General features: G+C 37.6%; 173 protein-coding genes, 1 tRNA gene and 1 other RNA gene (2 of these 175 cut by a window edge). 78 read left to right on the forward strand and 97 right to left on the reverse strand.

The window, feature by feature from the left end; translation table 11 throughout:
* On the forward strand, positions 1–217 hold the 3' portion of the coding sequence (locus CRO15_RS10595) for a cysteine desulfurase family protein (protein ID WP_097045808.1). Its footprint begins 932 nt before the window's first position; 217 of the gene's 1,149 nt are visible here — the last part of the coding sequence; the start codon falls outside the window, past its left edge; the stop codon is at positions 215–217.
* On the opposite strand, the gene CRO15_RS10600 is transcribed toward CRO15_RS10595, so the two are convergent.
* The 3 genes from CRO15_RS10600 to CRO15_RS10610 are packed head-to-tail and all read right to left on the reverse strand — an operon-like array spanning position 214 to position 5,039.
* Positions 214–870, reverse strand: a complete 657-nt coding sequence (locus tag CRO15_RS10600; protein ID WP_097046188.1) for a hypothetical protein — start codon at positions 868–870, stop codon at positions 214–216. The two genes, CRO15_RS10595 and CRO15_RS10600, sit on opposite strands and share 4 nt — an antisense overlap.
* A gap of 9 nt (positions 871–879) precedes the next feature.
* The gene (locus CRO15_RS10605) at positions 880–3,348 is read right to left on the reverse strand and encodes a TonB-dependent receptor (RefSeq protein WP_243396949.1); all 2,469 of its coding nucleotides are present in this window, start codon (positions 3,346–3,348) and stop codon (positions 880–882) included.
* On the reverse strand, positions 3,348–5,039 hold the full coding sequence (locus tag CRO15_RS10610; protein ID WP_097045809.1) for a M23 family metallopeptidase: 1,692 nt from the start codon (positions 5,037–5,039) through the stop codon (positions 3,348–3,350). Before CRO15_RS10610 ends, CRO15_RS10605 begins: the two co-directional genes overlap by 1 nt.
* 164 nt (positions 5,040–5,203) lie before the next feature.
* On the opposite strand from CRO15_RS10610, the gene CRO15_RS10615 reads away from it, so the two are divergent.
* The 5 genes from CRO15_RS10615 (at position 5,204) to CRO15_RS10635 (ending at position 8,081) form a co-directional block, all read left to right on the forward strand.
* Positions 5,204–5,494 carry a hypothetical protein gene (locus CRO15_RS10615; protein ID WP_097045810.1) on the forward strand — a complete coding sequence of 97 codons (291 nt, stop codon included), beginning with the start codon at positions 5,204–5,206 and terminating at the stop codon, positions 5,492–5,494.
* Positions 5,495–5,509: 15 nt separating this feature from the next.
* Positions 5,510–5,803, forward strand: a complete 294-nt coding sequence (locus tag CRO15_RS10620) for a cell division protein ZapA (protein ID WP_097045811.1) — start codon at positions 5,510–5,512, stop codon at positions 5,801–5,803.
* A gap of 54 nt (positions 5,804–5,857) precedes the next feature.
* A non-coding RNA gene (gene ssrS / locus CRO15_RS10625) (6S RNA) lies at positions 5,858–5,967 on the forward strand.
* A 51-nt stretch (positions 5,968–6,018) separates the two neighbouring features.
* Positions 6,019–7,590 carry a ribonuclease Y gene (rny, locus tag CRO15_RS10630; protein WP_097045812.1) on the forward strand — a complete coding sequence of 524 codons (1,572 nt, stop codon included), beginning with the start codon at positions 6,019–6,021 and terminating at the stop codon, positions 7,588–7,590.
* A 71-nt stretch (positions 7,591–7,661) separates the two neighbouring features.
* Positions 7,662–8,081 (forward strand): CBS domain-containing protein, encoded by a 420-nt coding sequence (locus CRO15_RS10635; protein WP_097045813.1) that lies wholly within the window; start codon positions 7,662–7,664, stop codon positions 8,079–8,081.
* Positions 8,082–8,213: 132 nt separating this feature from the next.
* Here the strand turns inward: CRO15_RS10635 and CRO15_RS10640 are convergent, their stop codons facing one another.
* From CRO15_RS10640 to CRO15_RS10685, 10 genes are all read right to left on the reverse strand, one after another.
* Positions 8,214–8,711 (reverse strand): DinB family protein, encoded by a 498-nt coding sequence (locus tag CRO15_RS10640; protein ID WP_097045814.1) that lies wholly within the window; start codon positions 8,709–8,711, stop codon positions 8,214–8,216.
* Positions 8,712–8,795: 84 nt separating this feature from the next.
* Positions 8,796–9,425, reverse strand: a complete 630-nt coding sequence (locus CRO15_RS10645; RefSeq protein WP_165769944.1) for a Crp/Fnr family transcriptional regulator — start codon at positions 9,423–9,425, stop codon at positions 8,796–8,798.
* A gap of 140 nt (positions 9,426–9,565) precedes the next feature.
* Positions 9,566–11,608 carry a DUF349 domain-containing protein gene (locus CRO15_RS10650; RefSeq protein WP_097045816.1) on the reverse strand — a complete coding sequence of 681 codons (2,043 nt, stop codon included), beginning with the start codon at positions 11,606–11,608 and terminating at the stop codon, positions 9,566–9,568.
* A gap of 142 nt (positions 11,609–11,750) precedes the next feature.
* The gene (locus CRO15_RS10655) at positions 11,751–12,503 is read right to left on the reverse strand and encodes a shikimate dehydrogenase family protein (RefSeq protein WP_097045817.1); all 753 of its coding nucleotides are present in this window, start codon (positions 12,501–12,503) and stop codon (positions 11,751–11,753) included.
* Complete coding sequence (locus CRO15_RS10660) at positions 12,457–13,494, reverse strand: DUF368 domain-containing protein (RefSeq protein ID WP_097045818.1); 1,038 nt, start codon at positions 13,492–13,494, stop codon at positions 12,457–12,459. The genes CRO15_RS10655 and CRO15_RS10660 overlap by 47 nt, the downstream gene beginning before the upstream one ends.
* Positions 13,495–13,508: 14 nt before the next feature.
* Positions 13,509–14,426 carry a DUF368 domain-containing protein gene (locus CRO15_RS10665; RefSeq protein ID WP_097045819.1) on the reverse strand — a complete coding sequence of 306 codons (918 nt, stop codon included), beginning with the start codon at positions 14,424–14,426 and terminating at the stop codon, positions 13,509–13,511.
* Positions 14,427–14,456: 30 nt separating this feature from the next.
* Positions 14,457–15,857 (reverse strand): tetratricopeptide repeat protein, encoded by a 1,401-nt coding sequence (locus CRO15_RS10670; protein ID WP_097045820.1) that lies wholly within the window; start codon positions 15,855–15,857, stop codon positions 14,457–14,459.
* 86 nt (positions 15,858–15,943) lie between these two features.
* Positions 15,944–17,140, reverse strand: coding sequence for an aspartate aminotransferase family protein (locus CRO15_RS10675; protein ID WP_097045821.1), 1,197 nt, complete (start codon positions 17,138–17,140; stop codon positions 15,944–15,946).
* Positions 17,140–18,846 (reverse strand): OstA-like protein, encoded by a 1,707-nt coding sequence (locus CRO15_RS10680; protein ID WP_097045822.1) that lies wholly within the window; start codon positions 18,844–18,846, stop codon positions 17,140–17,142. Before CRO15_RS10680 ends, CRO15_RS10675 begins: the two co-directional genes overlap by 1 nt.
* Positions 18,847–19,025: 179 nt before the next feature.
* Positions 19,026–19,658, reverse strand: coding sequence for a TetR/AcrR family transcriptional regulator (locus CRO15_RS10685; protein ID WP_097045823.1), 633 nt, complete (start codon positions 19,656–19,658; stop codon positions 19,026–19,028).
* 132 nt (positions 19,659–19,790) lie between these two features.
* Between CRO15_RS10685 and CRO15_RS10690 the strand changes: the two genes are divergently transcribed.
* On the forward strand, positions 19,791–20,666 hold the full coding sequence (locus CRO15_RS10690) for an alpha/beta fold hydrolase (RefSeq protein WP_133067244.1): 876 nt from the start codon (positions 19,791–19,793) through the stop codon (positions 20,664–20,666).
* Positions 20,667–20,682: 16 nt separating this feature from the next.
* On the opposite strand, the gene CRO15_RS10695 is transcribed toward CRO15_RS10690, so the two are convergent.
* From CRO15_RS10695 to CRO15_RS10745, 11 genes are all read right to left on the reverse strand, one after another.
* Entirely contained in the window at positions 20,683–21,156 is a 474-nt protein-coding gene (locus tag CRO15_RS10695) for a GNAT family N-acetyltransferase (protein WP_243396950.1), read from the reverse strand.
* Between the two features lie 82 nt (positions 21,157–21,238).
* Positions 21,239–21,652, reverse strand: a complete 414-nt coding sequence (locus CRO15_RS10700) for a hypothetical protein (protein ID WP_097045825.1) — start codon at positions 21,650–21,652, stop codon at positions 21,239–21,241.
* A 179-nt stretch (positions 21,653–21,831) separates the two neighbouring features.
* Positions 21,832–22,329 carry a DinB family protein gene (locus CRO15_RS10705; protein ID WP_097045826.1) on the reverse strand — a complete coding sequence of 166 codons (498 nt, stop codon included), beginning with the start codon at positions 22,327–22,329 and terminating at the stop codon, positions 21,832–21,834.
* 35 nt (positions 22,330–22,364) lie between these two features.
* Positions 22,365–22,988: a class I SAM-dependent methyltransferase gene (locus CRO15_RS10710; protein WP_097045827.1), complete on the reverse strand. Its 624-nt coding sequence runs from the start codon at positions 22,986–22,988 to the stop codon at positions 22,365–22,367.
* Between the two features lie 161 nt (positions 22,989–23,149).
* Positions 23,150–24,619, reverse strand: a complete 1,470-nt coding sequence (locus CRO15_RS10715; protein ID WP_097045828.1) for a serine hydrolase — start codon at positions 24,617–24,619, stop codon at positions 23,150–23,152.
* Positions 24,620–24,707: 88 nt separating this feature from the next.
* Entirely contained in the window at positions 24,708–25,223 is a 516-nt protein-coding gene (locus CRO15_RS19765; RefSeq protein WP_165769945.1) for a helix-turn-helix domain-containing protein, read from the reverse strand.
* A gap of 820 nt (positions 25,224–26,043) precedes the next feature.
* Positions 26,044–26,625, reverse strand: a complete 582-nt coding sequence (locus tag CRO15_RS10725; protein ID WP_097045830.1) for a GrpB family protein — start codon at positions 26,623–26,625, stop codon at positions 26,044–26,046.
* 91 nt (positions 26,626–26,716) lie between these two features.
* Positions 26,717–27,151 carry a hypothetical protein gene (locus tag CRO15_RS10730; protein ID WP_097045831.1) on the reverse strand — a complete coding sequence of 145 codons (435 nt, stop codon included), beginning with the start codon at positions 27,149–27,151 and terminating at the stop codon, positions 26,717–26,719.
* A 93-nt stretch (positions 27,152–27,244) separates the two neighbouring features.
* The gene (locus CRO15_RS10735; protein ID WP_097045832.1) at positions 27,245–27,529 is read right to left on the reverse strand and encodes a hypothetical protein; all 285 of its coding nucleotides are present in this window, start codon (positions 27,527–27,529) and stop codon (positions 27,245–27,247) included.
* Positions 27,530–27,589: 60 nt separating this feature from the next.
* Positions 27,590–28,309, reverse strand: a complete 720-nt coding sequence (locus tag CRO15_RS19930; protein ID WP_243396951.1) for a hypothetical protein — start codon at positions 28,307–28,309, stop codon at positions 27,590–27,592.
* A gap of 92 nt (positions 28,310–28,401) precedes the next feature.
* The gene (locus tag CRO15_RS10745; protein ID WP_097045833.1) at positions 28,402–28,722 is read right to left on the reverse strand and encodes a hypothetical protein; all 321 of its coding nucleotides are present in this window, start codon (positions 28,720–28,722) and stop codon (positions 28,402–28,404) included.
* Between the two features lie 266 nt (positions 28,723–28,988).
* Here CRO15_RS10745 and CRO15_RS10750 point away from each other — a divergent pair, with 266 nt between their 5' ends.
* Entirely contained in the window at positions 28,989–29,273 is a 285-nt protein-coding gene (locus CRO15_RS10750; RefSeq protein ID WP_097045834.1) for a hypothetical protein, read from the forward strand.
* A 225-nt stretch (positions 29,274–29,498) separates the two neighbouring features.
* On the opposite strand, the gene CRO15_RS10755 is transcribed toward CRO15_RS10750, so the two are convergent.
* The 6 genes from CRO15_RS10755 to CRO15_RS10780 are packed head-to-tail and all read right to left on the reverse strand — an operon-like array spanning position 29,499 to position 36,335.
* On the reverse strand, positions 29,499–30,197 hold the full coding sequence (locus CRO15_RS10755) for a DUF4386 domain-containing protein (RefSeq protein WP_097045835.1): 699 nt from the start codon (positions 30,195–30,197) through the stop codon (positions 29,499–29,501).
* Between the two features lie 52 nt (positions 30,198–30,249).
* The gene (locus tag CRO15_RS10760) at positions 30,250–31,518 is read right to left on the reverse strand and encodes an adenylosuccinate synthase (protein ID WP_097045836.1); all 1,269 of its coding nucleotides are present in this window, start codon (positions 31,516–31,518) and stop codon (positions 30,250–30,252) included.
* 12 nt (positions 31,519–31,530) lie between these two features.
* A complete protein-coding gene (locus CRO15_RS10765) occupies positions 31,531–31,989 on the reverse strand; it encodes a Fur family transcriptional regulator (protein ID WP_097045837.1) in 459 nt (152 codons plus the stop codon).
* A gap of 42 nt (positions 31,990–32,031) precedes the next feature.
* Positions 32,032–34,236 (reverse strand): RelA/SpoT family protein, encoded by a 2,205-nt coding sequence (locus CRO15_RS10770; RefSeq protein WP_097045838.1) that lies wholly within the window; start codon positions 34,234–34,236, stop codon positions 32,032–32,034.
* A 44-nt stretch (positions 34,237–34,280) separates the two neighbouring features.
* Positions 34,281–35,513: a M48 family metallopeptidase gene (locus tag CRO15_RS10775; protein ID WP_097045839.1), complete on the reverse strand. Its 1,233-nt coding sequence runs from the start codon at positions 35,511–35,513 to the stop codon at positions 34,281–34,283.
* 3 nt (positions 35,514–35,516) lie between these two features.
* Positions 35,517–36,335, reverse strand: coding sequence for a TrmH family RNA methyltransferase (locus CRO15_RS10780; protein WP_097045840.1), 819 nt, complete (start codon positions 36,333–36,335; stop codon positions 35,517–35,519).
* A 51-nt stretch (positions 36,336–36,386) separates the two neighbouring features.
* Between CRO15_RS10780 and CRO15_RS10785 the strand changes: the two genes are divergently transcribed.
* Entirely contained in the window at positions 36,387–37,190 is an 804-nt protein-coding gene (locus tag CRO15_RS10785) for a DUF6503 family protein (RefSeq protein WP_097045841.1), read from the forward strand.
* 14 nt (positions 37,191–37,204) lie between these two features.
* On the opposite strand, the gene CRO15_RS10790 is transcribed toward CRO15_RS10785, so the two are convergent.
* The 4 genes from CRO15_RS10790 to CRO15_RS10805 form a co-directional block, all read right to left on the reverse strand.
* Positions 37,205–38,272 carry a DUF3810 domain-containing protein gene (locus CRO15_RS10790; protein WP_097045842.1) on the reverse strand — a complete coding sequence of 356 codons (1,068 nt, stop codon included), beginning with the start codon at positions 38,270–38,272 and terminating at the stop codon, positions 37,205–37,207.
* Positions 38,273–38,419: 147 nt separating this feature from the next.
* Positions 38,420–39,529: a peptidylprolyl isomerase gene (locus CRO15_RS10795; protein WP_097045843.1), complete on the reverse strand. Its 1,110-nt coding sequence runs from the start codon at positions 39,527–39,529 to the stop codon at positions 38,420–38,422.
* Positions 39,526–40,092: a gliding motility-associated peptidyl-prolyl isomerase GldI gene (gldI, locus tag CRO15_RS10800; protein WP_097045844.1), complete on the reverse strand. Its 567-nt coding sequence runs from the start codon at positions 40,090–40,092 to the stop codon at positions 39,526–39,528. Before gldI ends, CRO15_RS10795 begins: the two co-directional genes overlap by 4 nt.
* Positions 40,089–41,105 (reverse strand): DHH family phosphoesterase, encoded by a 1,017-nt coding sequence (locus CRO15_RS10805; protein WP_097045845.1) that lies wholly within the window; start codon positions 41,103–41,105, stop codon positions 40,089–40,091. The genes gldI and CRO15_RS10805 overlap by 4 nt, the downstream gene beginning before the upstream one ends.
* 76 nt (positions 41,106–41,181) lie before the next feature.
* On the opposite strand from CRO15_RS10805, the gene CRO15_RS10810 reads away from it, so the two are divergent.
* Positions 41,182–42,225, forward strand: coding sequence for an alkaline phosphatase D family protein (locus tag CRO15_RS10810; protein ID WP_097045846.1), 1,044 nt, complete (start codon positions 41,182–41,184; stop codon positions 42,223–42,225).
* A 49-nt stretch (positions 42,226–42,274) separates the two neighbouring features.
* Positions 42,275–42,694 carry a nucleoside-diphosphate kinase gene (locus CRO15_RS10815; protein WP_097045847.1) on the forward strand — a complete coding sequence of 140 codons (420 nt, stop codon included), beginning with the start codon at positions 42,275–42,277 and terminating at the stop codon, positions 42,692–42,694.
* Positions 42,695–42,744: 50 nt separating this feature from the next.
* Here the strand turns inward: CRO15_RS10815 and CRO15_RS10820 are convergent, their stop codons facing one another.
* Genes CRO15_RS10820 through recF form a run of 4 tightly spaced genes read right to left on the reverse strand, consistent with a single transcriptional unit; the run spans position 42,745 to position 45,077 of the window.
* Positions 42,745–43,251 (reverse strand): GNAT family N-acetyltransferase, encoded by a 507-nt coding sequence (locus CRO15_RS10820; protein ID WP_097045848.1) that lies wholly within the window; start codon positions 43,249–43,251, stop codon positions 42,745–42,747.
* 26 nt (positions 43,252–43,277) lie between these two features.
* A complete protein-coding gene (locus tag CRO15_RS10825) occupies positions 43,278–43,574 on the reverse strand; it encodes a DciA family protein (RefSeq protein WP_097045849.1) in 297 nt (98 codons plus the stop codon).
* Positions 43,574–43,996, reverse strand: coding sequence for a hypothetical protein (locus CRO15_RS10830; RefSeq protein WP_097045850.1), 423 nt, complete (start codon positions 43,994–43,996; stop codon positions 43,574–43,576). The genes CRO15_RS10825 and CRO15_RS10830 overlap by 1 nt, the downstream gene beginning before the upstream one ends.
* A 1-nt stretch (position 43,997) precedes the next feature.
* Positions 43,998–45,077, reverse strand: coding sequence for a DNA replication/repair protein RecF (gene recF / locus CRO15_RS10835; protein WP_097045851.1), 1,080 nt, complete (start codon positions 45,075–45,077; stop codon positions 43,998–44,000).
* A gap of 126 nt (positions 45,078–45,203) precedes the next feature.
* Here recF and CRO15_RS10840 point away from each other — a divergent pair, with 126 nt between their 5' ends.
* The 7 genes from CRO15_RS10840 (at position 45,204) to CRO15_RS10870 (ending at position 51,407) form a co-directional block, all read left to right on the forward strand.
* On the forward strand, positions 45,204–45,965 hold the full coding sequence (locus CRO15_RS10840; protein ID WP_097045852.1) for a tetratricopeptide repeat protein: 762 nt from the start codon (positions 45,204–45,206) through the stop codon (positions 45,963–45,965).
* Between the two features lie 4 nt (positions 45,966–45,969).
* On the forward strand, positions 45,970–46,452 hold the full coding sequence (ribH, locus tag CRO15_RS10845; RefSeq protein ID WP_097045853.1) for a 6,7-dimethyl-8-ribityllumazine synthase: 483 nt from the start codon (positions 45,970–45,972) through the stop codon (positions 46,450–46,452).
* 159 nt (positions 46,453–46,611) lie between these two features.
* The gene (locus CRO15_RS10850; RefSeq protein WP_097045854.1) at positions 46,612–46,896 is read left to right on the forward strand and encodes a riboflavin synthase subunit beta; all 285 of its coding nucleotides are present in this window, start codon (positions 46,612–46,614) and stop codon (positions 46,894–46,896) included.
* Complete coding sequence (mutL, locus tag CRO15_RS10855; protein ID WP_097045855.1) at positions 46,896–48,743, forward strand: DNA mismatch repair endonuclease MutL; 1,848 nt, start codon at positions 46,896–46,898, stop codon at positions 48,741–48,743. The genes CRO15_RS10850 and mutL overlap by 1 nt, the downstream gene beginning before the upstream one ends.
* Complete coding sequence (locus CRO15_RS10860; protein ID WP_097045856.1) at positions 48,744–49,478, forward strand: rhomboid family intramembrane serine protease; 735 nt, start codon at positions 48,744–48,746, stop codon at positions 49,476–49,478.
* Positions 49,479–49,481: 3 nt separating this feature from the next.
* On the forward strand, positions 49,482–50,348 hold the full coding sequence (locus tag CRO15_RS10865; RefSeq protein WP_097045857.1) for a rhomboid family intramembrane serine protease: 867 nt from the start codon (positions 49,482–49,484) through the stop codon (positions 50,346–50,348).
* A 3-nt stretch (positions 50,349–50,351) separates the two neighbouring features.
* A complete protein-coding gene (locus CRO15_RS10870) occupies positions 50,352–51,407 on the forward strand; it encodes an endonuclease/exonuclease/phosphatase family protein (RefSeq protein WP_097045858.1) in 1,056 nt (351 codons plus the stop codon).
* On the opposite strand, the gene CRO15_RS19935 is transcribed toward CRO15_RS10870, so the two are convergent.
* From CRO15_RS19935 to udk, 11 genes are all read right to left on the reverse strand, one after another.
* A complete protein-coding gene (locus tag CRO15_RS19935) occupies positions 51,396–51,704 on the reverse strand; it encodes a DUF6122 family protein (RefSeq protein WP_097045859.1) in 309 nt (102 codons plus the stop codon). The genes CRO15_RS10870 and CRO15_RS19935 overlap by 12 nt on opposite strands.
* Positions 51,697–52,329, reverse strand: a complete 633-nt coding sequence (locus CRO15_RS10880; RefSeq protein WP_097045860.1) for a WbqC family protein — start codon at positions 52,327–52,329, stop codon at positions 51,697–51,699. The genes CRO15_RS19935 and CRO15_RS10880 overlap by 8 nt, the downstream gene beginning before the upstream one ends.
* 15 nt (positions 52,330–52,344) lie before the next feature.
* Positions 52,345–54,084 carry a signal peptidase I gene (gene lepB, locus CRO15_RS10885; protein ID WP_097045861.1) on the reverse strand — a complete coding sequence of 580 codons (1,740 nt, stop codon included), beginning with the start codon at positions 54,082–54,084 and terminating at the stop codon, positions 52,345–52,347.
* 46 nt (positions 54,085–54,130) lie between these two features.
* Positions 54,131–54,832, reverse strand: a complete 702-nt coding sequence (gene dapB, locus CRO15_RS10890) for a 4-hydroxy-tetrahydrodipicolinate reductase (protein ID WP_097045862.1) — start codon at positions 54,830–54,832, stop codon at positions 54,131–54,133.
* A 3-nt stretch (positions 54,833–54,835) separates the two neighbouring features.
* Entirely contained in the window at positions 54,836–55,480 is a 645-nt protein-coding gene (locus CRO15_RS10895; RefSeq protein WP_097045863.1) for a DUF5683 domain-containing protein, read from the reverse strand.
* Positions 55,473–56,375, reverse strand: coding sequence for a ParB/RepB/Spo0J family partition protein (locus CRO15_RS10900; RefSeq protein ID WP_097045864.1), 903 nt, complete (start codon positions 56,373–56,375; stop codon positions 55,473–55,475). Before CRO15_RS10900 ends, CRO15_RS10895 begins: the two co-directional genes overlap by 8 nt.
* Complete coding sequence (locus CRO15_RS10905) at positions 56,376–57,149, reverse strand: ParA family protein (protein WP_097045865.1); 774 nt, start codon at positions 57,147–57,149, stop codon at positions 56,376–56,378.
* A 135-nt stretch (positions 57,150–57,284) separates the two neighbouring features.
* Positions 57,285–59,360: a methylmalonyl-CoA mutase gene (gene scpA / locus CRO15_RS10910; RefSeq protein ID WP_097045866.1), complete on the reverse strand. Its 2,076-nt coding sequence runs from the start codon at positions 59,358–59,360 to the stop codon at positions 57,285–57,287.
* Positions 59,353–60,771 carry a methylmalonyl-CoA mutase subunit beta gene (locus CRO15_RS10915; protein WP_097045867.1) on the reverse strand — a complete coding sequence of 473 codons (1,419 nt, stop codon included), beginning with the start codon at positions 60,769–60,771 and terminating at the stop codon, positions 59,353–59,355. The genes scpA and CRO15_RS10915 overlap by 8 nt, the downstream gene beginning before the upstream one ends.
* Entirely contained in the window at positions 60,764–61,096 is a 333-nt protein-coding gene (locus CRO15_RS10920; protein WP_097045868.1) for an FtsB family cell division protein, read from the reverse strand. Before CRO15_RS10920 ends, CRO15_RS10915 begins: the two co-directional genes overlap by 8 nt.
* A gap of 3 nt (positions 61,097–61,099) precedes the next feature.
* The gene (gene udk / locus CRO15_RS10925; protein WP_097046191.1) at positions 61,100–61,708 is read right to left on the reverse strand and encodes a uridine kinase; all 609 of its coding nucleotides are present in this window, start codon (positions 61,706–61,708) and stop codon (positions 61,100–61,102) included.
* Positions 61,709–61,900: 192 nt separating this feature from the next.
* Here udk and CRO15_RS10930 point away from each other — a divergent pair, with 192 nt between their 5' ends.
* Genes CRO15_RS10930 through CRO15_RS10940 form a run of 3 tightly spaced genes read left to right on the forward strand, consistent with a single transcriptional unit; the run spans position 61,901 to position 65,383 of the window.
* Entirely contained in the window at positions 61,901–62,386 is a 486-nt protein-coding gene (locus CRO15_RS10930; protein ID WP_097045869.1) for a biotin/lipoyl-containing protein, read from the forward strand.
* Positions 62,387–62,393: 7 nt separating this feature from the next.
* On the forward strand, positions 62,394–63,836 hold the full coding sequence (gene accC / locus CRO15_RS10935) for an acetyl-CoA carboxylase biotin carboxylase subunit (protein WP_097046192.1): 1,443 nt from the start codon (positions 62,394–62,396) through the stop codon (positions 63,834–63,836).
* A gap of 5 nt (positions 63,837–63,841) precedes the next feature.
* Positions 63,842–65,383, forward strand: coding sequence for an acyl-CoA carboxylase subunit beta (locus CRO15_RS10940; protein WP_097045870.1), 1,542 nt, complete (start codon positions 63,842–63,844; stop codon positions 65,381–65,383).
* 62 nt (positions 65,384–65,445) lie between these two features.
* Here CRO15_RS10940 and CRO15_RS10945 read toward each other — a convergent pair whose 3' ends face one another.
* Positions 65,446–65,766, reverse strand: coding sequence for a GIY-YIG nuclease family protein (locus CRO15_RS10945; protein WP_097045871.1), 321 nt, complete (start codon positions 65,764–65,766; stop codon positions 65,446–65,448).
* 338 nt (positions 65,767–66,104) lie between these two features.
* Between CRO15_RS10945 and CRO15_RS10950 the strand changes: the two genes are divergently transcribed.
* Positions 66,105–67,313 carry a multidrug effflux MFS transporter gene (locus tag CRO15_RS10950; RefSeq protein ID WP_097045872.1) on the forward strand — a complete coding sequence of 403 codons (1,209 nt, stop codon included), beginning with the start codon at positions 66,105–66,107 and terminating at the stop codon, positions 67,311–67,313.
* Here CRO15_RS10950 and CRO15_RS10955 read toward each other — a convergent pair.
* From CRO15_RS10955 to CRO15_RS10970, 4 genes are read right to left on the reverse strand one after another with little or no spacing between them, the layout of a single operon-like run.
* On the reverse strand, positions 67,310–68,389 hold the full coding sequence (locus CRO15_RS10955) for an anhydro-N-acetylmuramic acid kinase (protein WP_097045873.1): 1,080 nt from the start codon (positions 68,387–68,389) through the stop codon (positions 67,310–67,312). The two genes, CRO15_RS10950 and CRO15_RS10955, sit on opposite strands and share 4 nt — an antisense overlap.
* Positions 68,376–69,983, reverse strand: a complete 1,608-nt coding sequence (locus tag CRO15_RS10960; protein ID WP_097046193.1) for a glycoside hydrolase family 3 protein — start codon at positions 69,981–69,983, stop codon at positions 68,376–68,378. The genes CRO15_RS10955 and CRO15_RS10960 overlap by 14 nt, the downstream gene beginning before the upstream one ends.
* Complete coding sequence (locus CRO15_RS10965) at positions 69,976–71,259, reverse strand: MFS transporter (protein WP_097045874.1); 1,284 nt, start codon at positions 71,257–71,259, stop codon at positions 69,976–69,978. The genes CRO15_RS10960 and CRO15_RS10965 overlap by 8 nt, the downstream gene beginning before the upstream one ends.
* The gene (locus tag CRO15_RS10970) at positions 71,256–72,704 is read right to left on the reverse strand and encodes a glycoside hydrolase family 10-like protein (RefSeq protein WP_243396952.1); all 1,449 of its coding nucleotides are present in this window, start codon (positions 72,702–72,704) and stop codon (positions 71,256–71,258) included. The genes CRO15_RS10965 and CRO15_RS10970 overlap by 4 nt, the downstream gene beginning before the upstream one ends.
* A gap of 14 nt (positions 72,705–72,718) precedes the next feature.
* Here CRO15_RS10970 and CRO15_RS20015 point away from each other — a divergent pair, with 14 nt between their 5' ends.
* Positions 72,719–72,844 (forward strand): hypothetical protein, encoded by a 126-nt coding sequence (locus CRO15_RS20015; RefSeq protein ID WP_280950967.1) that lies wholly within the window; start codon positions 72,719–72,721, stop codon positions 72,842–72,844.
* 18 nt (positions 72,845–72,862) lie between these two features.
* On the opposite strand, the gene nagB is transcribed toward CRO15_RS20015, so the two are convergent.
* Complete coding sequence (nagB, locus tag CRO15_RS10975) at positions 72,863–74,794, reverse strand: glucosamine-6-phosphate deaminase (RefSeq protein WP_097046194.1); 1,932 nt, start codon at positions 74,792–74,794, stop codon at positions 72,863–72,865.
* 215 nt (positions 74,795–75,009) lie between these two features.
* On the opposite strand from nagB, the gene CRO15_RS10980 reads away from it, so the two are divergent.
* Entirely contained in the window at positions 75,010–75,759 is a 750-nt protein-coding gene (locus tag CRO15_RS10980; RefSeq protein WP_097045876.1) for a DeoR/GlpR family DNA-binding transcription regulator, read from the forward strand.
* 5 nt (positions 75,760–75,764) lie between these two features.
* Positions 75,765–76,574 (forward strand): N-acetylmuramic acid 6-phosphate etherase, encoded by an 810-nt coding sequence (locus CRO15_RS10985; protein ID WP_097046195.1) that lies wholly within the window; start codon positions 75,765–75,767, stop codon positions 76,572–76,574.
* 3 nt (positions 76,575–76,577) lie between these two features.
* Here the strand turns inward: CRO15_RS10985 and CRO15_RS10990 are convergent, their stop codons facing one another.
* The gene (locus CRO15_RS10990; RefSeq protein WP_097045877.1) at positions 76,578–77,702 is read right to left on the reverse strand and encodes a PQQ-dependent sugar dehydrogenase; all 1,125 of its coding nucleotides are present in this window, start codon (positions 77,700–77,702) and stop codon (positions 76,578–76,580) included.
* A 146-nt stretch (positions 77,703–77,848) separates the two neighbouring features.
* Between CRO15_RS10990 and CRO15_RS10995 the strand changes: the two genes are divergently transcribed.
* The 4 genes from CRO15_RS10995 (at position 77,849) to CRO15_RS11010 (ending at position 87,256) form a co-directional block, all read left to right on the forward strand.
* Complete coding sequence (locus CRO15_RS10995) at positions 77,849–86,167, forward strand: T9SS type B sorting domain-containing protein (RefSeq protein WP_097045878.1); 8,319 nt, start codon at positions 77,849–77,851, stop codon at positions 86,165–86,167.
* A gap of 216 nt (positions 86,168–86,383) precedes the next feature.
* The gene (locus tag CRO15_RS11000; protein ID WP_097045879.1) at positions 86,384–86,680 is read left to right on the forward strand and encodes a hypothetical protein; all 297 of its coding nucleotides are present in this window, start codon (positions 86,384–86,386) and stop codon (positions 86,678–86,680) included.
* A gap of 67 nt (positions 86,681–86,747) precedes the next feature.
* A tRNA-Pro gene (locus CRO15_RS11005) sits at positions 86,748–86,821 on the forward strand.
* 144 nt (positions 86,822–86,965) lie between these two features.
* Positions 86,966–87,256: a divalent metal cation transporter gene (locus CRO15_RS11010; protein ID WP_097045880.1), complete on the forward strand. Its 291-nt coding sequence runs from the start codon at positions 86,966–86,968 to the stop codon at positions 87,254–87,256.
* Positions 87,257–87,300: 44 nt separating this feature from the next.
* On the opposite strand, the gene CRO15_RS11015 is transcribed toward CRO15_RS11010, so the two are convergent.
* A complete protein-coding gene (locus CRO15_RS11015; RefSeq protein ID WP_313788566.1) occupies positions 87,301–87,699 on the reverse strand; it encodes a Fur family transcriptional regulator in 399 nt (132 codons plus the stop codon).
* 186 nt (positions 87,700–87,885) lie between these two features.
* Between CRO15_RS11015 and CRO15_RS11020 the strand changes: the two genes are divergently transcribed.
* A complete protein-coding gene (locus CRO15_RS11020) occupies positions 87,886–88,800 on the forward strand; it encodes an NAD(P)/FAD-dependent oxidoreductase (protein WP_097045882.1) in 915 nt (304 codons plus the stop codon).
* A 311-nt stretch (positions 88,801–89,111) separates the two neighbouring features.
* Here CRO15_RS11020 and CRO15_RS11030 read toward each other — a convergent pair whose 3' ends face one another.
* From CRO15_RS11030 to CRO15_RS11045, 4 genes are all read right to left on the reverse strand, one after another.
* Positions 89,112–90,215 (reverse strand): alpha/beta hydrolase, encoded by a 1,104-nt coding sequence (locus CRO15_RS11030; protein ID WP_097045884.1) that lies wholly within the window; start codon positions 90,213–90,215, stop codon positions 89,112–89,114.
* Between the two features lie 37 nt (positions 90,216–90,252).
* Positions 90,253–91,458 carry a hypothetical protein gene (locus tag CRO15_RS11035; RefSeq protein WP_133067245.1) on the reverse strand — a complete coding sequence of 402 codons (1,206 nt, stop codon included), beginning with the start codon at positions 91,456–91,458 and terminating at the stop codon, positions 90,253–90,255.
* A 261-nt stretch (positions 91,459–91,719) separates the two neighbouring features.
* On the reverse strand, positions 91,720–92,778 hold the full coding sequence (locus CRO15_RS11040) for a helix-turn-helix domain-containing protein (RefSeq protein ID WP_097045886.1): 1,059 nt from the start codon (positions 92,776–92,778) through the stop codon (positions 91,720–91,722).
* A 333-nt stretch (positions 92,779–93,111) separates the two neighbouring features.
* Positions 93,112–93,537, reverse strand: a complete 426-nt coding sequence (locus CRO15_RS11045) for a hypothetical protein (RefSeq protein WP_097045887.1) — start codon at positions 93,535–93,537, stop codon at positions 93,112–93,114.
* A gap of 294 nt (positions 93,538–93,831) precedes the next feature.
* Here CRO15_RS11045 and CRO15_RS11050 point away from each other — a divergent pair, with 294 nt between their 5' ends.
* The 5 genes from CRO15_RS11050 (at position 93,832) to CRO15_RS19770 (ending at position 99,222) form a co-directional block, all read left to right on the forward strand.
* Positions 93,832–94,338 (forward strand): RNA polymerase sigma factor, encoded by a 507-nt coding sequence (locus tag CRO15_RS11050; RefSeq protein ID WP_097045888.1) that lies wholly within the window; start codon positions 93,832–93,834, stop codon positions 94,336–94,338.
* Between the two features lie 52 nt (positions 94,339–94,390).
* Positions 94,391–95,362 (forward strand): FecR family protein, encoded by a 972-nt coding sequence (locus CRO15_RS11055; RefSeq protein WP_097045889.1) that lies wholly within the window; start codon positions 94,391–94,393, stop codon positions 95,360–95,362.
* A gap of 154 nt (positions 95,363–95,516) precedes the next feature.
* Complete coding sequence (locus tag CRO15_RS11060; RefSeq protein WP_165769946.1) at positions 95,517–98,168, forward strand: TonB-dependent receptor; 2,652 nt, start codon at positions 95,517–95,519, stop codon at positions 98,166–98,168.
* Between the two features lie 5 nt (positions 98,169–98,173).
* Positions 98,174–99,016 (forward strand): DUF4249 family protein, encoded by an 843-nt coding sequence (locus CRO15_RS11065; RefSeq protein WP_097045891.1) that lies wholly within the window; start codon positions 98,174–98,176, stop codon positions 99,014–99,016.
* 32 nt (positions 99,017–99,048) lie between these two features.
* A complete protein-coding gene (locus tag CRO15_RS19770) occupies positions 99,049–99,222 on the forward strand; it encodes a hypothetical protein (protein WP_165769947.1) in 174 nt (57 codons plus the stop codon).
* Between the two features lie 212 nt (positions 99,223–99,434).
* Here CRO15_RS19770 and CRO15_RS11070 read toward each other — a convergent pair whose 3' ends face one another.
* Positions 99,435–103,514 carry a hybrid sensor histidine kinase/response regulator transcription factor gene (locus CRO15_RS11070; RefSeq protein ID WP_097045892.1) on the reverse strand — a complete coding sequence of 1,360 codons (4,080 nt, stop codon included), beginning with the start codon at positions 103,512–103,514 and terminating at the stop codon, positions 99,435–99,437.
* A gap of 374 nt (positions 103,515–103,888) precedes the next feature.
* Between CRO15_RS11070 and CRO15_RS11075 the strand changes: the two genes are divergently transcribed.
* The 10 genes from CRO15_RS11075 (at position 103,889) to CRO15_RS11120 (ending at position 124,228) form a co-directional block, all read left to right on the forward strand.
* Complete coding sequence (locus tag CRO15_RS11075; RefSeq protein ID WP_097046196.1) at positions 103,889–105,253, forward strand: Gfo/Idh/MocA family protein; 1,365 nt, start codon at positions 103,889–103,891, stop codon at positions 105,251–105,253.
* A gap of 21 nt (positions 105,254–105,274) precedes the next feature.
* The gene (locus tag CRO15_RS11080; protein WP_097045893.1) at positions 105,275–108,250 is read left to right on the forward strand and encodes a SusC/RagA family TonB-linked outer membrane protein; all 2,976 of its coding nucleotides are present in this window, start codon (positions 105,275–105,277) and stop codon (positions 108,248–108,250) included.
* A gap of 19 nt (positions 108,251–108,269) precedes the next feature.
* Positions 108,270–109,928, forward strand: coding sequence for a RagB/SusD family nutrient uptake outer membrane protein (locus CRO15_RS11085; RefSeq protein WP_097045894.1), 1,659 nt, complete (start codon positions 108,270–108,272; stop codon positions 109,926–109,928).
* Positions 109,929–109,995: 67 nt separating this feature from the next.
* Positions 109,996–113,316, forward strand: a complete 3,321-nt coding sequence (locus CRO15_RS11090) for a VCBS repeat-containing protein (protein WP_097045895.1) — start codon at positions 109,996–109,998, stop codon at positions 113,314–113,316.
* 4 nt (positions 113,317–113,320) lie between these two features.
* Positions 113,321–114,652, forward strand: a complete 1,332-nt coding sequence (locus tag CRO15_RS11095; RefSeq protein ID WP_243396953.1) for a DUF3472 domain-containing protein — start codon at positions 113,321–113,323, stop codon at positions 114,650–114,652.
* A 326-nt stretch (positions 114,653–114,978) separates the two neighbouring features.
* Positions 114,979–118,146, forward strand: a complete 3,168-nt coding sequence (locus CRO15_RS11100) for a WD40/YVTN/BNR-like repeat-containing protein (RefSeq protein WP_097045897.1) — start codon at positions 114,979–114,981, stop codon at positions 118,144–118,146.
* A 328-nt stretch (positions 118,147–118,474) separates the two neighbouring features.
* Positions 118,475–119,311, forward strand: coding sequence for a fumarylacetoacetate hydrolase family protein (locus tag CRO15_RS11105; protein ID WP_097045898.1), 837 nt, complete (start codon positions 118,475–118,477; stop codon positions 119,309–119,311).
* A gap of 26 nt (positions 119,312–119,337) precedes the next feature.
* On the forward strand, positions 119,338–121,635 hold the full coding sequence (locus CRO15_RS11110) for a beta-N-acetylhexosaminidase (protein ID WP_097045899.1): 2,298 nt from the start codon (positions 119,338–119,340) through the stop codon (positions 121,633–121,635).
* Between the two features lie 14 nt (positions 121,636–121,649).
* Positions 121,650–122,717 (forward strand): alpha-L-fucosidase, encoded by a 1,068-nt coding sequence (locus CRO15_RS11115; RefSeq protein WP_097045900.1) that lies wholly within the window; start codon positions 121,650–121,652, stop codon positions 122,715–122,717.
* A gap of 14 nt (positions 122,718–122,731) precedes the next feature.
* The gene (locus tag CRO15_RS11120) at positions 122,732–124,228 is read left to right on the forward strand and encodes an alpha-L-fucosidase (RefSeq protein WP_243396954.1); all 1,497 of its coding nucleotides are present in this window, start codon (positions 122,732–122,734) and stop codon (positions 124,226–124,228) included.
* A 66-nt stretch (positions 124,229–124,294) separates the two neighbouring features.
* Here CRO15_RS11120 and CRO15_RS11125 read toward each other — a convergent pair whose 3' ends face one another.
* From CRO15_RS11125 to galK, 3 genes are read right to left on the reverse strand one after another with little or no spacing between them, the layout of a single operon-like run.
* The gene (locus CRO15_RS11125; RefSeq protein ID WP_097045902.1) at positions 124,295–125,305 is read right to left on the reverse strand and encodes a LacI family DNA-binding transcriptional regulator; all 1,011 of its coding nucleotides are present in this window, start codon (positions 125,303–125,305) and stop codon (positions 124,295–124,297) included.
* Entirely contained in the window at positions 125,302–126,357 is a 1,056-nt protein-coding gene (locus tag CRO15_RS11130) for a UDP-glucose--hexose-1-phosphate uridylyltransferase (protein WP_097046197.1), read from the reverse strand. Before CRO15_RS11130 ends, CRO15_RS11125 begins: the two co-directional genes overlap by 4 nt.
* Entirely contained in the window at positions 126,350–127,492 is a 1,143-nt protein-coding gene (gene galK / locus CRO15_RS11135) for a galactokinase (protein WP_097045903.1), read from the reverse strand. The genes CRO15_RS11130 and galK overlap by 8 nt, the downstream gene beginning before the upstream one ends.
* 270 nt (positions 127,493–127,762) lie before the next feature.
* Here galK and CRO15_RS11140 point away from each other — a divergent pair, with 270 nt between their 5' ends.
* A complete protein-coding gene (locus tag CRO15_RS11140; RefSeq protein WP_097045904.1) occupies positions 127,763–128,476 on the forward strand; it encodes an NUDIX hydrolase in 714 nt (237 codons plus the stop codon).
* 45 nt (positions 128,477–128,521) lie between these two features.
* Here the strand turns inward: CRO15_RS11140 and CRO15_RS11145 are convergent, their stop codons facing one another.
* From CRO15_RS11145 to CRO15_RS11160, 4 genes are all read right to left on the reverse strand, one after another.
* A complete protein-coding gene (locus CRO15_RS11145) occupies positions 128,522–129,529 on the reverse strand; it encodes a metallophosphoesterase family protein (protein ID WP_097046198.1) in 1,008 nt (335 codons plus the stop codon).
* Between the two features lie 115 nt (positions 129,530–129,644).
* Complete coding sequence (lacZ, locus tag CRO15_RS11150; protein WP_097045905.1) at positions 129,645–132,785, reverse strand: beta-galactosidase, LacZ type; 3,141 nt, start codon at positions 132,783–132,785, stop codon at positions 129,645–129,647.
* 23 nt (positions 132,786–132,808) lie between these two features.
* Positions 132,809–135,838 carry an aminotransferase class III-fold pyridoxal phosphate-dependent enzyme gene (locus tag CRO15_RS11155; RefSeq protein WP_097045906.1) on the reverse strand — a complete coding sequence of 1,010 codons (3,030 nt, stop codon included), beginning with the start codon at positions 135,836–135,838 and terminating at the stop codon, positions 132,809–132,811.
* A 2-nt stretch (positions 135,839–135,840) separates the two neighbouring features.
* The gene (locus CRO15_RS11160; RefSeq protein WP_097046199.1) at positions 135,841–137,868 is read right to left on the reverse strand and encodes an MGH1-like glycoside hydrolase domain-containing protein; all 2,028 of its coding nucleotides are present in this window, start codon (positions 137,866–137,868) and stop codon (positions 135,841–135,843) included.
* A gap of 266 nt (positions 137,869–138,134) precedes the next feature.
* Here CRO15_RS11160 and CRO15_RS11165 point away from each other — a divergent pair, with 266 nt between their 5' ends.
* The 7 genes from CRO15_RS11165 to CRO15_RS11195 all read left to right on the forward strand — a co-directional run bounded on the left by CRO15_RS11165 (position 138,135) and on the right by CRO15_RS11195 (position 152,625).
* Complete coding sequence (locus tag CRO15_RS11165) at positions 138,135–138,713, forward strand: RNA polymerase sigma-70 factor (RefSeq protein WP_097045907.1); 579 nt, start codon at positions 138,135–138,137, stop codon at positions 138,711–138,713.
* Positions 138,714–138,949: 236 nt separating this feature from the next.
* Positions 138,950–140,086, forward strand: coding sequence for a FecR family protein (locus tag CRO15_RS11170; protein WP_097045908.1), 1,137 nt, complete (start codon positions 138,950–138,952; stop codon positions 140,084–140,086).
* A 106-nt stretch (positions 140,087–140,192) separates the two neighbouring features.
* Positions 140,193–143,549: a SusC/RagA family TonB-linked outer membrane protein gene (locus CRO15_RS11175; protein WP_097045909.1), complete on the forward strand. Its 3,357-nt coding sequence runs from the start codon at positions 140,193–140,195 to the stop codon at positions 143,547–143,549.
* 30 nt (positions 143,550–143,579) lie between these two features.
* Complete coding sequence (locus CRO15_RS11180) at positions 143,580–145,100, forward strand: RagB/SusD family nutrient uptake outer membrane protein (protein ID WP_097045910.1); 1,521 nt, start codon at positions 143,580–143,582, stop codon at positions 145,098–145,100.
* A 149-nt stretch (positions 145,101–145,249) separates the two neighbouring features.
* Complete coding sequence (locus CRO15_RS11185) at positions 145,250–146,932, forward strand: M14 family metallopeptidase (RefSeq protein ID WP_165769948.1); 1,683 nt, start codon at positions 145,250–145,252, stop codon at positions 146,930–146,932.
* Between the two features lie 111 nt (positions 146,933–147,043).
* Entirely contained in the window at positions 147,044–149,290 is a 2,247-nt protein-coding gene (locus CRO15_RS11190) for a TIM-barrel domain-containing protein (RefSeq protein WP_165769949.1), read from the forward strand.
* A gap of 11 nt (positions 149,291–149,301) precedes the next feature.
* On the forward strand, positions 149,302–152,625 hold the full coding sequence (locus tag CRO15_RS11195) for a VCBS repeat-containing protein (RefSeq protein WP_207763866.1): 3,324 nt from the start codon (positions 149,302–149,304) through the stop codon (positions 152,623–152,625).
* Positions 152,626–152,669: 44 nt separating this feature from the next.
* On the opposite strand, the gene CRO15_RS11200 is transcribed toward CRO15_RS11195, so the two are convergent.
* The 9 genes from CRO15_RS11200 to CRO15_RS11240 form a co-directional block, all read right to left on the reverse strand.
* Positions 152,670–154,133 carry a sulfatase gene (locus CRO15_RS11200; protein WP_207763867.1) on the reverse strand — a complete coding sequence of 488 codons (1,464 nt, stop codon included), beginning with the start codon at positions 154,131–154,133 and terminating at the stop codon, positions 152,670–152,672.
* A 56-nt stretch (positions 154,134–154,189) separates the two neighbouring features.
* The gene (locus CRO15_RS11205) at positions 154,190–155,776 is read right to left on the reverse strand and encodes an arylsulfatase (protein ID WP_097046202.1); all 1,587 of its coding nucleotides are present in this window, start codon (positions 155,774–155,776) and stop codon (positions 154,190–154,192) included.
* Positions 155,777–155,808: 32 nt separating this feature from the next.
* Entirely contained in the window at positions 155,809–157,527 is a 1,719-nt protein-coding gene (locus CRO15_RS11210; protein WP_097045913.1) for a DUF3472 domain-containing protein, read from the reverse strand.
* Between the two features lie 15 nt (positions 157,528–157,542).
* Complete coding sequence (locus tag CRO15_RS11215) at positions 157,543–159,210, reverse strand: discoidin domain-containing protein (protein WP_097045914.1); 1,668 nt, start codon at positions 159,208–159,210, stop codon at positions 157,543–157,545.
* 5 nt (positions 159,211–159,215) lie between these two features.
* Positions 159,216–160,628, reverse strand: coding sequence for a sulfatase (locus CRO15_RS11220; RefSeq protein WP_207763869.1), 1,413 nt, complete (start codon positions 160,626–160,628; stop codon positions 159,216–159,218).
* A gap of 139 nt (positions 160,629–160,767) precedes the next feature.
* Complete coding sequence (locus CRO15_RS11225) at positions 160,768–162,345, reverse strand: LamG-like jellyroll fold domain-containing protein (protein WP_097045915.1); 1,578 nt, start codon at positions 162,343–162,345, stop codon at positions 160,768–160,770.
* Between the two features lie 21 nt (positions 162,346–162,366).
* Positions 162,367–164,151, reverse strand: coding sequence for a RagB/SusD family nutrient uptake outer membrane protein (locus CRO15_RS11230; RefSeq protein WP_097045916.1), 1,785 nt, complete (start codon positions 164,149–164,151; stop codon positions 162,367–162,369).
* A gap of 11 nt (positions 164,152–164,162) precedes the next feature.
* A complete protein-coding gene (locus tag CRO15_RS11235; RefSeq protein ID WP_097045917.1) occupies positions 164,163–167,468 on the reverse strand; it encodes a SusC/RagA family TonB-linked outer membrane protein in 3,306 nt (1,101 codons plus the stop codon).
* 61 nt (positions 167,469–167,529) lie between these two features.
* Positions 167,530–168,888: a Gfo/Idh/MocA family protein gene (locus tag CRO15_RS11240; protein WP_097045918.1), complete on the reverse strand. Its 1,359-nt coding sequence runs from the start codon at positions 168,886–168,888 to the stop codon at positions 167,530–167,532.
* 316 nt (positions 168,889–169,204) lie between these two features.
* On the opposite strand from CRO15_RS11240, the gene CRO15_RS11245 reads away from it, so the two are divergent.
* Complete coding sequence (locus CRO15_RS11245; protein ID WP_097045919.1) at positions 169,205–173,401, forward strand: ATP-binding protein; 4,197 nt, start codon at positions 169,205–169,207, stop codon at positions 173,399–173,401.
* A 32-nt stretch (positions 173,402–173,433) separates the two neighbouring features.
* Here CRO15_RS11245 and CRO15_RS11250 read toward each other — a convergent pair whose 3' ends face one another.
* Positions 173,434–176,052, reverse strand: a complete 2,619-nt coding sequence (locus CRO15_RS11250; RefSeq protein ID WP_097045920.1) for a metallophosphoesterase family protein — start codon at positions 176,050–176,052, stop codon at positions 173,434–173,436.
* A 10-nt stretch (positions 176,053–176,062) separates the two neighbouring features.
* Complete coding sequence (locus CRO15_RS11255; RefSeq protein WP_133067246.1) at positions 176,063–177,100, reverse strand: LacI family DNA-binding transcriptional regulator; 1,038 nt, start codon at positions 177,098–177,100, stop codon at positions 176,063–176,065.
* 152 nt (positions 177,101–177,252) lie between these two features.
* Between CRO15_RS11255 and CRO15_RS11260 the strand changes: the two genes are divergently transcribed.
* From CRO15_RS11260 to trxB, 8 genes are all read left to right on the forward strand, one after another.
* Positions 177,253–178,353, forward strand: a complete 1,101-nt coding sequence (locus tag CRO15_RS11260) for a mevalonate kinase family protein (RefSeq protein WP_097045922.1) — start codon at positions 177,253–177,255, stop codon at positions 178,351–178,353.
* Between the two features lie 7 nt (positions 178,354–178,360).
* Positions 178,361–179,239, forward strand: a complete 879-nt coding sequence (locus CRO15_RS11265) for a sugar phosphate nucleotidyltransferase (RefSeq protein ID WP_097045923.1) — start codon at positions 178,361–178,363, stop codon at positions 179,237–179,239.
* A gap of 293 nt (positions 179,240–179,532) precedes the next feature.
* Positions 179,533–180,126, forward strand: coding sequence for an RNA polymerase sigma factor (locus CRO15_RS11270; protein ID WP_097045924.1), 594 nt, complete (start codon positions 179,533–179,535; stop codon positions 180,124–180,126).
* A gap of 215 nt (positions 180,127–180,341) precedes the next feature.
* Complete coding sequence (locus CRO15_RS11275) at positions 180,342–181,565, forward strand: FecR family protein (RefSeq protein WP_097045925.1); 1,224 nt, start codon at positions 180,342–180,344, stop codon at positions 181,563–181,565.
* Positions 181,566–181,709: 144 nt separating this feature from the next.
* Positions 181,710–185,360: a SusC/RagA family TonB-linked outer membrane protein gene (locus CRO15_RS11280; protein ID WP_207763870.1), complete on the forward strand. Its 3,651-nt coding sequence runs from the start codon at positions 181,710–181,712 to the stop codon at positions 185,358–185,360.
* 35 nt (positions 185,361–185,395) lie between these two features.
* Positions 185,396–186,982 (forward strand): SusD/RagB family nutrient-binding outer membrane lipoprotein, encoded by a 1,587-nt coding sequence (locus CRO15_RS11285; RefSeq protein ID WP_097045927.1) that lies wholly within the window; start codon positions 185,396–185,398, stop codon positions 186,980–186,982.
* A 92-nt stretch (positions 186,983–187,074) separates the two neighbouring features.
* Entirely contained in the window at positions 187,075–188,079 is a 1,005-nt protein-coding gene (locus tag CRO15_RS11290; RefSeq protein ID WP_243396955.1) for a metallophosphoesterase family protein, read from the forward strand.
* Between the two features lie 580 nt (positions 188,080–188,659).
* Complete coding sequence (gene trxB, locus CRO15_RS11295; RefSeq protein WP_097045928.1) at positions 188,660–189,628, forward strand: thioredoxin-disulfide reductase; 969 nt, start codon at positions 188,660–188,662, stop codon at positions 189,626–189,628.
* 72 nt (positions 189,629–189,700) lie between these two features.
* Here trxB and CRO15_RS11300 read toward each other — a convergent pair whose 3' ends face one another.
* The 7 genes from CRO15_RS11300 to CRO15_RS11330 form a co-directional block, all read right to left on the reverse strand.
* On the reverse strand, positions 189,701–190,150 hold the full coding sequence (locus tag CRO15_RS11300) for a hypothetical protein (protein ID WP_097045929.1): 450 nt from the start codon (positions 190,148–190,150) through the stop codon (positions 189,701–189,703).
* Between the two features lie 394 nt (positions 190,151–190,544).
* A complete protein-coding gene (locus CRO15_RS11305; RefSeq protein WP_097045930.1) occupies positions 190,545–191,591 on the reverse strand; it encodes an aminotransferase class I/II-fold pyridoxal phosphate-dependent enzyme in 1,047 nt (348 codons plus the stop codon).
* On the reverse strand, positions 191,591–192,601 hold the full coding sequence (locus CRO15_RS11310) for a dipeptide epimerase (RefSeq protein ID WP_097046205.1): 1,011 nt from the start codon (positions 192,599–192,601) through the stop codon (positions 191,591–191,593). The genes CRO15_RS11305 and CRO15_RS11310 overlap by 1 nt, the downstream gene beginning before the upstream one ends.
* A 135-nt stretch (positions 192,602–192,736) precedes the next feature.
* Positions 192,737–193,459, reverse strand: a complete 723-nt coding sequence (locus CRO15_RS11315; protein ID WP_097045931.1) for a head GIN domain-containing protein — start codon at positions 193,457–193,459, stop codon at positions 192,737–192,739.
* An 86-nt stretch (positions 193,460–193,545) separates the two neighbouring features.
* A complete protein-coding gene (locus CRO15_RS11320) occupies positions 193,546–195,279 on the reverse strand; it encodes a PspC domain-containing protein (RefSeq protein WP_097045932.1) in 1,734 nt (577 codons plus the stop codon).
* Between the two features lie 9 nt (positions 195,280–195,288).
* A complete protein-coding gene (locus CRO15_RS11325; RefSeq protein ID WP_097045933.1) occupies positions 195,289–195,618 on the reverse strand; it encodes a PadR family transcriptional regulator in 330 nt (109 codons plus the stop codon).
* A 109-nt stretch (positions 195,619–195,727) separates the two neighbouring features.
* On the reverse strand, positions 195,728–196,210 hold the full coding sequence (locus tag CRO15_RS11330; protein ID WP_097045934.1) for a DUF4870 domain-containing protein: 483 nt from the start codon (positions 196,208–196,210) through the stop codon (positions 195,728–195,730).
* A 169-nt stretch (positions 196,211–196,379) separates the two neighbouring features.
* Between CRO15_RS11330 and CRO15_RS11335 the strand changes: the two genes are divergently transcribed.
* From CRO15_RS11335 to CRO15_RS11375, 9 genes are all read left to right on the forward strand, one after another.
* Positions 196,380–196,835 carry a DUF4442 domain-containing protein gene (locus CRO15_RS11335; RefSeq protein WP_097045935.1) on the forward strand — a complete coding sequence of 152 codons (456 nt, stop codon included), beginning with the start codon at positions 196,380–196,382 and terminating at the stop codon, positions 196,833–196,835.
* Positions 196,836–196,909: 74 nt separating this feature from the next.
* The gene (locus CRO15_RS11340; protein ID WP_097045936.1) at positions 196,910–197,239 is read left to right on the forward strand and encodes a YegP family protein; all 330 of its coding nucleotides are present in this window, start codon (positions 196,910–196,912) and stop codon (positions 197,237–197,239) included.
* A gap of 273 nt (positions 197,240–197,512) precedes the next feature.
* Positions 197,513–198,280 carry a hypothetical protein gene (locus CRO15_RS11345; protein ID WP_133067247.1) on the forward strand — a complete coding sequence of 256 codons (768 nt, stop codon included), beginning with the start codon at positions 197,513–197,515 and terminating at the stop codon, positions 198,278–198,280.
* 4 nt (positions 198,281–198,284) lie between these two features.
* Positions 198,285–201,062 carry a TonB-dependent receptor gene (locus CRO15_RS11350; RefSeq protein WP_097046206.1) on the forward strand — a complete coding sequence of 926 codons (2,778 nt, stop codon included), beginning with the start codon at positions 198,285–198,287 and terminating at the stop codon, positions 201,060–201,062.
* Between the two features lie 11 nt (positions 201,063–201,073).
* The gene (locus CRO15_RS11355; RefSeq protein ID WP_097045938.1) at positions 201,074–202,252 is read left to right on the forward strand and encodes a DUF4249 domain-containing protein; all 1,179 of its coding nucleotides are present in this window, start codon (positions 201,074–201,076) and stop codon (positions 202,250–202,252) included.
* Positions 202,249–204,030, forward strand: coding sequence for a hypothetical protein (locus tag CRO15_RS11360; protein WP_097045939.1), 1,782 nt, complete (start codon positions 202,249–202,251; stop codon positions 204,028–204,030). Before CRO15_RS11355 ends, CRO15_RS11360 begins: the two co-directional genes overlap by 4 nt.
* 96 nt (positions 204,031–204,126) lie before the next feature.
* Positions 204,127–204,924 carry a TIGR00266 family protein gene (locus CRO15_RS11365; RefSeq protein WP_097045940.1) on the forward strand — a complete coding sequence of 266 codons (798 nt, stop codon included), beginning with the start codon at positions 204,127–204,129 and terminating at the stop codon, positions 204,922–204,924.
* Positions 204,925–205,044: 120 nt separating this feature from the next.
* On the forward strand, positions 205,045–205,698 hold the full coding sequence (locus CRO15_RS11370) for a DUF2461 domain-containing protein (protein ID WP_097045941.1): 654 nt from the start codon (positions 205,045–205,047) through the stop codon (positions 205,696–205,698).
* A 27-nt stretch (positions 205,699–205,725) separates the two neighbouring features.
* Positions 205,726–206,313, forward strand: a complete 588-nt coding sequence (locus tag CRO15_RS11375; protein WP_097045942.1) for an NUDIX domain-containing protein — start codon at positions 205,726–205,728, stop codon at positions 206,311–206,313.
* Here the strand turns inward: CRO15_RS11375 and CRO15_RS11380 are convergent.
* Positions 206,307–207,593, reverse strand: a complete 1,287-nt coding sequence (locus tag CRO15_RS11380; RefSeq protein WP_097045943.1) for a D-alanyl-D-alanine carboxypeptidase — start codon at positions 207,591–207,593, stop codon at positions 206,307–206,309. The genes CRO15_RS11375 and CRO15_RS11380 overlap by 7 nt on opposite strands.
* 119 nt (positions 207,594–207,712) lie before the next feature.
* Here CRO15_RS11380 and CRO15_RS11385 point away from each other — a divergent pair, with 119 nt between their 5' ends.
* Entirely contained in the window at positions 207,713–207,910 is a 198-nt protein-coding gene (locus tag CRO15_RS11385; protein WP_097045944.1) for a hypothetical protein, read from the forward strand.
* 66 nt (positions 207,911–207,976) lie between these two features.
* Here the strand turns inward: CRO15_RS11385 and CRO15_RS11390 are convergent, their stop codons facing one another.
* On the reverse strand, positions 207,977–208,921 hold the full coding sequence (locus CRO15_RS11390; RefSeq protein ID WP_097045945.1) for a LysR substrate-binding domain-containing protein: 945 nt from the start codon (positions 208,919–208,921) through the stop codon (positions 207,977–207,979).
* A gap of 175 nt (positions 208,922–209,096) precedes the next feature.
* On the opposite strand from CRO15_RS11390, the gene CRO15_RS11395 reads away from it, so the two are divergent.
* The 4 genes from CRO15_RS11395 (at position 209,097) to CRO15_RS11410 (ending at position 216,733) form a co-directional block, all read left to right on the forward strand.
* Positions 209,097–210,947, forward strand: a complete 1,851-nt coding sequence (locus CRO15_RS11395) for a sigma 54-interacting transcriptional regulator (RefSeq protein WP_097045946.1) — start codon at positions 209,097–209,099, stop codon at positions 210,945–210,947.
* 173 nt (positions 210,948–211,120) lie between these two features.
* A complete protein-coding gene (locus tag CRO15_RS11400) occupies positions 211,121–211,675 on the forward strand; it encodes an OsmC family protein (protein WP_097045947.1) in 555 nt (184 codons plus the stop codon).
* A 72-nt stretch (positions 211,676–211,747) separates the two neighbouring features.
* Positions 211,748–215,215, forward strand: a complete 3,468-nt coding sequence (locus tag CRO15_RS11405) for a 4Fe-4S binding protein (protein WP_097045948.1) — start codon at positions 211,748–211,750, stop codon at positions 215,213–215,215.
* 18 nt (positions 215,216–215,233) lie between these two features.
* The gene (locus CRO15_RS11410; RefSeq protein ID WP_097045949.1) at positions 215,234–216,733 is read left to right on the forward strand and encodes an adenylate/guanylate cyclase domain-containing protein; all 1,500 of its coding nucleotides are present in this window, start codon (positions 215,234–215,236) and stop codon (positions 216,731–216,733) included.
* A gap of 5 nt (positions 216,734–216,738) precedes the next feature.
* Here the strand turns inward: CRO15_RS11410 and CRO15_RS11415 are convergent, their stop codons facing one another.
* Positions 216,739–220,134 (reverse strand): tetratricopeptide repeat protein, encoded by a 3,396-nt coding sequence (locus CRO15_RS11415; RefSeq protein WP_097045950.1) that lies wholly within the window; start codon positions 220,132–220,134, stop codon positions 216,739–216,741.
* A gap of 211 nt (positions 220,135–220,345) precedes the next feature.
* On the opposite strand from CRO15_RS11415, the gene CRO15_RS11420 reads away from it, so the two are divergent.
* Positions 220,346–222,508, forward strand: a complete 2,163-nt coding sequence (locus tag CRO15_RS11420) for a TonB-dependent receptor (RefSeq protein WP_097045951.1) — start codon at positions 220,346–220,348, stop codon at positions 222,506–222,508.
* 11 nt (positions 222,509–222,519) lie between these two features.
* On the opposite strand, the gene CRO15_RS11425 is transcribed toward CRO15_RS11420, so the two are convergent.
* The 3 genes from CRO15_RS11425 to CRO15_RS11435 all read right to left on the reverse strand — a co-directional run bounded on the left by CRO15_RS11425 (position 222,520) and on the right by CRO15_RS11435 (position 225,551).
* The gene (locus CRO15_RS11425) at positions 222,520–222,942 is read right to left on the reverse strand and encodes a DoxX family protein (protein ID WP_097045952.1); all 423 of its coding nucleotides are present in this window, start codon (positions 222,940–222,942) and stop codon (positions 222,520–222,522) included.
* A 156-nt stretch (positions 222,943–223,098) separates the two neighbouring features.
* Positions 223,099–224,958, reverse strand: coding sequence for an Ig-like domain-containing protein (locus CRO15_RS11430; RefSeq protein ID WP_097045953.1), 1,860 nt, complete (start codon positions 224,956–224,958; stop codon positions 223,099–223,101).
* Between the two features lie 101 nt (positions 224,959–225,059).
* Entirely contained in the window at positions 225,060–225,551 is a 492-nt protein-coding gene (locus CRO15_RS11435) for a GNAT family N-acetyltransferase (protein WP_097045954.1), read from the reverse strand.
* 306 nt (positions 225,552–225,857) lie between these two features.
* Between CRO15_RS11435 and CRO15_RS11440 the strand changes: the two genes are divergently transcribed.
* Entirely contained in the window at positions 225,858–227,630 is a 1,773-nt protein-coding gene (locus CRO15_RS11440) for a PorP/SprF family type IX secretion system membrane protein (protein WP_097045955.1), read from the forward strand.
* On the opposite strand, the gene CRO15_RS11445 is transcribed toward CRO15_RS11440, so the two are convergent.
* The 4 genes from CRO15_RS11445 to CRO15_RS11460 form a co-directional block, all read right to left on the reverse strand.
* Positions 227,631–228,248 carry an FMN-binding negative transcriptional regulator gene (locus tag CRO15_RS11445; protein ID WP_097045956.1) on the reverse strand — a complete coding sequence of 206 codons (618 nt, stop codon included), beginning with the start codon at positions 228,246–228,248 and terminating at the stop codon, positions 227,631–227,633.
* 2 nt (positions 228,249–228,250) lie between these two features.
* Positions 228,251–229,012: a DUF3179 domain-containing (seleno)protein gene (locus CRO15_RS11450; protein ID WP_165769950.1), complete on the reverse strand. Its 762-nt coding sequence runs from the start codon at positions 229,010–229,012 to the stop codon at positions 228,251–228,253.
* 125 nt (positions 229,013–229,137) lie between these two features.
* On the reverse strand, positions 229,138–230,043 hold the full coding sequence (locus tag CRO15_RS11455) for a DUF4382 domain-containing protein (protein WP_097045958.1): 906 nt from the start codon (positions 230,041–230,043) through the stop codon (positions 229,138–229,140).
* A 147-nt stretch (positions 230,044–230,190) separates the two neighbouring features.
* Positions 230,191–230,686 carry the end of a DUF3500 domain-containing protein gene (locus CRO15_RS11460; RefSeq protein WP_097045959.1) on the reverse strand. It continues 503 nt past the right edge of the window, so only the last 496 of its 999 coding nucleotides appear in the window; its start codon lies beyond the right edge, outside the window; its stop codon occupies positions 230,191–230,193.

Raw genomic sequence — 230,686 nt, forward strand, 5'->3', positions numbered from 1 at the left:
TCTTATGTTACTTTTTCATTTGGATTTAAAAGGAATTGCATGTTCCAAAGGAAGTGCATGTCAATCGGGTAGTAATATGGGGTCACATGTGCTTACCCAGATATTGACCGCAGAAGAATTGGAGAAACCATCATTACGGTTTTCTTTTTCCTTTTATAATACCAAAGAGGAGTTGGATTACACCATTGGTGTGCTAAAAGAATTTGCAGAGAGTTAATTATTCCTATTTTTTCGCTGTCTTTTTTCCTTGTCGTAAGGAAATTTACGTGCTGCAAGTTTCATCATTTTATCGATGAGCTCAGTAGTATTTTTCCCAGTTTTTTTGGTAATTGCCTTTTCATATTTCCAGAGGAGTTTTCCTGAATCCCCATCACTTACCTTTACGCCGATTCTTCCATAATTGGCATCCCCGCTAAAATAATCTAGAAGACTAAAATCCGTTGGTACACCTTTAGAGAGTAGAATATTTAGGCTCAGGTTGCCACTGATTATTCCATCAACATTTAGTATTTTGGAAAGTTCCTTAATGGTATAAATGTCCAAATTTTCATATGTAATGTCATTCTGGTTTAAAATAGCATTGGTGTCCTCAATATTCTGAAATTCAACATTGAACTTCTTCCGTTTTTTTCGTTTTGAAAAATAAGTTTCCAGGGCATTTTGAACAGCGTATCCCTCTTTTTTGGCAAGATTCTTCAGCTCGTTCTGATTAACATTTCTCTTAAGGTCCAGGTTGGCAATAAATGGAATTATAGCCAATATCTTGTGATCTTTGCTAAGGTCGTCAAATCGCCTGTTTTCATAAATATTTTTCTGGGCCGTTCCTAAGACAACGGTAAGAAAGGCAATTATGGATAGTGTCTTTTTCATCAACATATTTTAAAATCGCATTCCAATTTTAACATTAAGGACACGACTGGTCAAAAAATTGGGTACGGCAAACTGTCTTTGTGTATCAACATCCCTTACCCAGGTATTTGTGATGGAATTTTGGTTGTTGAACATATTAAAAATTTCAAAACCAAAACTAAGTTCCTTGAACTTATGAAGCCAATGCCCTTTTGGGTATTGATTTTTCTCGTCCGCAAAAATATATGAAATTCCTATATCCGCCCTTCTATAATCTCTTAATCTATTCTGAAACTGGTAAGAATCTGCATTATTTGGAGAACCACCAGGAACACCTGTGTTGTAGACCAAATTTAGGTGAAGTTTTAAGTTTGGAATTGTGGGAACATAATCTTGTAACAAAACTGCAAATTTTATACGTTGATCGGTGGGCCTGGAGATAAAACCTCGATTATCAATGTTTTCTTTAGTTTGAAGATACCCTAAACTCACCCAGGATTCTGCCCCTGGAACAAAGGTTCCAGTAAGTCTAAAATCCATTCCGTACACATATGCAGATGCATTGTTTTGTGCGGCATATCGTACCCGAACATCTTCTATAGTAAATGGATTTACATTGCTCAAATCTTTATAATACACCTCACTTATAAAAGTGAAAGGTCGCTCCCAAAGGTTAAAGCTGTATTCACCCCCCAATACATAGTGGACAGATTTTTGTGCTTCTACCATAGGGTTTATTGTTCCCGTAATATCTCTTAGCTCTCTATAAAATGGAGGTTGTTGGTAACTTCCTATGGCAAATCGGAACAACAGATCTTTTTTCCAATCTGGTTTTATGGAAAATTGACCTCTTGGACTTAACAAGGTCTGTGAGTTGGAATCAATACCATCACCATTTAATATCCAATGTTGGCCCCTTATGCCCAAGTTGTAATAAATGTCATGTTTGCCCCATTTGGTTTGTCTGCTATATTGCACAAACCCCGAAAACCTATTCGCATTTACAAAATTGGTAGCCTGAACATTTTCAAAAGCAATAAGATCTCCTGTAAAAGGTTCTTCAGGTTGATTATTTATGACAGGTGGCTCCGAAGGTCGAATAAAAAAACCTGCTGAGTCAATGAATTCTGATTCCCTTAATTGATCTCTAATATCCTCATGCGTGAACTTCAAGCCCCATTCCAAAGATTTACCTTCTTTGGTGAACTTGCCATTGTGCGAAAGATTAAAAATCAAAGCATCAAGTTGATTTCTTGCTCTGTTGAATTGAGAACCAACCCCTCTTGATGCAGTTACTTCTCCTAAATTATCACCCCCTAAATTATTATCTATTTCCGCTAATTCATAAGAAGCAATAATATCCGAGAATTCCTCTTCTTGTGTATGGTAGACGGAAGCCGTAACTCCTATTTTGGTATGGTCGGTTACGACATGGTCTAGTTTGACCGCTCCTAGGGTATTATTGTAAGTATTGTTTTCTTTTCCTTGATAAAAAACAAGTAGGGCACGCGGATTGTTTATGGTGCCAAAATTGGTTTGTCGGTTCAGCGGTTCATTGTCGTAATCATTTACAGAAAGGGTGCCTAAAAAACTTAAATGGAACTTCTTGGAAAATCGGTAAGTAAGATAGGTCTGTGCATCTACAAATTTTGGGTTGAGATTTGTCAATGTTTGCTTGCTGTTCACCAAAAGGCTATTGTTTCGATAGCGAACACCTGTAATATTGCTAAATTTTTTGTTTTTGGAAATGGTTTCCAAAGTGGTACTTGCGCCAAGAAGACTTCCGTTAATACGTAACGAAAAAGCTACAGGGGTTTTATAGGTAATGTCCAAAACCGAGGACAATTTGTCACCATACTTAGCTTGAAAACCTCCCGGGGAGAATTCAAGTCCAGTAATCATATCACTGTTCACAAAACTCAATCCCTCTTGTTGGGCAGAGCGAATCAAAAACGGACGATAGACCTCAATTCCGTTAACGTAAACCAAATTCTCATCAAAATTTCCACCTCGGACATTGTACTGTGTGCTCAACTCATTATTGAAAGAAACTCCAGGTAATAATTTTAGAATGTTTTCTACTCCGGCATTGGCACCAGGTATCTTTCGCACAACTTCTGGGGGAACCGTTGTAATACCCTCAATGTTTTTTTTTCCTGTTGGGGAAACATGCACACCAGCAACTTGAACAATATCGATTTTCATTACCGGATTGAATTCGAATGTTTCGTTTGTGGTCAACATTAAATTCTCTAAAACCACATTTTTATGCCCTAAATGGGAAAAAGTAATGGTGTTTTTCGTGTCGGCAATAAGTTGAAGCAGATAATATCCGTCAATGTCAGTTGTGGTGCCTGTATTTTGTGTAACAATATTAACATTGGAGATGGGAAGATTGTTTTCATCCAAAACTCGTCCGGTAATTGTAGCAGTTTGGGAGTGGATTGTGGACACCCATAAAACAATCAGTATTGCCAGTAAGGATTTTAGATAATCCACTATTTTCTAAAAAAGGTACTTTCAAAGGTACTGGAATTACCAACATTATCTGTAACCACCACTTTAAGATTGCATTGGGTCTTGTCCAGAATCTTATCATCGAAATTATAGGTGATGGTTCTGGTTTTTGGTTCATATTCCATTAAGATCCAATCTCCATTTATAGTTGCGGAGTAAGAATTTATGCCACTGAGGTCATCACTGATTTCCAAACTCAGATAACTGTAGTTGCTCAACCATTGTTTTTCCTTAAAATTTCTGGATTTTATGGTAGGGGCAACAGTGTCCTTTGCTAATGTGTAGGTTCCCAGTGTTCTGGTACGTGTAGTGAAAGAGCCATCCCGTTTATAGGTCTTGGCATGCCTTGGTTGCATTCGTTCATCAAGACGGGCAATAAATAACTGCTTCTTTTCTGCTGATGAATATTTGGTAGCATCAAAACTGATAGTGAAATTTCGATGCGCAGCAACACTATTATCATGAATTTTTATAGTATCGGTTCCTTTCTGTAAATCGATATAAAAATCTTTATAGAATGTATTTGCAGGAAAATATACTTTAGCAGCTCCTAAGTCAAAGTTGTTTGGTTTGTCCGCAAGAATAAAATCATCGGTAATCTTGTTATTCTTTTTGATTTTTGTGGACAGCTTTTTTCCTTCAACCGGAATCACGATTTTAATGTCATTTCCTTTAATGTCCGAAACTACTAGTTCAACATTATAGGATAAACCACCCTTAACCTCTATTTTTCCATTATTGTGCAATGTCTTATAGATGTTCAATCGATTATAGGGCTCTTTAAAACATTTTTGGATACGTTGTCTGAATTTTCCAAAATGGGCATAGTCAATTAATGTATTAATGTATCTGGTTTCCGTAAAGGAAAAAGTTTCAAAATCGTAAGCAGAGTATACTTTTCCGTTTACGGTTTGTGTCACGGAGTAAACCCCATTCTTGTTGGCGGCCATATCCTGTCGGTCAAAACCATTAAAGCCAAATCCAATAGTACCAATGGCGGTGACCTTGTCAGCCAAAAAGGTGCCATCCGTCTGTTTGGTGAAATTGAGCTGTATTTTTTTACCACTTTGATTCACGAACGCGTCATCAGATAATGGATACCCGAAAAGTCCCAACAATGTTGGGTTTGTGGCATCCCTAATATCATATCCATATAATAATGGATTGGTGGGCTTTTCGGTAACACTGCTCCGAATTTCAAAATGGAGATGGGGCCCAGAAGACCCTCCAGTATTCCCTGAGTAAGCTATGGTATTTCCTTTCAATACTTTTAACTCGCCATAATCGGGAAACACCTCTACTTCATATGATTGCTTTTTGTACTGTATTTTTTTGATGTATGCCTCAATCTCGGGACTGAATTTTTGAAGGTGTGCATACACTGAAGTATAGCCATTGGGATGTGCTACGTACATAGCTTTACCGTATCCCCAATGTGAGATTTTAATCCGTGTGACCGTTCCATCCGCTATGGCAAGTATAGGTAACCCCTGTCTTCTTTGGGTCTTTATATCAATTCCAGAATGAAAATGGTTGGAACGCAACTCTCCAAAAGTTCCTGCAAGCACCAAAGGAATTTCCAATGGGGACTGAAAGACATCTTGTGGGTATTTTTCTTGTGAAGTAAGCACTAGGGAAAATAAAAAAAAGGCTCCAAAAAGATAAAGGCGCATACGGTGATTTATATTTACTTACGAAAGTAACCAATGTTTAGATTTAACAAAAGGCTTTTGGAAAGCTTAAAAGACGAAAAAACAATACGTGAAGATAAATCTTAAAAGTATTGCGAGGTTAGGCTAGGTTGGTTAACTTTGTGTGTATACATTGATGTTTGCATATGGGCGAACTGGTAGAGATTGTTGATTCTTTGGAGAATAAGGTGAGCAAGCTGTTGCACAAGTTAGAATTGTTGCATCAGACAAATACCAAGTTAAAAGAAGAATTGAATCTTGCAAAAGAGGAAAATCAACTTAAACAGAACGCCGTTTTGGAATGGGAAGAAAAATACAATTCCTTAAAAATGGCAAACACAATGTTGGGTAGTAATACTAGTAAAACAGAAGCTAAGCTCAAGATAAATACATTGATTCGCGAACTTGATGTTTGCATTGCAAAGCTTGCAGATTAGTTTGTAACCAATAATATGGAGGAAAAGCTCAAAATAAAGCTTTCCATTGCTGATAGGGTGTATCCGTTAACTATAGACCCTAAACAAGAGGAAGGATTACGGAAGGCCGCCAAGAACATTGAAAATTTGGCCAAGAAATTTGAGCAAAACTATGCTGTACGTGATAAACAAGATGTGCTGGCCATGTGTGCCCTGCAATTTGCATCTAAAATTGAGCAAGGCGGAATAGACCGTTCGGAAAATACCAAAGCTGCATTTGAACGCCTAAGGGCCTTAAATGATTTGGTACATTCCAAATTGGGAGAATAAGTTCTTTTAAATAAAATATTGTTACTGCCCACATTGGTAATTATTTTTTGACAAACTCAACATTATTAAATTTAAAAAGGGTGAGTTTAAGTTGTAAAAGCAGGCCCTACCTGTATAGGGATCCTTGATCAGCTTGTTAGCCCTAAACCTGTAATTAGGAGTTTGTACAAAACTTCAGCTAATGTGGGCTTTTTTTATAACCAAACATAAACAAAATGGATAACACTATAATACTAATAGTAGCTGCGGTTATTGGCTTGGCAATAGGATTTGTAATTGCCAAGATGATGGAAAAGGGAAAGGCTACAAAAACCATATCCAATGCAAAAAGGGAAGCTTCGGATATTATAAAGGAAGCGAAGAAGGAAGGGGAAAGCATTAAAAAAGATAAAATATTTCAGGCCAAGGAAAAGTTTTTAGAGTTAAAGGCAGAACACGAAAAGGTCATAATCAATAAGGATAAAAAGATTGGTGAGGCAGAGAAACGCACTCGAGATAAAGAATCTCAGATTAGTAATGAACTTGCCAAGAACAAAAAACTGAACGAGCAACTTCAAACACAAATCAAAGAAGTAAGCTACAAAAGCGAAATCTTTGATAAAAAGCAATCTGAAGTTGAAAAGCTGCACAAAAGCCAAGTGCAACAGTTGGAGGTTATTTCTGGACTTTCAGCTGAAGATGCCAAAAGCCAATTACTGGAATCCTTAAAAGAGACAGCAAAAACCGATGCCATGGCCTATCTGCAAAGTACCTTGGAAGAGGCTAAGCTAACGGCGCAACAGGAGGCCAGAAAAATTGTGGTCAATACCATTCAACGTATTGGTACGGAGGAAGCAGTAGAAAACTGTGTGTCTGTTTTTAACTTGGAATCTGATGATGTAAAAGGACGTATTATTGGACGTGAAGGCCGTAATATTCGTGCCTTGGAAGCTGCAACAGGCGTTGAGATTATTGTGGATGATACTCCTGAGGCTATTATTCTTTCTTGTTTTGATTCGGTTAGAAGGGAAGTTGCCAGGCTTTCACTGCACCGTTTGGTGACGGATGGCAGAATTCATCCAGCACGTATTGAAGAAATTGTAAAAAAGACGGAAAAGCAGATCAACGAAGAAATTGCTGAAATTGGTAAGAGAACAGTTATCGACCTTGGAATTCATGGATTGCACCCTGAGTTGATTAAAGCAGTTGGTCGAATGAAGTATCGCTCCTCTTACGGTCAAAATTTATTACAACACTCTAGGGAAGTTGCCAAGCTATGTGGTGTAATGGCGGCGGAATTGGGTCTTAATCCCAAAATTGCAAAACGAGCTGGATTGTTGCATGATATTGGAAAAGTTCCCAATACCGAAGTTGAGGTAGAAACACCACATGCCATATTGGGTATGCAATGGGCTCAGAAGTATGGTGAAAAGAAGGAAGTGTGCAACGCTATTGGTGCTCACCATGACGAAATTGAAATGAATACGCTGATTTCACCTATAGTGCAAGTTTGCGATGCCATCAGTGGAGCTCGCCCAGGAGCCAGAAGACAGGTGTTAGACTCTTATATCCAAAGACTAAAAGATTTGGAGGATATTGCTTTTGGATTTAATGGAGTTCAGAAAGCATACGCTATTCAAGCGGGTAGGGAGCTGCGTGTAATTGTTGAAAGTGAGAAGGTGACCGATGATAAAGCAGCTGAGCTCTCTTTTGAAATTTCGCAAAAAATACAAACTGATATGACTTATCCCGGACAAGTAAAGGTCACGGTGATCAGGGAAACACGATCGGTAAATGTAGCTAAATAGGATACTGACAATTATCATACTTTTCTTTTACGGTACAAGCTAACTTCATGGTAGATTAAAACCTGTCAAAGATGAAGAAGAGAGTACCTATTTCAGAGATAATGACCAGTGAGTTAGTCACCTTGACCACCACAGATGATTTGGTGACTGCCGAAGAACTTTTCAAGAAGCATAATATTAGACACATTCCCGTTGTAACAGGAGAATCTGTAATTGGCATGCTGAGTTATACCGATTTGCTGAGAATCAGCTTTGCAGATGCTGTTGATGAAACCGAGGAAAGTGTGGATACCATGGTCTACAATATGTTCACCATATCGCAAGTAATGGCAAGAGATGTCATTAGTGTTTCATCCGATACAACTATAAAAGAAGTAGCCCACTTCTTGTCAAAAAAGGAGTTCCATGCTTTGCCTGTTGTGGATGATGGAAAACTGGTGGGTATTGTTACCACTACTGATTTGATTAATTACCTATTGGATTTATATTGATTGAATCAAATTAGCTGGAGGAATCTGTTTTTGCAAAGATGAATACGATAAAATATACGAGCTAACCCTTAGTATTGGGAAAATTTGGGTAGGGGAGTCATACGACTCCCCTATATTGTTTGATAGAATTTGCTAAACAAAAGGATTTTCATCTGCTGAAGGACCGTAAATTGATGGTATTAGAATTCCCAGGGTTCTTAAATAAGTAACCAATTCACCTCTATGGTGATACCAATGATTTAACATTAGAAAGCGAAGCAAAATTGGTCTTGGCCAGTTTATGATTTCCTTGTCATCAAGAAAGCAATTCCAGCTTTCTGAATCCCATTTTTCATCAGCATTACTCAATATTTCAATGGCAGTTTTGAAACTTTCGCCAAAACTATGTACAATTTTTATTTTGTCTTCGCATAAAGGATGTTCTACCAAGACTTCTGCCGTGGTTGTTCCCAGGTTGGCAAAAGTGGCTATGCGCCCAGGAATAGTTGCTACGTGGAGCGCCAATTGGCCTAATGTAAATGCCTTTGGATGTGGTTTCCAGGTTAGTTTATCTTCAGGAAGTCTTTCCAAGAGTTTTTGAGTAGAAGTTCTTTCGAACTCTAATTCCGAAATAAGGTTTTTTGAACTCATTTGTATACTTTTTTTAGATTATAGTACAAACTAAGTTCAGATGATGGCCTCAAAACGGTATCAAAAGATACCGAAGTGGATATTCTATATAATCTCTATCATTTTTCTATGCAGGATGACCTTTCCTTCAAGTTCAAATTGCTTTAAAATTCTGGAAATTACTACCCGTGTAGTTCCAAGTTCATTGGCAAGTTGTTGGTGGGAGATTTCAATTCTGTTTATTGCTTCAATAGATGCTCTGTCCTGAAGATATTCCAACACTCTTTTATCAACATGGTCAAATGCAACGCTTTCAAAAGTGTGCAACAATTCGTCATATCTGTTTCTGAATGTCTTGATTACAAAATTGTTCCAAGAAGCATATTCCTTTTGCCATTGAGCTATAAATCGAGTAGGAACGACCAAAACCTGCGTTTTTTCCATTGCAATTGCCTGGGAAGGGCTTTCATTGTTATAGAAGCATGCAGAAAGTGACATCATACAGGTTTGGTTTGGTTGGACGTAGTAAAGCAAAATTTCCCTATCTTCCTTGGTTTGGAATACTCGTATTGTTCCAGAGATTACGATGGGAACAACCTTTATATATTGCCCTTGCCTAACAATTACGTCGTCTTTTTCAAAGCTTTTAAGTAGACAATGTTCCAGAAGTTTTTGCCGAAGTTCAGGCTCAGAAAATAGATTGAGTTGTTTAAGTATATCCTTTGTCAATGTCATTTTTCGGATATTGTCAGCTCCCATTGAACCCCACTGTTCAATACATAAAAATAGTTAGGGTTTAAGTTTAGAGAGAATTGGAACAGGTTCTGACTATTTCTTTTTGCATATTGTGATGACCAATTGATTGATTGAAGATTCTATTCCTCTTCATCATTGCCTTCGACCTCTTTATCACGATTATGTTGCATAATGTTAAGCTTCTTGAGCTTGGCTTTCCAAGTATCCAGAGCCTCTCGGTGCTTTTCTATGTTTTTCACCACATCTTGCACCAAAGGATTATCTTCTGAGGCATTGGAGAAAAATTGGAGGTTATTTTCCAGTTGTCTTATTTCTCCCTTGCTCTCATCAATTTTCCTTCGGATAAAGGTACGTTCATTACCTATGGCTCTGTCATCATTCGTTTTGGCCAGTTGCTGCATTTTATCACCATATCGTAGCAATTCAGATTCCTGACGACTTACCCCTAACTTTTTGAAGAGCACATCTACAATTCTATTGAATTTTCCGTTAATGTGTTTTTTATTGTAGGGAATTCGACCGTACTGCTTCCATTCGGCTATAAACTTTTTAAGCTCTGCAAGGTCCTTTTCGGTATCTCCGCTTAACTGAAAAGCCTTAAGACGATCTAAACAAGCACTTTTCTTTTCATAGTTTTCAAATTCCTCCTTGTGGGCCTCATTCTTTTCGGCATGCAAGCGATTAAAATAATGGTTGCAGGCATTTTTGAATTCATTCCAGATTTTATCGGAGTATTTTCTGGGTACATGACCAATTCGTTTCCATTCACTTTGAATACGTTTCATTTCGGGAGTGGCCATTTCCCAATCATCACTATCTTTAAGTGCCAGGGCCAACCCTAAAAGAGCTCTCTTCTTTTCAAGGTTGTCATGTTGTTCCTTTTTCTGATTCTTGTAAAAGGCATTTTTATTGCGGTTAAATAGGCGTACAGCTTCCTTAAATGCACTCCAGGTCTGTTCATTTACCTTTTGAGGAACCTTTCCGGCTTTAAAGAAAGCTTCACGAAATGCCTCTATTTCTTTAATTTGAGCTTGAAGGGCTTTATGGTTGCTACTTACATTTTCTGCTACTTGGGTAATGGAAGCAATAATTTCTTGTTTCTTTCCCAAGTTCTTTTCGTAGACCTTCTCCATCTCTTGATAGTGATCTTGTCTACGTTGATGCATAACTTTAGTGGCTGCGCTAAAACGCTCCCAAATTTCCTCCCTTTGCTCTTTAGCTACAGGACCAATGTCCTCTTTCCAAATTTTATGAAGTGTTTGCAACTCCCGGAAAGCTTTACCTAAATCTGGTTCATTGGCTAGCGCTTCCGCTTTCTCTGCGAGTTTTTGTTTTTCCTCCAGATTATGCTTGAAATCAAGATCACGCAATTCACGATTCAGATGCAGGAAATCATAAAAAATTTCCATATGATGGTGATAGGTGCGCCAAACATCATTGTAATTATTTCTGGGAATAGGTCCGGCATTTCTCCAATTTTCCTGAAGCTCCTTAAAGTTTTTGTATGTGGTATTAATATCCTCTTCCACGTTCACGAGCCCTTTGAGCTGCTCAATAATCTCCAAACGTTTTTTTAGGTTGTCCTTTAAGTTCAGTTCAAGATTTTTGTAGTACTGGTCCCGTTTTTCCCGAAACTCTGAATATACCTCATTAAACTGCCTTTTTGTGACCGAGTTATACCTGAAATCTATTTCATTGCCTCCATTGGCAATAAACTCTTCCTTTTTATGCTCTAAAAACTCCTGAAACTTTTGGTCAAATTCATATTTAATGGAGCTTACGTGTTTGCTTATAGCCTGTATTTTTTCATTCTTGACCAATCGTTGCAACTCCCCAACCAAGTTTTCAATAGACATGGAATGATAGTCCAACATAGGAATATGATGCCGTTTCTCATTGTGCTCATCTTCTGCATCTTCAGCATTTGATTCCTCAATTTCCTCAATGGCTTCGTCTGCTTCATCAGATTTTGCGGACTCTTCTTTTGAAACGGTTTCAGGGGACTCGATACTTGAGTCTGAAGCCTCTGTACTTTCCTTTACTGAATCATCGGATGTTTTTGGTTCAGAAATGGGGCTTTCTTCTTCCGTTTTTTTTATAGCATCCGGATTATGTTCAGTACCACCTTCAGTTTCCTGAAGTTTTTGCTCATTTTCCTGCATCAGTAGTTCTTTTTCCTTTTTGGATTGATGATAATTATAGCCAAGTTAACAACTAAATTACCCAATAACAAAAGTAGTGATTCTTCTTTTGTTCAGGTTTTGCCTTATGTGACGCAACAAAATGGAGTATTGTTGACTAGTTTTATGGAGTGTTCCAGATTTCCCAAGCCTTTTCTGCTTGCAACTGTAACATTTCCAAACCATTTTTGATTTGAGCTCCTTTCGCTTCTCCTTCCGTCAGAAAAGTAGTTTTTTCTGGGTTGTAGATAAGGTCAAACAAAAGATGTTGCTCTGTAAGGTATTGATAGGGCAGTGTAGGTTTTTCTTGAATATTGGGGTGGGTTCCCAAAGGTGTACAGTTAACAATTACGGTATGGGTTTTAATAATTTCTTTGTTTAATTCGCTGTAGGCATACTGATTCTCCTTTTTGGTCCTTGAAACATATGAATTTTCAATGCCCAATTGCTTGAATACAAACCGAACCGCTTTTGATGCTCCACCTGTACCTAAGATAAGTGCCTTGGTATGATGTTGCTTCAAAAAAGGTTCCAAGGATTTTTGAAACCCATAAGCATCCGTATTGTATCCCTTCAGGCCCTCTTCAGTAAACTTTATGGTATTTACGGCGCCAATCTCCTTAGCTTTTACATCCAAATATGTCAAGTAGGTGAGTACTTCCTCTTTGTAGGGGATGGTTACATTTAGGCCTTTTAAGTTATTTTGAGAAAGTAAGCTCCCAAATTCTGAAATGGACGCAATATCAAAATTCTCATAGCTATGGTCTTTTAATTCTAAATCTTCAAACTTTTTTGAAAAATAACTCTGTGAAAACGAATAGGAGATGTTTCTACCGAGTAGGCCGAACCTGTTTTCTTTCTTTTCTGTTTTTTCCATACCAATCTAAAACCAATAATACCAAAATTCCGAGAACTACAAAAAATAATGCCCACCACGTTTCTGGATTTCCCAAATCAGGAAAATAACGTTCATAGTTGAGTACAATCTTATCCCCATTGGAATCCAATAATACATTTCCAGTGACATCCATTTTATACATAGTTCGTTTCCAGGGCCATACAACGCCCAAAGAACCAGTTATAAATCCTAGAATGACCGCGGTGGATGTTGCTTTGTAGTGTTTGAGAACAAAACTCAATAAATGCGAAAAAGTAACCAAGCCTGTGGCGGAGCCTAAAGTGAAGACTCCCAGTATTTTAAGGGTTTCCATTCGATTGGGGTTTTTGACAAAACTAAAATCCCCAGAGAAAACCTCTGAAAAAGTATCATAAAGGGCATTTACGGAGTCAACCAGTAACAAGACATAATTTCCCAGAAGAATCAAGATAAACGACCCTGAAAGACCTGGTAACGTCATTCCGGAAACACTAATGATTCCGCAGAAAAAAATAAAGAAAAGATTGTCATTTTCAGTAGCGGGACTTAGAAAGCTAATGGAAATCCCAATTAGAAGACCAATAATTCCTGCTGGAACCGTTCTTTTGTTCCAATGGTGAAAATCTTTGAAAATATAATAGATGGAACCTAAAATCATTCCAAAAAATGATGCCCAAACAAAAAGTTCTCTTTGTTCCAAAAAGTAATCCAAAACCCTTGATACACTAAAATAGCTTACCAGCATTCCAAAGATGAGCAATAACAAAAACCGTCCGTTGGTGTATTGATAAAAACTTCTAAAACGCCCGTTAATAAGTAGTTTAAAAGCCTTAGAGTTTACTTTTTGGAGGGAATAGATGAATTCTTCATAAAAACCTCCAACAAAGGCCACTATACCACCTGAAACACCTGGGACTTTGTTTGCAGCTCCCATGCAAAGGCCCTTTATCACCAAAAAGAAGTTGTCCAGAAATGTTCTAGGTTGATGCATATGTGATGTTTCCCTTATTTTTTGGAAGCTACTCTTTCCAAGATAAAAATAAGTGAAAAACCTATTGCGGCTAAGAAAATGGCAAGTATTAATTGATTGTCACCCTCAAATGCGGTAGGCCAAACGTTCATATCGTCAATTACAATAGTTTTGTCGCCAAAAGTTTTGGTCTGCAACACTTTTTTCCAGGGCCAAACTTGATTGATGGAGCCAATTATAAGCCCAGTTAGAACTGCGAAGGTCTGGACATGGTATTTGTGCAGCAACCATTTAAGGATTTTGGAAAAGCTTAGAAGGCCCACTATGGCTCCTGAAACAAATACAATTAGTTTTTTAACGTCAAATTCTGCAACAGCCGTGCTCAAAGTACTATAACCTCCCAACAAAATCAGAATAAAAGTACCGGAAATACCTGGAAGGATCATTGCACATATGGCAATGGCGGCACAGAAAAAAAAGTATACCAATTGATCGTTTGCTTCTGCGGTGGGAAGGGTAGTTAAAAAATAACCAATAGCAACACCCAAAAGTAGAAACAGTATGGTACTTAAATTCCACTTTGGAATCTGTTTTCCCATATACCATATGCTTGCTATGATCAATCCTAAGAAAAAGGACCAAATTAAAACCGGATGATATTCTAGAAGATATTTGGCCAACTTCATAAATGAAACATAACTGACCAAAACCCCTGCACCTAGAGCAAGGATGAAATTCCCGTTGACACTTGTCCAGAAAGTTTTCAGTTTTCCTTTCAGAATCAATTTGAACAATCCAATATTGACACTACTTATGGTTTCGACCAGTTCTTCATAAATACCAGAAACAAGTGCAATAGTGCCTCCAGAAACCCCTGGAACAGCATCGGCCGCACCCATGGCAAGTCCTTTTAATGAGATAAATAGGTAATCACGTAACGAACGCCTTTTCATAAATTTTACAAGGGATAAATAATAGGTAAATTAAGTGGATGTTTTTTTGATTTCAGAAACCAAAGTTTGCAGCCATTTTATTTTATTGAGCTCTGGGAATTCCTCTTCAAACAATTGGAATTTTTCAATATCCATTTGCATTGCTTGAGCCAATTTTTCCTTAGCTTTTATAATTTCATTGTTCTTTAAATAGATTCCAGCCAACTTGTAGGTTAGTTCGGCACTCTCTGGATAAAATTCCAATCCTTGTACTAAAACTTGAATGGATGATCCAAAATCTCCAATCTTTTTAAGTACATCTGCCCAATTTTTCCAGGTGCCCAACTCATAGTTTCCTAAATCTACGGTTTGCTTATAGGCAAAATCTGCTTCATCAAAATTGTTAAGCGCCAAATAGATTTTTGCGCACTTTTTCCAATATAATGGGTTTTCACCATCAATGTTGATGGCCTTATTGATATAGTACAACGCTTTTTCGTAATTCTCCAGTTTATAATGAAAATCAGTTATAGCTAACCAGCCTTTGTCCAATAAAGGATCTTCATGAACAGTGTTGTAATAATAATACTTGGCTAAATCATTATTTCCCAGTTTTTCGTGACATCTACCAATACGGAGATAGGCATGAGAGGTTGGGTCTTCTATGGATATGGTGGTTTCGTAATTCTCTATAGCTTCATTGTATTTGCCTAGTTTTTCAAGCACTTTCCCTTTCTCAAAGTAAGCACCAATGAAAGAATCATCGGAGATAATGGCAAAATCAAATGCAGCAAGGGCTTCCGTATACATATTTTTAGTGCAATACATTTTACCCAATTGATGCCAAGCCACTTCACAATAGGGATTGCGTTCCAAATATTCATTCAAATAGTGAATGGCCCCATCAAAATCTTCCAAGAACTCAAAGCAGTAGACCACATTGTAGAGCGATGAATAATCTTTGTCATCAAACTCCAAACATTTAATGAAACTACGTTTTGCCTGCTCAAAATCATCCATAAACAGATATTCCATTCCTAAAAGTGAATGGATGTCAAAACTATCTTCTGTGATTTGCAATGCTTCCAAAAGCAGGTTTACCGCTTCTTGGTGATTGTCTTGTTTTGATTGAATATTGGCTCGTTGTATGTAGATTTCTTCATTGCGGGAATCAATATCTTGAAGCTGGTCCAGCAATCGCCCGGCTTCTTCATATTTATCCTCAAAAACCAAAACCTCAACGTGCAGCAATTTAAGTTCTAATGCATTGGGATGTTGTTCCAAACCTATTTGAATGGCTTTTTTGCCCAAACTGATTTTTCCATTATTGAGATAATGGTGAATAATTTCTTCAAAGTCCTCTGCATCAAAAAAATAGATGTCATCTGTCTTGAGCATGGACTCAAACTTGCTGATGGATTTGTCAGGAAATTCGTTAGATTCTAACGCCATAGGGACTTGTTTGGTTTGACTATGGACTTAAAATTAGCCCTTTGAGGGGCTCTTTAAGCCTTTGTTTAGGGTATGTTATCAACAAATTAGTTAACAGCAACGGATTTGTAATCGTTTAAAATACTGATGATTTGATGGCATCCTTCCGTGATTTCTTCTTCTGAAATGGTCAATGGAGGTGAAATTCTCACCGCTTTTTGTTCAAAGAGCAACCAGAAAAGAATAAGCCCTTCTTTAGATGCTGTAAGCACTAAATGGTTGGCGATTTCTTCATTTTTCAACAGTAGAGCGAGCATTAAACCCTTACCTCGTATTTCTGTAATCAAAGGATGTACCAAAAGCTTCCGAATCAGCTTTTCTTTCCGAAGTGTTTGCGAAATGAGTTGTTTTTCAGTGATTTCTTTTAGGGTTGCTAAGCTGGCGGCCGCAACTACCGGATTTCCGCCAAATGTGGTAATATGACCTAATTTTGGACCAGTTTGTAAGGTGTCCATCATTTCTTTTGAAGCTACAAATGCACCTACAGGCAATCCGGATGCCATACCTTTACCGACGACCAGAATGTCTGGAACACAATTGTAGTGTTGAAAAGCGAAGAGTTTTCCTGTTCGTCCAAATCCGGGTTGTATCTCGTCCAAAACCAAAAGTGCGCCAACTTTATTGCAACGTTTTCTTACCTGTTCCAAATAATTATCTGAAGGAAGAATAAATCCAGCTCCACCTTGAATGGTCTCTAGAATAACAGCAGCTGTTTTTTGAGTGATTTTATTTAAATCCTCTTTGTTGTTGAATTGGATGAAAGATACATCGGGAACCAACGGTCTGAATGCACTTTTGCGTTCTTCATAACCCATAATACTTAGGCTGCCCATAGTATTGCCATGATAGGCGTTTTGTGCAGCGATCAGTTGGGAGCGACCGGTATATCTTCTGGCCAATTTAATGGCACCTTCTATGGCCTCTGTACCTGAATTGACCAAATAGGTGGTTTCTAAATTTTTGGGTAAGAAGGAGGCCAATAGTTTGGCGTATTCCACAGCAGGTTGTTGTACATACTCGCCATACACCATTACATGCATGTATTTTTCTACCTGTTCTTTTACGGCTGCCACTACGCCAGGGTGACAATGGCCTAGGCTACATGCCGATACTCCAGCAACAAAGTCAAGATGTTTATTTCCGTTTATGTCATAGATATAACTGCCCTGGGCGTACGAAACTTCCAAGCCCAAAGGATGTGGTGTAGTTTGGGTCTGATATTTAAAAAAGTCGTCCTTGAACATTAGGGTTTTTGTACTTTCTTGACAGCTGTTTCTTTGGGTTTTGTTGCCTTGCTGTTGGGTATATTATTGACAGGGTCATTTTCATTTTTTTGACGCTCTTTCTCTTCCGCATCAATATCAATGGGATTATCAATCCCTCTAATTTTTACCAGTTCTATAGTATTGTCATCTTCATCAAAAATGTCATCCTTTGTTAGGATACGCTCATCTCCACGCCATATAAAACCTTTTAATTTTCTACTTTCTACTGGTAGTTCTTTATCTGGAAAAATATCTCCATCTGGATTGACAAAAAAGGTAATATCCTCAATATCACTATTGGCCATGAGCAGCCTAATTTTACTGCAAATGGTTTTGTCAATTCCAATTAACTCTTGGTCATCATTGTACATGTAGTAGATAACCTCGGTGTTTTTGACAAGATCTATGATTTTGAGCTCATTTTCAATGAATTTCCCAAACAAATCCTTGCCTTTTGCTTGATTGTAACCTGTTTTACTAATAGTATCCAACGAAATGATAAAAGCATTCTCCAATACTTTGAGGGAGTCCAACTTGTCAGTTTCCAAATCAGAGATCAAGTGAATGCTGTCACCCGTAATTTGATTATCAACATTCCAAAGAATAGGATTGGTAATTAACTTTGTAATACCTGTTTTTTCTGCGGAATGAATGGAATCACATTTGCCACTCAAATCAGTTTTGTAAAACTTTGCATTTCTGAAAGCTCTTACTATTCTGGATTCAGGTTTACCCGTTACCATAAGAGTATCTCCATGAATGTAAAGGGAGTCTTGTTGGACTAAATTGATGGCAACGGCTCTTTTAGTGGCAAAGACCGAATCTTTTTCTTTAAAAACCTCTGCATAATGTGCTCTGATCACACTATTGTTTACAGTATCAGTAACTTTTATATTGTTTGTTGCCGACGCAAATGAAGTGGCTTTGTCAAAATAAACACTGTCTCCTTCAATAATCCTGTTGCTGTAATCTATCCTTGTGTTCTTAACGCCATAGCCCCGTTCTACCTTAGTGTCGTAATAACCTCGTTCACAATAAATCTTATATTCTTCTCCCGTTATGGTAGATGGGCCATACATGTAAGCATTTTTGGAAATCCTATAGTAATCCAACTGTTCAGAATCAATGATGTATTCAGGATTGTCAATATGCACTTTGTTTCTGAATTGCACTTTCTTCAACTCCGTAAAATACGTGCCTATTTTACTGGTTAGAACGTTCACGGAATCTACCACCTTGCCATTGGATCTGTAGAAGGAAATTTGCTTTTCACGATCAAAATAAAGGGTGTCTGTGGTCAAGGTCATTTTTCCATCTGATAGATCCACATTTTCCATGGCCTTGGCAAGTTTGGTATTACCATCGTAGTCTAGCTTTACACTGTTCATTTCTATGGAATCTCCCTGCTGCAATCTAACGTTGCCAATAGCTTTTAAACGGTTCTCCTGGGAGTAATAAATAGCAATGTCGCACCAGAGGTCAGCTCCCTGATGTTCAAATTGCACTTGGCGTTCATCATCTTTGCTAAAAATGGAAGCACCGGGAAATTGCTCTTCATCTTTAGTGAAGTTGGCTCCATAAACAATGTTTATTTGTCTGCCTTCAGGCTCTTGTCCTTTTTCTTGAGCTACCGCTATAAAAAAGGAGAACATAAAAATGAAAATCGAAATACGCTTCAAATCCATGGAATTTTGCCCAAAAGTAGGATTTTTAGAGTAAGCAGGGAAAGGATTTAGAAAGGTTTGGGAATTGGATCTCGTTACAGTAACTATGATTGATTTTTAACAGTTTAAAAAGAAGGTGGATTTTTTATTGACAAAACACTATGTCTATATTTCTTTCAGCACTTTGGATCATAGGGAGGTCATGTTTTATTAGGTTTGTCTGTGTGTGGTGTTATGGGCATTTTTGAGTCAAATACATTTTTGCCAAGTTGGCCTAAATATGGGTAAAGGAGTTTATTTACCTTCACTGTAAAAGCATCTTTATTGAATTTTTCCAATTTATTGTTCTGAAAATAAAACATTCTAATACTGATGCTCAATTCCATGATGTACTCCAAATCTTCAATTGAAAGGTTGGAAAGTAAGTATTCTTGCTTTTGTAATTCAGTTAATAGTTTTAACCAATTTGACTTTCTTTTACTGTTTAAATTATCAACCTCTTCAATAAAAACCGGATAATTTCTCTTTAGTTCTACGTAATCTTTATACAAGAACAAGTACTTGAGGGTAATATCAAAACTATATTCAGGAGCCTTAAGGAAAAAACTTAACAGACAGTTTGCGGGATGATGCAGTCTGGTTATTTGGGAAAGCTCGCTGTTCATGTCCTTAAACAAATCTGTAATCAATAACTCTTTTGATGAAAAGTGATAGGTAATGTTTCCATAGCTTTTCCCCAACAGTTTTGCTATATCGCGAAGTGTAACGTTTTGAACACCAAACTCATTGAATAAAAGCCTTCCTTGTTGCTTTATGATGTCTTTTGTTTTCATCGATTTCCTAAAAAGGTAAACTCAACTATACCAACATGTTTTAGAATGTATTTTGTACTTGGGAGCCAATCTTTTGCAAAATTAGACCAATTGGCCTAATTTTGCAAAAGATTATCGTATTCAAAGATGGGAATGGCTACAATTTATAAGAGCGCTAAAGCAAAAAAAGAAGTATTGGGACTTTATGATAAAAAGCTGGAGAGTCTAAATATACCTCATGAGAACATTGATATAAATACTACCTATGGAAATACAAGAGTAATAAAAACCGGTAATGAAAATGGGCAAAAAGTGGTTTTGTTCCATGGTATAAACGCTGGAGCTCCTTTAACACTGGAGTCCGTAAAAAAACTAAGGGACGACTATTTACTTTTTGCCATAGACACCATAGGGCAGGCTACCAAAAGTGATGAAACGGTTTTAGATATAAAAGACAGTTCATATGCTATTTGGGCGGAGGAAGTTTTAAGAGGTTTGAATATTGAACAAGCCAATTTTATTGGCATATCTTATGGCTCCTTTATTTTACAAAAGCTAATAACCTATAAACCGGAAACTGTTTCCAAATGCATTTTTGTTGTGCCAAGCGGTTTGGTCAATGGTGCTTTTCTACCTTCTTTTACCAAACTCACCATTCCACTTGTTAGATTTTTTATCACCAAAAAGGACAAGCACCTAAGATCATTTATCAAGCCTTTTGTTCCTTTAGATGATACATTTATGTTTAAACTGCAAAAAGCGCTTTTATTGGGGGTCAAAATTGATTTTAGACGCCCTACGCTTCTTAAGAAGGAAGCAGTGAGCCATTATAAGAATCCTGTATATATGATTGTTGCCGATGATGATATTTTCTTTCCAGCCAACAAAGCTGTAAAAAGGGCTGAGCATATTTTTAGCAACCTTAAGGAAGTACATTATGTCAAAAATTGCAAGCACATGCCTCGTAAAAAAGATTTGCCGGAAATTCAGCAAGCTATTAAAAAATGGATTTCAGATACCAATTGTTAAGTTTAGTATAGCATTTTTATGTATTCAAATCCTTTTCTAAAATTATCTTATGCTTACACTGAATGCCATTTTCAAAAATGGGATCTGCATAGTTTTTTAGAAAAAAATCTCTTTCAACTTCTTTTATTTCAAAACCTGCTTTTTGATAGAGAAGGAGTTGTGAAATGCTTGAATTACCTGTGCCAATAAGTATGTTTTTATAGCCTTTTTGCCTGCTAAGCTTATCTGCAAATGCTAGTAGTTTTTTTCCAACCCCCTTCCTTTGCAAAGATTCTTTTACAGCTATGTTTTTTATCTCATTCGTAGTTGAATCTGATTCACTCAATACTATGGTCCCAATTATTTCGGCACCTAAAAGAGCAACATAGCAGCTCCCAGATTTTAAATAACCATTAATTAGGGTTACAGACGGATCTGCCAATTTGAGCAACTCAATGGGAGCTTCTTCGGGGTTGTTGAGCAGTTCAATAATTGGAGTTACTTCCTTCAAGCCAATTCTATATTTTGATGAGTTTTAAATATTGTATACAATTGCTCGTTGTGTTTGGCATCTATTGTTTATTCATTTAAAGCTAATCGAAAGGTAATAAGTCTGGTTCCAAAAATTCTGTTTTGGCTTTATCCGAATTATAAATATCAAATCCATAATGACAATCCATTAACCGCTTAAAGTTATTTTTTAGTTGGGGAAATTCGTTCATGAAATCTTTGAAATTGTTAGAGTTTGATTTGAGCATAAAATGATAAACTGCTTTTATTGCCGCTAAGGTTAAAGTCGTATTGTATTTGTCTTTGGCACCAACAGATTCCACATATTTTTGCAACTGATTTTGGATGTTTTTTTCTGCCTTTGCTATTCCATATTTGTTAATGTTGATCCAAGCCAGTCTCAAATGTGCTTCATGGGAAAAATTAGATGGGCTTAGTTTACAATCTATAAATTGCTTTTCAAATTCAAAATCGGACAGTTCAAAATGTTTTTCCATATTACCTGTTGCGTTTTATTTTCTCTTCGTATTCTACTATTTTTGAATCAAGACGTTTGTTCAAAAAAGCATTCTTGTTTTTAACCAGCAAACTTCATTGCTTTTTGATATAACTATTGAGCCATTTTTTGTTTGTACGAATTATTGGCGCTAAGTGGACCTTTTTTGGTATTGTATTCCTAACTTTTGTTTCTTTCCTGTAAAAATTTTATGACTAACCCTAGTTGTCCTAAATGATAAATATCGTGATGGAGCATTCCATTAACAACAAAACTATATTTATAATTGGCCTTAAAATCGGTGTCGTAATATAGTTCATTCAAAAAACTGTCCTCTTTCAATTTCAATAGGTCAATCAATTCGGTCAAAGTCTTGTCATATTCGGATTTGATGCAATGCCATCCCAATAACTTGAGTTTGTCATTGGTCAGCCAGTTTTCTTCACAATCATCAGTTTTACTTCCCTTTCCCGTCCGGATTTTCAGGATTGCTTCTTTTCTCCACAAGGTTAAATGCGAAATTATTTCTGCTATACTGTGCAAGTTTTCAATTGGTCTGGTGAACACCAATTTTTCATTCACCTGATTCAATTTGCTATCAAAAGAACTGCCAATCCATAGTTTTCCTTTTTGGACATCCTCCAGCTGTTGAATAACATTATCGATAAGATATTTCATTCCAATAGATACTAATGAGCGTGTAGACTCAGTTGCTAATTCTTAATTCCGACAAACCTTGTTACTGAGCCCTTTCCATTATGGTACAGCCCCTCATTCAATTGTACTTCTTTTTCTGCCAATTCCAGAATCTTATAATTTTCAAAATCCGACTTTAACTCGTCAACGGAAAACAATGAATCTAAATCTCCCGGCCCACCAATTTTTGGGTTCATGTTCCGATATTCAAGATGGTTTTTTCCAAAGGCCTCGAATATCAAGACTCCACCTTTCTTTAATTTCCTATTGAGCAATTTATGGTATTCTGATTTGATGTTTGCCGGAAAGTGTGCATATATCAACGCTATGGCATCAAACTGCTGGTCCTTGTAGTCCAAATCCGGTAACATTCCCACTTCATATTCAATAGAGACATTATTGTCATTTGCAAGTGCTAATGCTTTATTTTTTCCTTCAAGACTAATGTCAAATGCACACACATCCCAACCAATGCTGGCAGCATAAACAGCATTTCTACCTTCGCCTTCTGCCCCAAAAAGAATCTTTCCAGTTTCCAGTTTTTGGATTTGTTCTTTTAGAAATTCATTTGGTTTGATCCCATAAGCAAATTCCTTTTCTTGATATCTGTCATTCCACCTTTTTGTCCAAGCGTCTGTCATTTTTTGTTCTATTTGTTTTATTGCCGTAAGGATTTAAGTTGTGCGATAATTGCATTGCAAACATCTACTATAACAAATATAACCGAATAGAAAACCCGTAAAGGTTTTCTATTGGAAGGATTACATTAACAATTTGGCTTATATGGTATTGATGATAGTTTTTACTCTCGGTTAAATTCAATGGGTTCTTTTTGAGAGTATAATTTTAATTGTGAGATAACTCCCTTGTGGTTGTTTGTAAACTCAATGGTGAACTCAGGATTAAAATCTCCGGTAAATTCTTCTGTTCCTTTTAAATAAAAACGATTATAATTGAGGTGTGCCAATTGAAATTTAAAGGTTGGCAATACAGCAAATAAAGTCTTGTTCTCTTTTATAATTTTGATTGTTCCAAACCCATTTGCTTGATATGTTCCCACAAACTCTTCAATGGAATGAGAAGGCATTTTTTCTTTGTTCAGCGTTTCAGCTTTTGTTTTAGCTTTATACATATCATGAACCACTACAGGGAATTCAAAGTCTGGAAGTTCCATCAATTTTCTGGAGATATAATCTGAAATGGCATACGGTAGAAGAGAGCTTTTTTGATTGGTCAATACAACAATCCCGATATTTTCAAACGGGTACAAATCCATTAAAGTGGAAAATCCGTTTGTGTTACCGCCATGACGAACCCGATAGTGTCCATGCCAAGCCCTTAAACGCCAGCCATATCCTTCCCCCCATAAAAAGGCATCTTTTTCGTAGATATCATTTTTCATGTTTTTAAGAGTTGTGGCTTCTCTAACGTATTTTTTTGGAATGACTTGGTTTTTGTTGAAAACACCATTGTTCAGCCAGGCGAGCATCCAATTTGATAAGTCTTTCACCGAACTCTTTAAAGCTCCGGCTGGGGTATAAGAGTAATAGTCTTCAAAGGGGACATTTTCTATTTTTCCGTTGTGCATGGCATAGCCTTTGGAAAAGTTGTTGGTTTTTTCCATTTCTTCAGTTGTGGTGTATGAAGAATTCATGTGCAAGGGGTTTAATATCCTTTCTTTTATATTTATGTCCCAACTCTTATTGGTGATTTGTTCTGCAATCGTTCCTGCCAATGTATAGCCCAGATTGCTATAGATCCAACTATCTTTTATTTCTCCCTCTGGCTTAAGATACCTTAAACGTTGCACGGTTTTTAACTTGTCTTTTTCTGGAAACATAACAATTGAAGAACCTTGATTGCCAATTCCACTTCTATGGCTCAATAAATCTCCAATGGTTATAAGATTATCCATTTTCTCATTGTAAAATTGAAAATTAGGAACATGTAGAGCTGGTTTGTCATGAAGGGATAGTTGACCTTCTGATTCCAAAACTCCCAGCAGTGTTCCGGTAAAAGCTTTTGTCATGGATGCTATATGAAAGACCGTACTATCGTTGGCTGGCAATTTATCTTCCAGATCTCTATAGCCAAACCCTTTTGAATAGATTACTTTGTTGTCCTTTACCACTGCTACGGATAGACCAGCTGCTCTATATTTTTTTATTAGGTTGGATATTACGGCATCGGTTTTTTTTAACTCTTTAGGTATTTGCTGACCCAAGCATAGTTGTGCAGATAATAGTAATGTGAGTGCGGAGATAACCTTCATTTTCGTTTTTATTAGTTTTTAACAAAAATGAAGGTTTGTATACAGTTAAAAGTCCGAGTAAAGAAAGTCGGACTAATTTGTTTGCAACTTAGTTGGACAGATGTTGTTTTCTATATTGGACTGGGGTTTGATTTGTGATTTTTTTGAACGCAGTGTAAAAAGAAGATTTAGAGTTGAAGCCTACTTGATATAAAATTTCCAAAATTGTCACATCTTTTTCATTTGGGTTTTTTAAAACCTCTTTGGCCTCATTTATTCTATACTCATTAACAAAATCAAAAAAATGTTTGCCCAATTGATGGTTGATCAATATGGATAGGTCCTTTTCTGGGATGTCCGTTTGAAAAGCTAATTTCTGCAATGTCAATTCACAATCTAAATAGGGCTTTCTCTCCTCCATAAAGGAAGTCAGTTTCTTTAGATACTTATTTTCTAATTCGTTTTTTTTATGAAAATACCCTTTGTTTTTCTCTTCAACTCCTACTGCTATAGGCTTAAGGTTGATGTTGATGCCGGTAAAAAGTTTTGGTTGATACAAGGCTTTTAAGACAAAAAAAACAGTTATCAACAATACGGAAATGCTGATCAGTATATTAACGTTCAAAATGTAATGTTGCAGTGCGGAATTGGATAACCCCCACCTTATAAGGACAAATGAATGGGCAATACAAGAAAACACCGAAATTTGAAATAGCCATTTATATATTGCGTAATTGGCATTTGTGTAGTTTTCTAGGTATACGGTTTTGTATTTTTTTAAAATAATGAATATGATGATGATGTAAACTATAAATTGTAGTTCCGCAGTTATTTTGAAAAGCAATAAACTTTCGCTAGAGAACCCAGTTGTCTTAAAAACAAAAAGAAATAGGAAAAAGGGGAATGCATGTACAATATGTTTTTTTGTTATTTTAAAGTTGATGTAACAGGCAGACAGTACATACAAATAGAAGAGGGGTAATTGCAACAAACTTGAAGAGACTTTTAAATTTTGGATATTGGGGTATTCTAGTGTCTTGTTCGTGAAAAGACCAATTAAGTCAAACGCAATGACCAAAAGATATATACCAAATAACCTATTTGATAATTTGTTTTTTGTTTTGACCGTAAAAAGAAAGACGGAAAGCAGCAGCATAATAAAGACAACAATCTTCCCTATGCTTTCAATTAATTCTATTTTATTCTCCAATAATTCCTTACTAGTTTTTAAATCACCGCCAACGCTTTATGCGTAGCTATTGTATTGTGGGCTAAAAGTTATTAAATTATGATTGAACATCTTTGGTGAAGTGTGTTTTTTCCAATAGGTAAATTCAGTTCAGTTAATATTTCGTTTAAACTCAACAATGAAGTTTTGTCAATTAATTCTGTATTGATTTTCAGTTCGTTTTTTTCTGTCTTCAATATGTAATCTCCCGCAATTTTTATGTATTAGTGTTACTGATTATATCCAACGTTTCATTTACAAAATCGGTTTTCCCAAGTACGTAGGAGCCTCGGTCATTTTTAAATTTAGAAGCTAGTTCCAGTTTTAGATTTTCGTATTCCTGTGCTCTTTTACTATTTGCATTTAGATAATCCCTGAAATCAATTTGTTTCCACATCACATTATCTTTTGGGCACATATGAATATGGAAAATCTGTTCTTTTTTTCCATCTACATTGTAACCTTTTCCAAATGTGGAGTATTCCGCTATATTTTCTCTTGCCGGAACTTTAAAATGGGAATATCCCAATGCTGTGAATTCCTCAATCAGTTTTTCGTTGAACAATAGCTCTTCGGGAATCTCAATCATTAAATCAATGTAGGGTTTAGATTTTATCGAAGCTATTGATGAACTGCCAAAATGCTCAATGCGCAGTATTTTTTCTTTCCCAACTTTAGCTATTATTCTATTTTTTTCATTCTCATAGATATTTTTCCATTCAGGGTCATGGTCAACCAATTCAATAGGAAAAAGTGTGTTCCAATCCTCTTTGGTTAAATCATACAAAGTCCTTTTCATTAAATATGTAGTTTTTTTGGTTAGGTAGAATGGTTTGGATTATGATTCTTCCAAAATTACAATGAATTATTACTATTATGGAGAACTGGACCTATTGTTTGTAAAGCTCTGGTGTAACGGAAATCTCTATGGAGAGCTCTCCATTTTTGTCATAATATTTGTAGTCCAGGGTTATCTCATTGTCACGAAATATTTTTAGATCAGGGTTATTTTTAACGTTATCAACAATGTCTGATTTTATATACTTGTTTACTGTGTCAAGGTTAACTTCAGATTTTTCAATCTTTACAAGGGTATAATGATAGATAAAATTCGTTTTTCCTTTTGTTGAAGCACTATCCAATCTAGTAAATTGGTCAATTTGCATTGGGGTTTGTTTGTTCAATTCCAAAGCTGTTTTCTCCAGTTCGGAGGCAAAATCCGTTTTAAAAAGTTGCTGAACTCCGTAATAAGCCAATACAAAAGATATTATCCCGGCTATTATTCCAATTATAGTTCCTTTTTTTGATTTTCCTTCTTTGGTCATTTTGATATGAGTTGTTTTTTGGCTAGTGTAAAAGGTTCCAGCTATAATTCCACCAAAATCATAATTAATTGTGGCCGCTGTTATAAACTAACTCTAATTCATTAATACTATAAAAGCGATTGCAGCCACAACCGCAAAAGCAACTAAAAGAAAATAGAGGATTTTCGTTCTCCTATTTTCAATTTTGGCTTTTTCACGGATTGAATTCTTTATGCTTTCCAGTTCTTGCTCGTTTGCGGTTTTGAAACTTGTTTGGGTTTTTTTACCATCAGCTTTGGTATGGATTGCTTCTCTGTTTTCTTTAAATTTTACTCGGTTAGAAGGCCGTTGCTCGCGATTTTGCCTTATCCGATTGTTCATGTCCTGAATATGGGTCATCTAAATAAGCTTATGTTTTTGTTTTGGTGTAGCACAAAACCACAATGAATTTAGCCATTGTTACCCAACGCTTTTTATTATTTTCTCTATTTCTAAATCAGTCTTAATCTCTTTTCCAATTTCGGTGAATTCAAACAATAGCGGTTCTTCGGATGTGATTTTTATATAGTTATTGTCCATCAAAAGATTTAAATGCTTTCTCACTTCTTTTCGGCTAACTCCATTAGATTTTGCTGTTTCTTGAATAGAATACCACATATTTTCAATTGGTTCTTTACACTCACTCGAATGAAGCCATAATTCCTTAAAAAGTCTTTTTAATATTTTAAACTGAAATGTTGTTTGTATTCCTCTTTTTATTTTTTCAGTCCAATTTTCATCACTTGGTTCAATAATTATAGCTTTAAAATTATGTCGTTCAGATTCGATTCCAACACCTTTTGAGTCATCAATATGAATGTCAAACCCAAAAGCAGGTGGGAATTTTGACGAGTTTATATTTCGAGCTTTTAATTCACGCTGATTTTCGGTTTGATTAACTATTCGGTCAACTTTGATTCCGTAATATTTTAATGTCCGTCTTATTTTACTTTTTGTTCGAAATGACGTTGTGTAAATATGAATTCTGTTTCCTTGATTTTGTAATTCTGATATTAACTCACACGTTCCTTTTCGCATTTCTTCAATTCCGAGCAGTTTAGCAACTCCGTGCCTTTTTTCGGTTTCAAATTCTTTTCCATTAGGAATTAAGGTGCTGTCAAGGTCAAAACTGATGTTCATTTCAAATGTTGGCTAACGGTTTGTCTCTGCTATGACTTTTGGTGTGGTACAAAACTAAAATGAATTATTGCCATTGTCAGCAACTGTTTTTGTTATCTTTTGGATGTGCTAAAACCAACAATACCCCATAAAATAACTAGTCCCAACAAACCTATTTTAACGTAACCCAAAAGGACGCTAATTAAGAGTATAAAACTAAATGCTAGAGCTATCGTTTTAATGATATTTTTGCTTTTTCCTTTAGGCTTCAGCCCCTTGTAGTGTATGGACTGATTTAGAAAAATCTCATCTGATTTTTTTAAATAGTACTGAATTTCAGAATCCTCAAATCCTTTCTCTTCCATTTTCTTTTTTATATCCTCCGAGCCAAGGCCTTTTGCCCGTAGCGATACACTATAATCCAATTTATTCATTTAATCCAAATTGTGACTAACTCGTTTATAAACACAATTTACCCTTTTTACACGATTAACCTTTGGTTACCTAAAGATAAATCCCACTATTTTGTTTTAAGCCGTATCTTTGAGGCGCGAAACGTATTATTGTAGATGCCTACAACCATGGTCGAACTAGATATAGGATAGGCAAATGGGTACAAACCCCTAGAATATTCAAGGCAATGCCTTTATACATTCTACAACACCCTTTTCCTTTTGTTTAACTTTTTAATCACCTTGTTATGAGAAATGGTGAAGATGGTCAGCGGTGTCCCAAATGTAATTCGCCCATGGCTACGGATGATACACGGCACGTATCAAAAATTTCCCAGCTGCTCACTCCGGCACAAGTAAAATTGTTGGAATATGTGGATGCCCTGGATGGCCCTGATCGGGTAAAAGCCCTAAAATGGGTGCATGATGTGGCCATCTACAACTCCCAAGAAACCTTGTATGAAGAAGAAAAAGACGCCCTGTACCAAGTAAAGGTGCTTTGGCAGCTTATTGAGGGTATTTTGGAAGTGTAATGTTGCAGAACTGTCATCCTGAGCTTGTGGAAGGATGGTTTCTAACGTATCGAAACGCACTTTGACAGGCTCAGTGTGACATGGCTTAGGATGACAGGGAAGGTGGCTTGATGCCAACATCAAGACGGAAGGGATGCAATGTACCCCTCCGTCCACTTTTGGTAGACACCTCCCCCTAAATATGGGGATGAATCCTATATATTGAACATTAGTTCCAAATTGCTGTTATTCGGGAACGGCTAGCTGTAACTTTCGGCCCTTTACCAGCAACCATACCATAAATACCAGTTCTCCAAAGAAGGTAAAGAACAAAAAGCTTAAATCAGTAGTTGGGCTAAAAAAGGCGCCCAAGGTGTGAATCACGTAGCCCAATCCCGCAATCAATAACAGGATTCCAAAGATTTTGGGAACATACTGCGCTTTTAACACCAAATAGCCCAATAAAACCAGATATATCCCAAAAATAATCAGTCCAAAAGACCATTCCAACCGAAAGGAATCTATGTGCAATTGTACGGATTCTGCCCATTGTATGTTTGTGGAGTCACCTGAGGTTTGCACTAGGGCAAGTATCTTCATCAAATTGGCCAGTGCTACTAGGTACATGGCGGTATAGATCAACCGAAACCATGCTACAAGCAACGAAAAGTACCGCATTACGGGTTTTAGAAAAAGGTATAGTGCCCAGGCCACCACAATATCGCAGAGCAAAGTAAAGAGATGTAGAAAAATACCTGTGGAGAACAACAGTTTTTCATTGCTGATGTTTTCTGCTGTGGCAGCAGCATCATCGCCAATAAGTTTTGGAAAAATATAAAATTCGGCAAAAGGTACGGTAAGTGTCATGAGCAATAAGCCCAACCCGGCAATCAGTGCCGCTTTACCTATGGTAAATGTTTGGTTGGTTGTTGTTGGTGCATCCATTATGATCAGTTTTTTATTAAGACTAATCACCAAGGATTTTGTTACTACAACCTTATCTATTTATGGTCTGTACCCTATCCGGCCCTACAGAAACTATTTTGATGGGCACATTCAATTGCTCCTCCAAAAATGCAATATAGTCGTTAAGCGCTGGTGGCAGCTCTTCGGCCTTGGTCATTTTGGTCAAGTCTTTGGCCCAACCTTTCAGTTCTGTATAAACAGGGGTGATATTTTCACTTTCTATATTATAGGGTAGGTGTTGTATTTCCTCTCCTTTGTATTTGTATGCGGTACAAACCTTTATGGTTTTGAACCCACTCAATACATCCGCCTTCATCATCATTAGTTCGGTAACACCATTGATCTGCACGGCATATTTAAGAGCTACGAGATCTAGCCATCCGCAACGTCTGGCTCGTCCGGTAGTGGCGCCAAACTCATTCCCCACGCGGCCCATGGTCTCACCGTCTTCATCAAAAAGTTCGGTAGGGAAGGGGCCACTGCCCACTCTAGTGGTGTAGGCCTTAAAAATTCCCAATACCCTTCCAATTTTGTTAGGTGCTACGCCCAAGCCTGTACAAGCCCCGGCTGCAGTGGTGTTGGAAGAGGTCACAAAAGGATAAGTTCCAAAATCAATGTCTAACAACGAACCTTGAGCACCCTCTGCCAATATTTTTTTGCCCTCGGCCTGAGCCTTGAACATATATTCTTCACTATCAATAAAAGTGAGTTTTTTCAGTTTTTCAACGGCTTCAAAAAACTCGGTCTCCAACTCGGCCAAATCATATTGGATATCTACATTATAGAACCCGATCATGGCTTCATGTTTATCGGCCAATGTGCGGTACTTTGTTTTCCAATTGTCAAACTCCAAATCCCCAACACGCATTCCGTTTCTGCCTGTTTTGTCCATATAAGTTGGGCCAATACCCTTTAGGGTAGATCCAATCTTGGCTTTTCCCTTGGCTGTTTCAGAAGCGGCATCCAACAAACGGTGTGTTGGCAAAATAAGATGGGCCTTTCTTGAGATCAATAACTTGGAAACAATATCTATGTTGAACTTATCAAGGTTGTCCAGTTCCTTTTTAAAGATTACCGGATCAATAACCACACCGTTACCCACAATGTTCATGGCATTTTTATGAAAAATTCCCGAAGGTATGGTATGCAGAACATGCTTTATGCCGTCAAACTCCAAAGTGTGCCCTGCGTTGGGGCCTCCTTGAAAGCGGGCTATTATATCATAATCTTTGGTAAGTACATCAACAATTTTTCCTTTTCCCTCGTCTCCCCATTGGAGTCCAAGCAATAAATCTACCATGAAGTATATTGGTTATTCAGTTAGGTTTTCTTCTTCTTTGTTTCGTGTTCCGTAGAAATAGAGTGAGTGGTTATTGATTTTTATGTCAAAAACCTCTTCAATTGTTTTTTTGATGGATTGGATACGGGGGTCGCAAAACTCTACCACCTCTCCAGTGTCCGTTAGGATAACATGATCGTGTTGCCGGTCAAAATAGGATTTTTCATATTGCGCCTGATTTTTCCCGAACTGATGCTTGCGTACGAGTTTACAGTCCAATAAAAGTTCAATGGTGTTATACAAAGTGGCACGACTGACCCTATAATTTTTGGTCTTCATTTTAATATAGAGCGATTCTACATCAAAATGATCATCACTATCATAAATTTCCTGTAAAATGGCGTAGCGTTCAGGTGTTTTTCTATGCCCCTTTTCCTCTAGGAAGGAAGTGAACACATTTTTTACAATTTCCTGATTTTTATTGTTCCCCATAGCTTTCTCACCTATGCTAAATGACAAAGGTACAGCTAAAAATTAAATTCTGGTCACTTTGTCTATCCCTTCAACCTGCTTTAAATTATTGATCAGTTTTTTAAGGATATTGTTGTTTTTCACAACAAGGGTTATTTTTCCTTTAAAAGTACCACCATCTGCACTAAAATTAAGGTTACGCATGTTCACGTGCATATTGTCAGATATGATATTGGTAATATCATTGACCAATCCTAAATTGTCTATTCCAGTAATTTGAACATCAGCGGTAAATTCCTCTTGGCTGGAATCTATCCATTTGGCAGACATGATCCTGTATGCATAATGGGATTGTAGTGAAATGGCATTGGGGCAGTTCTTTTTGTGTACCTTAATACCATCGTTTACGCTTACAAAACCAAAAACATCATCCCCGGGAATTGGATTGCAGCACTGGGAAAGTTTATAGGTCAATTTTTCCTCTTCCTTTCCAAATACGAGCATGTCATATTTAGTGGTAATTTCTTCTTTGTCTACATCCTTGAGCTTAGGATTTCTTCTTATTTTACTTTTAAAGAAATTAAGAAAGGCATTGTGATAGGAGGAGGCAAAATCTTTTATCCGTTCGTTGTCAATAACCCCTATTCCCACGCGATAAAAAAGGTCCAAACTAGTTTTTAGCTTGAAAAAGGTAACCAGTTTATTTACGGTATCCTCGTTCAACGTAATTTTTTGCGACTTTAATTTTCTACGCAAAACTTCTTTCCCATCGGAAGCAATACTCTTTTTTTCCTCACTTAATGAGGATTTGATTTTTGACCGAGCTCTTGCGGTCTGGGCATAATCCAACCAACTTTGGTTGGGTTTGGCACTTTCTGAAGTAATAATCTCAACCTGATCGCCACTATGCAATTCCGATCCTAGCGGGACCAATTTTCCATTGACCCGCGCTCCCCGGGTTTTCATGCCTACTTCGGTATGGATATGAAAGGCAAAATCCAAAGGAGTGGCACCCTTAGGCATTGATTTTAGATCTCCTTTGGGGGTAAACACAAATATTTCCTTGGAGTAGAGGTTCAGTTTAAATTCTTCTACAAAGTCAACTGCATTGCTGTTGGAAGTTTCCAAAGCTTCTTGTAATCTATTCAACCAACCTTCTATACCTTGTTCTTTTTGTTCACCATGCTTGTATTTAAAATGGGCGGCATAGCCTTTTTCAGCAATTTCATGCATTCGATCACTTCGTATCTGTACCTCTACCCATTTTCCCTTGGGACCCATTACGGTAATATGCAAGGCTTCATATCCTGTGGATTTTGGAGAAGTAATCCAATCCCTAAGTCGAATGGGATTAGGAGTGAAATGATCCGTTACAATGGAGTATATTTTCCAGGCAAGGAACTTTTCATTCTTTCTATCTGATTTATAGGTGATCCTAATGGCAAATTTGTCATATACTTCATCAAAAGAAACATTTTGGGCCTTCATTTTTCTTCGAATAGAAAAAATGGATTTCATCCGCCCTTTTATATCATAATTAAGACCTTCCTTGTCCAGTGAGGTTCTAATCACATCGGCAAAATCCTCAATATAGGCCAATTGATCTTCCTCGGTATCCTCAATTTTTGCTTGTATATCATTATAGACCTCTGGCTCGGTATATTTTAGGCTTAAATCCTCAAGATGCGTTTTAATATTGTAGAGCCCAATACGATGGGCCAATGGAGCATAAATATAGAGCGTTTCCGATGCTATTTTTACCTGCTTGTGCTCTGGCATGGAATCCATAGTGAGCATGTTGTGGTAGCGATCGGCAATTTTTATGATGATAACCCTGACATCGTCATGCAAAGTCAATAGCATTTTTCTGAAATTCTCAGCTTGCTGACTGATGTCCTTATCCTTTTTAAGGTGGGAAATCTTGGTAAGTCCATCCACAATTCGTGCAACAGTATCACCAAACATACGCTCAATGTCAGCAAGCGTGTATGGTGTATCCTCAACAACATCATGGAGGAGGGCAGAGGCAATGGAAACGGCATCCAGCCCTATTTTTGAAGCAACGATCTTGGCAACGGCAATGGGATGGAAGATATAGGCTTCACCAGATTTTCTGCGTTGGTCTTTGTGGGCATCTACGGCAACATCAAACGCAGAGCGTATCAACTTCTTGTCCTCTTTGGTCAAGGTTTGATAACTTATACGAAGCAATTCTTTGTATTGCTTAGCTATCTCTTTGTTTTCTTTTTCAATCGCAGCCTCCGTCATAGTATATTAAAGTTAGCATAATCTTTAAAGCTAACCAACAAAAATTATGCCTTTAAGTTTCTAATTCGCTCTACAAGAGGTGGGTGTGAATAATGCACAAAAACATAGACAGGATGTGGGGTAAGATTGCTCAAACTGTTTTTGGACAGTTTTTTTAATGAGGTTACCAAGGGCATGGCGGCAAACGTGTTTTTTGCATAATCATCGGCTTGGAACTCAAATTTTCTGGACATATAGTTCATGGCCAATCCTGTAATCTCTGAAATGGGGCTGTAGAGTAGCGCAAAACCGACCAACCCAGCATGAAAACTTGGTGTGGAGACCCCAATGGCCAATGATACTTCTGGAATATTGATGAAAAGTGAAAGAATATATAAGGTAAAACCCATCAATCCCAAAGAGGCCACTAAGTTGAAAATGATATGTCTTCGTTTATAATGCCCTACTTCATGTGCTAGAACGGCCACGATTTCCTCCTCATTAAGATCGTTGATCAAGGTATCGAACAAGGTGACTCTTTTTTCCTTTCCAAATCCTGAAAAATAGGCATTCGCTTTAGTGGACCGTTTGGACCCATCAATCACAAAAATATTTTTGAGGTCGAAACCAACTTTTTTAGCGTAACCCTCAATGGCACTTTTTAAACTTCCTTCTTGCAAAGGCGTCTGTTTGTTGAAAAGCGGTACAATCAATCTACTGTAGAATAAATTCATAAATAGGATAACTGATCCAATCAAAATCCAGGTGTATATCCAGAAATTGGGACCTGTCCATTCGTAAAAGAGTATAAAAAGTGCTAATATCCCCCCACCAAAAACCGTGGTAAGAATGGCACCTTTTATTTTATCCAAAACGAACAGCTTTTTGGTCGTTTTGTTAAATCCGTAGCGTTCTTCAATCACAAAAGTTTGATAATACGAAAAGGGCAACCCAAGAATACTGCTTCCCAATAATATGATTCCGAAGAAAATCAAAGCCATGGGGATGGTTTCCACTGAAAATGAACGGGTGAAGCTATCTATCCACTCAAATCCACCAAACAATAAAAAACAAAGTGTCAAAATCAATGAAAAACCATCTGAAAACAATCCAAATTGATAATTGGTCTTTTTGTAGTGTTGTGATTTTTGATATTCATCATCATTGAACACATCACTTAATTCGCCCGGAACATTAGATTTAAATCTTTTCGCGTTAAGGTATTCCAATATTTGGTGAACCAAATATTGTACTATCAAAATGCTGATGATGATGTAGAAGAGAGTAGTTTTTTCCATAGGCTAGAATCCGCGTTGCCGCTTCGCTTCAAATATAAGTATTGCAGCCGATACAGAAACGTTCATGGAATCGATTTCCCCTTGCATGGGTATAATCACATTTTGATTGGCGTTTTGTAACCATGTTTGGGTCAAGCCGGTTGCTTCTGTGCCAACAACAATGGCAGTGGCTTCTCCAAAATTGCAATCCACATAATTTTTGGATGCGGTTAGTGCGGCACAATAGATATTGATTCCTTCTGTTTTCAAAAACTGTATGATTTCTTCGGTTGTACCGATACCAATTTGATTGGTGAACACACAGCCCACACTGGAACGGATAATATTGGGGTTGTATATATCGGATTTAGGGTTTGCGATAAGTACGGCATCCACAGCTGCTGCATCAGCAGTACGTAACAATGCACCAATATTGCCCGGTTTTTCTGGAGCTTCTGCCACAAGAATTAACGGGTTTTGATTTTTGAACTGGATTTTTTGTAAGGAATGGTCCTTGGATTTTACAATGGCCAGTATACCTTCTGTCGTTTCTCTGTACGCTATTTTCTCATACACTGATTTTGCCAGTTGAATGAATTGGATATTTGGATTTTCTGAAATGGAATTTTTAGAAAAATCAATAAGGATTTCAGGACAGAAAAAAATGGTCTCTATAATATATTCTCCTTTTTCGACGAGTTCAATCTCCCGTTTTCCTTCTACAATAAAAAGCCCGGTTTTCCTTCGTTCTCTAGACTTTTCCTTAAGCAGTACTACTTTCTTTATTAAAGGGTTTTGCGCACTGCTGATGAGTTTGGTTTCCTTCACGACCCAAAAATACATATTCTTGTAATCTTAGAAGATCAATTCCGACAAAGGCGCAAACTAGAAACAATGAAAAAAGCAATCATCCTTTTTTTTGCACTTGCCATTGGAGCATGTAAGCAAGGTTCAAAAAAAGAGGAAATCAAGGAGAATACCCAAGTAATGAAAGTGGAGTCAGCTCCAATGTTCACAGAAGCGTTGGCAAAGGTTTTTGATACTCATGGTGGATTAAATATGTGGAGGGCCCAACGTACTCTAACATACGAAATGCCCAAAACGGATTTTACCGAGACCCATACCATAGATTTATGGAGTAGAAGGGATAGGGTGGACACGCCGCAATTTTCCATGGGATTTGATGGTAACCAAGTGTGGTTGCTGGATACTGATAAAGAGTATAAGGGAGACGCAGGGTTTTACCATAATCTGATGTTCTATTTTTACGCTATGCCTTTTGTTTTGGCAGATGATGGTATAAATTATAGCAAAACAGAAGCATTGGAGTATGAAGGAAAAAGTTACCCAGGAGTAAGTATTTCATATAATTCTGGAATTGGAACCTCTCCCAAGGATGAATATTTTATTCATTTTGACCCTGAAACCAACAAAATGTCTTGGTTAGGGTATACCGTAACCTATAGGACGGGAGAAGTCTCAGATAATGTAAAATGGATTCGATATAATGATTGGCAAGAAATTGATGGTCTTACCCTTCCAAAATCGATTACATGGTACAATTATGAAGGAACAAAGATTTTAGATGCCAGAAATACAGTGCAGTTTGAGAACATTTCACTAAGTAAAATGGGCATGCCTGAGAGCTTTTATGCAAAACCGGAATCGGCCATTTGGATAGAATCAAAAAAGAATTAATACGGGAGGCTAACTCAAAACCCGTTTCGGTCGTGGTAGCTTATCAATAGCCCCACGACCGAATTATAGCTTTTAATACCCTCTTCTTGGTTGTTTGCTTTTAAAAAAGTGTTGAAAATTGATTTAAAAACTGGTTCCAACGGGTTTTCATATTGCTGCCAAAACTCGGATACTTCTTTGAAGTTTTTTTTGACTCCCGGATTGAGTTTAGGTAATACTTCATGAAGCTTTGTCTCGTCTTTTCTTGATAAATCAGATAAGCAATAAGCAAGAGCATTGGAATATGCAGCGTATTTAAAATAAGGGTCGCTATGTTTGGCGGTGACCAAAAAACCAATAAAATTGGTTGCATCTTCAGCCGAGTACCCTAACTGATGTCCAATTTCGTGTCCGCTTACAGTTGGTAACCTGAACATGGGGGTTTTGCCATTTACCTGTGCCTCATTTGAAAAAGGGTTCAAGTACCCACCATAACCCATATAAGTAAGTGGTAAACTATAGATGGAAGCTTTAATACTGGGTTTTTTGTATTCAAAACTGGCATAAGTGTTCTTGAGATTGATGTAACCTTCTTCGGTTTTTTGGAATATTTCCCTTTGGGAATAAGGAATTTTTACAGCTTCAATAGTATCCCCGGTGATTTCGGTTTGATATTGATTCGATTTTTCTATAAGATATTCAGTAAAGGATGTCAATTGTTCCTTTGTATATTCTTTTTCAATGTTCAATTTCCAAGTAATGGGTTGCCGGTAATAGTTCATTCCCCAAAGCAGATGAAATGCAAAATAGACAATGGACAGCACCACAATAATATTCTTTAGGAAGAGCAATGGGCTTCTTTTTATGGATTTCCAATTGCGGTACACATATCTGGCTGCCAAAACAAAAAGTACGGTATACAAAAGATCCCCTACGGAAAAGGGAATCCACCCAAAAAGCATTCTTAAAAATTGTGAGATACTCGGATATATTCCATTACTGTAATAATCCTCAACAAAATCTGGATAGCTTCCAATCCACTTCACCAGAATAATTTGCACTGGAAGTGCTATGGCAATAATTGTCTTGGTCTTTTGTTCCATTAAATGGTGCGAAGATGTATTTGGAACTTCTAATCTAATCCTTAATTCTTAGATTCCCAATAAGGTTGGCCATCTTAACAAACCTTTGTGTAAAAATAAAAAAGCGGCACATTTGTGCCGCTTTTTTATTTTTGAATCCATTTTATTTTATTCTTGGATACCGGTAATCTCCAAATCAAAGATTAAATCGGAATTTGGAGGTATTGGACCACCACCTTGTGGGCCTAAGCCTAAATGCGAAGGTAAAAAAGCCCGAATTTTATCACCGACCTTCATGGTAAGGAGAGCTTCTCTAAATCCTGGGAACAACCTCGCTTCCGGGCTATAATCCATAGGTACTGACATGTAACCTCCACCTTGCTTTCTTCTGGAGTCGAACTTATTGAACTTTGTGGCTACTTCTTCAAGGTTACTGTCAAACAATGTTCCATTGGGTAACCAACCTGCATAGTTGACCAAAACTTTTTGACCAACTTTGGGTTGCTCACCTTCTCCTTTGACCAAAGTGTAAATCTTAAGTCCAGAAGGAGTTTCTTCAGCTTCCTCTTTTTGTTTGGCTAATTCAGCAACAAAATCTTCCATCATTTTTTTATTTGCTGCTTCGGCAGCTTCTTCCTGTGCAAAGTAGTCGGTCATAATTTGAACGGCGTCAAACTTCTTGGCTTCCTTACCATTTCTTACAATCTCAACTTTGTTCATGATTACATTAACTTTTGGTTTGTTAGCTGGTGTAAGAACTTCAACATTTGCTATAGTGTCAACAACATCCATTCCGCTTACCACTTCACCAAAAACTGTATGTTTTCCATCTAGCCAAGGGGTTTCCTTGTGAGTGATGAAAAATTGACTTCCGTTGGTCTTTGGTCCTGAATTGGCCATGGACAGAATTCCCTTTTTGGTATGCGCTAGAGAATCATGGAATTCATCTTTGAACTTGTATCCGGGATTTCCCCTTCCAGTACCGGAGGGGTCACCTCCTTGAATCATGAAATCTTTAATGATTCTATGAAATATAATGCCATCGTAATACTTTTTCCCTTTAAGGCTATCACTAACAAATGGGCTGCTTCCTTCGGCAAGTGCCACAAAATTGGCAACGGTCACTGGAGTTTTTTCATGCTCCAGTTTAACAATAATATCCCCTCTGCTGGTTTGTATATCGGCGAAGATTCCATCTCCTAAATCTGCATATTTGCTGGACTTACATCCAAGGAGTATGATTGAAAATAGAGTGATTAAAACAAGTGACTGTTTCATTGATTTTCTGTTTTTAAGTTTAAACTATCTTGATTTATAATGATTGTATGTAATTCTATTGTAGATTTTAAAGGTGTTTTGGGACCAATGGCGCTTCCGTCACCATGATATCCATAAGCTTGCAAAGATGGGAATAAAAATGTGGCCCGTTCATTAATTTTAAGCAGTTTGACTGCGTTTTGCAAACCAGGAAACAATTGTTCTTTATCTACTACATAGGAGGTCGGACCCATATCTTTCATGGTGTATAGGGTGTCATTGCCAAAAGTGACCAAGTTGTAGGAAAAAAGTATTTGATCATTGGTCTTTGGAGTATAAATCGAATTTTGATTCTTGGTATCAAAATAATACCAAAACCCGCTTGGGCTGGCTATGTAGTTGTGAACAGTGTCTTTGGCTATAATACTTTGTATTATTTTTTCTTCCGCTTGCAGCAGCTGCTTATTTCTTTCAACTGATTCTTTAAAAAAGCTGCCAGATTTGACCTTTACAGGTTTTCTTGGTTCGGGGCCGCCACAATTTACCAATAGGAATGCCATAAAAAGAAAGAATATTGTTCTCATGGATTTAATTGGCTTTTGTATGTTTTTAGAATTTTATTAAGCTTTTCAATGGTTTCTTTCATGCTCAGTTCGCTTCTTCCTCCCGCAGCATTATCGTGACCTCCACCATTAAAGTGTTTTCTCGCAAATTCATTTACAGAAAAATCACCAATAGAACGGAATGAAATTTTGATAATGCCCTCTTCACGGTTTTCAATGAAAATCATGGCAAAAATAATCCCTTCCAAAGTCAATCCATAATTCACGAAACCTTCAGTGTCACCTTTTTTAAAATCATTTTCGTCCAATTCTTGCTGTGTCAAAGTAATATAAGCGGTACGGTATTCTGGCAAAATGACCATATTGCTTAGTGCCACTCCCAATAAATGGAGTCGTGAGGGTGAGTTGGTATCGAAAACTTGTTGATGGATTTTCATGTTATCTGCTCCCCGATCAATTAAATCAGCGACAACTCTGTGTGTTCTGCTAGAGGTTGACCTATATTTGAATGAACCTGTGTCAGTCATAATCCCTGTATATAAATTGGTAGCGATATCCTTTGTGATGGTATCCAATGCTCCCAAAAATTCCATGAAATTATAAACCATCTCACAGGTGGAACTCATGCTGACATCGGAATAAGTGACTGTAGCATAATCGCTTGGCTGTTGATGGTGGTCAATCATTATAAAATCTGCACTTTTCTCCTGTAGCACCTTATCCAACTGCCCGGTTCTGGATAAATCATTGAAGTCAAGAGTAAATACAACCGTTGCCTCTTCCAATGATCTTTTGGCTTCGGTATTTTCTCTTTCATAGTTAAGGATAGAGCCACTGCTTGGCATCCATTTTAGAAATTTTGGATAATCATTGGGGGTTATGACCGTAGCTTCATGACCTTTTTCCAATAGGAAACTTTGCAACCCCAAACATGAACCAATGGCGTCGCCATCCGGGTTTTTATGAGGTATGATTACGATTTTTTGGGGTTTGGAAAGAATAGACCGTACTGTCTGTATATCCTCTAAATTCATGCGGTCAAAGATACAATAATATAATAATGGGGTAACTTATGAAAATCTATTTTTGTGGATATGGTAATTTGAAGCTATGCGATATATTTTTCTTTCATTGAGTTTTTTTGTTTTCTTATTTGGTTGTAGATCTAAGGAAAAAGAACCTCTTTCCTCTCAAGTAGGCAGCGAGGGTTTGGACTCTATTTTTGTGATTGCCTTTGGTTCCTGTAATAAACAGAATATTCCAAATCCATTTTGGGATGATATTTTGGACCAACATCCTGATGTATGGATATGGGGTGGAGATAACATTTATGCTGATACGGACAATATGAATGAGCTACAATCCATGTACGGGTCGCAAAACAATAATGAAGGATATAGGCTTTTAAAATCAAAAGTTCCAGTTATAGGTACCTGGGATGACCATGATTATGGAGTGAATGATGGAGGGGAGGAATTTTTGATGAAAAAAGAAAGCCAACAATTGTTTTTGGATTTTATGGGGATTCCAAAAGATGACAAAAGAAGGGAGCAAGAGGGGGTCTATGCATCGCATACGTTCAGCCTACCTAAAGGTAAGGTCAAAATTATGGTGTTGGATACAAGGTATTTTAGAAGTCAACTTGAAAAAGATGAAAATCCAAATAGGAGATACAAACCAAATAATTCAGATGATGCGACCATTTTAGGTATGTCCCAGTGGAGATGGTTGAAAAGGGAACTGGAAACTTCAGAAGCGGATTTCAACCTTATAGTTACCAGTATTCAGTTTTTGTCCAGAGAGCATGGTTTTGAAGCTTGGGGTAATTTTCCAAAGGAAATAGAAAAACTGGAAGAACTTATAACAACATCAAAAGCTAAAGGTGTAATGATTTTATCTGGTGACCGTCATATTTCTGAATTCTCGGCCAGTACCTTGGATGGGATGTCATATCCCCTTATCGATTTTACAAGTAGTGGACTTACTCATTCATATTCCAGTTTTCATGGGGAACCTAATCAATTTAGAATTGGGGAGGTGGTATCTGTACCAAGTTATGGACTCATTGAGCTTAATTTGAAAAAGAGGGAGGCCTATTTTAAAATAATGGGAGAAAATGATAAGGTTTTTCAAGAATTAAAACAGGCCTACTAATGCTTGTTCGTTGATTGAAAAACCGTAAGTTTGCGCAAAATTTTAAAAAATGACTGGAAATAGAACATTCACCATGATTAAGCCAGATGCCGTAGAAAATGGTCATATTGGTGCAATTCTGGAAAAAATAACTGCTGCAGGATTCAAAATTGTAGCAATGAAATATACGCAGTTGAGCAAAAGAGATGCTGAGGAGTTTTATGCTGTTCACAAGGAGCGACCTTTCTTTGGGGAATTGGTTCAATTTATGACCAGAGGTCCTATCGTATCTGCTATTTTGGAAAAAGACAATGCTGTGGATGATTTTAGAGCATTGATTGGAGCTACAAATCCAGATGAGGCGGCTGAAGGAACTATTCGCAAATTATTTGCCACCAGTATTGGAGAAAATGCTGTTCATGGTTCTGATAGTGATGAGAATGCAGCAATTGAAGGTGCTTTTCATTTTTCTGGAAGAGAAGTGTTCTAAGTAATCGATATATAGATTTAATTGTAAAAGCCACTCATACGAGTGGCTTTTTATGTTGAAAAAAGTAGATACTCTTCTTTGTCCGTTTTTGGTTTTATAGTACCATTCTCCAAAAGTCCAATTTTGCGGATTAACTTTTGGGAACCAATGTTCTCATCTGTTGTGATGGCCAAAATGCGGGGTAATTTCAGTTTTTCCTTTCCATATGCCAAAATAGACAAACTGGCTTCATGGGTATAACCTTTTCCCTCCTGTTCGGGTAAAATGGCGAATCCTATATCGGGATCATCTAGGTAGTCACGTTTTACCAAACCACAGATGCCAATGGGCTCCAATGAACTTTTCAAACACATTTTATACAGACCATAGCCGTTGTTCTTGTAGGAAGCTATCAAGTTGGATTTTATGTAATCTTTGGCTTGTTGATTGGTTTTTACCCCTCTGTCTCCAATAAACTGTATCCAGTTTGGGCTGTTTAAGAGTTTTCTAAAAAATGGATAATCTTTTACTTCTGCCTCTGCCAGAACTAACCTTTCTGTCTCAACAATTTTTTTCACTGATTCTTTGATAACAGGTTAATATACTAGCGTAGCACTATTTTTTTCACCAAATCTTTTCCTAATTCCTCATTCAATAAGGTGATGATTTTGGTTTTTCCCAAACTGAGTTCTTCTCGTAAAACGGAAGACGAGAGTGATACAAACAAAGTTTCGTTTCTCAACTCTACACCTGTGGTATAATTGTTTACCCCATTCCCCATCAATTTTACCCAAGCGTTTTTAACATCAACCTTATCCATGCCTTTTTGGAGCTTATTCTCTTTGATAAACTCATTCAAAGCATCACTCATTGGAATATGTGAATTGTTTCTTTTTGCCATTATTTAGGTATTACAATGGGTTGAAAGCGTGAATAGGAATATAAAACTCCTTCCTCATTGAGGACAGAAAAGGAAGTAGGATCTAAATGGGTCAATTTTTCTTCCCGCTCAATTAAATTGTTCTTATATATTAAAATATATGAATCATTTATGGATTGAATTTTAAAGGCTTCTACATCTTGAGATATATTGTATGTACCATTAAACTTGGGCTGGACTTTCTTTCGAAATCCTTCCATGTTTTCCAAGTGAATAAAATCAATGGTAGGATTCACCGAATAATTCTTCTTAGCACCATCCGAAAATTCCACTTCGGAAATTTCCCAATATCCATTTAAATAAGTTAAATCTTCCTTGGAAATAGTCGTTTCATGACAACCTATCAACAAAAAAAAAGAATATAGAATCAATATCTTCTTCATGCTACAAGGTAAAGATTTTATAGCTCTGACGAATGTTTTTAACTACATTTTCGGTACGCTCTGCATGGGTGTCGCTAATGAATATTTGACCAAAATTGTCGTTGTCCACCAAACCAACTATTTGGGATACCCTATTTTCATCCAATTTGTCAAAAATATCATCCAACAATAAGATTGGCGTAGTTTTGGCCTGCTCTTTTATAAAATGGAACTGTGCCAATTTTAAAGCGATCAAAAAAGATTTTTGTTGACCTTGACTTCCAAATTTTTTGATGGGATGTCCCGCAATGGTAAAATTAAGGTCATCTTTATGGACTCCAACGCTTGTGTATTGGATAATCCTGTCCTTGTCTATGACTGTTTCTAAAAGCTCTAATAACCCCTTTTCTGAAAGTTGACTTTCATAAGACAGCATTATTTGTTCTTCCTTGTCAGTGATATGGGCATATTGCTCCTTGAATATGGGAAGGAAAGATGAAATAAAGGCAACCCTTTTTTTATGAATTTCTGTACCCAAGGTGTGCAATTGCTCGTTATAGATACTCAGCGTATTTTTGTCAAAGGTGTTATTGGCAACGAAATATTTCAGCAAAGAATTACGCTGAACCAAGACTTTGTTGTATTTGATTAAGGTTTTTAGATATCCCTTATCCGACTGGGAAATTACCCCGTCCATAAACTTTCTTCGTGTATCACTTCCTTCAATGATCAAATCACGATCAGATGGAGAAATGATTACCAAAGGCAAAAAACCAATATGCTCTGAAAACTTCTCGTAAGCCTTGCCATTTCGTTTAATGACTTTTTTCATTCCTTTTTTAAAGCTGCAGATAATTTTTTCTGTTCTTTCTTTTTTTTCAAATTCCCCTTCAACCACAAAAAAATCCGTCCCATGCTTAATATTTTGTGTAGATACCGGATTAAAGTAACTTTTTCCAAAAGACAGGTGGTAAATGGCATCCAAAATGTTGGTCTTTCCCACGCCATTGTCCCCAACCAAACAGTTGATAACGGGGTCGAATTCCAATTTTTTGGAAGAGAAATTTTTGTAATTAATTAAAGATAAATGCTTTAAAAACATAAAAGGCTAGAGCTTTATGGCATTTTTGATCACGTGGCGACCAATTAAAGATTCCAAAAATAACGAATAAATTACCTTTTGGTTTTGGATAAAAACTTTATTTTTGCGCGATTAATTAAATCAAGGATGGCAACATACAAGAAGCGAGGCTTTAAGCCAAAAAATAAGGTTGAAGAAGCACAATTGGACGAACAGAATAGTACAACTGCTGAGGTTTTTAGTACTTTGGATGAGAGTGCTTCCAAAACTGAGGCTTGGGTTCAGGCCAACCAAAATTATATTTTGGGAGCAATTGCGGTCATCGCCGTTGGAGTTCTTGGATATTTGGGATACAACGAATTTATTCAAAAACCAAAAGAGGCTTCTGCAGCCAATGAGTTGTTCTACCCACAACAATATTTTGACCAAGCACTGACCAATGAAACTGCAAAGGATTCGTTGTTCACATTAGCTTTGAATGGTGCAGAAGGCAAATATGGTTTCTTGGATATTATGGAAGAGTATAAAGGGACCAAAGCAGCAAATCTGGCTAAATATTCAGCTGGAATGACTTATTTGAATCTTCAGCAATATGATCAGGCAATTTCCCATTTGGAAAACTTCTCATCAGATGATGCTGTGTTGGGAGCCATGGCCAAAGGAGGTATTGGAGATGCATTTTCACAATTGAATCAACAAGAAGATGCTTTGGATTACTACGAAAAAGCTATTGCCCACAGTAGCAATGAATATACTACACCAAGATTTTTATATAAGGCCGGTGTAATTGCCATGGATTTGGGTCAGAAGGAAAAAGCCTTGGGCTACTTTGAACAAATCAAGAATGATTTTTCTGCTTCTCAAGAAGCCAATGGCGTAGATGTGCTTATAGGGTTGGCTAAAAACTAAGCCGATGGCAACGGAAAATAAAAACTTATCAGCATACGATAAGACAACAATCCCAAACGCGAAGGATCTTCGGTTTGGGATTGTTGTTTCTGAATGGAACGAAGCCATTACTGAAGGACTCTACAAAGGTGCACATGAGGCTTTGTTGGATTGTGGAGCTTTGGAGGAAAATATTCTTCGCTGGAACGTTCCGGGCAGTTATGAGCTTACTTTTGGATGCAAAAAAATGCTATCCTCTCAAAATGTGGATGCTGTAATAGCCATAGGAAGTGTAATCAGGGGAGAGACCAGTCATTTTGATTATGTGTGTTCCGCTACTGCACAGGGGATCAAAGACCTTAATGTGCTCCATGACACTCCTGTTATTTTTTGTGTGTTGACCGATGATACCTTACAGCAATCCATAGACCGTAGTGGAGGCAAGCATGGCAACAAAGGGACCGAAGCGGCTATTGCGGCCATTAAAATGGCAGCTTTAGGAAGGTAATCCTTTAAAATCCCTATTTCAAACCCTAATTCTTGGGTTGTCCAAAATCTAAAAATCCAACCATCTAACCATCCGATAAGCTGTTAACATTTTTTGGCAGTACGGGGTATTCCTGTTTTTCGATTTTGAGTACCTTTGAGGTTAGACGAAAAGGATGCAATGCGAAATTTTCTAAAGCTTAGAAAAAATAGGACTTATAATTACTCACCAAGGTATTACAAGGGAGAGGGCAATCCTTATAAAATAGAACACAAACTAGATAAATTCCGAACTACTGCGCATACACAAAGAGGTATAAAAAATAAGATTTCCTCGGCAGTGGATGATCTAAAGAATGAAGGGGACAAGAACATAAAACTTCGCTTTCTTGTAATTGTAGCAGTTTTGATACTACTGTTTCTCTTTATCATCGACTTTGATTTATCGATATTCCTGAATCCATAATGGCGGATATCATTAAACTTTTGCCAGACCATGTGGCCAATCAAATTGCCGCAGGGGAAGTGGTTCAGCGGCCAGCTTCGGTAGTAAAGGAGCTATTGGAAAATTCCATAGATGCGAATGCAACCTTGATAAAATTGATTGTTAAGGATGGCGGTAAAGCCTTGATTCAAGTAGTTGATAATGGCCTTGGCATGAGTGAGACAGATGCCCGACTCTCTTTTGAACGGCATGCAACCTCCAAAATATCCAGTGCACAGGATTTGTTCAATCTTGAGACCAAAGGATTCAGGGGTGAAGCATTGGCATCCATAGCTGCAATTGCCCATGTGGACATGCAGACCAAAACTGAGAATGCAGAAATTGGAGTGCATTTAAAGATTGAGGGCAGTAAAGTAAAATGCCAGGAAGTAGTGGCTGCTCCAAAGGGAACATCCATTTCAGTAAAAAATCTGTTTTTTAATATTCCGGCGAGACGTAATTTCTTAAAATCGAACCAAGTAGAATTACGACATATTACCGATGAATTTCATCGGGTTGCATTGGTGCATCCCAATATCGAATTTCATTTTTACAACAATGGGTCCGAAACATTTAATTTGCCAAAAGCAAACCACAGACAACGGATAAGCCATATTTTCGGAAGTAAGATGACGAATCGTCTGGTTCCTGTGAGCGAAGAGACCGAAGTGGTCAAGGTCACCGGGTTTGTCTGTAAGCCAGAATTTGCCAAAAAGAGTAGGGGAGAACAGTTTTTCTTTGCCAACAATAGGTTTATCAAAAGTCCATATTTGCACCATGCCGTGGTTGCGGCATTTGAGGGTTTAATAAAATCGGACCTATATCCAGGTTACTTTTTGTATTTGGATGTTGACCCATCATCCATCGATATTAATATTCACCCCACAAAAACAGAGGTGAAGTTTGACGATGAGAACACCATTTATGCCATTTTGCGTTCAACCATAAAGCATAGTTTGGGACAGTTTAACGTTGCCCCTGTTTTGGATTTTGAGCACGACCCTAATCTGGATACACCATATGCCTATAAAGAAAAAGGAGCTGTGATTCCTAAGGTTACAGTGGATGCTGCTTTTAACCCCTTTCAGGAAGTTGCTAAAAGTCCATCTGGTAAATCTTCATATCAGAAGGTTAGTTCTAAAGGCTGGGAAAATCTGTATGATGGTCTTGACAAAAACATAGATACGGATAATTTCAGCAGTTTGGAAATTGAATCCGATACAGCGGTTCAAGGAACCATCTATTCAGATTCGGAAGAAGAAACACAAACGGGGATTACTTTTCAGCTTAGACGAAAATACATTGTGAGTACCATTAAATCGGGAATGCTGGTCATTCATCAGAACAGGGCGCATGAGCGTATACTTTTTGAAAAGTTTTTGGGGGAGATTACGGTAAAAGAAGGGATTAGTCAACAACTTTTGTTTCCTTTGGAACTATCATTCAACAAACAGGAACGGGCCATTTTAAAAGAGATCCAAGAAAGTCTTATAAATGTTGGTTTTGCATTTGAAAGTTTGGAGAAAGAGACTGTTAAAGTGACAGGTGTGCCTTTGCTTCTTTCCGAAAGTGGAATTGGCACGGTATTGGATCGGATGATTGCTGATTATAAGGAAGGATTTGAAGGAAGATCAATTTCCCAAGCAGAATTGTTGGCCAAAGGATTGGCCCGGAATTTAGCCGTGAAATCAGGTGAGGTTTTGGACCAAGAATCGCAATTGGCCCTGGTCAACGATCTATTTGGTTGTAAGGAACCTAGCCTAAGTCCGTTCCAAAAAATGACATACACTACAATCTCCGAAGGAGATATTGAAAAAAAGTTTAATTAGATGGGTAGATTGACCGAGGCAGTAAAACATTTATTGATTGTTAATGTAATCTTGTTTTTTGCTACACAATTGTATGGAGATCAGATGTACCAATGGTTGTCATTGTGGTTTCCAGAAAATGAAAACTTTCAATGGTGGCAGGTAGTTACCCATATGTTTATGCATGGAGGCCTTATGCATATTGTCTTCAATATGTATGCACTTTGGGCTTTTGGAACCCCATTGGAACGTGTTTGGGGTAGAAATAAATTCTTGTTCTTCTATTTTTCTGCAGGGCTTGGTTCTGCTTTACTTCATTCAGGTGTTAACTTTTATCTTTTTAATGAGGGTATGGAAGCATTGGTAAATGCAGGAATGACCAAGGGGCAAGTTCTGGAGATTGTTTCTAAAGGACAGTACAGTCCGGATTGGTATAATATAGCTTCTAAGAGTACAATTGATAATTTCTTAAGTGCTTATAATACACCTGCAGTTGGTGCATCAGGCGCAATTTATGGTGTTTTGGTGGCTTTTGCTTTTATGTATTCCGAAGCCAAGTTGATGTTGATATTTTTACCAGTTCCAATTAAGGCAAAGTATTTTGTACCAGCGTTACTGGCAATCGATTTATTCTTTGGAATTGGAAATGTAAATACCGGAGTTGCACATTTTGCGCATATAGGAGGGGCTCTGATTGGTTTTATTATGATGTGGTATTGGAAAAAGAATGAATTTAACCAAAACCGATGGAATTAGGGTATGGCAAACGGGGGACTACAATATAATTTTGCTCGACTCAGTATTGCAGAAAAACTGATTGCACTGAATGTATTGGTGTTTATCTTGGATGGCCTGTCAAAGGCATTGCTGGGGAATTCTGCAGCTAACTGGTTTGAATTGCCTAAAGATCTCACGGAGTTTTTTGGTCAGCCTTGGTCTTTGGTTACCTATTCCTTTTTTCATGCAGGTATAGGTCATATTTTCTGGAATATGATTATGCTTTATTTCTCGGGCAGGATTTTCCTGAACCTTTTTGATAACCACAGATTTATAAACGTATACTTTTTAGGTGTAATTTTTGGAGGAATTCTCTTTTTGCTTAGTTACAATATATTTCCAACCCTTTTGGAGGCAAATACAGTATTAATAGGAGCATCAGCAGGGGTAACTGCCGTGTTGATTTTTATATGTGCATATATACCAAACCAAGAGGTGCGGATTATCTTTTTTAATGTTAAGTTATGGCATGTAGGAGCATTTTTTGTTCTGGTGGATCTTATCCAGATTCCCTATGGCGGAAATGTTGGCGGTAGATTAGCTCATTTAGGAGGTGCGTTGTTAGGATATGTATACGCACGTCAGATGTTGAAAGGTAATGATATTGGATTGGGCTTTACCAAGTTGAGGGAAGCAATTGCTCAGCTTTTTAAGCCAAGAGAAAAAAAGGCACCTATGAAAACGGTGTATAAAAAGAAGACTGCTAAAAACAAAAATGCTGCCGATTATGATAAGGAAGCCCGTCAACGTAAAATAGATGGTATCTTGGATAAAATAAGCAAATCTGGTTACGAAAGCTTATCCAAAGCAGAAAAAGATTTTTTGTTTAACGCGGGTAAAGAGGAATAAGATTTGAAGAAACACTCTCGTATTTTTGATAAGGTCATTTATTTCCTAAACATACTTTTGGCTTTTGTATTAGGAATAGCACTTGTAGTGCCGTATGTTCCCGTAACTTTAATGTCTGCATTGTCAACAATTAGTTTGTTGGTTCCAATTTTGGTATGTATTCATGTTTTATTTGTGTTTTTTTGGTTTTTGAGAAAAAGAAAAAGAAAATCGCTTTTGTCTGTATTGATTTTGATTGCATGGTATGTAGTTTTGGGCTCGTTTTATCGGTTTCCCAGCTCAACAGAAATTGAAAACACAGATACATTTTCCATAATGTCTTTCAATTCTAGGAGATTTAATGAGCATAGGCAGCTAGATATTGAAAACGTGGATAGTCTTATATTGAATTTTATTGATCAAAAAAAGCCAGATATTCTTTGTTTTCAAGAATGTTACTATGAGTTAAAGCGAGATGATAATACTGCGCTTGATCAATATCCCCATAAATATATTGACTATGTTTACGGAAAACCGGCCAAACGCGTAATTCAGGCTATCTATTCAAAGTATCCTATTTTGAATAAGGACTCTATTTTGTTTCCTGCTAGCTCAAATAGCGCAGTATATGCAGATATTTTATACAAAAGAGATACAGTTAGAGTGTACAATGTACATCTTCAGTCTTTTAGCATAATCCCTGAAATTAATGCCATAAAAAAACAAAAATCTTCAAAATTACTTGGGAGGTTGAGAAAGGTAATGCTTAAACAACATGAACAGGCTAATTTGATTGAGGAAAGTATGACTGGGATGGATTATAAAACGATAGTTGTTGGTGATTTCAACAATACGCAATATTCCAATATTTACAGAACAATAAAAGGAGATTTACAAGATACTTTTTTAGAAAGAGGAAAGGGATTTGGTAGGTCTTATAATTTATTGGGGTTTCCAATACGAATAGACTATATACTGACTGACCCAACTTTTGAAGTGATTTCGCATCAGAATTTTGATGAAAAACTGTCGGATCATTACCCAATTATGGCCACGTTACGACTTAAATCAGATGAGTAAACAATCGGATAGGTCGGCTATAATGTGAATAATTAAAGCCAGACCTATAATTCTGGTTTTTTTAAAGAAGGGTAGAGTGCAATACAAAAGAATAGCCCAATAACTGTGCAAAGGATGAAAATTAATACTACAGCGATTTGGGTCAAATATGGGCTCAGCAAGAAGGTGGTCAATATCAATTAACATTCCTGCCAGAAGCACCAGCGTAACTTTGATTCGATTGTCCTTGAAAAATATAAACCCAATTAAAATGGGTACAAGAAAGTGAATTCCGTAGTGAATTATAAACCTAAGCATTTAAAAAATCGAGAGGTTGATTCTTTAGATAATCGAGTGCATTTGTTCCTTCATTGAACAACAAATCTAGAATACTGAGATTGGGTACAAAACCATGGCGTTCTTCAAAAACTTGAGAATATGGAGTTGTTGTAATATCCAAAGGTTTTTTGGCTTCAACCAAAAACCTTGCATCATAAGTATTTGAGGTGGTTTTTTCGAAGGTATTTGTAAACATTGAAGGAGATTGCACACCCAGACACTCGCACAAGACGTTAATGGTCTCAAGGTTAAAATTATAAAGAGATTGCACGGGTTCTTTGAATAATGATCTCAAATCATCTTCGTAGAATTCAAAAAATGGTGAAGTTCTGTATGCCGTTTCCAGTGTACGCCAATGTTGTTTTTGCCAATTGGAAGAATTGTCAATTTCAACACCGCGATACTTCTGACGGCCATCTTTACCGCCAACATGGGTTATGGGAATATTTAGCATGTGCTTTCCCCGATCCGTACAGATATAACAACGATTTCGGTAAGTCTGCTTTTGAAAATTGTCGTGTGCCTCCCAGACCACATCTTTTTGAACAATGACGGCGAAGGTAGTAATACTTGGAAAGTACGAAGGGTGTAGCGTTGTTTTCAACAGAGAGTAACTTATCTATGCTTTCTTCTTTTTTCGTTTTCTAATAAAATCAAAGATTACCCAACCCGCAATCACCATTAAAAAGTATTTAAAATAGGAGATTGGCTCACCACTTCCCCCTACTGTAGTAAAGATACGGTCCCAACGAGGACGCCAATTAGCCAAACCTTCCTTAAAATTGTCAAAACTCATCCAAAGAAATACGGGTTTTCCAACAATATGATTAGCAGGTACATAGCCCCAAGTTCTACTATCTTCAGAATGATCCCGATTATCTCCCATCATCCAATAATAATCTTGTTTAAAAGTATAGGAAGTTGCTTCTTCACCGTTAATGTAAACTTTTTGGCCGGTTACCTTTACGTCATTGTATTCGTAATCCCTAATAATTTTCTTGTATAAGGGTATCGTTCTATAATTGATTTCTACGGTGGCTCCTTGCTTGGGGAGATATATAGGGCCAAAATTGTCGTTGTTCCAAGGATATAGGTTAGGTTTTTGAGGGAAAGCACCCCGATAAACTCCTTTTCCTTCATTTGTCCTTACAACGGAGTCTATACTTTGGTTCTCTTTGAGCTTGGCGACCATTTCATCCGTTAAGTTGGCAATTCTTTCCCTTGGTTTTTCCTCGGTCAAGGAAAGGCGTAATTGTCTTATGACTTCTGTTGGTATACCTTTTTGTTCAGTGATAAGCTCAATCTTTCCGTCTGGAGTCCTGTTTGCACCTAAAACAAATGGAGATAGTGCGTTGTATTGGTCCTGACTCAGGTTTCCAGTGAAATATTTTCTTAAATAGTCAGAAGCATCAACTTCCGTTAATAATCTACTGGACACTCCCTTTTGGGCATAGATGGTGTAGTTGTACATCACTTTTGCCCTATCCGAAAGTTGTAGTTTTTTGCCATTGATATGTACAAAGCCATCAATCACAGCAAGTGAATCGCCAGGAGTTCCCACACACCTTTTTACATAATTGGACTTTTTGTCTATAGGCTTTTTAACCGCTCTTTCGGCCTTAAAGAATTGATACAAAGTATCTGAAGGCAAACTAAAAACCACAATGTCATTCTTTTTAACTTCTTGAAAACCAGGCAGCCTTAAATAGGGTAGTTGCAGTTTGTTTTTCCATGAAGTTTTATAGGTTGCCGGGTCAACATCAGCTATATAGGACCTTTTTTTCAAGCCAGGAAGTGTATCATGAACCATGGGTGCCGCCAAAGTTGTCATGGGAACCCTTGCGCCATAATGAAACTTACTTACAAAAAGAAAGTCGCCAACTCTTAATGTGCGCTCCAAAGAACCTGTGGGAATAACGTAGGGTTGTATGAAATAAGTATGAACAAAGGTTGCGGCCACTATGGCGAAAACAATGGAGCTAACCCATTCACCCAGACCTGTTCTTGGTTTTAAATCACGATCTTCTATATACTTAACATCTTCGGCGTAATTGATATAATAAATGTAAAAACCAAGAGTTAGAATGACCGCCCACGTATCCGTAAGTTTATTTTTACCAAAGCTTCTGATGGTTTCTACCCATACTACAGGGAACATCAATAAATTAATGATAGGGATAAACAATAACAATACCCACCACCAAGGTCTGTTGATTATTTTCATTAAAACAATTCCATTGTAGATTGGAATTGCAGCTTCCCAAGCTTTTCTACCAGCTTTTACATATAGTTTCCAAGTTCCTAAAAAATGGATTACTTGTATGATTAGGATAAAAATGATCCACTGTGTGCCGTCCATATAGAAGTTTATTTTTTAGACTAAAAGTCCTAAATGTTGTTACGTTTTATTTTAGATTTAACACATTTTTCATAGAAAAAATACCAGTTTTTCCTTGAATCCACTCTGCGGCAATAACAGCACCCAAAGCAAAACCTTCCCGATTGTTTGCTGTATGCTTAATTTCAACGTCATCCACCTCACTTTTGTAAGTGATGGTATGGGTGCCAGGGACTGTGCCTTCTCGCTTGGATGTAATAGGAATGATTTTATCATCACCTTCCTCCAATTTCCAATCCAAATAGTTCGTGTTTTCGATAATTCCGTCTGCTAAGGTAATCGCTGTACCACTTGGTGCATCCAATTTTTGCGTATGGTGAATCTCTTCCATGGAGACCTTGTACTGGTTCAAGGTAGACATCATTTTGGCTAAATAAGAATTCAACTCAAAAAAAACATTTACCCCTAGACTAAAATTTGAAGCATAGATAAATGCTCCTTTTTTTGCTTGGCAAATATCAACAGCCTTATCGTAATCGGACAACCATCCTGTAGTGCCTGAAATCACGGGAACTTCATTTTCAAAACAAGTAGTTATATTATTGAAAGCAGCATCTGGAGTACTAAAATCAATAGCGACATCCATATTTTTATAATCTACCTCTGTGGTGTTGATATCTACTTTGGCAACTATGGTATGTCTCCTTTGTTGAGCTATTTGCTCAATCATTTTACCCATTTTACCATAGCCAAACAAGCCAATCTTCATAAGCTAAAATTTAACGACCAAGGCCATCCCGTAATTTGGATTGTTGGTCAGCGGGTTAAGATCTATATATGGTTGAAAATCAATAGAAAGATCTTCATCCACATTATATTGTTTAAGATGCGAGTCTACATTAGCATCAATAATATTTAGTGCATACAGGGCAATGGTAATCAACAATGATAAATCTCTGTCTCGTTGAGTGCTCTCCTGCGCATCTTGCAAGGCTTCCAATGAAATATCGGGTCCACTTCCATCACCATTGAGATCATAGAATTCATCATCGGTAAATCCGGCACGTCTTCTTTTAAATGCATCCCTTGCCTTACTATATTGAGTATTGTTATAGGAATAGACATAGATACCCGTACCGATAGCTCCCCAAACAATTGGAGCTTTCCAATAACGTTTGTTATAGATTTGACCCAGCCCCGGCAGAATTGCCGAATAAAATGCAGCTTTGCTGGGAGCAAGTGGGTTTATTTTTTTCTTTTCGTAGGTAACCTCTTCTATGGTGATGCCCTGCCCTTCCAAATCCTGTGCCAGTGAATCAATCTCTTGTGGGTGAGGACGATTTTCCTCTTCTTCTTGGGAGAAAGTAAAATGGAAGGAGAATAGTAAAATACTTGAAAAAAGGAGGCTTTTAATCACCTGTCAATAATTTTTTTAAACGCTGAAATTCTTCTTTGGAATGAAAAGGAATCACTATTTTACCTTTACCATTTGGTGAGGTGGAAATATCCACCTTTGTAGAAAGGTGGCCTTTTAAAGCATCTATTCCTTTGGAGATATAGTTAGGAACTTCTTTGGTGACTGTTCCTTTTTTTTCTGAGGTCTTTCCTTCTTTGTATGCTTTTACCAATTGCTCCGTTTCCCTTACGGAAAGACCATCTGACACTATCTTTTCATAAATGTTGATTTGATCTTTCCTCTTTTCAATGTTGATTAGGGCACGGCCATGACCCATACTTACAAAACCATCCCTCATTCCGGTTTGTATAATTGGATGTAATTTGAGAAGACGTAAGTAATTGGTTATGGTAGAACGTTTTTTACCCACACGATCGCTCAATTTTTCTTGGGTAACCTGAATCTCATCAATAAGTCGCTGGTAGGATAACGCAATTTCTATTGGATCCAAATCTTGGCGTTGAATATTCTCTACCAAGGCCATTTCCAGTGATTCCTGATCATTGGCGATCCTAATATATGCGGGAATGGTCTTCAGCCCTACTAACTTGGAGGCCCTGAACCTTCTTTCACCAGATACAAGTTGAAATTTGTTGAAATCGAGTTTTCTTACCGTAATAGGCTGAATAATTCCAAGTTCCTTAATGGAACTGGCCAATTCTTTAAGCGCCTCATCATTAAAATTAGATCGAGGTTGAAACGGATTTACCTCTATGGAATCTACATCTAATTCAACTACATTCCCAATGACCTGGTCCGCATTTTTATCAGAAACCGACTGAATGTCATTTTCTGGATCTTTTAGTAGAGCGGACAGACCTCTTCCCAAAGCCTGTTTTTTGGTTGCTTTCGCCATTTAAACTTTTTCCTTGTTTTTCTTCAATATTTCATTGGCCAAGTTTAGGTAATTGGTGGCACCCTTGCTACTTGCATCATATTTAATGATACTTTCCCCATAACTTGGTGCTTCACTAAGCCTAACGTTTCTTTGGATAATAGTATCAAAGACCATATCCGAAAAGTGTTTTTTAACTTCTTCTACCACTTGGTTGGAAAGTCGCAATCTTGAATCGTACATGGTCAGTAGCATGCCTTCAATATCCAAATCATTATTGTGGATTTTCTGCACACTCTTAACCGTATTCAATAATTTGCCCAAACCTTCCAGAGCAAAGTATTCGCATTGAATAGGAATCATTACTGAATCTGCTGCCGTAAGTGCATTTAAGGTTAATAACCCCAAAGAAGGAGCACAGTCAATCAATATGAAATCATAACGATTACCCAAATCCTTAAGTGCTTCTTTCAACATATATTCCCTATTATCCTTGTCCACCAATTCTATTTCAATGGCTACAAGATCAATATGTGCAGGAATAAGATCTACGTTAGGGGAATCTGTTTGTATGATTACTTCATCAACGGTTTTGGTATGTTCTAATAGCTGATAGGTACCTTGTTCTACACTATCAACATCAATGCCCAAACCGGAGGTTGCATTGGCCTGGGGGTCGGCATCAATCAACAACACCTTTTTTTCCAGTACACCAAGTGAGGCAGCTAGGTTCACCGTTGTTGTTGTCTTACCTACGCCACCCTTCTGATTTGCAATAGCAATTATCTTGCCCATTTCATAGTAAGTTAGGTGCTAAAAATACAATTATTTAAGACGTTAAAAAATGTATTTTGTTAACAGTGGGTGAATAACCTTAATAAAGGGCGTTAAAGAAAGTTAAAGTTATAGTTATAAGAGATTTAAGTTGGGTTAGTCCATTAAAATCTTTAAGATTTCTATAGCTGCATCACTTATTTTTGTGCCTGGCCCGAACACGGCAACCGCACCATTGTCCAACAAATGTTTGTAATCTTGTTTTGGAATCACGCCACCAACAATGACCAGGATATCTTCCCTGCCATAATTTTTGAGTTCTTTTACAACTTCTGGGACCAATGTTTTGTGCCCACCCGCCAAGGATGAGATTCCCAGAACGTGAACATCATTTTCCACAGCTTGTTTGGCTACTTCCGCTGGAGTTTGGAACAATGGCCCAATATCTACGTCAAAGCCTAGATCTGCATAGCCGGTAGCAACCACTTTTGCCCCTCTGTCATGGCCATCCTGTCCCATTTTGGCCACCATAATTCGAGGTCTTCTACCTTCTTCCAAGGCAAAATCATCGGCCATTTTTCTAGCCTTTTCAAAGCTTTCGTCGTTTTTGATCTCTTTTGAATACACCCCAGTAAATGATCGGATTTTTGCTTGATACCGTCCAAATGCACTTTCCATGGCATCGCTTATTTCACCCAAAGTAGCTCGTAATTTGGCTGCGGTAACAGCTAAAGCTAACAAATTTTCTCGTTCAGAGTTATTTTGCATTGCTTTTTTGGATGCTTCGGAAATTTTCTTCAATACGTTTTGAACCGCATCTTCATCCCTATTGGATTTGAGTTGTTTGAGCTGCGTAACCTGTTGTTTGCGTACCTTGTCGTTGTCCACTTCCAAAATTTGAAGCTCATCCTCATTTTCAAGACTATATTTGTTTACACCTAGAATAGTGTCTTGACCACTATCAATGCGGGCTTGTTTTTTGGCAGCCGCCTCTTCAATTCGCATTTTTGGAATACCAGCCTCAATGGCTTTGGTCATTCCACCTAATTTTTCCACTTCCTGAATTAGTTTCCAAGCTTCATTGGAAATCTCCTGGGTAAGTTTTTCTACTATATGGCTTCCCGCCCAGGGATCCACGGTTTTGGTGATATGGGTTTCTTGTTGTAGGTAAATCTGGGTATTCCTCGCAATTCGGGCAGAGAAATCGGTAGGAAGGGCAATGGCTTCATCCAATGCATTGGTATGCAAGCTTTGGGTGCCCCCAAAAGCTGCCGCCATGGCCTCAATAGTGGTTCTGGCCACATTGTTGAAAGGATCTTGCTCTGTTAAACTCCAGCCACTAGTTTGACTGTGTGTGCGAAGCATCAAGGATTTTTCATTATTTGGGTTGAATTCCTTGACCAATTTAGCCCAGAGCATTCGGCCGGCACGCATTTTGGCAATTTCCGTGAAATGATTCATCCCAATTCCCCAGAAAAAGGATAGGCGAGGAGCGAAATCATCAATTTTCAGGCCTGCTTTTATTCCCGTTCTGATGTATTCAATGCCATCGGACAGCGTATATGCCAATTCAATAGCTGCCGGAGCCCCAGCTTCGTGCATATGATATCCCGAAATACTGATGCTATTAAATTTAGGCATATGTTGGCTTGCAAACTCAAAAATATCGGCAACTATTTGCATGGATGGTGCAGGCGGATAGATATAGGTGTTCCGAACCATGAATTCTTTAAGAATGTCATTTTGAATGGTTCCCGATAGCTTTTCCATGGAAACTCCTTGCTCTTTAGCTGCAACAATATAAAAAGCCATAATGGGGAGTACCGCTCCGTTCATGGTCATGGAAACGGACATTTTATCCAATGGAATACCATCGAAAAGGACTTTCATGTCCTCTACAGAATCTATGGCAACACCTGCCTTGCCAACATCCCCAACCACACGGTCATTATCGCTATCATACCCTCGATGGGTAGGAAGGTCAAAAGCTACGGAAAGTCCTTTTTGACCTGCTTCCAAATTTCTTCTATAAAACGCGTTACTTTCCTCTGCTGTTGAAAACCCGGCATATTGGCGAATGGTCCAAGGTCTACGGACATACATAGTTGAATAAGGGCCTCGCAAAAAAGGAGGGATGCCAGCGGCAAAGTTGGAGGGGGTCTCGACTACTCCTTCGACAGGCTCAGGATGACAGCTCGACAATTCTATACTTTGAAGGTCTTTTCTACTCATCATCCATTCTTTTTTGTTCTAATTCCTCTGCTAAACGCCTTTCTATAATGGGCTCGATAATCGTCTTTCGTGGGTTGGTTTTTACAAAAGGATAAAGCTCAATGTCATCTTTCATCCTATCTTGAGCATTTTGGTATTTGTTGGTACCCACAGAAGCAATTATACCTGAATCAAAAAGTTGTCGCTCTTTTGCCTCACTTTCCTTTATTTTTCGTTGGATATTTCCATTTTTCAATTCTGATAAAAAACCTCCTGAATTTTCAATCTGTTTGAAAAGATCCAATGCTTTTTGTGCCAATTGCTGGGTCAATGATTCAATATAATATGAACCTTCGGCAACATTGGAAGCTTGATCAAAATAGCTTTCCTCTTTGAGCAATAACAACTGATTTCTAGCAATTCGGTCGGCAAACTCATTATCTTTATGGTAGATGGTATCGTATGGTAGATTACTTAATGTATCTGCACCTCCCAATATGGCCGACATACATTCTGACGTTGTCCGGAGTAGGTTGACATTGTAATCATATAAGGTTTTGTTTCGTTTGGATGGTACAGCTAGAATATGACAATCATAATTTAAGTCATATGCAGGAGCAATGCTTTTCCATAACCAACGCAATGCCCTAAGTTTGGCTATTTCAAAGAAATAGTTGCTACCTACCGATACTTTGAATGCAATTGGGAGAGACCCCTCGGCACTTCGACTTCGCTCAGTGTCCGCTGCCTCCGAACTTCCATGAAAATGATTAAGATATTCGTTGGCATGGGCAAGACCATAAGCCAATTGCTGTACCATGTTGGCCCCAGCATTTTGATAAAGAGATAGATCAACACTTATTGTTGAAGTGCTATTTTGATTTTTGACCAACCTATAAATTTCTTCTAAAATGGAATTGTCTTTTTCCATTTTGTGAAACCAGTTCCCAGTTCTTGCCAAGTTTCCAATAAGATCAATATTGAGATGGGCACTAGTACTCTTTCCTTCTAAAAAAGTAAGTAACTTTTTAATGGGTTCCAGCGCTAAAAATTCAAAATTGAAATGTAGCGGTGTTTTATTTAAATCGATATTGGCAAGCAGAACCTCCACGTCAAAATCTTCCTGGGGAATGGTGAAAATTAAGCTCTCTGCACCTCGGTTTAGAGCGTCCAGTGCTTTTGTGTTGGCTATTTTTGCATCTCCTGCATAAATGGATTGTGCTATTTTCCAGTTGTGCCCTTCAGGAAGGGCAAAGTTTTTCACTCCGTCCAAATCCTCCGAATGGTAGAACGGTTTTACCGCAATCCCTTCCAAGGATTCCCAAATCAATGTATCATTGTAATCCGCTCCCTTTAGATCAAATTGAATTTTTTGTTTCCACTGTTTTGCAGAAACTTCGGGAAATTCGTCAAACAAACCTGATTTACTCATTTTTTTTAGTTTTTAGGCTGTCTTCATATTCGATCAAGAATATTTCTTCGTTCTTCTTTTTCATGTAGAATTTTTCTCGGGCAAACTTTTCCAGTTCTTTTTTATCGGATAGTTTTTCCAGAACTTCTTTGTCCTTATCGATTTCGCCCTGCAGAAATTCTTTTTGTTTTTCTAGTTTCTTGACCTCGTTTCGTAATTCTAAATGAATCAACAAGGAGTTGGTGTCAAAAAAAGTCATCCAGATTAAAAAGACAGTAAGTACAAGAACATAAATGTTCTTCATGAACTTAAACCATTTTTTATTGTTTAAATCGTGGATAATCATTTACTAACCTAGTTTTTGGTTGATTATAGTCCGCACCATATCCACTGCAACCGTATTGTAGTGGTTGTTGGGGATAATGATATCTGCAAATTCTTTAGATGGCTCTATAAACTGCTGGTGCATTGGCTTTACAGCTGTTTGGTACCTGGTCAGTACTTTTTCAAGGTCATGACCCCTTTCGCGGATATCCCTTTGTAATCTTCGTATCAAACGTTCATCAGAATCGGCATGGACATATATTTTGATATCGAACATATCCCGTAGCTTGGGATTGCTGAGCACTAGAATACCTTCTACGATCATTACCTTTCTGGGTTCGGTTGTAATGGTGTCCTCTAGACGGTTTTCCTCTACAAAAGAATAGATGGGTTTATCAATGGATTGCCCCTGTCTTAATGCTTCAAGATGTGAAATTAACAAATCAAAATCTATGGAATTTGGATGGTCAAAATTGATTTTTGCCCGTTCTTCCTTAGTTAAGTGGGAAAGGTCATTGTAATAGGAATCCTGGGATATGACACCAACCTCATTTTCTGGAAGCTCTTCTACGATTTGATTGACCACTGTGGTTTTTCCGCAGCCCGTACCGCCAGCAATTCCTAAAATCAGCATAATGATAATTTTAACCCCAAAAGTAAGCATTTGATAAGATTTTCAACCTGTCCAATTGCAGTTGCATAGTTACTTTACAATTGTATGTAAATGAATGACCATTGTCATAATTCTTAAAAGTTTATGGATATAGATTTGTGGTAGATTAGGTCATAATCTTATATTTATATAGATAACCTTTGATAACTTCTTATGGAAAATTCCTATGTGGTCAAAGTCGACGAAAACTTTGATTTTCAATTATCCGGAGAGGATATTGCTAAACTTGATATCCTTAAAACTGGGAACAATACCTTCCACTTACTAAAAAATGGAACATCTTATAAGATTGAAATCGGCGTTGCTGATTTCAACAGTAGATCGTACATGGTTAAGGTGAATGGTAGTGAGTTCCGAACCTCAATTGGTACACCGCTGCATGAACTCATCAAAAAAATGGGTTTTGCTTCAAACGGTTCCAAGAACATCAATTCTGTTTCTGCACCCATGCCAGGACTCATTTTGAATATTTCTGTGGAAGAAGGGCAAGAAGTTGTTGAAGACCAGCAACTATTGGTGCTGGAAGCCATGAAAATGGAAAACATTATCACTTCGCCAAGAAATGGGGTGGTCAAAAAGATTGCCGTGACGCAAGGTGATGCTGTTGATAAGAAACAATTGCTAATTGAATTTCAATAAAACGGTTATGAAAAAAATATTAGTAGCAAATCGTGGAGAGATAGCCTTACGGGTGATGCGGACCGCAAAAAAAATGGGAATCAACACCGTTGCTGTGTTTTCTGAAGTGGATAGAAATGCACCGCACGTTAGGTTTGCCGATGAAGCCGTTTGTATTGGAGAGGCACCTTCCAATAAATCCTATTTGATGGGTGATAAGATTATTGATGTGGCCAAAAAATTGAATGTTGATGGGATTCACCCTGGCTATGGGTTTTTAAGTGAGAATGCAGATTTTGCTGAAGCTGTGGAAAAAAATGGCCTCATTTTTATTGGCCCCAAATCCAGGGCCATTCGGATCATGGGGAGCAAGTTGGCCGCCAAGGATGCGGTAAAGGAATACGATATTCCGATGGTTCCAGGTATTGATGAAGCCATTACCGATGTAGCCAAAGCCCATGAAATTGCCAATGAGATTGGATACCCGGTTTTGATAAAAGCCTCTGCAGGTGGCGGTGGGAAAGGTATGCGAATTGTGGAAAAAGAGGAAGATTTGGAATCGCAGATGGAAAGAGCCATTAGTGAAGCAACTTCTGCCTTTGGAGATGGTTCTGTTTTTGTAGAAAAATATGTGACATCACCAAGGCATATTGAAATTCAGGTAATGGCCGATATGCATGGGAACGTATTACACTTTTTTGAACGCGAATGCAGTGTTCAGCGTCGTCACCAAAAAGTGGTAGAAGAAGCACCTTCCTCCATATTGACCCCAGAATTGAGGGAAGAAATGGGAGTAGCCGCAACCAAGGTTGCTAAAGCGTGCGATTATGTTGGCGCCGGCACGGTGGAATTTTTAATGGATGCCGACCTAAACTTTTATTTTTTGGAAATGAACACCCGTTTGCAAGTGGAACATCCGGTTACGGAGCTGATTTCGGGAGTGGATTTGGTGGAACTGCAGATTAAAGTGGCAAGGGGTGAAAAGCTTTCCATTAAACAGGAAGATTTAAAGATTCATGGTCATGCCGTGGAACTTCGCGTATATGCCGAAGACCCCTTGAACGATTTTCTTCCCAGTGTAGGAAACTTGGAAACGTATATACTTCCCGTTGGAGATGGAATTAGGGTGGATAATGGTTTTGAAGAGGGGATGGATATTCCAATTTACTATGACCCTATGCTTTCAAAGTTGATTACCTATGGTAAAACTCGTGAAGAGGCCATCGAATTGATGCTTGATGCCATTCAAGATTATAAAATAAAGGGCGTACAGACTACATTGCCTTTTGGTACCTTTGTTTTTGGCCATGAGGCTTTCCGGTCAGGGAATTTTGACACTCATTTTGTAAAGAATTACTATTCGCCCGAAAAAATCAAAAAGAAAAAGGAGAGTGAAGCAGAGATCGCTGCCATGGTCGCACTTTATCAATATCTTGAAGACAAAAAAATAGTTCAACTACCCACAAACTAACACAGATGGATTCCAAAGTAAAAATATTAAAGGATAAGATTGAAGAAGCCCATTTAGGTGGTGGTGAAAAGCGGATTGCAAAGCAACACCAAAAGAAAAAACTGACAGCTCGGGAACGAATCGATTATTTGTTGGATGAGGGCTCTTTTGAAGAAATGGGGATTTTGGTCACCCATCGCACCACAGATTTTGGGATGGAGAAGGAAATCTACTATGGAGATGGGGTCATTACCGGTTACGGAACCGTCAACGGAAGATTGGTTTATGTATATGCCCAGGATTTTACGGTTTTTGGAGGAGCTTTATCAGAAACCCATGCCGAAAAGATTTGTAAGGTGATGGATTTGGCCATGAAAGTGGGCGCGCCCATTATTGGTCTCAATGATTCTGGGGGTGCCCGAATTCAGGAAGGTGTAAAGTCTTTGGGAGGTTATGCCGATATATTTTATAGAAATGTACAGGCTTCAGGAGTAATTCCACAAATATCTGCTGTAATGGGGCCTTGTGCTGGTGGTGCCGTTTACTCTCCAGCCATGACCGATTTTATTGTGATGGTGGAAGAAACCAGTTATATGTTTGTGACAGGTCCCAATGTGGTAAAAACGGTAACCAATGAGGAGGTGACCTCTGAAGAACTTGGTGGAGCTACTACCCATGCTGTAAAATCAGGTGTGGCCCACAAAACTTCCAATAATGATGCCTCTTGTTTGGATGATATTAAAAGGCTTTTGGATTATCTGCCTCAAAACAATACTGAAATCCCAAGAACATTGGAATGTGAACTGGGTGAGGAAATCAGAGAACAACTGACCAATATTGTGCCAGATAACCCCAATAAGCCGTACGATATGCATGATGTAATCGATGGTATTATCGACGCTGATTCCTTTTATGAAATCCATAAGGATTATGCAGAAAATATTATTGTAGGCTTTGCTCGATTGGGTGGACGAAGTATTGGAATTATTGCCAATCAGCCTATGTTTTTAGCTGGAGTTTTAGGAGTGAAAAGTTCTAGAAAAGCAGCACGTTTTACCCGTTTTTGTGATGCCTTCAATATTCCGTTGTTGGTATTGGTAGATGTGCCAGGATTTTTACCGGGTACAGACCAGGAATGGAACGGAATCATTATGCATGGAGCAAAATTATTGTATGCGCTCAGCGAAGCTACCGTTCCAAGGGTCACTGTAATTACCAGAAAGGCTTACGGAGGGGCTTATGATGTGATGAATTCCAAACACATTGGAGCCGATTTCAATTTTGCATGGCCTAGTGCGGAGATTGCGGTTATGGGGGCCAAAGGAGCTAGTGAGATTATTTTTAGAAGGGAAATTGCAGCTGCGGATGACCCAGAAGCCAAACTCAAGGAGAAAGAAGCCGAGTATGCTGATAAATTTGCCAATCCATATAGAGCTGCAAGGCGAGGATTTATTGATGAGGTGATTCTACCTAAAAATACTAGGCGCAAATTATTGAAGGCCTTTGCGATGTTAGAGAAGAAGCAGGTGCAGACTCCTAAAAAGAAACATGGGAATATTCCTTTGTGATTTTTTTGAGGTTTTGGATTGAGACATAATTGGGGTTTGTCAGGTCGAGCGCAGTCGAGACCTTAATCTTTATTGGGGTCATAATCGTGATGCGTGGCATTTCTACATTCCGCTAAAATCTGCAACAAATCAAAATCACCGTTTGCCAAAGCAATTTTCTTTTTAGCGCTCCACTTCTTTATTTTCTTTTCAAAATAAATGGCCTGTAATACGTCATGGAATTCTTGCTGAAAAATGAGTTTAACAGGTCTTCTTCTGTAGGTAAAAGAGGTTGGGATTGTTCCACTTTGATGCTCCATCAATCTTTTCGGAACGTTATTGGTAATGCCTGTATAGGTCAATCCATCCGAGCAAAGCAAAATATAAACGTAGTAAAACCTCATTGTAAAATTTAAGTCTCGTCCCTCGACTGCGCTTAGGGTGACACTCGACCTGAGAGTTTTTGAAATTTAGGTTTTGCTACGCTAATTTGATTGTAAGATAATAAAGTTAGAGAAGTTCTCCCAAGGATTAAGGAATGCAGTTGTCTCCTCGAGCGCAGTCGAGAGATTATTGAAAATCGAACTGCTTAATTAGGTCTCGACTGCGCTCGACCTGACAAATGAAAAAATACTGGAATATTCCTTTGTGATTTTTAAACTATAAAAACTTTTTATAATCCCATATCCAAATACCTTTTAAAAAAGTTCGTTGCTGAATAGGGTATACGTAATTTTGCGTAATGCAAAAAGATACCCAAAAACCGAATTTTGAGTTTATTGCTTTAATGGCCTCATTGATGTCCATTGTAGCCTTGGCAATTGATGCTCTTTTGCCAGCAATTTCTGACATTGGAGTGGCCATAAATAGCCTCAATCCTACAGATAATCAATTGCTGGTTACCATGATTTTCTTGGGTCTAGGCTTGGGGCAACTGTTCTTTGGCCCTCTATCTGATTGTTATGGCAGAAAACCGATAGTTTATGTGGGCTTCTCATTGTTTGTTTTTGCAAGCATTATATGCGTTTTTGCACCATCTTTAGAGATTATGATTATAGGTAGGATTCTTCAAGGTATTGGGCTTTCTGCGCCACGGACTTTAGCAATATCTATTATTCGTGATACTTACAAAGGGGATTATATGGCCAAGGTAATGTCCTTTGTTGTGGCATTTTTTATTCTGGTCCCGGTTGTGGCTCCTGCTATTGGAAAACTCATTTTGGATAGCTTGGGGTGGAAAGCCATTTTTTACATACAATTGGTATTTGGTCTTCTGGTCTGTATTTGGTTTTGGAAAAGACAGTCTGAAACCTTGAAACCGGAATTTAAGATACCATTTACGAGGCACGTTTTTGTGGACGGAACCAAAGAATTCATTAAATACAAAGAAACGATTGCATATACCTTAATGTCTGGATTGGTGACTGGAGCCTTTTTGGTCTATTTGAGTGCTGCGCAGCACGTTTTTGAGGATATCTACCAAATGAAAGAAGCATTCCCATATATTTTTGCAGGACTGGCGATTTCCATAGGTCTTTCAACATTTTTAAACGGAACATTGGTCTTGCGTTTCGGTATGCGTAAGCTCTCATTGATGGCACTAATGGCTTTTTGTGTGATTGCTTTATTGTATGCATTTCTTTTTTGGAATTCACCTAACCCAAACATCTTTGTTTTAGTTGGATTTCTTTCAGCACAATTCTTTTGTCTTGGTTTTATGTGGGGAAATTTCAGGTCTATTGCTATGGAGCCCATTGGTCATATAGCTGGAATTGGAGCTGCTATTAATGGATTTGTATCCACTTTGTTGGCTATTCCCATTGCCGCTTTTATTGGGAATTTTGTTGATACCAGTGTTTGGCCACTTTTTGCGGGGCTGGGTATTTGTGGGTTGGTTTCTCTTGTTATTTATATGACGATACGCAAACCAAGACGTATTGCCACGGTCTAATTTTTTGGCAAGAAAATAACACCACTGCTTGAGTCTTGAGTTGCTCCGGTTACTGAGGAAAGTACATTGATTTTGTTTTTAACGCGAAGCACTCCCATTAAAGCAAAAACCAATGCTTCCTTATAGGCAATCAATGTTTTGTTGGTAACAATGACTTCAACGGATGTTCCAAGTTTGGTTTGAAGTATATCCATAAAAAACTGATTCAATGCCCCACCACCTGTGACAAACAATTTGCTCTTAGGATTAATAGCATGTTTGTGTACTTCAATTGTAATTTGTTCACAGTTGTGGTGTATAAAAGTGTGCAGCAAATCACTTTCTGAAACTTTGGAAGCTTCAATCAGTGGGGCAACCTGTTCGGTAAACCATTCATAACCTGTGGATTTAGGATAAGGAAGCTTATAATATTCCAGTTGATTCAATTGTTGAAGCAATTCCTTATCCAGTTTTCCTGACCGTGCCAGTTTTCCATTTTCATCATAATCCAACTCAATTTTCTGGGTAATGTAGTTCAATGGCATATTGGCCAGACCAATATCATAAGCGATTCGTTTGCCATCTTTTTCAAAAGACATATTGCTAATTCCTCCCAAGTTCAAACAGAAATCATAATCAGAAAACAATAATTGGTCGCCAATCGGAACCAAAGGGGCCCCTTGTCCATTCAGAGAAACATCCTTGGTCCTGAAATCGCATATGACCTGTTTGCCGCTCGTATTGGCCAATAATTGCCCATCTCCTAATTGAAATGTAATTCCATCTTCCGGCCTGTGATGCGAAGTGTGTCCGTGGCTCGCAATAAAATCAACTTCTAAATGCTGTTCTTCAATAAAAGTTTTAGCCCGTTTCCCCAGCCAAATCCCATAGTCCTTGTGTAATTGGTCATGTTCCTCCTCAGAAAGGTAAATAGCATTTTTCAGAACATGCTTTAGTTTGCGATCGTATGAAACATCCTTTGTTTTTTCAATGGAAAACCTCCAATGGCCATTGGACTGCCATAAATGACAATAAGCCAAATCAAGACCATCCAAAGAGGTACCGGACATTAACCCTAAAACCTTATATTTTTTCATGATAGTTTTGAAGTTTTACTGGAAGCTTTCCTTTGGCCTCAATTTGATTTGTAAAGTGATGATAGGCTTCGGTTTGAAACTCAGAAAAATCTTGATAGGCAACTACTACATTAGCGGATGGGTTTAATTCCAAAATATCCAATACATATGGGTTTCCAAAAAGATAAATCAGAACATTCTTTTGCGCTACCATTTCATTGATGAAACCCAATATTTCAGGTTGAAGCCCAAATAGGTTTTTAGGTTTTACAAAAGGAGGGAAAAGAGCTAATACAATATTTTTATGGTCAGCAGTGAGATTTCTAATTTCATGTATTGAATTCAATTCCAATTGATGGTGACATTGTCCGTTTTGTTTTTCAATAGCTGCTGAGAAAAGGTTTTCTTTCTGGTTGTCCACGGAAAGATTCAAAAAATTGGATTTTTTGATTTGTTCAACAATTGGTGCATTGCCATAAAGTTCGGTCAGGCTATGCTGAGCCAATACTTTGTTCAAAGCCAAAGGGGAGGAGATACTATGCTCTTGACCAGCATCTGCGAAAGCTTGTTCTTTTAGCTTCCAGGTTCTTTTGAAACTAGCTTCAATACGTTCTTTAGTGGCTGAGTTTATGATTTGTTGAATACCTTCCTCCACATATTCCGAAAAACACATTACATCCATTCCTGCTATAAAAGCTGCCGACTCCAAAGTTCCCTTTTGCGGGAATTTTTTGGAAACAGCATACATATTGAGCGCATCGGAAATGATTACACCATCAAACTCCAATGCTGTCCGCAAAACATCAGTAATTATTTTGGAAGAGGTAGTGGACGGATTTTCAGAATCATCTAAAGCAGGAACAGCTAAATGACCAACCATGACCGCATCTACTCCATGTTTTATAAGTTTGGAAAATGGATATAATTCGTTCTCCTGTAATTTTTTTTTGGATTTGGTGATCACGGGCAACCCTAAATGGGAATCGGTTGCGGTATCACCATGACCCGGAAAATGTTTGATAGAATTTAATACACCAACACTTTCCATTCCACTTAAATAAGCTTTTGCTTTAGAAAGCACCTTGTTCTTATCATCACCAAAGGACCGATAGCCTATAACCGGATTTTTTGGATTATCATTAATATCAACCACGGGAGCCAGATTCCAATGTATACCAGCCTCTTTGCAATCCATGGCGATTTGCTTTCCAACCTCAAAAATCAATTCTGAATTTTCATGGATTGCCCCCAAAGTAATTGCGTAAGGATATTGATTGGTGTTCTCAATACGCATGGCCAGTCCCCATTCGGCATCAATGGCTATCAATAATGGAAATTCAGCGGCTTTTTGATATCTGGAAATGAGCTGTTTTAACCGGTTGTAACTATGCTCGTTATGGACTACTTTCTTTTTACCTTCAAAATTGGTGGCAGCACTGGCACGACTATGAAAAAAACAAATCGAACCAATGGCTTGGGTACGAATCAAGTTTTCAATTTGTTGAACTTCTTCTTCGGTATCATTTATAAAAACGGCAGGCATGAACAGTTGTCCTACCTTTTGTTTTAGGGTGAGCTTTTCTGATGCTTCTTTATATGAGAGTACGCTATGCATCTTCATTTGAATTGGACTTTTTACCATAATCCTCGGGGTATTTTAAAAACTGTAGAATTAAAAATGCAGGAATAGCTGCTATGACCACCCAAAGAAAAAAACCGTCGTAGCCCAGCCACTCCTGAATATATCCACTCAGCATTCCTGGGAGCATCATGCCTAGCGCCATAAATCCTGTGGCTATAGCATAATGGGAAGTTTTAGAAACTCCTTCTGCAATATAGATAAGATAGATGAGGAAAGCCGCGAATCCAAACCCGTAGCCAAACTGTTCCAGAACAACGGTTCCCACTACAGCAAACAAACTTGTGGATTGCGTGAAGGCCAAAAGTGCATAAAGAACATTGGGTAGGTTGAGCGCCAGCATCATGGGAAGCATCCATTTTTTCAAACCATCTCTTGAAATCAGGATTCCGCCTAAAATTCCACCCAAAGAAAGCATGATGACACCCACTGTACCGTAAATTGTACCTACGGCTTCGGTTGAATATTCCAGTCCACCAACATCCAAAGTATCCAATAGAAAAGGAGAGGCCATTTTTACCAATTGTGATTCTCCCAATCGATAGGTAAGTATAAAGGCCAAGGCAATCCAAATCTGTTTCTTCTTGAAGAAAGAGGTGAAAACATCTAAAAATCCAGCGGGTTTTTCTTGGTTCAGGCTGGACGATTGCTCAAATTTTGGTGTTGCAAAAAAATTGGAGATGGTCAATACTAGCATTAAAATTGCTGCACAAATCATGGTCATTGACCACGCTTTTGTGTTGTCTCCGTATTTGTTTTCCAAAAAACCGGCAAATATGACCAGAAGTCCTTGGCCAGTTACCATGGCCAATCGGTAAAAAGTACTCCGTAACCCTATAAAGAATGATTGTTTTTTTTGTGTAAGCCCAATCATGTAATAGCCATCAGAGGCTATATCATTGGTTGCTGATGCGAATGCGGCCATCCAGAAAAAGGCTAGGGTAATGATAAAAAATGAATTGGACGGTAGAAAAAGCCCTATTCCCAAAAAAGACAAGGCAACCACAAGCTGCATGGCCAAAAACCATTTTCTTTTGGTTCCATTTAAATCAACAAGTGGACTCCATAATGGTTTTAAAACCCAAGGAAGATATAACCAACTGGTGTACAGCCCGATTTCAGCATTGCCAATGCCCAATCGTTTGTACATTATCACAGAAACCACCACCACCATAATATAGGGGATTCCTTGTGTAAAATAGAGAATAGGAATCCACGCCCATGCTCCTTTGTCTTTGGGTACGCTGCTCATTTACTTTGTTTTATGGATTGAGAGATGATTTGGGTTTGACTTTCATTACCATATGCGTCAATCAATGAGATGCCAATCTTGTTTTTCAATTGTTTTGTGGTCAAATCTATTTGGGCACAATGTTGTTTTTCTTCTATGGAAAGATAGCGTTTTCCAATGAGTTGTTTTTGATTGGAGACAGACTTATTTATGGAGTATAGTTGTAGAAATCTTGGAATAGTATCGTCATGTGAAACACAGACCTGAAGCTTTCCATCATGTATATGTGCAGATTCTATAAGCAAGGCTGATAGGGTTCTTTTTGTTTTTAATTGACCAACAGGATTTTGGGAGGGATATTTGTAGAATTTCTGTTTTAAACGTTTTGTGATTTTTTCATGTTTTCCAATAAGGGATTTGGCACTGAAAAAAATGTTGCCCGTGATTTCCTTGGTAGATCTTGCTAAAGAAAGTTGTTTGGGGATTTCATTTTTTCTTTTCCAGGCTTTATCTGGATTGTTTTTGATTTTGTAGGTGCCATTACCAATATAGAGATTCGTGTTTTTCGCCTTTTGAGACCACCATTGGGTTATGATACGGTGCGAAGCAGGTGGATAATCCATGCTCCAATACACTTGAGGAACCAGATAATCCAACCAGCCTTTTTCCATCCAAAGTAAAGGGTCGGCATACAAATCCTCATAGTTGGTTTGTCCCGCTCTTGTATTGGAACCATTGGGATCAGTGCTTTTGTTTTTCCAAACCCCGAACGGGCTAATACCAAATTGCACCCAAGGCTTGGTCTTTTTGATGGTTTTATGTACTTTTTTTACTAAAGAATCCACATTGCTTCTTCGCCAATCATCCAACGTTTGATTTTGTAAACTATACGTTTGAAAAGCAAGACTGTCCTGAAATACTTCATCTTGGATTTTGTAGGGATAGAAGTAGTCATCAAAATGAATGGCATCCACATCATAATTTGCTATCACTTCTTTGATTACATTGGTCAATTTCTGTTGAACTTCAGGCAATCCTGGATTGTAGTAATATTTTCTACCGTATTTAAGCATCCAATCAGGATGTTGATAAAAATCGTGCTCTTTGGACAGTTTTGTTGTATCCAAATCAAAAGTAGCACGATAGGGATTCAACCATGCATGAAACTCCATTCCCCGTTTATGGGTTTCTTTGATCATCCATTCCAAAGGTTTGTGAAAACCCAGGGGAGCTTCTCCTTCTTTTCCGCTCAAATATTTGGACCAAGGCGATAGGTCTGACTCATAGAACGCATCTCCGGCGGTGCGTATCTGAACAATGGCAGCATTGAAGTTTAAATCTTGATAGAAATCAAGGATTTCGATAAAATCCTTTTTTTGCTTTTCTGAATCGTCATTGGCATTTTTTGGCCAGTCGATATTAACGACGGTGGCAACCCACACACCTCTAAACTCAGTTTGGGGCACTTTATAAACTGAGCATGAAAAAGAAAAAAGGAGTAAAACCAAAAAAAGAATACGTTGCATACGGTGTAAATGAAAAAGACCTACTTAAAACTAAAAGTAGGCCTTTTCTTGAACTTAAAATTAATTTAACTCAAAACTAAAATTGTTCTGTTCAACAATTATTTGAACTTATACCTTACAAATGCTTCAATTGCAGCATAATCTGCCATTCCTAACGCTTTGTAATGCTCGGCAGTATCTTTATTTCGTTCTTCGGCCCTCATCCAAAACTCCCTTGAATCATCGCCTTGGAACATCACTCCATCTTTTTGTGATTGGTGGCAGAAAATAGCAAGTCTTTTTCTAAGTACCTGCCCTGGGCTCATAGGTACTGCCATTTCAATTTCATTGATGTCCCATTCGTGCCATGCACCTCTGTACAACCATAGCCAGCATTCATCCATGAAAGGTTCATCCTTAAGCTGTTCCACAGCGGCAAAGACCGCATCTAAACAGACTTTGTGTGTGCCATGCGGATCTGCCAAATCACCTGCTGCATATATTTGATGTGGTTTTACTTTTTTGATGATATCCTCCATGATGGCAACATCGGCATCGGAAAGATCATTCTTTTTTATTGCACCAGTTTCGTAGAAAGGTAAATCCAGAAAATGTACGTTAGCATCATCCAACCCGAAATACCGTGTAGCGGCATAAGATTCACCTCTTCGGATATTGCCTTTAAGCTTTCTTACCTCAATGGGGTCAAAATCCGCTTCTTTTTTAGATTTTATGGAATCTATGATTTTTTGAGCCTCCGGTGTAGGTTGTATGGAATTGGCTGTTTCGGCAAATTTGAGTGCTTCCGTATCCGAAACTGCAATATTACCAGATGTTTGGTAGGCAACGTGAACCTCATGCCCTTGCGATACCAACCTATCAAAGGTTCCTCCCATGGAAATAACATCGTCATCTGGGTGCGGGCTGAAAATAATCACTCTTTTCTTAAGAGGAAGTGCACGTTCCGGTCTATGGGTATCCTCTGCATTGGGTTTACCACCGGGCCATCCTGTAATAGTATGTTGTAGTCTGTTGAACATTTTAATGTTCAAATCGTAGGAATCTTGTTGCGTTAAAAGACCCGACATTCCATTGTCGTTATAGTCCTTATCAGTTAAGCTCAAAATGGATTTCCCAGTTTTTCCACATAACCATACAATAGCTTTTGCAGTTAATTGTTCTGACCATTCACAAGATTCATCAACCAACCAAGGGGTTTTGTTTCTTGTAAGCTCGGTTGCCGCTCCAGTGTCAAGAACAAAAGTACAGTTCTTATGTTCTTGAAGGTAGGTAGCAGGAACTTGTGAAGAAATTTCACCTTCTATGGTATTGTTGATGATTTCTGCCTTGTTTTGCCCCCAACCTAGTAGAACAATACGTTTTGCGCTCATTACCGTGGCAATTCCCATGGTTATTGCCTTTCTTGGAACATTGTCGATTCCCAAAAATGCCGGTGCCGCATCTACTCGGGTGATATGATCCAAGGTAATGACTCTTGTAGCCGAGTTATAATGTGATCCAGGTTCATTAAAACCAACATGGCCTGTTCGGCCAATACCCAAAAGCTGAAAATCTAACCCTCCGGCATCTTTTATTTTCTTTTCATATGCTACACAATGCTCAATGATTGCATCGCCAGTTACCGTACCGTCTGGAATATTAACGTTCTCAGGAGCAATATCAATATGGTTGAACAAATGTTCATGCATGAAATAATGATAACTCTGACGGTTTTCCCTTTCCATGGGAAGGTATTCGTCCAGATTAAAGGTGGTGACATTGGAAAAACTCAATCCTTCTTCATTGTGCATTCGTACCAATTCTTCATATACCCGTATTGGAGAAGATCCCGTGGCAAGACCAAGTACGCAGGGTTTGCCTTCGGCTTGTTTTTGCTTGATCAAATCCGCAATTTCTTTGGCTACTATCGCAGAACCTTCTCTGGAGTTATCAAAGATGATGTTGTGAATTTTCTCAAAACGGGTTTCTTCGAACCTTCCAACTGGTTTATATGAAATGTCGATACTTTTCTTTTTTAATGTTGTTTCCATGAAACGTATATTTTCAATGTATTGGCGTTGTTTTATTGGTTTTTGAGTTATCAAAATCAAAACTCACACTGCAAAAGTAGGAAATAAAATTGAATTTTGCTGTTTTTTGCTTCTTTATGTGCTGTTTTTTGCATTTAATAACATTTTATTAACTTTAAAACAGAATAAAACGGCAAACTTTGTAATTGTATATCTTTGTAAAATAGATTGGGAACATGCTCAAAGAAGAACGACAACGGACAATTTTAAATGAGGTGGCATTGCACAATAAGGTGCTGCTTACTGATATTGCTGATATTCTGGATGTCTCTATAGACACAGTTCGAAGGGATGTAAAAGAACTGGACGCTGATAACAAGTTACGTAAGGTACATGGTGGGGCAGTTGCATTGGGTTTTACCAATACCACTGTAAGAAACACCAATATTTATGCACTTGAAGAGAAGAAGAAAATTGCCGAAAAAGCTGTGGGTTTACTAAAGGATGGCGGTGTGATTTTTATTGATGGGGGTACTACCTGTGTGGAACTGGCCAGGAAAATTCCTGAAAATATTAAGCTGACCTGTTTTACGATGAGTTTGCCTGTGGCCCTGGAACTTTTGGTTAAACCAAATGTCAAGGTTATTTTGATCGGAGGAGAAGTTTCTAGGGATTCTCAAATTTCATTGGGTGCAGGCGCTATTAATCAATTGTCTGAAATTCATGTGGACTATAGTTTTATCGGAACGGGTTATGTAGATTCAGGCTATGGATTAACAGAGTTTGATTGGGACATTGTTCAGGTAAAAAAAGCAGTCATAAAGGCATCCAAGAAAACCATACTGTTATCCATTTCTGAAAAATTGAATTCCCAACACCGTTATAAGACCTGTGACATCAATGCCATAAGTACCATGATTACCGAACTTGATCCCAACAATGGGCAGTTAAACCTTTTTAGAAACCAAGAGATTCACCTTTTATAATGAAAATGGACTATACAAAAATTACTGAGAGCCCTTCAAATTACGACAATTTGGAGCAAATGGACACCCACACCATTTTAGAGAGTATCAACAAAGAGGACCAGAAAATTGCTGAAGCCGTAGCTAAGGTTATCCCACAAATTTCAAAATTGGTGGACATGACCGCTGAACGCTTTTTAAAAGGCGGAAGGCTTTTTTATATTGGAGCGGGAACTAGTGGTAGATTAGGTATTTTGGACGCTTCGGAGATTCCCCCTACATATGGATTGCCTCATGATAGGGTAGTGGGACTGATTGCCGGAGGGGATGTTGCTATTCGAAAATCGGTGGAACATGCAGAAGATGATCCAAAGCAGGCTTGGAAGGACTTGATGAAGTACAATATCGATTCCAATGATGTTCTGGTAGGGATTGCTGCTTCGGGAACAACTCCTTATGTGCTTGGAGGTATAGCCGATGCTAAAGAAAATGGAATCCTGACCTCTGGTGTCACCAATAATCCAGGTTCACCATTAGCGACGGGCTCAGATATTCCAATTGAAATTAATGTGGGTCCTGAATTTTTGACTGGAAGTACCCGAATGAAAAGCGGAACAAGTCAAAAACTGGCTCTGAACATGATTACAACCTCACTGATGATTAAAATAGGTCGAGTAAAAGGAAACAAAATGGTGAACATGCAATTAAGCAATACCAAACTGGTAGATCGCGGCACTCGATATATAGTTGAAGAACTGGGGTTAGATTATGATGCAGCTGGAAAAGCCTTGAAAAAATATGGTTCCGTAAAAAATGCTATTGAAGCACTAAAATAGAACTTACTGATTCTTGGGAATCAATTTGTAAACTCCCTTACCTTCAATCCCCACGTAAATAAATCCGTCTGGGGCTTGACGTACATTGCGAACACGACCCATACCATCGAGCAATTTTTCACGGTAGGTAACTTTGTTATTTTCAATGACCAAACGCTCCAAATATTGAAAAGCCAAAGAGCCTACGAGCAGATTTCCTTTCCACTTCGGATATTTGTTTGATGATACAAAGGTCATTCCCGAAGGGCCAATTGAAGGTGTCCATTGATAAATGGGTTGTTCCATTCCTGACTTGGAGGTTTCATCTGTAATTTTGGTGCCGCTGTAGTTAATTCCATAAGTGATTATTGGCCAACCATAATTTTTCTTTTTCCCGACAATATTGATTTCATCTCCACCGCGTGGTCCATGTTCATGTTCCCAAAGTTTTCCGGTTTTTGGATGTAAGGTTATGCCTTGAGGATTTCGGTGCCCGTAGCTATAAATTGCAGTTTTTGCACCAGATTTATTCACAAAAGGATTGTCTTTTGGGATTTGTCCATCATCATGGAGTCGATAGATTTTTCCACCATCCTTTGTAATGTCCTGAGGGTTCACATCCCTATTTCCACGATCTCCCACAGAGAAAAACAGGTATCCTTCATTGTCAAACTCCAATCTGGAGCCAAAATGTTGTCCTTTGGTAGTGTTGGGAAGGGCCTTGTACAATACTTTTTTCTCAACGAGCTTATTGTTAGAGAGTTTAGCCCGCATTATGGTAGTATTACCACCTTTTCCACCGTCATCGTTTGATGAATAGGAAATATACAACCAACCATTATTGTTGTAATCCGGGTGCAGTTCAATATCCAAAAGGCCACCTTGACCTCGAACGTATATATTAGGAAGACCGTCTATTTCTGTAGTTTTTCCTTCTTTGAAGTGGAGTAATTTCCCTGCTTTTTCAGTAATCAACATTCCTCCACCTGGAATAAAAACCATTCCCCAAGGATTCTGAATGTCAGAAACTACCTCTTCAGCAGTAAAATCAATGGTTTTCGGAAGATTAATGCTATTATCCTTGTTTTGGGCACAAGATGAGGTAAGCATTACAACGAAAAAATAAGGAATGAGCGCACTTTTTTTCATAGATTTACGTTGAAATAATAGATTTTATAGACGAACTACGGCTTTTGATAGTCGAAAGATAAAGAGAATATATAAGTTTAGATAATTACAATTAAGAATATTAAGGTCCCAAATCCGAGATATTCTACCATAACAAGACTTAACCTATGCTCCCTCAAAAAACAAGGCATTTGCTATATGCCGTGTTGTTGGTGTTTTTATCCATATTTTGTTCCACGGTATTAGCAAAAACAGAGGTCAACAGGATACTGACTAAAATAGTATCCACCGTTTCTGAACCCAAGGTTGAAGAGGCACAAGCTTCTTCAAAAGCTGTTGACAAGGCAACTAAATCAGATGTTTTCTTATCTGCTAATAGCAGTATGTTCATGACCATTATCCAAGGAGCTAATGAGGAAGTGACTTGTCCTAATGACGGTAGTACACTTGCAAAATTTTTCCTTTGTGGAACCAGTGATATACGAACATTAACGTTAAGCCAATCAGGTGGTAGTTATGAATGGCAAAAACTTGACCCTAATACCTGCGCACCAACCGTAGTGGATGATTGTCCAACGATAAACGGTGCTTGTACTTGGAATACTGTAGGTACGAATGCCACATATAACTTAGATTCTGCTGGAGAGTTTAGAGTGAGGATTGGTTCTGGTCAATATTATTATTTTAAGTCTACACTAAACCCATTAGACCCGCAGTTAATTAAGGAGGATATTATTTGTGGAAATCCTGGTAGGGTTGAAGTTACCAATGTGCCTGCAGGATATGAATATAGTTTGAACAATTCCGCAGGGCCTTACCAAGATGATCCTTTCTTTGATGTAACCGCTTCGGGAAATTACATGGTATGGGTGCGTTTAAAGAACGTATCTGCAAGTGCGTGTCTGTTTCCATCAAACACGGTCAATATTCAGGATTTGGATATAACTGTTGATGTTACGGCCAATGACATTCTTTGTAGTAGTGAATTGGGAAGTATAGATGTTTCCGTTTCCGGCGTTCCTGGGTTTTATACATACCGTTTAATAAAAAACGGTGTTACGGTTGATACTTTTGGACCTAATGGTTCCGATTCCTATACATTTGCAAACGTAAGCCCGGGAGTTTATAGTATTAGAGTGGACACCAATGATTGTTCTGAGACCGTAACTACAGATACAGGAGGTGCAACCATTGAAATTGGAAATGGAATCAGTCCATTGGATGTTTCCGCAACGGCATCAGCAAGTTTTGGTTGTGGTGCAACGTCCGTTGATGTTAACCTAAGTACCTCTGGAGGAACGGCGCCTTATCGTTTTAGTGTAGATGGAGGACCATTTGGACCCACTTACACTGGATCTACCACCTTTACGGTTACAACTGCAGCAACCTATGCAATTTTAGTGGAAGATGCCAATGGATGTCAGCGAAGTGCTTCAGTTGATGTACCTAACATTCCGCCTCCAGTATTTAACATAACAGAAGAAGATGCCAATTGTGGAGGATCTAATAATGGGAGAATAACGGTTAATGTAACCAATGGATTTGGTTATGAGATTGAATACAGTATCGATAATGGGAGTAATTATCAAATCAGCAATGTATTTTCAAACCTTGCCCCGGGAACTTATGATATTGTATTGAGGTATGAGCAAGACTCATTTACCTGTACAACCACTCCAATAATGGGGACTATAGGGACACCTTCAACTATAAATGCCACGGCCACACCAGATTCTGTGCCTACTTGTACCAATGAAACGGGAGGACAGATCACAATTTCAGGAGTTTCAGGAGGGACAGCACCATACGAATATAGTGTGGGAGCAGGTTTTGGAACCAATCCTGTTTTCTCCAGTTTAGGAGTGGGGACCTATACACCCTTAATAAGGGATGCCAACGGATGTGTGCAGCCACTTGCAGATATCGTTTTTAATACATTGAACAAACCAACGGATTTGACATTTGCAATTTCAAGCTTGGATTGTATCACAACTACAGCTTCAGTTGGATTGACAGTCACCGGAGGAACGGCTCCTTTTAATTATGAAATTATTGCACCCGCTGGTAGTGCAATCAACAATGGGAATAACGATACATTCTCAGGATTGGGATTGGGAACCTACACTTTTCGGGTTACTGATGCTGAAGGATGTTCCTATGATGAGAGTTATGCCATAACCGATATTAGTTCAATAGGAGTTCAAGCGCAACAGACCAAAGTGGTTACCTGTGTAGGAGGTTCAGATGGTGAAGGACGTTTCCTTGTAGATGGATTTAATACCACATATAGTTATAGTATTGATGGGGGAACAGTTTTTACAGCACAGAATGCAGGAATAATTCCGGTAACTGGATTGACTGCTGGAAGTTATGTGATTTCTGTTACCGATGAAGACACCAATTGTACCGATACTGCTACATTGACTATTGAAGAACCTTCTACTGCTTTTGCTATTTCTAGTTTGAATGTGACCGATATGAGTTGCCAAAATGGAAATATCGGAGCCGTTAGAGTGAATACTGTAGGTGGATGGGGAGGTAATAGATATACTTTGACCCAGCCGGATAGTTCAACAAGAGGGCCAAAAAATGGAAGTGTTTTCTCTAACCTTTCGCAGGCCGGAACCTATCTAGTTAGTGTTACTGACGCTAATGGGTGTACAGTCACAGATTCCTTTACATTAACCGCTTTGCAGGCCCCAACATTAACTTTGGATTCTGGTGCTTCAGATTTGTGTTATGATAATTTCAACGCGGCCACCTTGGTAGTGAATGCAACTTTGGGTGCGGCACCATATCAATTTAGAATTAATGGAGGAGCTTTGGGTGTAGGCAATAGTTTTTCGGGGTTAACACCTGGAACCTATACCATTGAAGTTGTGGATGCCAATGATTGTAGGGATACGGTAATCCAGACCATTGAACCTCAGGTAACTGCTTTGGCAACAACCATACAAGAACTGGATTGTGCTGGCCCTCCTGCACAAATTCAAGTGAATATTAGCAATGGGTATACTTCGGGTGGAGATTATGATATTTATGAAGTACAGATTAATGGAGGTGGTTACACTTCCAACAACAATAACATTACCGGAAATTCCTTCATTTACAGTATTCTGAATGATGGTTCCATAACTTCTGATACTACCTATCAATTTTTGATTACAGATAGTCAAGGGTGTACCACAGAGTCAAATATTGTGACGATAACTCCACCTGAAACCATAGCAGGTTCTGTAGTAGGGACGGATACCCAATGTGGTGATAATACGAGTGGTATTGTGGAGGTGATCGCTGATACCTCTCAAGGGGTTCCACCGTATGAGTTCAGTAACGATAATGGTGCCACGTTCAGTACACAAAATATCTTTTCAGGATATGGTCCTGGAACCCATGGAGGTTTTATTGTTAGGGACAGCAGAGGATGTGTTAGTCCACCATATAGCGTGACCATTGCCGCAAGTGCACCATTAGATGCCACTGCAACACCAACTCCTGCAGTATGTTCTGCAGGAAATGTTAGAGGTTCAATTTCAACAACCATCAATAACGGAGTCGCTCCTTTTGATTATGTGTTGTTAGATGCTGGAGGAAATTTAGTTGCTCAATCCATAGGAACAGGTAGTACAACAGTAAATTTCCCGAATCTTGATGTTGGAAACTATACGATTGTTACTACAGATTCGCAAGGTTGTGAGGACAGGGATGATGTGGTTCTTGACCAAAATGTATTGGATTTGATTCCATTGGATACACCGCCAGCGTTGTGTTCAGTAGTTGGGTTTACTTACCGTGTTCGTGCAACAGGAGGTACGGCACCATATGAATTCCGATTGGTTGGAGACCCTACTTTTAATCCTGCTACTTCGGGAGGTGATACATATGACTTTACTGGTCAGGTAACTTTTGGTGTGACCTATTTTGTTGAGGTAAGAGACGCATTGGGATGTACCTATATTGAAGAAATAGACCCTATAACCGCCCCAAGTCCGGTTACGGTAGCGGCAACGACTACCACAGCATCCTGTAATGTTTCTGGAAGTGGAGGAATCGACTTTCAAGTTTCTGGCCTGCCTGCTAACCCAGCAAATTTTACGGTAACTCTTGAAAACACAGATACTGGGGCTACCATTTCAGGTCCAATCTCCTACACCAATGAGCCTATTCCATTTAATGATACATTCACAGGATTGGCGCCCGGTAATTACCAGATCATAGTCACCGATACGGATACCGGATGTAGCGGAAGCACTTTGGTATTTATAGGATTCAGTTCACCCACCATTGTTGTGGATAACAATGTGCAAGCTACCTGTAATGCAGGTGCATTTGTTACCGTTAGAGGTTTTGGTGGAACAGCTCCTTTTGGCTATGCTTACGTTCCAACTGGAAATCCAGCCCCAACCACCTTTGGAACGGATACTACTTTTGAGATATCTGGGCCATATCCTGTCGATTATGATTTTTATGTAGAGGATGCCAACGGATGTACTGCTTTGACCACGGTTACTGTATCCCAAGAACCAGGAATTCCAACTCCGGCAATAGATGTTACCAATCAATGTACTGCAACAAGTGGTTATCAAATAGAGGTTACAGCGCCACTGTCAACAGGTTCTGGATTGCCTAATGAAACCTTTATGTACGATATTGGAAGTGGCTTTCAAAGCAGTGTGAATTTTGTTGTACCAAACCCTGGAAGTTATGTTATTACCATAAGGGATGGTAATGGCTGTACCGACACTATTACCGCAGATGTCTTTGATTTCTTTGCTATATCTGCCGATGCCACATCTTTCCCAACCTGTAATGCTGGAGATGGTGTTATTACTGTAAACACTACGGGAGGTAGTGGTAATTTTGAATTCCAATTACGTGACGCTGGTACTTTGGTCAATATTGGACCTGCACAAAGCTCCAATGTTTTTAACAGTGTGTTGCCTGGAGACTATAACATTTTGGTGACTGATTTAAGCTCTAACACGGCACCTCTTTGTTCAGATGAGGCTGTTGTAAGAGTATCTACGGTGAATACACCTGTGATTACAGCAACACCAAACACCAGTATTAGTTGTAATGGTGCCGCTGATGGTTCAATTTCAGTGGAACTTCAACCAGGTAGTGATACGGATACTCCTATAAATTATGTTTTGTATGATGGAGCGAGCTCAACAGTTTTGGCAGGACCACAGCCTTCACCAGTTTTTGATAATCTTGGGCCAAATACCTACCAAGTGGAAGTGGTTTCGGATAGAGGGTGTACAGACCGCTCGGGAGATGTTATCATTAATGAACCAACATTGTTGCAGGTGAATGCCATCAACACAGAATTCAGTTGCAACCCATCAAGCAATCAGTTTAGCACCGCCACAATTACAATTTATACCGATACCAATGGCGATGGTTCAGGAACTGCAACCGGAACAGGGCCATACACTTATAGCATGAACGATGGCACCCCACAGTTTGATGGTACTAATTTTCAAACTAGCAATGTATTTGAGGTTATTGATAATGGTACCAACCAAAGTATCATTCTTACTGCTCGAGATCAAAATGGATGTGAAGAAACAACTACGGTTAATATAAATACTCCTACGGATATAACATTTAGTTATTCAGTTGACCAGCTTACTTGTGATGCATCAGGGACAGCTGTAAATCCCGGTTCCATAACCATTATTGTAAATGAGGGTCCTGGAAACTATGAGGTGGAGATATTGCCATTGGGCTCTGAACCAGCTAGAAGTTCCTCTGGAACAGATAGGGTTACTTGGCCTATTTCAACTCCGGGAGATTATATTTTTGCGGTAACCGATATTGGTAGCGGAGGATGTACATATTTAACATCCACCGTTAATATGCCTGAGTACAATACCATTGAGGCAATAATAGCGGAGGTACGGCCAGTTACCTGTTTTAACGGTAATGATGGAGAAATCAGTTTGGAAATCAATAACTATAGTGGGGTATATAACTACGAAGTTTTTTCTAGAGATAATTCAGGAGTAGAAACCACAACTGGGGTAACGGGAAGTTTTGATACCAACGCACCTATCAATACTCCAGAAATAATAGGAGGCCTTCCAGCTGGTAACCTTATTGTACGAGTTGAGGCTTTGAGTTCACCATTTTGTGATGTTGCAAGTAATGTGGTAACTGTTCGCTCCCCAGATAGACCGCTTACAGTGGACCCTATACAAACTACGGAAGTTACCTGCAACGTACCCGGTTTTGGCGAGATTACTGCAACAGGAGATGGTGGTTGGGGGACCTATGAATATCAATTGATAGCTCCAGACGGAACAACGGTATTGGTTGACTACCCAAATACAAACCCTATATTCCAAAACCTATCTACTGGTACCTATACGGTTAATATTAGAGATTTTAGAGGTTGTGAGGCAAGCAACACGGTAAACTTACCACTACCAACTCCAATTACCTCAGATATTCAGATAGTTCAACCATTGCGTTGTAATAATGATAACGATGGTGTTATTGAGGCGTATAATGTTGTAGGAGGCCAAGGACCTGGCAATTATTTGTATCAATTGAATAGGATTACAGATGGTACCAATAGTGGACTCCAAACTACGCCAACTTTTGCCAATTTATCCGCAGGAGAATATACCATTACCATTTTTGATGGATGGAACTGTAGTTTTACCACTTTGCCGATCATGGTTCAAGACCCCGAAATTGTGATTGCTGAACTAAGGGAGCTTCAACCTCCCGGTTGTGGAGATTTGGGTAGAATGGAACTTACGGTTACCAATCCAGAAGCTGGCGTGGACTATTTTTATCGAAGAGCTGGAACAGCCGATCCTTTTACACCATTTGGAACAGGATTGTCCAGTGTTGAAATTGCCGTAGATATTACTGTAGACCCAGGACCATTTCAATATGATGTTCAGAACTCCAATGGATGTCCATTTGAAAAATCTAATCAAATTTCGTTAGATCCAGCTGCGCCTTTGGTAATTGCATTAGACTTGACCAATGCAACCATAAACTGCGCTGGTGAAGCAACTGGAATTATCAGATCTGAAGCGTTTGGAGGAATAGGAAGTTATGTATACACGCTATTAAATTCGAATACTCCACCTAGCCCAACTGCGTCCAATACCGTAAGATCGGCTCAGAGCTCTGGAATTTTCAGAAACCTTGACCCAGGAACTTACTATGTATATGCACAAAGTGGCGGTTGTGAAGCTATATCAGACCCTATTGTTATTGAACCGAAACCACCTTTGGTATTAGAATATTTAGAAGCCGTTCCAGTAGTTTGTCATGGAGATACTAATGGACAGATTATAATTGAAGCTAGTGGAGGTACCGGAGCAATTAGGTATTCAATATCCGATACTTTAAGTGAGTTTTTTGAAGGAGATGACCCGTTCAATCCAAATAGAAAAACATTTAACGATTTGTCACCAAGAACTTATGATGTGATTATTCAGGATGATCTTGGATGTACCATTACCCGTACCGTGGAGATTACCCAGCCTATGGAGTTAATAGCCGGGATAGCCGCAACAACCCCAGAAGTTTGCCTAGGTGACGAAGACGGAACCTTGACTTTGGAAGTTACAGGAGGTACGGCACCGTATTATACCAGTGTTAACTCTGCAGATGATGCTGATTTTGTTCGAAATGACACCTTGTTTTTTGATAATCTAACTGGTGGTGAGACATATGTGGTTTTCATAAGAGATTCTAATGGATGTCAAACCAATGTGATAGCTGAAATTGGAGTGGGTATAGAATTAATGGCAGAACCAATAGTGGAATATGGTTGCGATGGTATTTTTCCAAATAGTACAGCTACAGTATCAATAACAGATAGTTCTTTATTGCCCAACTTAATGTTCTCTCTGGATGTTGACAATATTCAATTGGCCACGGATCAACGAATTTTTGGAGATTTACCGTCAGGTGAGCATACAGTTTATATATATCATCAAAATGGTTGTGTGACCTTTGTTGAGTTTGAAATTGACGCCTATGAACCATTGACACTAACGGCTGAGAAAATTGGACCTAACAAAATAAAGGCAACTGCATCTGGAGGATTTGGAGGATATGAATACTTCTTCCAAGGAGAATCGTATGGAGAGGTCAATACTTTTGCAGTGAATATGGATGCCAACATTAATGTTATGGTTAGGGATCAAAACGGGTGTGAAGCTAATTTGGTTATGCCATTTAATTTTGACGGAATGCCAGAAATACCACCTTTCTTTACACCTGATGGTGATAATCTAAATGATTACTGGTATCCAGAAAATAGAGAGTTCTTCCCTAATATAGATGTTATTATCTATGATAGATACGGAAGGGTGGTAGCACGCTTAGATCAAGTAAAGAAATGGGATGGAACATATGAGGGGTCTCCATTGCCCACAGGTGATTATTGGTATGTGGTTTATGCCAATGACCGCGAGAAACAACAATATGTTGGTCATTTTACGCTCTATAGATAGGCTTATACTTTTTTAAGTATATTTACCATATAGCATGTCATATTTCGTTATTTGAATTGATGTTTTTACAATTTATTTAGTTCATCTAGGGAAATTTGAAGTTCGTCTATACAAGTGGAGAGTCTGTCGTTCTAGCAAGAAAATCAAGTAGGTATTTAATTACATTGTAGTTTTCTTTGAGAGAAGATAAAACCCCATTCTCAAACAAACTAGCAAATGAATAAAAACACCCCTGCGCTAATTCCTTCCTTTTTAACTAATGAACCTGATAACCTTGATTATTCCATATTCCAACTAAACTTGTATCTAAATGGTTATGGTGAGTTACATAAACCATATAAAATTGATTACAACACGCTATTGATGAGTTTTCATTTTTGGAAAGGAAAAGATATTGATGAGTTTTGTCAAGATCAAACCTTGGGATATTTTCTGCTAAACCCTACATACGATTCGGCCGAAGCCAGAGAGGCCTTTTGTATAGAAATACGGGAATTCCTTATGGGAATTTAAATCTGGATTTTACTTTTTTAAAAGTAGTAGAACTTTCATTTAAATTTATATTTTTGCAATCCATTTTCGGGATGTAGCGCAGCCCGGTAGCGCACACGCCTGGGGGGCGTGGGGTCGCAGGTTCAAATCCTGTCATCCCGACGAACCACTTTTCAGTGGGTATCAAAGCACTGTCAATCAGTCAGATGACAGTGCTTTTCATTTTTATTGTATCCATCTGATATCATCTAAAATTATTTAAAAGATGTAGAGTTCGGTGAATGAATGTGACGAAAATAAGGGAAGTTGGATACCAATTCCAATCAATTCAAGAGAATTACGGCCTTTGCATGTTTATTTGCATTTATTGTTCCCGTATTTGGATCAAATCCTGTAGAGATGCAGATACTCTCTCAAATTTTCAATGTTTTTGTGTTGCCATTGGTCATTATTGGGATTATTCTATTCATTAACAACAAAAAATTGATGAAAGGATATAGAACAGGTCTATGGATTAATATTAGCCTGATAGCCGCATTATTCTTTTCTTTGGTTATTTCTTATAATGGGATAATGGCTTTAGCAAACTACTTCTAGAAAATGGACTGAACCAATGAATTTTTAGAGTAAAATCAGTTATGTTAAATAGCTAGTTGAGAACAATCTTTACAAACACCAGAAAGTACACAGTTCACATTTTCAATCAAATAATCTTTTGGCAATGAGAAGTTAACTTCTTTAGGAAGGCACTCAATGGTTTCACATTTAATGCATCTAAAATGAAAATGATATAAAGGTTTTGGGTTTTCATCACAATTAATACACATGGCAAAATATTGTTTCCCATCTTCAGCCACAATTCTATGTAGAATCCCATCTTCACAAAAACGATTTAATACCCGATAGATAGTGGCCCTATTTATATTAATATCTATCTCCCGCTCAATCGCATCTTGACTCATAGCTTTACCTGTCGTTATCAAAACATCCAGTACGGCTTCTTTTGTGGGTGTATTTCTTCTTTTCATTACTTCTTTCAAACTGGTCGAAATTTATTATTGCGAATATGTTGCAATAATATGAAAAAACAATACATTTGCAAAACCTTAATGCGATGTAATCCCAATTAAAATCGTCTTGATGAATAAAAGATAAACAATAAACAAGTAGGGACAGTTACCTTGGTTGTTACTTTGTCTGCACCGCTAACAAGTTTTACAGAATATATGGATATGAATGAAAGAAAAGATTTTGAAGTCATCATAATTGGAGGTAGTTACGCAGGCCTTTCGGCAGCAATGGCACTAGGTAGGTCGTTAAGAAAAGTACTTGTTATTGACAGCGGTAACCCCTGCAATAAGCAAACACCACATTCCCATAACTTTCTAACTCAAGATGGAAGTACACCCCAAGAAATTTCCAAGATTGCAAAATATCAAGTGTTAAAATACGACAGCATAAAGTTTTATGAAGGATTGGCAATCAGCGGAAAGAGGATAAATGAAGGTTTTGAAATTTCAGCATCCAACGGAGATGTTTTTGCTTCAAAGAAATTAGTATTGGCAACAGGAATTAAAGACCAAATACATTATATAAAGGGTTTTTTGGACTGTTGGGGAATTTCAATAATACACTGCCCTTACTGTCATGGATATGAACATAAAGCAGTTAGAACTGCAATTTTGGCTAACGGAGAAAAGGCTTTTCACCTTGCTTCCTTGGTGAATAACCTTACCAATGATTTGACCATTTTGACTTCGGGAAAGATGGATTTCAACGAAGAACAATTAAAAAAGTTTGATAAGCATGATATTGAAGTAATTGAAAAGGAAGTTGTAGAAGTGGAACATCTAAATGGTCACATTGAAAAAGTTATTTTTAATGATGGAACTAAAGAGAATTTCAAGACAGTTTATGCCAATGTTCCATTTGAACAACACTCCAACCTACCAAAAGAACTGGGCTGTAAATTTACCGAACATGGATATATTGAAGTGGATTTTATGCACAAAACAAGCGAAGAAGATATTTTTGCTTGTGGCGATAATAGTTCTATGATGCGCTCAGTGGCAACTGCAGTTTATGGTGGTAACATTACGGGAGCTGCAATTAACAAAGAGTTAACCGAAGAGAATTTTTGATATGGTAGAGGTCTTTATTACAAATGTCAAAGAGCCAAAACAGGCAGAAGAGACATTAAAAGTTCTTGAACACACCCTCCCAAAGTTTAAAATTAATTTTGATCTAGAGGATTTTGAAAAACCTTATCCCTGTGGTCATTCTATTCTAAGGATTGAAGGGAGTTCAATTAATAATAAAAAGATCATTCAAATAATCCAAAACGAAGGGTTCAAATGTGAGATTTTAGAAGATAAACTATATAATTGCTAAAATCATGTAACAATTTTTGAAAGAAAGTTTTCCGGACAATAAGCAGACCTACCGGACTATATTACTCCAAATGTTTTTTGAAGAAATTAACAATTACATCAAAGGCTTCTCTGGATTCAGGTAATTCAACATTTGCCGTGAATACGTGACCTACACCTTCCCATACATGTAAATCAGCTTCTACACCAAGTTTCACCAATTGAGTATGTGTGTAAACAACAGAACTCATATGAAAATCACGAGTAGAAACGATGAGCAATGATGGTGGAAATTTGGAAAGTATTTTCTTAGAGTTTAATGGAACTAAAAGAGGGTCATCAAAATCTGCGTCGGCTCCAAAGTAAGGCTCAAAAACAGTAAAAGGAGCAATTCCTTCATGCCCTTCCATTGCAGAAACAATGTGCATTGTATCCGTTTTTGGTCTTGGTTCGGCAGCAGCCATGCCAATCATACCTATGGCACCGGGCATGGGCAGGTTTTCTTTTTGAAACCAAGCCATGGCTTGTGTGGTCAACATCCCCCCTGCGGCAGTACCATAAATTCCTATATTTTCAGGCTTGTACTCTTTCAGCAAAGCTTTATATACAGCTGTAACATCTTCACTGGCTGCTGGAAATTGATATTCTGGTCCCATTCTATAGTCAATGCTAATCACCTTTATTTCGCTAAGGGCTGCAATAGGTATGGACTCTATCCGGCTTGCCGTTCGAGCATCAAATTGAAATGCACCAGAATGCAAACTGACCAAAACCTTGTGTTGATTTTCTTTTGGGACACCATTTTTAGGCGTAAAAACTTCAGTATAAACTCCATTTATAGTGTCAATTACAATATTTATTGGATATCTTGAAATTGTTTTTTTATAGGCTGGTGTTGTATAAAAATGAGCGGCTAAACATTCCCTGTATTGTTGTCTTTCTTCAAGACTGGCCCCTTCTTTCAGAGGAGGACAAGCGCGTTTCATTTTTTTCCATGCCTTAGCTCTATAGGCACGCTGTTCTTTTAATATGGCCTTTGATTTATCACTTAAGAATTGTGATTCTGGCAAAACAAAAGCAGGGACATGGATTATTCCATCATCACCTGTTTGCTGTGTTTGGGCTTTACCTATGTAAGTTGTAAGGATAATCGATAATGTAAAAAGAAGATAATTTTTTGTATTCATTTCTTATAGCTTTAATCGTTGAAAAGATGCTGGATTGTTAATGTGTATACTTTACCTTAACAGGTTTTTTTAGGCGTTCGTAAAAATATTTTATTGTTTTTGCCGGGTCTTTTTCATCAATCTTGTATATGATGTATGCATTCTTTTCGTTGTATTTACTTCCCTTTGGCACTAAGGTATTTTTGTTATGGATAAGTCGCCTGTTCCAGTACCTTCCATTATTGGCACTTGCAGTAATTTTTGTATGCTTATTGAAGGTGGGAGAATCATCACCATAAACATTCTTATTATCGTAATGTAATCTAATTGAGCCAAAGGCAAAGGATTCATGTTTATTATAAAAAAATAACCATGGCTCATCATCCGGAATTGGGTTTTCATCCAAATAGGTCATCGTACTTTCATCATAAAGAGGTAAATGAACAGTGGTTCCCCCTGCTTTAGGAAATGCTATGTGGGTAAATAAACTATCCATGGTCATCTCATCATTTCTCAAGAGGTTCACGGAATCGTTTTCTGTGAAGTGTATTTCACTTTCAAAAATAAAATAGGGGAGTCCGGCATAAAACCTGTATTTTCCATTCAGCAAGATTTTTTCATACCCCTTAATACGACCACTCCTAAATAAACTAAAATAATATGGTCCCTTTGTTGAAACAAAAACTGAATCTGGCGAATTGAGGTGGGCCATCGTTTTGTAACTTAAATTTTCCTTGCTAAAATTTGGAGCCCAGTGGATTTTTAGATTGGGGTCTTTCCGAGCCAATACTACATCATTGAATTCCTTTAAGGTAAGATTGCCTAAATGACCGGAACCCAACTTCTGCTGTTGATGTCCTATATATTCCTTTAGGGAAGCTATATAGTGCTTATTTTCAACAGTCAAATTTAAATCACTGCCGGTAACAACCAAATCAGTGTCTCCATTTAGATTCGTGTTTGGTTCTACTTTGATGAAATATTCTTTCGTTTCATGTCTTCCAATAGAAATTGGTAATATGCCTTGCATTTCATGATTACCCTTGTCATTAAGTTTGGAACGTACAATTTGGACAGGAACTTTTATGGTGTCGTCGACAGAATGAGCATATAACTGATAGTCTTTTTGGTCGAGATGTAATCGAGGCAAATTAATTGTGATATACTCCAAAGGCCTTCCCAGTCCTTCAGTTTCTTCAACTTTTATTTTTAAAAGAACATTCCCATACTCCTGACAGCCACATACAAAAATGCTTCCTATCATAAAAAGTGGAAAAAAGAGACATTGCCTCTTTAATTCATCAAATTTCTCTTTTGATTTTAGAAATAATTTTTTGATTGGAGAACGCCAAACTATCATGATTCAATTTTATTTTTTCTATTCTTATTTAAACTGTAACCGTCTGTACAACCCAAATACGGGACCAATACAAATCAATGTATATGTTTTCGGATTCTTAGTATATCCAATATTGATAAATTAGAATGAAATTATATGTGTGATCTATAAATAAGCCTGATAAATTTATAGATCCATCAGCTTAATCTTTTTAAACTGCGAAGGTGTTGTTCCCTTAATTTTTTTGAACGAGCTGTTAAAGGATGACAAGGTGTTAAAACCGCAATCATATGCTATTTGTGAGATTTTAATATGATTATAAGAAGAAGAGGTAAGCATAGAAGCTGCCTTGTTAATACGATACAAATTAATAAAATCAGAAAAATTAGTGTTAAACCCTTTATTGATGATGTGAGATGTCAAATAGGTAGGCAATGAGATTTGTTTTGATAATTTATCCAAAGTATAGTCGGTATTCAGATAAGGTTTATCTACCTCAATAACTTGAATGATCTTATTTTGATAATGCTCAAATTCCTGAGTGGTTATATTTATATTTTGGTATTTGGAGCTTGTTTCTTTCTCTTCAAAAATTCGTTGGTTTAAAAATGCATAGAATGCAATTATATATATAAAAACAGCATAAATGATAGGTCCCAATAGATATGGGGACAAACCTAGTACATAATTTGAAAAATAAGCCAGTTGTATGCTTGCAGCGCCAATAAACAAGATAAACAACCAGTACTTTTTTTCTTTTTCAATGGTAGACGTATGTTTATTCGTCTTAATCAAAAAAAGTAATAGAATACCAAAAGTTAAAGTGGTATAGATCAATTGATGGTATAATAAAAAAGAGTACCCACCTATATGCCAAAAATTACCTCCATTTATTCTAAAAAGAAATGGGAGGAGTAGTAAAGAAGGAACAAAATGCAGGTAATTCTGTATATGCCATTTTTTTGGTTTAAAAACATATAAGAAATATAAAAGTAATGTTGGGCCAGTAGCAAAATGGGCTATAAAACCAATATTAATAAACCAAACGGGAAGCATATCTAAATATGCCCATAACAAAGACTTAACAACTCTTACTGTAATAAGAAAAAAGAAAACTGAAAGCAGTGTGTTTGTGGTATTGTGCTTTTTGCCAAGAAACAGATATATACCTAAAAATGCACTTTGAACAGCCCCAAAGCTACCCAATAGAAATTCAATCTCTTTTGATATTTTTAGCGTTTTCAAATCTGTATTGGTTTAAGTAGTAAGTTAATCAATTATAGTTAATCTTATTTCAGTGTTCTGACTCATAGCAAGTATGTTGTAAATTGGACTTGTAATATAACGTCAGACAAATTTTTATTAGAGTTATACCACTTTTTAAATTGATAAATTCTTGTCGCAATTGATAGGATGTTATATTCAGTCTTACCGCGGTCAACTTTTTATATTTTCATTTTGTTGAGTTTTGTTATCTATTTTAATCCACAGGGTCGAAAATAAAATATTGACTCCCAGGAACAGTTTCTGAACCTAGGAGTCAACTGAACATAACCCACTCAAACCTAAACTTACTCTTTACTCTACTTTTTTAAAGTCACTTTGGAGTCCATCTGCTTTGTTGTCTAAGATGCTCAAGTTGCCTGAAGATTGTACTCTTAAAACACCACTGACAATAACATTGGGTACCTGTACATTTTTGGAATAGGAAACAAAACGTTCCAAATCTTTTTTGTAGATTGATTTTTTTGTTTTCATTTCGTAGGTCCCATTTGAAATCTCTGAATCATTTTCTAAAATCGAATACGTATAGTTTTTGTTCAGTATCAATACAATCGTTTTTTCTGTAGAAGCTGGAGTTTCGTCTACGTTATTTCCAACACCACCCTTGGTTGATATCCAATTCCATTTTCCTATTACATCTGAGTTGATGGGAAGGTTATCCTCTTTTGTACAAGAAATTATGAAGAAGATAAACGTGGAAATTAAAAACACTTTTTTCATTACGCAGTTTTTTTAGTTATTGATTAAAGAATTTCATTTGACATTTGATTATAAGACGTTTCTCAACCAATACCACCCTATTTTTTTCTGCTACCTGAAACCCCTTGTTTTATGGGGGATAAAAGTGTTTTACGATTATATCGGGTTGTTTGTTAGTCTTTGTTTAACTTTTGGGATGGCAATATTTTATAGTTTTACCGTCGCAAAGCCCAACAAAAGGGTTTTCAAAAAAAGAAGCTAATTTAAACTTGGTTCAGTTTATTAATTCTCTAATTGGAACCGGGAAATTGATAAATGAAGTCCATAAGAACTAAGAAGAAAAAAATCTCAGTATTATTTGAGAAGCATTATAAAAGGCTTTTTAATTATGCTTTTAAAGTAGTTGAGGATAGCCATGTTTCCAAAGAACTTGTTCAGGAAACATTTATCAAGCTCTGGGAAAATTTTGAGAATGTGAAAGACGACGAGCGTGCCATAGAATCGTATCTTATTACAGTCTTGAAAAATAAGATTATAGATAACCACCGAAAAAGGAAGACACAGGAAAAACACTTCAACTTATACAAACTAAATACTAGCTTCACTGAAGATATTGACAGTAAATGGGAGTTGGAAAAAGAAATAGAGAAAATCTACAATTCACTACCACCCAAAACTGCTGATATTTTTAAGTTGTCAAGGGATAAAGGTCTTACCTACCAAGAGATTGCAGCTTTAAAGAATATCTCGGTCAAGACTGTGGAATTACATATTTCACGGGCACTACATACTTTCAGAAAAGAGCTAAAGGACTATTTGTAAAATGAAATAGGGTATTGCTTGGGCACAAACGTCTTATAGTAAAGTACCCATTATGAAAGATAACATAGTCGATGAAGCAGAGATTTGGGCCTATGTCTCTGAGCAAGCAGATGAAATTACGCGAGCAAAGGTTGAGCGTTGGAAAAATTCCAATGGTTTTGATGAACAGTTGTTCAATTCTATCGTGAAACTTTATAGGGCTACGAAAAATCCATTTGAAGAAACCATTGACATGGCCGAAGAGAAAGCGAAATTTTTCTCATCTGTCAACCCTATTGACAGAAAAAGGCATCGTATACAAAAGGTACTGAAATATGCTGCTGTTGTAGTGTTGTTTATCTCCATAGCTGGTATTACCTACCAAAACTTATCCAGCAATAGTATTACCATAGAAACGGGTTATGGGGAAGAAAGGCAAGTGGCCCTTTCGGATGGTTCTGTGGTTTGGCTGAATGCAGGGAGTAAAATTTCCTTTGAAGAAGATGCCCCGAGAACAATACAACTGAGCGGTGAGGCCTTTTTTGAGGTATCGAAAGACAAAACCCGACCTTTTACGGTGGAAACGCCCGATAATGTTGTTGTAAAAGCCTTGGGTACAAGTTTTAATGTCAAGGCCTATCCAGAGAACACATACTTGGAGACAACGCTTTTAACGGGAAAAGTTGAAGTATCATCAGAGCGTTATTTTGAGGAGAAGATCATAATGCTTCCTAATGACAACATTAGAATAGCCAAGGCTGATGGAATACCCATAAAGAGCATAATTCAAAACAAGCAGCAGGTTTTAGCTTGGAGATCGGGCAAAATTAGATTTGAGAATACACCGTTCAAAAGTATCGCCAGTGACCTAAGCAATCAGTTAAATGTAAAACTGGTTTTTGAGAACAAATCCATTGCAGGCTCTAGATTTACTGCATCCTTCGATAAATCGACCCCCGTAGAAGAAATGTTAGAGGTTCTTAAGGCCTCTAAGAATTTTGAGTATCACCTAAACCAACGAACAAATGAGTGGGTGATCAAATAAAAAAAAGTGGGAAAATTGCCGCTTTCCCACCTAGTGTGTCAATACACCAATCGTCTAAAATCAGTATGAATCAACAACATTCAAATTTATGAAAATAAAGCAAATCGCTGTTTTATTTAAACAGAAACATGTTTCAAAAAAAGGTGTTTTTTTAATGAAATTATCCTTTACCATTTACTTAGTATGTTCCTTCCAATTAATGGCATTCACAGGTTTTTCCCAAAATAAGGTCAGCTTGAAAATGGAGAATACCGCCTTACAATCCGTACTTGGCGAAATAGAGTCCCAGACCACCTATAGTTTTGTGTACAACAATGATGAAATAGATAGCAGTCAGAAAGTAAGTATTGATGTTTTTGAAAAAGACATTTCATCAGTTATGGAAGTACTATTGTTCAACACGGGCATAGATTATAGATTAAGAAAGGACATGGTCATTCTTTCCCATCGAAAATTGCAGAATCAAGGTTATACCATAAGTGGGACCATTAAAGATGCTGAAACAGGGGAAACATTACTTGGAGCAAATGTGATAGTGGTCGGTGAGAGCAAAGGAGCTACTACAAACGAGTATGGTTTTTATTCCTTGACCTTGCCTCGGGGCAATTATACACTTCAAATCTCTTATTTGGGATATATTTCACAGGATTTGGCTCTTGACCTAAATAATGACATTAAACGGAATTTTGAATTACAGCCTTCATCAAACGCACTTGACGAAGTAGTGGTTACATCGGACACAAAAAACAAAAGCCAGGTACGCAATGTTTTGTCTGGCGTAAATAATTTAAAAGTGGCAGACATTAAGCAATTGCCAGCTTTTTTTGGAGAGCCAGATATAAACAGAGCCATATTGACACAGCCAGGTGTAACCTCGGTAGGTGAAGGCACTGCGGGCTTCAACGTTAGAGGAGGTAATATTGATCAAAACCTAACCTTGCTCGATGAAGCACCATTATATGTGTCTTCACATTTATGGGGCCTCTTCTCTGTAGTAAATACCGATGCCATAAAAGACATGACGCTTTACAAAGGAGGAATTCCTGCCCGTTATGGCGGAAGGGCCTCCTCGGTGCTGGATATCCGTCAAAAAGAAGGCAATACCAAAGAGTTTAAAGGGGAAGGAGGATTAGGAACGTTATTTTCAAGAATAACCCTAGAAGGACCTATAGTAAAAGAAAAACTGAACTTTTTGGTTTCTGGCCGTAGGTCATATTTTGATTTGTTTTTCCCGTTAATAGGGGGGGATATTAAAAACAGTAAAGTATTTTTTTATGATTTGAACACTAAACTATCTTGGAATGTTAATGAGAACAACAAACTATTTGCTTCAGGTTATTTTGGAGCGGATGTTATGAAGTTGGATGATACCGCTAGTGCCAGTGAGCCAAATGAACCTGATACTTCCATAGATTTTAGATGGAAAAATGCTACGGCCACAATACGCTGGAACCATCTTTTCTCGGATAAATTGTTTATGAATGTGTCTGGAATCTACAGTAGCTATAAATATTTTCTAACATCTCAAAATGATAATGGAGGATTTATAAATGGAGCAGGTACGTTTAAATGGAATTCCGGCGTAGAAAACTGGATAGTGAAACCTGATTTCACCTACTATGCAAATCCCGATACAAAAATGAGATTTGGAATAAATGGTACACTTTATAAATTTAATCCAGCCGAACTTTCAAGTAACGAAGCAGGATTGAGCCCCAAGGGTTTTAATGTTGATAAAGGTTTGGAAATCGCGCCCTATTATGAAATAGAAAAGACTTGGGATAAATTTTCCCTAAACCTGGGTCTTCGTTATTCTTGGTTAGGAAATATGGGTCCAAATACGGTTTCTCAATACAATCCTGATTTTCCTTTGACGGTAAACACAATTACTGGTTTGAAGAAGTATAAGAAAGGAGAAATTATTGAAAGCTATTCAGGTTTTGAGCCCCGTTTCTCGCTCAAGTATGATTTGAGTGATCGAAAAGCCCTTAAAATAGGATATAACAGAACATTTCAATACATCCACCTTATATCCAATACCGCTGCCGCATTACCTTTTGATATTTGGAAGCCTTCAGGGGCGCATATAAAGCCCATTGAGGTAAATCAGATATCGGGTGGCTATGCTTATGATACCCCAGATAGAAAGTATAACATGACAGTGGACGGGTATTATAAAACCTTTAAAAACTTTGTGGAGTATAAAAATGGAGCCGATCTGTTCATTAATGAAAATATTGAGACCCAGTTGCTTCCTGCCGATGGATATGCATATGGTCTGGAACTTGGATTCTATAAAAACAAAGGGAGGCTTACTGGTAATTTTAATTATACGTATTCCGTCTCCAAACGAAAAACAACAAGCAAGTTCAATGCGGAGAATATAAATAATGGAAGGTATTATCCTTCAAATTATGACAGGCCACATTTGTTGAACATTACCGCAAATTATGATCTGGGAAAAAAATGGGATATGGGTGTTTTCTTTACTTATCAAACGGGCAGGCCAAGTACAGTGCCGACGGGAAGGTTGACGTTTGACGGAAATCCTTACCTGACGTACTCCGATAGGAATGCATTTCGGATTCCGGATACCCATAGGATGGATATTTCTTTTACCTATAGACCAAAAGGGAATCCAAATACAAAATGGCAAGGGAGCTGGAATTTTGGATTGTATAACGTTTATGGCAGTCCCAATGCCTTTTCTGTGTTTTCAACCTTTCAGAACAACGAGCTAAAGACCTTTGAATTTTCTGTATTGGGAGCCCCAATACCTTTTGTTGCCTATAACTTTAAATTTTAATCCACATGAAATCAATATATAGAACACCAATATACTTTTTGACCCTACTGTTGTTGGTCGGTTGTGTTAAAGAAATACCCAATACGTCCAATTTTGAACCCCAAGTGTTTATTTCGGGATTTCTTACCGGCGGAACGGAATATGTCACCGTGAAAATCCAACAAACGGTGCCTGTTGATGTACAAAGTTTAAATCCTATAAATGATGCTCAAATTTCATTGTACACCAAAGATTCCGATGGGAATGATGAGTTGCTTACAAGTTCCTTTGAGGTTGCCAATGGTATGTACAGAAGCTCTGAAATGATAACTTCCATAGTAGGCAATACGTATTGGGTGGAAATAGTATTGGCCGATGGAACCAGGTTTGTTTCAGATAAAGAAGCCTTAAAGCCTGAAATAGCCATCAAAGATGTTGTGGTAACAAATGAACTCAATCGAGTGATTTTTGCGGATCCCACGGATGATTCTAATTTTTATTTGATCAATTTTCTTTTTTATAAAAATGATGGTTCTTTAGATTTTAAGATAAACGAACTGACCAACGATGTTCTTTTTAATGGAAATACTGCTGCAACTTTTGATTCTACCGAATTTCTTATCAATAATCCGCATGAAGTGCGTGTAAGTATTTCAAATTTGAACTTTAATTCCTATCAGTTCTATTTAAACCAATTTGCGCAGTTTGAGAATCAAATTACAAATGCTGGAAGTGAAGAAGATCCAGGTCAATTATTTTTACCTCCACCAGCCAATTTGACTGGCAACATTATGAATACAACAAATAATAAAAAAGCTCTTGGCTTTTTTAGTGTTCAAAGTACTGCTCAATTCATCAAGAATTTTTAAGGTTTAAAACCAAAACTTAAAATGGAAGAGTTATGAGTTGTTGGAAAGATAGACGAAAAGGCCTCAATGCATTAGCTGTGTTTACGGAGAATAATCAGGTGTTCTTAAAAAGAGAAAAAAATGATTTGATTAATCCCACAAATGCTCAATGGTATCCAATAGAATTCAAATGGATACCTGTATTGGAAGATTTTAACTCAGTATAGAGATCTGGGAATATAGGTTAATGACCTGTTTAAATAAGGCTATAAATTGATTAAAATCCACACCGAAATAGTATACCAGTTGAATGAACAATTAGAAGGTTTCGGTCCCGAAATTGAAGATGCTTTATCAAAGGTTGGAAATGGACTAAAAACTATGCAAATGCATTTAAAAGAACTTACTGAATAAAGGTGCAGAATTTGATGAATGGATATTAAATAGTACTGTCTATATGATATTTGGAGAGATATTTTTCAATGTTCTCTTCAGTATCAGCCGATTTCTTAAAATCTTTTGGGGTTGTTCCAAACTGATTTTTAAAACTTTTTGAAAAATATTTAGGGTCATTGAACCCAACTAAATGAGCCGCTTCAGAGATTGAATATCCAAATTTCACCAAAAGTACAGCTCCCTTTTTTAAGCGTATTTCCCTTGTAAAATCAATTACACTGACACCAGTAACATTTAGGCATTTTCTGTATAAACTTGAGTAACTCATGTTTAACGACTCCGCCAACTGTTGTACCTTAAATTCTGGGTCTTTTATGTGCTTATTGATATTTGTGACCAAATTCTCTAAGAAGATTTCATCCTGTGATTTACTTTGGGAAAACTGGGGCCTATTAATCAATTCTTTCCTATATTTTGAGATGATATGTTCTTTGGACAACAAAATATTGTTCACCTTCAATAGAAGTTCTTTGGTATTGAACGGTTTATTGATGAATTCTACCGCACCGGTCTTTAATCCCTCAATTTTTGCCTTTGTTGAATTCTTGGCTGTCAGCAATACAATGGGAATATGTTTTGTTAAATTATGCTTGTTCAATTCCTTGCACATTTCTATACCATCCATTTGTGGCATCATTATATCACTTATTATTAAATCAGGGACATTGTTTTTTGCATGATAAAAACCTTCTTCTCCGTTATCGGCCAGTAGTATGTTGTATTGAGAAGATAAAAGTTCTTTCAGAAATTGCTGAAGCTCAAAATTATCTTCAACGATGAGTATACTTTTTCTACCAGAATTGGTTATCGGCTCTTGTAAAGTTTTTTCATCGTCATTCAATTTTGTCTCTGTTTTTTGATTGTCAATAGCTATTTTTTCTTCATCCTTATATGACTTTTCTGCTATGGGAATTTTTATGGTAAAAGTGGTTCCCTCATTTGGTATGCTATGTACTTTAATTTTTCCTTTATGTAGGGTTACCAATTCTTTGGTAAGAGCTAATCCAATTCCAGCTCCTTTTGCTTTTCTGTTGTTACCCGACCGATAGAAGATTTTAAAAATTTTGTCGAGCTCATCTTTTTGTATTCCTTGACCAGAGTCTGATACGGAGATTTTAATAATACTTTTTTTGACAATAGGGGAGACGGATAATTGTACATTACCTTCAACTGGAGTGTACTTAAAGGCGTTGGATAGTAAATTGTATAATATATGTTCTAGTTTTTCTTTGTCGTACCAAGCATTGTTCAGGTTTTTAGGGCAGTTAATGGAAAAATCTATTTGTTTGTTCCTTGCAATTTCTTTAAAAGACATACAAATACTGGTAATATCAAGATATAGATTGTTCCTACTTACCAACAACCTCAATTTACTTGCCTCCTTATTTCTAATTAGAGTAAGTTCTCGGGCAATTCTGCTAAGCCTACCGGCGTTGTTTGATATAATATTCAATCGCTCTTTAAGAAGCATATTGCCATTGAGTTCGGCACGTTTGAGCATATCTTCAATAGGTCCAAGAATTAAAGTGATAGGGGTCTGGATTTCATGTGACATTTTAGTGAAAAAATCTATTTTTGCGTTGTGAAGGTCCTGTTCTTTGGTACGAATTATTTTATTGATCAACAATTTTTTCCTTAGTCTATACCATTTGATGATACCAAAGGCCAACAACACCAAAAATGTACCATAAATAATGTGTGCCAATGGTTTGTTCCAAAATGGTTGCGCAATGGAAATAGCTATTGTTTTGCCAAAGCTTTTAGAGAGGTCATTCATTTCATGGCCCTTTATCTCCAAAGTGTATTTGCCCGGGGGTACATTGGTGTAAGTGGCCAATCCTTCAGTATATGAATTCTTCCATTCATCATCAAACCCGATCAATTTATAGGAATAGGAATAATTATGATTTAATATGTTATCTATTGCCGCAAAGCGAATAGAAAAGGAAGACTGATTGTACGCAAGATCAAGATTGTTCAAATTAAAAACTTCAGATTTAATTTGTTTGGGAAGCAAATCTTTGGCTGGTTTATTCAGCACCTCAATATCATAGACCATCAACTTGGGATTTGATGGGGTCTTGGTCAATTCATGGGGATAGAAATAGGTGACGCCTTTTGTATTTCCAAAGTAAAGCTGTCCATCACTATCCTTGAAAGTGCTGTTAGACATGAAATTACCATTGGGTAATCCATCAGAAGAATAATAAATTTCCGTTGTTTGGGTTTCACTATCCAAGTGCACAATGGCATTGTATATGCTTGCCCAAATATTGTTTTTATCAATATAGTTAATAGCAATAAAATTAAAATCCCTTATTGCCCCAATATGTTCAAAATTTGAGAATGTATTGGTTTGGGTATTGAATGTTGCAAGTTTGTTGTGTTCATCTATTAGCCAAATTTTATCATCTCCACCCGGAGACATTGAAATCACCCTTGAAATATTCTCTTTTGAATCTGCTTTGAAATTTTCGAAAAATGAATGTTCAATATTGTCGTTATTTTCTATAAACTTGAACAAGCCCCCATTATATTGCCCTATCCAAAGAGTACCAGTTTTGTCTTCTGTAATACTCTCTGCGATAACTCCTTGTAGTCCATTCTCATTGTTTCCAAATGTTGCTAATAGTTTTTGGTTGGAATCATAGATATTCAGCGAAACGTTTGACCCCACCCATATTCTATTTTTAGAGTCTTTGTACAAAACCCTGATATCCTTTGCAATTTGCCCTTTACTGTTTTTAACCGGTAAAGCTTTAAAAGTATTGGTGTTGGAACTGTGATGCCATAGTCCATTCCGGTAAGTTCCAAATAGAAGATCAGCTTTGTCATCTTCAATCATGGATTGTACATAAAAGTTGTTCTTGGCATCATTAAAATACTGCTTTGCCATACCGTTGTTTCCAATTCTGGTAAGTCCTGCACCATCTGTTCCTATCCATAATGACTTGTCACGGGCCTTTAAAACACTTAATACCCGCATTGGAATATTATTTTCTGACCCGGTGTGATAGTTTATGTTTTTATTGGTATTTGGAATAATATTTAAATTTCCATATTTAGTGACCAACCATATGTTTTTGTGATTGTCCTCGCTTACATCCAATATGGTATTGCTTTCTATAGAAAATTCATCAAAGTAATTCTTCTTAAAGACTTTTACTTGGCCAGTTTTACTATCAATCTTGTATAATCCATTTCCATCAGTTCCAGCCCAAATATTTTTGCTGCCATCCAGATATAGGTTTAAAAAAAGTGAAGAGGAAAGGTTCTCTATATCTCCTTTAAAAAAGCCACCTGATATTATTTTTTGTTGAGCAATATCATATATATGAAGTCCATTTGCTTCAGTCCCAATCCAAAGACGATTTTCACTATCCATTTTTAGAACAATACCACCGGGATAATCCGTAAAAGGGCCAATAATTTCCGTTTGCCTGCCCGATTGAACGGAATATTTATAAATTTTACCTTTGGTAGTTCCTACATATACATTGTCATTTTTGTCAAAATCCAAATTGTTGACCGTATTGTCGGCCATGTTAATATTTGGTATAGTTGTGATACTATCAAATTTCTGGTTATGATATTTATATATGATTCCTTCTTTAGAGGCCATCCAAACTTGCTTGCCATTTGGCCTGATTTTTTCAATCGATTTTTTCAGTTTATGATTGAAACGTTCAAATTGTCCAAGCTGCGCATCGTATTTAGCTAGGAGACCGTCTCGAGTAATGATCCAAATATTCTTTGAATTATCATTTATAATAAAATCGATTCGATCATCTTTCTGTATGGTTGGAAAAATACTTTTATTATCGATCAAGGAAAAACTGTAGCCATTATAGATCAATATACCATTGATAGCTGACATCCATATGTTTCCCAATGCACCTTGGGCAATATTGCTGACAAAAAACTGCTTATTATTATGACTGGGAACTAGAGATTTAAAATTGCCTTGGTCCTGTCCAAACATCTGCATCCCAGCACTTCCAAACATGACAAGAGCCAAGGTGATAGTTAATGTTTTAAAGGAAAAAGGTGACAAATATTTCATTTCTTATGACAGATGACCTGATGATAACAAATTTGGCATTTCTTCCGCAATATTAATACGGCATTTCTATTAAAAAGGTGGAATATCTTGTCATATGGTCACAATCAACCCACTTTTTAGACATTTTCAATTAAGAATACCTTGCATTCTGTTGTGCCTCGAAACCTAGGTGAGGATAAATTCAACAGTCTAAATAATATACTATCAATACCTTATTAATAGCACTTACCCTTTTGTAAGATCCAAAATCTTTCAAAAAGGGGTAATAATATGTCAAACCTAGTTTAAAAGAAGAATTGAACCCCTTTTTTGATTGAAAACCGTAAAAGCATTATTTGATAAAACCCTCAAATTTGGACAAAAATATACCAAGAATGAGTTCTAGAAGAAGTTTTGTCAAAACAACAGCATTAGCTTCAGCAGGTATTGCGATGGTACCTGATATGGCTTTTGGAAAAAAGTTAAACAGCTATAACGATAAATTAAAGTTGGCTTTTATTGGAGTGGGTTTAAGGGGGACAAATCATCTAAACAATGCCTTGCATAGAAAAGATGTTGAAATCACCGCCATTTGTGATATAGATCCTAGACGTATTGAGATTGCCTTAGAACATATTGACAAAGCGGGTTTTAAGAAACCTCAGGTCTTTGGTAAAAACGATCATGACTATCTGAATCTGCTTGAACTAAAGGAAGTAGATGCGGTGATAATAGCAACCCCTTGGCTGTGGCATACAAAAATGGCAGTAAATGCAATGAAAGCTGGAAAATATACCGGTTTGGAAGTTTCTGCTGCAAATACCATTGAGGAGTGCTGGGATTTGGTAAACACGCATGAAGAGACTGGCAGTCATTTAATGATTTTGGAAAATGTAAATTATAGAAGGGATGTTTTGGCAGTACTAAATATGGTAAAGCAAAACGTTTTTGGTGAATTATTGCATTTTACATGTGGTTACCAACATGATTTAAGAGGGGTAAAGCTTAATGATGGTAAAACGGCATACGGAAAAGGAGTCGAATTTGGAGAAAAGGGAATTTCCGAATCCGCCTGGAGAACACAACATTCATTATTGAGAAATGCAGATGTGTACCCTACGCACGGTTTGGGTCCTATAGCTGTAATGGCAGATGTAAATAGAGGTAATCGTTTTGTCTCTTTAACATCTCATGCCACAAAAGCCATTGGATTAAATAAATATATCATTGATAATGGAGGTAAAGATCATCCCAATGCCAAATTAAAATGGAAACAAGGCGATATAATAACGTCCACTATAGAAACATCTAATGGAGAAACCATTATTGTAACTCATAATGTAAATACTCCACACCCTTATTCTTTAGGATTTAAAGTGCAAGGAGTTCAAGGACTTACAGATTTTGATTACCACACGCAGCGAATACACATTGAAGGCGTTACCGAAGGACATGGTTGGGAAAAAATGGATGCTTGGTTTGAAAAATACGATCACCCCTTATGGAAAAAATATGGAGCTAGCGCTAATGATGCAGGGCATGGGGGCATAGACTTTTTTGTTTTAAATGCTTTTGTAGAATCGGCTAAAGAAAATATAACACCTCCTATGGATGTATATGATGCCGCTGCTTGGAGTGCGGTTACTCCACTATCAGAAGTTTCAATAGAAAATAATGGTGAACCTCAGGACTTTCCTGATTTTACCAGAGGTTCATGGATAAATCGCAAACCATATAACTGGATAAAAGAAAACTATTAATTAATCACTAAATAACTCTATATGAAAAACCGAACATTAAATTTATTAATTCCTTTATTTCTCTTCTCCATATTTTCATGGGGTCAAGAGAAATCAATAACAGGTACTGTCGTTGATGGTGCAGGGGCACCAGTAATAGGTGCCAACGTCATAATCAAGGATAAAGCGAGAGGAGCTGTGACGGATTTTGATGGGAAGTTCACTATTGGTAATGTGGCTTCACAGGATGTTTTGACCATATCTTCAATTGGATATGTAACCCAAGAAATTGTTATTGGCAACCAAACAGACATTACGGTTACCCTTCAAGAAGATGTAAGTCAATTAGAAGAGGTGGTTGTTGTTGCGTATGGAACGCAAAAGAAGGAAACCGTGACCTCTTCTTTGGTGAGTATCAAATCTGAAGAATTAACGGATGTAACAACACCTGAAGTTTCTTCAATGTTACAAGGAAAAGCCGCAGGTGTGCAGGTTACCGCATCAGGCGGTGGGCCGGGAAGCCAGCCAAGTATCCTGATAAGAGGGGTTGCTTCTTTAAATGGACAGGTTACACCACTTTGGGTAGTTGATGGTGTAATACAGCATGGAGCACCAGTAATTAACCCAAATGATGTTGCCGACATTTCTTTGTTGAAAGATGCTTCAGCCACTGCATTGTATGGTTCCAGAGGAGCCAACGGGGTTGTTTTGGTGACCACAAAAAGAGGGAAAATTGGAGCTAAACCCCAACTTAATATTAGTAGTAAAGTTGGGATAAACCAGTTTACCTCAGGCCCTTTCAAGGTAATGGACTCTCAGCAGCTTTATGATTACCATCAAGAAATGGGTATTGAGCAATCTTGGTTTTCGGAAGATTTACTGGGTCGTGATAACGACTGGTTGGAAGGTGGTACCAAAGATGCCATTGTTAATGATCATAATGCCACTTTTACCGCAGCAACGGATAAACTTAGCCTATACCTTAATGGAGGTTATTATAATGAAGAAGGAACATTGCGTGGCAATGAGTTGGATAGATTTACTTTTAGAACAAACCTAGACTATAAAATTTCTGACAAACTTACCATCAAGCCAAAAATTGCATTTAGTTTTGATGATAGACAAGGTACTGCCGAAGCTCCCTTGTACGAATTGTTTTTAAACTTACCTTGGGACCAACCTCAATTTGATGACGGCACATTTGTTAATCCAAATGACCTGCCTGTAGATTACTTATGGTACGGTAGAGATCAAAGAAACTACTTCTTTGACCAACAATGGAACTATAGTGATAGTAACACTTTTAATTTAAGCGCAAATTTTGATTTTGAGTATAAAATTATACCGAATCTAAGCTACATCTCTACCAACAACTTTACTTTGTTCAGAGATAAGGATTTTGCTTATACAGATCCTAGATCTAACGGTGGTCAGGCGGATAATGGAAGTATTAGAGAGGACTCCGCAAATAGACGTACAAGGTTGACTACGCAGATGCTAAAATATTCTAACGTATTCAATGATGACCATACCATAAATGCATTGGTTGCTTTTGAATATAATGATTATGACTATGAGTATTTTAGAGCCGTAGGTATAGGTATAGTTCCTGGATCACAAACTATTGGAAGAGCTGCTGAGGCCAAAGAAACTGAAGGTACTAGGAATGATTATGCTTTCCAATCGTTTTTTGCTGCTGCAGATTACGACTATAAAGGGCGCTATTTTGCTAAAGCTTCTTTAAGAAGAGACGGGTCTTCAAGATTTGGTAAGGATAATCAATATGGTACTTTTTTCTCCTTTGGAGCTGGATGGAACATTCATAAAGAAGATTTTTTTAATGCAGAAACCATTAATGAACTTAAGTTAAGGGCTAGTTATGGATCTGTAGGTAATATACCTACAAATCTGTATGGACATCAAACATTGTATAGTCTGTCTGGTAATTATGATGGTGCCCCAGGTGCTATTTTGTTTCAAAGCCCTAACCCAGATTTAGGTTGGGAACAGACTTATGAGGCCAATTTTGCCTTGGATACAAGATTTTTCAATAGGTTAAACCTAACTTTAGAGTACTACCATAAAACCACTACTGATTTATTATGGACAAGGGAGTTACCAGATGATAGCGGATTTGACTATAAATTAATCAATGCGGCAGATATGGTAAACAAAGGATTTGAAGCTGCTCTTTCTGCTGATTTGGTGCAAAATGATGACCTAAATATCAACATTGGGTTTAATATCGGTATCAATAACAATGAAATCACTGGTTTGGTTGATGATTTAACTTCGCTGCCTGTTGGAAACAAGATCTGGGAAGTAGGAGAAGATACCGGTACTTGGTATATCAGAAAATGGTTGGGTGTGGATCCACAGAGCGGATTGGCACAGTGGGAAGTAGTGGATGAAGATACCGGAGAAACATCTGAAACAAGCGACTGGAATGCTGCCACATTACAAAAAGTAGGTACTTCCACTCCAGATTTTATCGGTGGATTTAATACAAACATAACCTACAAAGGGTTCTCGCTAAGATCAAATTTCAGTTTTTCTCAGGGAGGAACCGTTTACAACGCTTCTCGCCAACTTTTTGACTCTGATGGATTTTATCCTACATTCAATCAAATGGTATTGGATGATGACTGGTCAAGATGGCAACAACCAGGAGATGTGGCAACCCATCCAAATCCGGTTAGAGCACGTGAAGCAAACGGGGGAGATGAAACCCAAATCACAAACAGGAGATCTTCAAGATATCTAGAAGATGGAAGTTATTTGAGATTGAACAATGTTACATTTTCGTATAACCTGCCAAAAGATGTCTTAAGTAAAATAGGGTTGAACAATGCCCGCATTTATGTGACTGGAGATAACTTGTTCACGCTTACCAAATTTACAGGCGCAGACCCAACAATTGCAAATTTAGCAAATGATACTGCCTCTGATAGAGGAAACATTTCCTTGGGTTATCCAATTCCAAGAAGGTATGCACTTGGTCTTAATCTAACATTCTAACGTTTAAAATATTAAGAAAATGAAAAAAATAATTTATGGTGCTTTGTTTGCACTTACAAGTATTTTTTATTCTTGTGATATAGAAAGGTCTACTTATGATGATATTTCTGCCGAAGATTTGTTTAAGGACCCAGATGCGATTCAAGTTGCAGCCATAGGTAACTATGCTCTATTAAAAGGAGATACAGGTTATGATGGTTGGGTTGATGATTTACATAGAATTTCAGAATATGCTGGAGATAACATTACCTTGAGTGGTAGTACAACAGATAATTTGTTTTTCCTATATAACTATCAATCTATTACCACAAATAGTAGGGTAGCTAGGTTTTGGTCTAATTCCTACAAGATAATCGTAGGGGCAAATACAATAATAGAAAAACTACCTGAAGGTGAATCTGTTGAAGAAGACCAGCTGTTGGGTGAAAATTATTATTTAAGAGCCTTGGTGTATTTTCAAATGGGAAATGTGTTTGGGAGACCTTACAACCAAGGAGCCTCAAATCTATCCATTCCTATTAAGCTAACCACAGATCCTGACGAAGCCCTTACCAGAAATACGGTAGGAGAAGTACATGATCAGGTTGTGTCTGACTTGTTGAAGGCAGAATCCTTAATGACTATCAATAAAGGAGCTTCATTTGCTTCTAAAGGATCGGCACAAGCCTTGTTGTCAAGAGTATATCTTTATCAGGAAAATAATGCTAAAGCTCAGGAGTACGCTGATAAAGTGATAAATTCTGGAGAATACTCATTATTGTCCAATGAGAGATTTTCTGTTATGAACACTTTAAAACCAACTGACAACGAAGAAGCTATTTTTGCTGTTACCCTTAACACCAATTCTGATTTATCAGGGCAATGGGACGATTGGTTTACCATTGGCTCATTTTATGCTTCTATTGAAGGAACAGGTTGGGGAGAAATGTATGCTTCTAGGTCTTATTTGGATTTGATCGATCAAAATCCTGATGACGCAAGAAAATCGTTTATAGATCCACAGTATTTAACCGATGAGGGTGGAGAAAGAATACCAGCTGTTTATTGGGTTGATGAGAGTTATGTATATCAATTTGCAAGAACAACAGATACTGGAGGTACAATAACATTTGATTTTGATGGCAATAATTACACATTGCAATCTGAAGACGTAGGAGGGGAAACCGTATATTATTTTAACGGCCCAAGCGGACGACAAGATGTAATCTTCGATTTTGATTTAGAAAAAAGAAATGGTCATCCAAAATTCTTTATTCTTAAAGCTTCATTACAAGAAGATGATGTACACCTATGGTCACCTATGGTATCCAGATTGGCAGAAATGTATTTGAACAAAGCAGAAGCATTGGCCAAGTCAGGTTCTGATCAAGAAGCCCTAAACAATATCAATATGCTAAGGCAAAGGGCAGGTGTGCCAGAGTATACATTGGGAAGTTTACCTGCTGGTAAATCTGTTCTTGATGTGGTGTTGGATGAACGTAGGCTGGAATTAGCTTATGAAGGCCATAGGAGATACGATATTTACAGGAATGGATTGACGTTGGACAGAAGGTATCCAGGAACGCACTTAGCTGCGGGATCGGCATTTTTTGAAATACCCTCAACCCATCCTAGAATAATTGAGTTTATTCCAGAACAACAGATTATTTTGAATCCTGCTCTTGAGCAGAATCCATAAATAAGAATTAAACTCCCAAGAAAAGACTTAAATTCCTTTTCTTGGGAGTCTCTTTATAAAAGCAAGTATGCCTATCAAAAACCTTACATATTGTTATTTGGCCATTTGTACAATGGCAATCTCTTGCTCTAAATCTATTGATGATATATCACAAAACAAGCTATTTTCCGAAGTACCAGCGGAAATATCGGGAATAACGTTTACCAATAAAGTAATGGAATCAGAGAAGCTGCATTACTATAAGTACCTATATATCTATATAGGTGGAGGTGTAGCCGCTGCAGATTTCAATAATGATGGACTTCAAGACTTATTCTTTACTTCAAACATATACCACAACAAACTATTTCTCAATAAAGGCAATTTCAAATTTGAGGACATAACCATCAAAGCTGGGATTAAAAAAAGAGCCGGTTTTGATACCGGTGTATCTGTGGCTGATGTGAACAATGATGGTTTTTTGGATATTTATATAAACAGGGCAGGTTGGTACAACGGAGAACAGAAACTGGCCAATATGCTATATGTTAATAATGGGGATTTGACTTTCACGGAAAAAGCTGAAGAGTTTGGATTGGCAGATACCAATCGATCTATAGCTTCAACTTTTTTTGATTATGACAACGATGGGGATTTGGATGTGTACATCGCCAATGCACCTTCAGGGATAGGACATACAGGTAAAGTCCTAGACTTAAAAAAAATACAACAAAGTAAAGAAACCGCCGCTTTTAAAAGCAGTGACAAACTTTATAGAAATGATGACGGTCATTTTATAGATGTATCCATAGAATCCGGTATTCTACCAGAAATGGGATTTGGCCTTAATGCACAAGTAGGAGATTTGAACAATGATGGTCTGCTCGATATTTATGTAAGCAATGATTTCATCATGCCTGATTTTGCATACATCAATAACGGTAATGGTACATTTACTGATAAAAGGAATGAACTCTTCAAGCACATATCATACTATAGTATGGGTGCGGATATTGCAGATGTCAATAATGATGGATTGCAAGATATGATGGTGCTGGACATGAGCCCGGAAGATTACATAAGGTCCAAGACTACCATGTCAATGATGTCAATAGATAGATTTCATACCATGGTGGCCAATGACCACCATTATCAATATATGCACAATGTTCTTCAGCTAAATAATGGTAAGGGAAATTTCAGTGAAATAGCGCAACTGTCTGGTATTGCAAAAACAGATTGGAGTTGGTCTGCTTTGTTTGCCGATTTTGATTTAGATGGTTATGATGACCTCTATGTGACCAATGGCATCTATAGGGATGTTGTTGATAGGGATGTTAATAATGAAATTAACAAGTACATCAATCAAAACAGAAATAACCTAAAAGAACAGGATTTCTATAAGTTCACCCAAAAATTGCCCCAACAAAAATTAACCAATTATCTTTTTAAAAATGAAGGGGATTTAACCTTTAGCAATACAACCAAAGAATGGTCAGACTTAAAGGACTCTTTTTCTAATGGTGCAGTATATGTGGATTTAGACAATGACGGAGATTTGGACATTGTGACCAATAATTTGGATGAAAATGCCACCATTCTAAAAAATAACAGTAGGGAGCATGACAAGGGTAATTATTTACAAGTAACCTTTGACGGGCCAGATAAAAACCCTTTTGGAGCTGGAGCAAAAGTTGATGTGTATGGTGAAAATGGCTTACAGAAAACAAAACAGCTTGTTAATTCAAGAGGCTATCTATCTTCAACCTCAAATAAACTGCATTTTGGTTTAGGGCAAAATAATGCTGTAGATTCTTTGAAAGTGACCTGGTTGGATGGAAAAGAGCAAAAAATCTACAATGTCAAGGTCAATCAATTGATCAATATAGAGTATGGCGAAGGGAGCGCAACCTCAGAACAGTTACTGGCCAATGAAGGAAGCACTATTTTTACTGAAGAACCATTCAATTTTTCGCATGACGAAAATGATTTCAATGATTTTGATATCCAACTGTTGTTGCCACATAAACTTTCAAGACTCGGGCCTGCTGTAGCTAAAGCTGATTTGAACAATGATGGTGTTGATGACATTTTCTTGGGAGCTGCTCATAACGAGATTCCAAAAATTTTAGTATCGGATAAAGAAGGAAACCATAATTCCATTATAGTTCCAGATTTCATTAAAGATAGAATGTTTGAAGATGTGGCAGCTTGTTTTTTTGATGTGGACAATGATGGGGACAAAGATTTATATGTTACTAGCGGAAGCTATGAATTCATTGAAGACAAGGCAGGTTTACAGGATAGGCTGTACATTAATCATGGTAATAATAACTTTAAAAGAGCACGTACAAAATTGCCTACAATTACTTCCGTAGGTGCTGTTGTGATTGCTTCTGATTATGACCAAGATGGAGATGAAGACTTATTCATTGGAGGTAGGGTAATACCTGGAAAATATCCTTACGCACCAAAAAGCACTTTGCTTTTAAACGAAGGTAAAGAGTTTAGGGATGCAACTAGTGAGCTTGCACTAGATGTTGAAGAAATTGGGATGGTGACAACTGCAGAATGGGCAGATATTGATAATGACGGAGATCAAGACCTAATTGTTTCTGGGGAATGGATGGGAATAGAGGTGTTGATAAACGAACAAGGGAAACTCTCCAAAAATGAAAAATACAAACACCTTTCAGAGCAGACTGGCTGGTGGAACAAGATTGTTCTAGAAGATCTTGACAATGATGGTGACCTGGATATAATTACCGGAAACTTGGGGCTCAATTACAAGTTTCATGCATCACCCGAAAAACCATTCCATGTCTATACCAACGATTTTGATAAAAACGGAATTGAAGACATTGTTTTGGCTAAACATTACAAAGAAAAACTGGTCCCTGTACGAGGAAAAAATTGCACATCACAGCAGATACCTTATTTAAAAGAAAAGATAAAAACCTACCAAGAATTTGCAAACAGTGATATACAACAGATTTTAGGAGAGGAAATAACAAACGCGGTTCATTTGCAAGCTGTGGAATTTAGATCTGGATATTTCATGAATAATGATGGGCAGTTCCAATTTGTACCTTTTGCTATCGAAGCACAGTTGAGCCCTATAAACAGTATAGTTTACCATGACTTTGACAATGACTCCGTAAAAGATTTAGTGTTGGCAGGAAACAATTATGGTTCAGAAGTGGAGACAACTAGGGCAGATGCTGGCGTTGGAACATTTTTAAAAGGAATTGAAGGCAATAAGTTCGCTTATCAGAAGAATTTGAACACTGGATTTTATGCCGATGGGGATGTCAGGGGTATACAACTGATAAAACAAGGTGATAATCAGGATATCTTAGTTATCAATAATAACGGTGGTCATCAACTTTATAAAATAAACAAACAATAAAATTTTGAAAAAAACAATGCGAATCAGTTTTATACTTTTCTCACTTTTTGGAATTACAGTCTTTGCCTGTCAATCTGATGACTCGAAGAGTCCGGATGAAGAATTCAAAGAAAGCCTTGACCTTTCTACAACTATACCCGCTGGAGCCAATAGTTGGGTAACAAATAGCACTGACCAAGATGCCACAGTTGTAACGGATTCGGGAATACATAATTGGACAAACCTTGATGATGTTATCAGAACCTATTTTAAAACTGAAGGTACGGGTGAATTGCATGTGGGGTTCAAAATGAAATCTCCTGATGGTACATCAAAAATTAAGGTGACAGTAGGGGGAGTTTCTAAAGAAATTGAAGTGTCTAATAAGGATTACCAAACTGTTGAGATAGGAAAATTCAATATTACAGCTTCTGGCTATCACTATATTGAAATACAGGGATTGGAAAAAGCTAGCACCTATATTGGAGATATTAACGATTTATTGATTGGTGGGCCAGCAGCAAGCTCAATAACTTTTGTGCCAACGGATAATTTCTATTTTGGTAGAAGGGGCCCATCTGTACATTTGAGCTATGAAAGTCCACAAGGAAAGGATGTTCAATGGTATTATAATGAAGTAACGGTTCCTGAGGGGGAAGATGTAATAGGTTCCTTCTTTATGGCAAATGGTCACGCTCAGGGTTATTTTGGCATGCAGGTGAACTCTGCATCGGAACGTAGGGTGCTTTTTTCCATATGGAGTGCATTTAATACCGACGACCCTAACCAAATACCAGAAGATTATAAAGTTTTAAATCTTGGGAATGGTAACGATGTAACGGTTCAGGACTTTGGAAACGAAGGTTCAGGAAAACAAAGCTTCAAAGTTTTTGATTGGAAAGCGGGAACCACCTATAAATTTTTATTGAAAGGAGAACCTTCTGTAAACAATTCGACAGATTATACTGCCTATTTTTATGCACCTGAGGTAGGAGAATGGCAATTGATCGCAAGTTTGAGAAGACCACAGACATCAACACATTTAGAACGATTGCATTCCTTTTTGGAAAATTTTGTGCCCAGTACAGGTCATCTTTCACGTAAAGTACAATTTGGTAATCAATGGGCCTATACTACAGATGGAACTTGGACAGAAATGGACAAGGCGACCTTTACTGCGGATGCTACGGCATCTGAAGGACATAGATTGGATTATACTGGAGGAGCGGAAGGAGATAGTTTTTTTCTGAAAAATTGCGGTTTTTTTAATGACAGTACCCCGATAAACACATCATTTACAAGGACTACTTCCAATGTTGCTCCCAACATTGATTTTTCTGAATTGGAAGTACCTTAATCAGCTCTAACCCTAGTTGATGAAAAGAAATTAAATGAATAAGTTTTATCTACGAATTTAAGTTTAGTTTACTTAATTGTTTGAGTTAGTTTAGTTATAAAGCCTCTGAGTAAAATCAGAGGTTTTATTTTTTATCACCATATGTTTAGAAACAATGAGGGTGAATTTTAATGTAGGTGATATTTATTTTTTGGATGCTATCCATAATAAACAAGAAGAGCAGAAGAAAATACTATTATTACGGGGTAAACCTCGAAAGAGTTATTTATATTGAAAAAGAAAAGAAACTTAGAAGGTACAACTATAGTTATTCAATCAGTTAAATAATGATACAGCGATTTTTAATACAATGCTTTGTTCTGAGTATGGCTTTAATTCAAAGTGGCCATGCCCAAATAGATAATGAACTATTTAAGCACCTAGATTTTAGATTTATTGGACCAGAAGGCAATAGAGCAATTGCAATTGCTGGTGTGCCAGGAGATCCTATGATAAGTTATATAGGTGCCGCTTCAGGTGGTCTATGGAAAACTACCGATGGGGGCATTAACTGGCTTCCAATTTTTGACGATCAAGATGTATCATCGATAGGTTCAATAGCTATCGCACCCTCTGATCCTAACATTCTTTGGGTGGGTACAGGTGAAACTTTTATTATTCGCCCGGCCCATGCTATGGGAGATGGCATATATAAATCAGAAGATGCAGGAAAAACCTGGAAGCATATGGGACTTGAAAAAACTGGCCGCATAGGTCGTGTTATTGTTCATCCCACTGATCCAAATATTGTTTATGTAGCAGCATTGGGACATACATTTGGCCCACAAGATGAAAGAGGTGTCTTTAAAACTACCGACGGTGGAAAAACTTGGAGCAAAATTCTGTTTGTTGATGAGAGCACAGGAGCTGCAGATATTGAAATTGACCCAAAAAATCCGGACAATATACTTGTTGGTATGTGGTCAATCAAAATCAATACCTGGGGGTTAAATAGTGGTGGTGCAGGTGGTGGTGTCTATAGATCGAAAGATGGTGGAAAAACATGGCAAGCCATGAAGGACTATGGACTCCCTGGAGGCAAAGATCATCCTGTTGGAAAAACAGGGGTCGCCATATCTCCATCAAACCCAAGTGTAGCTTACGCGCTTTTCGAAATAGATAGCCCAGCTCTATATAGGACAGATGATTTTGGCGAAACATGGACCCTTATGACCAGAAATCATGACATTAATGAAAGAGCTCCTTATTATACACGGATGAGAGTTTCAACAGATGACCCTAATGAAATTTATTTCGCCAATGTAAAATTTATTGTTTCCAAAGATGGAGGAAAAACTTTGGAAGGAGGATATACTGCAGGGGGTGATAATCATGACATTTGGATAGACCCAACCAATGCAAACCGTATAATGGTTGCCCATGATGGTTGTGCCAGTATTAGTTTAAACCGAGGAAAAACCTATCAAAGAATTGTATTGCCCATTGCACAGATGTATCATGTGGCTACAGATAATCAAATTCCATATAATGTTTATGGAAACCGTCAAGATGGATACTCTTACAAAGGCCCTAGTAACAGTTTGCAAGGATATATTCCCTTGGGACTGTGGAAAGGTGTTGGAGGCTGTGAAAGTGGATTTGCTCAACCAGATCCTTTTGACAATAATATTGTTTGGTCCGGATGCTATGATGGAGGTTTAGAGCGATATAATGCCAAAACTGGTCATGCTCAGGATGTACGTGTATGGCCTGAAGCTGGTTATGGATGGGCACCAAAAGACATGAAATATCGATGGTACTGGAATTTTCCACTGGAATTTTCAAATTACGTAAAACATCGCGTTTATGTTGGCAGTCAATTTGTACATAAAAGTGATGACAACGGCAATAGTTGGCAACTTATTAGTCCAGATTTAACCTTGAATGATAAGTCGCACCAACAAAGCTCCGGAGGTATTGCCATAGACAATTTAATGACTTGGGATGGTGCCGTGCTAATTTCCATTGAAGAATCCAAACTGGAAGAAGGTGTAATTTGGACAGGTAGCAATGACGGGCAAGTGCATTTGACCAAGAATTTTGGAAAGGATTGGATCAACGTATCCAAGAACATTCCAGACCTTCCAGAATGGGGGACTATTTCCAGCATTGAAACATCAAGATACACTAAAGGAACTGTGTACATAACGGTTGATCTTCACCATATGGGAAATTTTGACCCATTTGTTTATAAAACCAGTGATTATGGAAAATCATGGAAGTTGGTTAGTTCCACCGTCCCAAAATCTATTCACAGTTTTGCCCATGTTATAAAAGAGGACCCTAAAAAAGAAGGTATGTTGTATTTAGGTGTTGACAATGGCTTGTATATTTCATACGATGATGGTGATAATTGGATGCGATTTAAAAATAACTTGCCTCCGGCACCTGTGTATTGGCTGGAAATTCAAGAACAGTTTGACGACCTCGTAGTGTGTACGTATGGAAGAGGTTATTACATACTTGATAATATTGCTCCCTTAAGAGAATTCGCAACAGATGTTCTAGATAATGAAGTTCATTTATTTAGTATAAGACAGGCGTACAGGTTTCATGATAAGCAAAGTATAAAAACAGATGGTCCAAGTTTAAACTCAGGAAAAAACCCCGCTTATGGAGCCGATATAAATTACTATTTGAAGGAAAACACCAAAGAAAAGATTGAAGTACAGGTTTTATCCCAAAACAATGAAGTAATAAGGACTTTAAAAGGAAGCAATGAGGTCGGAGTAAATCGGGTAATGTGGGATTTAAGATATGAACCAACCTATAAACCCTATTTGCGTTCTACGCCACCCGGTAGGCCTTGGGTACAATTGAACGGTGAAGGTTGGAGACCATTGGTTACTTGGGATCTGGATTTATGGCGTGGGCAGTTTGGCCCTAAGGTTGTTCCGGGCAACTATAGGGTAAAACTAATTGTTGGGGAACAGGAGTTTGTTCGCGATCTAACGATTTTAAAAGACCCAAAATCTGAAGGTTCAGTAGAAGACATTAAAGAACAAGTCGCTTTGTCATTAGAACTGCGTGATGCAATGAATATTGCTGTGAATATGATAAATACTGTTGAAATGATTAGAAGTGAATTGAATATACTCATTCCCAAATTAACCAATGACAAAGATGTTGAAGATGCGCGGCGTTTACAGCAAAAGGCTGAATCGGTAGCAGGCTTGCTCTATGATATACATCTTACTGGAGCTCGTGAAGATGCGTTTAGATCTCCTATGAAATTATACGGACGTCTTAGTGCTCTAGCAAGTGATCTAGGTGGTCATGGCATTGATTTTAAACCCACAAAACAACAAAAAGAGGTTGCTCAAATTTTTAATGGCCGTTTAAAAAAAATTACTGATAAGTTTGATAACCTTGTTAATTTGGAAATTGATAAACTCAATAAGCAACTTGAAAAGAGTAAGCTCAAAGTTGAACTTAAGAAAAAAATAAAAGATTAAGTTAATGTCTAATGAAGTGTTTTAGGATGGCCTATTCAAAGTGAGGACATTTTTCGACTTAAAAAGATTGGCTCTGGGCAAGTTTTTCTTCAAAACCTGAGGCTATATTTCGCATAAATGATTGTGTTGAAATCCAATGTATTGGATGGTTAAAACAAATTCCTCTATGGTGGATTTTAAACTAAAATTGCTCAATTATAACTCATTTTACTTTTCTTTTATGCAATAAAGCAAAAAAAGTATTGGAAGATGTCAGTTCTGTAATTGCAATGCGCCGCAATTACCAATAGTTTTGTTTAATTCACTAGTTCATTGAAGTTTAAGGGTAATGAAAGTATATAAGACGAGAGATGGGATCACAATAGAAGAAAATGACGTTTTCTATAAAGTCAATGCTGAGAATTGGACAGCTTTAATGAATCGTACAAATTTATACCAGAGGCTGTCAAAAGAAATCAATACTCTTGAACCAATTTCAGATTTTGATGCTTCTGCAATAATGGCTCCAATAGAAAATCAAGAAATATGGGCTTCTGGTGTTACCTATAAACGGAGTCGAGAAGCCAGAATGGAAGAGTCCAAAAATGCTGGAGGAGATACTTTTTATGATAAAGTATATGATGCGGAAAGACCGGAATTGTTTTTTAAGGCATTGGCCAACAGAACAGTGGGGACCAATGATTACGTGAATATTAGGAAAGATTCCAAATGGGATGTTCCAGAACCGGAACTTACACTTTGGATCAGTTCAGAAGGAACCATTGAAGGGTATACTGTGGGCAATGACATGAGTTCTCGAAGTATTGAAGGAGAGAATCCTTTGTACTTACCCCAGGCCAAGGTATTTGAGCGTTGTGCGGGATTGGGCCCCTGCGTGTATGTGCCAGAGCGGCCTATAGATGCCAATAGTCTAATAGAGCTGGAGATATTTAGAGATGGTCAGCGGGTTTTTTATGGTTCCATACCTATAAGGAATATGAAAAGAAAACATACTGAACTTGTCGAATTTCTTTTCCGAGAATGTGATTTTCAACACGGATGTTATCTCATGACAGGAACAGGAATTGTGCCTCCCGATGATTTTACGCTTAAGCCCCATGATGAAATAAAAATTACCATTGAGAACATTGGAACTTTAGTAAATACAGTGGTTTACAAACCATAAAACACTGTCCAAAATAATACTTGTATATGATTAAAAAAGGAGTGTTTCTCATTATAATCACCTTACTATTTGCCTGTCAGCAAAAAGAACTGAAAAAAGGCGAGGTAGCCATTATCCCCAAACCAGCCTTACAGGAAGTTGGAGAAGGGTATTTTGAAATTAATGAAGGGACCCAAGTGTCAGTGGAAAATGAAGAACAGGAAGCCGTGGCCAAAAGATTTTTTAGTCAATTTGAGATGGTTTCTGGATGGATGCCTTCCGTGGATATGAGTACAACTGGAAATATTTTGTTTGTTACGGATTCCACTTTGGAAGAAGAAGCTTATGAGCTTGAGGTAAAAACAACAACAATTACCATAAAAGCATCCTCGGGAGTCGGTTTTTTCTATGCATTGCAATCGCTAAAACAATTACTTCCAGCATCTTTCTATGGTGAAAAATTACAATCCAATGTGGTATGGGGAGTACCAACTGTAAGTATTAAGGATAAACCTGCTTTTGGATGGCGCGGATATATGTTGGATGTGTCTCGACATTTTTTTGACGTGGATCAGGTCAAAGAAGTCTTGGATTTTATGGCCGAATCCAAACTTAACCGTTTTCACTGGCATTTAACGGATGATCAAGGTTGGAGATTGGAAATCAAGAGCTATCCCAAGCTTACGGAAATAGGTGCTTGGCGTGTGGATCATAACACTACGGATGAGACTGTTTCCAATTGGTGGGGACGCCCTGTACAAAAGCCGGGAGAAAAGCCTACTTACGGAGGATTCTATACTCAGGAGGAAATCAAAGAAATTATTGCCTATGCAAAAGAAAGATATATCGAAGTAATTCCGGAAATTGATATGCCCGGCCATGCGCAGGCAACAATTGCAGCTTACCCCGAGATCGGATGTGTCAATGCAGCACCATATGTCGCTACTGGAGGAGTTGCGAAGAACAACACGTATAACCCAGGAAAGGAAGAGACTTTTGTGTTTGCTGAAAAAATGCTCAATGAGGTAATGGATTTATTTCCCTTTAAATATGTGCATATTGGTGGTGATGAATGCAATAAAGAACAGTGGAAAATTGATCCATATGCCCAACAAAGGATAAAATCGGAGGGACTTAAAGATGAGTTTGAATTGCAAAGCTATTTTATAAAGCGAATTGAAAATATCATCAATGCCCGTGGTCGTATTATGATAGGATGGGATGAAATCCTTGAAGGAGGACTCGCTCCCAATGCAACAGTAATGAGCTGGAGAGGAGAAAAAGGAGGTATTGAAGCACTAAAAGCTGGACATGAAGTGATCATGACTCCCAGTAGTTATTGTTATATAGACCTAAAGCAAGGGCATGATGATCTGGAACCTAATTTGGGATATTCAAGGCTGTTGTTATCCAGAGCATACAATTATCATGTAATTCCAGATAGTCTTACTTCTGAAGAAGGTAGGCTGATCAAAGGTATTCAAGCTAATTTGTGGACAGAATCTATCAGTGATTGGGGTAAATTGACCTATATGACTTTTCCAAGATTATATGCTATTGCGGAAAACGGTTGGACAGCTCAAAAAAATAAAGACTGGAATGATTTTACTAATCGTTTGGAAACCCAATTTGCTCGTCTTGACGAACAAAATGTAAGATACGCAGTAAGTGCCTTTAGTCCTTGGATAGATCATAAAGGAAATGGAAAACAAGTGGAGGTTTCCCTAAAAACCGAAGCGAACGGATTGGATATTCGATATACTTTGGACAACTCAGAACCTACAGTTCTATCCACCAAATATAACCTTCCATTTAGTATAGGTGAAACCAAAGTTGTAAAGGCAAGGGCATTTAAGGAAGAAAAGCCTGTGGGGTATCTTTCCAGTTTGGAATTCCCGGTACACAAAGCGACAGGAGTTGTAAAAGGTTCCGCGAAAATTAAAAGCCTTACCAATCTTAATTATGGTAAGTTGGATAGGGGTGACCCCAATTGGGTGAGTTTTGAAAATGATATGGAGGAGACCTTGTGGTTTAGTGAACCTACAGCTATAAAAGAAGTAGCCTTCAACGCACTTAGATTTACAAACACCACGGCATATCCTCCAGAAAAAGTGGAAATATTTGGCTCTGAGGATGGAAAGGAATTTATAAAGCTAGGTGAAACTTCACAAATGGAAGTAAGTCGTATCCAAGGCCGTAGTAAAGTACCTTATACCATAACTTTTGATACTACTAAAATAATAGCACTAAAAATAAAGGCATATGCTGTAAATCCCATACCTAAAGGTCATAGACAGGAAGGATTTAAAGCCAGCATTAAAATTGATGAGATTGTAGTAAACTAACATGAGCCTAAACAATGAAGAAAAATAAATTTGTCGTAGCGCTTTCCTTGGTATTGATAAGTAATGTCTTATTGTTAAATGCGCAAAAGAATATAGATTATTTAAACGAAGTATCTGATTCGTTTGATGAAAGAATGGATTGGTTCGTAAACGCAAAGTATGGAATGTTCATCCATTTTGGTCTTTACAGTCAATTGGGAGGAGAATGGAAGGGAAAGACCATTACGCATTACGCAGAATGGATACAGGCGAATGCAGATATAGCCGCACAGGAATATACTATGTTGACACATACGTTTAATCCAAAAAACTTTGATGCGGATTTCATTGCAAAAACGGCAAAAGAGGCTGGAATGAAGTACATTGTCATTACCACAAAGCACCACGAGGGATTCTGTCTTTGGGACAGCAAGTATACAAACTATGATGTGGCCAGTACCCCATTCAAAAGGGATATTCTGCAAGAACTTAGCTTGGCATGCCGAAAATATGGATTAAAATTTGGAACGTATTACAGTATTATTGATTGGCATCACCCATCTCAAGAGCGTAATAGTGACGGAAATGACAGTTGGGGATGGTGGGGAGAAATACGAATGAAGACTGGTAAGAAATCGGAATATGTGACGTATATGAAAAATCAAATCAAAGAATTGGTTGAAAAATATGATTCTGATATTCTATGGTTTGATGGCGACTGGGTTCACTGGTGGGATCAAAAAACAGGCGAAGACCTATATCAGTTTATAAGAAGTTTAAAGCCCGAGATAATTATTAATAACAGAGTTTCCAAAAGAGCTCAATTCAAAAAGGATTTTGGAACACCTGAGCAAGAGCATCCCGATAGCTCCTTGAAATACTACTGGGAAGCCTGTTATACTATGAACCATTCCTGGGGTTTTAAAACAAGCGACACGGATTGGAAGACCCCACAGGTAGTTTATGATAAGTTATATGATATTAATGCCAAAGGTGGAAATCTTCTACTAAATGTAGGGCCTGATGGCAATGGAAATATACCTGAAGAAAGTGTGGAAATACTTCTTGAAGTAGGTAAGATGTTGAAAAACAATAATAAGTAATTTATTGATAAAAAATGAGCACACGTAAGATTAATTCAGTAATGAAAGAAATTGGATTGGCAATCATGGGAACGTTAATGTTTTCGTATTGGGGTATGAATGCCCAACAGTACGAAGCGAATTGGGAATCTTTAGATCAACGTCCGGTAGCCGGATGGTTTGAGGATGCCAAGTTTGGCATCTTTATTCATTGGGGTCCCTATTCCGTTCCGGCTTGGTCTCCAAAAGGAACATACTCAGAATGGTACCAATACTGGTTGCAAAGTAAAGCGCTGTTTGGTAATGGTAATTTTAAAGGAGATGAAGTGTATCAATTTCATAAAAAAACCTACGGTGATCACTTTGATTATTATGAATTTGCTGATGAGTTTACAGCAGATTTATATGACCCTGAAGAATGGGCACAACTTTTTGAGGATTCTGGGGCAAAATATATTGTGCTTACCTCTAAACACCATGATGGATTTACCTTATGGCCCAATGAAGAGGCCAACGATAGGGGGTTTGCATGGAATAGTATGGAAACCGGGGCTAAACGTGATTTGGCTGGAGAACTTTCCAACGCAGTAAAAAAGACCGATGTAAAAATGGGTTTCTACTATTCACTGTATGAATGGTACCATCCGTGGTGGCAAAATGACAAGGAACGTTTTGTAAAAGAACATTTCCATCCACAATTCAAAGATTTAGTGGAAAAGTATCAACCTGATTTACTTTGGGGTGATGGAGAGTGGGATATGGAATATGAAAAGTGGAAAACCCCCGAACTTATGGCATGGCTGTTCAATGAGTCAAGTGTAAAGGATAAAGTTGTAATAAATGATCGATGGGGAAAAGGGATTAGACAAAAACATGGAGGTTATTTTACCACAGAATATGAAGCGGGCAAAACTTTCAGTAAGCCTTGGGAAGAATGCCGTGGTATGGGTTTTTCTTTTGGATACAATCAGAACGAAGATGCCTCTGACTATAACAGTACTCGAACACTGTTGCTGATGCTTATTGATATAGTTAGCAACGGCGGAAATCTACTACTTGATATTGGCCCCGATGCAAGGGGAAGCATACCACCTATCATGCAACAGCGATTGTTGGAGATGGGAGATTGGCTCAAAGTCAATGGAGAAGCTATCTATGGTACCCGTAAATGGAAGACGCCCATTCAATGGTCGGCTGGAGATAGAAAATTGGATAAGAGTACCCATTACCTTGGAGGGGATTATATTTTGAAACAAACAGTTGATCCAGCTCCAGGGAAAGCAGTAAAAGAAGTATTTTTCACCAATAAAGGAAATAATCTTTACGCAATTACACCAAAATATCCTGAAGATCAACTAATCATTAAAGGTATTAAACCTTCAAAAAAGACCAAAGTTGAACTTTTGGGATATAAAGAACAGTTGTCTTATGAGTACCAAAATGGAAACCTTGTTATTCAAGTCCCCAATTTAACATATGATGAACTGCCCTGTCAGCATGCATGGAGCTTTAAAATATCTGAAATGAAGTAAAATGGTTTTGAAATTTTAGTTATGTAATTCAACCATTTCTTTTCTATAAGATAGCAAAGACTTGTTTTAGAGGAGAGGTCTGGTAGAATCCCTTAAAACCAACTCAGTCTTTATAACTTTATGCTGTATCCTTACCAGATTTGGTTTTTCCATAGCTTTTATGAAGCTTTTGACAGTTTCCTTTCCCATTTTTTCCGCATTTTGGGAGACCATGGTCAATGGAGGGTTTGAACATTGCCCCATAACTCCATTTGTAAAACCAACTATCGATATTTGATTGGGAACTTGATACCCCCATTGCTGAACCGTATTTAAAGTACATATTGCCGATAATTCGTCAGCTGCAATAAAAGCATCAATGTCATTGGACTTCATGGCTTCTTTTAGCATTGGTTTAAAATCATCATAGCTATTGAATTCTATACAAATAGGTTGGGAGGAATATCCATGTGATTGTAGTGCGTCTAAATAACCATGTTTACGATTTTTACCCACGCTTGTTTCTGCAATAGGGGAAACAAATGCGATTTTTTTGCAACCTGTCTTGATCAAATGGGTTGTGGCATTGTAAGCACCTTCTAGATCATCGATAGTAACACTGCTAAAAACAGAATTTTCCAAAACACGGTCAAACATTACTAGAGGCATTTGGCTGGACTCCAGATTATTGAGGTGCTTATAATTTTTTTGACGTTGGGTTTCTGTTGAAAAAGAAATTAGAACACCATCTACACAGAAATTCATAAAATTCTGTAGGTGATTGTTTTCCAACCTATGGCTGTTATTTGAAAAACTGACCATTATAGTATAGTTGTGCTTACGGGCCTCTTCTTCAATACCATGCAATACTTTTCCAAAAAAAGCATCGGTTACATTAGGTATGATGACACCAATACATTTGGTTCTTTTCAACTTTAAACTTCTGGCAGCATTGTTTGGGATATAGCCAAATTCTTTAGCGGCTTCCTTAACTTTTAGTTTAGTGCAATCACTAATTTCAGGACTGTTGTTTAGTGATTTTGAAATGGTTGAAGGAGCCAGATCCAAAATGCTTGCGAGTTCTTTGAGGGTGGTCATTTTTTGGTAATGGTATTTAAACTATAATGTACATCAGGAAGATTTTTAAGTGTATTTGCTGCTTCTTCAGCTGTAATATCTCTTTGGGGGTTGGCAAACATTTCATAGCCTACCATGAATTTTTTTACTGTAGATGACCTTAACAACGGAGGATAAAAAGTCATGTGAAAATGCCATTCTGGATGTTCTTCTCCATCAGTTGGTGCTTGGTGTATGCCTGCAGAATAAGGAAAGGAAATATTAAAAAGATTATCGTATTTGGTGGTTAGCCCCTTAACAATTGAGGCAAAAGCCATAGTTTCTTCTTCGCTAAGGTGGGTAATATCCCTGAGCTTACGTTTGGGAATGATCATAGTTTCATAGGGCCATACGGCCCAAAATGGAACCAATGCCACAAAATGCTGGTTTTCTATAACTATACGTTCTCTTTGTTTTAATTCCTGAGCTAGATAATCGCCAAGCAAGCCACTTTTTTTGTTGTCCCAGTGTTTTTTAAATTGAACACCCTTTTTTGTGACTTCTTCAGGCACAGATTCTTGAGCCCATATTTGCCCGTGGGGATGAGGGTTGCTACAGCCCATCATACCCCCTTTATTTTCAAATATTTGAACATGTTTAATATAGTGGAGAGCTCCAAGACCTTTGTATTCTTCTTTCCAAAGAAGAATGACTTTATTGATATCCTCAACCTTCATTAAAGGTAAAGTTAAAGAGTGATTGGGCGAAAAGCATACAACTTTACAAATACCTTTTTCAGATTTTGCCAATAACAATCCATCTTCAAAGTCCTTTTTGGGAGAATCTTGCAACAATGCTGAAAAATCATTCACAAAGGAATATGGTTGTTGGTATTCTGGATTGGTATCTCCACTTGCTCGCGTATTTCCTGGACACAGGTAGCATTTGTTGTCATAGGAGGGTAATTGTTCCTTGTTTACTTCCTCCGTCTTACCTTGCCAAGGTCGTTTGGTTCTATGAGGAGATACCAATACCCACTCTCCGGTCAATATATTGAGTCGTCTGTGCGGATTCTTATTAAACTGTTCATTCATTTTCAACATATTTGTGGGTTGTACCATTTACGGGGACAGCTGTAAAGGCACTTAAATCAATATCATACTCTTTTTTATAGGCTATGGAAACTTCCGAAACGTAATTATCAATAAAATCCTGATGGATAATGTTAATAGTGCAGCCGCCAAAGCCGCCACCTATCATTCTTGATCCAATGATGAAATCCTTTTTACGAGAATAATCAACAAGGAAATCCAACTCTGGGCAACTAACCTCATATTTGTTCTGCAGTCCATCATGGGAACCGTATAATAGTGCTCCAAAATCGGCCAACCGCTTTTCTTGTAATGCATTTACGGCCCTAAGAACCCTGTTGTTTTCTTGCACTACATACTCACAACGTTTGTAAATAGTGGGGTCCATATTATTTTTTAACTGTTGGAGCATCTGTGGTGTGACATCTCTTAGTGAATTCACATCAGGATTTGTTTTTTTTATGAGATCTACGCCAAGTTTGCATTCCTCTCTTCTTGTATTGTATTCACTGGTGGATAAGTTGTGGGATACATTGGTGTTGAGCAAAAGTATTTTATAGGGTTCCAGTTCTAGAGGAACATATTCATGCTGGATTGATGCACAATCTATTAATAATGCATTGTCCTTCTTACTTATCAAAGATGCATATTGGTCCATAATTCCACATTTTGTGCCTACAAAAGAATGTTCAGCATCCCTGCAAATCAATGCCAATTTTTTTCTATCAATTCCAAGATCAAACAATTCATTTAATCCGTATGCCAAACCACATTCCAATGCCGCTGAAGAACTTACACCAGATCCCACTGGTAAAAAACTTTCTATAACACAGTCAAAACCTTCTACCTTTTGTGTTATAGCAAGTAGCTGATGTAAGACCCCCAAAGCGTAGTTCTCCCATGCAACATTACTTCTTGATACATTGGTCAAATCAACGGTCAATGTTTTGTTCAATTCCGTTGTATGAATTGTACAAATTTGCTGAGATTGGTTTTTTCTTAGTTTTAGTACAATTTTTCTATCTATAGCGGTAGGAAGTACATATCCATTGTTATAATCGGTATGCTCTCCAATAAAATTAATCCTTCCCGGTGATGACACTATAAGTTCAAACTGTAGGTTTTCAATGTTGTTCATGTTAAAAAATATTGGTCAAATATAGTAAATGTAAATATTACATTTATTTTATGCCTTTATAATCGTTACTTGAAATAATTTTCATGATAATTATTCCAATTGGCCTACGTAGTATTTCTTTTTGAGCTGATTACTTTGCTTGGGAAATTGATCGTAATGCAATTTATGTAGGCATTGGGAGCCATCAAATGACGGTGAAGGATACTGGGATATTGCAGATAAAGTATTATTATTGAAATATAATCCAACCTAACGTTAAAAGATATTTAATTGGTAAAAGATTGGTATAAAGGAGGGGACAAGGTTTATGTGGCCGTGGATTGCATAATTTTTGGTTTTGATGCTGGTGTGCTTAAACTATTGGTTTTTAAAAGACGGGTAGCTCCTTTTGAGGGTAGATGGTCTCTAATAGGTAGTTTTGTTCGCCCCGACGAAAGTTCAAGTGAAGCTTCCCATAGGGTGTTGAAAGAGATTACCGGGTTGGACAATATATATATGAAGGAATTAAGAGTTTATTCCGAAGTTGATCGTGATCCGGGGGCTAGATGTATTTCCATTGGCCAGTATGCGCTTATAAGGGTAGATGAGCATGATAAAGAATTGGTTGAAAGCCATGGGGCAAAATGGTATCCTTTGAATGAATTGCCCAACTTAGTTTTAGATCATGGAAAAATGGTATCTGATGCATTGGAACGTTTACGAACTAATGCACAATTTTACCCAATTGGTTTTGAACTTTTGCCGCAAAAATTCACAATTCCGCAGTTGCAGCAATTGTACGAAGTAATTTTTCAAAAGCAATTCGATTCCAGAAATTTTAGAAAGAAGTTACTATCCTTGGAGATACTCAAAAAATTGGACGAGAAAGACAAATCTTCTTCCAAAAAGGGTGCATTCCTTTTTCAATTTGATTCAGACAAGTACAAACAAATACGGAAAAAAGGTTTCTCTATCCCCTTGTTTAAAAATCAAGACGTTTTATAGGTCTAATTACATCTTCAACGCGTTTGAAAAAGAAACAAAGTTTCTCTAAAACTTAAGATTATAATCTGAAATTTCAGCTGAATATTCACTACCATAGACATTTTTTGGCATTCCTGAATCGTATGGCGAAGGAGCTACCCACTGACTTTTCACCCCTTCCAAGCTAAAACTTCCTTTTGGGTCAACCGAAGCAAATGCAAATAAAGGATCTTTATAAGTGGCAAGGTTGGGCAACCATCTGTATTGATCATACATTTCTTTAGGGTAACGGCTGGTATTTTTATACTTCTCTTCCATCCATTGATAAGAAGCACTGTTGATTTCAATATAATCTATACCGTTTTGGTGATGGTGAAAATCAATATGGTTATGACCATTCATACAACATATGATTTTTTCTTTATAGGTTTCCATTACTTTTTGAATGGCAAGTCTGTTTTTTACACCCCACTGATAGTGCCAAAGGCTTTGATGTGAAAAAATAATGGTTGGTAATTTAGTAGCCTTAAGTTCAGCTTCTAGCCATTCTATTTGGGAATCGTCAATAAAAGTTCGGTACTTGCTATCCACATAAAAATTTGATTTTTCATAATCTACAAACTCACCATCTTTATACATAAAATTGGCATCCAATACAATGAAATGAAAATTATGAAAATCGTATGAATAATATGTTTTGGGCATTCCCCAAAATTGGAGCATTTCTTCCTTAGAGTTCTTATCCATGTCATGGTTGCCCAAAACATGATACTTGGGACCTTTAAATGTTTCCCAAATAGCCATGAAATCCTTGTTTTTGGAGTCAGCCATGCAAAAATCCCCCAATTGAATAATGTAATCAACATTTCGCCTTTGAGCTTCAGAAATGAATGCCTCCAATCTTTTATTGGCATCTGGCATTAAATCTTTATGAATATCCGCAATTATTCCAAACACCAAAGATTTTGAATCCTCTTTAATGAAATTTGAAGGTGTAAAAGATAGCATGGTTGTGGGCAGGGTCATGGCAGTTGTGCCAATGCCTAATCGATTTATAAACTTTCTACGATTCATAACAAGTTCTTTATGTTTGGGAAACACCTGTAAATTTAAGGTTTCTCCAAATCTTGACCAGCTTTTATCTTTTGATTTTTAGGTATAGTTTGAATGAATTCTTGATATGATGGTCTTACTTATTATTTTTTAAGGAAGGGTTTATAGTAAACGAATACTGATATTCCTTGGGAACAATGGTATATTCATCATGTACCAGCCTTCCCCATGAAGTGTCACCACCAACGCCCATTTGCAAGTAATCAATATTCCATTGAACAGTTTCACCTAAATTAATATCGGCACCATGTTTTTTGGTTACCGGAACCAATCCGGAAGCTGATACTGCACCTTCCTCACTACTAAAATCCAATTCAGTCATGTCAAAAGGCCAGACACTTGAATTTAGCAATACACTTCCAGTAACTTCCAAGGTTAAGTCTTTGGAGGAAACTTTCATCCATCTGACATCTGTTTTATTTCCAGTTTCTTGCGGGCGTGAATATCTATGGAACTGTTTTGTAATTTTTCCTGAATACAAACCAGTTTTCATGCCTGTCTTTCTGTCCCAATAACTTTCTTCAGGGCCCTTTCCATACCAAGAGACATCAGCATAATCTTTAGGCAATACTAAATACATGCCCAATTTAGGAATGTTGGGTAAACCGTTTTTCTTTGGTGCAAAGTGGAAATCTACTTTTAATGCTCCATCAGACATTATGAAATATTTCGCATTAACATTTGCCTCGTCATTAGGAAGTGAGTACTGTGTTTTGAAAGCAACTCCATCTAAGGTTGCCTTTGGTTCAGTAATTAAAGTGGCCTTATGATTATATGTGGCATCCTGCCACATTTTAGCCCATTTGTCCATTCCATTTCCTAAATCATTGTCAGTTGGAGGACGCCAAAAGTTGGGTTTAATTGGGTAATTGGTTATCGTTTTCCCTTCAAAGGTCCAAGAAATTATTTCACCAGACTCTTTATTTATCTTCAAAGCGGTCTTATCGTTTTTAATTTCAATAAACTCCTCGTAAGGCTTAATTTTCAACACATCACCCAATTTGGAAAGGTTTGTAAATACTCCTTTATTCAATACAAATTGGTCCCAAGCCACTTCATGGTCTTTAGGGGTTATGGATGTGGCTTCTTTTTGAAACAACCCTACCTCCAAAATAAATTCATCTTCCGGAATAAATAAATCGGGTATTCCATTCAGTACAATTGTTTGGGATTGTTGAGGCTGTACATCAACAGAAATATTGTTCTCTTCATGTTTAACTTCTCCATTGACCAAAAGTTTGACCCGAATTTCCTTATCTGAAAAATCGGCAAAGAAGTTTTTGTTCTCAATTTTGATTGAGCCATTTCCCAAATATTGAAAATTGGCAGGTTCGTATACTTTTTTAACTTCAAACAAATGTGGATGTGGATTTCGATATGGGTCTACCAGACCATTGTTTAAAAAATTACCATCAGTTGGTAAATCAGCATGATAGTCGTGGCCATAGGCCAGATAGGTTTTTCCATTTTGATCCTTATATTCCAAACTTTGATCCACCCAGTCCCAAATAAAGCCACCCTGAAGGTTGGGGTAGGTTTCAATAATATCCCAATAATCTTGAAGATTCCCAACGGAATTCCCCATAGCATGGGCATATTCAATCATAATGGAAGGTTTGTCAGAATCTGATTTTCCATGATTGATCAAATATTCTGGTTTTGGATACATGGGGCAATAAAGATCTGTGTAGTCTTCCTTTCCTGCAGGTTCATATTGCACAATACGATTGTCATCCTGCTCCTTTAACCACTTGTAAGTTGTTCTGAAGATTTCACCTTCACCAGCTTCGTTGCCTAAAGACCAGGAATAAATGGAGGGGTGGTTCCGGTCTCGATAATACATTCGTTGTGTTCGTGACTCATGTGCCGGAAGCCAGCTCATTTCATTTCCGATCTGTGTCTTTTCATCTATGGCCAAAGGGTGACTTTCAATATTGGCTTCATCAACGACATACAAGCCATATTTGTCGCATAAATCCAGCCAATAAGGGTCGTTGGGGTAGTGGGAGCTTCGTACCGCATTGATATTGTTTTGTTTCATGAGCTGGATATCCTTTTCCATTGATTCCTTTGAAACCACATGACCGCTAAACGGGTCTGTCTCGTGGCGATCAACACCTCTTATATAAATTGGTTTTCCGTTGATGAGCACCTGACTGTTTTTTATCTCCACGCTCTTAAAACCAACATGATTTTTTATGTATTGGTTGTTTTTCGGATTCTTGGAATCTTCCAATGTAATCTTAAGAGTATATAGGTTTGGAATTTCTGCAGACCATTGTTTGACATCTTTTATTAAATGGTCCAAGTTGACCTCAGTAGTTTGTCCTGATGGAATTTCAAATGAAGAGGTTTCTTTGTAAACTGAATTTTCATCATCAAGTAGTTCTAAGGTAATATTTCCAGAGGAGCTTGTATCTGAATCATTATTGATGGCTATGGTTCCCTTGAAAATTCCATTCATATAAGTATCATCCAAATTAGTGTACGTATAATAATCCGAAATAAATACTTTAGGTCTTGAATATAGATATACATCTCTTTCAATGCCGCTCATACGTAACATGTCCTGACTTTCTAAGTAACTAGCATCGCTCCATCGGAACATTTGTAGCGCCAGTAAATTTTTTCCAGGCTGAAGAACTGAAGTGATATTGAACTCGGCAGGAGTTTTACTGCCTTGGGAATAGCCCACATAAGAACCGTTTACATAAACGTACATGGCGGATTTAGCTCCAGCAAAATGAAGAATAACATTCTCCGATAGAAATTCTTTATCCAAAACTATTTCTTTTCTATACGTTCCAACTGGGTTATAATCTTTGGGCGCATCTGGCCATTTGGTATCAAAAGGGTAACGTTCATCCAAATAAATGGGATAATCATACCCTTGCACTTCCCAGTTGGCTGGGACGGGAATGATTCCCCATTTGCTGTCATCAAAATTTACATGCTGAAAAGTTGTGGGACGTTGCTTGGGGTTTTTTACAAAATGAAATTTCCAATCCCCATTCAAATCTATAAATCTTCTAGACGATTTTTTCTTTTGAATTTCAGAAGATTCAGAAGCAAAGAATGTGGCTCTTGGAGATAGCTTGTTTTCTTCAAAAATTTTATGGTTGTAATGATAAGTTTGTTCAGCTATTTCAATTAGAGGCTCTTTTTTGCAGCTAAGGATAAAAAAAGGAGCTAGAAGAAGGATTGCTTTTAGTTTCATAATGCTTTTAAAGTGTCTTGAATTCAATAGTATTTCATAAAATCTTCAGCCAGTATTCTCTTTAAATAGAAAATTAACTCTTTGGCATTTTCTTTGGTAAAGACAATGGGAGGTTTAATTTTAAGCACATTGTAATCAGGGCCATCAGTGCTCATCAAAATGCCATGGTCTTTCATACGGTTGGCCAAATAATCAGCATGGTCGCCCAAGGGGTTCATTTTGCCATCTACGAGTTCAAAGCCCAGAAAGAGACCTTGCCCACGTACATCACCAATAATTGAGAATTCTTCGGATAACGATTTTAGTTCAGATTTCAAGAACTCACCAACAACAAGTGCATTTTCCTGAAGCTTGTCTTGCTTCACTGTTCTCAGAACCGCTGTTCCAATAGCACAGGATACGGGATTGCCGCCAAAAGTGTTGAAATATTCCATTCCGTTGGCAAATTTCTCCGCGACCTCTTGTGTACAGGCAACAGCGGCCAATGGGTGACCATTGCCCAAAGGTTTCCCAATGGTAACAATATCAGGAATTACATCATAAAGCTGGAATCCCCAAAATGTTTTTCCCACACGTCCGCATCCCACCTGTACTTCATCAGAGATACACAGTCCACCAGCAGCCCTAATATTAGCATATGCTTGAGATAAAAAGCCTTTTGGCAGCTCTATTTGCCCTCCACAACTAATAATTGGTTCTATGATAAATGCACCAACACTTCTTCCTTTTTTGTGAATGGAATCAATTTGAAACTGTACTTCTTGGGTATATTTTGAACCTGCATTTTCATCCCTATACTTTCCTCTAAAAATATCTGGCAAGGGAAAGATATGGGTGTGTTCAGGGGCTCCCTGGCCTCCTTTACCATCAAATTTATAGGAGCTGATATCAATACACATGTTTGAGTTCCCATGATATCCTACTTCAGATGCAATAATATCACGTTCACCAGTAACCGCTTTTACCATACGTATGGCCAATTCATTGGCCTCGCTTCCTGAATTCACAAAGTGGAGTACACTAAGTTCTGGAGGTAAAGTCTCCAGCAATTCATTGGCCAACTCATTTATGTTTTCGTGTAAGTAGCGTGAATTGGTATTCAAAAGTGCCATTTGTTCTTTTCCAGCTTTAACCACTGCATAATTTTCATGACCCACATGGGCCACATTGTTCACAGTATCCAAATACTTTTGGCCATACTGATCCATTAAATATTGACCGGCACCACGAACCATTCGTATTGGGGTTTTGTATTGCAGGCTTAGGCTCTTACCTAAATATTTTTTCCGATAGGAAATTAAATCTTCGTTGGTGGTTTTGTTTGGATTTTTCAGTCCCTCTGTTTTGAATAATAGATTAGGATTAGGACAAATGTCTTTCCAGACACCCAATTGTTTAAAATAGGCAACGCCAGGAAAATCTTTGGTATGGCCCAACATGGAAAGCATGATTTGAAAATGCAGATGTGGTGCCCAGTTTCCGTTTTCAGGATAGTTGCCCAAATATCCAATGCACTCTCCTTTTTTTATGGTTTCTCCTCTTTTTTTGCTGGTGGCACTATCAGGGGTAAGATGTCCGTAAAGCGTATAAAAACTAAGGTTTTCAACCTCATGTTTTAAGATTATCAATCCGCCATATTCCTTGTTGCCTTCGTCATTCACTGCAACAACCACTTCTCCATTCAATATGGCATGTACCGGAGTTTGTGCTGGCAACCAAAAATCGACCCCCAAATGAATGGTTCGACTTTCCCTGCTGTTGTTTCCTATTTTATCATATTCAGTAGACGTGTAAAGTGGGCGAGGCTCTAAGTATCCTCCAGCCGGAATCTGGTTTGGTTTTTCTTTTTGAAGCCTGTTAATTTTAAACTGGAATAGATCCAGGTCATTGAATTCCCTTTCATGCCCGATCCATTTACTGGACACACTTAAATCCAAATGTTGGACTTCGTTTTTTCTTATCGTTGGAAACAAGTCAGAAAGTTCAAAATTCTGGTTGGAAGCCCAACCTTCAAATTTTTTAGTGTTTGAATGGGCTTCAAATTCGCATACGGACCTAAAACTGTATTTCGCAAAATCAGGATCAATAGCATACCATTTTTTTAAAACTTCCCAAGCTGGCTTTTCACTGATCAACAAATATTCATTGTCGGGTTCCTTGACCCGATTTATGGCAGATTTGGTGACCGAGATGACCAATCGCATGGCAATGGCATTGTATAAATGGTCCAACTCCGCTTCTTCCAAAGTAAAGGTTGAATGGTATCCTTTTAGCAAGGGCAGAGCTGCTTCAAGAGGGTCGTTATGGTGCATTATTGCATAAGCGCAGGCTACTGCAACGTCATTTATAACCTGGGTGTGTACAGCATCTCCGTAATCTATGATTGCATTTGTTTTTGGTTGAACCAAATCTGGAGATACGATTACATTATTATCATTGGCGTCATTATGCACTACACTTTTTCGTAGGTCAGTGTATGTGGAAGCCGCCTTTTCAAATTCAGATTGAAAAAAAGCGATGATTTCCTTTTCCTTACCTTTAAATAAGTATAGATGATTTTTGGTCCAGAGTGATTGCGCAATATCCCATTCAAAATCCCGATGTGCTTTGGAATGGTCAAAATCCCTTAATATTTTAGTGATTTTCCCGCATTGTTCTCCTAAAGAAAAACGTAGTGTGTCCAATTGTGGATTCACACTACTCCAGATTCTTCCTGAAACCCATGAGAGCAAACGTACCATGCGCAAGTTTCCAGAATCATCCTTAAAATTGGAAATTGCATGTCCGTTTCTGTCTTTGATTACCAAAGGCGAAATAATAGCTTCTCCTTTTTTTTCAATATGGAGCAACAATTGTTGTTGATAATCCAAGTAGTCCTTATCCTCATCTGGACGCGAGATTTTCAGGATATAGCTTTCTCCTTTTTCAGTTTTAACTCTAAAATTGAAATCAAGTTCCCCAGGTAACGGTTTTGCTTTTCCAGAAATGGAAAATAAATCCAAGGCAATTTGCTCTGCTTGTGGGGTAGTTATCTTTATAGTGTTGTACTGCATTTTTATTCTTCCATTAATAACATAATGATATGTGCTGCGCTCCAGCTAAAATTTTTGGCATATAGACCCTTACCTGTAATTGGATGGTAATTTTCTCGTATGGATTTCCCTTTTTCCAAAAGACCTTCGGCGCCTTTTAAAATTTGAATTGTAGCTTGGTCTGCTTCTACGTTATAACCATAATTGCGTAATCCTTTTACACCAAAATATGCTTGGTCTAACCAATTGGGACCTCGCCAATATCCATTGGTTGGGTTAAATTTAGGATGATCTTTGGACATGGTCTGAAAGGGAACCCTTGTAAAGAATTTTTCAGGATCCATCATTTTTTCTTTTACCCTTTGGGCTTGTTCTTCTGTGGCGGCTGATGCCCAAAGTGCTGTCCATCCCTCACTGCCTGCTCCTTTTATGAAAGCTGTGCCGTCTAGATTGGTGTCGTAAAACCACCCATCCTCTGAATCATAAAATTGATTTTGTATACGCTTTTTTAAGATTTCCGCATCTTTTCTGAATATCGCTGCATCCTTTTTTTTATCCAATTTCTCAGCTAGATCGGCCATGTACAATTTTTCAGCAAAAAGATATGCATTCAGGTCAATACTCTCTTGATCCATGGAGTATGCCCCTTCGGAATTCTTTACTATTTTGGAATCATCAAAACGTATGGCATTGTCCATTCCGCTTTCCCATTTGGCGGCAATGAGTGTTCCATCGGTGGAACCATATTCACATAATCCATCTTGATCATGATCTCGTTCAATATACCACCAGTCATGGTATTTTTTTAACTTGGGGTACATTTCCTTGACAAAATCTGCTAAGGTATCTTTTTCCATAATTTTTGCTACTGCCCAAGCTGCAAGTGGAGGTTTGGTATCTCTAAAATTATGGGCTTCTATGGTAGTATCTCGGTAAACACAGTCCACAATAAATCCATTGTCTTTCTGAAAATCGAACATGGCCCTTATCTGGTCTTTGGCCAGTTCAGGGTTATAATGGGATAACCCTACAGCATGCTTCCATGAATCCCATGACCAAAATCCGTGAAACCATTCATAATGATAACTTGGAAAAAGTCCTTGGTGTTTTAACTCACCCGCAGGAATTCGCCAATTGTTTTGTAAAGTAAGATGGGATTTGGCCAATACTTTGGCGTATACTTCATCGGTAAAGTTGGGTTTTCTTTGTTGGTTCAACGTTTTTAACTCGCTTTCTTTTTCTGAAAAACGTGCCTGCAGAACAGAATCAAAATGGACGTTGGAAATAATTAGTTTTTCTTGTTCCCAGGAATATTCGGGAAAAATAAAAGTTTGTGAAATCAAAAAAGATTTTGATTCTCCTTTAGATAAAACCAATGGACTGCCCTTAACAATATAAGATGTGCTATCTGATACAATTTCATGGACATTTGTATTTGCAAATTGTATGTGTCCAACTGCATTACTTTTTGATGACAACAACTTAATGCCGTTTTCTTCTTTTGAAATTTGAACTCCAGTATGAAACAAGTTCCCTTTGAAAATGGGAGATAAGACAATCTCCTCCGATGTTTGATTGATGATACTTGTCTTTTGCAATGCCGTATGCCCCGACATATAGACCAATTGTTGTTTTATTTTTAGGTATTTGTTTTCATATTCTTGCTCCAAATGGCTAGCATAACTATTCTGGTTTGCAGTATTTTTCCAATTAAAGATTTTGTTGTCCTTACTGTTGATTAGTTCTATCTCAGTTAGTGTAGGGCTAAGCCATACTCCATTTTCCTGTGTCATTAAAAATGGACCTGAAAAACCAACGCTAGAGCTTTCAGAATTTGGTAGACTATAAGCAAACCATGCACCTTGATCAGAAAACATAAGCATTTCTCGATCATCTTTGGTATTTGGAGTGCCCACATAATTCTGAATACTGTTTGAATGTTCAAGATGTTTTGTTACTGTATATGATAATTGTTTTTTTGTTTTTTTGCTGGTACATGCTATACTCAAGTTTAGAATACATAAAGATGCCAAAAAGATTTTATTGCACATAATCCGTAGGTATTTAATGCCCATAATGAACAGGCCTTATTTGTTTATAAAACAGTTTTTATGAATAATAAATAATGTGAAAAGCAACAAGGGAATATTTTGTTGCTAGATCTTTGGACGCTGCCAATTTACAACAAAAAGTGAATTTTTTAATAATTAGGTAAGAATTATCCTAAAAATTGAGGAAATATTAGTTTTTTTTAGGTTGTTTTGATAATATCATAGTTGCTACTTTTGTATATCCATATGGATAACGCCAAACTAAATTGGATTCTATCTCGATTTTAGAAGAAATACAAAACCAAAACAGGTTTGTTTATAAAAAGCTTTTCGATGATTTTTATGAGGAACTTGTGCTATATGCTAATGGATATCTTTTTGATAAGAGTCCAAGTGAAGATATAGTACAGGAGGTTTTTATTTATCTATGGGAGAAAAGTGATTCTATAATTATTCAAACCTCATTAAAAGGCTATATGTACGCGATGGTCAGAAATCGATGTTTGAATTTTTTGAAATCCATTAAGATTACAGATGATGTCAATATTTTAGAATTACGGGCGGCAGTTTCAGAGGAATACAATCTAGATGCCTTTTCCGATTCAGATAAAAAGGCCATACATGCCCAGGTAATAGAAATTATAGAAGCCCTGCCCTCAAGAATGCAAGCCATTGTTAGATTACGTTTTGTGAGCAATTACCGATACTCGGAGATTGCTGATGAGCTTGGGGTTTCTGTAAATACTGTAAAAACCCAATTAAAAAGGGCCAAAATTAAAATTGGAGAGTTGATTGTTTCAATTATTGTATTTCTATCCACGTATTTATCTCTTTTTTACTCATGATTACCTTTCATCTCACCAAAAACCTGCTTTGAGTATTGGAAATGCTGTGATGAGGACCCTGCTATAGAGTTGTCGGTTTCGTATATAATCCATAAAAAATAATGGTTAATGTCAATAAAAGAGATCATATTTTATGAATCTTATCAAGATTTTATTTTTTTTCTGCATTTTTTGTCACCCATTTTAACTCTGCAATTGTCTTATTAATGATTGCGCCCCTAAACTGATATGCAATAATGGAATTTAAACTTATTCTTAAAAAGATAAATAACACGCTTACCAAGGCGGAAGTTGTAATATTTAATGAATGGTATTCGGAATCTGAGGACCATAGAACCTACTTTGAATTAGTAAAGGAAAAGTATGATAGTGAAAAAGAATCAGTAGACCTCGAAGAGGGATGGGAGACGGTTTTGCGAAGTATCGATTACAAGAAAAGGAAAAAAGTGTTATGGAAGTACGCTGCAGCCGCGGCGATTGTAATTGCTGGATCTTTGACTTTATTGATTTTGAACAATACACAAGAATTGAGTACGGACCTTCCTACGGTCGTAGAAAAAGTTGAAACCATTGAAGTTGGAAGTGATAAGGCAACTTTGACCTTGGAGGATGGATCCAATATTTTCCTAAAAAAAGGAGAATCTTATGAAACTGGTCGTATAAAAAGTAATGGCGAGCAGTTGGTCTATGAGGACAATTCTGAACAAGAGAACAATGAAATAGCCTTTAACTATTTAACCATTCCACGTGGCGGACAATTTTTTATTGAGTTGTCAGATGGGACAAAAGTTTGGCTGAATTCGGATACAAAGTTAAAATATCCGGTTTCATTTAGACCTAATTCATCCCGAAGGGTAGAGTTAATTTATGGAGAGGCATATTTTGATGTTTCACCAAGCGGTGAAAATAATGGTTCAAATTTTATTGTTACAACCCAAAATCAAGAAGTTGAAGTTTTAGGAACCGAGTTCAATGTTAAAGCATACAAGGAAGAAGATATAATCTCTACCACCTTGGTAGAAGGCAAAGTATCTGTAAACAACAATAATTCTAAAACTGACTTGGCAGTTGGACACCAATCTAAGTTTAACAAGCTGACCAATGAAATAGAAACCTTTAAGGTGAATATTTATAATGAGGTTTCATGGAAAAGCGGATTCTTCAGTTTTCAGAATATGCCTTTAAAGGATATTATGACAGTATTATCCAGATGGTATGATATCGATGTGTTTTTTGAGAATGACCGAATCCAAAATGTGACATTTAATGGGGTTTTCAGTAAGAAACAGGGTATTGAGGAAATACTGTCCATCATTGAGAATACAAATGAAACAACATATAAAATAAACGGAAAAGCAGTGCTTATGAAGTAAAAAAATAAAAAAAAGGGAATGGAATTTAGACTTGGACAATTTAAACCTCCATTCCCAAGTACCATTAATTAATCAATTAAATATTAACTAACTAACGCACAAATTTATGAAAACTAAATTTAGCAGAACTCCTATATATTGTAGGAAAAAGATTTCTATTGCAATTATGAGAGCATTTATTTTCTTATTCTGTATGGTGGCTTTTGGTTTTGGCCCAAAAACAGGTTTTTCTCAAAACACCAAGATTAAAATCGATGCTGATGACCTAATTACCGTAGAGCAAGTTTTTGAACTGATACGCCAACAAACCGACCACACTTTTATCTACAGGTCAGACTTGTTCGTAGATGCGCCTAAAGTAGCCGTAAAGAAAGGAAAGATAAGAGCAAATGAACTTTTGCAAAAAAGCCTTTCCTTTGGAAATTTTGATTTTCAATTTTCGGATAGCGGTTCTATTCTATTAGAAAGAAAACCGACCACACCAAAAATTGAAGTACAACAATCCGTTAGCGGGACTGTTGTGGACAGTAATGGAGCACCCTTGCCTGGAGCCAATGTTTTAGAAAAAGGGACTACAAATGGAACGCAATCTGATTTTGATGGAAATTTCACCATAAATGTTGCTGATGAAGATGCTGTTCTAGTTGTTTCCTATATTGGATTTTCTACAAAAGAAGTTTCAGTTGCGGGACAGAGCAATATTAGAGTTGCTTTACAAGAAGATGCGGAAAGCCTTGCTGAAGTAGTTCTTGTTGGGTATGGTACTCAGCGTAAGGAAGAGCTAACCGCTGCAATTACATCGGTAGATGTAGAAGAAATTCAAAAAATTCCAACAGCTGATATCGCCACAGCGATGCAAGGACAAGTTGCAGGTTTAAATGTAGCTATCGCAAGTGGGGTTCCTGGAAGCGATCCAGTTATCCGAATAAGAGGTTTGGGAACTATTGGGAACAATAATCCTCTATTTGTAATTGATGGTATTCCTGGCGACCTGTCCTATGTAAACCCTGCCGATATTAAAAACATCAGTATTTTAAAAGATGCATCTGCAGCAACCATTTATGGTTCCCGAGCCTCCAATGGTGTTGTTATCGTAACTACAAAAAGAGGTAGGTCTGGTGAGCCAAGAGTAACGGTTAATTCCTTTATTAGCACCCATACAATTACCAATGACCTGGATGTGGCTAGTAGAGACCAGCATAACCAAATAAAGTTGGAATCTTATGCGAATGCAGGTGAAACACCGGCGCCGTATATTACCAACGGAACGCAATATGCAGATAGTGATTGGTCTGACGCTTATTTGAAAAGTGGTTTTGAGCAAAAACACGATGTAAGTATCTCAGGAGGTACAGAGCAAATGAACTATAATTTTTCCGGAGGGTATTATTCAAACACTGGAACCATTATAAAAACAGATTACAATCGAATCAATACACGATTGAACATGGATTTTAAATTGTTTGATGATCGTTTAAAAGTTTCTCCTGGAATTGGTTTTTCAAGAAAGAACAGAGAAAATTTCTCAGAGAACCTTGGAGGTGGGAATGCAGGTTTTTCACCACTTTTAAGTGTGTACACGCAATTACCACATAAATCAATTTATGATGCAAATACTTTGAATGGTTTTGCTACCCCACCACCAGAATTGGGTTCTGAGAACCCCGTGGGATTACGATCTATAATCGATAATAAAAACCAAGATGATTATTTACAGTTCACGTTGTCTGCCGAGCTTCAATTGTTTGATGGGTTAAGCTATCAATTTCAATATGGAGGTAATGTGGAAAACGTACACCGCGCCGTATTTGTGCCACTTTATGATTTTGGACCACAATCCAATAACGACAGACCTTCTTTGTTTGAACGCAGATCACGGACCAACGAATGGACGTTGAACAACATGTTGAACTACCAAAAACAATTTGGGAATCATGATTTAGGAGTTTTATTGGGAGCCTCTCGTGAAGAAAGTCATTTCAGGTCTATTCAAGGTGAAAACAATGAATTGTCTTCTGATCAATTGGATGCATTATCCGCTGGAATTGGAGATCAATCTATAGCTGGATTTAATTCAACCAGTACGCTACAATCGTTATTTGGACGTCTAAATTATAATTTTGCAAATAAGTATTACTTGCAATCCAGTGTTCGCCGTGACGGGTCATCTCGTTTTGGTCCAGATAACAAGTACGGTACTTTTTACTCTGTATCCCTGGGATGGGCAGTTCATAACGAAGATTTTTTCAATTCGGAAATCATAAGTCAACTAAAACCAAGGTTTAGCTATGGTATTTTAGGAAATCAACTAATTGGAGATCATCTTTTCTTAACAAGGATTGGTTCTGGAGGTCAACGATTGAACTATCCATTTGGAGAAGGAGTTAGCCAAGCCGTATTGGTTGGTGCACTTAGTACTACATTGCCTACACCTGATATTCAGTGGGAAGAGACTGCTACTACTAACTTTGGTGTTGATCTAGGAATTTTGGATAACAAATTTAGATTCACTTTTGATTACTTTACTTCTGAAACGGATGGTATGTTGGTAAATGTACCTATTCCTGCCAGTTCAGGTATTACCATTTTTCCATTGACCAATGGAGGTAATATGGAAAACAAAGGTTGGGAAGTATCCGCAGCTTACAGTAAAAATGAAGGGGATTTCAATTTTGATGTTACTGCTAATTTTAGCGGATCAAAAAATGAGATCACTAAATTAGGTATTGCGGACGAAGCCTTTACTGATGGATTTATAGAGTTTAACAACTTCCCAACAACCCGCACAGAAGTTGGCGGTGAGGTTGGTAGATTTTATTTGTTCCAAGCTGATGGTATTTTCCAGAACCAAGCAGAGATCGATGCTCATGGTGTACAACCAGATGCTGCTCCTGGTGATTTAAGGTTTACAGATACCAATGGAGATGGTGTTCTAGGTGATGATGATAAACAGTATTTTGGCAGTGGGTTGCCAAAACTGGAGTATGGTCTTACTTTCAATGCTGAATACAAGAATTTTGACCTGAGTTTGTTTTTCCAAGGAGTATCAGGCAATAAAATTTACAATGGAGTTAAAATGTGGTTGTACCGCACAGATCGTAACAACATGTCTGCGGACTTGGTCAATGCATGGTCAACGAGCAATACGGGAAGTGGAATTCCACGGAATGTATTTGGTGATCCAAATAACAATATCCGTCCATCAAGCTACTTCTTAGAGGATGGGGATTATCTCCGGTTGAAGAACTTGCAAATTGGTTATACACTTCCTGAATCAATAGTTGATAAAACTTTTATCTCAAGTGCTAGACTGTATTTTACAGCCAACAATCTATTGACATTGACCAATTATTCTGGTTTTGACCCAGGATTAGGAAATGGTGGAACCTTTACCAGAGGTGTGGATAGAGGATATTACCCTCTAACCAAGTCCTTTGTGTTAGGTATTAATGTATCCTTATAGGATTGGTGTTTAATTATAATAAGACAAACAATGAAAAAATATAAATATTTAGTATTGATAGGTTTAGTTATAGGTTTTACATATTCCTGTAGCGATGATTTTGTTGATGTTCCCAATAAAGAGGTATTAACGGAGGCAAGCTTTTGGCAAACAGAGCAGCATGCCTTGCAGGCCTTAACGGGAACCTATGCGGCTATGCATAGTTCCAGTGGGAGCAAGTGGGCCTTTTTTGAAGAAATGTATACCGCATTGGCATATCGTGGTGATGACGTTACCAATAATACTGCCGAGATTTATGGTAGATCGGTAGCAAGTTTTAACAATACTACGGAAGACAGTGGACCATTTAATATTTGGAGAGCCAGTTATGCAGGAATTGGAAGGGCCAATCAGGTGATACAAAATGTACCATCAATTGAAGCCTTATCAGAGGCGGATATAAAAGTTATTGTAGCTGAAGCGAAGTTTTTAAGAGCTTTCTACTATTTCTGGTTGGTAACTGGTTTTGAAAATGTTCCATTAGTGACCACTTTTGACACTGATCCTGAAAAGCTTTTTCCAGGTCAAGCATCTCCTGCTGAGGTTTGGGCACAAATAGAAACAGATTTGCAAGAAGCAGAAGCTGATATGGCAACAAGTCATACAGGTGAATGGAAGGGAAGAGCTACAGTAGGTTCTGCAAAAGCCTTGTTAGGCAAAGTCTATTTGTTCCAAGAAAAGTGGGCAGAAGCCGAGACAAAATTAGCCGAGGTGGTCGCCATGGATTATTCGTTGTTGCCAAACTTTGCGGATAACTTTAATGGGAGTTCAGAAAATGGCCCAGAAAGTGTATTTGAGATACAATTTACCGGAGACCGTTCCAATGACAATGATGAACGTCAGGTACTTAATTTCCAGGTTTCTCCCTATGAATTTGGTGGATGGGAGTTATTCTACCCTTCACAATGGCTAGTAGATGAAATGAAGACAGATGTAGATGGAGGCGGAAACATAAGTGAAAGAGTATATGAGAGTATTTTCTTTGACGACCCCAATTCTGAAATGTATAGTAGGGCAGATGATGCTGTGCGACCTTATAGTGATGTTGCAGATGCATTAAACCACCCTAAGTATTTCAAAAAGTATTCGTTTAATGAAGATACCAACTTCTATAACGGGACCAATATTACAGTGATTCGGTTTGCTGATGTCTTGTTAATGTATGCAGAAGCGCTCAATGAGAATAATAAGACCACAGAAGCTATCGCTGAGGTCAACAAAGTTCGTGAAAGAGGTGGAGCAGTTTCTTTAGGTGCTTTGTCAAAAGATGAACTCAGAACACAAATACGTCATCATGAAAGACCTGTTGAATTAGCTATGGAATATGGTATTCGCTGGTTTGATTTATATAGATGGCAGAGAGGAAGTACAGCGACAGAATCTATAAAAGCAACGCTGGAAGCCCATAACAAGCCTTTTGCAGATAATTTTCAAGATAAACACATAGTGTTCCCAATTCCTCTACAGGAGTTGAACATTAACGAAAATCTCAATCAGAATACTGGATGGTAACTATAATTGAGTTACGAATTAGTTTGAGTTAGTTTGAGTTATTTTTAGTTTAAAATGCCCAAAGCTGATATGTTTCTTCTTTGGGTATTTTTTTATCTTTCAATTAGAGTTAAAAGTACTTTGAACCCTAACTTTTTAAAATGCAGAAAATGAAAAAAACTTGGATCATTTGTTGTTGTCTTCTATGTGCTTTAAGCCTTTCCGCTCAAGATAAAACTTATTGGGGGAACGAAGTGCCCGAAAATTGGAATGGGAAATGGCCTAAAGAACTAATGACTAAAACAGAACTATCCAGTTTTGCCCATACGGCCAATTACAATGATATTTTGGAGTATTTTTCTCAGATTGTTTGGGAAAGTGAATATGTCCATGTGTTTAACATGTTTACCAGTGATTTAGGACGTACCAGTCCTACTTTGGTAATGTCCAACCCTAGAGTAACGTCTGCAGAAGAGGCAAAAAAAACAGGGAAAACTATTATTTATTTACAAGGAGGTATTCACCCTTCAGAATGTGAAGGTAAAGAAGCCTTACTAATGGTTATACGGGATATCCTCTTTGGAGATAAAAAATATCTCCTAGACGAACTTATCATATTAATAAACCCAAACTTTAATGTAGATGGAAATGAGGCGAGGGTGGTAAACAATGGTAATCCAAGATTGACGGGCACCCGAAGAAATGGGGCAGGATATGATGTAAACAGAGATGGTATCAAACTGCAGACAAAAAACATGCGAGGTGCTTTAAAAAATGTGTTGAATACTTGGGATCCAATACTTATTTACGATACTCATCGCATGGGAGATACACGTCATGGTTATGCCATTGCACAGGCTGGGTCAAATGTGGTTACGGCACACTCATCTCCACGAGATTATGTGACCTATAAAATATTCCCGGAGATTGTTAAAAAAGCTCGTGAAAAAAGCAAGATTGAAGTGGGAATGCACTGTGGATTAAATCAAGGTTGGCCACCAACTGAATTTACCCATGATAATTCAATATGGTCTACAGAAGCTAAATTTATGGTTAACGCTTATGGACTTAGAAATAGAATGGCCATTTTGGTTGAGACTCCCGGGGGAGAAGCTTTTGAAAAAGCTATATATTCCTCCTATGCTTACACCAATGCTTTGTTGGAATATTGTTATGAGCACGGTAAAGAAATGCAGGAAATTTGCCATAATGCGGAGAAAGAGGTAGTTCAGTTGATTAAGGATAAAGCTGCTTCAGGAAATCTAACCAATTATGTATCAGGGAAATACATTCTTGAGGGAAATATTACCATGCCAGCTTATCGCAATACAAAGACAAAAACAATTCCAGGTACAAGTATTGAAGAATTGGATAGGCCAAATCCTCCTGAATGGATTGATAATGTAACATTGATAACTAAACCTATTGGTGTTCAAGAAGCAAAAGTGCCAAGGGGATATCTGATTCCGGAACAATTTAAACACTTAGCTGATAAACTTAAACTTCACGGTGTACAAGTAAAACAATTAAAACATGATTTCACCATTAGTGGAGAGAGCTATCTCATTGATAAAATGGAGTATAAACCGATGGGATTTGCAAACTATCAGATGACAACCTTGCATGGAGAATATGTGGATGTTTCAAACAAGAAAATTCCTGCAGGAACTTATGAGATTGACATGGCACAACCATTGGCCAATCTCATTTTTTACGCACTGGAACCGCAAGTAAGAGATGGATTTATTGGTTGGAATCTTCTTGATAAAGAATTAGTTGAGATGGGAGTGAACCAAAAACCCGTGTTACTTCCAATTGTAAAGTATTATTCAAAAAAAACAAATTTCAAATAACCCCTATTTGAAGTAATAATAATTTAAGATAAATAAATTGAATTTGTCTCTCTTTTTTAGACATATATGATACAGATTAAAAGATTGATTTTGTGCATTATACTAACAACCATGTTTTTTTTAAGTTGTATACCCTCTGATGGTGTTAGTAAGGTAAAGTATGATGGTTATGCTACAAAGGTATATTTAGCAGACTCCATTGAAGTTTCCTTTTATTCCCCAACAATGTTTCGTTTTAGAGTTTCTGCGTTGGACAGTATAAAGTTTCCTGACAAATATGAACTTCCATTTTTAATTGGTCATTTGGATTCATGGGATAAAGTGGAATGCAGTTTTGAAGAAAATGAGGATAAATATGAAATACAAACTTCAAAAATTAAATTGGTAGTTGATAAGGAATCTTTGGATTGGACTATTTTCGATAACAACTCAAAAAAAATATATCCTACAGATGGCCCGATCTATGGAATGTTCAAAGATGGCTATACCCGTTTTGACAATGCCAGCGCATTTAATGAGACCAACTTGAATAGCAGATATACGCATTGGTTCTACAACAAGGAAACAAGAAGTTACACAGACACTTTTTTAGAGGAGGGCTTGATAATGGATAATTATTTTATCTATGGTCCCAATTATCCAAGTCTTTTCAAGCAATTCAATGATTTAGTGGGCCCAGAACCCTTACTTCCCAAAAAAGGTTACGGTTTTTTTCAAACACAGCATTTAAGCTGTACTGGAAATCAGAAAGATTTTATGGAAGTTGCCCAAGAGTTTAGGGATAGGGACATACCCTGTGACAACCTTATTCTTGATTTTGGATGGGGGGATGCTTGTGTTGGTGGTAAAGAGATAACTTGGGGAAGTAGTATGGAGTGGTCCGAAAATTATACAAGCCCACTCACACCCAAACAGATGATAGATTCCTTAAAAACTAGCGATTTTGATTTAATGCTTATCCACCACAATGCACCAGATCATGCAAACAGGGTAAACCATGGCTGGACAGAAACGATAATTGATGAAAAGACATGGTGGGAGAATTATAAAAAAGAATTGGATATGGGTATCGTTGGAACTTGGCAAGATACCAGAAGAAATAACATCTCTGATGCAGAAATATGGAATGGTACACAGGAATATATTGGAAAAGAAAGCAGGGTAATGTTTTTGGGGTGTAGAAGAATGCAAGAAACCAATCCTTGGGATGATGGATTGACACAAATTCCTTTGAATGCTATGATTGGTCAAAGAAGATACCCATTTAGATGGGTGGGGGATTCGGATTTTACCTGGTCGGAGATGAAGTGGCAAATAAATGGTATTACCAATACCCATGGTTCAATGAAAGGAATGTCATACCTTACTTGGGATGTGTATGGAAAAACTCCTTTAATACAGGCAAGAATGAACCAATTTGTGGATTTCTTAGGAGTATCTAGATCACATAACCTAAAACCTTGGGCCATTAGCTCAGATATTGACCTTTGGAAAGAGCGAATTGTAATTGAGCGAGATCAGGTTAAAAGTTCAACACAAGAAAATGCCGAAAGATTGGCAAAAGAAGGCGAATATACTGCGGAGAAAAGTATAAGACGTCATAGAAAACTAAGATACCGCCTTCTGCCTTACATTTATTCCCTCGGATATGAAAACTATCTGGAAGGAATGCCAATGAGCAGGCCTATGCTGTTGCAATATCCATATGATGATGGTTGCAACAAGGACCAATGGCCGTATCAATACATGTTTGGTAAATCAATATTGGTTGCTCCTGTATACCATGCATTGAGCATTCATGAGATTTATCTGCCCTCAGGTTCTGGTTGGTTTGATTACTGGTCCAAAGAAAAATTGCAAGGAGGCCAAGTATTAAAATATGATACAAGTGATTCTGATAAACTTCCATTATTTGTACCTGAAGGCGGAATACTTTGCTATGGAAAAGAACGCAATTGGATTATTCCAGGTGAACAGGAAGAAACAATTTGGTTAGAGGTATATCCTGGAACAAATGGAGAAATAGCTTTTTATGAAGATGACGCTCAATCCATTGCATACCAAAATGGGAAATACGCCAAGACAGTTGTTCAGCAGCGTAAAGGACAAAATGATCAATTAATTGTAGAGATTGGAAAAGCAGAAGGTCAGTTTAAAAATAAGTTAACCAAGAGAACTTGGAAGATTAGGATATTGGATTTGAATAACGAATACGAATCAGTTAAAGTTAATGGCAAGAAGGCTACTTTCAGTCCAACCTCAAAAATTGATGCTTCAGGATTGGCGGAAGAAACCACATTTAAGGAAGTCAGTATAACCACAACACTGGATGCTAGTACAATTGTCATTTTTGATTAAAAGTAAATTCCATGATTAAAAACTTCAAAAATATCATGTTTTATGGGGTTGTTGGCAGCCTTTTGGTTATCTCATGTTATGAAAAACCATCTTCAAGAATCAAAAAAAATGAACCGGTAACCTCAACACTTTTTACAACCATTCCTTCATCTGAAACAGGGATATATTTTGCCAACGAAATACCCGAGAGCAGTGCTATGAACAGTATGGTCTATGAATATTTTTATAATGGGGGAGGGGTTGCTGTTGGTGATGTTGACAATGATGGATTGCCGGATGTTTACTTTACATCTAACCTGAAGAGCAATAAATTATATAGAAACAAAGGAGATTTTAAATTTGAGGATATTACAGAAACTGCCCATGTGAAAGGCTCTTTTGGTTGGACAACCGGTGTGACCATGGTAGATATCAATGCAGATGGTTGGTTGGATATTTATGTATGTAAATCCGGAAAAGGAAAAATAAAGAACAGGGAAAACGAACTTTTTATTAATAATAAAAATGGAACGTTTACTGAAGCTGCGGCCCAATATGGACTTAATTTTTCCGGGTATAGTACCCAAGCCTCTTTTTTTGATTATGACAAAGATGGCGATTTGGACATGTTTTTACTGAACCATAATGTCACTCCAATAAATACCAATAATCCTGAAGAATTTAAGATGAAGGAAAATGAACTGGTAGGGGACAAATTGTATAGAAATGATAATAAAAAATTTACTGACGTATCTAGAAAAGCTGGAATTATTGGCAATTCATTGGGATTTGGACTAGGAGTTTCTGTAGGTGACCTTAATCAAGATGGATGGCCAGATGTTTATGTAGCCAATGACTATGTGGAACAAGATTATCTGTACTACAACAATGGTGATGGAACATTTTCAGAACAATTGAGGTCATCTATTCCCCATATTTCCAATTTTTCCATGGGAACGGATATAGCCGATTTTAATAATGATGGACTGCTCGATATTATGACTCTGGATATGGTGGCCGAAGATAATTTTGGAATCAAAACCAGTATGAGCGGTATGAATCCCAAAGCCTTTGGACATGCTGTGGAACATGGATTTCATTACCAATACATGTTCAATGCCCTGCAGATGAATAATGGCAATGGTACTTTTGGAGATATTGCACAACTGGCAGGCGTGTCCAACACGGATTGGAGTTGGGGACCTCTTTTTGCCGATTTTGACAATGATGGATTCAAAGATCTTCTGATTACCAACGGGCTTAAAAGAGACTTTCGGAACAATGATTTCAGAAATCATAAGTTAAACCGACTGGAAGAGGCAAAAAGGAATGGAGAAAAAATTTCCCAAGTGGTAGAAGAATTGGTCAGGGAAACCCCCCAAAGAAAAACACAGAACTATTTGTTCAGGAATAATGGTGATTTAACGTTCACTAAAAGTTCAAAAGAATGGGGAGTTGGTGCATCCTCATTTTCAAATGGTGCGGCATACGCAGATTTAGATGCTGACGGAGATTTGGACATCATTATAAATAACATAGATGAAAAAGTTACCGTACTAAAAAATAATACGGAGAAAAACTACCTTCAATTCCAATTTAGGGGAAGTAAGGAAAACCCTTTAGGGATTGGTACACGCATTGAAATACAAACTAAGGAAGATAACCAAATAGTTGAAAATTACATGACCCGAGGGTATCAATCATCCGTAGAACCATTGGTGCATTTGGGTCTATCTACAAATAAAAAAGTTGATGTAGTCACAATAACTTGGCCTGACGGAAAACAACAAATGCTAAATGATGTTCCGGTCAATCAAAGGCTTACTGCTGATTATGAAAATGCAATGAACTTTGATAACTCTACAAACAAAACAAAACATAGAGTATTTAAGGACATCACAAGGCAACTGGGCATTGATTATATTCATGAAGAAAACAACCATAATGATTTTGCCAAAGAAAGCCTTTTGCCCCATAAAATGTCTCAATTTGGGCCCGCTTTGGCGGTTGGAGATATCAACAATGATGGCTTACAAGATTTTTTTATTGGAGGAGCAAAAGGCTATTCAGCTATGATTTACAATCAAAATAAAGATGGCGCTTTCATTCCTTCAAACAGTTTAATATGGCAACAGGACAAAGAGTTCGAAGATATTGATGCGGTTTTTTTTGATGCTGACAATGATCAAGATTTGGATTTGTACGTCGTAAGTGGTGGAAACGAGTGGGAACCAAATCACAGTAGGTACCAGGATAGATTGTACATAAACTCCAATGGTAAATTTGCAAAAGCCGTCCAAAAGCTTCCCAAGAGTCATTTAAGTGGAAGTTGTGTAAAGCCTTTTGACTTTGATCAAGATGGCGATTTGGATTTATTTGTAGGGAGCAGATTGTTTCCACAAAAATATCCTCATGCCCAGTCGAGTAGATTATTAGAGAATCTTGGAGGAGAGTTCAAGGACGTAACTGCTAAGGTTGCCCCAGAACTTTTGCAAGCTGGAATGGTTACTGATGCCATTTGGACAGATTTTAACCAAGATGGTTTTAAAGATTTGATCGTGGTAGGAGAGTGGATGAAAATCACTTTTTTTAAGAATACAGATGGAAACTTAACCAAAGATGATTCCATATTACCCAATACATATGGCTGGTGGAATAGCATTCAAGAGGTGGATTTGGATGAAGATGGAGATCTAGATTATATAGTGGGCAATCTTGGTTTGAATTACAAGTACAAAGCCACGGAGAGTGAACCTTTTGAAATATATTCCCATGACTTTGATGAAAACGGAACCAATGATATAGTTCTGGGCTATTACAATCAAGGTAATTTATTCCCGCTTCGAGGAAGGGAGTGCTCTTCCCAGCAGATGCCATTTATTAAAAAGAAATTTCCAACATATGCCAGTTTTGGCTCAGCAGACCTTGTACAAGTATATGGAAAGGAAAAATTGGAAAATGCACTACATCTTAAAGCAAATATGTTTGCTTCGGTTTATTTGGAAAACAAAGGTGGTAGGTTTGAACTGCATGCCTTACCCAATGAGGTGCAGTTATCTTCAATAAATGATATCTGTATAGCCGATTTTGACAAGGACGGTTCTAAAGATATTCTTGTAGCGGGGAACTTGTACCAGTCTGAAGTGGAAACGCCGAGGAATGATGCCAGTATTGGTGCACTATTGAAATTGGGGACAGATTCTCAATTGGAGGTTATCCCATATAAACGGAGTGGGGTGTTCCTCAATGGTGATGTAAAGAAAATGCGCTTAATTAAATTGGGGAATACAGATTTTACGGCGATTTTGGTAGCTAAAAATAATGACAAACTAATGGTTATTGCTCCATCTGAATAAGTTTTGCCCCATAGAATGGAAGCCATAGCAGCATGTTTGGTTTGCTAGGGAGTCTTGGAATTGGAATATGACATTTCCAAATCGTTGGTTCTTACCTCCTTTAATTTCTGTTTTAGTTTTTCCTGGAAATTTTTTACTTCCTCTGCATACTCTGGAAGTTGAGCTAAATTGGTATACTGGCCTGGATCTTTTTTCATATCGAACAGTTCTATTCCCAAAGAAGCATCCTCGCCATATTGTATATAAGCCCTATCGTTTGTTCTTAATAGAAAGGTGTTGCCATTTTGGGTTACAGAAAATGCGATGTCCCTAACCTTATGATTTGGGTCATCCAATGTTTTGATCAAACTTTTTCCCTGAAGGTGTTCGGAATAGGAAAGGCCTGCCAATTCAGCAATGGTTGGATATAGATCTAACAACTCTACAAAAGAGTTGCATACTGCCGGAGCTTTGCCAGGCATTTTGATGATTAACGGTACACGAGCTGATTCTTCTTTTAGACTGACTTTCATCCAAAATTCATGCTCGCCTAGGTGGAAACCATGATCAGAAGTAAAAATGACAACCGTATCATCCTCCAATCCCTCCTCTTTCAAAGTTGTTAAGACCTTTCCTAATTGGTTATCCATATAAGAAACGGATGCATAGTAAGCAGCAATGGCCTTCTTTTTCTGGATGCTATCCATTTGGGCGTTCTTGCTGGTCACATAATTGATTCCTTTTTCAGGAATGTCATCCCAATCACCTTCAAAATTATAAGGAAGGCTGATGTCTTCGTAAGGATATGGAGCGAAATAATCTTTAGGAGCTACAAAAGGTACATGGGGCCTAACAAAACCAATGGCCATAAAAAAAGGCTCGTTTTTATGTGCTCGGATAAGTTCTGAAGCTTTGGCCGCGGTTTTTCCGTCAGAATGAATTAGATCATCGCCTTCTGCTTTTACGATGGTCATTACATTCCCTCCTTGAATGGGTTTGGACCCATCTGGATTTCCCTGCACCAACTCGCCATCACCTTTTGCTTTCCATTCTGGCCCTTGACTGTTGTATCTCTCTGTCCAAGATGCTTCATCATCCTTTCCATGAGATCCTGTTTCAATATCAATAGGGACTCCCATATGGTATATTTTACTCACTCGAGTAGTATAATATCCATTGTTTTTGAACAATTGAGGCCACGTAATACGGTTAGGACCTATATTTTCCCTTCCGCTAGTGTATCCAAAGGTTTTGGTGGCACTTGGATAATATCCGGATAAAAAGGATGCTCGGGAGGGACCACATACTGGGTATTGACAGTAGGCTTTGGTATATCTTGTTCCTTGGGCGGCCAACAAATCAATATTAGGAGTTTTAGATATCTTGTTTCCATAGGAAGAAACAGCCGTAGCGGTCAAGTCATCGGCAATGATAAAAAGAACATTTAGTTTTTTTTTGACCTGTTCCTGTGTCTTACAAGAAACCAACGCCACACATAGCATTAGATAAATGAACTTTCCTCGTATCATCTATTAAAATTGATAGACCAATATAAGCTAAATACCTAAATAGAAACTGTTTGAGGTTATTCCTCGTTTTGCTTACTAGATAATAATCCATTTTCAACTATGGGTATTCTGAACCTTTCCACTTCTGCATTGTTATGCTCTTCTGCAAAGATTTTGGCTGCGTTGGCAATTATTTCTGGATGCTCATCGGCTACATTGTTTTGCTCCGCTGGGTCTTTAACGAGATTATAAAGTTCTAAAGTAGATTCTTTTTTGGGGTTTTTAAGATTCTGTCGTACCACTTTCCAATCTCCCATTCGTATGGCAACTTGCCCTCCATATTCAGGATATTCCCAAAACAGAAAATCGTGTTGCGCCTGATCTTGTTCACCCAATAATGTGGGTAAAAAACTGATGCCGTCTGTTTGTTCTGGGTTGTCAATGTTGTTAAGGTCAAGTAATGTTGCCATTACATCGTAATGAGCCGAAATATGATCTGTTTTGCTACCGGGTTTTATGTGATTTGGCCATGTGGCAATCATAGGAACTCTTATTCCACCTTCATATACAAAACCTTTGCCTCTACCGTATTCCTCACCAAAAACTCCTGAGCTGTTGAAAAATTCTCCATCAGTTCCACCAGAAAAAGTTACTCCGTTATCTGAGGTGAACATGATGATGGTATTTTCGTATAATCCATTCTTTTTTAAATAATCCACAAGTTTGCCCACATTTTCATCCAAATAAGAAATCATGGCTGCATACCCGGCTTTTGGATTTTGATGTGGATAATATCCTGCGCCTCCTAAATATGGTTCCTCCTCGCCAAATTTCCCCTTATAATAATCCACCCATTTTTGTGGAGCCTGAATTGGGTTATGTGGTATAGGTGATGCCCAATAGAAAAAGAACGGGTTTTCTTTGTTTTCGGAAATGAAACCTAACATTTCATCAAACATTAAATCTGGAGTATAATCATTCAAATTATATTCCCTATAACTTTCGGGGTCATTGGGGTCGGCCCCTTTTGGAAATTTTTTGCTTGGAGGAATGGTGTCATTGTTAAGGTGAACCCTATTTTCATTTTTATACAAATGAACGGGGTAATAAGTGTGTGCCTGTCGCTGACAATTATATCCATAGAAAAAATCAAAGCCCATTTTTGTTGGAATAGCATCAGTATGTGGTGCTCCAAGACCCCATTTTCCAACCATTCCGGTGGCATAGCCTTGATTTTTCAACAATTGAGGGAAAAGTACGGTTGATGAAGGAATAGGTCTTTGCCCTTCCAAGGTAGAATCTAAAATTGCAGCTTTGTAGTCCCAAACATCCCCTCTTTCCCTCCATTCATCATTTCCCCGGATATAGGCATGACCAGCATGCTTGCCTGTCATTAACATGTACCTTGCTGGGGCGCAAACTGGAGCCCCTGTATAGTGTTGTGTAAACAACATCCCATTTTGGGCAAGAGCATCAATATTGGGAGTTTCAATCTTTTCTTGGCCATAGATGCCCAATTCACCATAGCCCAAATCATCTGCCAAAATGTAGATGATATTTGGACTTTGGACCGTCACATTTTCCTTTTCTGCTTCTGGCTTTGTTTTGCAAGAAAACACAAGAAAAGACAAAAGAATTATTAAAGTCGATTTGGAATGTTGCATATTCTGTTGAATTGGTTGTTTATGTGAAAAAATTACAAAGTCGTGAATCTTTGGGTTTCTAATGACCATAATATACCTTGATCGTTGGTAATTCTAATTCTATACATATATTCTATAGCCGCCGACAAGTTTTCCAAAGTTATAGTATTTGCTCCATCAGAAACAGGAATTTCCATGTTATTTTGCCATTTTACTTCCTTAGTTAGCCCTTCTTCGTTGCCCCAAAAAATATGGGCAGTGGCATTGGTTCCTAAATTTGATATGGAAAAATTGATTTTTGCAGAACTTGATGTAATATCGGTAGTTTTTTCATGTTCAAAATCAGCAGGCATTTTAAATAATTCTTTAATATATTCCCCTTGAAGATAATTTGGAATAGGGTCAGCAGAGTTCAAAGTCAACGTTTCTTTAGGTGTACCTGTTTCTTTCCAACCTCCCATTTGCATAGAAAACTTGTTATCTAACACATCCCAATCCCTTGCACTAAGATCAGTTACATTGGAGGTTCCCCTCATGGTAGTGATAGGATGCCAATTGCCTGAAACATCACGTTGCCACCCTCTATAATGTGTTTCACAAACCTGATGACCGCTCCTTACCTTATGTGCTCCACCCGGAACTTCTACAAAAGCCCCAGTGGTTAAGTATTTCAGCTGTCCACTTTTATTGTATTTTTTACCACAGCCATAAAGCTTCCAGTGTCCATCGATGGGGCTTAGGTAATAGCTCCAAAATGTATTATAAGTTTCACCAGGTTCCATTCGTACGGCAATAATTTGCGTATTGGTGTCCTGCCCAATATACGGATGGGGACCTCTAGGTTTTACGCCGGTACCTTCATGCCCGTAAGAGCCAAATTCCAACCCTGGACCTACCGCAACTAAATGACTTTCCTGATAAATAGGAGGGATAGGGTCGTTTGCACCATAGGACCAAAGTGAAAAATTATACCCTCCAAATGTTTGCGTATCCTTATCCCATGTAGATCCTGTATACCCAAACGGTGTAGTAATCGGCTGATAAAAGTCCACATTTTTACTGGCTATGGTAAGTTCATGGACACTGATTTCAATTTGTGCATCAGCATCGGCGATTTCCCATTTACAGTGAACCGCTTTGGCACGATAACGGCGCATTACATTTTCTGAGTTTTTTGCAGCAATGCCAGAAATATGCAGATTCTTCAAACGCCCAACATCTTGGCCAGTATTGGCCAACGATTTCAGCTGTAATTTGATGATGTGGAATCCAGTGGTGACATTTTGGAAAACCACTTCATCCTGTATTTGATAGGTATCTTCAGAGCCAGTTGCAGTTAAAGAGGTTACTTTACCTTCATTGTCAAGATAAACTAACAATTCTGAGCCATCTTGACTTGCTTGAATGGCCATTTCAGGTTTAATAGTTAAATCCCCAACAGTTTTAATATCTATCCCAAAAATAATAGTGTCAGTAAGAGCCTTCCATTCATAAATGTAATCATAGTACTCGTTTTTATTATATTCATTTCCTGTGGTTTTGTCTCTGAGGTTTGCCTTTAAGGTGCCCACAGGTGAAAAAAAACTCTCGTTGGGAGTGAACACTAAGGTTGTCAGGTCAATATCTTGATTATCATTATCTGTTGATTGTGGAGGGAGTTCTTCTGTGTTGTTGGATACTACAACACTTTCTTGATCCGCAGAACATGATAAAAACATGAAATGAAATAATAACATTAAATATATCTTCACTAATTTCTTCTCTTTTTTCATAGTGAAATGTCCTTCTTAGTAGATAAAATCAATTTCGTTCAGGATAAGATTTTCTTCTGAACCGGATGATATATGAACCTCACTTACCAATATTTTTAAATATCTCGTGGTTATTGGAGTATCAAAAGACAGTTGATTTTCGGGAATGTTTTCTAAATCAAATTCCTTGACTTCCACATACGTGTTTCCATCTGCGCTTTCTTGGACGATAACATGTTTTGGTCGAAAATTTATGCCTCCTCTATCCGAGTGCAGGTATATACCGTTAAATTTGTTTTCAGTGCCCATATCAATTGTCAATTCGTGATTTCCATTTGTTGAAATATCATATGGGTAATTGCTGTGCCAATATGAAGAAAGGTCCCCATCTAAAGTTGTAACTATATTTCTGGCACTGTTAGGGCTTGTGGTATTTGCCGTAATAGTCCAACTGGAACGATCTGAAAAGGTAAAGATTTCATAGGTTTTATTTACGTCATCATTCGGCGTTTTGGTGGATAAATCGATGGTGTAATTGTATTTGTAAAGTTCGTGCCTGTTTCCTTGTATTGTCAGTCCCTTTATGGATAGGAGCATATCGTTCTTAAACTCATCTTTATAATTGTTGAATAGCTCTTGATATGGCATTTTGACACTGAAACTATATCTATTGTCTCCTAGGTCTGTAAAACCTGTAACGAAGGTCACATCATCATAATTATTATTTGCCTGACCACTTGGAGCGCCGTCATTGCTAATATAGAGATGGGTTGGTGTAGTATCTGAAGATATGATTCCTTGGACATCTATGCTATTGTTGGCATCATTTTTCTCAATTTCCAACATTTGCATCTCCATGCTATCTTGTGAATAATATACAATACCATTGTTGATTTTATTAAAAGCCTCATTTACATTTAGGATGGCTGCAGTGGTTTTGGTCATAAAAACCATATCTTCTTGCCCATTCTCGTATGTATGATTGCCAAAAGACATTAATGATATTTTGGGGAGCTCTGAGTTTTTATGACAGTTGTGAGGCACATTTAGGCCATGTGCTAATTCGTGCATGATTCCACCAAGACCTGCAGACTTCATTAACTCAAAGTCTCCAAAATATTTGCCAGTAGGTTCAAGGCTAAAATTGGAGGATCTTGCATAAGCATTCTTTCCAGAGCCCACAAACCTAATCAAGGTTTCTTCATTAGAGAGAATTAAAGAATGTGCACTAGCCTTAAAGCCGGCATTGGAACCAAAATAGTTGTTCACAGCTGCATTTAATTCTTGAAGGGTAGAGTATGGGTCTTGCTCTTCTTTATCATGATAGTAAGAACTTGGGTTGCTACTTTCAATTACATGCACTCGCACCTTCCCATGTTGATTTGTGATCAATCCGAAGGTTTTTTCGCCATAACCATTGAGTTCCATCTGTACTTCGTACCATTTTTGTATGTACAAAGCCATGTCACTTATTTTATTGATAACATCATCTGTGGCATTAAAATCTGAAGGTTTATAGAAAATAATATTTACCGCATATTGGTCAGATTTATTGACATTCCAAATATCCTCTTCCGGAGTTTCTGGCTCTTCTGGTTCTTTTGGTTTTTCGGTAGTTTTTGGGTCTGGTATTTCTGCACTATCTGAGGAGCATGAACATAAGAAGACCATCAAAAGAGCTAATACAAGATATTTTGATTTCATAATTTCTATTTTGGAGATTGTAGGTACTCGGGATTAAGTTTATTTGGAACAGGAGCATTGGTGTCTGCTCGCCATTGCTCTAAGAGATTGAACAATTCCTTGGTTTTTTCAGGTAGAGAATCAACCAAATTATTTTTTTCACCAAGATCGTCTTCCAAGTTATAAAGCTCAATAGCGTCATCTTCAAAATAATGGTGCAATTTCCATTTGCCATATCGAATTACCGAACCAGGACGTGTCCTAAACTTAGAATCTCTATTCTCGTTTTCTTTTGCAACGGCCTGTAAATACACTGGAAAATGCCAGAATAGAGGCCTTTCTTCAATTTTTTTCTTTTTTGTTAGGACTGGATATAGACTATTTCCATCCAAAATTAGATCCCTTGGTGCATCAATATTGGCAATCTCGAGCAAGGTGGGGTAAATATCTATATTGGAAATAGGAGTATTATTCCTGATGCCATTATCTATTTTATCCTTCCAAACAATAAAGAAAGGAACCCTAATTCCCCCTTCATAATAACTTCCTTTTCCAGCCCTTAGTGGGTGCTGGTTACTAACAAAAAATAAACCCCCATTATCTGAAGTGAATATAATGACTGTGTTTTTGAATTGATTTGTTTGTTTTAAGTGTGAAATGAGTTTTCCAATATTGGCATCCACATCTTCTATCATGGTTGCATAACTAGGATTGCTTTTACCAGGAATTTTTTCTTTTGTATGATATTTTGCCAATAAGGAATCTACAGGCTGTATTGGGGTATGCACCGCATAAGGAGCATAATTTACAAAAAAGGGTTCTTTATTTGTCTCCAAAACTTGGATAAGCTCATCCATAATTAAACCTGTCAATCTCTCTCCTTTTTCTGCTTTAAGGTCTATATTTTTAAACGGGGCATGGTAACTGGATGGATGCCCTGCATGACTTCCTCCAATATTAATGGCAAATCCGTTTTGTAAAGGGTCATTTGATAAATGCCACTTTCCCGCATGGATAGTATGATATCCACCTTTTTTTAGCAATTCTGGAATGAGTAGAAACTTCTCATCAATTTCCGTCTTGTTCGCAGTGGGAATTAATTTCCTATCCTCAGATTTTCCTCTTTCAGAGCTTCCTACGGTAAGAATACCATGTCTTTGCGTCCATTTCCCTGTCATTAAACTTGCTCGACTTGGTGCACAATTGGCGGCAGCGGCATAAGCATTTGTGAAAATTACGGACTGCATCGACAAATCATCTATTACGGGAGTTTCGTAAAAAGTACTACCCATGAAAGATGGTTCTCCCCAACCTAAATCATCTATATTGATGAGAATAATGTTGGGTTTGATTGGAGTTGAGGTGTTAGAGGATTGTTTGGTTTCACAACTCAACATGCCAAGAACCATAATAGTATGTAATGCAAACCTAATTTTCATAAAGTCGTATAAACTACCGTTAAAAGAATAACTAAATTATTGAAAAGAAAGAATGCCCGAACAACCAACCCATAAATCGAATGTTTCGGGCACCTTCTTCTCAAGAACTAACTCAAACTAAACTTATTTTTTTACATGATTATGATTGTGACAAAAGCATTATGGCCTCAGGAGAAAGGGAAGTCGAGTAAATCCTAAAATCGTCCATGGCCCCATTGAATATCCTGGCCCCGGACTGTGCTCCTATCTCGACATCGGTCTCTCCTGCGTTTCCTGTATCTATTGTTGTAGTTGGCAATGATGCACTTTCGACACCATCAACATAGACCGTGAGTATGGCCCCATCATAGCTATAGGCCACATGGTGCCACTCGCCGTCGTTTACGGCTGCAACGCTGTTCAGGCCACCGCCCTGGAACTCTGAACGTATGGTGCCGTCAGGGTTTATAGCAAAAGTTGCCCTACTGCCGGTTCCCGACTCGCCCCAATGGGAAATTGTAATTCTCTCAGTGGTAGTGGTCTTCACCCATGCCGACACGGTCCTTGAATTGGGCCCGTTCACTCCAGTATACCCAGATAAGGTGACTGCATTGCTGCCATCAAAGGTGTATGCGTTTTCACCAACTATCCCAGTTTCATAGGCAGGTGCTCCTGTGGAAGCGCCTGCTCCGCCGGCAGATCCTTCATTTAAAAGGCTACCTTCAAAGTTTAACTGGGTTTCAATTGTTGGTTGCGCAGCCAATAAGCCAATACTTCCGGCATCCAAGGCAATGTCATAAATCCTAAAATCATCCATGGCTCCATTGAAAATCCTGGCTCCGAACTGTGCTCCAATTTCAACATCGGTCTCTCCGGCGTTTCCTGTATCTATTGTTGTAGTGGGCAATGATGCACTTGCGACACCATCGACATAGACCGTGAGTATGGCCCCGTCATAGGTATGGGCCACATGATGCCACTCGCCGTCGTTTACGGCTGCAGTGCTGTTCAGTCCACCGCCCTGGAACTCTGAACGTATGGTCCCATCAGGGTTTACTGCAAAGGTTGCCCTGCTTCCGGTTCCAGACTCGCCCCAATGAGAAATTGTAATTCTCTCAGTGGTAGTGGTCTTCACCCATGCCGACACGGTCCTTGAATTGGGTCCGTTCACCCCTTTGTATCCAGTTAACGTAACCGCATTGCTACCATCAAAACTGTATGCATTTTCACCAATTATCCCGGTTTCGTAGGCAGGTGCCCCTGTAGAAGCGCCTGCTCCACCGGCAGAACCTTCGTTCAATAAACTTTCCTCATAGTTCATTCGAACAGTTATTGCTGGATCTAAGGGTTCAGCGGTGCTCTCTACAATAATGAACCCTTCTTTGATGACTTCATCAACGCCAAATTCGTTACGAACCTTTAGGCTGACATTAAATTCTCCGGAAATAGGGTACTCAACTGTAGGGCTTGCTTCAGTGCTAGAGGGAGGGTTTCCACCGTCAAATTTCCATGTATACAAGATAGGAGTATTTGTGGATGCATCTGTAAACGTTATTGTTCCATCTTGATCAACCGTAGTTTGTGATGCAGTAAAATCTGCCTCAGGCAACAACGCTGAATCAACATTGGATTCTCTCAGATAGCCATCATCATTTCTAGCGCAAGATCCAAAAATTAAGGCCATAATGACCATTAGGCCCAGTGTCTTTGTTTTTATATATATAGTATTACTTTTCATACTCTTTAATTTTTAGTGTGGTTACCATCCTGGGTTTTGTTCAATATTTGGGTTGAGCACCAGCTGATCTGCAGGTAAAGGGAAAAGGTAGTAATGGTCTGGAAATGCTGGTGGAGCAAGTGGGATTAATTGTACATACCCTTCAGGTGCATCGCCTTGAATTGGGATGTTCTGGGCATAATCGGCTTGGGTAATCCATCTACCTAATTTCACTTCTGTGGCATAATTCATCTTTTTCCATCTTCTTAGATCATCCCTTCGAACACCTTCTCCCATCATTTCTACAGCTCTTTCCCGTCTAATTTCAAAAAGTACAGGATCTACCCCAGGGTCTCTGGTTGGATCAAAATCTGACGTGATCTGTGCAATGGTCATTGGTGCTACACCTCCACGTTGCCTCAGTTTATTGATGGTTATATCCGCCACGGATTGATTAAAATCTCCTACTTCAAATTTGGCTTCAGCATGTATGAGAAGAATCTCTCCCATTCTAAATAGGGGGTCATCGTTTAAATCCTGGCCTGAATTCCCTTCGTTATGTTCATTCCATATTTTCCAAAAACGATACCCGTTTCCGGTTTGGGTGGGAACAAGCTTGTCGAAATTGGGTACTTCTCCAGTAACTCTTTTTGACCAGTTACGATCTGGTAATTGTTTGTTTGGGAACCCTCCGGTAATGGCCTCAAGAATTGGGAAAAATTCTTCATCCGCAGGATTTCCTGTAGATGTCCAATTCTGACTTCCATCCCCATTCACCTTATAGGGCGGTGGGCTCAAAATCAACAATCGATTGTCTCTATCTCTAAACTCCGCATAAAAATCCTTGTCCCCCTGAAATTGGGTGTTGGTCGGATTGGTTACTGGAAGTCCGTTTTTGGTTAAAAATTTATCAATTCCTTTTCGGGTAATATCATATTTGTTGTTTGTAGATCTTGTATTTGTAGATGTCCAATGTGTCAATTCGTCTATAACATAATGTTTGTAGAGCAATATTCCTTCTATAGGCCCAAGGTCTATACTGTTAAAAACGTGATCGTAATTAGGGTGAATATCAGGATATTTATCAATCAATTCCGCTGATGTCTGTATTGCTGCGTTCAAAAATTTGTCGTGGTCACTAAGCCCGTGATACTTACGCCATGTACCTTCAAACAGCGCAAAGCGTGCCAAAAGCGCCTTGGCCACATCCGGATTAACGGTATTTGGGCCATCGCCATCTTCCTTAATAATTCCAATGGCTTCTTGTAAATCTCTTAATATATTATTTGCTACCAAGTCACGGGAATCCCGTGGGGCATATAGAACGTCGGTATCCGTATCGGTCAATTCATTTTCCAACCAGGTCACGCCTCCATATCTGTTTAAAAGATTAAAATATTGATGTGCCCTAAAAAAGAGGCCTATTCCACGCCAATGTGCAATCTCTTCTTCAGTCATTTCAGAGCCCGCAATTCGGTCCAACATGATATTGACCCTACGGATATTCTCATAAGAAATTCCGTATACGGTTCCTCCACTTTCAGCAGGTACATTAATGTTCTGTGCAATATATGGTCGTGATACGCTACTCCCTCCATTTTGCATTAAGTCTGCATCGAGGTCACGAGTGGCAACCCAAGAAAGTGCTCTGGGATATGCGTCAAAAAATTCATAGAAGCTCCATGCATAGGTGCGTACATTGTTATAGGTGCTAAATATTGTTGCTTCTGATAGCTCTTGTTGTGGAACAAGGTCTAGGTCATCGTCACAACTAGAAGTTAGGACGGTGAAGCATATCAAAGTTAAAAGGTGTTTAAAATTTTTCATTTCAATTTTTTTTAGAATGATACATTAAGTCCTACTGAATATTGAGCTAAAATGGGATACCTTCTAGCAATATTGGTGGTTGTCTGATCGGGATCTAACCCTCTTTGCAAATTGTCAAAAATAAAGGGGTTGTTTGCCGAGACAAACACACGTAATTTGTTTAATCTTAAACGTTCCAACAGGTTATCATTAAAGGAATAACCAAGAGTGATGTTCTGAACTCTAAGATAGCTTTCATCACTTAGGTATTTGGTCTGTACAAATCGACTTCTGTCATAGTTACTATCATTATTTCCAGTACTTGCATCTCCATAAATTCTTGGATAGAAAGCATCTTGATTATCAGGGGTCCAATAGTCCAATTGATGCGCGTAGATATGATCAAATACAGAGGGGTAGGGGAAAATCAAATCTACATCTTGACTTCTAGTATCTTCACCTACAGTTGTAAACCCTCTCCAACGATCACGTTTACCTACACCACTTAGTACAAAAGAAAGGTCAAAGCCTTTGTATGCCATATTGCCATTGACACCAAATTGATACCTTCTTGTACTATTACCGATACGTTTACGGTCGCCTGGGCCTGTTTCTGGAATGACATTTCCATTTTCATCAAATTGAGGTTCTGCCGTTCCATTGCCATCGGTGATTTGGCCATCACCATTAAGATCTCTATATTTTATATCTCCAGGGTAGGGCACAGGAGCGTTCTCTGGAAAAGGGACCCCATCCTTTAATTCTCTATTGGGACCAGAAAGGTCGGCATTCAATGTACCTTCCACAAAATCATCTACCGTGTAATATCCATCGGTAACGTAGCCCCATATCTCACCAATCTCTTTTCCTTCATAAAATGCGGCAGGATTAATTGATTTTTGAGCAGATTCAAAACGTGTAATTTTGGAATGGTTATCGAAGACGTTTACATTGATGCCATAACTGAATTCTCCAATTTTATCGTTCCAGCCAATTTCTATGTCCCAACCTTTAGTTTCTAAATCTGCGTCATTTTGCAAAGGCGCTTCAGTACCTAAAATAGCGGGTAGTGGGAGCGCAGCCTTTAACATTCCAAGGGTTTCCCTGGTGTAAATGTCAAAAGATGTGCTCAAACGGTTTTTAAAGAAATTGGCATCAATCCCCAAATTCTTTGTCACCACTTCTTCCCATGTAAAGGTATCACTTACCAATTGTGCAGGATTAAAGCTAATGAATCGTTGATCAGTACTAAGATTGATCCAGTTGGCTAAAAAATCTTCGTAACCGGGAATAGATGGATAGTACTCTTGTTGGTTATTGTCAGGTCTTCTGTATTCTTGGTTTCCAATTTTCCCCCAAGAAGCTCTTGGCTTTAAAAGGGAAATAAAATCTACATTTTCCATGAAAGGTTCTTCGCTAATGTCCCAGCCCACAGAAACTGAGGGCAACCAGGCATATCGGCTGCCTTCGGCAAATCTTGATGAACCATCGTAACGCAAATTGGCTTCAATAAAATAGCGATCAAGTAGTGTATAGTTCAATCTGCCAAAATATCCAACCACGGCCCAGTCATAAAAAGAATCGGTAATGGTAAAATTCTCGCCTTGGGCCAGATTAAAAGTAGGAGTATCTGGATCTATCAAATCATTCCTAAATGCACTAAAAACATCTTGTTTTTCATCTTCTTTATTGAATCCCAATAGAAAATTGAAATTATGGTCTCCAAATGTCACATTATACTTGCCATAAATATTAAATCCATTGTAAATCCTTGTGGTCTGGGTTTTTCGAAGACTAGAATTTCTTAGTGCATCTTCTTCAGAAACCGTTGGATTAAATCTAAACGTACTGTAATACCGCTGTGCATTCCTAACGGCGACAGTATTAATGTATTTTTTCTCAAAAGTATATTCCCCAGTCAAGGAGAAATCCTTGAAAGGTTTCCATTCTAAGCGTTGGAACAATCTTATGTTGTCTTCGTCCCTTTTTGTAGGCACAGAAAAGCGAACAACATTTCCAGGGCTGTTGAAGGGCAGTACGTCTCCAGTTCCATCATCAAAGAATCCGGTGGGATCATACATCCTCTGCTGTAAAGCCTGGTTGTATTGTGCATTGGGAACAGATTGGATACTGGAACGGAAAAATATATTGGATGAGGAGGTCAGTTGTGGAGTAATATCCGCATCAACCTGCGCATTGACATTATATTTTTTAAAGGAATCCTTATCGGTTACCATGACCCCATCTTCAAAGGCGTATCCTGTACTTAAACGATATCCTACTTTTTCACCTCCCCCGGAGACGGAAAAATTATGAATGGTGGAGTACCCAAAGTTCTTGATAAAGTCATCAATAATGTCAGAGTCTGTCAAAGGATAATATTGACTGCTACTTTCTTCAAAGTGAATAGGGTATGTGGTATTGTTGATAGGGTCGCTTACCAGATTAAGCTGACCTAATTGGTTTGCATCATAAAGATCCAAAAGCTCAATCCACCTATCTACGTTTTGACCTGCAAAGTAAGCGTTTACACCAAAGGTGTCAAGAGATTCAGCAAATTGGCGAGTAGTGGCCTTTTCTGGTTGATCAACCGCGCGAGAAACACTGGTGGTAACATCATAGCTAAATGAAACTTTTTGATTTCTTCCTGCACTTTTTGTAGTAATCAATACCACACCAAATGCCGCCCGAGCACCATAGATTGATGAAGCTGCCGCATCTTTAAGTACGGAAATGGATTCAATATCTCTGGGGTTTAAATCCTCGATGTCACCTGGAACATTATTGATTAAAATCAATGGGGAACCACCATTTATGGAAGTAAATCCTCTAATGTTTATGGAGGTGCTTGTATCACCAGGCTGTCCTGAACTTTGGACAATTTGAAGACCAGCGGCGGCACCTTGTAGTGCTTGCGTAGCATCTACAATAGGACGGTCGTTAATAATCTCGTCCATTTGCACATATGAAGCCGCTCCGGTAACGTTTTCCCTCTTTTGGGTACCAAAACCAACCACGACCACCTCGTCCAATTGTGAGACATCTGGTGATAGGGAGACATTCACTGTGGTTTGCCCATTTAACGAAATCGTTTGCGAAAGGAAACCAATTGAACTTATTACCAATGAGGCGTTAGGGGGAACGGTTATTTCATAATTTCCGTCAAAATCTGCGGCTACACCATTGGTAGTGCCTCCTTCTATGACGCTTGCGCCAGGAATGGGCATTCCAGTTTCAACATCGGTTACATTTCCAGTCACCTTGATGTTTTGGGCAAACAGCGAGCCACAAAACGCAAGTGATAATAGAAATACGAGTTTAGTTTTCAGTTTTTGCATTAATCATTTGATTTTAGTTAGTAAACAGTTTTTGGTTATTCAATTTGCTTGCATTATTCTTTTAATATGTGTCCTTAATCCAATTGTAAGGTTTTCTTTTTATCCAGTTTCCGCGAGTAAAATCTGGAAAATCCTGTGGTTCTCCGTTGTTTGCAATAGATTGCTCGGAAAGTGGGGTAATTGCACTCCAAGCGGCGGCATCATATGCATCCATGGGAGGGGCAATATTTTGTAGTGCCGATTGTACAAAGGCATTGATTACAAAGAAATCCATTCCACCGTGGCCAGCGCCTTTGGCATAAACACCATATTTCTGCCATAAAGGATGATCATATTTTTCCAACCATTCTTTGGCTTCATCCCAACGATGTGGTTTGGACTTTCCTTCAATATAAATACGTCGGCCATCTACTTCCCATAAACCTTTGGCTCCTTGTACACGGAACCCAAGTGAATATGGTCTAGGAAGATTACAATCATGGGTGATGACAATGGTTTCACCCATAGAAGTCTCAATAGTGCTTGTTATGACATCACCTTGTTTCCAGTTTAATTTTGCATTTGGATGTTCCTCCCCACCTTGTTTTACAATGTAATCTTTGAAACCAATGGCTTTGGAGGCATGCGAAGTAATAGAGGAAAAACGATTGCCTCTATTTATATTAGCCATTGCCGCTATAGGTCCAACGCCGTGGGTTGGATAAAAATCCCCATTTCTATAAAGTGAATGTTGTGTACGCCACTTAGATTCGGAAATTCCCTTATCCCCGAATTCAGCTCCTTTTCCGTAGGCTGTTTTTCCATCATTAAAAAGTACACCTCTAAGATCGTGTTGATATCCACATCTGTAATGTACCATTTCTCCAAAGACATTTTGTTTTACCATATTGAGTATAGCCAAAACATCTCTTCGGTAATTTACATTTTCCAAAATCATTAAATGTGTCCCGGTCTGCTCGTGGGTATTTACCAAATCCCAACACTCTTCAAGCGTATTGGCGGCAGATACTTCCAACCCTGTATATTTTCCAGCGAGCATGGAATCTTTTGCCATACGCGTGTGCCATAGCCATGGTGTGGCTATTATTACAGCATCCAACTCCTTTAACTCAAGTAGATTGCGATAATCATATTCATCTTTGCCAAAGGTTTTTGGCTTTCCCTTTCCTTTTTTGGTTATGATATCCAGAGCCAATCGTATTCTTGAATCGTCCACATCGCAAATTGCTCCTACATTGACATCATCCCTTAGTAAAAGGTTGTTCAAATGATTGGTCCCACGCAAACCAACACCAATCAGTCCAACATTTAATTTGGTCGACAATTTGTCTTTTACCGCACCTAATGAAATACTTGGAGCAAGAGCCAAACCTGCCCCTGCTATTGCAGTTTTTTTAACAAAACTTCTTCTTGAGCTCATAATTGGATTTTGAGATATTCTTTTATTAGTTCGATGTTAAATTTCCTCTCTCCAAATATTGGTATTGTGCTTTGCTCAAGGGGTATGTATTTTAGTCTAAAACCACCTCATTTTTCAGTTTTAGGTTCTTTTTAGACTGAAAATCCGTAATTTGAAGTGTATTTAAGGTTTAGCAAGCATTAAAATGTGTACGACAACATTGGTTGTTTACTTGATTTTAAAAGTTGTTGTTGGCTGAAAAAATGTAATTTGAATAAGATTTGTTAATTGGAACAAGTTTAACGGTTAGTTATGGTTCCAAAATATATTATGGAAAATGACAGAAGAGGGCAGGGAAGTTGGAATAATAAAAAAAATGAAGATGCTTTTTATGCATTGTTTGTTCATGCCTAAAAAAAGGATTAACCCACAAGCTGGTCTTTTTTACTTTTTGATTGTTTTTTCATGCTTCCAAATGGTCAAAAGTCAAGAACTCCAAAACTTCATTCATTTCGAAAAGGGATTTCATCCATCCACAACAATTGAAAATGACAGTTTGGGGAATGTACTAATTTCTTCTACTAAAGGTATATATAAGTATAATGGGTATGATTTTGACTTTAAGTCGTATACCACCATTTTTGGCTATGAGTTTATCAACAAAAGAAGAGTTTATTTTAAAAAGGACGGAAGGAATAACTATTGGTTGGCCACTTATAATGGTGAACTTACTATGTTGGGTAAAAATGGGAGGTATACCCACTTTAGAGATAGTTTGTCTAAAGGGGAAACATCTTTTAAAATCAACGCTATAATACCTCATGGCGATTTGGTTTGGTTTGGTTCTGAAGAGGGTTCCTTGTATAAATATGATTATTCCAAGTCCCAGATATCCCGGGTAGCCACATTGCCCAATATTCAAAATCATTCCCAAGCAATCAATAATCTGGCAGTTACAGACTCAAATCAAATATGGATAAGTACCAAAGGAGGTAGGGTTTATGGTTTTAAAGAGACAATAAAACAACTTCAAGAGCTAAAAATGCCTTTTGATGATAAAATTTTGCATTCACTACTTTTAGTAGCAGACAAAAAAGGCAAGTTATGGATAGCTTCTGAACTTTACGGACTTTATCAGTATGAGCCAAGTTCTCAAAAACTAGAACCATTCCACCTTTCAGAGCATCAAGTAAAATCCAGTGGCGGCATTCCAGCATTTTATGTTTTGTTTTGTGATAAAAGCGGGGATATTTGGGCAGGTACGGATGGTGAGGGATTGTTTAAAATTGATAAAGACAACTATAAGGTTTCCCGATTTAGACATCAAGACAATAATCGGTTTTCCATTAGCAACAATAGCGTAACTGGCATCTCTGAGGATAACCATGGCAATCTTTGGATAGTTTATAAAAAAGGGTCGATTGACATTCTGCCCAATTACAACAGCAGTGTACAATATTTTACAGGATCAGAGAACAATGTTCCTTCGCCAATACTTTGTATGCTTAAAGCTACTGATGGTTCACTTTGGATTGGAACTGATGGAAAAGGGCTGAATAGGGTATTCCCCAATGGAAAAGGTGTGCAATATGGAAATAAAACAAGCAATTCTTCAATTTTTAAAGGGAGATATATCCAACGTATTGTTGAAGCTTCAAATAATAATATTTGGATTGCAACTTATAAAAATGGACTTTTTGTTTACAATCCAAGGCTTAATAGGTTTAAAAGGGTTAAGATTTCTGGAATTTCAGAAAAGTCTGCTGCGGATGTTCGCTTTCTTTATAAGGATACAAAGAACCGTATATGGGCAACAACCACAGAAGGCATTCACATTTTTAATGAAAACCAGAAGCAACTGGCTTTTTTCAACTATCGTTCTTATGGGGTGTCTGGAGTAATATCAGAAAGTATATATGAAACTAAGAAAGGTTCAATATGGGTTGGTGTGAACCGCGGAGGATTGTTCAAGTTTGAAGAGAATGAGGATTCCATTCAGAATTCGGCGTTCAGAAAAGTTGAATATTATCAAAAAACACATAGTGAGGATACCAATAATTATGATCCAGCCTTTATGGTCAATGATGATGAAGATAACCTTTGGATAGGGACACTATCTGGCTCATTAATGTATTTGAACACAAAAGATTATTCCTATAAATCATTCTTGAATCATGACAGTTTTAAAGATTTGACTATTTGTGCAATGTTTTTTGATGACTATAATAAATTATGGTTAAGTAGCAGAAATGGACTGCATCATTATGATGTGGAAAAGGATTCCCTAAGTTCTTATTACAGCATAGATGGTTTGCAAAGTGACAGGTTTACTCGGAAAAGCTCTTTTAAGGGAAAGGATGGGATGCTCTATTTTGGTGGGGATGATGGTGTGAGTGCGTTTTATCCACATTTGATGAAAAAAAATGAACTTATTCCCAACTTGGCCATTAGTCAAATTGATATTTTGAACAAGCCAGCTTGGGATTTGGTTCCTGATCAGATTGAGAAAGGGGTTGAGTATGTTGAATCTTTAAATTTGAAATCGAACCAATCGTCGTTCTCTTTTCAATTTGCGGCTATTGGAGATGTCCTCAAACCAGAATACCATTATGCATACAGGTTAAGAGGTTTTAACGAAGAATGGATAACTCCGAGAGGGGAGCGGGTAGCTACCTATACCAATATTCCTCCAGGCAAATATATTTTTGAGGTAAAAGCTGGTACCCAAAAGGGCATTTGGAATATTCCTACCAAGCAAATTTCAATTTTTATTAGTCCGCCTTGGTGGTCAGGTAATATAGCATATTCAGCATATGTATTGTTCACAGGGTTGTTAATTCTTGGAATTGTTTTTTGGGTAAGACTCAGGAATAAATTGCATAGGGAAGAGTTTCAATTTAATAAGGAAAAGGAACTTTATGCCTTAAAGATGAATTTCTTTGCCAAAATGTCACATGAAATTCAAACACCTTTAACACTGATTACCGGTCCAATTGATGATATGTTACATCGTGCTACATCCAATGGCAATCAATTATTGCGTCAAAGGCTTTCATTGATCAAAAACAATGCGCAAAGACTTTCCAGAATTTCAAAAGGTTTAATGACTGTAAGAGATAGGGAATTGGATAAGTTGCGCGTTTATGCTTTGAGAAAGAATATTGTGGATGATCTTAGGAAAATAGCCAGTTCATTTTCAGAACAAGCTAGATTTAAGGATATTGATTTTGTTCAGGACTATCCTAAAGAAGAAGTATTTCTATGGTATGATGCGGAAAAATTGGAACATATTTTTTACAATTTATTGTCCAATGCTTTTAAGTTTACCCCTCGCGGGGGACAAATTGTGTTAAGGTTAAAAGAAGGTAAAAAAAGACTTAAAATCTGTGTTATTGATTCTGGTCCTGGAATACCACAAGAGGAACGTGAACATATTTTTGAAATGTTCTACCAATCTGAAATTGGAAAAAATGTAAAAGGATTGGGTATTGGATTGGCGCTTACCAAAGAGTTGGTAGACCTTCATCATGGTAAGATAAAAGTTTCCTCATCAGGTGAGGGAACCTGCTTTACTGTGAGCTTAAAAACCGGCAATATTTTCTCAAAGGAGGAAAAAGGAACCAACATGGGTGTAAACTCATTGAATATGCCATCATTGGCAGAAATAGATTTGCTCAAAGAATTGGATATTGTTTATGAGGATAGGATAGATAAACGCGCTACTATTCTTATAGTTGAGGACAATGTGGATATGCAAATATTTCTTAGAGATTTGTTTTATGAAAAATATTATGTGCAAATAGCGGACAATGGCGAGGAAGGATTGAAATTGGCTAAAAAGAAACTGCCCGATCTTATTGTTAGTGATATAATGATGCCTTCTATGGATGGAATAACAATGAGTAAAATTTTGATAAAATCAAAAGCTACATCGCATATTCCCATTGTATTGTTAACAGCTAAAGATGCTGCCAAAACTAAATTGACAGGGTTGCAAACTGGCGCTTTGGCATATATTCAGAAACCTTTTAACCCCAATGAACTATTGGTTAAGGTGAACAATATCCTTGACAATAAAGAAAAAACTATCAACAAGCATAAAACAGATGTAATCAGCGACCCTCAAATGGAAAAATTCAAATCCAAGGATGATCTGTTCATGGAAAGATTGGTGAACGAACTGAACAATAAGTTGGAAAGCTCGGAATTTAAATTGGAAGATTTGGCAAGTAGTATGCGCATGAGCTATTCTGTAATTTACAGGAGGTGTCAGGAAATTACCGGTAAAACCCTGATTGATTTTCACAAGACTCTAAAATTGAAGCATGCAGCTTTACTTTTCTTGGAAAATGGTTATAATGTTTCGGAAGCTGGATATATGGTTGGCTATAAAAATTCAAAGTATTTCACGAAGTGCTTTAAAGACGAATTTGGAAAACCCCCAATGGCCATTAAAAATGAATGCAAGGAAATTGGAATAGCACAATTGATAAAAAAATACAATATTGTGGCATTACAATCTATAGAATCATAGATTTTAATCTTTAGATTACATTTTCAACTTCTCTATACAATGATTCTTATAATTTTGGTTTGTTTCTCACGAGCTTTCAGATTGTCATGGACCTTTTTGTAGCCAAGCTCTGGAATGTTGATTTCAATTTGATATTTCCCTTTTTCAAAAACTTTTGGAGTATATCCGCTGGTTTTGGTTCTTATGGCATAGACCAATTCTCCATCCATATCAAATATTTTTAGAACGGGGTTAAAATTTCCGGTCCATTCTATTTTAGGAAGCCAAGCAACAGCTTTTCTGGGATAATTATCTTCTTGAGTTACAGTAATTGGCCATTTTGGGTACTGACTGTTTGGTATGGTTGGGTCAACAAATCTGGGCCAACATTCGGTCTTGATGGTTCGCTTCTTTTTGTTAAATGTTACCATGCCATAACCAACCGCCCTATTGTGTAAAACTTTTGGCTCTTTACCTGTGTCATGTGGATTTGCAACAGCATGTACGGTCATCTTGTTGCCAAATCCATCCACATGTTGTCCCAAAAACGCAGGATTCTCATAAGTATGTTGACTACTATCTACATTTGGCCAAAATCTTCTTGGCCAAATGTTATTAATTGCGGGTCCTGCAAAGGCATATCCACTATCACTATGTTCTCCAAGACCATATTGTATAAAACTGGCCAGATGTTGATCTCCTGCTATATGGAACGCAAAGGCTTTTCTAATCGTTTTTACGGCTAGATCTCGCCCTATCGCGGGCCATCCATTAGAATCCATATCTACAGTAGGGTGGTCTCCTTTTATGTACTCACCTTTTTTAGGGATAGGAAGAGAAGGTATGACCGCTCCTGTCTTTGCGCCTTCCGGTAGGGTGGCCAAAGTTGCAAAATTGGTTTGGGAAAGCACTACCTTCATCTGGGCATTATTGCTCCAATCCAAAGTCCATTCGTCAAGGAATTCATGTTGTCTCTTTCCTAAAAGGTCTGCATCAAGATTACGATATTCTTTAATGTCAAAATCATCATTCATGATCCAGCCATTATTGACTTGGGCACTTTTAGGAAGCACATTTTTTGGAGCTGATTTGAATTTTCTATCCTCGAGAATGGCAAAACTGATTCCAGCATAGTTCCAATGGGTATAGTAAACACCTATACCTTGTTTTACTGGTGATGCATTGAACGCATCAGGTAAATGGCCCGTTTGAGTTCGTTGTACCATATTTACCCATTTAGCTGGCATTTTATATCCTCCACTATCTTGGGCGAAGGCACCAAAACCTTTTGATGTGTCCGCTTTTTCTCCTTCTTCTCCCCAAATATTACCGTGATATACATCATGGTCATCTGGGATAATGGCACACGGTTTATGTCTATATAGATCACGATAGGACCAACCAAACATGTACCATTTTCTTAGGTAATCCAAGCACATTTTGTCAAATTCTCCTTTAAACATAGCTCCAAAACCTCCGGTAGCTTCATAAAACTGATCACCAAGAAATAGAATGATATCTGGATTTAGTTTGGAAACATTTTCCGGAATGTCGGCGTCGGGAAAACCATAATGGAAATTACAACTGAAAACTGCTGTCCTGATTTCATTTTTATCATGAGGTTCTTTGGTTATAGTTCCTTCATAATGGTAGGTTTCCATTTTGTGTTCCAAAGGAATGTCTACACTAATTCTAAAAGGAAGATCCTGCTCCATTTCAAAATCTGTAAATGAAAATATAACCGACCGACCTTCATAATCCATATTCCCAGATTGAAGAGTTTTCCACTTGCCAATGTCATCCTTCACTTGAAAGTGTATGGAGTGACCATTTATCTCTTCTATTGGAGCCATCTGTGCTGTAAGCTTAAGCTTACCCTTATTCAATGTATATTGGGTAAAACAAATGGGACCAAAAAAATGATTTTCCTTATAGGTCAAATCCTCTGAAGCAATGTGCCAATTGGAAAATGCCGCACTTGGCACTGCTGAATTCTGTTCTTTGTTGAGTTTAAAGTCTGACAGCAACGAGAAATTACCCGTAAGTTGGGCATTAGACAATGCTATGGATTCCTTTTTATAAAACAGGGCATCGTCCTGAGGATTTGTCAATGAGACGGTAACTGTATAAGAATCAATACTGGGAATCGCTTCAACTATAAGTCCAAATTGTTTTGGAATAGTGTTCAAAGAAGTATCAAAAACCTGATTGCCAACTATGAGTTTTCCTTTTGGGGTCAATCCAATTGGAGTTCCTTTTCCAAATACTGCGGCCGATCTATAATCCTCATTTGGTCCGGTCACTCCCAAACGAACTCCTAGACATCCCTCGTCAATATTTTCAATATTTGGATTAAGTACATCAATTGCGACGGAAGTGATAAAACCAACCAATTTTTCAGGTTTTTGGATCGGTAGCAAATGAAGACTTCTGTTTTTATCAGTAATATCGCAAATAACCTTGCCGTCTTTTAAAAGCCAATCTTGTAGGCGATTGCCCCAATATTCAGGTCCCACCCATTTCATATTTGGCCAATTATGCCAATTACTGTTGAAACTTAACCCGTTTTCGTAAGGCCAAGACCTAAAGGTACTATTGGCCAATACTGAAGGAGAAATGCAAGGAGCAACCGCTCCCATTAATATGGTTTTTAGGTAGTTTCTTCTTTTCATTTGGAGTTTTTCAGATTAGATAACTGTCAACATTTTCTGAATTAACAATATCAATGGGTAATAACTGTTTTTTTGGGATTTCCTTTCCAAAAATCAAAGTCTCGATTAACCCTCTTAATCCAAGAGATGCCTGTGTTTTAGGACTTTGATGGATAAGAAAATCTATTTCACCAGTCTTTAGGCAAGAGACGTTCCTTGGAAGTAGATCATAGCCAACAATGCTACATTTTTTGTTCTCTTTTTTTAATGCTTTTACTATTTCATATGCTTTGGAGGTTGTTACAAAAAAAGCATCCATAGTATCGAATTGCGTCACAAAATTTGGGAATTTGACCTCAAATTCATTGCTGTTTAAGGTCAATGTTTGAATTTGAAAAGAACCAAAGTCTTTAAAAAAGGAAATGAAGCCCTGTTCTTTTTGTTTCATATGGACTGCGTTATTGAATGCTTCATCAATATGTACAATTGCAATTTTTGAGTCTGGTTTTATTAAACTATGAATAAGTTTTGCTCCCACACGTCCACTGGAATATAAATCTTGCCCGGTGTGTTGATCTATAAGGTCGTTAGAAAGGCTGCTGTTAAATGTGGCAGATAAGATTTGTTTTTCACCAAGTTTTTTTAACAGGGCGTTACTTTCCATTTCAAACAGCGGAACGAAGAGCAAGGCATTTAAATTTTCGGTTTGAATTAATTGTTCTCCAGTTTTTGAGAATGAACTAGGTTCAGATGGGTCATAACAATGCGTTTCTATTTCAAGGTCAAATGCACTGAACTCTTCAATTGTTTCATTTATACCTTCCATGCATCTTTTCCAATAAGGATCCATTTCAGGATCTGGGAGTAGTACTTTGATTGAATAGATGGTATTGTTTTTTAATGTACGCGCAATAGGGTTAGGTTTGTAATTCAGGTTGTTAAGTGCATCGGTGACGGCTTTCAAAGCTTTTTCTGATACCTTGCCTCTTTTGTGAAGTACCCTGTCCACTGTACCTATAGATACGCCTGCGGCTTGTGCAATATCTTTAATAGTGTGCTTTTTCTTCATTTCATTAGCAAGATATAAAAAAGATACAGAGTTTATGTGTACGATAACATTTTTTTGTTTCTTTGCATTGTTAAAAGATTTTTGTGTAAGCAAGTACAAACAAAAATGTTACGTAAAAAGAAATAACGCTAAATAGTTAATAATTCACAATTTTGAAGTCAGAATTTACCAAAGAAAGAATAGTTGCACAAGCGCCTGGAAGAACCTGTTTGTTTGGTGATCATCAGGACTATTTAGGGCTTCCGGTAATTGCATGCGCCATTGACCGTCATATTAAGCTTGTAGCTACGTTAAATTCAGCCCGTAAACTGGTACTGAACAAACCGGACATCAATGAAAAAAGAATCATTGATATTGATGAGGAAATAAAGTACGTTTCAAAGGGAGATCATTTATTGGCAGCACTTAAAATTCTTCAGGAATATGAGTGCATTCCTAATAGTGGTTATGACATTACTATCTCTGGTAACGTAGCAATAAACGCGGGCATTTCCAGTTCAAGTGCCGTGGTTTTGGCATGGATCCAATTTTTAACGGAAGCTTTTGGGTGCAATGCCCCAGTAAGCAGAGAGTTGATTTCTCAAATTGCTTATGAGGCTGAAGTGGCATTTCATGGAGCTCCGGGAGGTAAAATGGATCAATATGCAATAGGATTGGGGAATATTATCTATTTGGAAACTGGTGATGCGTTGTCTTATGAAATGATAGAAAAACCATTACAGGGACTTATTGTTGCGGAATCTGGGATACCTAAGCAAACTACAGGTGTTTTAAGAGAGCTTAAAGAAAATGCTCTTTTGGCTATTCATAAAGTAAAAGAAAGAGTCCCAACATTTGAAGTGGGCAATATAGACGTTACGGATCTACCAAAATACCTTAATTATGTTCCAGATGACCTAAAAATCTACTTGGAGGCTGCTGTAACAAATCATGATATCACCAAACGGGCTCTAGTAGAGTTTAGAATGTCCGAACTTGATTTAGAACATATTGGTGCTTTGATGAATGAACATCATCGTATTCTTAAAGACTATTTACATATCACGGTACCTAAAATAGATGATATGATCAATGGAGCTGTAAACGCTGGTGCTCTTGGGGCAAAAATTGTTGGATCAGGAAGAGGAGGTAGTATTGTTGTTTTGGCCAAGGACGGTGAACAGCAATTAGTTGTAGATGCACTTATGAAAGCTGGGGCACGGGATGCCTATCCTGTTAACGTGGATAAAGGAGTTAGAATAATTGAACCTTAATAAAAAGATGAGCAAACATAAAAATTTAATCATACTGGCGGGTGGAGCTTCGTCCAGAATGAAAAGGCCGGAGACAAGTTCAGAAGGACTTACCCAGGACGAAATTAACCAGGCCAATCAGCGTAGTAAGGGTTTAATTACAGTAGGAGCGGAGGGAAGGCCTATGATGGACTATGTTTTGTACAATGCAAAAAAAGCGGGGTATAGTCATATTTATATTGTGATAGGAGAAAATGGAGAGCTGTTTCGAGAATATTATGGAAACGGAAGTAATAACTCTTTCCATGGCCTTAGCATTTCATTTGCCGTACAATATATTCCTAAGGGTAGAAAAAAACCATTCGGAACTGCCGATGCATTGTATCAAGCAGTTGAACAATTCCCAGAGCTTAATAATGATTATTATTCTGTATGTAATAGTGATAACCTTTATTCTGTGGAAGCTCTTTCAGCCTTGAGAAATACCAATGTTCCCAATGCATTTATTGGTTATGACCGGGATGCTATGGATTTTCCTTCAGAACGCATTTCCAGATTTGCACTTGTTAAGGTGGATAAAGAAGGTTATTTACTGGACATTATTGAAAAACCTTCTGAAAACGAGGTAGAAGAGTATAGAGATTCTGATGGAAAGCTTAGGGTGAGTATGAACGCCTTTAAATTTGATGGACGTAAAATGTACCAATATTTAAAGGATTGTCCAATACATCCAGAACGAAACGAAAAAGAATTGCCAACTGCCCTGCTCAATATGCTCAAAGAGTATCCAAAAACTGCCATTGGAATTCCATTTTCTGAGCATGTTCCAGATTTAACCGCCAAAGAGGATATTGTTGAAGTAAAGAAATACTTAAGTTCAAAATATGCGCAATTGGATTGGGATTAATCTGTAGGCATCACATTCTAGATTTTGGGGCTTTATTGAGGTTATACTAATATTTACTTAACTCAAAAATCACCTAAAATGTACTAATATTCCTATTATTGCAAAAAAAGTATCATTTTTTGTATAAAATAAAGTGGAGGTAGATAAAAATTAGGAATACTTTCGAAACCTTGCTATGATAGTTTATTTGATTTGGACAATAAAAATGCAGTTATTTTAGAATTGTAATTGTCTATCTGCGAAATCATTTACAACTATATATGTAGTAATGTCTAGTAACCCAGCCTCGGAAAATGGAAAATTTAGATAAAAATTTAGAACCACTTTTATTATCCCTTAAGAAGGGTGATAAGATTGCTTTTAAGGCTATATTCAAAATGTATAGGGTTAAGTTGTTCCATTTTGTTTTTTCATTGTCCAAATCAGACTATGTTACGGAAGAAATACTTCAAGAGGTATTTATAACTGTTTGGACAAAAAGAGAAAATATTGATGTATCAAAATCTTTCAATTCATTTATTTATACTATAGCAAGAAATGCTACTTATAATCATTTAAGGAGCATAGCTAATAGAGAGAGTTTGAAACAAGAACTTTGGAAGAACCTTAATAAGGCTCACGATCAAACACAAAATGCGATACTTTTGGCAGAATATCAGGATATTGTTAATGATATTCTGGAGAATATTCCAACTCAAAAGCGTAGTATTTTTGTATTATCAAAACAGCAGGGAAAAAGCAACCAAGAAATAGCTGATCTATTGGGGATATCTCCCAAAACAGTAAAAAATCATCTTTGGAAGACTTTACAGATAATTAAAGAACAACTTCAACCCCATTTGGTAGACACTATAGGAATCATTGCTCTTTTGATTGCTTCATTTTAAACAGCTTCTCTTATTTCTAATACTATTTTGTTTTAAGCATTTTATAGTGGTGAATGTTCCCATAAGTAGGGGTGGAGACTTCTTTATGCATAGTATTTGGGGAGATAATTTACCTTAAGTTAAAAAAAAGATAACTTTTATTTGGGACTTTATATGTTTCCAAGTGTATATAATATAAAAGGGGAAGTAAAACCCAGATCCAGCCAAGCCATATCATGGATGACCATAATAACATAGAACAACTTTTTCAAAAATTCATTGATAATACCATTACTAAAAAAGAGTATGATATTTTAATGGATTTCATTAAATACCCCAATTCTCAAGAGAAAATAAAGGAGATGATGGATATCCATTGGAAAGGAATTGTAGCTTCTGCAAAAAAAAAGACCAGCGAAGACGAGGAGATTCTTTTTGAACTTATTATGAGTAGGGTGGATGAGATTGAAAAAACAGAAGAGCAACAAAATAGGCCCAAATCCATTTGGGGGGTTGCCCCAAACTTCCTTTATGGAATAGCGGCTTCAATAATTGTTGTAATAGGATTGTTTTATGGGTATCAGAATGACATGTTTTTTAAGGAACAGGTTTCATCATCCAGTATGGAATTGGATCCGAATGCAATTACACTTAAATTGGATAATGGGAATGTAGAGGTTGTTTCTGTAGATCAGCAACGTAATATCTCCGATGTTCGTGGTAATGTGGTAGGTTACCAGAATGGGAAACAGATTAGTTACAATACTGGACAGCCTACTTTAAAAGAACTTGTCTACAATGAATTAACTGTGCCTTATGGTGAAAAATTTGACCTTGTTTTATCCGATGGAACCAAGGTAAAGGTAAATTCAGGAACAGTCATAAAGTATCCTGTACAATTTATTTCCGGTGAAAAACGAAAGGTTTTTGTTAAGGGAGAGGCCTATTTTGATGTGACAGAGGATATTGCCCATCCATTTGTTGTTAATGCAAATGATATTAATGTAGAGGTTTTGGGTACGGAATTCAATGTTTCTTCATACCCTGAAGATCATAACATAAATACAGTTTTGGTTGAAGGGTCCGTTAAAATATACAATAAGTATAAAGAGCAGATTCCCGAATCGCACATCATGCTTACTCCTGGAAATATGGCTGCATGGGATAAAAGCAAGAAGAAAATTGAAGTTAAGCCAGTGGATATAGAAATTTATACCGCTTGGAAGGATGGAGTACTATTATTCAAGAAATCCTCATTTGGAAATATTAGAAAAAAGCTGGAAAGGTATTACGATATTACCATTGAGAACAAATATGGATTTTTAGAATCCCAGGTGTATACCGCAACTTTTGACAATGAAAGTCTTGAAGAGGTGGTTGAAGCTTTTAAGGAAGATACTCCTTTTGAATATAGTATTGAAAACGACAAACTAATAATAACTGATTCATCAATTAAATAAATAGAATGCCTATGTAGTGAAACAATCACAAAGAGAACAATAAAGGCACTCATAAAAAAATAACCGGAAAATGTTGCAGCATTTTCCGGCTTAAAGAGTGACTTAACCTAAAAACTAAGTTAAATCAGCAAACCATTCAAAAGTATGAAAAAATTAAACCTAGGTGGTCTTTTCCGTTGGGAAAGGTTGCTTATTACTAATCTAAAGATGAAACTAACCTCGCTTTTACTGATAGTTTCACTATTTCAAATACAGGCTAGCACATATTCCCAGAATACTAGGATTACCTTAAAGTTGAAAAATGCTACTGTAGAGGAAATTTTTGATCAAATAGAATCTCTTTCGGAATTTAGATTTCTGTACAACCACGCTAAAGTGGATGTTGATAGGAGAGTTACTATTAATGCAGATGAGGAAAGGATATTTGATATTTTGGAGACACTGTTTTCCAATACAAATATCTATTTCACGGTAAAAAAGAAGCGTATTTCCTTAAAAACAGGAAAAATAAGAGCTCCTGAGAAAACAAAAACCAATCTCAATGACTGGCAAGATCAAGCAATAACCGGTCAAGTTGTGGATGAAGATGGTCAGCCTTTACCAGGTGCCACGGTTATAGAGAAAGGAACCAACAATGGAACCCAGACCGATTTTGACGGGAATTATTCCATAAACGTTTCAAATACTTCAGGCACATTGGTATTCTCCTATATTGGATATGAAACCAAAGAAATTCCAATCAGCGGTCAGAGTACAATAAACATATCTCTTGCGGAAGACACTCAGGTTCTTGGAGAAGTTGTGGTAACTTCTTTGGGTATTACCAGAGAAAAAAGAGCTATAGGTTACGCAACATCTACCATTAAGGCAGATGAAATTGTAAAAACAGGTACGCCTAACGTTGCTACTGCATTATATGGTAAAGCACCTGGTGTTCGTATTGCGGCTACTTCTGGAGGTTCTACAAGTGCCGTTAACATCCAAATTCGTGGTATTGGATCTATAACAGGAAGTACCCAACCACTTATTGTGCTAGATGGTATACCAATTCGTAACAATGATGTTAGTAATGACAACTATTGGGCAGATCAACGTGTTAGGGGTAATGGCCTTTTGGACATTAACCCAGAAGATGTTGCTAATATCTCTATTCTTAAAGGTGCTTCTGCGGCGGCCCTTTATGGGAATGAAGCCTTGAACGGTGTTGTTCTTATTACTACAAAAACAGGTAAAGGTGGAGAAAAAGGGTTAGGAGTTAGCGTTAATTCAACATACACTACTGATAAAGTAGCTTACCTCCCTAGGTTCCAAAATGTAAGAGGTCCTGGTTACCCTGTTTACCTCAATGATGCTGGTCAAGGAGAAGATATGTGGTTGGAAAGGGATGGTAATCGTATTCCTATTGGTACAACTTTGAACTACGGACCTAAATTTGATGGTCAGCCAGCTTTGGCATGGACAGGTGATGTAATACCTTATAATGCACAAAATGGACCAGAAGGCTTGTATCAAGATGCACACAACTTTATCAATAACATCTCTATTGTAAACAGTACGGAAAAGTCTAACCTAAGATTTTCCTATACACGTCAAGACAATGAGGGCTTAAGTAGAAATTCTGAAAATGACAAAAACATTTTTAACTTAAACACTAGCTTTCAATGGAATGATGATTTAAAGACAGATATTTTAGTTAACTATATTAACGCTAAAGTAAAAAGTAGACCATACTCTATTGATCGTTTAACAAATAATTTTGGTGGAATGATGACCCGTTTCGATAGTGGAAACTGGTATCAAGAGTACTACAAAACTAGTTTAGGCTATCGCTATGTAACAGGAGATAACACAAACACTTTTACTCCAGAAGAAAATTTAAGAATCCCTGGTTATCGTAATGATGTATTGGATTATACATGGCGTGTTAATGAAAATAGATACGAAGAAAACACTGATCGTGTTATTGCAAGTATTACACAACACTGGAATATTACTGACGAGTTAAGTTTAAGAGGTAGAATTTCCACGGACTTTACAAGTTATCAATCTCAATCCAAGAATACCTCAACAAGACCTTTAATTTATGGTCCTTCAGGTCATTACGGCATTGAGAATTCAATAAGCAAAATCTTTTATGGTGATGTGCTTTTAACATACGCTAAAGAACTTACTCCAAATTTGGGAATGAGTTTGATGGCAGGTTATAATGCTACCAAAGAGACCTTTTTTAGAACAAATAGAGGTGTCAATGGAGGGTTAAGTGTGGAAAACTGGTTTTCGCTAAATGCTTCTACCAATACAGCTAATTCAGGAAGTGATGAAGAAGCATTGACTAAAGATGCATTTTTGGCAACAGCAAATTTTGACTACAAGGGCTACTTGTACTTAGAAGGAACAATTAGACGTGACCGAACATCAACAATGCACCCTGACGATAATGCATTTTATTATCCATCCGTAAATTCTGGATTTGTTTTTTCTGATGCTTTTGATATGCCAGAATTTCTGTCTTACGGAAAACTTAGAGCATCTTGGGGTAAAGTAGGAAACTTTCCTGGAAGGTACGCGGCAAATGTTGCCTATGATCAAAATACCTTGGGGTCTCAAGGTGGAGGTTCTGTCATTTATACTACCACTCCAGGAACAGCTGGTAACGATGGCATAAAATCTGAAACGCAGAGAGAAATTGAATTTGGTTTAGATCTTAAATTTTTACAAGGTAGAATAGGTCTTGACATGGCTTATTATGACTCTAGATTAGAGGATCAGATCATACCACTCTCTTTACCAAACTCTTCAGGGGCAAGTAGTATATTGACCAATATAGGAACCATGCGCAATAAAGGATTTGAAGTAGGTTTAAATGTAACACCGATTTCAACTGCAGATTTTACATGGGACATGAATATCAATTTTGCGAAAAATGAAAACAAGGTAGAATCATTGGCTCCTGGTTTAGAAGAATTATTGCACAGAGATTTTGATGGTGGTGGTGCTCAGCTTAGATCAGAACCTGGTTCGCCAGTTGGTGTTTTTTATACGCATCCTGTAGCAACCGATGCTAGTGGAAATAAAATTGTTGATCCTAATGGTTTATACAAAGTAGATCCTGATGAGTGGGTAAAAGTAGGTAGTGCACAACCAAAAGCTGTTGGTGGGGTTTCAAACTATTTTAGGTATAAAAACTTCTCATTAAGTGGCTTAGTTGACTATAGAATTGGAGGTTATGTAATGCCAACTGCTATAAACTGGATGACAGGTAGAGGTTTAACTGAAGAGAGTTTATGGGCTATGGATGCCGAAAACGGTGGATTATCTTGGTATGTAGATGCCAATACAGGAGATCGTAACTTAACAAATGCCGGAACAGCGCAGGGTCCTAATGGCGAAGTTGTCTATGACAACGGTATTGTTTTGGATGGTGTTAAAGCAGACGGATCAACCAACGATTATATTACTTCAAACCCTGAGTATTTTTGGACAGTATATAACTGGGGTGGACCTCAGTATAGTCCAAATACACGTTACGAATTGTATATTAAAGAGAATACATATTTCAAAATGCGTGAACTTTCTTTAGGTTATCAACTTCCTAAAGAAGTCGCCAACAAAATAGGTTTTCAAGATATACAACTATCAGTGTTTGGAAGAAACCTATTCTACTTGTATAGGAATATAAAGGATATGGATGCAGAGCAGCTTACAGCTGGTTCTAGATGGGCACAAAATGTGAGTAATGCAGGAACAAACCCTGCTAGCAGAACATTAGGATTGAGTGTACGTGCTAAACTCTAGATTATAAGAAAAAGAATAATAAAAAAGTTTAAAACATGAAGAAATATATATATATAATGTTGCTTGCGGTTACGGTCACATTTACGGGCTGTCAGAAAGCTGACTTTGCTGATAATTATGCTGATCCTAACAAAATTGCTGAAACAACAGTACCAAAACAATTTACTGGGATTTTAGCAACTAACAGAGATTACGTAGTTCCTAATTATAATAACTATTTTATCATATATAGACCTACCTTACTACCTTGGACACAAGCGGCAGGTTCTATAAATGGGCTTAGCCAATATGTTGTTGGATCAGCTAGTGTTAATGAACAGTGGAATAGGAATTATTATAGAATGTTCCAGCAATATAGAGAGCTGGAAAAAGTTTATAATGGTTTACCAGAAGAAGAACAGGCTAATAACAGGATTTTTTGGTTAGCTGCCAATATATATGTGTTTGACCATACGCAGAAAATGGTAGACTTGTTCGGATATATTCCATTTTCTGATGCAGGAAGATTAAGTCAAAATGGAGGGGATTATCTCTCTTCTTTACCTGCTTATGATTCTTCTCAGGAGATTTATACATCAATGCTTGATCAGCTTAAAGCATTTGCTGACGAGTTAAATACCATTTCAATTAGCGCATCCACAAAAACAGTATTTGATACTCAAGATTACATAAATCATGGAGATATTACACTTTGGAAAAAATACTGTAATTCTTTACGCTTAAGAATTCTAAATCGTGTTTCTGGAGTTTCAGAATTTTCTTCTCGTGCAGATTCTGAGATAAGTGATATTTTAGGGAATTCTGGTAGTTATCCAATTGTAGATGCCAATGATGAAAACATCCAGGTGGAAGTTGTTGACCTAGACTCTCCTATCAACTCTAAAGGATTTGAAAATGGATTTGGTAGTGATGGTTGGTATACCAATTTTGCAGGAAAGAAAATGGTGGATCATATGAACGATAATACAGATCCTAGAATCCGTGTATTTTTTGAACCAGCAGAAGATGATGGAGTTTCCTATAGAGGTATCAATCCCTTAGATGACGGTACTGCTCAAACAACAGCAGCGGATAATGGGGAGATCAGTTTGTTCAATCGTTCTGCCTTTAACCAAAATGAGTTCTTCCCAGGAGTACTAATAAGTGCTGCAGAAGTAAATTTCATTAAAGCCGAATATTATTTGCGTGGAGGGAATGATGCTATGGCACAAACTGCTTATGAAACCGGTGTTGAGCAATCTACAGAATGGTACTATTGGGTAAGAACACTTTCTGCTGATGATGTATCAGGGCCTTTAACGCCCTTAGGAGCTACTGAAGTTGCTGATTATCTTGCCAGTGCCGATGTTGTGTGGAGTGGTAGTGACGCTGATAAAATGAAATTGATCGCTACGGAAAAATGGATTCATTACGGTGTGGTTCAATTGCATGAAAGTTGGGCAGAACAACGTCGTTTAGATTTACCAGAATTGGAGTTTTTACCAGATAATGCAAATACACAATCATTACCACCTGTGAGATGGTTGTACCCTGATAATGAAAGATCTCGAAACACTGAGAATTTTCAGGCGGTTTCGTCCATGGACAATATGACCACTAAAATTTTCTGGGATATAAATTAATTTGAGTTAGTTTTTTGTTTAGTTTGAGTTAGAGGAGAGGTCGTTTGCAGGCCTCTCCTTTATATTTTTATTAACTTATAAAAAATGAAGTAATGGAAGATAATACAAAGGTGAGTAGTTTTATATCCAATATGGATAGAAGAAAGTTCATTAAACGAACTAGTATGGCCGGTATGGCCTTGACTTTGCCCATTGATGTTTTTCCTTCCAATTTAAAAAGTGAGACCATACAGTTTGGCTTAATTGCAGATGTACACAAAGATGTAATGCACGATGCTGATGAACGCTTACTATCTTTTATAACCGCTGCTAACAAGAAAAAACCAGATTTTATTCTTCAACTGGGCGATTTTTGCAGACCCTATGATTACAATAAGTCTTTTATGGACATTTGGAACAGCTTTGAAGGGGTAAAACATCATGTTCTTGGCAATCATGATATGGATGGTGGGTTTACCCGCGATCAAGCAAGAAGTTTTTGGAACATGCCAAAAAACTATTATTCCTTTGATAAAAAAGGAATTCATTTTATAATACTAGACGGTAATGACCCAAACCCAGAACCATGGTCGGGTTATAATCGCTATATCGGAAAAGAGCAGCAAGAATGGCTTAAAAACGACCTTGAACAGACCAATAAACCCACAATAATCTTTAGTCATCAATCTTTGGAATTGGAATACGATGGTGTTGCCAATATGGGGGAAATCAGAAGTATTTTGGAGAATGCTAATAAAACTGCTGGGTTTCAAAAGGTGTTGTGCTGTATCAATGGCCATACCCATACGGATTTTATGACTAAAATAGATGGAATTTATTATGTTCAGATCAATAGTGCTTCCTACCGATGGGTTGGGGGCGATCATAAGGTTGTGAGATATAGCAAGGAAATTGACAAAAAGTACGAATGGATCAAATATACAATTCCGTATAAAGACCCATTGTACACTTTTGTAAAGATAAAAAACAGCAAAATCATAATCGAACCCAGGAAATCGGAATTTGTTGGTCCTGGACCTGAAGAAATGAATCTCCCCAAGTCATTGCCCAATGACCCAATTGTACCTACTATTTCAAAGTTTGTCATGAAGATCTAGGGAGCAGATAACTGAACTCTTATTTTTCAGATTATTTACTTAACATCATGGTATTGAACCTCTTTTGAGGTTAGTTTCATGTTGTTTAATACGTATCCCAACAATTTAAGGATTAAGTCTTGGGACTATATACTTCTTGGACTTGATTCTAGCTTCACTTTTACATAACAAAATACCTGCGTAGAAAAAGTATTGATCCAAAAGGGGCATTCGTTAACGGATATAGCCCATTGATTAATTAAGACCCTACTTCTGGAGGAATCAATGGTATGTTTACTTCATAATTGTGAAGTGATTTAAGTTAAATGCCTCTAAGAATTGAATATGGGTATTTGTGGGGTACTTTCTAAGTGTTCAATCCCAAATCGTTTTTATGAGGTTACCGTTGCGCCGAGGAGTTTTTTGAGGTTGAGCTCCTTGGTCGTAACGGTTTTTTTATGGTTCTCACCATAGAATTCTTTCATTTTTAAGTTATTCGACCCAAAGATGGAGCTGTCAACAAATCAACATATTACTTAATGTAAGTTTCTGTACAAAAAACCTACTTTTGTATAACAAATTTATAGCGGAAGATTTAGTTATGTCAGAACAGATAGAAAGAATAAAAACATTGATTGTTGGATCTGGTCCTGCCGGATACACTGCAGCAATTTATGCTTCAAGAGCAGATTTAAAACCTGTAATGTACACAGGCATGGAGCCAGGCGGTCAGTTGACCACAACTACTGAGGTAGACAACTTTCCTGGATACCCTGAAGGGATAGATGGCCCTACAATGATGGTTCAGTTGCAAAAACAGGCAGAGCGATTTGGAACTGAGGTTAGGATTGGGATGGTCACTGCAGTGGAATTTAGCGATGAAATAGGAGGAATCCATAAAGTTACAGTGGATGATTCTAAGTTGATTGAAGCAGAGACTGTGATAATATCAACTGGTGCTACTGCTAAATATTTGAACATTCCTAGTGAGCAACGTTTACGGGGAGGCGGTGTTTCTGCTTGTGCAGTGTGTGATGGATTTTTTTATAAAAACCAAGAAGTAGCTATTGTTGGTGCAGGCGATACTGCTGCGGAAGAAGCTTCTTATTTAGCCAATATTTGTAAAAAGGTGACCATGTTGGTACGAAAAGACCATATGAGAGCATCTAAGGCTATGCAACATAGGGTGAACAATCTTGATAACATAGAGATAAAATACAATACAGAGGTTGATGAAGTTCTTGGAGAACAAGTTGTGGAAGGCCTTAGAATGGTAAATAACCAAACAGGGGAAAAAGAAGATATTGCTATTACGGGTCTTTTTATTGCTATTGGCCATAAACCCAATACAGATATTTTTAAAGGGCAGTTGAAGATGGATGAAACTGGGTATATTATTACAGAAGGTAAGTCTACAAAAACCAACAAACCTGGAGTTTTTGCAAGTGGCGATGTACAAGATAAAGAGTACAGACAAGCGGTTACAGCGGCAGGAACTGGTTGTATGGCGGCCTTGGATGCTGAACGATATTTAGCTTCAATAGAAAGCGAGGAAACAGTTGTTTCTTGAATATAATAGAAGGAGATAAATAAAAAAGGCGCTGTTGTATACAGCGCCTTTTTTGGTGGAGTGCTAATTCAATTAATCTATACGTTTGTAATTCTCTGAAAAAGTGCGGTTTCCTTCCTCATCAAAACTTATCTGGCTGTAGGAGTCATCCGTTAGTTTTAACTCAAAATTAAATACACGGAGCGTATCCATGGCCCTCATCATTGGAGAGGATGCATATTCAAGCGTTTCAATCAGAGAATCTGACGTAATCCTATAGGTACCATATCCAAACCATTCCAAGGAATCTTGCGGAGCATATCTAGACCACATAATTTTACCATTGTAGAACATTTTAACCTGTCTATACCCATCTGCAGTTGGTACGGTGTCAGAAACGTTGATACCATCATCATAGCTATAAAAACTTTGAAGCTCCCACGTTCCTTCAATAGAATGCATTGTTATAGGTTTTGGAGATGCAAATTTGGTAGCAGAAATCAAAATGAGCATCAAAAGAACCAATCCGAGTAATTTTTTCATAAGCTGAATTTTAGGGTTAGTTGCTATTAACCCTTAATTTACAAATAATTACGAACAAAAACACATGGATTGATTGTTAAAGATGGATATCTCTCAAAATGTCGCTTTTCAACTTTTAGGTAATTTTGAAAACAAAAAAATATCTGTTCAGTAGTGATGTAACACATAGAAAGAAGTTGGGGAATAGAAAGATAGTCATCTATTGCAACTGACAGGTTAAGGAAATATTTCTTTCGGAGAAGTATCAAAAGGTTCGAAAAACTTACAACTGGCATTTCATGATTGGAAACCTATACATGTTTCTTTAAATAATTGATTGAATGATGTTGTTACATAAGTGCTCGTTTAAAGCGATTTCGAGTTTGTTCCAATCTTACCGTGCCATAGGTTGGGTTTAAGAGAAAGCATTCAAATATTTGGTTAGGTGTAGGATATCCTCTTTTTTGTGGGCCGCACTCAATACAATTCTACTTTTTAAGCTTGATGTTTTATTGGGATACCTAAAATTGGTTATAATAACTCTTTTTTCTATTAAATATTCCGCCAAGGACGCATTGGAAAAGCCAAATGTAGGATGATCGGGTATATGGATAAATTCTTGCATTCTATCAACATTGCGCTTGAACAAGTTTATATTAGTCTTTAAAGCCTTCCTTTGTCGCTGATAAAATGCATAACTATCCATAAGTGTTGCCAAACCCACTGGTGCGGCTGGACTGGCACCTCTATAAAAATCAGTTTCCCTTAATTTGGTTATTCTTTCATAAGACCCGAAAATAGCCCCAGCCTGAATACCAAACCCTTTACCCAAGGAAGAGCAAACAATCAATTCCTTTGGGTTTAGACTTTTTAACTTATTGTACGCCCCAGTACCATGTTCCCCAACAATACCTATACCGTGCGAATCGTCGGCTACTAAAATAATTTGATGTAAGGGAAAGGATTGTAATTCCTTAAATTCTGGATAACCGTTACCAGAAAAAGTTATGGTATCCATAAAAACAACTGGTATCTTAGATTCACCAGAGTTTAGTTGATTTCTGATTTTGGAGCCCAATTCTGCAAATGTTGTGTATGTTTTTTTTGGTTCGCTATAAAGTGCTGAATGGGTTTTTGGTGCATAGAAAACTTGATGCGTGTTTGAATTTAAGTATTGTGAAATAAATTGACCTGCCAAATAACCGGAAGATAAAGTAATACAATCTTCACTGCCTATAATAGCGGCCAAGTGCTTTTCAACTTTTTCAAAGATGCTTAATTGAACGTTGGATTTTCGCGAAGCGCCAAAATTGGTGCCATACTTCTTGAGGTTTTTAATAAAAGTATCCTGAAATTCCTTGTCCATTTGAAGTCCTAAATACGCGGTACCTCCAAAATAGAGATATTCTTTGCCACCCATTTGGATGGTTCTTTCAGGAAAAGAATCTAAAGAAAATGCCATTAATTAAGTGTTACACCACTACCTGCAATCGATGGAAACAAAACTTTTCCATCGTTTTTAATGACCACGCCATCTGCAATATCTTTCTTGAGCAACATAGCACCATCCATATCCACATAATCCAATTGCGGTAATAATTGAGCAATTGCAGAAATACCCACGGTGGATTCTGTCATACATCCAACCATGATTTTGAGTCCCATTTCCTTCCCCTGTTTTATCATACGTAGAGCAGGAGTGAGGCCTCCGCACTTAGTGAGTTTTATGTTTATACCATTGTAATGTAATCCACATTTTTCAACGTCCTCTTCAACAATGCAACTCTCATCAGCAATTACAGGTAAGACGGTATGTCGCATTACCTGTTCCATCCCATGCCAATCGTCAGCTTTTAATGGTTGCTCTAAAAATTCTACCCCCAAATCTTTCAGTATGGGTGCATTATAAATAGTCTCCTCAGCTGTCCAGGCACAGTTGGCATCGATTCTAAAAATGGCATTGGTGTATTTCCGTAATTCACGCACGATTGCAACATCCTCGGTTGTACCTAGCTTTATTTTATAGATAGGCCAAGGCGTTTCTTTCATTTTTGAAACCATTATGTCAATAGGCGCAATGCCAATGGTGTAATTGGTTATGGGGTAGCTAGAGGTATTGGTGTTCCATAGTTCATAAAGCGGTTTATCCTTTAGTTTTCCATATAGGTCATGGGCTGCTAAATCTAAAGCACAAATGGCAAAATTGGTTAGTCCTTTTTCCACTAGATATTTGTGAAATGACTCTGGAGTATCAAAATCAAAAATCTCGATTTCATTTTTAATAGCCATTATTTCAGCAATCATGCTTTCAACGGTGATTTTATAATAGGGATTGGAAGTCGCCTCACCATAACCAACTTTTCCTTTATGTGTAAGTCCAACTATTAAAGAGTTTTGGAAATCATGAGATTCCCTGGAAATCCTGAAGGTGTGTTTTAATGGGAGGGTGTATTTTTTTAAGCTTATTTGCATAGAAAACAGGTTTGCACCAAGATAAGTAAATCCTAGGTGCTTAAAAAAAACAGCTGCTGATTCCTTCATAAGATCAGCAGCTGTTTTTAACAGTTTTTCAGATACAAGTAGATTGAATTCTCGGTCTGTTGGGTTTTAATATTTATGAACGCTACCAGAAACCGATTTTTTTGCTTGTACGCTTGCTTCACCACTATACCTGATATCTGCACCGCTGCTGGCATCTGCCACCAATGATTCTGATACATTAACTGAAATGTCTGCACCACTGCTTGCGTCGGCATTACATCTTTTGGTCATTAGTTCACGTGCTCTTATGTCTGCACCGCTACTGGCATCTGCATATAATATATCTGCCTTTCCAGAAATCTTGATACCGGCCCCGCTACTCGCATCTGCAGAAACCTCAGAAGCCATTAATTCTATTCTTAGGTCGGATCCACTGCTTGCGTCAAGCTCTATCCTTTCAGAATTGATTGCGTTTTGCACAATAAGGTCTGCACCACTTGAGCTTTTTAAAGCTGTAATTTCTGGTAGGGAGACGTACACTTTTTTAGTGGCCCTTCCAATGTTTTCAATAGCATGTATTTTAAGCTTTCCATCTCTGATGTCGGTTCCAATAAGATCAATGATGTTTTCATCTGCTTCAACAGATATTTTGAAATCCTGATCTTGGATTACAAATACATCTAAACCTTCAGAGGCCGATACTACAGTAAATTCTTCTGTTACGTTTCTGGACTCTTCTACTACCTCTCCGTTTCCTTTTTTACCATCGCCAAAGCTAATGTCAAAATTACAAGAGGATGCAAAGAGGGCAAATAAAACTGCAATTGCTATTCGTGCTAGTGTTGTCATGATTGTTGTTTTTAATGATTGATTAAAATTCGTGTTTAAATTGTTTTTTATGTATTAAAGGTTTCTGAATTGTCGAAAACGATTACTCAATTGTTCTTGTTCTCACCTGCTTTTATCTTGATACCGTTTTCGTCTATCTTCATTTTAAATTCGTCGTTGTTATCTTGAATATCAATATCGACCCCATTCTCGTCAATAATTATTTTGCCTCCATCTTCATTCTCATCCCTTTCTTCATCCATTGGACAATCTTGGCATTTAAGCTCACCATCTTCTCCCATTTCCCAGGTGTAACCAACTATTCCACTACGGTAGTAACCTTTGTCGTTTTTAATTCCCCTTCCAATAAACCCTCTTGTGGATTCTTCAAATTGCACTGTTTTTCCTGTTGGAATATAGATGGTTGATGTAACCTCTTGATTTCTGGCCTTGTTAGCGGTGTCGGTAGTAAGGAACTCATCCAAAATGATTTCATTTTCCAGAAGTTCGTATGCATAATTGATTTGCTTTGCTCTTTCCCTAGCCTTTAATGTGGAACTTCCGTGAGCATCTTTCCTTACATTGATTTTGATATAATCCTCATTGGATTTTCTTACTTTGATATCAATATCATCAGAAATAAGTATTCTATTATCATTTTCGTCGTAAGTAAAGGTCATACGCCCAAAATGAACGTCTTCCATGCCATAATCCAATTCTGAATCCTTCATCTTTATTACCAAAGTATCGCTGAGGTTTACTATTGGCACCTGACCTTTTATGTTTATACTACCTACATTGGCAAACTCTGCTGCCTGACGAACGCCTAGAGCTATCAAAGCTCCTATAGATATTAACCAAAGACCCAATAGCGAGAATTTAGCTATGTTTCCAATGGATTTTAAATTGTTCACCAAAATCTTCAACCCTAAATAAAGGAGGAAGAAAAACGGAATGCCAATGGCAAAGAACATTAGTATGGAAACGACCCAAACAGGTGCTCCCGTGGTGTTCACAATTTCATAAAAATCAATCCCAGGGAATTGTACGGCATCAAACATACCAACAGTGAACATCGCAATGAACAATCCTATGAGTGTTGATGCACCAATAATGATCAGTAGAATTCCTATGAATTTCCCAAAGATTTTAAATAGAAACATTATAATGTCTCCTATAGTATCAAAAAAGGTCTTGGAGCTGCTTTTGACCTTGTTGCCCACTTTTTCGTAGTCAACACTTTTAACTTTGTCCGTAACATCATCAAACCCCTCTTTAACTTTGCGTTCTATATTGCTGATGTTGATAGGCTCCCCCGTCATGTCCAATTTTTGCGAGGTTGTGGCCGCTTCTGGCACAAGAATCCACAATAAGATATAGGCAATTAACCCAAAACCTGTGAACACTCCTAAAAGGATGAATATTAATCGGATCCATAGGGCATCAAAGCCCAAATAGTACTCAAGACCTGCGCAGACACCTCCAATATATTTTTGGTCAATATCCCTGTATAATTTTTTAGTTTTTCTTGGGGTTCGAGTGTGCGCTTTTCGAGGTTCGTCCTCAAAAATATCCTCATCTACCATATAATCTTCAGGTTGCCCCATAATATTGATTACCTGATCAACTTCCTTTTGGGTTATTACCTGTCGCTCATTTTCCATCTTCTCTAAAAAGAGTTCGGCAACCCGTGCCTCAATATCTGCAATGATCTCATCGCTCCCGGCCGTACCTGAAAATGATCTTTTTATGGATTCGAGGTAACGCCTTAGCTTGTTATACGCCTCATCATCAATATGAAAGAGGGTATTCGCGAGGTTTATATTTACTGTCTTGTTCATTTCTTGATTCTATTTTGTGTTGGTTACCAGATTAACTGCATTTCTAAGCTCGTCCCAGGTGCCGTTAAGTTCATTTAGGAACAATCGACCTGTTTCTGTAAGTGCATAATATTTGCGAGGTGGTCCAGAAGTGGATTCTTCCCAACGGTAGTTGAGCAACCCAGCATTTTTTAGCCTCGTTAAAAGAGGGTAAATAGTGCCTTCCACCACCAGCATTTTAGCGTCTTTAAGAGCTCCCAGAATTTCAGAGGCATACTTGTCCTTATCATTTAAGATAGAAAGAATGCAATACTCTAGAACCCCTTTGCGCATTTGTGCTTTTGTGTTTTCTATGTTCATAACTTCATGGTTCTATTAAATTAACTGTTCGTTTTTGATTGATGATTGATGATTGATGATTGATGATTTTTGTTTTTGATTGATTTGATTGATGAATAAACTCGCTATGTCATTTGATGAACTTTATGGTGAATGGGTATTTAAAGGTTTCCCCTTCATTGGTCCTTATCGTTGCCAATATGGTGTACACAACATTTACAACCACAAGGGCAGCTTGCAACAATCCTGTTATGCCTACAGGCCAGAACAATCGGCCAAACCTAAAATCATCACTGTTTATATGAATGTTTAGGTTGTTGAGGTCGCTTAACCTGTGAAAGCCAAAAAAGTTACCGTCAAATAAATCTGGCAAAAAGCCTACAAAGAAGGGAATACTGATCAATCCGGCCACAACAGAATACAGTAACATGCTTATTTGAAAGTTAAGGGCTTGTTTTCCATTATAGTCAACAAATTTGTGTTCCTTTTTGTTAGCTGTCCATAAAATCAATGGTAAAATAAAATTACCAAAAGGAATAAAGTACTTAGAGAAAGTAGATGCATGTATAATTGCAGATAAATTTCGTTCGTGCTTGGTTAAAGATTCTGTCATGATTTTTTGATTGATATTGTATAACAAATTAGTTTACCTATTAGCTTACAATGCAAATATATGTCCAAAAGATGGTACTATGCAAAACAAAGTACTAAATATTAACATTTATTTAACATATTGATATGGCAACTATTTTAATTACTTTTAGCACGGATAAATTCTTAATATGAGCCTTACAGCTAGTAAAATCAATACATTTACCTTCTTAAAACTCCCATCGGCATGGTGGTGCGGTGTTAGGTTAAAACATATTGACAGCAAAAAAGCAGTGACCACAGTCAAACATAGATGGGTGAACCAAAACCCTTTTAAATCTATATTTTGGGCAGTACAAGGAATGGCCGCTGAACTAAGTACAGGTGCAATGGTAATGAATGAAATACAGAAAAGCGGAAGAAAAATTTCTATGTTGGTGCAGAACAACAACGCCAATTTCTCTAAAAAAGCCACTGGTAGGATCACATTTACTTGTGAGGATGGCCATTTAATAGCAGATGCGATACAAAATACTATAGAAACAGGAGAAGGTCAGACCATTTGGATGAAATCCGTTGGAGTGAACAAGGATGGGGTAGTGGTTTCCACATTTAATTTTGAATGGACTATCCGAATTAAAGGATAAACTTCATATCTTAGGGGTATTACAATTTTTAGTAAATTCACCATTAACAGTAATTATTAGAAAACTAAACACACATGGGAAAATTTGAAATTAAGTCTACTAGCGCAGGTAAAACAATGTTCAACCTTAAAGCGGGAAATGGACAAGTAATTTTAACAAGCCAGTCGTATGCCAGTAAAGATGGATGCAAAAATGGCATCGATTCCGTTCGTACTAATTCTCAAAATGACGATCGTTTTGAGCGCAAAACCGCCAGTGACGGAAGTCCTTTCTTTACATTGAATGCGGCAAATGGACAGGTTATTGGAAAAAGTGAAATGTATACATCTACTTCGGCCATGGAAAACGGTATTGAATCGGTAAAGAAAAATGCACCAGATGCTGATGTAGAGGATAACTCCTAAACATTTAAGAGAGTATAGCATCTATATTATAATATTGATGTAATAAGAAAACAGCCAACATTGGCTGTTTTTTTTGTCTTTTTTCTATGTAGCTCTCAAACCATTACTAAATTAAAGACACTTTTATTGAGATAAGGTAGTAACACATAACTGGTAAATAATGTAGTAATCTAGTCTATAATAGTTGTTCGTCTAACTATTTTCCTATTCCTACAATAAAAGGCTATTTTTAGGTAAGAGGAATTCATCGGATTTTCACTTAAAACATTCTTCATGTACAAAATACTTTCTTTAATAGATTGTGCGTATATTCCTAAAATGTCAACACTAAAAAAATACATAGGTGTTATTGTGTTTTTTAGTTTTTCAGGATGTGCATATTGCCAAACTTTAAATGAAGAAAAGGACTTTTATATATGGTTTGACGAGATGGCTGGGATAGAAAATGCCAATTTGTATGAGGGAACGGTGCATGTACAAAAATATGCAACTTTAGACGGAGAGCATAAGTTTTACAAAACCTTCAACTATCTTAATGGACATATTGTGTACAATGGGGAGGCTTATTTCAATATTGACATGAAATATGATATTTATGAAGATGAAATATTACTTGCATTAAGAAGCAGCTCTAGAGTAATGATGCTACAGCTCATAAAAGAAAGAATAAAGGAGTTTGTAATTGATGAGCGTAGATTTATTGGAATGGAAAACGAAAGCTCTACTACTTTTGGTTTTTACGAGGCCCTTATGGAAACCTCTTTTTTTACATTCTTAAAAAAGCATAAAAAAATTAGATATCCATCTAAGAAGAATATATTATTCCATCGTTTTGTAATCAAGAATGAGTATTATTTAAATTATAAACAACGCAACTATAATATCAGAAATAAAAAGGATATCATCAAGATTTTCCCTCAGTACAAGACAAGTTTGAACAAGTTTTCCATGGAATCTCTCCGGAAAACAGATAAAGATGAATATCTGCTCAAGCTGTTGGATGTGGTACATAATAATTTACAATCCGAAAAAACACTTTGAAAAAATGAAGTTTAAATTAAGTGTTTGTCTTTTATTGAGCTTTTATTGCAGCTTTGCTCAAAATGAGAAGGATAAGATAACCTTGTCTTTTGATAATCTATCCATGAAAGAAGCTGTAGTTCATATTCAAGAAACCACAGGGTATAGATTTTTTTATGTAGATGATTGGCTTGATCTGGACCCAATATCCAAAAACTATAATCAGGTTTCTATCCTAGATCTATTGAATGACCTTTTTGAAGATTCTTCCATAAACTATTATATAATGGAGGGCAAAAAGGTAGTATTGACCAAAGGCAGTATCATTTATGATGTACTTCCAGAAACCTTCTTTGTGTTGCCCCAAAAAGAATTCCAAGATTCTATAATGGTGGCAGAAATAGATACAGAGGATATTTTGCCAATTTTACAAGGTCAAGACCAGGAACTTGCTAAAAATAACATCGGAGTTGTTAAAATTGGAAAAGAGGATAAGAACAGTGCAAAACGATTTGCTATACTAACTGGATATGCTATTAATACAAAAACGCAAAGGCCCATATCTGATTTGGCGCTATTGATCAAAGGAACAGGTAAGGGAACAACCACTAATGCCCAAGGATTCTATACTATTCAGGTGCCATTGGGTATTCACCAAATAGAGGTCAGTGCCCTGGGAATACAGGGGGAGCAGAAAAAAATCATTGTATATGGTGATGGGCAGTTGGATTTTGAACTTGCTGAAAGCTTTGAAGTGCTTGATGAGGTAGTAGTTGAGGGAAATAGAAATAGGAATGTGGAACAAACTATTGGGGGAGTATTGCAAATTGAAGTAAAAGAGATAAAAACCATCCCTTTAGTGCTAGGAGAAAGAGATATTTTCAAAGTAGCTACAACTTTACCGGGAGTTACAACTGCTGGTGAGGGAGCCGCTGGGTTTAATGTAAGGGGAGGTAAAACAGATCAGAACCTTATACTTCTGGATTATGCAGTTCTGTACAATCCATCTCATTTTTTCGGGCTTTTTTCAGCTATAAACCCTTTTACTTCTAATAACGTGAATATTTATAAAGGCAATATTCCTGCTGAACACGGAGGAAGATTATCTTCTGTTTTTGATATTCATACCAAAGATGGAAACGACCAGAAATTTTCAGGAGAGGCGTCAATAGGGCCGGTAACCGGAAATCTAACTTTGGAAACACCGGTAATCAAGGACAAATCTTCCTTGCTGGTAGGGGGGAGAGCTACATATTCAAATTGGATTTTGCGATCTCTTAAAGAAGAATCACTTAAAGATAGCGAAGCTTCTTTTTTTGATGTTATTGCCAAATACAACCATAAAATTAACAACAATAATGATGTTAAGGTTATGGGTTACTATAGTAAGGATGCCTTTAACATCACAAGAGATTCCGTATACAGTTATAGTAATCGATCATTTTCTTTACAGTGGAATCATAAATTTAATGATAACAGTAAAGGAGCACTCATATTTGCCAATAGTCAATACAAGTTTGACATTAATTTTGATGCCAACTCTGTTAATGACTTCGATTTGAAATATAACATTGAAGAGAGTCTGTTCAAATTCAAAATGAAATATTTAGTAGGTGCCACGCATAATTTTGACTATGGATTCTCAGGTAAACTATACCAAGTAAAACCTGGAAGCATAGAGCCATTAAGAAATGAATCTGTTGTAGATCCCATATTTCTTCCTAGGGAAAAAGGTTTGGAAACTGCAGTATTTATTTCGGATGATTTTAAAATAAACGAAAAATTGTCCATTAACGCTGGCTTTAGGTATTCACTTTATGCAGCTCTGGGAAAGTCATCACAAAGGATTTATGAAGATGATGAACCTAAAAATGAGAATACACTTATTGAAACAAAGGTATTTGATGACAATGAGGTGATAAAGACTTATGGCGGTGCCGAGGCCAGACTTTCAGCTCGATATTTTTTGACACCCAGTCTTTCGGTCAAAGCAAGCTATAACAATACTTACCAATATGTGCATACACTGTCCAATAACACAACCGCCTCCCCAACGGATACATGGAAGCTTTCAGACATAAATATAAAACCCCAACGAGCAGATCAATTTGCATTGGGATTTCATAAGAATGTTAATGATGGCGAGTATGAATTAAGTATTGAGAGCTATTATAAAAAGTTCAATAATATTCTAGATTATAAGACAGGTGCAGATCTTTTATTGAATGAAGCTATTGAAACAACGGTCCTACAAGGTCAAGGGAAATCTTACGGGGTTGAACTGCTTATGAGGAAGAACAATGGAAGGCTCAATGGCTGGCTGGGGTATACATATTCACGATCACTGATAAAATTTGATGGAACGTTTGAAGAGGAACGTATAAATGGTGGGCAATTTTTCTCTTCAAACTTTGATAAGCCACATGATTTAAGTTTAGTGACAAACTACAAGTTCAATAGGCGTTTTAGCCTTTCAGCTAACTTTGTATATCAGACAGGGAGACCGGTCACATATCCTATTGGAAATTATGTATATGAAGGTAAGGAGTATACATTTTATAGTGACCGAAATAAGTTTAGGATCCCAGATTATTACAGATTGGATGTCAGTTTTAATATTGAAGGAAACCATAAGATCAAAAAATTTGCCCATAGTTTTTGGAATATTTCCATTTATAACGTTTTGGGGAGAAACAATCCCTATTCCGTTTTCTTTGTAACAGAAAATGGGCAGATAAAGGCATATAAGAGTTCAATTTTTTCGATTCCGATTCCTACAATTACTTATAATTTTAAATTTTGATATGTTGTAAAATGGCTCATAAGGCACTTAAAAATACTTGTTGGATTGTTTTCTTGGCTATAACAGGACTGGTAACCAATAGCTGTATAGAATCCTTTGTCCCGGAAACAGGGATTTTTGACGATGCGTTGGTTATAGAATCAACAATCACTACTGAAGTTAAAGAACAGCAAGTGTTTTTAAATAGAGCATTTCGTTTTGAGGAGTTTGTTCCCGTGCCAGAGGAGAATGCCAAGGTGATTGTTAAAGATGACCTTGGAGACGAACACTCTTTTCAAGAAACATCCCCAGGAAAGTATACATCCGATGTAGCTTTTGGTGCACAACCTGATAGAAGTTACCAGCTTTTAGTGACCACCAGCGATGGCAAAGAATATTCATCTGATGCCGTTCTTGCACCTAAAATATCACCAATACATGGATTAAAAGCAAACAGGGTGGTAAGTGGTGAAGATGGAATGGAAATACTTGTGGAATATGATGACTCTCAGACATCAACCTTTTTTCGGTATCAGTTTGAAGAAACCTACCAAATTATCGCACCAGACTGGACTGGCAGTGAATTAAGGGCAGTTGCCCCTTTTGTATTAGTAGTTTGGCCTTTGGATAGGGAAGAACGTGTTTGCTACAAAACCGACGTTTCAAATGATATTATTGTGAACAGGCCACTTGAAACCAATCAAAACAATGTTCTTGAATTTCAAGTAAGATTTATTGACCGGAACAATTATATAATATCACATCGCTATAGTGTTCTTGTAAAACAACTTTCAATTTCAGAAGAATCGTATAGGTATCTCAAAAAACTTGATGAGTCCAGTGGGGGGGATGATCTTTTTTCTCCCTCACAGCCTGGTTTTTTTAGGGGAAATGTTCGCTCAACCAACAACCAAGATGAAAAGGTACTTGGGTTCTTTCATGTGGCATCGGTATCATCCAAAAGAATCTTTTTTAATTATAGCGACTTTTTTCCAAATGAGGATCTTCCACCATATGTGGATGGATGCCTTCCTTTTAAGCCTCCAACACAATCAGTTAATGGAGAACCAACTATTTTTGAAATGGTGGCGAATAATGTGGTTAGATACCATGGTACGGATGCATTTGGGGAATTCATTGTGGTACCTAGAGTATGCGCGGATTGTACAGTGTTGGGTGACCCAAACGTACCTGAATTTTGGGAGGAATGAGAAGAATTATTGAAATGGATATCATGATGAAGACTATAAATATATGGATTGCATGTTCCCTTCTGTTGATATCAATAAACATGAGCGGACAGATTACCTCTTCTGGTATTGAGAGGACAGCACCCAAGAATGCCAATAAAGAAAATGTTTACATCCATTACAATACATCTCTTTTATTTGCAGGTGAACACCTCCATTATAAAATATACTCTTTAAAGTCAAAAACAAACACCTTAAGCACTTTTAGCAAAATTGGATATGTAGAACTGGTTGGTGAAAACTCTAGCGTTGTATTCAGACATAAAATAAGATTAAAGAATGGTATTGGTCAGGGTGAGTTTTTTATTCCTGTCACTGTACCTTCAGGAAACTATAAGCTTATTGGATATACTCAATGGATGAAAAATTATGGGGTTGACTCCTTTTTCCAGAGTGATATTGGTATAATAAACCCATTTCAGAATAATCAAGAATCCATATTGGAACATTCCCCCAAATCAGAAAAGATTTCTTTTGACAATACCGAAAAGGAAGCCAATAGAAATAACCTCATTTCAGCAACCTTAAACAAACGAATATTTAAAAAGCGGGATAAAGGCGTGTTAACAATAGGCACTTCGCCAAAAAATGAATTTGATGGAGATTACTCTATCTCAATACGTAGAATAGATTCCATAAGACGACCTTTAATGCCTTCGGCCATAGATTATACCGCACCTAGTACAGAGAACACAAGTTTTGATGAGAAACATGGGTATTTGCCGGAGCTTCGAGGCGAGTTAATTTCTGGAAAAATTGTACCCAAGGACCCAAACTCTTCTTTGGAAGAAGAAGAAATAGCACTTTCTATACCGGGGAAACATTTTATTCTTAAGTTGACCCGCACAAATACCGATGGAGAATTTTATTTCAATCTCAATCAGGAGTATAACAGTGATGATGCCTTTGTTCAGGTCTTGGGTGAAAATAGAGGTAAATATGAAATTCAGATACCTGATAAACCGTTCATTAACTACGAAAATCTGAAGTTTGATAAAATGACCATTACTCCGGAGATGGCGCATTTGATATTAAAACGTAGTGTTTATAATCAAGTGGAAAACGCATTCATTGAAGTAAAACCTGATTCAATAGAACAAATAGATACTGTTTCGCCAATCTATAGACAGTATTCTATAACATATGATTTAGACGATTATACCCGGTTTTCAACAATTAGGGAAACAGCGTCTGAGATATTGGAACATGTCTGGGTACGGAAAGATAAAAATGGCGAAGAGTTATTTCAAATAAGAGGAGAAGAAAACGTGGCGGAATCCAATCTTTTACCATTAGTGCTAATAGATGGTATATTGATACAACAACATAGCGATGTAATTGATTTTGATGCTAGAAAAATAAGGAGAATCCATATCTCTAGGGAAGAGTGTGTTATCAACGCAATAGTTTATAAAGGAATAATTGCTTTAGAAACTATTCAAGGAGATTTCCCTCAAAAATTTGAGAGAGAGTATGTTAGTAATTTAAAATTGTTTTCGCCCTTACCAAAGAAAAAATACTTCAATCAAGAGTATAACCATGCTACAAAATCAACTTCTGACCAAATACCTGATTTTAGGCAACAATTGCTTTGGCAACCAAAACTGATTTTAGACGACGATAAAACCAATATTGAATTTTATACCTCTGATGTTGCGGGTAAATATGAAATTTACTTAGAGGGGTTTACCAATACAGGAAATCCTATTTCTGTAAAGGAAGTATTCGAGGTAAAATGATTTGACTCTTCTAAAGAAGATAAGCTTTCTTATACTGGTTGTAACAAAATCCACTAACTATCAACTAACAAGTGTCAACAAAAAAAACATCAAAAAATGAATGCACACGAAATTGACTATGAAATTTATGGGGAGGAAATGCAATACGTGGAAATTGAGCTCGACCCCCAAGAAGCCGTTGTTGCCGAAGCCGGCAGTTTTATGATGATGGATACCGATATTAAAATGGATACCATTTTCGGGGATGGCTCCAATCAAGATTCAGGGGTATTGGGAAAACTATTCTCAGCTGGCAAGCGCTTATTGACAGGGGAGAGCTTGTTCATGACTGCATTTCTAAATGTGGGACAAGGCAAAAAACAAGTGAGCTTTGCTTCACCTTATCCAGGTAAAATATTGCCTATTGACCTTTCGGAAAAAAATGGCAAGTTCATTTGTCAAAAAGATGCCTTTTTATGTGCCGCCAAAGGCGTTTCTGTTGGAATTGAGTTTTCCAAACGCTTAGGCCGCGGATTATTTGGAGGGGAAGGGTTCATTATGCAAAAACTTGAAGGGGATGGAATGGCCTTTGTACATGCAGGGGGTACCATGGCAAAAAAGGAACTCGCACCTGGTGAGGTTTTAAAAGTGGATACGGGTTGTATTGTAGGCTTTTCCCAAACCGTAGATTACAACATTGAGTTTGTTGGTGGAATTAAAAACACGGTTTTTGGAGGCGAAGGTTTGTTTTTTGCCACATTACGTGGTCCAGGAACTATTTATATACAATCCCTGCCCTTTAGCCGACTTGCAGGTAGAGTCTTGGCCTCAGTTCCTAGAGGGGGAAAAGATAAGGGTGAAGGTAGCCTTCTTGGTGGGCTTGGAGATATTGTGATGGGCGATAATAAGTTTTAGAAGTACGTAAAAGATGTCAGTTCTAGCGTAGTCGAGAACCACCTATTCAAAAATTAAAAATTTTTTGACTTGCTTAGGTGAACTATAGTTCATTACTTTTAGAGTTTTGAACAATTTTGGATGAACTTTAAGGACCTATTCAACTTTCTCGCTCAACTCCAACAAAACAATAATAAAGAGTGGATGGATGCCAACAGAAAATGGTACAAATCCCTACGAAATGATTTTATTGTTTGGCTGGATGATTTGGATTTGACCATGGCCCAGCTTCACAATGATTATTTTCCAACGCCGGGAAAAAGGGGCATCAATCGTATTAACAATAATCTGATGTTCCATCCGCATAAGCCGATCTACAAAGATCATTTTGGGGCAGGGTTGGACAAAGCCCCTAATTCAGCAGATTTTTATATAGAAATAGGTGTAAAGCAGTGTCTTTTGGCTGGCGGTTTTTGGAGACCGGAACCTAAAACGTTACGAAGTATTCGTGATGGAATAGATTATAATGGGGAAGAGCTTCAAGAAATTCTGGATAGACCTTCGTTTAAAAAGTTGTTTGGTGGACTGTATGAAGATGAAAAGCTTACCAATGCCCCCAAGGGTTTCGCAAATGACCATACCCATATTCAATTGTTGAGAAACAAAACTTTTGCAGTGGAACACCAACTAAGAATGGAGGAGGTTTTACAGAACGATTTCAAAGAAAAAATCATAGAAGTTTATATGGAGATGCTCCCTTTCCGCCAATATTTGAACAACTCAGCATCAGTCTAAAACAACAATTTTTTCAAACCAAAATTCATGAAATACGGAAGTGTAAGAAACATCAAAAAAGAACTCCTGTCGGATAATTGGTATTATTTGAACAAAGTGTCGTTTGAATACCAGCGGGAGGATGGTGAGTGGGAAACTCAAATACGTGAGGCGTACGACCGTGGAAATGGAGCGGTTATTTTGCTATACAATTTGGAAAAAGGGAATGTAGTGCTTACCAAGCAGTTTAGAATGCCCACATACTTAAATGGAAATGAAGATGGAATGATGATAGAGGCATGCGCCGGTATTTTGGAAAAAGGAAATGCGGAGCAGACCATTATTATGGAGGTAGAAGAGGAAACAGGATTCAAAATTGATAAGGTCAAAAAGGTATTTGAATCTTATATGTCACCCGGTTCCGTAACCGAGATTCTTCATTTTTTTATTGGCCAGTATGAAGATGGAATGAAAGTAAGTGAAGGTGGTGGAGCTGAAGATGAAACCGAGAACATTGAAGTTTTGGAAATGTCTTTTAAAAAAGCATTGCAAATGGTATCAAGAGGAGAAATAAAAGATGCTAAGACCATTATGCTGTTGCAGTATGCCCAAATCAACAACTTGTTTGGTCAATAACTATCATGTAGCTTTTTAAGCGTTGAATACATGGTGTTTCTTATTTGTGCTGATGGAATTCTAAAGTGATTGTTCATAAAACTGAAGATCAATAGTTTTCCAGATTTTGTTTTTAAATAACCACTCAAGTTGTAATTGTTGCCCAATGACCCCGATTTTGCAAAAATAAAAGGTTGGGTTGCTTGATCTTCCCATTTGGAAATGGTACCAGAAGCATTCCAATTGGGGAATAGTGTAAACAAACGTTCCTCATCCACCTCCTGATGTAATTTTTGGAGTATTTGTACAAAGGATTTTGGTGTGAACAGATTATATCTTGACAAACCTGAGCCATCTACCCATCTAGGTTGGTGCTCTAAAAAGGATAGCTCTTCATTAAGCATATACTTTATAGCTCTTTGGGTGCCCAAAGTATCGGAAAGTGTGGAAGAAGCCGTCATCAATATCTGTTCGGCCAGAAAATTGTCACTTTCATGCATCATTCGTTTAAAAATAGAGTCAGCTTTTATTCCGTAAAGAATCTCCTTTTTACCGGAGGGAAAACTGTCCAGTAGTGTAATTTTCTTTTTTAGAGTCGCTTCCAGAAGGTTCTTGGTCAAATTATCATTAATAATAAAAGGCACCTGCAAGCTATCCTGTTCGTTTGGGTGTATATAGAATTGATTTTTATACTCTTCCCTATTTACGGATGTGTTCTTGATCATAACATTGTCAAGAAAGAATAGGGGAGATGCTTCCAGTCCATCAACATTTGACAAAGAAACCACGTTGCCATATAATGGAAGAGGGCTTTTTTCTGGTGAAAAATAAAAACCATAATCTTCCCATGCCCATCCTGGACCAAACCTTTCTTCTTCAGAACCTTTTAGATATATGGAAATGTGTTTTTTGTCCTTGAGGAAGTTAGTTGCCGTACTATCCTTAAAATAGGGATGCAGCCAAGATGGATCTCCAGAAGGGACTATCTGGATGGAATCATTTTTTTCAACATACTTCAATGTTGGAAAATGCTCTGGAATCATTTTTAGACCGGTGAACAGTGTAATGATTTTTGTATTGCTGGCAGGAGTAAAATATCGATCGCCATTAGTATTGTGAACTATTTTGTTGCGCTTTGCATCCAATACCACCAAACCATGAAATGAGTTTAACAATGACTCATTCTTTAAGGGGGTATCTAACTTTGCCAAACGTGAGGAAGAACAGCTTGAAAGCAAGAAAATGCCTGTTAATGAGATAATTGTCAAATACTTAATATGTTGATAATATGAGTGGTACATTTTACGTTTTGTCGAATTTAACACGAAATTATTTAATTTTTAACTGCAATTTGACGTATTGAAACGTGTTTTTTCTTAATTTAGTTGGACAACCTTTTAATCCAATTAATCATATTTCTATGCCCAGAGCAATGTTAGATTACACCAAAACTGTTCTCCAAAAAGTTAGTTTTGATGCTAAACTCTTCGCCAAAGAATTAAAAAAAGCTGTTTCAAGGTTATTACCAAATGAAATTGAGGAACTCAAAATCTGGTTACAATATTATATATTGGATAAGCCAGAATTACAATCCACATTATTGTTGATAAAAGCATAAAATAGGCCGCGGTAAGCGGCCTTTTGTTTTTTATGGAGCCCAAGAGCTAATGGAAAAACTTGCAAATCAATTCTTTTTTCCGAGCGGACTTATGATTTTTACATCCTGAAAAGCTATGGCTCCTCTTACAATGCTTGAAATTACTTCTTTTAAAGCTTCGGTAATCTGGATTTTAAGTTCACTTTTGTGATAAATCAAACTAATTTCGCGAGCAGGGCTTGGATTTTTAAACTGTTTTAAATATTGCTTTTTCTTCTGATCCAATTCCAAGGTATTAAGGTAAGGAAGGAGTGTCATTCCCATCCCTTCATCGGCTAAACTAACTAGCGTTTCAAAACTTCCACTTTCTATCTTAAAATGCTCACCATTTAAACTCTTTGACGATTTACACAAGTTAATTACGCCATCCCTAAAACAATGGCCATCTTGTAGCAAAAGAATGTCGTTCACATGTAAATCCTCAGTAGTCAAAAGTTGTTGAGAAGATAAGCGGTGATTTTTTGGAACATACCCTACAAAAGGCTCATAGTATAGAGGGCGTTCCTTGATAAATTCTATTTCCAAAGGCGTTGCCGCTATCCCTGCATCCAAATGTCCGTCAAGAATATTGCGTATTAGTGCGTCTGTGGGCTGCTCTTTAATGATTAGGTTTACTTTGGGATACTTTTTAATGAAAGTATTTAAAAACATAGGAAGAAGGGTTGGCATTACTGTTGGAATTATACCTATGGTATAATCTCCTCCAATAAACCCTTTATCCTGATCAACAATGTCTTTAATACGTTCTGCCTCTGCAACAATATTCTTGGCTTGTGCAACTATTTTTTTGCCCACTTCTGTAATGGAAATAGGTTTTTTACTTCGATCAAATATTAGAACATCCAGTTCATCCTCCAGTTTTTGCACTTGCATGCTCAAAGTAGGTTGGGTAACAAAGCTTTTTTCAGCGGCAAGGGTGAAATTTTGGTATTCGGCAACAGCTAAAACATATTGTAATTGGGTAATGGTCATCAATTATAAATTTGAAGTATAAAAGTATGAAAAAGCATCAGTTATATTTATGGCGGATATCTAAAAGACTAAAACTTTTTGGGGTATCGTAAAAACATAATTCTTGTTAGTAAGGTATGCTGATTAATTTCCAAATCTTTATATTTATTCACTTCGGAACCAGCAAAAGGTATCAATGGCCACAACCAAACTTAATCATCTCGTGGATTTCCTGAAAAGAGTCCCTTTTTTTTCTGAAGTAGCGAAGACTTCCCTATTGCAGTTGTGCAAAGAAGCTAAAACGGAACACTTTGGAAAAAATGATTGCATTATCCAAAAAGATGCTATTGGAGATGGGATGTATGTTATATTGGATGGAAAGGTCAAAGTTCATGACCAAAACCATTTGTACAGTATATTGTTCCCAACCGATTGCTTTGGAGAGTATGCCCTAATTGATAAAGAACCGCGGTCAGCTTCGGTAACCACATTGGAAGAAACATCGCTGTTAAAAATTCATCCCAAAAGCTTTGTAGACCTGATTACAAAGGATAGAGGCTTCACAAAAGGAGTTTTATCCGTTTTGATCAAACGACATCGTGAACTGGACATTATTCAGGAAAGTTTGGCGGCTTCAAAAAGAGAAATTGAACTATCCAACTCCAAAATGCTGGGCTTGATAGATGGAGCTATGGATGCCATAATCATGTTCGACAGTAATTTTAAAATTGTACTGGCCAATGCTTCCGCCAATTCCATTTTGGAAAATGATGATGTAGTCAAGCGAAATGTATTGTACTTTTTGGACGAAGATGCTGCCAATATGCTGGAGTCTTTGGTCAAATCGTATGTAGATGGCCAAAATGATGTAATGAACACTTACCTACCCAAAGAGGTAGGGGTTATAGGTTCCAATGAAACAGAAACCCTTAATGAAGGTACTATAAGCACTTATGGTGTAGGAGATGAAATGTTTTATACATTGATTCTTAGAAATATTGATGATAGGGTGTTGGCTGAACGCAAAATAAGTTCGCTTAAAAACCAGACCAAATACTTAAAAGAAGAAATAAAGCAGCTGACCAACGATTATGGGATAATTGCCCAAGACCGTACCATGACCCAGGTACTTGATTTGGTGGAACAGGTGGCAGGTACGAAAGCAACCGTTTTGATTCAGGGAGAGACAGGTACGGGAAAAGAATTAGTAGCCAGAGCTATACATGACGCAAGTGACCGAAGTGATAAACCGTTGATAAGAATCAATTGTGGGGCAATTCCAGCCAATTTGATTGAAAGCGAATTGTTCGGTCATGAAAAAGGAGCATTTACAGGCGCCACAACTAGTAGAAAAGGAAGATTTCTATTGGCAGACAAAGGAACCATATTTTTGGATGAAATTGGTGAACTACCATTGGATTTACAACCAAAACTACTTCGGGTAATCCAAGAAGGGGAATTTGACCCAGTAGGAAGCTCGGAAACCATAAAAGTAGATGTCAGGATTATAGCTGCTACTCACAGGGACTTATTGGAATTTTCAAAAACCGGAAAATTTAGGGAAGACCTATATTATAGATTAAATGTATTTCCAATAGTTGTGCCAGCTTTGAAAGATAGAGGAGATGATGTTTGCCTAATAGCCGACAAAATGGTGAAGCAGTTCTCCAAAAAAATGAACACACATATTGAACCTTTGTCCGTAGACCAGAAAAGATTGTTCATAGAATATGATTGGCCAGGCAATGTGAGAGAATTACAGAATTTAATTGAAAGAGCCATTATTGTTTCAAACAATGGACAAGTAAACTGGCAAACCATAATTCCGAATACCTCATCAAACAAGTCTGCCATGGAAAACGCTGGGTCAAATCGTATTCTTACGTCAAAGGAAATGGTGGTGTTGGAAAAGGAGAACATCCTTAAGGCATTACGGCAGTCCAATTGGAAAATCTCTGGCGAAAATGGTGCAGCAGCCTTGTTACAGTTGCGCCCTACTACACTTACTTCCAAAATAAAGGCATTAGGGATAACACGCCCGGTATAATTCACGATATTTCATAACCACACTCACGATATTTCGTTATTTTACGAAATATCGTTACCTCTGAATGTTTGAAAACTACATGTAATAATTTGATTTTTAGGGTATTATGATTTTTGGCACGCCAACTGCATTAATACTGGCAAACAAAATAATAATCTTTAAAAATTAAAACAATGATTACAACAGCAAACATTAAAAACGGAGTAAACGTAGATCAATTGGTAGAGACCATCAACCACGTACAAGAAGAACCTTCTTTGGCAAAATTCGAATTTCGGGCCAAGACCAACTGGATAGATGGCGGTCATTGTGTAACCAGTATCAGAGACTGGTATGGGGTAGGTCAGGAGCATACGGAGCGCAGTAAAGATGCTTTTACCATGGAAGCTGACCACGTGGAACCTCTTTTAGGTAAAGATTTGGCACCTAACCCTGCAGAAACCGTATTGCACGCTTTAGGTTCTTGTTTAACAGGTGCAATGGTTTACCACGCTGCTGCCAACGGAATTGACATTGAGGGACTGGAATCTACCTTAGAAGGTGGATGCGATTTGCACGGTTTCCTTGGATTAGATCCGGAGGTCAGAAAAGGTTTTGACGGCATCAAGGTGAAGTTCAAAGTAAAATCTGATGCTTCCGAAGAGCAATTGAGAGCTTTGTCTCAATTCTCCCCAGTATTTGATATGCTTACCAATCCAACTCCAGTTTCCATCGAGTTCGAAAAGTAAAATTTGAAATAAGCCGTCCTTAAATGGACGGCTTATTCATTCTTCCCATTCAATTTCCCATACCCTCCAAAAATGAAAAATCAGTACCAAAACATATTAAATGGTAATCAAGCAGCAGCCTATATGGCCTATAAAACCAATGAGGTCTGTGCCATTTATCCCATTACACCAGCATCAGAAATGTCTGAATTGGTCGAGGAATGGAGTGCTGATCAACAAGAAAATATTTTCGGTAACATCCCTTCTGTTTTTGAAATGCAGAGCGAAGCAGGGGTGGCCGGTGCAATGCACGGTGCATTGCAAACAGGTGCTTTGTCCACCACATTTACGGCTTCACAAGGTCTTTTATTGATGATTCCCAATATGTATAAGATTGCAGGTGAACTAACCCCCAATGTAATCCACGTGGCCACTAGAGCTATAGCAACACACGCCTTGTCTGTTTTTGGTGATCATAGCGATATCATGGCAGCAAGAAACACAGGCTATGCCTTTTTAGGGTCATCTTCGGTTCAAGAAGCCATGGATTTGGCCTTGATTTCACAAACCGCATCACTTGCCTCCAGAATCCCTTTTGTTCACTTTTTTGATGGATTCAGAACCTCACACGAATCAGCAAAAATTGAAATGATTTCCGATCAGGTTATTAGTACCATGGTCGATAAAAAAATGATAAGTGCCCATAGGAATAGGGCTCTTAATCCAGACGCTCCTGTCATTCGTGGAACCTCGCAGGGCCCAGATGTATTTTTTCAAAGTAGGGAAGCTACCAATCCTTACTATAATGCTTGTCCAGAAATTGTTCAGATTGAAATGAACAAATTTTTTGAATTGACCGGTAGACAATATAGGCTTTTCGATTATGTAGGTCACCCAAAAGCGGAACACATGATTGTAGCCATGGCATCCGCCACGGAAACTATTGAGGAGACCATTAAAAAACTAAATGCAAATGGTGAGCGCATTGGATTGATCAAAGTAAGGTTGTTTCGACCCTTCAACACCGAGCGTTTGATTAACAGTATTCCATCAACCAGTAAAAGTATTGCGGTTTTAGACCGGACTAAGGAACCTGGTTCTGCAGGTGAACCACTTTATTTGGATGTGTTGCAATCTCTTTATCACGCCACAGATAAATTTGAAAACCTACCTAGGATTGTAGGAGGAAGATATGGATTGAGTTCTAAGGAATTCACCCCTATTATGGTGAAAGCGATTGTAGATAACTTGAAGTTGGAGAAGCCAAAAAATGGTTTCACCATAGGAATTCAAGATGACATCTCCCATACCAGTTTAATTTGTGATGGAGATTTTCATATCAATACGGATTATCAACAAGCGTTATTTTACGAAACGAAGACAAATAAAACTAACGATTGGTTCAATCAGTATTTGAAATCACTTGGAGAAGATTCCAACATACATGTTCAGGGTTATGTTGAATGTGATTACAAAAAATCAAGTTCACGGAGTGTTTCTCATTTGCGTACTGCATCATGTAAGATTAAAGCGCCATACCTGATCACCAACGCCAATTTTACGGCATGTGATTCTATTTCTTTCTTAAAGAATGATTCAGTTCTTGAAAATACAAGGTCTTTTGGAAAAGTTTTGGTTCATTCAGAGTCCAAACCTACCGAATTTTGGAATGAACTTTCTCTTGAAGAACAAACACTCATTCAAACAAAGAAAATTGAACTGTACATAGTGAATACAAATGATTTGTCTGTAAAAATGGAAGAGCGTTCAATTTCTGGGTTACATGCATGCCACATGGCATTGACTGAAGGGTTTTTAAATAATGAGTCTTTGGATGCCATTAGAAAGCAAATTCACGAAGTAGATACTTCGATGACATCATCAGAAAAAACAGTATTAGAGGATGATGTGTTTTCAAAAACCTTGCTAGGGAGGTTATTGGCTCAAAAAGGAAACGAAATTCCGGTTAGCATGATGCCGGTTGATGGAACCTATCAAAGCAACACATCAAAATTCAATGTGAGAGATAAGATTTCAGAGCTTCCTATTTGGGACACTGATTTATGTACCCAATGTGGCGCTTGTAGTATGGCGTGTCCGCAGGGAGCACTTCGCATAAAAGCATATACATATGATTACAAGGCTCAGGCACCTGAACATTTCAAGTCTGTGGAATTTGAAGAAAATTTAGATGACTTTGATTTATTGAGCTATACGGTTCAGGTGAATCCGGATCAGTGCACTTCTTGCAATAATTGTGTGGATGCTTGTCCAGTTAAGGCACTTGTATCAACAAAAAACAAAACTGAAATTAAAAGAGAAAAAGAGCATTGGGAATATTTTAAAACCATTCCGGAGTTCAATAGAACAAAGATCGATGTAAGCAAAATTAGTCAGCAGCAATTACAGGAACCCCTCTTCAAATATGCGATGGGAGTGGATGGCTGTGGCGAAGCACCTTACCTGAAATTGGCATCGCAGTTATTTGGTGATCGAATGGTGGTTGCCAACGCAACTGGGGCGAGTTCTATTTTTGGTGGGGCATTGCCAACAACTCCATGGTCCAAAAACCAAAAGGGTAGGGGGCCAGCCTGGTCTAATTCATTGTTCGAGGACAATGCGGAATTTGGATTGGGAATGAGGTTGTCTCTAGATCAGCAAGAAGTCCAAGCCAGAAACATGCTCCAAGAAATTGAAAACCTCCTAGACGTTGAACTAGTTCAGAATGTTTTAAGTGCCGAACAAAATACTGAGACCCAAATTGCTTTGCAAAGAACCCGAATTGAAAAACTTAAAAAGATGCTCGATACGTTAAATCATCCTGAAGCTAAATTTTTAAGGGAGAACGTGGATAGTTTGGTCAAAAAAAGTGTTTGGATTATGGGAGGGGACGGCTGGGCTTATGATATCGGATATGGTGGATTAGATCATGTGATGGCTTCCGGGAAAAATGTAAACGTTTTAGTGGTGGATAATGAAGTTTATTCCAATACTGGTGGCCAGATGTCCAAAGCAACTCCTTTTGGCGCTTCTGCTAAATTTGCAGCCAGGGGAAAACAAAAGCAAAAGAAAGATTTGGGTCTTTTGGCAATGAATTACGATGATGTTTATGTGGCTTCCGTGGCTATTGGAGCTAATCAAGAACAAACATTGAAGGCCTTTGTTGAGGCGGAACAACATGATGGACCATCATTAATTATAGCATACTGCCATAGTCCGGCCCATGGAATTGATATGAAGCATCCTTCGCAATACCATAAAGCCGCGGTAGCATCAGGACAATGGTTACTGTACAGAAATAATCCAAATAGGAAAGCAAAAGGACTAAGCCCAATGCAATTGGATTCTGAAACTCCTACCCTTCCCATTGAAGAGTATTTTAGAATGGAAAAACGATTTAAAGTGCTGTTTGAAAAGGATTTGGACATCTTTGAAACTTATATAAAGCAAGCTCAAAGTCATATTAACCAAAGGTTTACAAATTATAAATTGCGTGAATTGATGGGTAAGCCAGTATTTGATTTAAGTTCGCAATTGGAACTCTCAGAAAAACTTGTTTAAAAACTGCATATCAAATTGATGGATTCATCTGTTTATTTTTTGGTATCTTCTCAGCCAAATAGCCAACACCTTTCCTTTGATTTTATGACTTCTTTGTTGACCAGAATAGGCAATATTGGATCAAGTACCGATGATAGTCAAGAAGTACGTTTGAAAAAAACACTTCTGATCGCTTTTTCGGGAACAATGGCAATTCTCAGTATTTTATGGGGAGCTATTTACTTTTATTTTGATGAGTTTTTGGCAGGCTCTATTCCAATGACTTATGCGATTGTTTCCATGGTTAGCATTACCATTTTTAGCTTTACCAAAAATTATACATTTTTAAGGCTCAGTCAGCTTACGTTTAGTTTGTTATTGCCTTTTCTGCTTATGGTCGCTTTAGGAGGGTATGCAGATTCAAGTGCTGTGGTTATGTGGTCTTTGACCTCCCCACTTGGAGCCTTGGTTTTTAAGGGGAGAAAAGAGGCTCTAATATGGTTTGTTGCCTATATCATACTGTTGGTGATTGGAGTTTTTTTAGAGGGTAGTTATCCATTTTCAAATAAACTCCCAGACTATGTAGTGGTTTTGTTTTTTGCAATGAACATTGCGGGTTTGTCCTTGACGTCCTTTGTAGTGCTACGTTATTTTGTGGGCGAGAAAAACTTGGCTCTCACCATATTAGAAAGTAAACATCAATGGATCAAGGATGCTTTTTCGGCTTATGTCTCTCCAAATTTGGTTGATTATCTGATTAATAACCCAGAGGATTTGAAACTTGGGGGTGAGCGAAGGGAATGCACTTTTATCTTTACTGATTTGGTGGGATTCACCACGCTGGTGGAACAATCAGCCCCCTCCACTTTAGTAGCTTCATTAAATGAGTATTTTGAAGGGATGATAGAAATCGTTTTTAAACACGAAGGAACGGTTTCTAAAATTGTAGGTGATGCCATTGCGGTTATGTTCTCCGCTCCCGTGTTACAAAAAGATCACGCTAACAGAGCAATAGCTTGTGCCATGGAAATGGATGAATATGCCCAGCAATTTGCTTTGACCAAACAGAAACAGGGAATTGACTTGGGGCGTACTCGCATTGGAGTAAACACCGGGAATGTGATCATAGGCAATATCGGAGGTAAAAATCAATTGGATTACAGAGCTTTAGGAGATGCAATCAATGTGGCTGCGCGATTAGAAAGTGCAAATAAACAACTTGGCACACGTGTCTGTGTGAGTGAGACGACTGTGTCGCAATGTCCTAATTTTGTAGGGAGACCTATAGGGTCTTTACTTTTAAAAGGAAAATCAAAACCTGTAGCTACTTATGAGCCCATGTCTTCTAACCATTTGGATACGGAGCATGTGGATGGCTATTCAAAAGCATTTCAACTTATGGAGAAAGATGCTTTAAAAGCCATTTCAGAACTCGAAAGAATTACTCACAAATATCCGAACGATACCTTGGCCGCCTATCATTTGAGTAGATTGAAATCTGGAAAGTCGGGGACAACCATTGTTCTTCCTTGGAAATAGATTAGCTATTTTTCATGCATTACGGTCATGGATTGCCAGTTTTCGGGAGCACCTTCAGATATATACTTTTTTGTTTTGGAAACAAAATATTGTGTTATGGTATCTTTCGGATTTTTCACCAAAATCTTTTCAAAAACCACTAGAGCATCAGCAAAGTTTTGATTAAAAAATAGCTTCACCCCATGTTCATAGTCAGTTTTTGTTTCCAACTTTAAGCTTATGCTCTCCACGCTGTCTCCATCAATACACTCGAAAATGCCAATGGCTTTTTGCTTTCCTTTGACTTTTACTTTTCCCAAGTACCTGAAATTGAAACCATCTGAGTCTGCCATGAAATTTAAAGTGTCTTCGCTGATAATAATATTGGCACCAAAATATTTGGTTACACCTTCCACCCGCGAAGCGCTGTTTACAGTATCGGATATTACTGCAGGGTCATTTCTTTGTGAATCACCAATAATGCCCATGATCAATTGCCCGGTATGTAACCCCATTCCAACAGAGATGGGAACATAACCCTTTTCCTTGACACGCCTTTTATTGTAAAGGGCAAGCGTTCTTTGCATTTCAATGGCGGCATCCAAAGCACTTTCTGGTTTATGTGGAAACAATGCCATGATTCCATCTCCCAAGTACTGATTTACAAAACCATCATTTTCCTTTATTATAGGTCCCATCCGTCCCACATAGGCGTTAACGAACTTGAAATTCTGCTCGGGAGTCATACTTTCAGCTAGAGTAGTGTAATCTCGAATATCAGAAAACAAAACAGTTACGTTTTTCTCTATATGATCCCCAAGCTTTACATCTGTAATCGATTGTTTTCCTACGGATTGCACGAATTCTGAGGGAACAAATCTTGAAGTGGCCCTATGAATGGTGTTTAAGTTGATATGCGTTTTGATTCTACTCAACAACTCATTTTTCGAAATGGGTTTGGTCAAATAATCATTGGCGCCAGCATTGAATCCAACCACCAACTCATTTACGGTATTTTTTGCTGTTAACAAAATCACTGGAAGATCACTTGCAATATGTTGCTCCCTGATTTTTTCACAGACTTCGTAACCGGAAATTCCAGGCATCATTACATCAAGAAGCACAAGATTGTAAGAATGGTCTTTAGCCAATTCCTCCAAAGCCTCCTTGCCAGAGCTTACCTCGGTTATTTCATAACCGGCAACGGTCAAATGGTTTTCAAGCACTCTTCTATTTACAGGTTCATCATCAATAATCAAGATACGTGGAGCCTCGTGCCCTTGTATTTTTTTTGCTCCAGGAAGTGGTATTTTTCCTAAATGTGTTGATATGGTTTGAACAAAATCTGTGGAAGCAAGACCTTTGGATGTATAATCTTTACGGTCCATTGTACTCAAAGGGAGTGTAAAGGTAAAAATAGAACCTTTTCCTGTTTCGGAAGTTACAGATAGTGACCCTCCGTGCAATTCTACAAGCTGTTTGGTTACAGAGAGCCCCAGACCGGTACCTCCATATTCTCTCTGTGTAGAGCCATCTGCTTGTTCAAAAGAATTAAAAATGGTTTTCAAATTATCTTTTGGAATACCAATACCGGTATCTGTAATAGAAATACTCAACATATTGTCTTTGCTTTCCGAAAGCAGCGTCACATAGCCTTTTTGGGTAAATTTGATGGCATTTCCAATCAAATTATGCATTATTTGTTGTAGCCTGTTCTCATCAGCATCTACCAAAGGCACATCTTTTGGAATTGAATTGATGAGTTTCAATTTTTTGTCTTGAATCAAAGGATGAGATAGCCGCAGGACAATAGACGACAATGCATACAGATCTACCGGACGTAGTGAGAGTTCAATATCCTTGTTTTTCAATTTCGAAAAATCGAGAATGTCATTGACCAAGTGTGAAAGTCGTTTTCCGCTGTTGGCAATCATATCCAGATTCTCCATTGCGGCCTTGGGGAGCTTTCCAGCTATTCCGTCTTTTAGAGATTCGGTTAAACCAATAATACCAACTAATGGGGTTCTTAATTCGTGAGAAGTATTGGCCAGAAATTCGTCTTTGAGTTTGTCTATCTTTTCAAGCTCGACCACTCGCTGTTTTTCAATGTCTGTTCGTTTTCGTTCCTCAACGATTATCCTTTTCTTTTCCTCATCAGCCTGTTTTATTTGTTGATTGTGCTTGTACCTATTGAAGGCGAAGTAGGTAAATAGCAAAATGACAAGAGCCGCTCCAATGATAATATTTCTTAAAGTGGTTTGTTGCTCAAGTCTAAGCCCAGTAATCTCAGCGTCTTTTTCAAGGGCGGCAATGGCATTTTGCTTTTTTTCGGTTTTAAACCGTACTTGAAGCTCTTCTACCTGTTTAGATTTGGATTCAGTGAAAAGACTATCCTTAACTGCGATGAACTTATTTTTGAAAGCCAGTGATTTTTGATAATTTCCAGTTTCCTCATAAAGTTTAGAGAGTACATCATAATTTTCCTTTAGCACTGCTTTTGCTCCAATTTCTTCGGCTATTCTTATGGCATTGTTCAGGCTGGTTTCGGCTATACCATATCGCTTTAACTTCAAATTGATGACCCCTATTTGGGAATGACTCAGAGCTAGCTCGCGCTGTAGCCCTAGTTTTTTACGTAATAGCAAAGCTTGATCATGATATTCCAATGCTCGAGTATAATTTTCTTGAAACCCATATACCTTGCCAAGCGCCTCATAATCATAGGCCATACCCCAATCACTTTGAGTTTCTTGATCTAGAGCCAATGCTTTGTTGAAATTTTCCAAAGCTCTATCATATTGTTCCAATTGCATGTAGGTGTCACCAATATTAAAAAGGCAATTGGCAATTTCAGTCTTATCGCCAATTTTTGTAAATAAGCTAAGAGCACGATTGTAAGAATCCATGGCATCCAATTTTTTGCCCGTATTTTTTAGAATCTCCCCCATGGCGTTGAGAGTCGTAGCAATGCTAAAAGAATCATTGGCCTCCTCATAGATTTTTAGAATGGTGTAATAGATCTCCAAGCTTTGATCAAAATTGCCCAGATCATCAAGAATAATGGCTTTTTGGTACAAGCCATTTGCCATTGAGAAAGGTTCCTTTTTAGTTTGATGGAAGTCGAGGTATTTATCAATAAAACCTAGCGCATTGGTATAGTTGCCCTTTTGTCTTTCCAATACGGCATATTGATAATTGGCCAGGGATTTGCCCCAAGGGATATTAGCTTTCTTGCTGATTACATAAAAACTATCAATATATTTTTTTGCCAATTCGGCATTACTTCTATTGTTAATATATTCCCACGAAATATCTTTGAGGACTCTCACTTTGGCGGAATCAGTCTGTGCATTTCCATAGCGTTGTCGTAAGCTATCGATTTTAGCATTTTGTGCATTCAATGGAATAGCCATTAAGCACATAAACAGAATTATGTGGATTGAGGTTTTTATGATATTGGTTTAAAGTGGTTGGCAAACAGTTATTTAAATGTAAGGGATAAAGTACGAAAGACAAAATAAAGGAGTGTTTATCCATTTTCCTATTCATCACTAAAATTCAACAGTTGAGTACTTCTAATTGGTTTCCAGAAACCTATTAGGGCATTTTTGTGGCATCAAATAACAAACAGTCATGAAAAACCAAATCCTAATATTGATTACAATACTCAACTTAAGTATTTCCCAGGCACAGACTATAGTTTCTGGTGTTGTTTCTGATGCAAAAAACAATCCCATTGTTGGTGCAAATGTGTATTTGGAGGGTACCTATGATGGTACTTCGACCATGGAAAATGGGAAATTCAGTTTTGAGACATCCGAAACAGGAACCCAAACCTTAGTTATCTCCATGTTGTCTTATGATGCACATTACGAAATAGGGGATGTCGCATATTTCAAGAACCTCCAAATTAAGCTCATGGAATCTATAAATTCTTTAACAGGGGTCACTTTAACGGCAGGAACCTTTGAAGCAGGCGATAATTCCAGGGTCTCAGTATTAAAACCTTTGGATATTGTGACCACGGCGGGAGCTGCAGGGGATTTTGTAGCTGCTTTACAGACTTTACCAGGTACTACAACCGTTAATGAGGATGGACGACTTTTTGTTCGAGGTGGTTCTGCAGATGAGACCCAGGTGTTTATTGACGGACTTAGGGTTTTTCAACCTTTCAATGCTACAGCTAACAATACCCCTACTAGAGGCCGATTTTCTCCTTTTCTTTTTAAAGGAATCACATTTAGCACTGGAGGGTATTCCGCGGAGTATGGTCAGGCGTTGTCCAGTGTACTTCTGTTAAACACCAGTGATGTTCCCGATCAAGAAAAAACAGATATTTCCATAATGTCCGTAGGTGGGGGATTGGGTCATACCGAAATATGGGGAGACCAATCGTTGAGTATAAACACATCATATATCAATCTTTCACCTTATGAGGCATTGATTCCTTCCAATAAGGGTGTGCGGTGGAATAGTCCCTATGAATCTATTGCAGGAGAGGCTGTATTTAGAAGCAAGGGTGAAAAAAGTATGTTCAAGTTATACACAGGGTACAACCATGCCAATCTGGATATTGCCCAAGAGGATATAAATTTTGACGATTTTGTTGAATTTAGACTAAAGAACAACAATCTTTATTTTAACTCATCTTACAAATATTTTTTCGAAAATGATTGGAGCCTGACATCTGGGGCGGCAATTTCTTGGGATTCCAACAATATTGGTTTGATGGAAGATAGAGTTGAAAATAAGGAAACAGCCTCCCACATTAAACTAAAGCTAAGGAAGAGCTTTAGCAATAGATTCAATTTAAATTTTGGTTCAGAACTTTTTATAACTGATTTTGAAGAGACTTTTGCAACTGTTGACGATTCAACCTTTGAGAGCGACTATGATGACCAATTATGGGCCGGTTTTGTTGAAACCGACATTTTTTTGAGCAACCAATTTGCCATGAAGCTGGGAACTAGGGTGGAGCATAGTTCCCTTATACAAGATTTCACCATTTCACCAAGAATATCATTGGCCTATAAACCAGGTGAAAATGGTCAGTTTTCATTGGCTTATGGAGATTTTTATCAAAATCCTATGGGTAGCATAACAAAATTTGAAAAATCACTTTCATCAGAGAAAACCTCCCATTACATTTTAAATTACCAATATGTGGGTGATGGTAAAACCTTTAGGGCAGAGGGATATTATAAGAATTATGACGATTTGGTGAAGTATGATACGGAAACCCCTCTATTTAACTCTGATTATAACAACTTGGGGAGTGGTTATGCTGCAGGGATTGATGTTTTTTGGAGGGATAACAAGAGTATTGACAACCTTGATTATTGGATTTCGTATTCTTACTTGAACACGGAACGCGACTATCAAAACTTCTTGGAAAGGGCCACTCCTAATTTTGCGCCCAAGCACAATTTTTCATTGGTGACCAAGTATTGGGTCGATAAACTTCGTTCGCAGGTGGGATTTTCTTATTCCTATGGATCTGGAAGGCCGTATGATAATCCGAATACACCAGAATTTTTAGCGGAGAAAACCAAATCATATAATAACTTGAGCATAAATTGGGCTTATTTGATTGATCAGCAGAAAATCCTATATTTTTCGATGAGCAATCTCTTAAGTTTCAACAATGTAAGTAACTATCAATATGCAAATACTCCAAATATGGACGGAATTTATAATAGAAGGGCCATAACCCCTCCGGCAGATAGTTTCTTTTTTGTAGGTTTCTTTTGGACTATTAGTACGGATAAAAAAAGTAACCAATTGGATAACCTCTAATCATTACTGCATTACTGTTGCATCTTTAAATAATAATCAGCCGAGTGCTTCCCTGACCCGTATACAAAGAAAAAGATACATGCCAATAACGTTATTGTAGCTAAAAGGAGATTGGTCGTGTTCATCTCTCCTAAAAAATTGGTTAAAACCGCCCCCATTAATATAGGTAATTGAGCTGCGGCAGCCCATCGGGTCAATAGACCAAATACAATCAACAAACCACCTACAAAATGAGCTGGTGCAATATAATGCAGAAGGAGCATTCCACCGGGCATTTCTTGAAAAGGTCTTACCATAATGGTCATTTGTTCATGATTGCTCATAAATTCCACTCCTTTGTAAAAGAGAAAAACACCAAGAGCAATACGGACCAAATCTAATGGATAATAGGTATGGGCGTTAGCCCATTTGTTCAAGCTTTTAACTGTTCCCATGACATAGAATTTTTGAAATGAATTATATAATATACTCATTTTTAGTGAGATATGAAATAGTAAGCTTGGCATTAGTCAAGTTCGTGCATGGGACATTAACCTAAATATCCAAACTCTAAACCTCTAAATATTATTAAAGAGTTATGTTTGAAAAATTTACAATCTCAGAAAAAATGGAAACTCTATTATGGGTAGAAGTTGCGTCCCAACTGATGAAGCAAATATCCTTTCTCTTTTTGGGGAAACCACATAAAATGGGGTAGAGTTTACAAAAACATTTGAAACATACTCGCTGTAATTTTCAATGTTCTCATAATTTTCTGCGACCCCTTGAATTACTTGTAACCTTTGATTATCAAAAGCATCGTATAGTTCCTGAACAAATAAATTTTCTGGTAATTCTGGAATAGCCATACCAGTGGAATGACCATCAAAAATAAACTCCATGTGTATATGGATATTATCGAGGCTTGTTAGCCTAACCCTACCGACTTCATAGTTTTGCAATCCATTGAAGATTATTTTATCATTCTGAAATTGATATGATATACTTTGACCAGGAACAGAAATAGTTTTTGGTATTGCTCCAATTCCATCAATACCATAATTACTTACCCTAGCAGAATATAAATTGTGGTCAAAGATATTTGCATAAGAATAATCGTAACCATTAATACTGTTTAAAGAAGGATTCCAATATAGCATGTGAGGGCTGCTCATTGCCCTAAAATGCGTTTCGTTCTCAAAACCATAAACACTTAGAAAGGGGTCTAACGAAGATCCGTTAACGGTTAAAAAATCATGAGTAACATCAGTGCTCATAAAATCTTCTGCTTTTAAAGAAAACTTGGTGTTTATATCTTCAACCAAAGCCCATTGGTAACTTCTGTGCAAATCTGGGTGAAAATTCATTACGAAAGACTTGTTAGTTGACAATTCATCAACGGAGAAGTTTTTGGAAACATGGCCAGAGAAAGTATTGTTGTAAAATAGCATGGAACTCCAAGGTGTGGATGACCTAACATAGAATCCATCTTCATAATCTGGCATATCCATATTTATAGATGCGGAAGAACTGGGAAGTGAACGACTGGCTAAAACGATTTGATTGCCAACCATATTCTGTGTTAGATTACCATATACGTAGAAGCTAAAAACTACATTGGAAAAATCTTGAGCGAAGGTCAACATGTATTCTGTTTCTGCACCCAATTCTATACTAGAGCAAAGTGTAAGGGTTTCTGATGTGCGTGTGGAGTGAGTAACATAATCTATAAGGTTGCCATCACTATCAGATAAAATTGCGTGTACTTTTTCAACACCTTCTCGGATAAAATTATCTGGGAATTTAATATCCAAAATAGGTTTGTAAAAATTAACATCGAGAACTTCAGTGGTAATATTTCCCACCATATCTTCCATGACCAGTTTTAATGTGTTTGTTCCAATTGGGTGATCATCCATATTAAGTGGAAAGGAATAATCAGATGAGTTTCCAAAAGTTGCAATGGATGCATCATTTAGAAAAACCTCTACCCTGGAAATCCCTGAAATGTCATCAGAAATCCCAGGAGATACTGTTGTTTCCCCACACATCTTCAAAGCTTCCAAATCTATTTGATAAACGGCCGTAGGACCTTGTTTATCAACTTTAATTGTGACGATCTTCGAAGCGACTATTTCATTATCAAGTAGTATATCAACTTTAAGTTTGTGTTCTCCATGAGCTAAATCTGTTGAATTTACCAAAAAAGTATAAGGAGCAGCGGAAAATGATTCAACTAGGTTTGAACCAATGTAGATGTTGACCATATCCAATATAGCATCATTTGGAAGAGTGACTTCAATGTTTGATGAGGTTACTAGTGCATTTTCTGGTAAAGCTATTGAAATATCATCTGACTTTACATTGATTACCTTTTCAGGTATTTCATTTTCTTCAGAACTACACGAGTTTAATATTAAAAAGGAGACAAAAACTAAAAAAGCAATGAAGGTTTTTTGAGGCAGATGCATGTGTAGAGTTTTGAATACAAAAGAAGGTAAAATCTGCTGTCATGAAAAAAAAATCGATGAAATATATTTTTTTGAGTTTTATCTAATCTTTTCTGTCAAAACTATATGTCGTTGCTTGGAAGGATTAAATTCAATTCCATTTGAATATCACTTCGTTCATAAGGGGAAGTAGCTCCCTTTATTTCCTTAAAACCCAGTTTTTTGTACAAGTTAATGGCAGGCCCTAATACCCGGTTACTTTCCAAATACAACCTTTTGGCACCAAGTGTTTTAGCTTTTTTTATGATATGTAGCCCCAATAGTTTGCCAATACCCATGCCCTGAGCAGCAGGGGAGACTCCCATTTTAGCCAATTCAAAATCATATCCTTTATAATTGCTCTTCATCAAAGCGCAGACACCAACTGCTTTGTCATTAAGTAAAGCAATGGCAATATAACCACCTTTATCCAAAATATATTCCTTGGGATTATTCAGGGAAATACGATCCATTTCCTCAATCTTAAAGTATTTTATAATCCATTCTTCGTTCAAAACCCTAAAGGATTCAAAGTACTTTTTGGTGCATGGAACTATTTGTATATGCTTATTCATAAGTATAAAGTATATGAAAAGAAGACATAAAAATAATATGAAATTAGAAAGGAAAGATAAGTAGTTGGAAACAGCTCAAAATCAATTATATAAGAAAATGTAATAAATGCCGTTACATATAGGCGTAAATTGCCAAATAACCGTGCTGTTCAACGATTAAATTGGTTTTTTATCGACAAAAAACGTATAATTACAATTATAATTAATAATAAAACTCTTACAAGTTCCCAAATCTTGCAATGAGACCAAACAAAAGAATCATACCAATCCCAAATGGGATGATTAACCTACTAACACCATATAGCTATGGACGTAAAAATACCCCTGTTTTACAAACACATTGTTCGGCATTACCATAAATTGGCACTTTTTCTTATTGTTCCACTTTTGTTTTGCAACGAAACAATTGCCCAGGATAGTAATCCCTATGTAAGTTACGATGTGCCTTTTCAGAATTTATTGAAGTTTAATCGCTTTCTGATCAATCCAACTTTTTCAGCTGTTCGCGAGGATAAATCCTATGTCAACCTTTTTCATAGAAGTCAAGGTTCCAATTTGACAGATAATAACCAAAATTACTTTTTGAGTTATAGTGGGCGTATCAACGATCGCGTTGGTCTGGGGTTGAGCCTCTATAATCAACAAGAGGGAGTTATTTCCAATCTTGGGGTTATGGCGAATTATTCACATGGAATTCAATTGGGAGCAAAAAGTAATCTTAGTTTTGGGGTTAACATCCCATACTATGTCAGTAGTTTTGATTCGGATAGAGCGGTTGCCTTAGAAGATGACCCATTGTTGAATGACGCAACCCAAAATTCTATAATATCCTTCCAACCCGGATTAAACCTGTCCGTAGGAAAATTTGATTTTGGTGTTTTCGCCCAAAACCTAATGGATTATAATATTAAATCTGGAAAATCTTTGACAGAGTTTAATGAGAAGACTTTTTCGGGGCACATCCAGTTTGCCCACGAGTTTAAAAATGGTGCTGGAATTTTTGAAGATGGGCGGTTATTACCTTTGGCCAGAGCTCGATTTGAAGGAAATGATGATCCCATATTTGGAGGAGGGTTGATTCTTGACTTGCCAAAATTGGGGTGGATTCAAGGTGGATACGACCAATTTTATGGTGCCTCTGCGGGTACAGGTTTCAATTTAAATAGAAGATTATCCTTTGGATATAATTTTGAGAAGAACCTGAATAAGAATTTTGTCGACTTGGGAGTTACCCATGAGATTTCCATTGCTTTCTCCTTTGTGCCATCGCATTCACAAGGTGTATTGGCTTCCAATGAAGATGGCTCTACAAAAAAACCAATAGAAGGAACATTTGTTGCCGATATCAAAGACCATAAAAAGAAGAAAAAGAATAAACTGAATGCGGAAACTACCTTACGTCCTACAAACAAAGAGGATCTAGCCTTTTGGGAAGAGCAAGTAAGGATACTTAAAGAGCAACAGGACGACAACTACGCCATAATCAATGAATTGATTTTTAAGATGGATTCATTGGAACAAAATAGACAGCGCGATTTAGAAAAACGTTTTGAAATGGTGATGCGCCTGGTAAAGCGTCAAACAGATGACAAAAGACCAGATATTGAAGAAAGTGCTCAAAAACTATATTTAGCAAAGAATTCTGATCTGGACTCTGTAGCTACCGCATTGGAAGTCAGTGCTCTTGCTGATAATGTAGCTGTAAAGTCTAAACTTAGGAAGGTGCCAAATACAAATGGAGCATTTACCGGTGGTGCTTTTAAGCCCATTGAAAAATTCATAAATCTAGATGGTGTAGGCAAAGGACATTATATTGTTGCCAACGTGTTCAAAAATGAACGGTACTTAAAAAGCTTCATGGCCGATTTAAAGAAAAAGGGGTTGAATGCGGAGTATTTTAAGAATCCTGATAATGGACTAAACTATGTATACCTGGCAAAGTATCAGCAAAATGAGGACGCATATGCTGCTTATCGTTCACAAATGAAAGGAGCATACAAAGATGAAATCTGGATTATGCATGTTGACAACCCGCGCTATTCAGGTTGGGCCGACACCAAGTTTCAGGATAATGAATAGTCATTCTTGAGCGTCAGGGTTGCTTATTTTTTTGGCAATTTCTTTACTTCCAGAATCGGAACGCTCCATAAGTTCGGAAACAATTTTGGGATGGTCCTTTGGTCGGGTTTGCGAAAGTTTGTAAGCTGCTTGAATATCAGTAATCTCAATTTTAAACCCTACAATGCCCTTAACTTGTCTTAAAGTTTTGGGTGACATATCATGAAGAGATCCCGGATTTTTGGAATCCTTTTCATACTTGTCTACCAATCTATATAAAGATGCCATGGTTTCTTCCTCATTCAAAACCTTTAGTTTGCCATAAACATGTACGGCAATGTAATCCCAGGTGGGTACCTCTTCTTCTTCGTACCATGATGATGAAATATAAGCATGGGGACCATTAAAAATGCATAAGACCTCGTTGGCTTCTTCAAAAGTCTTCCATTGTGGATTGGCCTTGGAGATATGTCCTTCAAGAGTATCCTTTCCCTGACCGTCAGTTTCCAGTTCCAGCGGAATATGGGCTGCCCATGGCTTGCCATCAACCTGATTGACCAAGATACCAAAGCTGTTCTCTTTGATAAAGGTTTTTACTTCGTCAATATTTTCGTTTTGGTAATAATGAGGTATGTACAATGCTAAAAAGATTCAGTTACTATATTTTTTACAATATCAGATACGTCATCGTACCTTTTCCATGTTTTGGGACGTTCGTAGTCCAAGCCAGATTTCATGACTTTTGCATTGGGATAGTTCTCTTTAATATGTTCCCAGGTAGTATCCTCCCAATAAATGTCCTCCAGTTTTTGCAGTTTTACATTTTTCAGTGATCCTGATACTGCCTTATCGACCAAGGGCCACCAAAGACTTTTAGTTTCTCTATCCCACAAGACAAAACCATCCAATCCATTCCACACCTTGGGGTCAAAATAGGTATATCCACTTAAGGCAAAGGTAAATACCTTATCGGCATAAGTTCTTTTATAAACTGCACCTAAATCTGCCAAAATACAATAAGCAGCAAAGATGGGTTCACCAGCCAACATATCATTGACCACTTCATGTCGTGTTAGGTCTGTAACCGAATAGGCTTTGATGTCATCCCCTTTTTTCGCCAATAAAAAACGACTTTCCGAAGTCCAGTGGCTATCAGCTTCTTGAACAGATTGAAACTCTGGCTTTAAAAGAGCCGGGAATCGCTCACGACCAATTCCGTAATGAAACTGACCAGGTTTAAGATCAAGGTTGTCTATTATAAAATGTTGACTTGCTTTTTCTCCACCATAAAGCATTTTGGTGCCATCTTTTTCAAAGAATTTGCCATTTTCCAGGGCACTGGGTCTTTGGGAAAATCCCAAGAAACAACAAAGCATAATTAGAAGAGATAGGTAGGCTTTCATCTTTTTGTTTAAAGGTAAACAGTTTTGAGGTTTCATTGAGTTATTGGAAAGAAATTGTGTGAAAAGAAAAAGCGGGAATTACAACCCCGCTTATCTTTTTGAAAACCTTATGTTGGCTTTATTTTTTATTCTACCACTTCTTTTTCAAGTTGAAAATCTTGAACAGTTTTATTGGCGGCGGTAATTTGAACCTCCAGAGTATCATTTTTTACATACCCTTCCAATTCGGCAAAAACTTTATAGGTGCCTGCTTCCAGACCCATGATCGTATAGTTGCCATCGGCATCGCTAAATCCTGAGGTGTTCAAAGTATCGGCTGCCAACACTGAAATCTGCACTCCTTCTAAGGCCATTTGTATTTCATCTTCCAGTGAGTTGACATTTCCAGTTAAACTCCCCGCAGTGGAAAGATTACTTACTTTAATTACCGGCTTAAAATTAAAACCGTGAATACCATCAACTGTTTTGATGTTGCCCTTGGGAACAAAAGAACGACTTACATCAAAATCCAGTAGAAGGTCTGCGGATAATCCTCCGGCCACGGTAATTCCTGGTTTTATGAAAACTTTTATACCAGTTTGTTGACCACTGGGTACTGTTAAATCAAAAGTCCGTCCATCTGCTAAAACAACATTGACGCCCTTTACATATATCCTAATAAGATCATAGGTGCCAACAGGGACGTCAAGATTAGCCAATTGTTCCGTTACACCATTGGTAAGCTTCAAAAGGTTCACATCCATTTCTTCCTCCATTAGAACGATGAAAGGAGAATTACCATCAGAACCCATATCATCTTCGGAAGAATCGTCCTCGGCATTTTCATCCATATCATCATCAACTTTTCTTGCTTCCACTTTAAATACGGTAACATTTGCTTCCGCTACCATGTCAAATGGAAAAGGTGCATCAGTAAGTTGAACGGTAAGTTTACCTGTTGTTGAATCGAAACCTGAATTGTTGTCTTCAGAACAATTTAGAAACGTAAGTGTCGTGGCCAGAATAAAGCCAAAAAAGAATTTAATTTTCATAGTTGAGGATTTTAAGAGGTTGTAACACCTCTTATGTTAATGTTTAGTGTTCTCCAAATATGCGAACATCAGATCATTTAGTGGCCTAATTATGAAAATTTTCGATGAAACACACTGATTTGTAGGCTTTTACTGTCAGTTTGTTAACTAATTATGATTAGATTTTTTATAATGCTCCTGAATCAAATCTCTTCCAAAATCACCATTAAAATCACGCCAAACAGAATGGATATGGTTAGCGTTGTTTTGAGTATTGTCAAATTCAATCAAAAAGGTTTTGCCTTGAATGCGATAATAATGGGGCTGTCTCGAAGAAGTAGCACCAGCCCAACCAAAATAGATATTGTTAGGTTGTTCTTTCTTTACATCTTCAATTCGTTTTTTTGCCAAATCCTCTGGCATGGCCGAAATATATTCATAAATCAGCTTCCAAAGTAATTTTTGCTGTTGTTGGTCAAGGGCTTCTGCATTTATACCAGCTGTTTCCAATGGTTCTGCTTTAGACTCAACAAATGTTACGATTTCCCTAAAGTTAGTTTTACGAAAAATGGCCTCATTTTTTTGATTGGAATCCAAAGAATTTATTAGTTCCAGACCTAAATCGTCTTCTAGTGCCAAGACACGTTGCCCTTTTCTTTTTCCA

The organism is Flagellimonas pacifica (assembly GCF_900215465.1).
GTDB lineage: Bacteria > Bacteroidota > Bacteroidia > Flavobacteriales > Flavobacteriaceae > Flagellimonas > Flagellimonas pacifica.

Coding starts and splice junctions, on each gene's coding strand:
- CRO15_RS11385 (WP_097045944.1), top strand. CDS start 207,713: ATGCCCAGAGCAATGTTAGATTACACCAAAACTGTTCTCCAAAAAGTT.
- CRO15_RS11090 (WP_097045895.1), top strand. CDS start 109,996: ATGCCTATCAAAAACCTTACATATTGTTATTTGGCCATTTGTACAATG.
- CRO15_RS10830 (WP_097045850.1), bottom strand. CDS start 43,996: ATGAAGAAGATATTGATTCTATATTCTTTTTTTTTGTTGATAGGTTGT.
- CRO15_RS11360 (WP_097045939.1), top strand. CDS start 202,249: ATGAGAAGAATTATTGAAATGGATATCATGATGAAGACTATAAATATA.
- CRO15_RS10615 (WP_097045810.1), top strand. CDS start 5,204: ATGGGCGAACTGGTAGAGATTGTTGATTCTTTGGAGAATAAGGTGAGC.
- CRO15_RS11440 (WP_097045955.1), top strand. CDS start 225,858: ATGGACGTAAAAATACCCCTGTTTTACAAACACATTGTTCGGCATTAC.
- CRO15_RS10685 (WP_097045823.1), bottom strand. CDS start 19,658: ATGAAAACAAAAGACATCATAAAGCAACAAGGAAGGCTTTTATTCAAT.
- CRO15_RS10805 (WP_097045845.1), bottom strand. CDS start 41,105: ATGAATTTAGAGGATATACAGACAGTACGGTCTATTCTTTCCAAACCC.
- CRO15_RS11055 (WP_097045889.1), top strand. CDS start 94,391: ATGAAAGATAACATAGTCGATGAAGCAGAGATTTGGGCCTATGTCTCT.
- CRO15_RS10710 (WP_097045827.1), bottom strand. CDS start 22,988: ATGACAGACGCTTGGACAAAAAGGTGGAATGACAGATATCAAGAAAAG.
- CRO15_RS10680 (WP_097045822.1), bottom strand. CDS start 18,846: ATGGATTTGAAGCGTATTTCGATTTTCATTTTTATGTTCTCCTTTTTT.
- CRO15_RS11035 (WP_133067245.1), bottom strand. CDS start 91,458: ATGATAGGAAGCATTTTTGTATGTGGCTGTCAGGAGTATGGGAATGTT.
- lacZ (WP_097045905.1), bottom strand. CDS start 132,785: ATGAAACTAAAAGCAATCCTTCTTCTAGCTCCTTTTTTTATCCTTAGC.
- CRO15_RS10785 (WP_097045841.1), top strand. CDS start 36,387: ATGAAAAAAGCAATCATCCTTTTTTTTGCACTTGCCATTGGAGCATGT.
- CRO15_RS11060 (WP_165769946.1), top strand. CDS start 95,517: ATGAAATTATCCTTTACCATTTACTTAGTATGTTCCTTCCAATTAATG.
- CRO15_RS10675 (WP_097045821.1), bottom strand. CDS start 17,140: ATGTTCAAGGACGACTTTTTTAAATATCAGACCCAAACTACACCACAT.
- CRO15_RS11345 (WP_133067247.1), top strand. CDS start 197,513: ATGTACAAAATACTTTCTTTAATAGATTGTGCGTATATTCCTAAAATG.
- CRO15_RS10920 (WP_097045868.1), bottom strand. CDS start 61,096: ATGATTATCCACGATTTAAACAATAAAAAATGGTTTAAGTTCATGAAG.
- CRO15_RS10810 (WP_097045846.1), top strand. CDS start 41,182: ATGCGATATATTTTTCTTTCATTGAGTTTTTTTGTTTTCTTATTTGGT.
- CRO15_RS10725 (WP_097045830.1), bottom strand. CDS start 26,625: ATGAAAAGGACTTTGTATGATTTAACCAAAGAGGATTGGAACACACTT.
- CRO15_RS10915 (WP_097045867.1), bottom strand. CDS start 60,771: ATGAGTAAATCAGGTTTGTTTGACGAATTTCCCGAAGTTTCTGCAAAA.
- CRO15_RS11115 (WP_097045900.1), top strand. CDS start 121,650: ATGAAGAAAAATAAATTTGTCGTAGCGCTTTCCTTGGTATTGATAAGT.
- CRO15_RS11380 (WP_097045943.1), bottom strand. CDS start 207,593: ATGTACCACTCATATTATCAACATATTAAGTATTTGACAATTATCTCA.
- CRO15_RS11190 (WP_165769949.1), top strand. CDS start 147,044: ATGTTTTTTTTAAGTTGTATACCCTCTGATGGTGTTAGTAAGGTAAAG.
- CRO15_RS11000 (WP_097045879.1), top strand. CDS start 86,384: ATGAATAAAAACACCCCTGCGCTAATTCCTTCCTTTTTAACTAATGAA.
- CRO15_RS11370 (WP_097045941.1), top strand. CDS start 205,045: ATGAACTTTAAGGACCTATTCAACTTTCTCGCTCAACTCCAACAAAAC.
- CRO15_RS11235 (WP_097045917.1), bottom strand. CDS start 167,468: ATGCAAAAACTGAAAACTAAACTCGTATTTCTATTATCACTTGCGTTT.
- CRO15_RS10950 (WP_097045872.1), top strand. CDS start 66,105: ATGCAAAAAGATACCCAAAAACCGAATTTTGAGTTTATTGCTTTAATG.
- scpA (WP_097045866.1), bottom strand. CDS start 59,360: ATGAGTAGAAAAGACCTTCAAAGTATAGAATTGTCGAGCTGTCATCCT.
- CRO15_RS11080 (WP_097045893.1), top strand. CDS start 105,275: ATGAAAAACCGAACATTAAATTTATTAATTCCTTTATTTCTCTTCTCC.
- CRO15_RS10755 (WP_097045835.1), bottom strand. CDS start 30,197: ATGGATGCACCAACAACAACCAACCAAACATTTACCATAGGTAAAGCG.
- CRO15_RS10865 (WP_097045857.1), top strand. CDS start 49,482: ATGGCAAACGGGGGACTACAATATAATTTTGCTCGACTCAGTATTGCA.
- CRO15_RS11315 (WP_097045931.1), bottom strand. CDS start 193,459: ATGACAACACTAGCACGAATAGCAATTGCAGTTTTATTTGCCCTCTTT.
- rny (WP_097045812.1), top strand. CDS start 6,019: ATGGATAACACTATAATACTAATAGTAGCTGCGGTTATTGGCTTGGCA.
- CRO15_RS11335 (WP_097045935.1), top strand. CDS start 196,380: ATGAGCCTTACAGCTAGTAAAATCAATACATTTACCTTCTTAAAACTC.
- CRO15_RS11050 (WP_097045888.1), top strand. CDS start 93,832: ATGAAGTCCATAAGAACTAAGAAGAAAAAAATCTCAGTATTATTTGAG.
- CRO15_RS10660 (WP_097045818.1), bottom strand. CDS start 13,494: ATGCATCAACCTAGAACATTTCTGGACAACTTCTTTTTGGTGATAAAG.
- CRO15_RS10700 (WP_097045825.1), bottom strand. CDS start 21,652: ATGGAAAAACATTTTGAACTGTCCGATTTTGAATTTGAAAAGCAATTT.
- lepB (WP_097045861.1), bottom strand. CDS start 54,084: ATGGACGGCACACAGTGGATCATTTTTATCCTAATCATACAAGTAATC.
- CRO15_RS11245 (WP_097045919.1), top strand. CDS start 169,205: ATGACAGAAGAGGGCAGGGAAGTTGGAATAATAAAAAAAATGAAGATG.
- CRO15_RS11270 (WP_097045924.1), top strand. CDS start 179,533: ATGGAAAATTTAGATAAAAATTTAGAACCACTTTTATTATCCCTTAAG.
- dapB (WP_097045862.1), bottom strand. CDS start 54,832: ATGAAGATTGGCTTGTTTGGCTATGGTAAAATGGGTAAAATGATTGAG.
- CRO15_RS11300 (WP_097045929.1), bottom strand. CDS start 190,150: ATGAAAAAATTACTCGGATTGGTTCTTTTGATGCTCATTTTGATTTCT.
- CRO15_RS11170 (WP_097045908.1), top strand. CDS start 138,950: ATGGAATTTAAACTTATTCTTAAAAAGATAAATAACACGCTTACCAAG.
- CRO15_RS11070 (WP_097045892.1), bottom strand. CDS start 103,514: ATGAAATATTTGTCACCTTTTTCCTTTAAAACATTAACTATCACCTTG.
- nagB (WP_097046194.1), bottom strand. CDS start 74,794: ATGGAAACAACATTAAAAAAGAAAAGTATCGACATTTCATATAAACCA.
- CRO15_RS11155 (WP_097045906.1), bottom strand. CDS start 135,838: ATGCAGTACAACACTATAAAGATAACTACCCCACAAGCAGAGCAAATT.
- gldI (WP_097045844.1), bottom strand. CDS start 40,092: ATGAGAACAATATTCTTTCTTTTTATGGCATTCCTATTGGTAAATTGT.
- CRO15_RS10825 (WP_097045849.1), bottom strand. CDS start 43,574: ATGGCAAAAAGAAACAATTCACATATTCCAATGAGTGATGCTTTGAAT.
- CRO15_RS11120 (WP_243396954.1), top strand. CDS start 122,732: ATGAGCACACGTAAGATTAATTCAGTAATGAAAGAAATTGGATTGGCA.
- CRO15_RS10900 (WP_097045864.1), bottom strand. CDS start 56,375: ATGGCGAAAGCAACCAAAAAACAGGCTTTGGGAAGAGGTCTGTCCGCT.
- CRO15_RS11230 (WP_097045916.1), bottom strand. CDS start 164,151: ATGAAAAATTTTAAACACCTTTTAACTTTGATATGCTTCACCGTCCTA.
- CRO15_RS11425 (WP_097045952.1), bottom strand. CDS start 222,942: ATGGGAACAGTTAAAAGCTTGAACAAATGGGCTAACGCCCATACCTAT.
- CRO15_RS10715 (WP_097045828.1), bottom strand. CDS start 24,619: ATGAAGGTTATCTCCGCACTCACATTACTATTATCTGCACAACTATGC.
- galK (WP_097045903.1), bottom strand. CDS start 127,492: ATGAACAACATTGAAAACCTACAGTTTGAACTTATAGTGTCATCACCG.
- CRO15_RS11415 (WP_097045950.1), bottom strand. CDS start 220,134: ATGTGCTTAATGGCTATTCCATTGAATGCACAAAATGCTAAAATCGAT.
- CRO15_RS10655 (WP_097045817.1), bottom strand. CDS start 12,503: ATGGAAAAAACAGAAAAGAAAGAAAACAGGTTCGGCCTACTCGGTAGA.
- CRO15_RS20015 (WP_280950967.1), top strand. CDS start 72,719: ATGAAAAAGAAAAAAGGAGTAAAACCAAAAAAAGAATACGTTGCATAC.
- CRO15_RS10750 (WP_097045834.1), top strand. CDS start 28,989: ATGAGAAATGGTGAAGATGGTCAGCGGTGTCCCAAATGTAATTCGCCC.
- CRO15_RS10965 (WP_097045874.1), bottom strand. CDS start 71,259: ATGAGCAGCGTACCCAAAGACAAAGGAGCATGGGCGTGGATTCCTATT.
- CRO15_RS11255 (WP_133067246.1), bottom strand. CDS start 177,100: ATGAAGAAAAAGCACACTATTAAAGATATTGCACAAGCCGCAGGCGTA.
- CRO15_RS11100 (WP_097045897.1), top strand. CDS start 114,979: ATGATACAGCGATTTTTAATACAATGCTTTGTTCTGAGTATGGCTTTA.
- CRO15_RS10980 (WP_097045876.1), top strand. CDS start 75,010: ATGCTCAAAGAAGAACGACAACGGACAATTTTAAATGAGGTGGCATTG.
- CRO15_RS10645 (WP_165769944.1), bottom strand. CDS start 9,425: ATGACATTGACAAAGGATATACTTAAACAACTCAATCTATTTTCTGAG.
- CRO15_RS19930 (WP_243396951.1), bottom strand. CDS start 28,309: ATGAACATCAGTTTTGACCTTGACAGCACCTTAATTCCTAATGGAAAA.
- CRO15_RS11200 (WP_207763867.1), bottom strand. CDS start 154,133: ATGATACGAGGAAAGTTCATTTATCTAATGCTATGTGTGGCGTTGGTT.
- CRO15_RS11160 (WP_097046199.1), bottom strand. CDS start 137,868: ATGTGCAATAAAATCTTTTTGGCATCTTTATGTATTCTAAACTTGAGT.
- mutL (WP_097045855.1), top strand. CDS start 46,896: ATGGCGGATATCATTAAACTTTTGCCAGACCATGTGGCCAATCAAATT.
- CRO15_RS11175 (WP_097045909.1), top strand. CDS start 140,193: ATGAAAACTAAATTTAGCAGAACTCCTATATATTGTAGGAAAAAGATT.
- CRO15_RS10690 (WP_133067244.1), top strand. CDS start 19,791: ATGGCTACAATTTATAAGAGCGCTAAAGCAAAAAAAGAAGTATTGGGA.
- CRO15_RS11355 (WP_097045938.1), top strand. CDS start 201,074: ATGGCTCATAAGGCACTTAAAAATACTTGTTGGATTGTTTTCTTGGCT.
- CRO15_RS11085 (WP_097045894.1), top strand. CDS start 108,270: ATGAAAAAAATAATTTATGGTGCTTTGTTTGCACTTACAAGTATTTTT.
- CRO15_RS10745 (WP_097045833.1), bottom strand. CDS start 28,722: ATGAATAAATTGGATTATAGTGTATCGCTACGGGCAAAAGGCCTTGGC.
- CRO15_RS11430 (WP_097045953.1), bottom strand. CDS start 224,958: ATGCATCTGCCTCAAAAAACCTTCATTGCTTTTTTAGTTTTTGTCTCC.
- CRO15_RS11310 (WP_097046205.1), bottom strand. CDS start 192,601: ATGCAAATAAGCTTAAAAAAATACACCCTCCCATTAAAACACACCTTC.
- CRO15_RS11435 (WP_097045954.1), bottom strand. CDS start 225,551: ATGAATAAGCATATACAAATAGTTCCATGCACCAAAAAGTACTTTGAA.
- CRO15_RS11365 (WP_097045940.1), top strand. CDS start 204,127: ATGAATGCACACGAAATTGACTATGAAATTTATGGGGAGGAAATGCAA.
- CRO15_RS11265 (WP_097045923.1), top strand. CDS start 178,361: ATGAGCAAACATAAAAATTTAATCATACTGGCGGGTGGAGCTTCGTCC.
- CRO15_RS10860 (WP_097045856.1), top strand. CDS start 48,744: ATGGGTAGATTGACCGAGGCAGTAAAACATTTATTGATTGTTAATGTA.
- CRO15_RS11110 (WP_097045899.1), top strand. CDS start 119,338: ATGATTAAAAAAGGAGTGTTTCTCATTATAATCACCTTACTATTTGCC.
- CRO15_RS11105 (WP_097045898.1), top strand. CDS start 118,475: ATGAAAGTATATAAGACGAGAGATGGGATCACAATAGAAGAAAATGAC.
- CRO15_RS10960 (WP_097046193.1), bottom strand. CDS start 69,983: ATGCATAGCGTACTCTCATATAAAGAAGCATCAGAAAAGCTCACCCTA.
- CRO15_RS10850 (WP_097045854.1), top strand. CDS start 46,612: ATGCGAAATTTTCTAAAGCTTAGAAAAAATAGGACTTATAATTACTCA.
- CRO15_RS10620 (WP_097045811.1), top strand. CDS start 5,510: ATGGAGGAAAAGCTCAAAATAAAGCTTTCCATTGCTGATAGGGTGTAT.
- CRO15_RS10640 (WP_097045814.1), bottom strand. CDS start 8,711: ATGAGTTCAAAAAACCTTATTTCGGAATTAGAGTTCGAAAGAACTTCT.
- CRO15_RS11410 (WP_097045949.1), top strand. CDS start 215,234: ATGGATTCATCTGTTTATTTTTTGGTATCTTCTCAGCCAAATAGCCAA.
- CRO15_RS11305 (WP_097045930.1), bottom strand. CDS start 191,591: ATGGCATTTTCTTTAGATTCTTTTCCTGAAAGAACCATCCAAATGGGT.
- CRO15_RS11400 (WP_097045947.1), top strand. CDS start 211,121: ATGATTACAACAGCAAACATTAAAAACGGAGTAAACGTAGATCAATTG.
- CRO15_RS10650 (WP_097045816.1), bottom strand. CDS start 11,608: ATGCAGGAAAATGAGCAAAAACTTCAGGAAACTGAAGGTGGTACTGAA.
- CRO15_RS10905 (WP_097045865.1), bottom strand. CDS start 57,149: ATGGGCAAGATAATTGCTATTGCAAATCAGAAGGGTGGCGTAGGTAAG.
- CRO15_RS11290 (WP_243396955.1), top strand. CDS start 187,075: ATGGAAGATAATACAAAGGTGAGTAGTTTTATATCCAATATGGATAGA.
- CRO15_RS11205 (WP_097046202.1), bottom strand. CDS start 155,776: ATGCAACATTCCAAATCGACTTTAATAATTCTTTTGTCTTTTCTTGTG.
- trxB (WP_097045928.1), top strand. CDS start 188,660: ATGTCAGAACAGATAGAAAGAATAAAAACATTGATTGTTGGATCTGGT.
- CRO15_RS11185 (WP_165769948.1), top strand. CDS start 145,250: ATGAAAAAAACTTGGATCATTTGTTGTTGTCTTCTATGTGCTTTAAGC.
- CRO15_RS10995 (WP_097045878.1), top strand. CDS start 77,849: ATGCTCCCTCAAAAAACAAGGCATTTGCTATATGCCGTGTTGTTGGTG.
- CRO15_RS11225 (WP_097045915.1), bottom strand. CDS start 162,345: ATGAAAAGTAATACTATATATATAAAAACAAAGACACTGGGCCTAATG.
- CRO15_RS11375 (WP_097045942.1), top strand. CDS start 205,726: ATGAAATACGGAAGTGTAAGAAACATCAAAAAAGAACTCCTGTCGGAT.
- CRO15_RS10790 (WP_097045842.1), bottom strand. CDS start 38,272: ATGGAACAAAAGACCAAGACAATTATTGCCATAGCACTTCCAGTGCAA.
- CRO15_RS11340 (WP_097045936.1), top strand. CDS start 196,910: ATGGGAAAATTTGAAATTAAGTCTACTAGCGCAGGTAAAACAATGTTC.
- CRO15_RS10840 (WP_097045852.1), top strand. CDS start 45,204: ATGGCAACATACAAGAAGCGAGGCTTTAAGCCAAAAAATAAGGTTGAA.
- CRO15_RS11210 (WP_097045913.1), bottom strand. CDS start 157,527: ATGAAAAAAGAGAAGAAATTAGTGAAGATATATTTAATGTTATTATTT.
- CRO15_RS10760 (WP_097045836.1), bottom strand. CDS start 31,518: ATGGTAGATTTATTGCTTGGACTCCAATGGGGAGACGAGGGAAAAGGA.
- CRO15_RS11075 (WP_097046196.1), top strand. CDS start 103,889: ATGAGTTCTAGAAGAAGTTTTGTCAAAACAACAGCATTAGCTTCAGCA.
- CRO15_RS10990 (WP_097045877.1), bottom strand. CDS start 77,702: ATGAAAAAAAGTGCGCTCATTCCTTATTTTTTCGTTGTAATGCTTACC.
- CRO15_RS11420 (WP_097045951.1), top strand. CDS start 220,346: ATGAAAAACCAAATCCTAATATTGATTACAATACTCAACTTAAGTATT.
- CRO15_RS11285 (WP_097045927.1), top strand. CDS start 185,396: ATGAAGAAATATATATATATAATGTTGCTTGCGGTTACGGTCACATTT.
- CRO15_RS10795 (WP_097045843.1), bottom strand. CDS start 39,529: ATGAAACAGTCACTTGTTTTAATCACTCTATTTTCAATCATACTCCTT.
- CRO15_RS11395 (WP_097045946.1), top strand. CDS start 209,097: ATGGCCACAACCAAACTTAATCATCTCGTGGATTTCCTGAAAAGAGTC.
- CRO15_RS11405 (WP_097045948.1), top strand. CDS start 211,748: ATGAAAAATCAGTACCAAAACATATTAAATGGTAATCAAGCAGCAGCC.
- CRO15_RS11250 (WP_097045920.1), bottom strand. CDS start 176,052: ATGAAAAGAAGAAACTACCTAAAAACCATATTAATGGGAGCGGTTGCT.
- CRO15_RS11450 (WP_165769950.1), bottom strand. CDS start 229,012: ATGAAAGCCTACCTATCTCTTCTAATTATGCTTTGTTGTTTCTTGGGA.
- CRO15_RS10600 (WP_097046188.1), bottom strand. CDS start 870: ATGAAAAAGACACTATCCATAATTGCCTTTCTTACCGTTGTCTTAGGA.
- CRO15_RS10665 (WP_097045819.1), bottom strand. CDS start 14,426: ATGAAAAGGCGTTCGTTACGTGATTACCTATTTATCTCATTAAAAGGA.
- CRO15_RS10940 (WP_097045870.1), top strand. CDS start 63,842: ATGGATTCCAAAGTAAAAATATTAAAGGATAAGATTGAAGAAGCCCAT.
- CRO15_RS11350 (WP_097046206.1), top strand. CDS start 198,285: ATGAAGTTTAAATTAAGTGTTTGTCTTTTATTGAGCTTTTATTGCAGC.
- CRO15_RS11195 (WP_207763866.1), top strand. CDS start 149,302: ATGATTAAAAACTTCAAAAATATCATGTTTTATGGGGTTGTTGGCAGC.
- CRO15_RS11240 (WP_097045918.1), bottom strand. CDS start 168,888: ATGAGCTCAAGAAGAAGTTTTGTTAAAAAAACTGCAATAGCAGGGGCA.
- CRO15_RS10770 (WP_097045838.1), bottom strand. CDS start 34,236: ATGACGGAGGCTGCGATTGAAAAAGAAAACAAAGAGATAGCTAAGCAA.
- CRO15_RS11330 (WP_097045934.1), bottom strand. CDS start 196,210: ATGACAGAATCTTTAACCAAGCACGAACGAAATTTATCTGCAATTATA.
- CRO15_RS10635 (WP_097045813.1), top strand. CDS start 7,662: ATGAAGAAGAGAGTACCTATTTCAGAGATAATGACCAGTGAGTTAGTC.
- CRO15_RS11045 (WP_097045887.1), bottom strand. CDS start 93,537: ATGAAAAAAGTGTTTTTAATTTCCACGTTTATCTTCTTCATAATTTCT.
- CRO15_RS11215 (WP_097045914.1), bottom strand. CDS start 159,210: ATGAAATCAAAATATCTTGTATTAGCTCTTTTGATGGTCTTCTTATGT.
- CRO15_RS10610 (WP_097045809.1), bottom strand. CDS start 5,039: ATGCGCCTTTATCTTTTTGGAGCCTTTTTTTTATTTTCCCTAGTGCTT.
- CRO15_RS10930 (WP_097045869.1), top strand. CDS start 61,901: ATGGAAAATTCCTATGTGGTCAAAGTCGACGAAAACTTTGATTTTCAA.
- CRO15_RS11145 (WP_097046198.1), bottom strand. CDS start 129,529: ATGAATCGTAGAAAGTTTATAAATCGATTAGGCATTGGCACAACTGCC.
- CRO15_RS10945 (WP_097045871.1), bottom strand. CDS start 65,766: ATGAGGTTTTACTACGTTTATATTTTGCTTTGCTCGGATGGATTGACC.
- CRO15_RS11455 (WP_097045958.1), bottom strand. CDS start 230,043: ATGAAAATTAAATTCTTTTTTGGCTTTATTCTGGCCACGACACTTACG.
- udk (WP_097046191.1), bottom strand. CDS start 61,708: ATGCTGATTTTAGGAATTGCTGGCGGTACGGGCTGCGGAAAAACCACA.
- CRO15_RS10735 (WP_097045832.1), bottom strand. CDS start 27,529: ATGACCCATATTCAGGACATGAACAATCGGATAAGGCAAAATCGCGAG.
- ribH (WP_097045853.1), top strand. CDS start 45,970: ATGGCAACGGAAAATAAAAACTTATCAGCATACGATAAGACAACAATC.
- accC (WP_097046192.1), top strand. CDS start 62,394: ATGAAAAAAATATTAGTAGCAAATCGTGGAGAGATAGCCTTACGGGTG.
- CRO15_RS11320 (WP_097045932.1), bottom strand. CDS start 195,279: ATGAACAAGACAGTAAATATAAACCTCGCGAATACCCTCTTTCATATT.
- CRO15_RS19935 (WP_097045859.1), bottom strand. CDS start 51,704: ATGCTTAGGTTTATAATTCACTACGGAATTCACTTTCTTGTACCCATT.
- recF (WP_097045851.1), bottom strand. CDS start 45,077: ATGTTTTTAAAGCATTTATCTTTAATTAATTACAAAAATTTCTCTTCC.
- CRO15_RS11390 (WP_097045945.1), bottom strand. CDS start 208,921: ATGACCATTACCCAATTACAATATGTTTTAGCTGTTGCCGAATACCAA.
- CRO15_RS10670 (WP_097045820.1), bottom strand. CDS start 15,857: ATGGCGTTAGAATCTAACGAATTTCCTGACAAATCCATCAGCAAGTTT.
- CRO15_RS10730 (WP_097045831.1), bottom strand. CDS start 27,151: ATGACCAAAGAAGGAAAATCAAAAAAAGGAACTATAATTGGAATAATA.
- CRO15_RS10985 (WP_097046195.1), top strand. CDS start 75,765: ATGGACTATACAAAAATTACTGAGAGCCCTTCAAATTACGACAATTTG.
- CRO15_RS19770 (WP_165769947.1), top strand. CDS start 99,049: ATGAGTTGTTGGAAAGATAGACGAAAAGGCCTCAATGCATTAGCTGTG.
- CRO15_RS11065 (WP_097045891.1), top strand. CDS start 98,174: ATGAAATCAATATATAGAACACCAATATACTTTTTGACCCTACTGTTG.
- CRO15_RS11325 (WP_097045933.1), bottom strand. CDS start 195,618: ATGAACATAGAAAACACAAAAGCACAAATGCGCAAAGGGGTTCTAGAG.
- CRO15_RS10955 (WP_097045873.1), bottom strand. CDS start 68,389: ATGAAAAAATATAAGGTTTTAGGGTTAATGTCCGGTACCTCTTTGGAT.
- CRO15_RS11275 (WP_097045925.1), top strand. CDS start 180,342: ATGGATGACCATAATAACATAGAACAACTTTTTCAAAAATTCATTGAT.
- CRO15_RS11030 (WP_097045884.1), bottom strand. CDS start 90,215: ATGAATACAAAAAATTATCTTCTTTTTACATTATCGATTATCCTTACA.
- CRO15_RS11220 (WP_207763869.1), bottom strand. CDS start 160,628: ATGAAAATTAGGTTTGCATTACATACTATTATGGTTCTTGGCATGTTG.
- CRO15_RS11280 (WP_207763870.1), top strand. CDS start 181,710: ATGAAAAAATTAAACCTAGGTGGTCTTTTCCGTTGGGAAAGGTTGCTT.
- CRO15_RS11180 (WP_097045910.1), top strand. CDS start 143,580: ATGAAAAAATATAAATATTTAGTATTGATAGGTTTAGTTATAGGTTTT.
- CRO15_RS10775 (WP_097045839.1), bottom strand. CDS start 35,513: ATGGAAAAAACTACTCTCTTCTACATCATCATCAGCATTTTGATAGTA.
- CRO15_RS10765 (WP_097045837.1), bottom strand. CDS start 31,989: ATGGGGAACAATAAAAATCAGGAAATTGTAAAAAATGTGTTCACTTCC.
- CRO15_RS10815 (WP_097045847.1), top strand. CDS start 42,275: ATGACTGGAAATAGAACATTCACCATGATTAAGCCAGATGCCGTAGAA.
- CRO15_RS10705 (WP_097045826.1), bottom strand. CDS start 22,329: ATGAAATATCTTATCGATAATGTTATTCAACAGCTGGAGGATGTCCAA.
- CRO15_RS11020 (WP_097045882.1), top strand. CDS start 87,886: ATGGATATGAATGAAAGAAAAGATTTTGAAGTCATCATAATTGGAGGT.
- CRO15_RS10780 (WP_097045840.1), bottom strand. CDS start 36,335: ATGTATTTTTGGGTCGTGAAGGAAACCAAACTCATCAGCAGTGCGCAA.
- CRO15_RS11130 (WP_097046197.1), bottom strand. CDS start 126,357: ATGAATGAACAGTTTAATAAGAATCCGCACAGACGACTCAATATATTG.
- CRO15_RS11125 (WP_097045902.1), bottom strand. CDS start 125,305: ATGACCACCCTCAAAGAACTCGCAAGCATTTTGGATCTGGCTCCTTCA.